The organism is Pararoseomonas baculiformis (assembly GCF_017813395.1).
In the GTDB taxonomy this organism is placed as follows: domain Bacteria; phylum Pseudomonadota; class Alphaproteobacteria; order Acetobacterales; family Acetobacteraceae; genus Roseomonas; species Roseomonas baculiformis.
The window spans coordinates 1-218,830 of the sequence record NZ_JAGIZB010000007.1 but is presented as its reverse complement, the minus strand read 5'-3'; the positions used below and the strand labels follow the sequence as shown (position 1 = coordinate 218,830).

Genomic DNA, 218,830 nt, shown 5'->3' with positions numbered 1-218,830 from the left:
CCGCGTGCCGCAGGGCGCCACCGCCTCCGGTGCCTGGAGCCAGGCCGATGGCCGCACCCCCCTGGCCGGCAGCCAGGCCGGGAGTGCCAACTTCGACATGACCCGCCAGGGCGCCTGACCAGCCTGCCTGACCAGCGTGCCTGACCGGGGCGGCTGAGGCTCCAAGCCCCCCGGGGCCTCAGCCCCCCAGCCCTGCCCCGGCGAGCCCGGCCGCCCCTCTCCTCCGGGGGTGGCCGGGCTCGCCGCCTTTCAGGCGGCTACCTGGCCAGCCTCCCAGCGCACCGCGCGCACCAGGCGCACGAAGGCGCTCACCGCGCGGTTCATCGGCCGCCCCGCCGCCGTGCTCAGCACGACAGGATGTGCAAGCTCCGGCTCGGCCAGCGGCCGCGCGACCACGCCCTCCGGCACATGCACCCCCACGGGGGCAAGCCCCAGCCCGATCCCGGCCGCGACCAGCAGCCCCGCCTCGGCCGGGCCATCCGCCATGTGGTGCGGCAGGAGCCGCACCCCGTGCTCGCTCTCCAACCGCGCCAGTGCCGCCCCGACCGGATGGGCGGCATCCAGCGCCACCACCGCCCGGCCATCCAGCGCTGCGGAGGGTATGGCCGCCATGCCGGCCAGCGGATCGCCTTCGGGCACCAGCACCACGATTCCCTCGGACCAGAGCGGCCAGCGGTTCAGCCGCTCGGGCAGGGGGCCAAGCCCCGGCAGCAGCGCCGCATCCAGATCACCCGCCAGCAGCGCCTCGGTCAGCACCCCGGCGGCCCCGCGCCGCAGTGTCAGCCGCAGCTCGGGCACGCGCCCCGCCACCTCGCGCAGCACCTTCGGCAGCCCGCAGCCATGCAGCGCATCGGTGATGCCGATCCGCAGCGGCGCCTCGTCCACCCCACGCCGGTGATCGGCCGCGCGCAGCTTCACGGCTTCGGCCGCATCCGCGGTGGCCTGCAGCAGCGGCAGCATCGTCCGCCCCAGCTCGGTCAGCTGCGTCAACGAGCGCTCGCGCAGGATCAGCGGACCCCCAAGCTCCTCCTCGAGCCGCTGGATCGCCCGGGTCAGCGCGGGCTGCGTCACATGCACCGCCTCGGCCGCGCGCGTGAAGTTCAGCTCCCGCGCCAGAGCCAGGAAGTAACGGATCTGAACCAGGTCCACTGCACCATTCCATTCTCGTAGCCGGGAGCGTTGTGCTCCCGGCCAGACCCGCCTGTCTTGCCCGCTACCGCTCCGCCGTCGCGGTGGATGGCGGCAGCGCCGGCTCGACGGAGGAGCTCTTCCGTCGAGCCATGGCCCGGGCCACGACATAGAAGACCGGGGTGAAGACCAGGCCAAACCCCGTCACGCCCAGCATGCCAGCGAAAACGGCCGTGCCCAGGCTCTGCCGCATCTCCGCGCCCGCGCCGGTGGCGATGGCCAGCGGCAGCACGCCCAGGATGAAGGCCAGCGAGGTCATCAGGATGGGCCGCAGCCGGGTCCGCGCCGCGGCCTCGGCCGCCTCCCAGCGGCTCATGCCCTCGGCCTCGGCGTGGCGGGCGAACTCCACGATGAGGATGGCGTTCTTCGCCGCCAGGCCGATCAGCACCACGAGTCCGACCTGGACCAGCACGTTGTTGTCCAGGCCCCGCCAGACGACCCCCGCGAGGGCAGCGAGCACGGACATGGGTGCGATGAGCACCACGGCCAGCGGCAGCAGCCAGCTTTCATAGAGGGCCGCCAGCAGCAGGATGACGAAGACCACGGCCAGGCCAAAGGCAATGGGTGCGGTGTTGCCCTGGGTCGTCTCCTGCAGGGCGATCTCCGTCCATTCGAAGCCGAAGCCCGGCGGCAGCTCCTGCCGCAGCAGCTGCTCCATGGCTGCGATGGCCTGGCCGGTGGAGACGCCCGGCTTCGGCGCGCCCTGGACTTCCGCCGCCGGATAGAGGTTGTAGCGCGGCACGCGATAGGCGCCGCTATCCTCCACCAGCGTCGCCAGGGCGCCCAGCGGCACCATGGCCCCGTCCTCGTTCCGCGTGCGCAGCAGGGCCACGTCGCGCGGCGTCAGGCGCTGCGATTCCGCAGCCTGGGCCGTGACGCGGTAGGTCCGGCCGAGGATGTTGAAGTCGTTCACGAAGGTGGAGCCGAGATAGGTCGAGAGCGCCTCCGAGACGCGGGAGAGGGGAACGCCCAGCATCTCGGCCTTGGTCCGGTCCACCTCTGCCCGCAGCGTCGGGGTCTTGGTGTTGAACAGGGTGAAGGCCATGGCGATCTCGGGCCGCTGGTTGGCGGCGGCGACGATGCGGTTCGTCACCTCCTCCAGCGCCCGTGACCCGCGGTCGCCTCGATCCTGGACATAGAGCTTGAAGCCGCCACCCGTGCCGATGCCGGGCACGGAGGGCGGTGGGATGACAAGGGCCAGCGCATCGCGCTGCTGCATCAGCCGGGCCTGCACCGCCCCGGTGATGCCGGGGAAGGTCAGCTGCTCCGCCGCGCGCTCCTCGAAGGACTTCAACGTCACGAAGATCACGCCGGAATTGGGCGCGTTGGTGAAGGTGGCGCCATCGAAGCCGGTGAAGGCCACGGCATGCGCCACGCCCGGCACCTCCAGCACGTCCTGCGTCGCCTGGCGGATCACCGCATCCGTGCGCGCCTGGGATGCGCCGGGAGGAAGCTGGAACGCGGCAATGAGGTAGCCGCGGTCCAGCAGCGGGATCAGCCCCGTGGGGGTGGTCATCACGGCCTGTCCGGTGAGGGCGAGCAGCCCGGCGAAGAGGATGAGCAGCACGGCCGAGAGGCGAACCAGCCGCCGCGTCAGCGCGCCATAGCCGATGGAGAGCCGATCGAAGATCCAGTTGAAGGCGCGGAAGAACAGCCCGAACGGTGCCCCGACCCAGGCCCGCCAGCCCGTGGCATGGGCATGGCCATGCGGCCGCAGCAGCAGGGCGGCGAGCGCCGGGGAAAGGGTAAGGGAAACGAGGGCGGAGAGCAGAGTGGCCACGGCGATGGTCACCGCGAACTGCCGGTAGAAGGCGCCGGACAGGCCTTCGATGAAGGCGGTGGGCACGAAGACGGCGCAGAGGACCAGGGCAATGGCGATGAGCGCGAAGCCTACCTCGTCCATGGTGCGGCGCGTGGCGGAGACGGGATCCATCCCTTCCGCCATGTGGCGCTCCACATTCTCCACCACCACGATGGCGTCATCCACCACGATGCCGATGGCCAGGATGAGGCCGAACATGGAGAGATTGTTCAGCGAGATGCCCAGCGCCGCCATGAAGGCGAGCGTGCCGATGATCGAGACGGGAATGGCGGCCAGCGGGATGATGGAAGCCCGCCAGGACTGCAGGAACAGGATCACCACCAACACGACAAGGATGATGGCCTCGATGAAGGTGTGCACCACCGCCTCCATCGACTGCTCGATGAAGCGGGTGGTGTCATAGACGGTGTGGTAGGCCAGGCCCGGCGGGAAATCCCGCTTCATCTCCTCCAGCGTGGCGCGCAGCGCGGCGGCGGTGGCCAGGGCGTTGGAGCCGGGGCGCTGGAAAACCGGCATGGCCACGGCCTTGTGGGAGTCCAGATAGGCACTCAGCGTATAGTCCTGCGCGCCCAGCTCCACCCGCGCCACGTCGCGCAGCCGCAGCGGCGCGCCGCCCGCGCCCGTCGCCACGACGATGTCGGAGAACTCCTCCACGCTGCGCAGCCGGCCCAGGGCCTGGATGTTCAGCTGGAAGGCGCCGCTGGAGGCGCCGGTCGGCGGCTGGTTCAGCCCGCCCGCGGCCACCTGCACATTGGCGCGGCGCAATGCCTCCACCACCTGGCCCGGGGTCAGGCCGCGCGCGGCGATGCGGGCCGGGTCGAGCCAGATGCGCATGGCATAGTCGCGCGCGCCGAAGACCTGCACGTCGCCCACGCCGTCCAGCCGGGCGATGCGGTCCTTCACGTTCAGCATCGCGTAGTTGGAGATGTACTGCTCGTCGCGCGAACCGTCGGGGGAGGTGAAGTGGATCACCATCATGATGTCCGGCGAGGCCTTGCGGACGGTGATGCCGAGCCGCCGCACCTCCTCGGGCAGCCGGGCCTCCGCCACGGCCATGCGGTTCTGCACCAGCACCTGGGCCTGGTCCACATCCACGCCCTGGCGGAAGACGACGTTGACGGAGAGCCGCCCGTCACCCGTGGCCTGGGAGGAGACATAGAGCATCCCCTCCACGCCATTGATCTCCTGCTCGATCGGCGAGGCGACGGTCTCGGCGATGACGGAGGCGGAGGCGCCGGGATAGGTGGCGCTGATGGTGACGGTGGGCGGCGCGATCTCCGGATACTCGCTGATCGGAAGCCGGAGGCTGGCGATGGCGCCGATCAGCACGATGGCGATGGAGATGACCGAGGCGAAGACCGGCCGGGATATGAAGAACTGGGCGAAGCGCATGGCGGCGGTTCCTCAGCGCGCTTCGGCCAGGCGGGCCGGGGCGATGCGCTTCACCTCCGCCGTGACCCGAGCGCCGGGACGGGCGAGATGCAGCCCGGCGGTGATCACCTGGTCCTCTGGCGAGAGGCCGCCGCGCACCACGCGCAGCCCGTCCACCACCGGGCCGAGGGAGACCGGCTTGGCCACCACCGTGCCGTCGGCCGCCACCGTCATCACCACCCGCGCGGCCTGGTCGGCGGCGATGGCGGCGTCGGGCACCATCAGAACCTCGCCTTCCCCGGCGCGCAGGCGCAGCCGGGCGAAGCTGCCGGGCGTGAGGAAGAGATCAGGGTTGGGGAGGGTGGCGCGGGCGCGGATGGTGCCGGAACGGGCATCCAGCCCCGTATCCAGGAAGTCCAGCCGGCCCTGGCGATCCCAGCCGCTTTCATCGGCCAGGCGCAGCCGCACCGGCTCGGCGCCCTCGTCGCCAGGGCGGGAGCCCCCGCGGCGGGAGAAGCGGAGGTAATCGGCCTCGCTCAGGTCGAAGCTGGCATAGATCGGGTCCAGTGCGACGATGGTGGTCAGCAGCGTGGACCCGGCCTGGACGAGGTTGCCGGCATCCACGCGCCGGTCGGAGACCCGGCCGGATTGCGGGGCGCGCACCTCGGCCCAGCTCCGCTCCAGCTCGGCCTGGCGGAGCCGGGCGCGGGCATCGGCCAGCTGCGCCTCCGCGTCCCGCTGGGCGGCACGGCGCGTGTCCAGCTGGGCCTGCGGGGCATAGCGGTCCCGCACGAGCGAAGAGGTGCGGTCGATTTCCTGCCGGGCGAGTTCCAGCTTCGCCTCGGCCTTCGCCAGCTCGGCCCGGGCGCTGTCCACCGCGATGTCGAAGGGCTGGCGATCGAGGCTGAAGAGCAGGTCGCCCGCCCGGACGATCTGGCCATCGCGGAAATGCACCTTCTCCACCTGGCCGGATACGCGGGGGCGCAGCTCCACCCGGGCGGAGGGCTCCAGCCGGGCGATATGCTCCTCCCACTCCGTCACGTTCCGGCGAACGGGCTCGGAGACGGTGACGGTCGGCGGGGCGGGCTGGGCCGACAGGGGCAGGGTGGGAAGGGCGAGGGCGAGTGCCAGGGGCAGCAGGCTCTTGCGGAATGGTGTTGGCATGGCCAATCTCCGGGTGGCCGGATGTTACCGACCGGTTCGTCACATTGATACGAACCGGTCGGTAACATTGCAAGGGCGCGTGAACGCTGCTTTGCGGCCCGCGGAACAGGAGAGAGCCAGTGACAGACGCCACGAAGACCCAGCCACGCCGCTCCGCGGCGGAGCGACTGCGGGAGGTGGCGCGGGAACTGTTCTACAAGCAGGGCATCCGGGCGACCGGCGTGGAGGAGCTGTGCCGCGTGGCCGGCACCACGAAAATCAGCCTGTACCGGGCCTTTCCCTCCAAGGATGAGCTGATCGCCGAGATCCTGCGGGACGACTGCCGGGAGGAGGAATGCTGGTACGAGCAGGCCATCGGCACCTCCCGCCCGCCGGCGGAGCGGCCCGCGGCCTATCTGGCGGCCGCCGTGGCGGAGCTGCGCCAGCCCGGCTTCCGGGGCTGTGCCCTGGGCCTTGCGATCGCCGAATTCCCCGACCCGGAGCATCCCGCCCGCAAGGTGGCCGATGCCTACAAGCGGAAGATGCAGGATGACCTGCGCCGCGTCTCGGCCGAGGCTGGCGCCGCGGATCCGGAGATGCTGGGCGACGCGCTGCTGATCCTCGTCGAAGGCGCTTTCGCGGCCGCTGCCTATCTCGGCGCCGAGGAGGCGGGGAATGCGCTGGAGCGCAGCGGCAGGGCGCTGCTCGCCCATGCGCTGCCCCGGGGCGAAGCGGGCTGACGCGCCGCTAGGCGGTGACGCGGCCGGCACCGGCCGCAACCACCAAGCCCCGCCGCCCTTTACCGCAAGGCCATGCCCCGGGGGGCAGCCCCGGAACACCGGCAAGGCGGGAGGGTGCGCATGAGCGAGATCGGGCGGGTGGCGGTGGTGACCGGTGCCTCGGCGGGGGTAGGGCGGGCCGTGGCCCTTCGGCTGGCCCGGGAGGGCTGGCGCCTTGGCCTGATTGCGCGCGACGCGGCGGCGCTGCGCGGCCTGGCGGAGACGATCCGCGCCTCGGGGGGAGAGGCGCTGCCCCTGCCTTGCGATGTCGCGGATGCCGATGCGGTCTTCGCCGCAGCAACGGAAGCCGAGCGGCTGTTCGGCGGCATCGATGCCTGGGTGAACTGCGCGATGGTCACCATCTTCGCGCCGCTGCACGACATTTCGGCCGAGGAGTTCCGCCGCGTCACGGAGGTGACCTATCTCGGCTATGTCCATGGCACCATGGCGGCGCTGCGGCCCATGCGGCGTGCCAATGCCGGGGTGATCCTGCAGGTCGGCTCGGCGCTCGCCTATCGCTCCATCCCGCTGCAGAGCGCCTATTGCGGGGCCAAGCACGCGATCACCGGATTCACCGAATCCCTGCGCTCCGAACTGCAGCATGAGCAAAGCCGCATCCGCGTGACGGAGGTGCACCTGCCCGCGGTGAACACCCCGCAATTCTCCTGGGCCCGGACGCGCCTGCCTTTCCAGCCCCGGCCGGCGGGCAAGCCCATCACGCCCGACACGGCTGCCCGCGCCGTGGTGGCGGCGCTGCATCGTCCGGCGCGGGAATACTGGCTCGGCCTGCCGACCATGGCCGCCATCCTCGGCGACATGCTCGCGCCGGGGCTGGCGGACCGCTACCTCGCGCGCAATGCGGTGGAAGGGCAGATGGGAGACGAGCCGCTGCAGGCGCCGCGGGAGGGCAATCTCTTCGCGCCCGTGCGCGGCCTGCACAGCGTGGATGGCCGCTTCGAGGGAACGAATGGCGCGCCCTGCATCTCCGGCGGGGCAGCCCGCTTCGGGCTGGGAGCGGCCGCGCTGGCGGCGGCCTGCGGCCTTGGCGTGCTGCTCGGGCGCCGGATGCGGTAGGGGAGTGCCGCCTAGATCTCGCTGCGCCGCAGGAGGTAGTCCAGCCCACCCACGCGGAACCAGCGATACCCGTAGGGCTCCATCAGCACGGTGTGGCAGCCCTTATCGTCCGGCTTGCTGTGCTCCTCCGAAAGCAGGTTCACCAGCAGGCTGTCATGGGACCCCTCCACGCCCGGGGTGAAATGCACCTCCCGCGGCTCGGGGCTGAGATTGTGGAGGAAGAGCACGGAGTTCTTCCGCCAGTCATAGCGGAGCGCGAGAACATCCTTCGCATCCGTGTCGATCGTCGCGTAGTCGCCCCAGCCGATCTCGGGCACTTCGCGCCGCATGCGGATCATGCGTTCCGTCCAGTTGAGGATGGAGGACGGGTCGCGCCGCTGCGAGGCGACATTCACATGCTCGAAACCATAGGGGCCGCCGGAAATGGTGGGCTTGGCGTTGTCCATCTTCTTGCTGAATCCGCCCCGCGGTTCGGCAGACCACTGCATGGTGGTGCGGGCGCAGTCGCGCTCCGGCAGGCTGAGGTCATCGCCCATGCCGATCTCGTCGCCATAGCGAAAGACCGGCGTGCCGGGGAGGGTGAGCATGAGGCTGGTCGCCAGCTCGTAGCGGCGCTGGTCGCCCTGTAGCATCGGCGCCAGGCGGCGCCGGATGCCACGCCCATAGAGCTGCATGGAGGGATCCGGGCCGAAGGCCTGGAACACGGCCTCCCTCGCCTCGTCCGGAAGACGGCCGAGATCGAGCTCGTCATGGTTCCGCAGGAACATGCCCCATTGCGCCGTGGCGCGATGCGGCCGCGTCTCATCCAGGGCCTGTTCCAGCGGCTGCTTGTCCGAGGTGGCGAGGGAGAGGAACAGGCGCTGGTTGACGTGGAAGTTGAACATCATGTGCAGCCGATCGCCATCCTCGCCGAAATACTCCTGGCGCTGCTCCGGCGAAACATTGGCCTCGGCGAGGATGATGGCGTCGCCGCGCCGCCACTGCAGGAATTCGCGGAAGTCGCGCAGCATGTCGTAGCGCTGTACCGGCTCCTCCACCTCCGGGCCCTTGGTGCCGATCACGAAGGGCACCGCGTCCATCCGGAAGCCGGAGACGCCCAGTTCCAGCCAGAAGCCCATGATCTTCAGGATCTCCGCCTGCACATGGGGATTGGATGTGTTGAGATCGGGCTGAAACTCGTAGAAACGGTGGAAGTACCAGGCCTTCGCCACGGGATCACGGGTCCAGGTCGTGTCCTGCACGCCGGGGAAGACCATGCCCTTTCCCGCATGCGGCGGCTTCTTGTTCGACCAGACGTACCAGTCCCTGTAAGGCGACTTCGGGTCCCGCCGCGCTGCCTGGAACCAGGGATGGTCGATCGAGGTGTGATTGATGACCAGATCGATGATCACCCGCATCCCGCGCTGGTGGCAGCCATGCGTGAACTCCACGAAGTCGCCCAGCGTGCCATAGGCGGGGTCCACCCCGTAATAATCAGTCACGTCATAGCCGTGGTCCCGCCTGGGGGATGGCTGGAAGGGCATGAGCCAGATGGTGGTGATGCCGAGGCCCTGGATGTAATCCAGCCGCCTCGTCAGCCCCTCGAAGTCGCCGATCCCATCGCCATTGGCATCCATGTAGGAGCCGACCGAGAGGCAGTAGATGACGGCGTGCTTGTACCAGAGATCGGTGATCATCAGCGCAGCTTCCGGAGGGGGTGTGGCAAGGTGATCAGGCCCGGCCGAGCGCCAGGATCACGCCCTCCTCGCCTTCCAGGTCAAGTTCCGCCCGCAGCACTGCCTCTTCCCGCGCCGGGACGGTGGAGAGCAGGAGGCGGGCCTGCGTGACATCCTGCGGCAGCGGAATGCGCGCGGGCGCCTTCCCGAAATTCAGCGCGACCAGCAGCCTGTCGCCCGCGGCGCTGCGGCGCTCGAAGACAAGAACGTCGCCCTCGGCGTGGGCGGCACGGTATTCGCCCCTGTTCAGCGCCTCTTCGGCCCGGCGCAGCGCGATCAGGCGCCGGTAGAGGTTCAGGAGAGAGCCTGGCTCGCGCTTCGCGGCGGCGACGTTGCGCGCCGCATGGTCGTGGTTCAGCGGCAGCCAGGGCTCGCCGGTGGTGAAGCCGGCCCTCTCCGTCCCGTCCCAGGGCATGGGTGTGCGAGCGGGATCGCGCCCCAGGCCGAGGCCGGGCTCGTTCCTCTCCCAGGGGTCCTGGGCGCGCTCGGGCGGGATCGGGACATTCTCCAGCCCCAACTCATCGCCATAGTAGAGGGTTGGCGTGCCCCGCAGCGTGAGGAGCAGCATCGCGGCCAACCTCGCGCCGGCCTGGCCCACGCGCGTTGCGATGCGCTTCTGGTCATGGTTACCCAGCACCCAGTTGGGCCACCCGCCCTCGGGCAGCGCCGCCTCATATTCCGCGACGATGCGGGCAATCTGCGTGGCATTCCATGCGGCAAAGATCAGCTGGAAGTTAAAGGGGAGATGCGCGCCCTTCATATCCCGCCCGTAATAGGCGACGAACCTTTCGATCGGCAGGTAGATCTCCCCGATCAGCACGCGCTCGGGATAGGCGTCCAGCACCGCGCGCATTTCCTCCACCACCTCCAGCGTTTCGGGGCGGTCGGCCGAGTAGAGCTGCAGCAACTGCCCGATGCCCGCCTCATGCGGCTGCCAGGCGGGATTGGGCGGGTTGTCCCGGAATTGGTCATCCTTCACGAGAAGCCAGATCACATCGACGCGGAACCCGTCCACGCCGCGGTCCAGCCAGAAGCGCAGCGCGTCATACATGGCCTCGCGCACCGCGGGGTTGCGCCAGTTGAGGTCCGGTTGCTCCTTCAGGAAGCTGTGGAAATAGTACTGGCCCGTGCTCGGGTCGAACTCCCAGCCGCTTCCCCCGAAATTCGCCAGCCAATTGTTCGGCGGCCCGCCATCGGGCGCGGGGTCGCGCCAGATGTACCAGTCCCGCCTGGGATTATCGCGGGAGGAGCGGCTTTCCAGGAACCAGGGATGCTGGTCGGAGCTGTGGTTCGGCACGAAGTCGAGGATCACCTTCAGGCCGCGCTCATGCGCTTCCCCGATCAGCCGGTCCATGTCGGCGATGCTGCCGAAGAGGGGGGCGATCCCGCAGTAATCGCTGACATCATAGCCGAAATCGGCCATAGGCGAGGGAAAGACCGGAGAGATCCAGGCCGCGTCCACCCCGAGCCAGCAGAGATGGTCAAGACGCTGGCGGATGCCGGCGAGGTCGCCGATGCCGTCGCCATCGCTGTCCTGAAAGGAGCGGGGATAGATCTGGTAGACGACACCATGCTGCCACCAGAGGGTTTCAGCCATGCGTGACCTCCGATTGGCCTCGGCGGGTTTCAACGCCGCATTTCCGGGGAGGTTCCAGGGCCGGCGGCGGGGATGGCCCGGCCATGATCCGCGCGGACCGCACCGGCATGTTATCCTTTCATTTGCCCGCATGCCGCAGCAGCTGGAAGGGCCGGAAGCGTCATGGGTCCCGGCGTGAAACGAAGCTGAGCACGGGGCCGCAGACCGGGTCTCCGCCGGGATAGGGAAGCGCCTGGGTCGGTAGCCCATGGGCTGCCAGCTTATCCAGGAGATCTGCCCCGAAATCGGTATAGACGAGCGAAAGCCCGCCTGCGCCGTCTCCGTGATAGACAGGCGGCAACAGATGGATATCGGCATCGCCCGTTGTGTCCACACGGGCTACGGAACGCCGCGGCATCGGTGCCATCAGCGGGATGGAGAACACGTGGAAGCCGCCGGGCTTCAGGATCCGTCGGATCTCGGCCCAGGCACGCTCCGGGCGCCGCACATGCTCCATGATGTCCGAGGTGACCACGAGGTCGAAGCTCGCATCGGCGAAGCTCGTGGCCGTCAGATCCTGGCATTCCACGCCATTCACCATTTCGCCGCTCGGGATGCCCGAGCGAAAGACGGAGGCATGGTAGCGTCCCGCACGGGAAAGATAGGGGCGGAGAGGCCCGGATTGCCCAGGCTCGAACACCGCGCTGCCCTCGAACCAGCCGGACTCCGCAAGGGCCTTCAGCGTGGCATGGCCGCCGCCCGCAACGGCGGAGAGCAGGGCAGCAGCCTGGGCCCGGTAGCGCAGGGTCGCGCGGCAGGCCGGGCAGGCGAAGGTTTCGCGCAGCAGGCGGTGCGTACGACGGAAGCGGCCATGCCAGCCGCAGATATGGCAGGTTTCCTCCACCGAATGGGCCTGCCAGCTGGCATGGCGTGGCGGCGGTTCACCAGCCGGCCAGGCGGAGAGCGGCTCCTCCACGACGATGTTGGCGCCGCTGCCACCGCGCTGGACGATCTGCCCCGGGCGATCGGAGCGCAGGGTGACCCGGCATTCGCGCGCCCCGGCGGCGCCGCCCATGTGCAGCGCCGCGCCCTTCCGGGCATGCAGATCAAGGGTGACGGCGCGGCAGTTGCTGAGCAGCACCGCGCAATCCTCCATTTCTTCCGCCACCACCTGCGCAAGCGTGCCCTTCACCACGCGTTCGGCCTGCCCCATCACGGCCAGGCCGCGGAAGCACTGGCTGGCCTGCAGCTCCACCTGGTGCGCAGCATCCTTGTCATCGTCGCCAGGCTGCAGCGCGATGGCATTGCCTGAGACATCGGCAGCCCGCACGCGCAGCACGCCGCTGCCGCCTTGCAGGGTGACAGCGGCGGACCGTGCCCGGCGGCCGATGCCAGAAAGCGCCAGCTCGGCATCCAGCGCGGCGCAGGCGGTGAAGGCTGCCCCTTGCAGCCCGAGTTCGGTGAGTATCACGTTCCGCAGCACGAGGCCGTCGCAATGCCCGGCATCCAGTCCAGCGCCTTCACCCTCGGTCAGCAGAAGGTCACGAAGAACGCAGCCCGCGGCGCTGCGCATTTCGAGAAGTGGGCGGGCGCGGTGTCCGCGGCCCGTGAGCGCGATGCCGGTGAGACTGCTTCCGCCCGCGCCCGCTGCGAGCATGACGCAGGCATCACCTGAGAGGCTCAGGACCGGACGTGGCCCGGATGCGGCACGAAGGTGCAGGGGCCGTTCGATCCGGAGGGATTCCGTCAGCATGAGGGAGCCGGCGAGCTCCAGCACGGCATGGGCGGCAGCCCCGGCGACCACGCGCCTCAGTTCATCGGCATCCGTGACGACGACGCCTGGATGACGATCAGGCTTCAAGGACGTGACCTGCCCATCGGGCGTTGCATTGCGAACCTTCATCACGTTCCGGTGTATCGCGGAACGCGCATGGAGGCGCCGCGGGGTGAAACCTGTTCACGACCGGCCAAAACACGGGAGCAAGGGGAATCGGATCGGCCAAGCCCCAGGATGTTGACCGCAACCAAGCGCATGGCTTGAACCTCACGCCTCGGTTTGCGTGCTACGGGGCAAGGGTAGAACGTCCGGCTTTCCGTTGGCAATCTGATGACGCGTCCCGCGGGGTTAACCGGCTGAGGACTGCGTCCCGGCCATCAGGCCCTGCTTGATTGAAGGCGAGCCTGGATGACGGAACCTTGAGCGAGACAACGTCCTTGGCAGACCATCCGACAACCGCCCTGATCTTCGGAACATTCGACGTTCAGAACTACGGCGATCTCCTTTTCCCCATCATCGCTGCCCACCGCCTCGCGGCCCATGGCATCGAGGTTGTTCCCGTCTCGCCGACGGACAGCCTCACTGGATTGGCCGGCGCCCCGGAGCCGCGCCGCCTGCGTGATGCCAGCCGTGTCATCGACGGGCTGAGCGAAAGGCGGGCCGTGGCCGGACTCCTCATCGGAGGAGGAAACATCATTCACAACGGTCCGGCGAACCTCGCCGACTACAGGCAGGAGGGCATGTTCGACTGGGCTTACGCAGGGCTCTGGCTTGGTGCCACCCTGCTGGCCGCGATCCACAACTTGCCTGTCGCCTGGAATGCACCCGGAGTGCCGCGGCCTCTGGCTGCCCCGCTACGTGGCCATGTGATGCTGCGCCAGGCCCTTCAGGCGGCCGACCATGTATCCGTGCGTGATGACGCGAGCGTGGACAACCTGCATGTTTCTCCCCACGTCATGCCGCAGGTGGTGCCTGACACGGCTGCCGAGATTGCCAGGGTCTGGCCGCGCGCCGCGCTCGCCCCGGCCTTCGCGAGCCTGCTGGAGCGAAAGGCCGTGCAGGCCGGCGGCCCTTTTCTCACGGTCCATGTAAAGGCGCGCTCGATGGAGCGGCCCCACGCCGAAATGGCCGAGCAGATCGAAGGCTTCGCCGCCGCTCATGGCATGACCCCGATCCTGCTCGCGCTGGGGCTCTGTCACGGGGACGAGGTCGATGCACGCCGTATCGGCCGCTTCATGCGGCGCCCCCATATCGTGCTGGACGATCCACTCAGCTTGCAGGAGATCGCGGGGTCCATCGCCCATGCGGCGCTGCATCTTGGCAGTTCCCTGCACGGCTACATCACGGCGGCGGCTTATGACGTTCCCTCTGCACTGGTGGCGCGGCCCACCCTGGCCAAGTTTGCCGGCTTTCTTGCGCATACAGGCCGGACCGGAGACCTGGCCGAAAGCTGGGACGATGCTTTCGCCAGGGCGGCCGAGTTGGCCAAGCCGTCATCCGGGAGGCGCATCCCGGACCACGTGTTCCATATGCTGGACCTGCACTGGGCGCGCATTCTCGCCACCCTGAATGCTCCCCGGCAGGGGGCGGATGCACGGGCACGCTTTCTTCGGGGCTACATGAAGCGCGGCATGGCCGGCCAGGGTTGGGACTGGGCACTCGCGCCCGCCATCCGCTAGCAAGCGGATCGCATAAGCCTTGCGCCGCACTGGTGCGCGCAGAAGCCGATGCGTGCGGGAGTAAGCGGAATGGGAGAAGGAAAGGAGCAGCTGGAACGTGAAGTCCGTTCGATCGCTGTCGCACGGGTTATCCTGCGCAGCAGGGGTGTGCTGCAATAAGCGCATGAACAAGCTGACACTCCTTACCGGGCTCAATGCGTTGCAGGAGACGTGTTCATGTTTTCTGCGCGGTATGCGCGGCTATCGCGACGCGTTGAAAAAATTCGCCAGGCACACCGCTTCCTGCCGGCTCGCCGCATTATGCGTGCAACGCCATCTTTGCCTTGAAACATGTTGAGGACAGCATCTGCTTCGCTGCCATTTTCTCAGGCGGACCGACTCACCCGTCTCTTCGACAGAGAGCCATCATCTCAGCAGAATCGTAATGGCTCGCCGCTTCCCATGGGCTCTGGAAGCTTGTTAAACCCATGCATGAGACCGGAACCCGTGCTGAGGCAGGAGAGCGCCTGGCTTATGGCTTTCGAGCGTAACATTCCGTCGGGGCAATCTGCGGCATCCGCAGCGCATTGCCAGCGAGGAATGGTGGAACGGATCAATCGGGAAGCAGCCTTGCTACAGGCCATGCACGATCGGGACTGCAATGCCGGGTGAGTTGTCACAACACAATACGTCATTGGCGAAGGGGCAGGTCGAGGCTCTCGCTCGGGCTGTTGAAGGACAGGATGCCGAGGCGACGCAACGCCTTCTGGCAGCATCCTGGACGGCCGCGCCTCCCACCCCTCTTCTGCGCGAAGCAAGCGACATGATCGAGATGCGAGCGGGCCGCTCCGAGGCAGAAAGCATCCTGCGCCGCCTGCGGCAGGCCTTCCCTGCTTCGGGCGCTGCCACGCTGCTGATGCAGCTCATGTTGCGCGACGAACGGCTTGGGGCGGCCCGGCAGGTCTTCGCTGAAGATATCTGGCCCCGCGAAGCCGATGCGAAGGTGCGGGCGGCCCTGATCAATCGGCTGACGGCCGGCGCCGTGGATGCCGGGGCTACCCTGGCCTTCCTTCGCGATCTGGACGCACGCCGTCCCAACGATCCCACCGTGCTCACGCGCATGGCCAGCATGGAGGCGCGGCTCGGCCATCAGGAAGAGGCTTTGGCGCTGCTGGATCGGGCGGCCGTCCTCCATCCTTTGCCCTCCTACGCAGGGGCTTTGCGTGTCCAGTTGCTGCTGGAAGCCGGTCGCGCGGCGGATGCCGTGGAGGAGGCAAGGCGTCTGTGCGGGGTGATGCCGGCGGACAGCCGCTATCCCGAGCTGCTCTGCAACGCGGCAACCATGGCAGGCGACCGAGCAGTTGCCACGGAAGCGCTGGAAGACGGGCTGCGCCGCTTCCCCGGTGACTGGAAACTGCTGTTCCGCTTCACGCGCCTGCTGCTCCCTCCTGCCGATGTGGAGCGGCTTTTCCCTGTGATCGCCAGCCAGGCTGAACAGGCATGCCAGGATGGGCGGGGCCGCTTTCACTATGCCATGGCCTGCCTGGAACAGGGGCACCTTGCCGATGCTCGGGAAGTGGTGGCGCCGATCGGCCCGGAGGATCCGGCGGCCGGCATGGCCCTGCCGCTGCGTCGTGCCCTGGACCATCTGCTGCGGGAGGAACTTCCTCCATCGCGCATCACCGAGGACCGGATGCGCGACTACCAGCTTGTGACGGTCCCTGGCGCCAGCACGCTGCTCGTGGTCTGCGCCGGCCTCATGGGCCGCTTCAGCTATATCCCGCTTTCCGTGCTGGACCGCTACCTCCAGCGCTATGCTGTGCACGTGGCCTATCTCCGCGACACAGCGGGGCAGGCCTATATGGGCGGCCTTCCCAGCATCCAGGGCGGCGAGCCGGCCGCGATCGAGAGGCTGCGCGCAACTGCCCCGCAGGCCGGAGCATCGCGCATCGTGACCATGGGTGCCTCTCTCGGCGGCTTCGGTGCCCTGCGCTACGCGGCTGCCCTCGGGGCTGACGCCGCAGTTTCGTTCGCTGGCCCGACGCGCCTCAGCAATGGCCCCGATGATGCTCGCCGTCCCCAGGGGCAGAGGATCAACCGGGCGCTCCGAATGTTGGACCATGGCGCCGACCTGATCGAGGACCTGCGCCGGGCGCCCGCAACCCGGATCGCCTACAGCTTCGGTGCGCTGAACGAGAGTCACCAGGCACAGGCCGCGCGGCTTTCCGCCCTGCCTCAGGTAACCGCCTTTCCTCTCCCTGGCGTGGCGGACAGTTTCGCCGCCCTGCACGCCATCGCGGAAGGGCAGTTCGAAAGCCTTCTGGGCGGCTTCCTGGGCCTTCCCAGGCGGGGCTAGAGATGGGCTCGCAGGTGCGCCGCGTGGCGATGGCCGGCATGTTCGACATCGCAAACTACGGCGACCAGCTCTTTCCCCTGATCGCCCGTCACCGGCTGGCGCCTCATGGGATAGAGGTGGTTCCCGCCGCGCCGGGGGACCGGCCCCGGGTGCTCGCTGACGCCATCCGCCCGCGGTCCCTTGAATGGCTGCTGGCCGATCCGGAACCGGTAGATGGCATCCTGATCGGGGGCGGCAACATCATCTACAACCTTCGCACGGACTATCTCGGCCTGGGCGGCGCGGCCGGTTGGCTCGGCGATGGCCTGCACACCGCTACCTGGCTCGCGGCCACCATGGCCGCGCTGCTGCGCGACGTGCCGCTCGCCTGGAATGCTCCAGGGGTGCCGTATCCTTTCTCTACCCCGACGGCTGCTGCCGTCCTGCAGCCCGCCCTCAGGGCAACCGACTACGTGTCGGTGCGGGACAATGCGAGCGCCGCGCTGCTCGCGGGCGCGGAGGTCGCGGTGGTTCCGGACACCGTGGCCGAGCTCGCGTCATTATGGCCGCTTGCGGCGCTCCATTCCGCTCGGCAGGCGCTGTCCGCGCGCGGACGCCTGCCCGCCGGTCCCTACCTCGCCCTGCATCTCCGCGCCGCGCGCAAGAAGCATGACCGATTGCCCGCGCTCGCCCGCGAGCTGGATGCCTTCCTCTCCGCGCAAGGCCTCGGCGCCGTGCTGGTTGCGATCGGTGATGACCTTGGCGATGGCGAGACGCTGCGCGCCCTGGCCGCGTCCATGGCCACGCGCCCAGCGGTACTCGATGATGCTGCGACGCTCCAGGAGATCGCCGCGGCGATTGCCCACTCCGTGCTCTATGTCGGCGGCTCGCTGCATGGTTATGTGACCGCCGCTGCCTATGGCATCCCCGGCGTGATCGTCACCGGGGCACCACAGCGCAAGTTCGGCGGCTTCCTGGAATGGCTCGACCGCCCCGCCGACATCGCGCGGGACTGGGACGCGGGCCTGGCGAGGGCGCGTCATCACCTCGCCGGGCCGGGCTCCGCCCCTGTTCCCGCGCGCGTGCACCAGGCGCTGGACGAGCACTGGGATCGGATTCGCAAGGTACTGGAAAACCCAGCTAGCCGGCGGCCGATGCGCGAAGGCCTGCTTCGCCATCTTGCCGGCCGGGCCATGGCGAGGCCAGGCGGGCAGGACTGGGCTATGCGGCCCTGGACGTGCTTCGCCGCTCGCCGCCCCAGGCTTGCAGGCGGCAGCGCGGCATGAGCGGGCAGGACCCATCCGCAGGCACGATGGTGGGGGTTCTCAGGGACCACGCCCTTCGCTGGCCCGACCGGCCGGCCATGACCTTTCTCGCCCGTGGCGAGACACCGGCCGATGGCCTCACCTATGCCGAGCTGGACAATGCGGCGCGCCGGGTTGCGGCCCGGCTGATGGGGGGCGGCCTTGCGGGGCAGTCCGTACTCCTCGCCTGCCCGCCTGGCCTTGATTTCATCCGCTTGTTCATGGGCTGCCTCTATGCGGGCGTCTATGCCGTGCCGGTGCCCGCGGTCTGGCGGCGCCAGGGCGGGGACCGCATCCGCGCCATCGCCGCGAGCGCCCGGCCATCCGCCATCCTGTCGAATGAGCGCCCGGAGGACGAAGCGGTCCTGGCCATGCTCCGTCCGGCCCGTGGCGGCGGCTTCATCCCCGCTGCCGAGGCGCTGGCGGCTTCGCCCGCGGCCATCGAGGAGCCCGAGCCGGACAGCCCGGCCTTCATCCAGTACACGTCGGGCTCCACCAGCACCCCCAAGGGCGTGGTGGTGACCCATCGCAACATCATGGCCAACCAGCGCATGATCAGTGCGGCCTTCGCGCATGACGCGGATACGGTCGTCGTCAGCTGGCTGCCCCTTCACCATGACATGGGGCTGATCGGCTCCATCCTCCAGCCGCTCTTTCTTTGCGGACGGTGCGTCCTTTTCTCGCCGGTGGACTTCCTTCAGCGCCCGGCGCGTTGGCTGCGCGCCATCAGCCATCATGGCGCCACGACCAGCGGCGCTCCGAACTTCGCCTATGAGATGTGTGCCCGCCATGTCACCGACGCGCAGCTAGCGGGGGTCGATCTGTCCCGTTGGAAGCTCGCCTTCTGCGGATCGGAGCCGGTGCGCCCCCGTACCATGGAGCGCTTCGCGGCCCGCTTCGCGCATGCGGGGTTCCGGCCGGAAGCGCTCTATCCCTGCTATGGCCTGGCCGAAGCAACGCTCTTCGTCGCCGGCCCACAGGCCTGCTCCGGCGTCGAGGCCCGCAGCTTCGAGCGCGCAGGTTTCGCGGATCTCACCACCAACGCATCGGCGCACCAGCCTGCCGTTTCCTGTGGCCATGCATGGGACCCGTCCAGCATCGCCGTGATCGACCGGGTGACCCGGCAACCGCTGCCCGAAGGCAGGATCGGCGAAATCTGCGTCGCAGGCCCACATGTCAGTCCCGGCCTGTGGGCCCCTGGGGCGGCTGGCAACCTTCAGCCCTATGGGGAGCGGCTCGTCCGGATCGATGGCACCTCGTATTTGCGCACCGGCGATGCGGGCGTGGTGGAGGACAACCGGCTGTTCGTGGTGGGCCGGCTGAAGGACATGATCATCCTGCGCGGTGCGAACATCTATGCCGAGGATGTGGAGCGCACCGTGATGGAGCAACCCGCCGCGGCCGACTTCGCCGCCGCCGCGGTGGTTGCGGTGGAGGGGGCGGAGAAGGAGGAGATGGTTGTCCTCTGCGAGTTGGAGCGTGGGGTGGCCCGGGCGGGGCTGCCCGCCGGGATCGCCGCCGGGCTGAGGTCCAGGATCGCGGAGGCGCATGGGTTCCAGCCGGCTGCCATCCACCTCGTCGCCTCCGGTGCCCTGCCGCGCACGACCAGCGGCAAGGTCCAGCGCGGTGCCGCACGCGCGGCCTTGCTCGACCATCGCCTTTCCCTTGTGCCCTGGACCTGACGCGATGGAGGGAAGCCCGCCCGGCCCCATCGCCGCCATGCCTTCCTGGATCGCGCAGCGGCATGGTCCACCCGCCTGGAGCGAGGCGGAGCAGGCCTTCATCCTCACCCGGTATGCCGATGTGGCGCAGCTCCTGCGCTCACCGTCCGCCAGCGCCGTGGAGGTGCATCCGGGCATCGAGCGCATCGCGCTTCGCGCCGGCCGCGATTACGGGAGCCTTGTCTCCCTGCTGGCCGGCATGGCGTTCTTCCGGAACGCACCCGTCCACACCTCTGTCCGCCATTTCCTCCGGCGCGGGATCGGGGTTCTTGCCGATCGGTTCGGCGAGGAAGCCGTGGGCCGGATCGTGGACGAGCTCCTGGAACCGCTTGTCGATAAGGGGCCGTTCGACGCCATGCCCGCGCTGGGCACGCGCCTGCCTGTCCTGGTGATGGGACGGGCGCTGGACCTGTCGGAGGAAACCATCGTCGTCCTGCGGCGGGATGGGCAGGGCGTGGTGGATGGTTGGCGGCGTGGCCTGCCGCTGCGGGTCTACGACGCGCTGCAGCGCCAGGCCGCAGCGGTGGAGAGCGTCCTGCTCCAGGAAATCGCGGCGGCGCGGCGGCAGGGCGAAGGGGGGCTGGCCCGCCTGGTGCGCCTGAACGACGACGCCTTCCAGCTCGACGAGCGCATGCTCGCCGCCTGCATCTTCACGCTGATCCTGACGGGAATAGAGACCACCGCAGGCTTCCTCGGGAGCACCCTGCTGTTCCTTTCGACGGAAGGGCGGGCGGAACGGCTTCGCAAGGACCCCGCCGGGATGCGCTCCTTTCTGGATGAGGTGCTGCGCTATGCGCCGCCCCTGCGGCGCGCGACGGCGCGGCGCCTGGAAGAGCCGACGGAGTTCGGCGGGACCGAACTGCCGGCCGGCGTCCTCGCGATCCCGGAAATCGAGGATGCCCATCATGACCCCTCGGCCTTCGGGCAACCCGAACGCTTCGCCCCTGGCCGCGGCGGGCCGCCCAGCCTGGCCTTCGCGGCCGGGGCGCATGCCTGCCTGGGAGGAGTGATCGCCCAGATGGAAGGCCGCCTCCTCGCTTCCCGTATCGCTGCCGTCGCGGTGCCATCGCTTGCCGCGCAACCGGAATGGCAGGACCATCCGAGCTTTCGCCGCCTGCGAACCCTTCCCCTGGAGTTGAGGAGCAGATCCTTTGGAAATGTCGATGAGTGATGGCACGGGGTTGAGTCGGGCGGCGGCCGAGGCCTGGATCGCGAACTACATCGCGGCCGTGATCGATCGCCCCGCAAGCGCCATCTCGCGCACTGATCGCTTCGATGTCGTTGGCATCGATTCCGCCGAGGTGGTGATCATGGTCGGTGTCATGGAGGAGGAATTCTCCATCGAGCTGGATCCCAACATGCTGTTCGCCAACCCGAGCATAGACGGGTTCGTCGGGGCGCTGGCGGATGCCGGCATCGTGGCGGGCTGAAGCGGGTGGCGCCGGGCCTCAGCATCGTCGTCATTTCCTATGAGATGACCCGTGCCCTCCCGCGCACCCTGCTTTCCCTTTCGCCTGCCTATCAGCGGCACATGGCGCGCGGGGACTACGAGGTGATCCTGGTGGACAACGGATCGGCCCGCTTGCCCGATGCCGCCGCCTTCGAGAGGCTGGGGCTCGATCTCTCGGTCCACCTCTATCCGGACCCCACGCCGTCTCCGGTTGCCGCCATCAATGACGGCCTGGCGAGGGCGCGGGGCGAGCTGGTCGGGGTGTGGATCGACGGCGCCCGCCTTGCATCGCCAGGGCTGCTCCATGCCTGCCGCCGCGCAGCCGCCCTGCATCCCCGCGCCGTGGTGGCGACCTTCAACTGGCATCTTGGCCCGGCGCTGCACCACCGTGCCGGAACCTCCTATGACGAAGCGGCCGAAGACGCCTTGCTGGCCTCCATCGGCTGGCCGGCGGGCGCGGCGGCACTGCCGCGCATCGCCACCGCCGAGTTGCCAGACCCGCGGGCCCCCATGCTCGAGAGCAACGCCATCTTCATGTCACGCGCGCTCTGGAGGGAGCTCGGCGGCTATGACGAGGCCTTCCGGGGTGCGGGAGGCGGTGCCGTCAACCCCGATCTTTTCATCCGTGCCTGCGAGGCGCCGGGCACGCAGCTGATCCGCGTGCTGGGGGAGGGGACGTTCCACCAGCTCCACGGAGGTACCACCACCGCGGGCGACGGCCGGGCCGCATCGCTGCTGAAGCTCGGCAGCAAGCAGTACTATCGCATCAGGAAGCGGCCGATGCGCGCGGTGCGTGACACGGGATGGCTCTTCGATGCATCACGGGATGTCGTCATGGACCTTGGGACCAACGCCGCGTGACGCCCGAGATCAGCATCGTCCTGATTTCCTACGAGATGGCGCGCGAGCTGCCCCGCACCCTTCACTCCCTCTCGCCGGAGTACCAGCGCAACTGCCCCGCAGGGCGCTGCGAGGTGATCGTGGTGGACAACGGCTCGCGCACGCCACCCACCGCAGCCGACCTGCCGGAGACGAGCGGGACGGTGCATCTCCACATCTTCCCCGACCCGACACCCTCGCCGGCAGCCGCCATCAATTTTGGCCTGGCCCGAGCGCGAGGCGAACTTGTCGGCGTGTGGATCGATGGGGCCCGACTGGCTTCGCCGGGCCTCATCGATGCCTGTGCCCGCGCCGCCGCGCTGTATCCGCGCGCTGTCGTTGCGACCAGTAGCTTCCATCTCGGTCCGGATGTTCAATATGCGAGCATCCTCAATGGCTATGACGCGGCGGAGGAGGATCGTCTCCTTGCCTCCATCGGCTGGCCTGCGAGCGCCTCGCGGCTGCCGGATATCGCGACGCCGGTCTGGCGCAGCGGCGTGGACGGGCCGATGCTGGAGAGCAACGCACTCTTCATGCGGCGTGCCTTGTGGGAGGAACTTGGGGGCTACGATGAAGCCTTTGTCGGTCCTGGGGGCGGCGCCGTGAACCCCGACACCTTCATCCGCGCCTGTGCCCTGCCCGATGCGAAGCTGATCCGTGTGCAACGCGAGGCGACCTATCACCAGATTCATGGTGGCACGATCAGCAACGCACCCAACCGCGCGGTGGAGGCCGGGAAGCTGCTGGCGCGTGAGTATTTCCGGCTGCGCCGCAAGCCGCTGCTTCCCGTCCGGGAGACAGGCTGGCTGTTCGACCCGCTGACTGGCAACGTCCAGGAAGGTGGTCTGGCGGGGGAGGCCGTCGAGTGACCGCAACAAGTACCGGCTTGGCGATCAAGCGCCTGACTGCGCCCTTTGCGGATGTTCCACGCCAGCCAGGCGAGCCTTTCCCGGCCGCGGCGCATCTCAGCCTGCGCCTGAAGACCTTCCGGCACATCCTGCGTGTTATCCTGCCGCCACGGCCCGGGGCGACCCTGGTTGACCTCGGCGCGGGGGCTGGTCAGTTCTCCCGCATCGCCAGTCGCCTGGGCTATGCGGTCACGGCGATCGATGCGCGCCCACGCTGGACGCTCGCCGGTGAGGATGCGCGGGCCGCCGGTGCCCCCGACACCCCTGCGGGCGACCGGATCACCAGCATCACGACGGACCTGCGCGACTTCGACCGGCTGCATGAATTCGATGTCGTTCTGGCTGTCGGTGTCCTCTACCATCTGCCGCTGTCGGACCAACTGGCCTTGCTGCGACGCTCGGCTGGCCGGCCTCTCGTGATCGACACGGAGCTTTACGACAGCACATGCATTCCGGCGGACCGGGCCTGGCGCTTTCGTCCTGCTCCGGCAGTGGATGGCTATGAGGGTGCGCTCTGCCGCGAGACTGGCCAGGCCTGGTCCTCGGCCGCCGATCCGGAAGGCTTCTGGTTCACGGAAGACAGCCTGCTGCACGCCTTCAGGGATGCGGGACGCTCCGAAGTAACAATCCTAGACCCGCCCTATCACTCCGCCTTCGGCCCGCGCCGCTGGTACATCCTGCATGGCTGAGTTGGAGTCCCCGCGGCGCGTCCTCGTCACTGGCACGTTCGATGTTGCGAATTACGGTGACTTGCTCTTCCCCCTCGTTGCAGCCCATCGGCTGAACGCAGCGGGGATCAAGGTCGTCCCCGTCTCGCCCACAGCGAACCTGGCCGGGTATTCCGATGCGCCGCGCCCTATCGAAGCGGCGGCCATGACCTCGACCGATGCGCAAGGAGTCCTCATCGGCGGCGGATACATCATCATCGGGCGATCGGCGGATACATTGCCGCCCTATCAGCGGGCCGGCGTGGCGGGCCATGCCTACCCGTCGCTCTGGATGGGGGCGACGCTGGCCGGTGCCGTGCTGGATGTGCCCGTGGTCTGGAACGCGCCGGGCGCTCCACACCCTTTCTCGGCGGCGCGTCGCGAGGCGCTGGTGACCCCCGCGTTGAGGGCCGCGAGCTACCTTGCCGTGCGGGATTGCGGAACCGCCCGCCTTCTTGACGCGGAGGAACTGGCGATCGAGGTCGTCCCCGATACCGCCCTGGACCTGCCGAAGCTCTGGCCTCTTGCGGGGCTGAGGGAAGTTTTCCGGAACTTCCTCGCCCGCAAGCATCTCGCGGGGGACACGGCCTGCCTCGCGCTCCATGTTCGCGCCCGTTCCCTCGCATCGATCGATGTGGGAACATTCGCCCGCAGGCTGGACGACCTCGCCCGACGGCATCAGGTTCTTCCCTTGCTGCTGGTGTTGGGGCCCGTGCTGGGTGATCTGCCGGTGCTGCGGGCGCTGTCGGAGCAACTGACCGTTCCGCATATCCTGCTGGACGACGCCGTCAGCCTGCGTGAGCTGGCGGCCGCCATTGCTTTCTCTGCCTGCTACCTGGGTGGGTCGCTGCACGGGTATGTCACGGCTGCCGCCTACGGCACGCCTGGCGCTCTCGTGGCGCTTCCCGCTCGCCCCAAATATTCCGGCCTGGTTGAGCAGATCGGGCGGGCCGAGGATCTGGCGGTCAGTTGGGACGAGGGTTTTCTCCACGCGGATGCGCTACTGACCCGGCGGGGCCGCACGATCCTGCCTGGCCATGTCGGCCAGGCCTTGGATCGGCATTGGACCCGCGTCGTTCAAGCGTTCGGCGATAGGGAGATTGGGCGTAAGCCCCGCGCAGACTTCCTGCGAGCCTACATGCGGGAGGGTGCTCGACTGGAAGGGGCAGGCTGGGCTGTCGGGGCACATCTGTCAGGGCCAGGGCCAGGGCCGAGGCAAGGCCCGGGAGGCACCGCCCTGGCAGTCGGCCGAAAATGAACGTATATTCCGGCGCCACGCTGTTCCGTGCCGTCCTGCTCCTGGCCGTCATCAGTTGCTGGCCCCCGCGATCAGGGCTTGCGGTCGATCATGAAGATGTCGTGTCCGGTATTCGCCACGAGTTCATAACCGGCCTGCTCCAGCAACCGAACTTCTGGCCGCTCGAGACCTTGCCGTATGGAGCCGAAGCTCTCGAAAACGATCAAGGTGGGGCGGTAGCGCCCGAAATCCGTCGAGGAGAGAATGTTCAGCTCGTAATTCTCGGCGTCGATCGAGAGAAGATCAATCCGGCGGTCATCACCCAGGTGTTCGTCCAATATCGAGGTGAGAGTGCGTACCGGCACATCGATGACGGAATGGACCTTGTCCGGGTTCTTGCGCGCGCGTCCGGGGTCGAAAGTGTTATGTTGTGCGGTCGTAAAGCGATAGAACTGGAGCGTTCCCTCCTCCTTCCCGACACCGCAGGAGAGAACCGTGTCATTGGGGCGGAGCTTGCGGAAGTTGTCAGCGAGATCGGGGTTCGCGTCGATGCACAGGCCGCTCCACCCAATCTTGTAGAAGGCGTAAGTATTGGATCCCCGCACGGGGTCGTTGGATCCGATGTCGACATAGCGCCCTTTGTGAGATTTCCAGTCCGGAATTGTGCCGCTTCGGCGTAGCAGGAACTGGGCAAGTATGTCTTGCCCACATTGGGCGTACGAAGACATGGCCATCGGTGCCGTTTCTCCCGGACATTTAATTCATGCACTGGACTGCTGCAGGATTGTGCCGCCGGGACCGGTCATTGCCTAGGTGGCGCGTCGTCGAATTTTCCCGAGGCGCGGCGGACAGACTGTAGTGCTCGACAAGGCTTGCGTTTGCGCCCCGAGGTCGCGTTGGCGCATCGGGGCCGCAATCTGCCGCCTGAAGGGCCTCCCGCGCCGGCACCCGCTAGGACAAGTTCGCAGCCAACGTCGCGCCTACCCTCGCGAGCGCCGCGCGCATCGCATTCCGGTGCTGATTGGGGCCGCACCCTAACGGAAATCCCGCGTTGGCACCTTGATGCCCGAACCCAGCCGCAAGTCAGGGATGTAGATGTCCCTCGCCTTGCGGCCAGCCAATCCTTCCTGCTCCCGGTGATCCGGCCCACCACCATGATGGGCCTCGTCGCCGCGGCCATGCGGCAGCGGGAACGCCTCGCCCCGTCGGCCCACGCTGTTCAGCAGCGGCGTCAGGTCCGTCAGCTGCTCTGCGATGAGGTGGGTCACCCCATCCTCGGACTGCACCCGCCCGCGGCAGGCGACCATCCCCGCCGACAGGACGAGGCGCCGCTGTGCCTCGAAGAGCTTCGGCCAGACGATCAGGTTGCCCACGCCCGTCTCGTCCTCGATGGTGATGAACATGACGCCCTTGGCGCTGCCGGGCTTTTGCCGGACCAGCACCAGCCCGGCCACCGTTACGCGCCGCCCGCTCCGCAGGGATGCCAGGCTGCCGCAGGCGACCATCCCGGCCCGGGACAACTCCTCCCGAAGGAAGGCCACCGGATGCTGCCGCAAGGAGAGCCCGACCTTGCGGTAGTCCTCCACCACCTTCCGTCCCTCAGCCATGTCGGCCAGCAGCACCTCTGGCTCAGTCGCCTCGGGTGCCGGAAGGCCGCCCTGGTCGATGGCGGCAAAGAGGGGCAACTCGCCATCTGCGAGGCCGCGTATGGCCCACAATGCCTCACGGCGCCCGAGGCCAAGGCCGAGGAAGGCATCTGCCTCGGCCAGGTGCCGGAGCGCGGCGACGGGGATCCGCGCCCGGCGCTGGATCTCCTCGGGCGAGCGATAGGGCGTCCCGCCGCGCCGGGCCACGAGGGCCTCGCCGTGAGCGACGTCCAGCCCGCGCGCCATGCGCAGGCCGAGGCGGACCGCAAGGTGCCGCCCGACTGTCGGCTCCAGAGTGCAGTCCCAGCTGCTTCGGTTGACGCAGACCGGCCGCACCTCGACGCCGTGCTCGCGCGCGTCGCGGACAACCTGCGCTGGGGCGTAGAAGCCCATGGGCTGGCTGTTCAGCAGCCCCGCGCAGAAGGCATCGGGGTGGTGGCACTTCAGCCAGGAGGAGGCGTAGGCGATGAGGGCGAAGCTGGCCGCGTGGCTCTCCGGGAAGCCGTAGCTCCCGAAGCCCTCGATCTGGCTGAAGGTGCGCTCGGCGAACGCCTGATCGTAGCCGCGGGCGACCATCCCCGAGACGAGCTTCTCCTTGAAGGCGCTGACCCCGCCGGTGAACTTGAAGGTCGCCATCGCCCTCCGGAGATTGTCGGCCTCACCTGGGGTGAAGCCCGCACAGACGATGGCGACCTGCATCGCCTGCTCCTGAAAAAGGGGCACGCCCAAGGTCTTCGAGAGCACGCGCTCCAGCTCCGGCGTCGGATAGGTGACCGGCTCCTTTTCCTCCCGGCGCCGTAGATAGGGGTGGACCATGTCGCCCTGGATGGGACCGGGCCGGACGACGGCCACCTCGATGACAAGGTCGTAGAAGGTCCTGGGCTTCATCCGGGGCAGCATCGCCATCTGCGCCCTGCTCTCGATCTGGAACGTGCCCAGCGTGTCGGCTCGCCGGATCATCGCGTAGGTAGCCGGATCCTCGGGTGGGATGTCCGCCATGGTCAGGTGCAGACCCCGATGCTGCGCGAGCAGCCCGAAGGTCCGCCGCAGGCAGCCGAGCATGCCAAGGCCGAGGACATCGACCTTCATCATGCGCAAGAGGTCGATGTCGTCCTTATCCCACTCGACCACGGCGCGGTTTGCCATGGCGGTGGGCATGATCGGAACGAGGTCGTCCAGCCGGTCGCGGGTGAGCACGAAGCCGCCGGGGTGCGTCCCGAGCTGGCGCGGAAAGCCGATGAGCTGGCGCGCGAGCTCAAGGGTGAGCCGGATGCGGCGGTCGCCCGGGTCGAGGTTCAGCTCCGCCGCGTGCTCATCCTGCACGCCCTCCTCGCTCCACCCCCAGACCTGGGATGCCAAGGCGCCGGTGACGTCCTCGGGCAGGCCGAGCACCTTGCCCACGTCGCGCACGGCGCCCCGGGCGCGGTAGCGCATCACCGTGCAGCAGAGGGCGGCGCGGTCGCGGCCATAGTGGTCGTAGACCCACTGGATGACCTCCTCGCGCCGCTCGGCCTCGAAGTCCACGTCGATGTCGGGCGGCTCCTTCCTCTCGGCCGAGACGAAGCGCTCAAAAAGCAGGCCCGAGCGCGTCGGGTCGATGCTGGTGATGCCAAGGACGTAGCAGACGGCGGAGTTGGCGGCGGAGCCCCGGCCCTGGCAAAGGATCTCCTTCGAGCGGGCGTAGCGGACGATGGAGTTCACGGTCAGGAAGTACGGTGCGTATTCCAGGCTCGCGATGAGCGACAGTTCGTGCCGCAGCTGGGCCGCGACGTCGCCGGGCACGCCCTCAGGATAGCGCATGCCCGCCCCGGCCCAGGTCAGGCGCTCCAAGGCGTCCTGGGCGGTCTCGCCGGGCACCTCCGTCTCGTCCGGGTACTGATAGCAGATCTCGCCGAGGTCGAAGGTGCAGCGCTCCACCACCTCGAGGCTGCGGGCGACCGCCTCGGGATGGCGTGAGAGCAGGCGTGCCATCTCGGCGGGGTGGCGCAGCTGCCGGTCGGCCTCGCCCCGGAGGCGCAGGCCCGCCGCGTCGATGGTGCAGCCCTCGCGGACGCAGGAGAGCACGTCCTGCAGGATCCGGCGTTCCGGGGCGTGGTAGAGGACATCGCCGGTCGCGAGCGGGGCGACCCGCGCGGCCCGCGCGAGCTCCGCGACCCGGTGCAGGCGAACGGCGTCACCTGGGCGGCGCCTGGGCGTCAGGGCGGCGTAGGCCCGGCCACGGAAGGTCTCCCGCAGGCGAGACAATCGAGGCGCGAGCTCGTCCTCCCCATCCGCCTCGCCGGGCACGAGGACGGCGAGCAGGCCCTCGGCATGCGACGCCACATCCGGCCACCCGACGTCGAAGCCGCGATGCCCGGCTCGGAGCTTGCCGAGGGTGAGGAGGCGCGTCAGGCGCGACCAGCCCGGGCGGTCCTTCGGATAGAGCAGCAGGGAGGCGCCGCAGTTCAGGTCAACGCGACAGCCCGCGACGAGGCGGACGCCCGTCGTCCTGGCGGCGTCCCAGCAGCGGACGATCCCCGCGACGCTGTTGTGATCCGCGACGCCGAGGGCGGGGAGGCCGAGCGCGGCGGCGGCGGCGAACAGCTCCTGCGGGTGGCTGGCGCCGCGCAGGAAGGAGTAGTTCGTCGTGACCTGCAGCTCGGCATAGGGAGCCGAGGCCATGGGGTCAGGAGCGGCGGATGTGGCCGGTGGTGCTGGGCGCCGCCGCGGCCGGGCGCTTCATCAGCACGAAGCCACTCTCCTGGAGTTGGCGCACGAGGCGCTCGGCGGTGATCCGGGCCATGGCGGTGTCAGCGTGGTGGACGCGGCGGCGACCGTCATATTGGAGACCGTAGGCGAGCGATTCCGCGATCTCATCCTCGGTCGCGGGGCGCAGCACGTCGTCGGGCATACGGGGGGCATCCATGCTCGTGGTGAGGGGTCAGAACAGGCCGTGGAGGAACCAGCCGAGGTCGCCGGTTGCCGGGTCCTCGCCGTCGCCGCGGCGGAACAGCCAGTAGCGGCGCCCCTCCTCATCCTCGACGGCCCAGTAGTCGCGCACCGCACGCATCTCGGCCTCGCGCCGCCACCACTCGCCGGTGACGCGCTCAGGACCGTCGGCATGGCGGATGCGGCGGCGGACGCGGCGCCAGGTGAAGGCGGCGGGCGGGCGGTCCGGCAGGGCGGCAATGGCCTCGACCGGTTGCGGCGGGGTGATCAGCCGCACGGGCCGGGGCAGCGCCTCGGGCCAGGACAGGTTGGGGGCAGACCAGAGCGGAGGCGCACGGCGAAACGACCGCTCGGGCACCCGGCTCTCGACCGGCACGGCGCGGAACACCCGGTCGCTGCCGAGCCAGTTGCCGAGGCGATCCACCAGGGCCGAGACGTCGAGGACTGGAGCTTCGCCCGGGACGGCTGCGGCCTGCGACCAGGCGAGCGGCTCGGCGACGCGAACGACCAGCCGCACGGCCTCAATCCCGAAGCCCGGCTCCACCCGCTCCAGCCGGTCCCGGAGCATGCGCCCGAGGTGGCCAGGGTCGCGGCTCGGCCGGGCGGTGCCGATGCGCACGGCCTGCACGGTGGCGTCCACCCGCTCGAACAGAGCATCGACCGTGCGGGCGCCCATGCCCGCCGCCTCCAGGGCGGGGCAGACGATGGAGAGCAGGCGGTCGAGGGCGATGCCGAGCGCTGTGGCGGTCAGCAGCGGTTCGACGAAAGCAAGCCTGTGCTGGATGGCTTCGGGCGCAAACCAAGGTTCCAGCGGCTCGAAACGGCGGCCAAGCGCCGCATCCAGCCGTGCCAGGAGCTCGGGCCCGAAGCGCCGGGCAAGCGGCGCCCGAGGAACACGCATGAGCTGCCCCACCGTCTCGAAGCCAAGCACGAGGAGGCCACGGACGATGTCGGGCGCGATCCGGAGAGCGCTCGGGGACAGGTCGGCCAGACGGGACACCTCATCGCCGGGCGCCACGACTTCCCTGTCCGCGGGGCCAAAGCGGGCCAGGGCATGGGCAACCCCGATCGTGCTCGCCATGGCAGCGCGCACCGTCAGCCCTGAGCGGCCCAGCCGTTCGAGAAGGTCGTCCAGGAGGGCCGCCTCGCCGCCGTGCAGATGGGTGCCTCCGGTCATGTCGAGCAACAGGCCATCCGGCGGGTCGGGAGCGACCAGCGGCGCATAGCGGCTTGCCCAGGTCGCGAGATGGCGCAGGGCTGCCGCGTCGCCCTCGGGATCGGCCTCATGGACGCGGAGCTCCGGCACGCGGGCGCGCGCCTCCGCGAGCGAAAGGCCGGGGGCCAGGCCGAGGGAGAGGGCGGCTTGATCGGCAGACGCGACCACCTGCCGTCCACCGTCCAGGGCACGCGTGACCAGGGGCATCTCAGGCGGAGGCGCGCCGGGGCCCCGGCGCAGCCTGTCGGTCGGCAAGGTCGGGAACCACACCGAGACGACCCTGCGCATCGCACGCCTCCACCACCCAGGACGCCGCCTCTCCGCCACGGCACCGCACCAGTTCCAGCCGCCACCTCGCCCGGGCGAGGCCGGGCACGTCGGGGGCGGCCGGAAGGGGTGGGCCGCTCGGCAGCGAGGCGACCTGCCATCGGGTGACAGCCGCGCAGGGCTCAAGCAGGGTGGAATCATCATGGCGGCGCGGGCGGCGGATCGCGAAAGCGGTGACGCCCGAGCGCTCGGCGGCGAGTTGCAGGCGCCGGGAGGCAGTCAGCGTGAGCCTGCCGGAGACCTCGCCCACGACACCCGCCAGGCCCGCCTCGCGAAGGCCTTCCTCCATGACGAGGAGCACGGTCGCGGCCTTGCCCGCCTCGGCATAGAGCACGCGCGCGGGATGCAGGCCGACGGCGGCAAGGCCGGGTGCGAAGAGGTCGGAGCGCTCCAGCACCCAGAGCACCGTGCCCGGCAGGCGGGCGAGGCAGCCCGCCACGAACAGGGCCGCTGCTGCGGCATGCTCCATGTCCGGGCCGGTCCCTGCGACCTCGTGCAGGGCTCCCAGCATCAGGCCGCCGCCCGGGAGGGCAGCATCAACACCAGCATGGCCGAACGGATGCCATTCCTGTTCGCGCAGGGCCGGATCGGCTCGCTCCAGGCGGGCGACATGGGCCCGCAACTCAGCCAGGATCTTGGATCCGTGCGGTTGCGGGGCAGGAGGATGGGCGAAGGGGGGCCACATCTTGAGGAACATAAACAGAACACACGATTCGCGGGAAGCGCCTAATTTCCTATTTCAGAGATGGGGCTGATCGGCCCACTGGTTGACCCGGATGGAAGCCTGGCTTGGCCCTGGCCGCCAGGAATTGCCAGCTATGGCTGCCAGAGGGGGCGCCTCTTTTCTCGAAAGGCCCGAAGTCCCTCCTTTCCTTCATCACTCGCGCGCTGCCTCCAGGACTCCTCGGCCAGAGTGTCCGCTTCCTCATCCGTCAGCAGCAGGCGGTTGGCGCGGAGAAGGGAGTGCTTCGTCACGGCTGATGCCTGTGGCGCAGCGGCAAGAAAAGCCGCGACCAGGGCTTCCAGCCGTGCCTCGATGTCGTCCGCCGGCACAACCTCGTGGACCAGGCCGATGGCGAGAGCGGTCGCTGCATCGAAGCGCTCGCCTGTCAGGGCATAGCGGCGCGCCTTGTGAAGGCCCAGAGTCTGTACCAGCTGCGTTGAGATCGGAGTGGGAGCGACACCGACGCGCACTTCCGTGAGCCCGAAGACGGCGCCTGGAACGGCAAGCGCCACGTCCACACAGCAGAGCAATCCGCATCCGCCGCCAAAGCATGCGCCCTGGACCAGGGCCATGGTGGGAAGAGGGAACTCGTTCAGGCGCCGGAAGGCTGTGACGCTGGCACGGGAAGCCTCCCGTGCCAGCTCGGGCGGCTGCTGGGCGATCTCCGCCATCCAGCCGAGATCCGCCCCACATTGAAAGTGCCGGCCCGCCCCTCGAATGATGACGGCACGGAGGCCCGGATGGCTGGCCAGGCTGTCCAGCAGGAAGACGAAGCGCCTCAGCAGATTGCCATCATAGGCATTGCCGATCTCTGGCCGGTTGAGTGTCAGCGTCGCAATGCCGCGCGCATCCACCTCCAGCGTGACGGAAGAATCCTCCATGGCTGGCCCTTTCACCAATCCACCACCGTGCCGTCCTCCAGCATGGCATTGCGCGTATGCAGCACCTCCTGCTGAAAGGGGTGCTTCGCCGCCTCCTTTTCATCCACCTCGACACCGAAGCCAGGCAACTCCGGAACAGGCCAGAAGCCGCCCTCCCGCTGCACGGGCTGGCGCACCACATCGTGGTACCAGGGCACGGAGCCTGGCATGGCCTCCTGGATCACGAAGTTCGGCGTCGCCACGGCGTAGTGCAGCGCGGCGATGCCGGCGAGGGGGCCGTTGGGGTTGTGAGGAGCGATGCCTACCTGCGCCACCTCGGCGAAGGCGGCGATCTTCTGCGCCTCCAGCAGGCCGCCGCAATGGTTGAGATCGGGCTGCAGGATATGCGTGGCCCGGTGCTGAAGCAGATCGGCGAATTCACGAACCCCCACCAGGCGCTCGCCGGTTGCGATGGGGCTGCGGGACTGCGCTACGATCTGCACGAGCCCCTCCGTGTCGCCGGGCTGGACCGGCTCCTCGCAGAACATCGGGGCGAGCGGTTCCAGGGCGCGGATGAAGCCGAGCGCGGCAGAGACCGTGGCGGGACGGCCATGGAAATCCACCATGACCTCCGTATCCTCGCCCACGGCATCGCGCAGGACGCGGCCGAGGCGCTCGACATGCCGGATGGCGGCGGGCGGGGCGGTGCCGCCCACATAGGGGATGAAGACGACCTTCAACGCGTCGTAGCCGGCCTCGAGCACGGCCTGTGCCCGTTCGGTCAGCCGGCCAGCGTCGAAGGTTTCGTACACGGCGCTCATGTCGCCAAGGCCGAGATGGGTGTAGAGCCGGACCTTGTCCCGGACCCGCCCTCCCAGGAGCCGCCATACGGGCACGCCGAGCGCCTTGCCGGCGATGTCCCACAAGGCGTGCTCGATCCCGCTGATCGCGGTCATGCCGATGATGCCCAGCCGGTAATAGCTGTGCTTCTGCATGATGCGGCAGGCCTGCGCGATGTCCCGCGGGTCCCGCCCGATCAGGAGGGGAGCGAGATCCTCCACCGCACCGGTCACGGCGCGGGTCTTCCAGTTCAGCGTGGCCTCGCCCCAGCCATAAAGGCCGTCCTGGTCCGTCAGGACCTTCACGAAGACCCAGTTTCGCATCTGCGCGTTCACGACAATGGACTGGATGCCGGTGATCTTCATGGTCTGGCAGCTTCCGGAAACTGATATGGGCTGAAGAGGCAGGGCAGGGAGGCGTTCGCGTCGCGGACCGGGCCGTTACAAGCCCTTCTCCACGCCCAGGCGGCGTGCCCAATCCGTGATCGAGTCCAGCACCTGCCTGGAATAGGGCAGTCCCTCGGCCAGGTGGCGGGCGCGGTTGGCCAGGGCGCGTTCGCCTGGCAGGCGCACGGGCGGGCCGCCGGCGCGCGGGCGGCTGGCACGGCAACGCTCGGCCAGGGCGGTGGTCTCGCGCAGGAAGGCTTCGCGCCCTGCGAAGGCGGCAGGATCGATCACCTGCAGGAAGACACCCTGGCCGCCACGTGACGGCGCAGTGCTGCGTCCGTGACCGGACAGGCCGAGGCTCAGCGCCTCCACCATCAGTGAGAAGCCGAAGCCCTTGTAGCCGAACTCGGGGCCGCCCAGCAGCGCGATCGTCCCTGGCGGTTCCTGCCCGAGGCAGGCGGGGTCGTCGCTCGGGTGTCCTTGCCCGTCCAGCAGCCAAGGGCCCGGCGTGCGTTCACCCCGCGTTGCATATGCCGCGATGCTGCCGTTCGAAACGACGGAGGTGCTGTGGTCGATCAGGATGGGGTCGCCAAGCGTCGGGATGCCATAGGCGACGGGATTGGAGGTGAGGACGGGCTCCGCACCGCCAAAGGGCGCCACTGAGGCAAGGCCCGGATCCGTCGTCGCCAGTGTGACGAAAAGCCCCTCGTCGGTGATCGGCTTCAGATAGGCCTGCAGGGCACCGATATGGGCGCAGTCGGCGATGGTCGCTGTGATCACCGGATGGCTCGTCACGCGGGCGAGCACCTCGCGGATGGCGCGGCGCATGACCCAGGCTCCGGGCAGGCGATTCGCCCGCCACGCGAAGCTCGCGCCGCCATCGGCCAGCACCTCGAGATCGCCCTTGCAGGCGGTGGCGCCCCGTTCGATCCGTTCGAGGTAGTTGGGCAGCATGGAAAGGCCGTGGGTACGATGGCCGAGCAGGTCAGCCTCAAGCAGCACTGCTGCCACGTCCTCCGCCATCTCGGAGGTCATGCCGGCCGCGACCAGCAACTGCCGGGCAGTGGACGCCAGCGCTGCAGGGTCCTGAAGAGGGCCATCCTCTGCCACTGCGCTCATCCTGTCCTCCCCGCTGCCAAGGCACCTGCGCCCAAACTCATATGATGACCATTTGACTTGGAAGGGAATGGGTCTCTAGCTTGCGAGGCCCGGCCGGGAAAGAGCCTTGGGCAGGAGGAAAACAGGAATGGCCCAAGCAGCCATCGGCAGGGCGCGCCGCGCCCTCCTGGCATTCGCAGCATCGGCTCTCGCCCTGGCACCGGGGCTCGCAGCAGCCCAGCCGCAGCAATCCCCGGTGAGCCGACCCGTGCGCATGCTCGTCGGCTTCCCGCCGGGCGGCTCGACGGACATCTTCGCCCGCGCGCTCTCCGATGAACTGGCGAAGATGTGGTCCGTCCCCGTCGTGGTGGAGAACCGGGGGGGTGCCAACGGAATCATCGCCACCGAGGCGCTGGTGAAGAGCGAGCCGAACGGCGAGACGCTGATGTTCACCATTTCCTCCCACGTGACCAATCGCGCGCTCTACCCAAACCTGCCCTATAATCCGCTCACCGACGTGACGCCGATCGCCCTCGTGGCGCGCTCTCCTTTCATCGTCGTGAGCAATCCACGCTTTCCCGCGAGGAACCTGCAGGACCTGATCCGCCTGGCGAAGGAAAAGCCCGGGCAGATCGACTACGGCTCACCCGGCCCCGGCTCCGCCCAGCAGCTGGCCATGGAGCTGCTGACCCGTACCGCTGAAATCCGGCTCAACCACGTCGCCTATCGCGGCGGTGCGCCGGCGATGGCGGATCTGATGGCGGGCGTCATTCCTCTCTCCCTGCTGACGACAACCCAGGTGCTCGCTCAGGTGCGGGCGGGCGCGCTGCGCCCGATCGGCGTCACCACGACCCAGCGCTCGACGATGCTGCCCGACGTGCCGACCATGGCCGAGCAGGGGCTGCAGGGTTACGACGCCGATGTGTGGTTCGGCGTCATCGGTCCGGCCAACATGCCGCCGCCCATGGTGCAGCGCATGGCCGCCGACATCTCCCGCGCGCTCTCCAACCCTGCCGTGCGGGAACGTTTCACCTCGCAGGATGCCGTCGTTCTCAACAGGCCGCCCGAGGAGTTCGCGCAGCTGATGCGCGAGGAGGACCGGAAGTGGTCCGAACTGATTCGCGCCGCGAACATTCGCGTGGAATAGGGGAAGTCTATGCCGAAGATTGCCTCCGTCGAGGTATGCGTCGCCCGTGTCCCGCTCGACAAGCCCATCAACTTCTCCACGCGTCAGGTCACGGCACGGGAATACTGCCTCGTCCGCGTGCGGGCGGAAGACGGAACGGCCGGGCTTGGCTATTGCTACGCCGTGAACAAGGCCGGGCGGCTGCTCCTCGACGCCGTGGTCGATGGGCTCTCGCATAAGGTGATCGGCCAGGACTCCCATCGTGTGGAGGGCATCTGGCAGGACATGTACCAGGAGACGCTGCTGCTGGGCCGCGTCGGCGGCGTGATGCGCGCGCTCAGCGCCATCGACATCGCGATCTGGGACCTCAACGCCCGTCTCGCCGGCCTGCCGCTGTACCGCTATCTCGGTGCCGCCGTGCTGGATCGCGTGCCTTCCTATGGCAGCGGTGGCTACTACTGGCCAGGAAAGGGCGACAAGGAGCTGGGCGACGAGTTGCGCGCCTTCGTCGAGGCCGGGCACCGCGCCGTGAAGATCAAGGTCGGCGCCCGCGGCCGCAGTCCCGCGCAGGAAGCTGCGCGGCTGAAGGCCGCGCGCGAGGCGATTGGGCCGGATATCGAGCTGATGCTGGATGCCAACAACGCCTGGCCGGACCTGCCCACCGCGCTCCAGTTCATCCGCCGCTTCGAGCCGATGAATCCCTACTGGATCGAGGAACCCTTCCTTCCGGACGACATCGAGAACCACGCCGCCCTGGCCCGCGCGACGCCCATTCCCGTCGCCACCGGCGAAATCGAGGCAGGGCGGTGGCGCTTCCGCGAGCTGCTGGACAAGCGCGCCGCCGCCATCCTGCAGACGGACGCGACCGTCTGTGGCGGCATCACCGAATGGCGCCGCATCACCGCCATGGCTTCCTGCTATGGCGTTCCCACATCGCCCCATGCCTGGCATGACGTGCATATCCATCTCGCGGCCAGCGCGCCGAGCGTCAGCTATGTCGAGTTCATGCCGGACGACCACGTGGTGAACTTCCGCCGCCTGATCGACACGCAGCTCGTGCTGGACAAGGGCGACCTGCTCCTGCCCCAGGGGCCAGGGCTCGGCTTCGACTTCGATCCGGAGGCGATCAGCCGCTACGGCGCGAAGGACCTGGGTGGAGAGGAGATCTGGCGCATCCTGCGTTAGCTGGAACTCTTGGTGGCCGACATGACCCTTGCCATGCCGGCCCTCAGGTGATCTCGCATCGCGTCCCGCGCCGCATCGGCGTCGTGGGACGCGATCGCATCGAGGATGCGGCGGTGCTCTTCCAGCACCACCGCCATTCTCCCTCCACGGCTCGTAAGCCCGTGGGACACGCCGATGCTGTCGGTGAGGTATTGCTGCAGGAAGGTCTGGAATTCCACGAATAGCGGATTGCCCGCCGCTTCTGCGACCGAGCGATGGAATTGCAGATCCGCCGCCATGGCGGGCTCACCGTGTTCAACCTGCTGCGCGAAGCTCCGTAGCGCCTTCCGGATCTGCTGCACCTCCTTCCGCCCGGCCCGAGCGGCCGCCAGCGCAGCCGCCTCCGTCTCCAGGCCCAGCCGGAGTTCCAGGACACGCAGCACGGCCGTGTCGCTCGCCGCCTCGGCCGCGATGCGGAAGGGGCGCAGGTTGGCGGAAACATAGGCCCCTGATCCCTGCCGCACCTCGATGATCCCTTCGGAGCGGAGGCGGGCCAGTGCTTCCCGCACCACGGTCGGGCTGACGCCATAGGTGCTGGAGAGGGCCACAATGGTCGGAAGCTGGGTGCCGGGGGTGAGGCCATTCCCGGCGATGTGGCTCTGGATGGCCTCGGCCACGCGATCCGTCAGCTTCGGTGCCGCCACCAGGCCGGTCTGCGGCGCCAGCCCGGTGGGCGCCCGCCGCCCGGCCGGTGCTTCGTTGCCATCTGAAGCTGCCGTGCGTCGTCTTGCCACGACCGGAGATTACAGGCTGCCGCGGCACCCCGTCGAGGGGGCGGCCGGGAGCGGCCCGGAGCCTTACCCCTCGCGCCAGGGCTTCTCCGCCCACAATTTCCGGAACTCCGCTTCCCGGGCCAGCGTGAAGGCGCGGTACTCGTCCCCGACAATCGAGCGGATCGGCATGCCCAGCCGGTCCGCCTCCGCCAGGAAAGCCGGGTCCGCCAGGGCCGTGCGGAAGGCCTCCACGAGCCGGCCATGGATCTCGGCGGGCAGGCCTGGCGGGCCGCAGATGCCGCGCTGGGCGCCGCCGCCCGAAAGAGCCACTCCGGCCTCCTGCAGGGTCGGCACCCCCGACGCCTTGCCCCAGCGCTGGGCACCGGCTTGGGCCAGGCAGCGGAAGCGGCCGTCACTCAGCCCCTCATAGCCCTCGCTCATGTTGAAGGAGCCGAAATCGAGGTGGCCGCCCATCACCGCGGTCTGCAGGGGCGCGGAACTGTTGAAAGGAATGTGGACGAAGCGCGTGCCCGGCACCTTCTGCGCGATGTCGAGCATCAGGAGGTGGTCATCCGAACCGACCCCCGTGGTGCCGTAGGACACGCCCTCCGGCCTGGTGCGCGCCGCCTCCAGCAGGTCGGCAAGGCTGCGATAGGGCGAGGCGGGGCGGACCCAGATCCCGCCCGGATCGTCCACCACATTCGCGATGAAGCTGAACTCGCCCACCCTGTACCGGGCGGGGCGCTCGATCGGGATGGTGACCAGCGTGGGGGAGGTCACCACCGTGAGAAGGTAGCCATCCGGCCGGGCATTGAAGACGAATTCGTTGCCCGTCTGCCCGGAGGCGCCGGGGCGGTTGGAGATGACGAAATTCGCGCCGGGCAGCCGCTTCTGCACATGGGGAAGGGTGGCGCGCGCGAGGATGTCACTGCCGCCCCCGGGGGCGAAGGGCACCACCACCTCGATCGGGCGCTCCAGGGGCCATGCGCGCTGGGCGAGGGCCGGTGCCGAAAGAACACTGCCGAGGGCCGCCGCTCCCAATCCCCGCCGGGTGAGCCCTCCGGACCGCCGATTCATCCTGTTCATGTCCTTCCTCCCATGCGGCTGTTTCGCCGCTTCGTTCGGGCCGCGCGCCGCGCAGCCCTTGCAGGTCTCCTCAGGCGGCCTCCAGCGCGACCCCCACGCTTGCCGCCGCCTTCCCGATCTCGCGCCATGTCGTGGCGTCCACGGGAATGCCCTCGGCGAGACGCTTGCGGCGGCTGGCACGCTCAGGATCGCCCGCCACCATCACCGGCCTGTCCGGATCGATAGGGGCTGCGGTCTTCATATGCGCGACCACCGCCTCCACCTCCTGTGCGAACCAGGGCAGGTCAACGACCTTGCCGGGATCGATCACGATGGCTGTCATGCCGTTGATGATGGCCGGATCCGCGGCGTTGGCGCGTTGCGCGGCGCCTCCGCCGGCCAACGCGCCGCCCAGCAACTCACAGATCAGCGAAAGCCCGGAGCCCTTGTGCTCCCCGAACGCCAGGAGCGCGCCGCGCGGCCCGTCCCCGTACAGCACATCCGGATCGGTGGATGGCTGGCCCTCATGGGTGATGATGGAGCCGGGCGCGACATGCCGGCCCTCATTGCGCGCGACGCGCACCTTGTTCAACGCGATGCGGCTGGTGGCGAAGTCCAGCACGATGGGCGTGTCACCATGCGGCACGGCAATGCAGATCGGGTTCGTGCCCGTGCGCGGCTCCCGCCCGCCATGAGGCGCCACGCGCGGCGCACCCGAGATGCCATTGACGAAGGCGAGCATGATGAGCCCGGCCGCTGCCGCCTGCTCGCCATAACTGCCGACTCGGCCGATATGGTGGACATTGCGGAGGGCCAGCAGGGCAAGCCCGTTCGCCCTGGATGCATCGATGGCCCAGTCCGTCGCCTCCCGAGCGACGACCTGGCCGAAGCCCATGCCGCCATCCACCACCGCGACGGTCGAATCACGCCGCACGAACTCAGCATGGCGGTTCGGTTGCAGGCGGCCAGCGCCGATGTTGCGGACATAGGCAGGCAGCACCCCGACGCCGTGGCTGTCATGGCCGCGCAAGTTGGACTCGATCAGGTGATCGGCAACGATCGCCGCCTCCTCAACGCTGCTACCCGCGCCGCGCAGGATCCGATCCACTTCGGCACGCAGCCGCTCCGCCTCGATCAGCACCGGTTCCATTCCCTTCCTCGCCCCGGGGACGCGCCCCCTTGCTGCGGTATCCATTGCCGCCGGCCCATGCGGCTTCCCGCCGCCGCTACCCTGCGTGGTGCACCAGGTTCTCCAACGGCATCCCTCCGGCCAATCGCCGGATGTTCTCGGCGATGAAGATGTAGCGCCGCTCCATCAGCCCCTCTGTCCAGCCTGAAATATGCGGCGTGGCGCGGAGGTTCGGCAGCTCATGGAAGGGGAAGCGGGAAGGCGGGCACTCGGCCTCGCCTGGCCGGGGATAGCGGTACCAGACATCGATGGCGGCGCGCGCGATACGGCGATCCCGAAGTGCTCCGAAAAGCGCTTCCTCGTCCACCACCTCCGCCCGCGCCACGTTCACCAGCAGGGCGGAGCGCTTCATCGCCGCCAGCTCTGCCTCGCCGATCAGGCCGCGGGTGCTCTCGTCCAACGGGCAGCACAGGACGAGCACGTCGGTCTCGGGCAGCACGTCCCGCAGCCGCGCGACGGGGAGGCTGTGATCCGCCGCCGGATCCGGCTGGCCGCGACGTGTCACGGCTATGATCCGCATCCCCAGCGCCCGCGCGCGGGAGGCGACCGCCCGTCCGATATGGCCGAAGCCCACCAGGGTCATGGTCCGGCCGCAGGCCTCACCGTGGAAAGGCCGGTTCCGCTGCGCGGCCGGCCAGCTCCTCGCATCCAGCTGCGTCGGCAAGGCATCGAGCTGAAGCACATGCTCCAGGACGGCGAAGAGCACGTATTCGGCCATGGGAATTTCATGCTCGAAGACGTTTGAGACGGCGCAGCCCCGTGGCAGCGCCTCCAAGGCGATGCCATCCAGCCCGGCACCGGGAACCTGCAGGAGGCGGCATTCGAGCCGGGCCGCCTCCTGTGCCGTCACGCGGTTGGTGATGAGCACCTCGGCGCGGATCGGTCCTTCCTCCGGCAGATGCTCCAGGGGCTGCACCTCATGGTCCGCGCCCATCAGGGCACGCAGCCGCGGCGCCTGAGGGGCATGCGCGCCGATAATCCGGATCAGCATCGTGCCTCACTCATTCCGCCGTGATCCGGCCGGCCTTCACCACATGGCGCCAGCGCTCGATCTCCGCCTCCTGAAAGGAAGCAAATTCCTGCGGGCTGCTGGCGACGACATCGAAGCCCATTTCCGTCAGCCGCGGCGCGACCGCAGGGCTGCGAAGCGCGGCCACCGCGGCCTCATGCACCTGGGACAGCAGGGCAGGGGCCATCCCCGCCGGGCCGCCGAAGCCTTGCCAGGAATAGACCACGAAATCGCGCAGCCCCAGTTCCACGGCGGTGGGCAGGTTGGGCAGCACGGGGCTGCGCTCGGCGGCGGTGATGAGGATCGGGCGCAGCCTTCCATCCTGGATGTGGGGAATGACAGCCCCGAGGTTCTGGAAGGAAATCTGCGTCGTTCCGGCGATCACGCTCGTCATCGCCGGGCCGCCCCCGGAATACGGCACATGAGCCATCTCCGTCCCTGTCGCGAGCTTGAACATCTCTCCCGTCAGGTGATCCGAGGCGCCCACGCCGGAAGATGGATAGGAGGCGGTGGCGGCGTTGCGCTTCATCCAGTCGATCAGGCCGGCCAGATCCGCCACCGGCAGCTGCGGGTTCACCACCAGGACATTGGGTGTCCGCACGGTCTGGGTGATGCGCGTGAGCTGGGCGACGGGGTCGTAGGCGAGGTTTGGCCGCAGCGCGACATTGATGGCCCAGGTGCTGATGGGGGCGTGCATCAGCGTGTAGCCATCCGGGGCCGAGCGGATCACGAAGCGCGCGCCCACTTCACCCGTGGCGCCTGGCCGGTTCTCTACCGTGAAGGGGCGGCCCTGCGCCTGCTGCATCTGCTGCGCCATGGCGCGCGCGATGATGTCCGAGGAACTGCCGGGGGTGAAGGGCACGATGATGGTCACCGGCCGCGAAGGCCAGGTACCCTGTGCCCTGGCGAGCCAGGGCGTCGCGAGCGCGCCCACGCCCGTGGCGAGAAAGGTTCGGCGGTTCATGGCTCTCTCTCCGTTTGCGCGGCTCAACCCGGGGTGCTCTCACGGATCACGGCATCTGGCCGCGTCCGCACCGAATCCTGCAGCTTGGTTCCAAGCCCCGGTGCCGTGGGGGCCTGGACCATGCCATGGCGCAGCACGGGAAGATCCGTGACCAGTTCGCGGTACCAGGTGGCCAGCGTGGCGCGCACCACTTCCTGGAAAATGGCGGTCGGGGCATGCAGGGCGAGGTGCAGCCCGGCCATCAGCGTGACCGGCCCCGTGCAGTCATGCGGGGCAATCGGCTTGGCGTAGGCTTCGGCCAGGGCCGCGATCTTGCGGCCTTCCGTCAGCCCGCCGCACCAGGCGAGATCGAGCATGACGATGTCCAGCGCGTCCGCAGCCAGCAGGTCCCGGAAGGGCACGGAACCGCCCAGCGTCTCGCTACCGCAGATCGGCGTGCGCGTCTGCCGCCGCAGATCGGCCAGGGCGCGGGCGTCATCCATCTTGGCGATGGGATCCTCGGCCCAGAAAACGCCTAAATCTTCAAGTGCGCGGCAGATGCGGATGGCGGCGTGGGCGGACCAGAGGCTGTGCAACTCGGCCATCACCTCGATCCTGTCGCCCACTGCCTGCCGGATCTTACGGAACGGCTCGAGCCCGGCCTTGAGGTCCTCAAGCGTGATGAGATGGCCGCCGCTGGCCGTCGCATACTCGTCCAGTGGCCAGATCTTCATGGCGGTGTAGCCTTCGGACAGCAGGCTTTCCGCCAGCTTGCCGGCATCGGACATGAAGGCGATCTGGTCGTCATAGGGGCCGCGCATCGCTTCCCCCGCCGCGACGGCCCGCCGTCCACCGCCAGCGCTGAGCCCGCTGTTATAGGCGTAGCCAGCGCAGGTGTTGTAGGCGCGCACCTCTGTCCGCACCGCTCCCCCGAGGGCCTCGTGAACCGGGATGCCATGGCGCTGCCCGGCCAGGTCCCACAGGGCGAGATCCACCGCACTCGCCGCCCGCACCTCGGCGCTCGCGCTGTGGAAGCCGAGGTAAGGTGTCATCAGATGGCGCGAGATAGCCTCGATCCGCCGGGAGTCACGGCCGAGAAGGAAGGGAGCCACGGTCTCGTGGATCACCGCCTCCACAGCATGCGCGCCGCGGAAAGACTCACCAAGGCCGACCAGCCCCTCGTCAGTCTCGATCTCCAGCCAGATAAGATTGGGCCGTTCCGCAATGCGGATGGTGCGGAGGCGCGTAATCCTGGACAAGCGGGGGAACTCCTATTCGGCACTGATGCTGTTGGTGCGGATGACCTCGCCCCAGCGGGCGGCCTCGCCGCGCATGTGCTCGGCCATGCGTTCGGGCGGGCCCCCCAGGGGAACAACCGCCGCGTCCTGGAGACGCTGACGGACGGATGGATCCGCGAGCGCTCGGTTGAACGCCGAGTTGAGCGCGGCGACCGTGGCGGGGGGCGTGCCTGCCGGGGCGAGGAAGCCGAACCAGCTATCGATCACGAGGCCGCGCGGAAGCTCCGGCAGGCCAGCCTCCGCGAAGCTCGGGACCTCCGGCAACTCGGGCAGCCGCTCAGCCGAGACGACGGCCAGGGCGCGCACCGTGCCTGCACGGATCTGCGGCAGGATCGAGGGCAGGTTGTCGAAGAACACATCGATCCGCCCGGCGACAAGATCGGTGATGGCGGGACCGCTGCCGCGATAGGGGACATGGGTCCAGTCGATTTTCAGCAGCCCCCGCAGAAGTTCCGGCGCGAGATGGTTGGAGGCGCCGACACCCGATGAGCCGAAGCTGAGCGTACCCGGCCGTGCGCGGGCGAGCGCGACCAGCTCCTGCAGGTTGCGCACCGGCAAATCCTTGCGCACGGAAACAACGTTCCTTACGGCGCCGGTCAGGATCACCGGCGTGAAGGAGCGTTCAAGGTCATAGCCCGTGCGCGCATAGAGGAAGGGGTTCGCCGCACAGGTGCCGATGGTGCACTGGATGAGCGTGGTGCCGTCCGGCTGCGCCCGCGCCACTTCCGCCGTGCCGATATTGCCGGCCGCGCCTGCCTTGTTCTCCACCACGGCGCCTTGCGGCAGGTGCGGTGCCACGCCGGCGGCCAGGATGCGCGCGACGATGTCGCTGGTGCCGCCTGGCGGAAAGGGCACCACGATCCGCACCGTGCGGTCAGGCAATTGCGCGGCCGCGCTGGAAGCATAGAGCAACGCGGCCAGGATCAACCCCAAACGGGTCATGGCGCCGTTTCCTCGATCATTCTTCTTGGTGGATGACAGGTTTCCGGCATGTGCCAGATCTGTCAATTCCAAAGCCGATTTACTTGACAGATATGACAGCATTTGCGCGAAGTGCCGACCCGCTGGCACGGAGACGTCCATGCACAACGCGCGCTCGCGACCCCTGGGCGATGAGACCTATGACCGGCTGCGGGACCTGCTCGGGTCCGAGAGCTTTCCGCGCGACTCACGCCTGCCGCCGGAGATCGAACTCGCCCGCCGCTTTGCCGTCTCGCGCCCCGTATTGCGGCAGGCGCTGGCGCGGCTGAGGGCAGAGGGCCACATCGTCTCGCGCAAGGGATCGGGCAGCTATGTGCGCGAGCCCACCCGCCCGGTCGGGTTCAGCTTCGGCCCGCTGCGCAGCGTTCCGGATATGCGCGCCTTCCTGGAGTTCCGCTGCAGCGTGGAAAGCGAAGTGGCCGCGCATGCCGCACGCCGCGCCGACCCCCTGGCCATCGAGGCCATCCGTCAGGCCCGCTGGCGGCTGGAGGCGGAGGCCGATGCCGGCCAGCGCGGCCTGGAAGCCGATGTCGCGTTCCACCAGGCCATTGCGGAAGCCAGTGGAAATCGCTTCTTCATCGCAACGCTGGAGGCGTTCCGGGAGCAGATGATCGCCGGCATCCGCCTGACCCGCGAATTGTCTGGCCGGCCACCGGCGGACCGGCAGGCTGAGATCGCGGGCGAACACGCCCGCATAGAGGTGGCTATCGCGGCCGGGGATGAGGCGGCGGCCCGTGCAGCCATGACGGAGCATCTGCACGGAGGCATTCGTCGCCTCTTTAGCCTGTAGGCCGCGATGCTCTGCTGAAAGGCGCATGCTCGTCGCCGAGGACGCGTGAGCCTTTCAACCGAGCATCCTCAGCTCCAAAGCTGGTGCGGGCGAGGCCCGGAACCTGCCATTAAGGGATGCTGAGGCCTGTTGATGGTGTCCCCGGCGGGATTCGAACCCACGGCCCCGGGATTAGGAAACCTAGGAACTAGCTCGCCAGCAGCCGCCATGGACTGACAGGCGCTCCTGCGGACCCCTCGAAACGTCTGGATTTGCAGGCCTAACGACGGCAGACATCCTGTGCCCGCCGACAGGAGTTGCCATGGCTCGCCAAGCAAAAGGGTCCGCAAAAGGTCCGCAGATTGAGGGCGGCCCTGTCCGCCTGGATGACCGGAGTGTGGCCCAGCTGACCTGTCCGGCTGGGAAGAAGGACGTGCTGGTCTTTGACGCGGCGCAGCGGGGCTTCGGCGTGCGGGTCGAGGCGACAGGGCGGCGCACCTTCCTGTTCCAATACAGCGTGGCCGGCCGGAAGCGCCGGATGCCGCTCGGCGTCTTCGGGGAGGTCACCACCGCCAAGGCGCGCAGCCTCGCAGAGAAGCACCGCGGCACCGTGGTGAGCGGGGGAGATCCCTGGGGTGAGCAGCGGACGGCCAAGCTGGAAGCTGTGGCTGCCGAGCGAAGGGCATCGGAACAGGCCAAGGCCGATGCCTTCACGGTCTCTCGCCTGATCGAAGACTGGGACCGGCTCCACTTGGTGCATCGGCGCGCGTCCTATCGAGCTGATGCCCCCGCTCGTCTCCGAAGGCACCTGCCCGACCTGCTGGAGGCTCCGGCCGTATCGGTGACGCGGGCCCAAGCTGTGAAAGCCATCGACGGTGCCGTGAACCGAGGAGGGCCTGTCTCGGCTCGCCGAGTGCTGGCCTATGCGCGGGCGATGTTCGGCTGGGCCCAGGGCAGGGGAATGCTGGAGGCGAATCCGTTTGAGGGCTTGCCTGCCCCTGGCCAGGAGACGGCCAGGGAGCGTGTCCTGACTGCTCCGGAACTGGGGCTGATCTGGCGTGCAGCCTGTGCCCTGCCGGCGCCTGCGGGGCTGTTCGTGCGCTTTCTCATGCTGACCCTGGCTCGCCGGGACGAGGTGGCAGGGATGAAGTGGGGCGAGGTGTCCGGGGATCTGGCTACCTGGATCCAGCCTGGCGCCCGCACCAAGAACGGCGAGCCCCACTCGGTTCACCTGGCGCCGGCAGCTCAGGCGGTGCTGGAGGGCCTGGAGCGCGGCAAGGCCGAGGACTTGGTTTTCGCCACTCTGGACGGCGACAAGCTGACGGCCTTCTCCTTCATCAAGCGGCAACTCGTGAAGCGGGTAGAGGCAGAGCGCGCTGAAGCCGCCAAGAAGGCTGGGATGGAACCGCCCCAGCCCCTCCCGGACTGGCGCATGCATGACTTCCGCCGGAGCGGCGTGACTTGGCTGGCAGATGCAGGATTCCCGCCCCACGTCGCCGATCGCCTGCTCAATCATGTGCAGGGCGCCATCCAGGGCGTCGCCGCGATCTATCAGCGGGCCCAGTTCCAGGCGGAGCGGAAGGCCGCGCTGGAGGCCTGGGCGGCTCACCTCGTGGCGTGCGGGGAGGGTAGGAGCACCTCGCCGAAGGTGGTTCCCATCGGATCCAGGAGGACGAGCCAGAAGGGTGGTTGAGACCCGTCACATACCCTTCTCTCCTAGAGAGGGGTTTTCAATCCGTCACACCGTCACATCGTTGATTTCATTGGATTCTCACCGTCACACACTGGAGCGGTTGTGACGGTTTGAAAGAGCGCTAACTTGTTGTTTTTTGGAGGGAAGTTACGGTGTGACGGTCTGAAACCGGCAAAAACCCCGGAACTAGGTTCTGTGCGACCCGCGGTGGCGTCCCAGGGATCTATCAGCGCGCCCAGCGGTGGCCCGAGCAGGTCAAGGCCATGACCCTCTGGGGTGAGATGCTGGCGGCCGCGCTGCAGGGGAAGGAGTACGGCGCCGAGGTAGTGCCACTCCGGCGACAGGAGGGGATCTAGCCCCCTTAACCCTCGCCCAAAACGTTCATTTTTACCCCACCCTTCTGTTTTCCGGTCGGGACAGTCGGGACGGTCGGGACGGCCTTATTTTGCTGGGCTTTTCGCGTCCCGACTGGTCGGGACGGCGTCGGGACAGTCGGGACAGGGATGGCTGAAAAAGGTAGAACTTGCCGACTTGAGCTGCAGGCGCCGAAGGGGGGGATTAAGTTCTCCGGGGCACCAATCATTCAGATTTCTGCTCTCGCCCCTGTCCCGTTAGCCTATGACAATGGTGGAGCAGAGCGCGAGGCACTCCCACAGGCTCCCCGGGCTGTGCTTGGCGGCAGCTCGGCAGCCGGCGAAGCAGCGCTTGGCATCGCCCGGGCCGTCATCAACCATATCGAGCTTCGCGAACGCTGCTTCCGGATCGGCAGGAAGGCGCATCGTCACGCGGCCCTGCACGTCGGAGAAGACCACCTCGTCCGCGACGACCTCGTAGTGGGCAACCCGCCCATCGCGCTCCACTCTGACCTTTGGCACCCGTTGGTCCTCCCCTCGCTTCTTTGCACCATCGCACCGAGCAGAAGGCAGGGCCAGGAATAGGTCTTCAGCTCAGGTGCGGCTGCGTGGACAGGGCACCAGGAGTAGGACGCCTCTCGAACACATCCCCGGCGACGAGGAGGCCACGGCCGGCTCTCGAAGGGGGGTCCCCTTCAACTGGAGCCCGTATTTCTACGGGGACCATAACCGGACCCCCGAAGGGGCAGGCGACGGGACTGACCCGCAGAGCGGCTTTAGCCCTTGGGGTGCGGCGTTTGCAAAAAAATGCCGCGGCCCGCACCGAGAGGCGCTCTGGACCACCATCCGTCCCTTGCTTGACACCTCCACACTAGCCGAGTGCCGGAACTACCTCGCCAACTCAGGCCATGGGTTAGAGCAATGTAGAAAAGCTCAACCGGTTCGAAATTGAATTCTACGGAGCGGCCAGTCTGCTGGATACGGGTTCTGCCACTCGCTTAGCGAAAAGGCGCTGACCCAGCATGATGAACGGGCGCTCAACGTATCGTTCAAGCAAGTAGGAAAGCGGGATGGTTATTGCAGCCGCTCCGATGGCGAAGAGGCCGCCAAACAGCAAGTAAGATTCCGCGATGCGGCTTGCGCCAATGAGATTTGCGTAAACCGAGAAAAGCCCCCAAACAACCATAACGTGCAGCAGATAGACGCTGTAGCTGACCCTGCCTAGAAAAACGAGCCACGGGTGGTCAAACGGGTGCTTCCGCTCTTTACCATGGTACAGAGAAGCAATCCCACAAAACGCCAGAAAGAGAATAACCAATATGCCGAGCAAGCTGTTTATAGAAAAATAGACACGTGCTCCCACCATTGCTCCAAGAAACAACAGCCAGGACCATCGAGGCAGTTGCTTGAAGGCATCTTCAGCCATCCGGGTCGGCACCAACATCCCAAGCGCGAAGGCAGGAAGCGCTATCGTGAGCAGAGGCGAGCCAAACGGAGAACCCAGAATCAACGTAGTCGGCGCCCAGAACAGGAACGCAACAGGCACTAGCAAACCGAACAAGCTCGTGAGCCACCCGATAGCCAGTAGTAATGGCACCATCAGCATCTCGGTTTGCAGGGTCCATGTGCCGCCGTTAACGGTGCTAGAAACGAGTAGCGAATTCTCCAAGATTTCTGACACTGTAAACGGCTGCGAGTAGCCGGCCGGCAGCTGGAGATGGCTAGCTGCCCCGAATGCGACAACAGCTACGATCAGCGCCGGGTAAATGCGAAATACTCGTCGCCCTGTAAAATTCACGACCGTTGCAAGGGTGAACCGCTCCTCGCGAAGGAGGGACGCCATCAGTACAGCGCCGCTTAGAACGAAGAAGATCCACACCGCCATTCCGCCGTTCGTGGCCATGACAATGATGCGCCCTAGAAGATCGGACGGGGCAATATCGTAGATCGATGGGGCTAGTAGTCGTGACTCCAATCCAGCGTTGCTTATGTGGAGTGCGTGATGCAGAAGAACACAAAGAGCTGCAATACCGCGAAGGCTGTCCAGTCTAAGATTACGCACAAGTCTAGCCCCGCACAGCGTCGATCAGAGTGCAGCCGTTACCGTCTGCTGTGCTCGTTGCCAAGGTCAAAACTTCAGCGACCAGGCGGGGCATCAATTCGGACAAGCAGTACAGAGGCGTCCAGCGACGCTAGGGCACTTCCGACGCGTGAGTTCTCTAGCTGGACCGAGATCCGCGCGGGGGACAAGGCGGTGCGCCGTGGCCGGCCGCCGCTGGATACCCCTAAGCGCCTCATCTGCGAGAGCGCCTTGCCGTCTCATCGGGAAATCGGCACGATCTCGATATGAGCATCATCATCGCGATAGCCCGAGCGGGTCTCTGGGTAGCCGTGGTCTGCGGCGCCCTTTTGGGCTGGTTCGCCGGGCGCGCCGTCTACTTTGCTTTTGCTTTCAGTCCTTTGGTCTATGACACAACTGGATCGGCTGTCCTGTTTAGCCTCGCAGGCGCGGCAATCGGCTTTGTGGTCACCGCCGCAGGCGCGGGTCTGGCTGCGGCTGTCTTCGAAATCCATCGTCTCCTTCAGAGGATGGAGGCCCGTGACGCCTGGACTTCAGCTGGACCAACAAGCGGGACCGAGAGCGACGCCGGGTCTCCTCGACAGGGCCCCCGGCTGGTCGCGCGCCGCTAGCCCATCACAGCTTCCAGCGCCGCACCCGTCGACGATCTTGAGCTCGGCCTAGCCCGCGAACCAAACTGGCCACGCGTTCTGGTGGATAGACCCTAACGAAGGCGGACCGGAGAGCCATGATCAATTCTGTGGATTAATCCCGGCCGTCCTGTTCCCTTGTCACCCCAGGCGAAGCACTCCTGGGCGGGGTTAGCCTCGGCGGGCAACCCGGGCGGATCCGCGCGCGTTCTTGGGCCGCGTCTCTCGACTAGAGAGGCGCAGGTCACTTCCATGTAACCCCTGAGTGTCTCGCCCGGCGGAAGGGATCCCGCCGGGCTTCTTTTTGCGCTGGAAGCACCGCGGCAGCACCCTAGCTCAGGCGACTGGGCCGGCTGCTCCTCCAGCCGTGCCCAGTCCTGAGTGGGGGTGGCCTTGTCACTAGGAGCGGGTTTCCAGACTGAGATGATGCTCCGAGATGACCTGTCCCGCCTTGTCGCGCACTACCATCGAGAGCGCGCCGGTTTCTCTGTCGCGCAGATGGAAGCGGGCTATCTCTAACAGGGCGCGTAGCCCCTCGCGCCGCGCCTCGGCGGTGCTGGGCATATCTGTCCCTTCGTCATCGCCCAGCCTTTGCTCCCCATTACTGAGGTCGAAGAAGAACATAGGCATTGCGATAGCCTCCGGCCGTGCACGGACTAACGCGGCCGGCCAAGCTAAGTCGCGGCAGTCTGCAGCGCCTCGTGCCAGTGGTGCAGTTAGGTACACGGGTGCCGTTGTGTGGCCTCCAGAAGCTTGCTCTATGGCACATCAGCGTTGGCCATCTGGACAACACGCTGGTGCCCTCCCAGACCGTTATTCGAGTCCAAGGAAGCCGGCCGATCACGGGGCAGTGCATACCCAGAACTGACGATGCGCATGCGCAGCCCTGTCGCCAAAAGCCGCGAGCTCAAAGGAAGTGGCAGCACAGGAGCCTGCGACGCGACATGTATCTGACACGCGCACCGATGCCGCCCGGTATGGCCCGGCTCAAGTCGCTTGCTCCGGTGGATGAGGGGCTCTCGACCAGCCGCATCTGCTTTCTCATCGAATACGAGACTGTGGACGGCCCGGATCAGGTGGTGCTCTCACCGGAGCGCGTGCGCGACCTGGGTATCGTCAGTGCTTATGTGAACGATGCTCTCGTGCCGATACCCAAGCCCTGAGACACGTCTCGCATGTCGGGCGCGGGCTTGAGGTTGCCCGAGGCGCGGCTTACTCTCGCCGGCAGCCGTCCTCGCCCCCTACGGGCTCAGCGGTCAGGGCCGCGCTCGCCCGCGGGTGCGGCCCGCTTCCGTTCTACTGGACTGGCTGGGCGCGGGCTCATAGGTGGCGCCGATCGATGCAATAAACTCCGCCAGGCTTCTCACCCGCCAGAGCAGCAGGGCATCCTCTCCGCCGCGGGCTGGCGGTCAGCTGCCGCGGATGAGATCGACAGCCATGCGCCTGCTCACTGCTCTTTCCCTCGGTGTGGCCGTTGCACTAGGCGCCATCTCGCCTGCGTCGGCGGACCTGATCCTCGTCAACAGCACGACCAAGTCCATTCGGTTCACCGTCCTATTCGAAAGCCACGGGCAGCCCAGCAAGACCCAGACGTACTGCCTCGTGAACTACAATCGACGGTTCATTCCTCATGCAGAGCTGTTTCAGACTGTCCACATTGCCGTCTACGGGACCGTTGTTGCGCAGCAGATGGAGCAACAGAACTGCACCGGGAAGGTCTTGGCTTCATTCCCTGGCTATCGCTACCTCATCAGCAATGGCAGCAACCCGGTGCTCGACTTCAAGCTGACGAGCGGTGTTCTGGCGCCAGTTCGCAGCCAGTACTAAACCCGATCTCGGGCCGGTCAGATCCGCCGCGCCGCCAGGACAAGCGCTGCGGTGGACAGCAGGACGGCTGAGACAAACAGGCCTGCTGTCACTAGGCCCGCAGGCGTAGTTCGGGCCGTGGTGCGGAGGCTGGCATTGCCAACGCGCAGCTCCACCTCGGCCCGCATCTCCTCCGGGTGGGTTGCTGCCGTTAAGATCGATGTACCGGCCATGTGCCCCGCTCGCATTCTCAGATGAGGTGAAGCTATCTCTCGCCGCGCGCTGGCATACCAACCACTCCTGAGACAGCTGCGTGCCTTCCCACTGTCTCCTGGACAGCCTCACGGCTCGCCTTCGCTGTCGGTGCTCAGATCCGCCCAGCCGCGCTGGATAAGGCCGCGCATCACCTCGGCCTTTAGTTTGACCTCGTGCTGTAACTCCGTCCACCTCGCAACCGCAGCGCGGTCCCCATTTGCTTCGGCGTCACGCATGACACACCGGCAAAACTCGGCGCGCTCATTGAGTGCCCGCCAAGCGGCGGAAAGTGTTCGGTCAACCAAATGCATTTGCTGGACGTGCATCTCGCTGATCGAGAAGGCATGGCCGATATGACAGAGATAAGAAGGGTTCTCCGTCGCCTCGTCCTCGCTCATCGCCCCGCCGCATCTTGGACAGGTGAGAGCGATAGGACGGAGTGTTGCCGAACCCGGAGCCATGGAATGGTTCTCATTGGGAAATCTGCTGAAGTCTGAACTGCATCCGCACGCATGGACTAGCCCCGCCTAAGCTGGCTCTGTTCTGACCCGCGCAATAGCAGTCCCTCGCTGAACGACGGCAGTTCCCGGGTTACCTTCCTGACCCTGAAGCCGAACGCCTCTGCCCGAGGTCACACCGCGCCTTTCCGCAGCCGGACGCCTGCGCCGCCGCCATTTTCGGCTATGAACTCGACGCCCGCTGCCTCTAAGGCGGCGCGGATGGCGGCGAGGGTGCGACGCTGAGGGGTTCCATCGCCTGTCTCCAGTCGGGCCAGCGTTCGCATCGGAACCTCACTCGCAACGGCAAGCTGATCCCGCGTCCAGCCAATCAGCGCGCGCGCTGCCCGAACCTGCCCCGCTGAAATGGCATATCGTGTGTCATTTGCACTTGCGCCCATAGCGGCACCATGGCATATAGTATGCCGTTCCACAAGGAACGCGGCCGAGCGAGGTGTTACCAGCACCGCCGCCCGGCCTAATCACCACCAGCTGAAGGGATCAGCCGGCGATGACTACGCACGCCCATACCATACCCACGTGCAGAAGAGTGCCCCTTCCCGCCGAGGGCCAGGACAGAAGAGCCGATCACCCATCTGCGGCCGAGCCGAGAAGAAGACCCCCGGCTGCCATAACAATTGACCTGCAGACCCGCGCCCGGATCTCCGCCGAGATCCGGACCCTTCTGGACCGGGCCGACCTGCTGATCGCGTTCCTGAATGCAGCTGACGCTCCCCTGACGGACATGGAGCCCGACACCGAGGGCGAGCCGGAGCCGGACGAGGCTTCCGCCCAGCCCGTGACCCTCGCGCCCGCCTGGGTGCGCCCTGTCGTGGTCCACCGCCCCACCCGCGCCGAAATGCGTGCCGCCTACCGCCTGGCCGGCGAGCCCGTGCCGTCCAACCTGCGCGGGCTGCTGGGGAGGGCCCTGGGATGAGTGCGCAGCAACTGGAGGGCTTCTACCGGGACGTGATCGACGCGGAGCTCGGGGTTATCGCGATCTCGATGCTGCTCCTGCACGAGAACTTCCGCGCCGAAGGCCCGGAGCGCGACCGCGCGGTGAACGCGGTGGAGTGGGTGGCCAGCCGGCTGCAAGAGCAGCTCACCACCCTCAGCGGTCGGATTGAAGACGCTGAGCGGGCAGCAAGGAGGACGCGCGCATGACCCGCCGCACTCCGAGGAACCGCCGGGCCGTCCTGCGGGGCGCCTGTGCCGCAACCCTGACGATGATGGCCGCCTCGGCTGCCGGAGCGGCGAAGGCGGCCGAGCTGGACGGCGAACTTATCGCCCTGCTGGACGAGGCAAGAAGACTGTGCCGCGAGGAGGACGCACAGCCTCTCACTGCCAAAACCTTCGCTGACTTCGCCTGCCGGCAGCCATGGCAGGATCTGGTGGAGCGCGCGGCCAGGATGCCGGCCCGCACGCCTGAGGGCCTACGCGCGAAGGCCGAGGCGGTGCGCTGGTGGGTTCTGAGCGACCATCGGACTGCCTGCGACCGGTTCAACGTTCCCCAGGAATGGCTGGCCGTGTCCCTGGTCGAGGATCTGCTGGGGAGGGGGGGAGCATGACCCGGACCACCCGCCGAGGCGTCCTTGGCGGTCTCGCTGCCCTTGGCGCGCCTCCTCTCGCCCTGGCTGCGCCCTCCCCGGATGCCGAGCTGATCCGCGCCTGCGCGCGGTATCTGGAACTGGAGGCGGCAATGGAGAACCGCACCGGGCCCGAGGCACTGCTCGATCTCGATGAGACAAGCAATTGGCCCGAATACTGTGCGGTGCAGGACTTGGTGACGGAGGCCGAGCCGCAAACCCCGGAAGGGATGGCTGCGATGGCCCGCGTGGCGCTGCTCTGTTTTGAGGGGCAGGCGCCAGGCTTCTGGGACGACGACGGCGCTCAGCGGATCGCCTTCACCCTGCTGGCCCGGCTCGCCGGGGATGAGGTCGTGCGGGAATATGCGGCTCGTTCTGAGGGGCTTCTGCGCAGGAGGGAAGCTTCCGCGGCGGCCATGGCCGCTAGACCCGCCCCGGAAATCCAAGAGCCGACGCCGGCCGAGAATATCGAGAGGACCAGAAGAGCAATCCCCACCCTAGAGCGGGCGATCAGCGCCATGAAGGCCGAGGTGGCGGCGTGGGATGCGGCGCTATGAGCCGTCAGGACGCCATGGCCGCCATCCTTGCCAGGGGCGCGACCTACCGCACGCTCGGGAACGTCCTGGGGCTCGACCGTGACGCGGCCCGGATGCGCGCCAGGCGCGCGGGGCTGCGGTCTCAGCACCGGAAGCGCCCGCCTGATCCGGAGACACCCCGGCGGGTGAAGGTGGCGCGGGCCATGCTCGCGGAGGGCTGCGAGATACAGCACGTGGCGGAGCGGCTCGGCATGTCGGCCGCCGCGGTGCGCATGATGATGCGGAGGGCGAGGACATGAGCGGCTTCCTCCCCATGTGGCTTGCCATACCCGGCGTGATCGCTGCTGGCGCCATGACCCTGGCCGTCACGGTGTCGCGCTGCGGCATCCCGCTATGGCTGCTGCCCCTGGTGCTGTTGCTGGCGGTGGGCACATGGTCCTGATCACAAAAGGGGAGGGCGCTCCGCCCTCCCTCGCGCCCTCGGCTGCGCCTGCTACAATCCCCATCGGCGGGGCTAGGCTGATCCCCGAACGCAGGCCCTCCGCGCCTGCTGCCCCGCCGCTTTCACGCGGGGTGCGCTGCGGAGGCGCTGCAAATGAGAACCGTGTCGCGCGACATCGTCGGCCCCGACGCCGTAGCGGAGAGTGTTACCCTCAACCTGCAAGATGCCTACGAAGCCGAAGCCAACCCGCTCTTCGTCTGGACAGCCTTAATTTATCAGCTGCGCCCGACAGACGAAGCACAGAAGGATCCTCCGCCCGCTCGCGCTGTTCCGGCTTGGTGCGCGGACTACCTGTATCAGACAGCTTGGCGGCTTTGGCGGCTCGCCCGCGGCATAGACTACCGGGACGAGCGCGCTCCTGGCCTCTCACCGCAGGACGCTATGAAACTAACTCCGAACGCTCTGGAGCTTACTCGACCGGGTTTCAACGCGTTCGCCGCCTTCGAATCTGCCGAAGAGGTCATGCGGGATGTGGCCCGGTTCTCGGAACTTCGCCGACAGCATGGCAGCGCGGGCGCGGCGCTGAAGGCCATGATGGACGAGCTTGGCATAGAGGAACAGCCAAGCATGCGGCGCCGGCTCCGCCGCGGTCGCAAACTTCGCGGCGAAGGTTAGGGGTCCGAACCTACCCTATAGGTTCCGACAGGTCAGAACCTCACCTCCAGGCACGGTCGTATTTGTACAGCCCTCGCAAGAGCAGTGTCCCTCTCGTCGCCACTGGCGGCCACTGTGACGAGAAGGCAACCGATGACCGCTCAAACGAAGCAGTATCTGGACGAGGCGGCCGAGGCTCGGCGCATCAACGTCTCGCCGCGGACGCTCCAGCGCTGGCGCGCGGACGGGAATGGTCCGCCGTACATCCGCGTGGGTGCGCGTCGTGTCGCGTACGACCCGCAGAAGACTGATGAATGGCTGGCCAGCCGTTCTTTTGCGCACCGCGCCGCCGAGCTGGCGCAGGTCGCGGCCTAAAACGAAACAACCTGCCGCGGTGGGACACACCGGGCAGGCTGCAGAAACGCTTGTTCGAGGTCACTGTGCACCCTCGATATAGCGACCTTCTGTTGCCGTTGCCAGTCCCTTTCGCGGTCCCCGAACTTCGCGAGGACCCCAATGGCAAAATCTGCTGCTGACTTCGCACGTCAATCCGATCCTGACTGCAACACCCATTTCCGCCGCCGGTGGATCGAAGCCGACTGGCTTAAACCCGTCACGCCCGCCCGGCTCTGTGGCCAGCGTGTGATCCCGATCGACGCGATGGTGCAGCACTCCGCCGACCGGAGCCGACATGTTCTGACTGGGCGCGATTGGGAGGCCACGCGGTGATGACGACTTCATCCCTTGCCGTCCTAGAAGAGCGTGGCGTGTTCCCGTTCGACTACTCAACGCTGTCCAGCGAATTGGCGCAGCAGGCCCAGGCCGCGGCCAAGGCTATCAATCGAATTGCCGCCCGGCATGTTCGCCTGATTGGAAAACACCTGCTCGCTGCAAAGGAGGTGATCCCGCACGGCAGCTTCATGCAGTGGGTGGAGAGTGAGCTCGGGATGAATGCCCGCACCGCTCAAAACTACATGACGGCGGCCCGGTGGCTGGAGGGCAAACCCGAACCCGTTTCGCATTTGCCCGCCAAAGTCATCTATGCCTTGGCCTCGCCCGCCACGCCGGCTTCTGTAGTGCAGGAGGTAGTGACTGCTGCGGCAGCAGGACCGCTGCCTGAAGCCGAAGTGATTGCGCACCGGATTGAGGTCGCGAAAGCGGAGGCGCGAGAGGTTAAGCGCCTCGTTGCGGCAAAGCCTGGCAGGACTGAGCAGGAGGCTCAGAAGGTTGTGCAGCGCTCGCGCCAGAACCGCACCCGCGAGCGCGAGCAACGCGAAGCCGAGTGGGCTCAGCAGAAGGTAGAGCGCGAGCATCGGCAACAGCAGTTCCGGAACACGCTCGCGCTCTGGAGGGACGAGCACGGGCCTGTTCTGATCCCGGTGCTGAAGCAGCTGCTGGAGATGGCGACAACCGACAGCTATGGCCTCACACAGGCTTTGAGGGACGTGCTGTCCAGCGGGGAGGGCGCCCAATGACCGCCGACACCCTCACCATCCTCCATGCACACCGTAAGCGCCTAGCTAAACGGATCCGCCCTGACGGCGAGGTGGATGGCTACGACAGCGCCTTTCGTCATGACATGGAGGAGCGGCCAGTGGCCGCCCTCTCAGATGTGGCGGGTGTGCTCACTGACCTGCAGCACCGCACCGACTGCGCAATAGTGCGCGGTGCCATCGCCGACCCGTCCCGTACCCGCGGTGTTCGGCGCCTGGTGCACCCTGATCCGAAGACCGGCGACCAACCGACCCTGCGGGAGAAGCTGCGCTGGTACCTGCCGCTCGATTTCGACGGCTTGCCGCTGCCGGAAGGAACAGACCCGAGGGATCTGCCAGCCTGTGCTGCCGCGGCGATCGGCATGCTTCCTCCCGTCTTCCGTGGAGCGCAGCACATCGTGGCGGCGACCGGCTCTCACCTGCTGAAGCCCGGTGCCCGCCTCCGGTTGTGGTTCTGGCTGAGCCGGCCGTTGGGTCATCGGGAGCTGGTGGCGTGGCTGCACGCAGCGCCAGTGGATCGGTCTCTCTTCCGGCCGGCACAGCTGATCTACACCGCCGCGCCGATCTTTCCGGCCGGCATGGTGGATCCGCTGCCCTGCCGCACGGTGCTGGTGGAGGGGCGGGCAACCGTCATGCCTCCCTCAGCAGCGGCTCTGGCACCGCCTGCACGGCCTATCACTCCGCCACCCGCTCCGAACACCCGGGAGGGCAGCCGATACGCTCGGGTGGCCCTGACGGCGGCCACGGTGAAGGTGGCCTCCGCGCCCGTCGACAGCCGCCATCCAACTGCCGTTGCAGAAGCCTGGAGTTTGGCGCGCCTGGTGAATGCCGGGCTGCTGACCGAGGGCGAGGTGAAGTCTGCGCTGGGCTGGGCGTTGGAGCGGGCAGGCAAGACGCGTGAGGAGGCGGAGAAGATCGTCACCTGGGCTGTGGCCCAGCGCGGGGACACCGGAAACCTGCGGGCGAGGGGGCACTGATGGACGGCTTCACACAAGAGCCCCTGTCTGAGCGGGACCGCGCGATGGATGCGGCCGAGATTGCCCGCCTCGCTCTGCTAGATCCGCTCGATTACGACCGCGAGCGCATCGCCGCCGCCGAGCGCCTGGGCTGCCGGGCGTCTACCCTGGACGAGCAGGTGAAAGCGGCGCGCCCTATGCCGGATAGCGCCACTGGCCGCGGGGTGGATCTGCCAGAGATAGAGCCTTGGCCGGAGCGCGTCACGCCGGCTGTGCTGCTGGATGACCTGACTGCGACGATCCGCCGCCACGTCATCCTACAGGAATCCACTGCCGTCTGTGTGGCGCTCTGGATTGCTCACACCTGGGTCTATTCGGCCTTCCAGCACACGCCCCGGCTCAGTGTCACAAGTCCAACGAAGCGCTGCGGCAAGTCTATCCTGCTAGACATACTACGGGCGCTTTCCTGCCGGCCTCTGAAGGCTGACAGCATCTCCCCCTCCGGTGTGTTCCGGACGGTGGAGGCGCTGGCTCCGCTGACCTTGCTGATCGATGAGGCCGACACCTTCGTCGCCGACAATGAGGAGCTGCGGGGGATTCTGAACTCGGGCTTTGAGGCCAGCGGGCAGGTGATTCGCGTCGTTGAAGTGAAAGACGAATGGCAGCCGATCCGCTTCGCCACCTTCGCGCCCGTCGCGATGGCCGGCATCGGAAGCCTTCCCGGCACGCTCGAAGACCGGGCCCTGCCTGTCGTGCTGCAGCGGAAGGCGGCGCACGAGACTGTCACCCGTCTGCGGTCCCCCGGTGCCCGTGAGACCCTGCACGACCTGGCGCGCAAACTGGCTCGATGGGCGCAGGATCGGCGCTCGCACTTGCCCACCGATCCCGAGATGCCGGCTGCCCTTGGTGATCGCGAGGCAGATGTCTCCGTGCCCCTGGTGGCCATTGCCGACGATGCCGGCGGCGAGTGGCGCTCCCGGGCGCGCAAGGCGCTCTGCGATGTCTTCGGCATCCGGGCGAGGGAGGAAGGCACGGCTGAGACGGGTTCCCTCCTCCTGGCTGATCTCCGGGGCATATTTGCCGAGACTTCCTCAAAGGAGATGTTCTCGGCCGACCTCTGCGAGCGTCTCAACAAAATGGAGGAGCGCCCCTGGCCGGAGTGGAAGGCCGGGAAGCCGATGACACCGCCCCAGCTTGCGCGGGCGCTCCGTCCCTTTGGTGTCCGGCCAGGCACCATCCGGCAGGGACAGGGCACGGCAAAGGGCTACTACAAAGTGGCCTTCGAAGAGGCCTGGAATCGCTATCTGACGACCACGGCGGGCGAAAACGCGATTTCAGACCGTCACACCGCAACAGTGTCGGCAAAAACAGACACTTACGCCAATTCCAAACCGTCACACATGGCATCGAGCGTGACGGGTGCTATTGAACAAAAACAACGATGTGACGGTGTGACGGTTCGGGAGGGGGGCTCTACGGAAGAAGGGGGTGTGACGGGCTGGAGTGAGCCCCTGTGAGGGCCCTTCACGTCCTCCTCTTGGCCGAGGCTCACGGGGTCTGGATCCACCTGGACGACGCGGGCACGCTCCGGATGGAAGCCGCCGCCGAACCTCCGGCCGAACTGGTTGAGATGCTGCGCGAGCATCGGGGAGCGCTGCTCGCCCTGCTCAACCATGATGCCAGCGAAGCCTCCGCCCTGGCCGACCACTACGCCACCCTGGCCGGGCCCGAACTGCCCGAGCCGGATCCGCTGGCGGAAGGGCTGCTGCGAGGCTTCGCTGCGCACCGGGGAGGCCGGCGGTGATGTTGGAAGGAGACGACGACGCCCGGGTGATCCGGCTCCTGGAAGCGCTCCCCTTGGAGGACGCCGTGTTCCTCTCGAAGAGGGCGGAACCGCGGCGCATCTGTCAGCAATGGAGACTGGATCAGCGGGATAACACGATCCGCGCGGCGACACGTTTCCTGCCGGGACTGGAGGATGGCGATCGAGCCAAGAAGATTGCACGCGATCTTCGCCGGTTCCTCGCCCTGTTGTGGCAGTGGAACGGCGGGCCGCTGTGCACCACCGAAACCTACCAGGGCGCGATCCACCGCATCGCCATCCTGAACGAGCGCCGTCCAATAGGCGCGAGGCAGATCGTCAACATCTTTGAACACGCGCGCGGCGGTACGCACCGAAGCAATTAGCGGAGTATTTTCAGAGATGTGACGGCATCCTCCTATCGTCGAAGGAGGTCGCCGTGACCCGCGTATCCACCCTGCTATCGCTTCCACCTTGTTCTGCTTTGGCGCGCCTTTCGGTGGAGCGTACCGCCGTCTCAGACACCATCCTGGCCCTGACGCGGCGGCGGGAAGACTTCCTGCTTTCCGATGCCTCGGACGCCATCATCGCTGAAATCGATCGCGAGACAGACCGCCTGCATCTGACGCTGGAACGGCTCGATGCCGTGGAGTGCGAGGTGCTGCGGCGTGAGCAGGCGGTGTGACCCACAGCCCGCACCATCCCCATTCGCCAAAGGAGGCCGGCATGGCCACGTTCGCTGAGCTTACGAAGTCCGGACCCACGCCGAACGATACCGATCCCCTCTTCTCCCGCCTGGTCGGGATCTCGGCCAGCACCCCGGCCGTTATGAACCGCCGCGCGGCACATGCGATGGGCCTCTGCCCGAAGCCGAAGACGGCCGCGGAAGGGCTGCTGCTCTACAAGCCGAAGACGGCCGATGCTTCCCGCAAAGCCCGGGCAGCAGCGACACCACCGACCCCGGTGAAGTCCCCGGCCAAGTCGCACCGTGCAACACCTTCTGCGCCGCAGCCCGCTGGCAGCTGCTTCGGCCATCTAAACGGCGGCGCCATCGATGCACCTCCCCGGATGCGCCAGGAGGTGAAGCGCGAGCCAGCTGCGAAGGGTACCGGCCTTCCTGACACGATCGCGGCCATGCAGCGCATCCAGGGCACCGGCCCGGTTCGCGATCTCGCCAACTCCAGTGACCCCGCTGACCGCGCCGCGGCTCTCATCCTGGGCCCAGGCCGCCGCTGAAATGGAGGAAATCTGCATGACGCTGGATCAGATCCTCGCCCTCCATCCCAAGGGCGCCGACGCGGCCACGCTGCGCACCGCCATCACCACGGCCGAGGAGATGCAGGCCAGCCTTCGCCTGCAGGCCGACACCGCCAAGGCGGAGCGCGAGCGGAACCTGCTGACCCGCTCCGACAAGGAGCTTCAGGGCCTGGAGCGCGATGCCGTCAACGCCGTCCTCGCCGCCGATCGCATCGCCGCGCTCCTGCCCGCCATGCGCGCCGACCTGGCCGCCGCGGAAGGGCGGGAGGCGCTGGACGACCTGCGGGCCGAGGCGGGCTTACTGAAGGAGGCCTTCGAAGCCCTGCAGCGCTGGCAAGCTACCGAGTTCGTGCAGATCAAGGCGATGATCGGCACCGGCTTCCGCCTGGAGGAGGCGGCACGGAATGCGCATGCCGGCTTCGTTCTGCGGCTGCAGGACGCTTATGCCCGCCAGGAAGTCCGCGATGCAGGCCCGCTGGGCGTCCCCGTCCCATCGATGCCCGGCAATCTGCCGCGCGAAGCTTTCCCCAACTGGCAGTGAGGAAACAGCCCATGGACGACATGGTTCTGGTCACGGTTGCCGCCGGCTACACGGTGACGATCGATCCGCATCCCTCGGGTGTGGAGGGGATGCCTCCCCTTCGCCTGGGCGCCGAGCAGACGCTTCGCGTGACACGAGATGAGGCGCAGCGCCTCTATGACGAGCGCCAGATCTACCATCCGGTCACGGGCCGCCCGAAGCCGGCGGATAAAGCGCCGCCGCCGCAGCCCTTGGTGACCTACGGCAGAACCCCATCGCCCATCCCTGGTGTCCAGGTTCACGACCTAGCGCCGAGCGCCGAGGCAGAGATGGTGCGGCGGCATAATGCCGAGATCGACCGCCGCAACGCTGCTCGGGCCGCGGCAGGGGGAATGAAGGAGGTCGATATGGTTTCCCGCCCCGACATCCGGCGGATGGTCCAGACCGCCGACGACACCACCGGCATTTTCGCTGAACTCGCACGCGAGGGACTGTGATGCCCCGCCGCGGGACCAACACCATCCCGAAGGAGGCCAGCATGGCCGAACCCGTCAGCACCGCCCCGCGCTCGCCGCATGTCCCCATGGTGCCGCATGACGCCGCCCACGAGGCCGCGCGCATCCTCGTCCAGCAGCAAAAGTGGAAGGAGGAGCGAGAGGCTGCCGCCGCCGGGACCGGCTCCGTCACGCTGGTGGCGATCACCGACTTCACCGTCGTGGACAATCCGGATCAGCCCGAGGGCCGCGTTGTCCATGCAGGGGACGAGTTCACCGTCAGCCTCGCGGATCTGCCCCGATATGCGGGGCGCGGGATGCCGAAGGCCGTGGCCTGAAGCTGTGCGGCTGGCGCGGGTGGCCAGAACAATGCGCCGGGAGCCCCGCGCCGGACGCATTGGGGAGGGGGAGGCGTTCGTGGAGACACGCGCCTCCCCCAGACCCAGGAAGGCAGGGGGCCCTGGCACGGGTCCCTCTGACCCCCCTTCTGACGTGCGGGGGTTTCGCGACCGCGCGCCGTCGCTAGCTATGGCCCTGAAATGAGGTTGCGGGTTGCGGATGCGGAGCGCTCCGGGCGCATGGGGCAAGGCTTTGTAGGTCTCGCCGGGTTGCGGGTTCCAAGCCCCTCCGGGTTGCGGGTTGCGCCCTGGCTGGGCGGTCCATCCAAGCAGGAGAAGTGAACCGTCATGGCCACCCAGGCTGAGGTCGCCGCTCATCTCGACCTGACGCAGCAGGCCGTCTCCGCGCTCATCCAGCGGGCCATCATCCCCGGCGCCGCGGGAAAGGGGGGACTGGATCTGGACGCCTGCCGCCTCGCCTACGTCCGCCACCTCCGGGAGGTCGCCGCCGGCCGCGCTTCGGCGGAGAGCGGCGAAGGCCTCGACTTGGTTCAGGAGCGGGCCCGCCTGGCCGCCGAGCAGGCCGATGCCACGGCCATGAAAAACGCGGTCACCCGCGGCGAGCTCGTCCCCGCAGGGGATCTCGAGAGGGTGTTCGGGGCCCTGGTCTCATCCGCCCGCGAACGGTTCCTGGCGCTACCCTACAAGGCCGCCCCGCTGGTGATCGGGAAGGCGACGCCGGTTGAGGCGCAGGCGGTGCTGACTGACTTGGTGCATGAGGCGCTGTCGATCCTCGCCTCGGGCGAAACGTCCCGCGCCTTCGCCGCCATGGAAGCTGCTGAGGCCGCCGCGACCGTCAACTAGAGCCGTCCAACCCGGCCTCGCGAGCGGCATCCTTGGCTTCGGGTGCAATGGAGGCAATTTTGACCGCCCGCTGCGCCTCTTGGCGCTTCACGCCCAGATCCTTGGCGGCCTTGCGGATGCCCTGCTCGCCGGGCTGCGCTCCTCCAGTAGGTGGCCCAACTTGGGCCACCTTCTCCGCAGTCAGCCGAACCCATTCCGCGATGTGGTCCGACCGCTCCTGCACGGTCAGCTCGGCGCGGTGCAGGTTCTCCGCGATCTCCCAGAGCCGGAAGTCGGTCTCCGTGCCCTCGGCTACTACCACAACCCCCTTGGGCGGCCTGGCACCTAGCGAGGTCGCGCGCCGCGAAACCCCCGCAGTCGGGGGAGGGGGGCCGGAAGGACCCATGCCGGGGGGGCATGGCAGGGGCTAGCGGGGCCGCAGGCCTCGCCCAAGTTCTGCCTGTGCTGCCTCATAGGCCTCTTCAGCACTGCGGAAGCCGCCGGGACCGGTCCGAAAAGGCTGATTATCCCTGGTCAGACGCCAGCCCCAGCCTGCTGATCCATAACCTCTCCGCTCCACGACGATCTCGGGCGATGAAGTTCCCTCCACGTAGTGAGAGCGAATGGGCAGCACTGCACTCATCACAACCTCCCTGAAGTGCATCGGCGCAGGGGGCGCCCGATGTCTGAAAAGGTCCGCAAAAGGTCCGCACCGGGGAGAGGGAGGTAGGGAACCCTTAGAAAATGGTGTCCCCGGCGGGATTCGAACCCACGGCCCCGGGATTAGGAATCCCGTGCTCTATCCTGCTGAGCTACGGAGACACGCCTGCCTAACCTAGCGCCCCTTGAGCGCTTGGCAAAGGTCCTGCCTCTTGAGCGCCGGCCGGAACAGGCTTCCACTGCCGCCATGCCCCCGGATTCCCGCCTCGACCCCGAAATGCTCGCCTTCACCGCAATGATGGCTAGGCGTGCGGAGAGCTACCCGCCGCAGTTGCTGGAACGCCCGCTCGATGCGGCCCGGGCCGTGAATGATGCGCTCAACCTCACCCTGTTCAGCGACGAGCCGCGTATGGCGGAAAGCGCGGACAAGTGGGTGCTCGCCCGCGGCCGCCGCCTGCTCTGCCGCCTGCACCGGCCGAGCCTGGAACCGGCGCTGCCCGTGCTGATCTACCTGCATGGTGGCGGCTGGGTCTGGAACAGCGTGGATACGCATGATCCGCTGATGCGCTGCTATGCCCAGGGTGCCGGCTGTGCCGTGATCGGCCCGGATTACGCGCTGAGCCCCGAGGCGGCCTTCCCCCAGGCGATCGAGGAGGTTGCGGCGGTTGTGCGCTGGGTGGCAGCGCATGGCGCCGAATGGGGGCTGGATTCCGGCCGCATGGTGCTGGGCGGCGACTCCGCCGGCGCGAATCTCGCCCTCGGTGCCGCCCTGCTGCTGCGGCAATCCGACCCGGGCCTGCGCCTGCGCGGCCTGCTGCTCAACTACGGCGTCTTCGACGACCGGATGCAAACCCCGAGCTATGCCGAGTTTGCCGAAGGCTATGGCCTCACGGCGGAGCGGATGCGCTTCTACTGGAACTGCTACGCGCCGAACCCGGCAGACCGCCTCTCGCCCTACGCGGCCCCGATCCGGGCGGATCTGCGCGGCCTGCCGCCCTGCCGCGTCACCATCGCCGAACTCGATGTCCTGGCCGACGAGAACCGGGACATGACCCATGCCCTCCGCGCGGCCGGGGTTGCCGTTGAGGAGGAGACCTTCCCCGGCACCGTGCATGGCTTCCTGCGCGCGCGGGAGCATGTGGCCGCCGCCCGCCGGGCCATCGCGGCCGGCGCCGAGTGGCTGAAGCGCACCGCCTAGCTCAGCGGCGCCGGAAGCGCTCCACGGCGGCCACCAGCGCCGTCCGCACCCCTGGCTCCAGCGCGGAATGCCCGGCATCCGGCACCACGGTCAGCCGGGCCATGGGCCAGGCTTCCGCCAGTTCGAAGGCCGAGGTCGGCGGGCAGACCATGTCGTAGCGGCCCTGCACGATTTCCGCGGGAACATGGGCCAGACGGTCCATCCGGGCCAGCAGGCCCTCCGGCGGCAGGAAAAGGTCGTTCGCGAAGTAATGCGCCTCGATCCGCGCCAGGCCGAGGGCGGAGCGGTCCTGGGCGAAGGAAGCGACCGTTTCCGGGCTGGGCAGGAGCGTGCTGCAAAGCCCCTCATAATTGCTCCAGGCCCGGGCGGCGGCCAGGTGGACGGTGGGCTCAGGGTCCGTCAACCGGCGCAGATAGGCGGAAAGCAGGTCCTTGCGCTCCGCGGGCGGCACATGCTCGGCGAAGGCGCCCCAGGCATCCGGGAATACGCGGCGCAGGCCGTAGAGGAACCAGTCCACCTCGTCAGCCCGGCCCAGGAACACGCCGCGCAACACGCAGCCCGCCACCCGCTCGGGATAGGACTGGGCATAGGCGAGGGCGAGGGTGGATCCCCAGGAGCCCCCGAACAACAGCCAGCGGTCGATGCCCAGGAAGCGGCGCAGCGTCTCGATGTCCTGCACCAGCAACGGCGTCGTGTTGTCCCGCAGCTCGCCCAGTGGTCGGGAACGACCGGCGCCGCGCTGGTCAAAGATCACCACTCGCCAGTGCAGCGGGTCGAAGAACCGGCGATGCACCGCGCCGGCCCCGGCTCCCGGTCCGCCATGCAGGAACAGCACGGCCTGGCCGCGGGGGTTCCCCACCTGCTCCCAGTACATGACATGCGCGGGCCCGCCGGCCCCCGGATGGGAAAGCGGCAGAAGGCCGGTCTCATAGGGTGCGATGTCGGGGAAAAGGTCGCCACGCGGCATGTCCCCTGTTTGGCGCATCGCGGGGCCGCGGTGCAACATGGTGATTCAGGGCGACAGCGTGTTTTCGATTCGAAGTCGCCCCTTCGCGCCGGGCCCGGTCGCACCTAACTTGTCACGTGATGCCCCGCCCCACCCCCGGCCCGTTCCACGCCGCCCGAAATGGCCCGCAGCCCGGGCCCCATTCGGCGGGCGCGCGCCCGGCCGAGGTACGCTGCGCCGTTTGCGGCACCGAAAGCCGCCAGACCCGGTTCCGCCCCATCCCGCCGGAAGGCGCGCCGGACCTGGATCTCCGCCCGGGCGAGCCGCTGCGCAGCACCATGGCATCCTGGCTGCAGCAATGCCCGCATTGCGGCTATGTCGCGCCCGAGATCGCCCATGCCCACCCGGCGGCGATCGAGGCGGTGGGCACCGCGCCCTTCCGCGCCCTGCTCGCCGATGCGTTTCACCCGCCGCTGTCCCGCCGCTTCCTGGCCTATGCCTATGTGCTGGAGGAAACGGGCGCGCTGCATGCGGCGGCCGAGGCCACACTCCAGGCCGCCTGGGCGGCCGATGATGCCCGCAAGCCGGACCTGGCCCGGGCCTGGCGCGGAGAGGCCGTGGCCCTCTGGCGGGCAGGCCCGCCGCTGGATGCCGAACAGACCGTGCGCGTGGTCGATGCGCTCCGCCGGGCCGAGGCCTTCGAGGATGCCGGCGCGACCGCCGACCACCTGGCTGCCAGCCACCCGCCCGATGCCGTGGCCGGGGTGATCGCGCTGGAGCAGCGCCTGATCGCGCTGCAGGACTCCGGCCGGCACACCGTGGCCAGCGCCCTGCCTCCGCCCTCCCGCAGGCCGCATGCCACCCAGGCCAGCATCGCCCGGCGCGGGACCGGGCTTTGGGACCGGATCCGGAGGCTCTGGCGCCGCTGAAGCGCGGGAGGGCAGGGGATCTTGCTCTTGTGGGCCTGTGCGGCCCTCGCTAATGATACGTTATAACGTATTGAGAGATCCTGTGATGCAGCGTCGTGCCCTTCTTGCCGCCGCATTATCGATGCCCTTCATCCGCCATGCCAGGGCCCAGGGCCCGCTGCCGGTCGTCACCAGCTTCTCCATCCTGGGTGATCTCGTGACGCAGGTCGCGGGAGAGCGCCCCCTGGCGCTGAACACCCTCGTCGGCGCGGACGGGGATGCACATGATTTTCAGCCCCGCCCTTCCGACGCCGAGAGGCTGCGCGGCGCCGCCTTGCTGGTTCGCAACGGCCTCGGCTTCGATGACTGGCTCGGGCGCCTGACCAATGCCGCCGGTTTCCGCGGCACCACCGTTACCGCAACCGAGGGCGTGGCCATCCTCGCGGCCGAGGGTGGCCACCAGCACGGCCATTCCCATGGCGGCGGCGCGGCCCGCCGCCGCAACCATGCGGTGGAGCCGAGCCGCGCGCCGGATCCCCATGCCTGGGGCAGCCCGCGCAACGTGCAGCTCTATGTCCGCAACATCGCCGCCGGCCTGTCCGCCGCCGATCCGGGCAATGCCGCGCTATATGCCCGCAACGCCGAGGCCTATGTCGCGCGGCTGGCGGCCCTGGACGCTGAGGTGCGCGCCGCGGTGGAGGCCGTGCCGGCGGCCCGCCGCAAGGTGCTGACCAGCCACGACGCCTTCGGCTATTTCGGCGATGCCTATGGCATCCGTTTCCTCGCCCCGCAGGGCGTCAGCACCCAGTCCGAGCCCTCGGCGGCGGATGTGGCGGCGCTGATCCGGCAGGTCCGGGCGGAAGGAATCACGGCGGTCTTCATCGAGAACATGAGCGCGCGCGCCACGCTGGACCGGCTGGCACGGGAGGCCGGGGTGCGCGTCCGCGGCCGCCTCTACTCCGATGCGCTCTCCCCGCCCGGCGGGCCTGCCCCGACCTATGAGGCGCTGATCCGGCACAACACCGGCCTGCTCGTGCCGGCCATGCGGGGTGATGCATGATCCGCAAACTGGCCCTGGGCGCCGCCATCGCGGCCGCCGCCCTTCCCGCCGCGGCGCAGACCCCCGCCACGGGGGGCGTGAACCTCTATCCGCAGATCTCCGGCGAGGCGGATCTGCGCGTCTTCTCGCAGTCCACCGTCTCCGCGACGGAGCGGCGCCAGCGTGGCACCAACATCTTCTCGCGGGGGGAACTGGCCGCGGGCCTGTTCCTTTCGCCGGAGTTCTCCATCCAGGGCGTGATTGTTTGGGAACCGGTGGGCGAGGTGGAGCCTAATGGCGGCACCACGGGCTTTCGCTACCAAGCGGCCTATACCGAGGAGCTGAAGCTGGACTGGCGGCCGACCCAGCGGATCAACCTCTATGCCGGCAAGTTCTCGGCCCCCTTCGGCCGCGGCCATCACGACTTTCCCGGCCTGCTGCTCGATGTGCGTGCCCATGAGGTCTATCTGATCCGCGAGAGCGTCGGGGTTGGCGGCACCTTCACCTATGTTTCCGATGCGCGCTTCGGCGAGCACGAGGTCTCCGTCGCGGCCTTCGGCTACGATACGAGCTTCCTGAGCGAGACCGCCTTCACCCGGAAGCGCTGCTGCGAGGGCGAGTTCGAGCGGTATTCCCGCAATTCCCGCCGGCAGGGCGGCCCGGGCAATACAGGCCAGTTCGACAACGTCGCCATCTCCCTCGATGGCGACAACATGCCCTTCCTGCCCAACACTTCCTACCATCTCGCCCTCCTCTCCCGCGGGCCGGGGGTGGACGGCACCAAGCGCGAGACCGGCTTCGCGGCGGGGCTGCGGCACGAGATCCGCTGGAGCGAGGAAACCCGTACCCTGCTCTTCGGGGAGTTTGTCCAGTTCCGCGGTGCCGGGGGCAACCCGCGCGAGGAGGGGCCGGAGCTGCTGGACGGGTTCGGCATGGGAACCGGCGAGCGCGGGGAGGTGACGGCGAATGAGCGCCGCCGCTTCACCACGGTGGGCGCCCAAACCCGCCACGGTCCCTGGCGTGCCACCCTTGGCTTCCAGCGGGACGAGCGGAAGCGGAGCGAGAACCCCGTGCCGCGCGCCACCTATATCGAGGCTTCGGTCGGGCGTGACCTGCCGCTGAACTTCCGCCTGGATGTCGGCTACCAGCGCAGCATCGGGGGCGAGAGCCGGGAGGACAAGGCGGACGCCGTCATCGCCGTGCTGGGGTGGCGGGCCTCCTTCTGAGAGGAAGCGGGGGAGGGATGGGCCGTGTGCCCTCCCACCCCCGGGCGGGTTCTGGTAACCCTCGCCCATGTCACGCCTCTGGATCGCCGCCGGTGCGCTCGCCGGCCTGCTTGCCGTGGGCCTTTCGGCCTATGCCGCCCATGGGCTGGCGCTCGATCCCGCGCGCACGCGCATGGTCGACAATGCCCTGACGCAGCAGGGCTGGAACGCCCTGGCCCTGATCGCCGTCGGCATCCTGGCGGATCGCTGGGGCGGCTGGGCCGTGCAGGGCGCCGGGGCGGCCTTCCTGGCGGGGATGCTGCTGTTCTGCGGCGCCGTCTGGTACGTCGCCATCACGGGCCGGAGCCTCGGCCCCGTGGCGCCCACGGGGGGCATGCTGCTGATGCTCGGCTGGCTCCTGCTGGCCGTCTCCGCCCTGACCCGCCGCGCATGATCCGCTCTGCCTATCTGGCGGCCGAGGGCTTCGAGGCGGAGCTGGCGGAGGATCTGCGCCGTGCCGGACGGCGCATCGGCGGCTGGCACGGTCCCCTTGCCCTTTCCCCGGACCCTGTTCCGGAGGCGCCGAATGCCACGCCCTGGGCGCTGGACGTGTGGGATGCGCCGCGTGACATCCCGGCGCCGTCCATCAAGGCCGCGGCCGATGCGCTGCGCGCCATCCAGCGCAACTGGGCCCTGCTGGACGTGGCGCATCACCGCCGCGCCGCGCTGATCCGGGATGCCCTGCCGGTGCTGCGCCCCAAGCCCCTGGCCTTTCCGCAGCTGCCGCCCAGCTCCCATCTGGGCGCCTGGACGCTGCTGGCGCCGGACCGCCTGCTGGCCAGCCCGACCAAGAGCAGCCCCTTCGTGAACGGCGCGCCAGCCTTCGTCGAGGATCGCGAAGGCCCGCCCAGCCGCGCCTATCTCAAGCTATGGGAAGCCCTGACCCGCATCGGCCGCTGGCCGGCGCCAGGGGAGAGCTGCCTTGATCTTGGCGCCGTGCCGGGTGGCTGGAGCTGGGCGCTGGCCCAGCTGGGAGCGAAGGTGACGGCCGTGGACAAGGCCGAGATGGACCCGCGCGTGGCCGCCCTGCCCAATGTGGCCGTGCGCAGGGAAAGCGCCTTCGGGCTCGATCCCTTCCCGGTAGACTGGCTGTTCAGCGACGTGATCTGCTACCCGGCCCGCCTGCTCGGGCTGGTGCGGCGCTGGATGGAAGCCGGGGCGGCGCGGAACATCTGCGTCACCATCAAGTTCCAGGGCGAGACGGACCACGAGACCGCCGCCGCCTTCGCGGCCATTCCGGATGGCGCCGTGTTCCATGGGGCGCATAACAAGCATGAACTGATGTTCGCCTGGCCGGTGGGCGCGGCGGATCCGCCGCGGTAATCCGGGGCGGAAGGACTCAGGGCGCGTCCGCGCCGATCGGTGCGGTGACCTTCAGGGGGATGGCACCCTTCCAGCCGCCCTCGCGCGCGGCCCAGGCCCGGGTGAATTCGGCGCCGAGCAGGAAGACCTGGGCGGAGTAGTAGACCCAGAGCAGCACGACGATCAGCGCCCCGGCGGCACCATAGCTCTCTGCCATGCCGCTGCCGCCGATATACCAGCCGATGAGCTGCTTCCCGATGCTGAACAGGAAGGCGGTGATGATCGCGCCCACCGCCACGTCCCGCCAGGCCAGGTGCCGGTCCGGCAGGATCTTGTAGATGGCCGCGAAGAGCAGCGCGATCATGCCGAGGCTGACGACGAAGTTCAGCACCCGCAGCAGGATCTCCACCGCCGGCAGGAAGCCCGAGATCCAGTCGCCGAAGGCCGCGATGACGGTGCTGACCAGGAGCGAGACGAGGAGAAGGAAGCCCGTGGCGCCGACCAGCCCGATCGAGAGCGCCCGCGCCCGGACCAGCGCCCCGACCGATACCGGCTTCGCCTCCGCGGCCCAGATCACGTTCAGGGCCGCCTGCAGTTCCGCGAAAACACCGGAGGCGGTGATCAGCAGGATGCCGAAGCCGATGAGCGTCGCGAAGCCGGTGCCGCTTGTCTCCTCCGAGCTACCCTTCATCACCTCCTGGATCGCCTGGCCGCCTTCGCGGCCGACAAGGCCGGTGAGCTGGGACGAGACAGCGTCGCTCACCATGGCCTGCCCGAAGAAGAAGCTGGCGATCGCGACGGCGACGACGAGAAGGGGCGCGATGGAGAACAGGGTGTAGCAGGCGATCGCCGCGCCGCGCGTCATCGCCTCATGTTCGATGAAGCCCGAGATGGCGTCCTTCACCAGCCTCCATATCCGCCCGAGCATCGCCTTTCCGATGGCCCCTGCCTGTTCCGGCCATAGAAGGCGGGGGAGGGCAGGGCGGTTTCAGTAGGACTTGGGCAGGCCGAGAACCTTTTCCGCGATGTGGCAGAGGATCAGCTGCGGGCTGACCGGGGCGATGCGGCAGATCATCACCTCCCGTAGGAACCGTTCGACATGGTATTCCTTGGCATAGCCGAAGCCGCCATGGGTCATCACGGCCTGCTGGCAGGCCTTGAGGGCCGCTTCCGCTGCCAGGTATTTCCCGGCATTGGCCTGCGCGCCGCATTCCAGCCCCCGGTCGTACCGCCACGCCGCCTGGCGAACCATCAGCCGCGCTGCCTCCAGCTCCATCCAGTTCTCTGCCAAGGGGTGCTGGATCCCCTGGTTCTGGCCGATCGGCCGGCCGAAGACCCTGCGCTCCTTCGCGTAATCCGCCGCGCGCCGGAGGGCGGCATGGCCCAGGCCGAGCGCTTCGGAGGCGATCAGGATCCGTTCCGGGTTCAGCCCGTGCAGGATGCAGGCGAAGCCCTGGCCCTCCTCCCCGATCCGGTCCTCCACGGGCACCTCCAGCCCGTCGATGAAGAGCTGGTTCGAGTCCACGGCCTTGCGGCCCATCTTCTCGATCTCCCGCACCTCCACCCGGCTGCGGTCCAGGGTGGTGTAGAAGAGGCTCAGCCCTTCCGTGCGGCGGCGCACCTGGTCCAGCGGCGTGGTGCGGGCCAGCAGCAGCACCTTTTCGGCCACCTGGGCGGTGGAGATCCACACCTTCTCGCCATGCACCACGTAGCGGTCGCCCCGCCGCTCGGCCCGGGTGCGCAGCCGGGTGGTATCGAGCCCTGCATCGGGCTCCGTCACGGCGAAGCAGGCCCGCTCCGTTCCCTTTACCAGGGGCGGGAGCATCCGGCGCTTCTGCTCCTCCGTGCCGAAGACGACCACGGGGTTCAGACCGAAGATGTTCATGTGCACGGCCGAGGCGCCGGACATGCCGGCGCCGGATTCCGAGATGGCCTGCATCATCACGGCCGCTTCGGTGATGCCCAGCCCGGCCCCGCCATACTCCTCGGGGATGCAGATGCCGAGCCATCCGTCCCGTGCCAGCGCCTGGTGGAAATCGGCGGGGAAGCCGCCATGCCGGTCCCGCTCCAGCCAGTAATCATCCCCGAAGCCCTGGCAGATCCGGGAAACGGCCTCCCGCACGGCCTCGACCTCTGGCGGCTCGCTGAAGTCCATGACGTTTCCTTCTTCCCTGACCCTGCCTCGGGCAAGATTATTTTCCGAAGCGGCTATGCGCTTGCCATAGGTTGCTTGGCCCTGCCGCACCGCCTAATCCCGGCATGAACCAGCCCGGGAGACAACGCCATGTCCATCCGCACCACCCGCCGCGTCCTGCTTGGCGGCGCCCTGGGCCTGCCGGCCCTCCACCTGGCGCGGGCGCAGGAAGCCTGGCCTGCCAAGCCCGTTCGCTTCCTCATCCCCTTCCCGCCGGGGCAGGCGACGGACACGATTGGCCGCGTCCTGGCCGAGGCGCTTTCCGCCAAGTGGCCGCAGCGCATGGTGGTGGAGAACCGCGCCGGCGGAGCGGGCGTGGTCGGCATGGAGGCCGGCGCGCGTTCTGCCCCGGACGGTTACACCATCATCGCCTCCACCAGCGGGACGAACGGCATCAACCCCAGCGTGATCCGGAACCTGCCCTATGACGCGGAGCGGGACTTCACCTACGTCACGCTGATGTTCACCGTGCCGCTGATGATCGTGGCGCACCCCTCCTTCGCGCCAAGCGACGTGCCGGCCCTCATCGCCGCCGCGAAGCGCGATCCGGGTGCCATCAACTATGGAAGCGGGGGGCCGGGCACCTCCCAGCACATGTCCGCGGAGCTTTTCGCCAACCGGGCCGGGATCAAGCTGACCCATGTTCCCTATCGCGGCAGCGGCCCCGCCGTGGCCGACCTGATTGCGGGCAACATCCCCATGATGTTCGACAGCGTGGCCAGCGCCCTGCCGCATATCCGCGGAGGCCGCATCAAGGCCCTGGGCGTCACCTCCGCCACAAGGGCGGTGCAGCTGCCCGAAGTGCCCGCCATCGCGGAAACCCTGCCGGGCTACGAGGCGATCGGCTGGGCCGGGCTCTGTGTTCCCACCGGCACGCCCGAGGCCATCGTGAACCGCATCAATGCCGATGCGACGGCACTGCTGCGCGATCCCGCCTTCGCCGCGCGCGTGGTCCAGCTCGGCGGCACCCCGGCGCCGCAGACCGTGCCGGAGGCGAACGCCTTCGTGCGCGCCGAGATCGCGAAGTGGCGGGAGGTGGCGAAGAACGCGGATGTCCGGCTGGACGGGTAGGGCGCAGCCCTATCCCGCCTTCTTCCGCTTCGGCGCGCCGCGCGAGGCGGTGCGGGTGGAGCGCTTGTCCGGGTCATAGCCCCCACCGCCGGGGCCGAGCGGCTTGGGCTTCCAATCCGCCCGCGCCCGCGCCTCATGCCCGGAAGGCGGAGGTGCATCCAGCCCGAGTTCCAGTGCCTCCAACCGCTTGATCTCGTCGCGCAGCCGCGCGGCGGTCTCGAACTCCAGATCGGCGGCGGCGGCCCTCATGCGGCGCTCCAGCTCGGCGATGCTGGCGCGCAGGTCCTTGCCCACGAACTCCGCGGCGGCGTCGCCCTCCACCGCCTCCACCGTGACATAGTCCTGCTCGTAGACCGATTGCAGCACATCCGCGATGTCCCGGCGGATGGTCTGGGGCGTGATGCCATGGGCCTCGTTCCAGGCGATCTGCTTGGCCCGGCGGCGCTCGGTCTCCTCCAGCGCACGGCGCAGGCTGTCCGTCATCCTGTCGGCGTAGAGCACGACGCGGCCCTCGGCGTTGCGCGCGGCGCGACCGATGGTCTGGATGAGGGAGGTGGTCGAGCGGAGGAAGCCCTCCTTGTCCGCGTCCAGGATGGCGACAAGGCGGCATTCCGGGATGTCCAGCCCCTCCCGCAGCAGATTGATGCCCACCAGCACGTCGAACACGCCGCGGCGAAGGTCGCGGATGATCTCGATCCGCTCCAGCGTATCCACGTCGGAATGGAGATAGCGGACCTTGATGCCCGTCTCCGTCATGTACTCCGTCAGGTCCTCCGCCATGCGCTTGGTCAGCGTGGTGGCGAGGACACGGCCACCCTGGGCGATCACCTCGCGGCATTCGGCCAGCAGGTCGTCCACCTGGCGCTCGACCGGCCGGATCTCGGTGACGGGATCGACGAGCCCGGTCGGGCGGATCACCTGCTCGGCGAAGCTGCCGCCGGTTCGCTCCATCTCCCAGGCGCCGGGCGTGGCGGAGACGAAAATGGTCGCGGGACGGAAGCTCTCCCACTCCTCGAACCGGAGGGGGCGGTTGTCCATGCAGGAGGGCAGGCGGAAGCCGAAATCGGCCAGCACGGATTTCCGGGCGAAGTCGCCCCGCGCCATGCCGCCGATCTGCCCGATGGTGACGTGGCTCTCATCCACGACCAGCAGCGAGCCCTCGGGCAGGTATTCGAACAGGGTCGGCGGTGGCTGGCCGGGGCCGCGGCCCGAGAGATAGCGGGAGTAGTTCTCGATGCCCTTACAGACACCGGTGGTCTCCATCATCTCGATGTCGAAGGTGGTGCGCTGCTCCAGCCGCTGGGCTTCCAGCAGCTTGCCCTCGGCCGTCAGGCGCGCGAGCGTCTCGCGCAGTTCCTGCTTGATGTCGCGGATCGCCTGGATCAGCGTCGGGCGCGGCGTGACATAGTGGCTGTTGGCGTAGATCGCCACGCGCTCCATCTCGCCCGCCACCTCGCCGGTCAGCGGGTCGAATTCGCGCAGCCCGTCCACCTCATCGCCGAAAAGCGAGATGCGCCAGGCCCGGTCCTCCAGATGGGAGGGCCATACGTCCACCGTCTCGCCCCGCACGCGGAAGGTACCGCGCTGGAAGGCGGCGTCGTTGCGGCGGTACTGCAGTTCCACCAGCGCCTTCAGCAGCACGTCGCGGTCGATCTTCCCGCCCAGCTCGAGCTTCACGACCATGTTGCCATAGGTCTCGACCGAGCCGATGCCGTAGATGCAGGAGACCGAGGCCACGATCACCACATCCCGCCGCTCGAGCAGCGCCTGGGTGGCCGAGTGGCGCATCCGGTCGATCTGCTCGTTAATCTGGGCGTCTTTTTCGATATAGGTGTCGGTCCGGGGCACATAGGCCTCGGGCTGGTAGTAGTCGTAATAGGAAACGAAGTACTCCACCGCGTTCTCGGGGAAGAAGGACTTCATCTCCCCGTAGAGCTGGGCGGCAAGCGTCTTGTTCGGCGCCAGGATGAGGGTCGGGCGCTGCACGGCCTCGATCACCTTCGCCATGCTGAAGGTCTTGCCCGAGCCGGTGACCCCGAGCAGCACCTGGTCGCGCTCGTTCCGCTTCAGCCCCTCCACCAGTTCGGCGATGGCGCGCGGCTGGTCCCCCGCCGGCTCATAGGGCGAGACGACCTTGAGGGCCTTGCCCCCGACCGGCGCGGGCCGGCGGATGGGCTGGAACAGAACGGGCGGAAGGGTGTCCATGGCCCCGGAACATAGGGTGGACGGAGAGGCTTTTCAGCCTCTTTCAACCGGGATCGAAGGCATGGCGGACAAGAAGGGCGCGGGCCTTTGCCACATCGAAATCCGGGCGGCGCTGGAAGACAGAGAGATCCTCCGCCACCGCGATCTCCCGGGCGAAGGCACGCACGACATGGTAGCCCTTGCGGGAGCTGAAATCATGCATGACCAGCAGCGCATCCCAGCGGCAGCGCAGCAACACCTGCATGGCACAGGCCACCCGGAACCGGCCATCCACCATATAGAGATCTGCGGCCTCCGTGCCGGGAATGGACCAGGGTGCCTCATGATAGCGGGGCCAGCGTTCCTCGGTGGAGGGATCGGTGGGGCGGCCCCATTCGCCTACAGGCCCTATGTCGGCGTGCAGCAGCTTCGGCTGCGTCCAGCCCGGCCGGGAGGCGCAGGCACGGGCGACCTGATCGAGCCATTCCGGGGCGGAATCAACCGCAATGACCGAGCCTTCGACCAGGGAGGCGGCGAGGCAGGTGCTGCCGCCCGTGCCGAATTCCACATAGGTCCGGGCACAGCGCAGCACGCTCTCGAACAGCCGGAACTCGGCATCCGACATGCGGGGGGTGGGGATGGAGATATCGTCTTCCACGTTGCCTTCACGGAGCTCAGCCGCCGCCCTCCGAAACACCGCGCCGGCGGCGGCGGGGCGAAACAACCTGCCGGATCGGAAGCAGGTGAGGCGGTGGTGGGAACTGACCTAAGCCCGATTCCGCGAGGCTTCAATGCGCTCATCCCGGAGCTGCTGAGCCTCATGCTGTTGGGCGCTGACGCCCCGGTCTGGCGGTTCTGCAGCCGAAACGGGCGCCGGTGATCTGTGGAGCTGGAGGCGGTGGCGGACCGGAATTGAGGACCCGTGAGCTAGCTAACGGGAGAACTTCGCGCGACGATCCTGAGTGCCGAAATGACATCAAGGCAGCAAGCCTTCCTGACGGGGCGAACATGTCTGTAGAGAGTGGGCGGTCAGGTTAGGAAGGTTCGGGATGAATGTCAGATTGACGAAGCAGTCCATTGAATGGCTGCGAGATCACCGGATCTTTTTCGAGAACCGGACGGGCACCTTCCGACTCCGCCCTGGTGATGGGCTTAGTTTTGACCGTACAGTCGAGGTGGAGCCCTATTGTGGTTTTTTGAACGGGCGCACGATTTGTAAAATGGGCTCTTTCTCCTATTCGTATTCAGCAATGGTGCCTGGAATGCATGTCGGGCGTTACTGTTCCATTGCGGGCGGTATGACCGTTCCCAAGCCTCGCCATCCGGTTGAGAGCCTGAGCACCTCGTCATTTATGTACGACAGCCAGTTCAGTATTATCCGCTCCTGCATCGAAGACAGCGGCAAGCAATACGAACGATTTTATCCCAACCCTCAAAAGGCCCTTCCCATCATCGGCAATGATGTATGGCTGGGTGCCGGCGTGGCCATCATGCCCGGCGTCACGATCGGTGACGGGGCCGTGGTGGCTGCTCATTCCGTCGTGGTGAAGGACGTACCGAGCTACGCCATCGTGGGCGGCAACCCCGCGAAGATCATTCGGTATCGCTTTTCGGAAGCCCTTATCCGCGACCTCCTAGCAACGCGGTGGTGGGACTACCGCTTTGTCGAGCTGCTCGGGCCTGATCAATCGAACCCGGAGGAAGTCATCGACATGATACGCAAGGGGGTGGACATGGACGGCAAGGCACTCGAACCGTATCGGCCGCAGCCTATCCGGCTTCGAGACATGCCATTCGAACCTGCATGACAACCTTGCCTAAGGCAGTCGGTCTCCCAGGGGCGTCTCTTTGGTGAAGGCTGTGGCTTGGTTGCCGTCACGAAACGGGTATTGGGTGCAGGACAGTGGAAGGCGAACGGGAAGGGAAGGCGGCCTCGTGCCGCCAAGCCCCTGGCCCATGCTCGATCAGCGCGTTAGAAGGAAGCCGCGCCGCGTCGCTCCGAGCAGCATCCCGGTACAGGAGCCGGCATAGCCGGTCGGAGCGAAGCGGCGTGACGGCCGAAGGACCAGCGTTTTCGAGCCTGCCGGGTTAGCACAGCGGTAGTGCAGCGGTTTTGTAAACCGAAGGTCGGGGGTTCGATCCCCTCACCCGGCACCAAACTCCCCGCCCGAATACACTTGGCGTTCCCCATCTTCGGCCCAATGCCGATCAGCATTGCCGGAGTGATGAACCGGACATGGGCCAGATACCCGTCCTGGTGACACGTGCTGCCGGGTTTCCCGAAGCGACCGACACAGCAGCCAATGGCCAGTCTGGCTTCGGGGCGGTTGCGCAGGCGCTGTGCGGGACGCATCCTGGCCTTGCTGTCCTAGGGAGCGCCGCCACCCGCGACATTTCGTGGTGATGCTCCTGGCCCCTTAGGGAGGCTCAGGACCGCTTGTTTCCTGCAGTGAGACACAACGCGCTGTAGCTGACTGGCATGAGGCGAGAGTTGATTCGCTTTACAACCACAGCGAGTGTTGTCATAGAATATCGCACGTTTCCGTGAAATCCGCTTCCTGATGGCGGGAGGCGGTTGCCGCTCGGGGGATCCAAATGTCCAGCAAGGCCCGCTTTCCCGCCGGCTGGCGGCAAGGAGCAGCCGTCGCGGCGGTCTGTGCGATGCTTGGTTTCGCGGCTTCCGCCAGCTTTCTTCTCGCGGAGCGCCAGCGCCTTCTGGCCGAGGCTGGCGAGCAGTTGCAAACCTATGCGGGCGTCATGGCGACCCGCCTCGATTCGAGCCTGTCGCAATGGGCGCATGATGTGCGCCTCCTCACCCGCTTCGAAACCTTCGAGCGGGAGCCGCCGGAACCTCGTGCAGCCCGGCGGCTGCTGGAGGATCTGCAGACCAGATCTCCCACCTTCTCCTGGATCGGCTTCGCTGGGGGCGATGGGCGGGTGATCGCCGCAACGGGTGGCCTGTTGGAAGGCGCCGATGTCTCCGCGCGGCCCTGGTTCGCCCCGGGCCTGAACGGGCTTCATCTCGGCGATGTCCACCCGGCTGTCCTGCTGGCCAAATTGCTGCCGGTGGAACGGGGCGGTGGGGAAGGGGCCTATTTCGTGGATGCCGCCGCGCCGGTCCACTCCCCCGACGGCCGAGTGCTCGGGGTGATTGCCGGGCACCTGACCTGGCGCTGGGTCGAAAGCGTGCGCGACGAGCTGGTGAGCGTGGCACCGCGGCACCCCGTGCCGGTGCTTCGCGTGCTCGCCGCCGATGGGGCCGTCCTCCTTGGCCCGGAACGGGGCAGTGGGCAACGCCTGGCGGGCCTCCAGCCCGAGCCGGGTAGGGGCTGGCGGGAGGAGACATTGCCGGGGCAGGACCCCACGCTGCTCGGCTTCGGCAAGGCGGAAGGCGTGCCGGGCCAGCCAAGCCTCGGCTGGGTGGTGGTGGCCGAGGCCGACCGGGCGACCGTGCTTGCAGGCCTATGGCCGCTTGGCCTTTTCCTGGGCTTCGGCACCATGGCCATCGCCGGCCTCGGCGGGCTCCTGGCTACCTGGAATGCGAACCGGATGGGCAGCGCGGTCCGGCGCCTGATCGGGGCTGGCCAGGGCGACCTGACCGCGCGCATCGAGTGGCTGCGGGACCAGGCCTTTCGCGATCCGCTGACCGGGCTGCTGAACCGCGCCGGCTTCGAGGCCTGGCAGAAGGCCGAGCCGGCGCTGGCCTCCAGTTGCGCCGTCGTCGCCCTCGACCTGGATGGTTTCAAGCCGATCAATGACCGTTACGGCCACGCCGCTGGCGACGACGTGCTCCGCGGCATCGGGGCCTGGTTCCGCGACAATTTGCGCGACGCGGATGTGGCCGTTCGGATGGGGGGGGACGAATTCATCCTCTGCCTGCCCGGCCCGCAGGACAAGGTCGCAACGGCCGCGCGGGAGGTTTCGACACGGCTCGATGCCATGCTGCGCGCCGGGGTGGAAACGGCCTCTGGCCCGCTGGCCCTGGGCTGCAGCGCAGGCGTGGCCCTGATCCCGCAGGAAGCCGCCACCATGGTGGATGCCATCGCCCTGGCGGATGCCGCCCTCTACGAGGTGAAAAGAAGCAAGCCGAAGCGCTCCGTCGCCGATGGCGGAGCCCAGGTCGGAATCGCTATTCGAAGCAACGCGGCCTAAGCCACGCACCGGCCGCGCCCGGGAAGCCCGGGCGCGGAGAGGGATTCAGCTCCCCTGCGGCAGCGTCGGAAGATGACGGAACGCTTCGAAGCGGGCCTGGGCGTAGTGGGTGGCCAGCTGCGCGGCGATCAGCCCTGCAAGGATGATGGCGGACAGGATCAGCATGGGATGGAACCTCTGTTGTTCTTTCCTCCCTATCCCTGTCTCCAAGGTGGATGCTGCGCTGCAACATGTCCAGGGCTTCATCTTCGGCAGAAGGGGATGGGGCACATGCGGTGGGCGCGTGGCCCGGATCAGGCACTTCCAACCGTGGCGAAGCCGTCGCGATTCGTGGCGCGAATCACGGCCGCGAACAGGCGCAGCGCTTCGGGGCCGCCCTGGTCCAGCAGCGTGCCGATTTCCATCTCGCTCGCGAGGAGTTCCGCGTGGTCGGCCAGCGTCTCCGCGGCACGCCGCAAAGCTTCACGCGAAAGGGTAAGCTGAACCTCGTCCGGCAGGGTGTGCCATGCGCTCGGCACCCCCGCGATCTCCCCCTGGTTCTGGCCCTGGCCTTGGTGGGAGGACTGCATGAAGGATTTCCTTCTCCGGCAAGCCCTCCTGGCACGGTATGGCCCCTTGCGGGTGCTGGATCACCATCGCCTGGCGAAGGTTAACAACCCGTCAGCACCGCCCCGGTCCCCGGGGCTTGGCTTCAGGAAAGCGGCGGCGCTACGTGAGGCGCGCCGTCACTTCTCCGAGCAGGTCGAATCGCACCGTCACCGTGCAGGGGCCCTCCAGCCAGATCGGGGGCGTGACAGAGCCGAGGAAGATCACCTGTCCCGCGCGAAGGCCACCGAACAGCTCGGCCGCCGGGGAACTGGCCAGCCAGGCCAGCGCGTCCAGCGGATGGCCCAGCAACTCCGCGCCGCGGCCCTGGGCGCGTTCTGTGCCATCCACCAGCACCTGTCCCAGCGCCGCCGGCAGGTCCAGCCCCGGCCAACCGGAAGCCGGTGCCCCGATTACCCCGCCAGCATGGAACACCTGGTCCGCGATCAGCGCAGGCGCGCCCAGGGCGACGAAATCGCCATACCGCTGATCCACGACCTCGATGGCCGCGAAGACATGCTCCACCGCTTCGGCCAGGGATTCGCGGCTGTGGCTTCCAGCGGCGATGTCGCGGCCCAGGCGAAGCCCGATCTCGCATTCCACCCCAGCCTGGTGGAAATCGGCCAGGCGGAAGTGGCCGGCCTGCTGCTGGATACCCCCGGCAGGACAGAAGCCGGCGCAGGGATGCGCCAACTCCAGATAGGCCCGCATGCCCTTGGCCGTGGCCCCGATCTTGAAGCCCGCCGGCGGCAGCGCGCCCATGGCCCGGGCCAGCCGCAGCTGCAGCGCGTAACCCGCGGCGATATCCGTGGGCGCATCGGGCCCGAGATCGGGGAAGCCCCTGCGCGCCTGCCGGTCCGCCAGGATCCGCTCAGCCACCGTGTCCATCAGGCCCGTCCGATCTCGTAAAGGGCCACGGCGGCCGCGGCGGAGACGTTGAGGCTCTCCATCGCCTCGGTGATGGGCAGGCGTACGAGCTCGTCGCATGTCTCGCGCTGCAGCCGGCGCAATCCGCCGCCCTCGGCGCCCAGCACCAGCCCCACGCGGCGGCCGCTCGGCTTGGCCTCGGCCAGGGTGCGGGTGGCGTCGCCGGTCAGGCCCATCACCCAGGCGCCGCCATCCTGCAGGTGGCGGATGGCGCGGGCGAGGTTCACCTCCCGCACCATGGGCACGATCTCCAGCGCGCCGGAGGCAGCGCGGGCAAGGGCGCCGGTCTCCGGCGGGGCATGCCGGTCCTGCACCACCACGGCCGCGGCCCCGAAGGCCGCGGCGGAGCGTAGGATGGCACCGACATTGCGCGGGTCGGTCACCTGGTCGAGGAGGAGCACCGGGCCCTCAGAAATCTTCAGCACATCGTCCAGCGCCAGCTGGGGCAGGGGCTCGGCCAGCAGGGCGGCGCCCTGGTGGACCGAATCCTCCGGCAGGAAGGTGTGGAACCGTGCGCGGTCCTCCACGCGTTCCGGCTGCAGCTTGCGGGCGGCGAAGGTGCCTTCCGGCAGGCGCTCCTTCAGCGCCGCTTCCGCATCGGGGGTGAGAAGCAGGCGGCGCAGGCGGCGGCGCGGATTCAGCAGCGCGGCCGCCACGGCGTGCAGGCCATGCAGCCAGATCGTGTTGGCGGGGGCGCGGTCCTCCTCGCGCCGGGACGAATCCGGGCGGGCGCGAAAGGCGGGGGCGGACCCTTCCGGGCGGCGCGGGCCGCGCTCGGCCCCCGGTTCCGGCCGGCCGGCGGCACGAGGGAAAGCCTCCGGCTTTCCGGCCTTGAAGCCGGGGCGGCGGGCGGGATCGCCGGCGGCTGGCTCGCCGCCCTTCCAGCCCCGCTTGCCATCGAAGGCGCGGGGGCGGCTTGGCTGGCCGCTGCCGCGGTTTTCCTGGGAGCCGCCGGAAGAAGCGGGGGAGCGGGGGCCCTGAGGCCTGCGAGGCGGTGACATGGCGGCATCCTGCAAATCGGGACCGAAGCCGCAAGGCCGGGCCGTTCCGCATTATGCGACAGGGCTGCGTTGACAGCACCCCCGCTTCTCGGATAGTCCCCCGGCTCCCGCCCGGCAGGGTTGGGGACACCCTGTGGAGGGGTGCCCGAGTGGCTAAAGGGGACGGACTGTAAATCCGTTGGCTCGCGCCTACGTTGGTTCGAATCCAACCCCCTCCATGTGTCCCACTCCCGGCAGGCGCGGTGCGCGCGCGGCGGCCCATTCCGGTCCGCTTGAAGAACGGGCGGTTCCAGTGGGCGGGTGTAGCTCAATGGTAGAGTTCCAGCCTTCCAAGCTGGCTGTGCGGGTTCGATTCCCGTCACCCGCTCCATACGCGCCCTTCGGTTTCGGATACTGAAACCGGCTTCACCAAACACCATATACCGATCAACACAGCCTGCTTGGGCGGGCAGGGGGCTCTCCGCCCCTGGATGGGATAGGACTGGACGCGAATGGCGAAGGCGAAGTTCGAGCGGAACAAGCCGCACTGCAACATTGGCACGATTGGCCATGTTGATCATGGCAAGACGTCGCTGACGGCTGCGATCACGAAGGTTCTGGCGAAGTCTGGCGGTGCGTCCTTCACGGCGTATGACCAGATCGACAAGGCGCCTGAGGAGCGTGCGCGCGGCATCACGATCTCGACCGCCCATGTCGAGTACGAGACGGCGAACCGCCACTATGCTCACGTGGACTGCCCTGGCCACGCCGACTACGTGAAGAACATGATCACGGGCGCGGCGCAGATGGACGGCGCGATCCTGGTCGTGTCGGCCGCGGACGGCCCGATGCCGCAGACCCGCGAGCACATCCTGCTGGCGCGCCAGGTCGGCGTTCCCGCGCTGGTGGTGTTCCTGAACAAGGTCGACATGGCGGACCCCGACCTGCTGGAGCTGGTCGAGATGGAGGTGCGCGAGCTCCTCTCCTCCTACCAGTTCCCGGGCGACGACATCCCCATCGTGCACGGCTCCGCGCTGATGGCCCTCGAGGACAAGCGCCCCGAGATCGGCGAGCAGGCGATCCTGAAGCTGATGGAGGCCGTGGACAGCTACATCCCGCAGCCGGAGCGTCCGAAGGACCTGCCGTTCCTGATGCCGATCGAGGACGTGTTCTCGATCTCGGGCCGCGGCACGGTGGTGACGGGTCGCGTTGAGCGCGGCATCGTCAAGGTCGGCGAGGAAGTCGAGATCATCGGCCTCAAGGACACCGTGAAGACGACGGTGACGGGCGTCGAGATGTTCCGCAAGCTGCTCGACAGCGGCGAGGCGGGCGACAACATCGGCGCGCTGCTGCGCGGCACGAAGCGCGAGGACGTGGAGCGCGGCCAGGTTCTGGCCAAGCCCGGCTCGATCACGCCGCACACGAAGTTCAAGGCCGAGGCGTACATCCTGACGAAGGAGGAGGGCGGCCGCCACACGCCGTTCTTCACCAACTACCGTCCGCAGTTCTACTTCCGCACGACCGACGTGACGGGCGTGGTGCAGCTGCCGGAAGGCGTCGAGATGGTGATGCCGGGCGACAACGTCGCGATGAGCGTCGAGCTGATCGCCCCGATCGCCATGGACCAGGGCCTGCGCTTCGCCATCCGCGAGGGCGGCCGCACCGTCGGCGCCGGCGTCGTGGCCAGCATCGAGAAGTAAGCCGCCCGCCGCGAGGCGGATGGCTGGAGGGGGCGGGCTGCCGTAAGGTGGCCCGCCCTTTTTCTTTGCCTGCCGCCGCCACGCGGCAGGCCCGCGGGAGGCTGTTGGCTTGGCACGGCAGGACGAGGCGGCGTGGCGTCAGGCGGCCGGGGAACTGGCGGAGCTCTGCGGCATCGATGTCCGGCACATGCGCCTGCCACGCCAGCCGCTGGAGCCCGGCTTCGGCAGCCATGTCCTTGCGACGGGCTATGAGCTGGCCGATGTGTTCGGGCCGGCTGGCCCAGGGGACGGGCCGCATGCGCGGGACAAGGCGCTGCTGGCGCGCTGCCGCGCCCTGTATGTCCGCAAGGCCTGGTTGCCGCGCTACCTCGCCTTGAACGAGGCCTTCCTCACGCATGCGGGCGGGCGCCGGCTCGCCTCGCCGCTCTCCGGGGAGGAGATGCCGGTCCTGGGGAGCATGACGGTCCAGCACTGCCAGGTGACCGCTTGCCTCGACCAGGGAAGGCTGGTGCTCCTGATCGGGATTGGGGCCGTGCCGGTCGGTCTGTACCACGCGGCGCAGGGCCTGTTCCTCTGCCTCACCCCGATGCGCCTCGACATCCCCGCGGTGCTCCGCACCGTGCTGGACCATTTGACGGCGCGTCCCTTCGCCTGGATGTCCTGGCTGCGCCGGGCGATGGAGGGTGGCCTGCGCCGGGCCTTCGTGATCGGCGACAACCGCCCCGGCCATTTCCTCCGCCAGTCCCTGGCCTATCTCGATGCCGAGGAGGAGCGGATCACCGCCTTTGCCCGGGACGGGGGCGTGCTGGTGAAGGTGCCGGAATGGTGCGCGATGGATCCCGCCGCGGTCCTACCCTTCCTGGCGCCGCTGGAGACCCTCTCCACCCGGGCCGAGGGACTCACCGAGGTACTGCTTCTCGCCGGCTTCGACGCGCACCGCGTCTATCGCTTCACGGTCCACCGGGATGCCGCATGGCTCCGGCAGCGCCTCGCGCCGATGATCGACGGGGCGCGGGGCCGGGCGGGGGAGGGGCGGCGCTTCCGGGTGATGATCTCCCTCGATGCCGAGCGGGAGCGCGTGTCGAACGCGGTGGAGGTGTTTCGATTCGCCCTTCGCAAGCTCGCCGAGGCCTGTGCGGGGCAAGGCTCGGCTCTCGAGGTGGTCTGGGATGGCTGGACCGTCTCCGGCCCGCCCTCGGCGCGGGACCGGGATGTCATCGCGCGGATCGAGGCGATGGTGGCGGCGATCACGGCGGGGCTTCCTGCTCCCCCTGCGCTGCAGCGCCCGGTCTTCGGCCTCTCGGCCCTGGAAAAGGTGCCGGAGCTTGCGCTTTGCGACCTGGCTATCACCACCCTCGGCACAGGGGCGATGGTGTGTTCCTGGCTGCTGCAGCGGCCCACCATCGTCTATCACAACCCCGGCGCACTCTCGAACCGCGACTACCTCGATGACGGGACGGCGGTGGATGTCGATCCGCGCGCCATCGGGGCGCCGCCCGCCGATGACCCTCTGGCCATCCGGCACCAGCGCTTCACCATCGCGCTGTGGGGGATGGAGGATGCGCTGCGCCGCGCCCTTGGCACGCGGCTGGCTATCCGCCCGGAGTGCCCGCATCCGGACAGGCCGGCGCGCCAGGCCCTTCCCGAGGGCCCTGACGAGGTGGTGCGCCAGGCCGCGCGGGATCTGGCTGCCCTCTGTGGCCTGGATCCGCGCTTCTTCCGCTATCCCGGCCGCGAGCGCGACCGCGCCTACGATGCAGGCGCCCTCGCGGATCGCTGCGAGATCGTGGATGTGTTCGGTCCGCTCGGCCCCGGGCAGGGTGCCCATGGGGCGGATGCGGCCTTGCTGGATCGCATCCGGCGCCATTACCGCCATGCCGCCTGGATGGAGCGTTACGGCGCGCTGAACGCGGCCTTCCTGCCGCATGAAGGTGGGCGGACCATCCCGTCACCGCTCTCGGGCGGGGAGGCCTCGATCCTCGGCAGCCTGCCCCTGGCTCAGTACCAGGTGACCCCCTGTCTCGATGACGGTCGGCTGATCGTGCTGATCGGCATCGGCTACATGCCGGTCGGCCTCTACCATCCCGCGGAGAACCTGTTCCTCGTTCTCACGGATTACCGCCTTCCCATGCGCCAGGTGCTGGGCACCTTCCTGGGGCACTTCCTGCACCATCCCCGGCCATGGAGGGACTGGCTGTGGCGCGCCAGGGCCACCGGGCTGCGCCGTGCCTATGTGATCGGCGACAACCGGCCCAGCCACTTCATCCGCGAGAGCCTCGCCTATCTCGACGCACAGGAGGAGGCGCTGCTGCGCTTCGGGCGGGGCGGCGGCCTGCTGGTGCAGGTGACGGACTGGTGCGCGATGGACCCTTTCGCTGTCATCCCCGCTCTCGCGCCGCTGGACCGGCTGATGCTGAAAGGGGCTGTGCTCACCGAGACGCTTCTCGAGGCGGGCTACGACGCGCATCGCGTTTACCGCACCAACATTCAGCCCGGGGGGGATTGGCTCCGGCGGCGCCTGGCATCCCGGATCGGGCCGGACGACGGACCCGTCACCGGGCGGCGCTTCCGGCTGGCGATCTCGCTCGATGCGGAGCGGCAGCGGGTGGTGAATGCGGTGGAGGTCTTCCGCTTCGTCCTGGCCAGGCTGGGCGAGGCCTGTGCCCGGGACGGCAGCGCCCTGGAGGTGGTGTGGGACGGCTGGACCGTCTCCGGCGAGGCCGGGCCGCGCGACCGGGAGGTGATCGACCGGATCGAAACCATGATCGCGGAGATCACGGCCGATCTGCCGGTGGCGATCGCCGCGCAGTACCGGATCTTCGGGCGCGACGCCCTGGCCAAGCTTCCGGAGCTGGCGGGCTGCGACCTGGTGATCACCACCCTCGGCACGGGGGGCGTGGTGGCATCCTGGCTGCTGCGGCGGCCGGCCATCGTCTACCATGTCGCCAGTGCCGCCTCGAACATGGCTGATCTGGACCCGGCGACGGTGGTGCAGGTGGACCAGCGGGCCGTGGGGGAGCCGCCGCCCGGCGATCCGCTGGCCGGGCGCCACCAGCGCTTTACCCTGGCGCTCTGGGGCATGGAGGACGCGCTGCGCCGCGTCATGGGCGACCGACTGCCACTTGAGACCGGGGCCTGGCCCGGGCGGGGCGTGGACGTAGCGTCCCCGGCCTGAAAGCCGCTGCGCAGAGGGCCGGGGCTGGACAAGCCCTGCCGCCGCACGGACAACCGGGCGGGCGTGGAGGACAGGATGGCCGAGCGGCGCGGCGTGGAGCTGGCGGGTTTCTGGGTGCGGGTCGGGGCGCAGCTGATCGACGCTGCCTGGATGCTGCCCCTTGGTATGGCACTGGTGCTGCTGGGTGAACTGGCGCGGGGCGGACAGGAGCTCTCGCCCGGGGCGGATCTGCTGCTTCAGCTGATCTCCGCGCTGATCATCCTGCTTTTCTGGGCCACGCGGCAGGCAACACCGGGCAAGATGCTGTTCCGGCTTCGCGTCGTGGATGCCGAAACCGGAGGCATGCCGCCCTGGCCGCGCCTGGTGCTGCGCTATTTCGGCTACATCCTTTCCGGCCTGCCCCTGGGCCTCGGCTATTTCTGGATGCTCTGGGATCCGCGCCGGCAATGCTGGCATGACCGGCTGGCCCGCACCCTGGTGGTGCAGGACCCACCGGCGCGGGGCTGAGCCGCGCCATGCCCCTGACGGATGAGGCGACGCTGTCCATCCCAGAGGGGGCGGCGCTGGAGGCCGCCTTCTGGAAGGGGCGGACTGACTTCCTGCCCATCGTGCGCAAGATGGGGCGGGAGACCTGGCGCGTGGCCGATCCCATGCCCGCCATCCGCCTTCTCCAGTCCGCCTGCCGTCCGGTCTGGACCATGTCGCACCGGGTCGAGGCGCCGGAGCAGCGGGTGCTGAGGGACGGGCTGCTGCCCGTCCTGGCGGCTGCGAATGCGCCGCTGCTGCTGCATTCGCCCCATGAGCCCTTGGACGGGTTCCTCCCCGGTGCCCACCTGATCCGCCTGATGTGGCATGGCAGCGTCAAGGCGACGGGCCGCTGGAACTACGCACAGGCAGCCCTGCCGCACATGCTGATCTTCGACCGGCTGGGCTATGCCGGCTGGTCCTCCCTGGCGCAGCTGGAACGGCGGGAGGTGCTGGCGGTGGACCAGTCCACCGCCGATGCCTTCCATACCGGGACGATCCTTCCATTCCTGGCCGAGGGGCGGTCCAAATACCGCCAGGAGAACGGGCTGGCGGTGGAGGGGGAGGGCTTCGTCTTCGTCCCGCTCCAACTGCCGAACGACTCCGTCATCGCTCTCAAGAGCTTCGATTCGCCCTATCTGGAGGGCATGCACCGGATGGTCGTCGCCCTGGCGGCGGCGGGTATCCCGGTGATGCTGAAACGCCACCCCCATTGCACCGACCCGGCCGTCGCGCGCCTCATCGACGTGCTGGTGGCTGCCTGGCCGGGGCTGGTGGCAGTCAGCCGCGCCTCCATCCACCTGCTGATCCGGCGCGCCCGCGCCGTGATGACGCTGAATTCCGGGGTGGGATTCGAGGCGCTGCTGCACGGTAAGCCGGTCATCGCCGCGGGAAAGGCCGAGTACCAGGTGGCGGCCACGGCCATGGCCGAGCCGGAAGCAGCCCCCGCGGCCCTCGCCGAAGCCGAGGCGAGGCACGACCCGGGCTTCATCCGGCGTTACCTCTTCCTGGCGCTGAACCAGCACCAGATCGACACGCGGGATCCCGTTTCCTTCCAGCGCGCCGCGCTGCGCGTGCTGTGCCAGGACTACACCGAGCGCGTGCCCCGCTGAGGCCCCGCCAGCCGGTTCCCGCGAATCCGTTGCGGCGGGCACGGCGCCTGCCAGGGCGGGGGTGGGGTAGGGGGCGTGGTGGGCCCATGGAATGGCCCGGGAAGCCCGGCTGACCTTTGCGCGGCACTGGTCGATGCCCCGATCGTGAGATGTTTCGACGCGGCCCCTCGACATCCGCCGCGCAGTGCCGTAAGGCACGCCCCCTGCGCGGACCCGCTAGGGGCGTAGCTCAATTGGCTAGAGCGCCGGTCTCCAAAACCGGAGGTTGGGGGTTCGAGACCCTCCGCCCCTGCCAGGGCGGGCCGCGCAAAACCATTTTCACGGGCATCGCGCCTGGATGGTCCAGGGACACCTCCCGCCAGATCGACTCGTGGGGGCGTTACTGGGCCCCGGCGCCGGGAGGAGCCTGAGTTGGCCGGTTTCAACCCCGCAGGTTATCTGCGTGACGTTCGGCAGGAGATCGGCCGGGTCACCTGGCCGAGCCGCAAGGAGACGCTGATCACCACAGGGCTGGTGCTGGCGCTCTCGGCGCTCGCGGCCGTCTTCTTCCTGGTGACGGATTGGCTCATCCAGCTGGCCATGCGCCTGCTGTTCGGGTTCGCCTGACGGCGGATTGATTCGCGCCCTCGCTGGAGGCCGGGCCACAGGGCCAGGGCCGGAGGCGGGGAGCGCCAGAGATCGGGAGCTTCGCGGCCATGGCCGACAAGAAGTGGTACGTCGTCCACGTCTACTCCGGCTTCGAGAAGAAGATCGCGAGCCAGATCAAGGAGCAGGCGGCCCAGAAGGGCCTGGCTGACAAGATCGAGGACGTGCTCGTCCCCTCCGAGGAGGTGGTCGAGGTGCGCCGCGGGCAGAAGGTCAACACCGAGCGGAAGTTCTTCCCGGGCTATGTGCTCGTGAAGATGGAAATGACCGACGACGCCTGGCACCTGGTGAAGGACACGCCGAAGGTGACCGGCTTCCTCGGTGCCCGCAACAAGCCAAGCCCCATCCCGGAGCGCGAGGCGATGCGGATGCTGCAGCAGGTGCAGGACAACGCCGAGAAGCCGCGCCGTCCCTCCATCACCTTCGAAGTGGGCGAGAATGTCCGCGTGGCCGATGGCCCCTTCACCAGCTTCAATGGCGTGGTGGAGGAAGTGGACGAGGAGAAGGGCCGGGTGAAGGTCTCGGTCTCGATCTTCGGCCGCGCCACGCCGGTGGAACTGGAATACGGGCAGGTCGAGAAGGCCTGACCCGCGGGCCGCTCCGGCCCACGCGCCCCAAGGGCCGCGCCGGTCATCCGGCGCGGCCTTTTTCTTGCCCGCGTTCCCCCGGGGCCGGGCGCTCCGGCGTGTGCCTTGCAAGGCGCCCACGCCCGGATCATCCCCCCCCCCCGATCACCCCAAGGCAGGCCCATGCGCGTCCCCACTCCCAATCCCCCGCCCGGCATCATCGGCCACAACCGGACCATGCTGGCGCCGAGCTACTGCGTCTTCCCGCCAGAGGGGATCATGGACAGCCTCCTGCCGAACTGGCCGGGCTGCGTCATCCGCTTCCAGGCCAGCCGGCAGATGGGGGCCCGCTTCACCCAGGCAGTTCTGCTGCTGCCGCCGGGCGCCGGCAGCGCGGGGCCGGTGGATGATGGCGTGCAGGCCTTCCTCTATGTCCGGGCCGGGGTGCTGGAGGTGACGGTGGAAGGGGTCACCCACAGCCTGGGCGCCGGCGGCTATGCCTATGTGCCCCAGGGCGTGCCCTATGCGGTCCGCAACGCCGGGGAGGGGGAGGCGCGGGCCATTTGGGTCCGCAAGCCCTACCAGCCCGCCGCCGGCGTGCCCGGGCCGAAGGTGCTCATCGGCCACCGTGATACGGCATTGCGCGAGGAAAGCGGCCCCCGCTGGCGCATCTGCCTCCTCGGCCTTCGCGAGATGCCGATGGACTTCGAGATGAACATCATGTGCTACGCGCCCGGCGCGCATTTCTGGTGCGTGGAGACGCATGTGATGGAGCACGGGATGGTCATGCTCCAGGGCCAGGCTCTCCAGCTGCTCGGGCGGGACTGGCATGAGCTCTGGACCGACGACTTCGTGTGGATGGGCCCCTATGTCCCCCAGCAGATCTACGCGACGGGGGCGGAAGTCTGCGAGTACCTGCTCTACAAGGACGTGAACCGGGACGTGATCTGACAGGCCGGGACGGGCAGGACCGCCCGGCTTGCAGGGGCGGTGAAACTATTGCTGGACTCTCCGTCCCAGCAGGCCTATATGCCGCCCCCGCGCCGGCCGGGCTGGGGTCTTCCCCGCCCGGCCGCCGCGCGTTTCCCGCCAAGGGAATGAAAAGGAACGCGGGAGGTCCGGCCCCAGCCTATCGGGGACGGGTCGTGAGTACCGCGGGCCTCTGAACACGAGAGGTGCCAGAGAATGGCGAAGAAGATCGTCGGCTACATCAAGCTGCAGATCCCGGCCGGCAAGGCGAACCCGTCGCCGCCGGTGGGCCCCGCGCTGGGTCAGCGCGGCCTGAACATTATGCAGTTCGTGAAGGAATTCAACGCGGCCACCCAGGGCATGGAGCCCGGGACCCCGACGCCGGTGGTGATCACCGCCTATTCGGACCGCACCTTCTCCTTCATCACCAAGACCCCGCCCAACACCTACTTCCTGCTGAAGGCGGCGAAGCTGGAGAAGGGCTCCCAGACTCCGGGCAAGGGCGGTGCCGTGGGCCGCGTGACGAAGACGCAGCTGGCCGAGATCGCCAAGGTGAAGATGAAGGACATGAACTGCGAGACCGAAGAGGCCGCGGTTCGCATGCTGGCCGGTTCTGCCCGCGCCATGGGCATGACGGTGGTGGAGGGCTGATCGATGGCCAAGCAGGGCAAGCGTCTCCGCAAGATCGCCGAGGGCCTGGACCTCGAGAAGAACTACGCGCTGGCCGAGGCCATCGCGACGGTGAAGGCCAGCGCCAACGCCAAGTTCGATGAGACGATCGAGATCTCGATGAACCTGGGCATCGACCCGCGCCATGCCGACCAGATGGTCCGCGGCGTGGTCGGCCTGCCGAACGGCACGGGCAAGACCGTGCGCGTCGGCGTCTTCGCCCGCGGCCCGAAGGCGGAGGAGGCGAAGGCCGCCGGCGCCGACGTGGTTGGCGCCGAGGACCTGCTGGAGGCCGTGCAGGGCGGGACGATCAATTTCGACCGCTGCATCGCCACCCCGGACATGATGGGCATCGTCGGGCGCCTGGGTAAGATCCTCGGCCCGCGCGGCCTGATGCCGAACCCCAAGCTCGGCACCGTCACCATGGACGTGAAGGGCGCCGTCACGGCCGCCAAGGCGGGCCAGGTGGAGTTCCGCGCCGAGAAGGCCGGCATCGTGCATGCCGGCATCGGCAAGGCGAGCTTCGAGGCTGACAAGCTGCTCGAGAACGCCAAGGCTTTCGTGGACGCCATCCAGCGCGCCCGCCCGGCCGGCGCCAAGGGCACCTATGTGAAGAAGGTGGCGGTGTCCTCCTCCATGGGCCCTGGCCTGAAGGTGGACGTGGCGAGCCTCTCCGCCTGAGTTTGACGCCCCGGGCTTCCGGCCCGGGGCACGAGATACGCCCACCCTTCGCGGGGTGGGCGGGCAAGGCGGGGCAACCCGCCTGACCTGTCCGAGACCTGATGTGCCCATCCTTCGAGAAAGGGACGGCTTGAAGGGCGAGAGCCCGCAACGGGGAGACGGGGTGCCAGAGACACGGATCTGCCGGTTCTGACCGGCAGGCTTGGCTTGGCTTCCGGCTTATTTCTGACAGGCGAACCGGGATGGCCCCATCGGGGCTGTCCCTGCGTGAACCGCCGGGGCCCCTCCACAAGGCGCCGGTTAATCGTAGGAGACGGGAATGGACCGTACGGAGAAGCGCGAGTTCGTCGCCACCCTCGGTTCGGTGTTCGCCGACACCTCCTTCGTGCTCGTCGCCCAGAACAACGGGCTGACGGTCGCGGCGGTGGATGATCTGCGGCGCCGGATGCGGGCGGCCGGTGCGACGTACAAGGTCGCTAAGAACCGGCTGGCCAATCTCGCCCTCGAGGGCACCCGCTTCCAGGGCATCTCGCCGCTGCTGAAGGGCCCGACCGCGCTTGCGTGGTCGAAGGACCCGGTGGCCGTGGCGAAGACCGCCGTGGAGTTCGCCAAGGGTAACGACAAGTTCGTGATCCTGGGCGGGGCGATCGGGACCCAGACCCTGGACGTCGCTGGCGTCCGGGCTCTGTCCGAGCTGCCCTCGCTCGAGACGCTGCGGGCGCAGCTGCTGGGTCTGATCCAGACCCCGGCGACGCGCATCGCGGGCGTGCTGCAGGCTCCGGCCGGGCAGCTGGCGCGGGTGTTCAAGGCCTATGCCGACAAGGATGGGTCTGCCTCAGAGGGCGCGGAAGCCGCCTGAAACGCCGTATCCCCGGGCTGGTTGCCGCTGACGGTGGCGCCCGGGGTTGCAAACATCAAGCCAAGCCATTAGATCGAAGGATACAATCATGGCCGATCTCGCGAAGCTCGTCGACGAGCTGTCCTCCCTCACCGTCCTGGAGGCCGCTGAGCTCTCCAAGATGCTCGAGGAGAAGTGGGGCGTTTCCGCCGCGGCGCCCGTCGCCGTGGCCGCGGCCCCGGCTGCCGGTGGTGGCGCTGCCGCCCCCGCGGCTGAGGAGCAGACGGAGTTCACCGTCATCCTCGCCAGCGGCGGTGACAAGAAGATCAACGTCATCAAGGAGATCCGCACGATCACCGGCCTGGGCCTGAAGGAGGCCAAGGACCTGGTCGAGGGCGCTCCGAAGACCGTGAAGGAAGGCGTCTCGAAGGATGAGGCGGAGAAGATCCGCAAGGTCCTCGAGGAGAACGGCGCCAAGGTTGAGGTCAAGTAAGACCTTCATCGGCGTCTCCCCCGACCCTATCTGGTCGGGGGAACATACTGGTTCGAAGGGCCGGGCGGAGACCTACGGGTTTCCGCCCGCGCCCGCTTTTCGCCGGATGGCGGGTGCCGTCCGGTGGTGTTGCGGGGGAACGGGGCGCGCGGCGGCGCCCGGGTCCGCCGGGTAGGCGAAGGGACGCAGGGCTGGCATGAACGCGATCTCGAAGGGTTTCGAGGGTAAGGGCTTCACCGGGCGCAAGCGCATCCGCAAGTCCTTCGGGCGGCTGCCCGAGGTGGCGCCGATGCCGAACCTCATCGACGTGCAGCGCGCGTCCTATGAGGCCTTCCTGCAGATGGAGGTTTCGCCCGAGATGCGGGCGAATGCCGGCCTCCAGGAAGTTTTCAAGAGCGTTTTTCCGATCAACGACTTTGCCGGTCGCGGCAGCCTGGAATTCGTGCGCTACGAGTTCGAGGAGGCGAAGTACGACGTCGAGGAGTGCATCCAGCGCGGGCTGACCTATGCCGCCCCGCTGAAGGCCCATCTGCGCCTGATCGTCTGGGACATCGACGAGGACACCGGGTCCCGCTCGATCCGCGACATCAAGGAGCAGGGCGTCTACATGGGCGACATCCCGCTCATGACGGACAACGGCACCTTCATCGTCAACGGGACCGAGCGCGTCATCGTCTCGCAGATGCACCGCTCGCCGGGCGTGTTCTTCGACCATGACAAGGGCAAGACGCACTCCTCGGGCAAGTATCTCTTCGCCGCCCGCGTCATCCCCTATCGCGGCTCCTGGCTCGACTTCGAGTTTGATGCCAAGGACATCTGCTATGTCCGCATCGACCGGAAGCGCAAGCTGCCGGCCTCGACCCTGCTCTACGCCCTGGATTCCGCCGAGACCGAGGGCAAGCGCGCCGAGCGCGGCGATGCCGCCCTTGAGGCGGGCGAGGTGCGCGGCATGGACGCGCAGGAGATCCTGTCCACCTTCTACGGCCAGGTCGTCTTCTCCCGCGGCAAGCAGGGCTGGTCGCGCCCCTATGAGCCCGAGGCCTTCCGTGGCCTGAAGCTCACCGAGGACCTGATCGACGCCTCCACCGGGCAGGTCGTGGCCCCCAAGGACACGAAGCTGAACCCGCGCGCCGCGCGCAAGATCGCGGAGGAGGGCACCAAGGAGGTGCTCGTCGGCCGCGCCGACCTGTTGGGCCGCTTCGTCGCCGAGGACCTGGTGGACATGTCCACCGGCGAGATCCATGCCGAGGCGGGCGAGGAGCTGACCGAGGCCAAGCTCGCCGCCATTGAGGCTGCCGGCTATGACCGCCTGCCCACCCTGGCGATCGATTCCACGGTCGGCCCCTGGATGCGCAACACGCTCGCGGTGGACAAGAACTCCAATCGCGACGACGCGCTGATGGACATCTACCGGGTCATGCGCCCGGGCGAGCCGCCGACGCCGGAAACGGCCGAGACGCTGTTCCGCGGCCTGTTCTTCGACGGCGAGCGCTATGACCTTTCCGCGGTCGGCCGCGTGAAGATGAACATGCGCCTCGGCTTCTCGCTGAACGACGTGCCGGACACGCAGCGCACCCTGCGCAAGCAGGACATCCTGGCCACCGTGAAGACGCTGCTCGAGCTGAAGGACGGCAAGGGCCAGATCGACGACATCGACAACCTCGGCAACCGCCGGGTGCGTTCGGTCGGCGAACTGATGGAGAACCAGTACCGCGTCGGCCTGCTCCGCATGGAGCGCGCCATCAAGGAGCGCATGGGCTCGGTCGACATCGACACGGTGATGCCGACGGACCTGATCAACGCCAAGCCGGCGGCGGCCGCGGTGCGCGAGTTCTTCGGCTCGTCCCAGCTGTCGCAGTTCATGGACCAGACCAATCCGCTTTCCGAGGTGACGCATAAGCGCCGCCTCTCGGCGCTTGGCCCGGGCGGTCTGACGCGTGAACGCGCCGGCTTCGAGGTGCGCGACGTGCACCCGACGCATTACGGCCGCATCTGCCCGATCGAGACGCCGGAAGGCCCGAATATCGGCCTGATCAACTCGCTGGCCACCTTCGCCAAGGTGAACAAGTACGGCTTCATCGAGACGCCGTACCAGATGGTGCGCGACGGCAAGATCACGGGTGAGCCGCGCTACCTCTCCGCCATGGAGGAGGAGCGCCTTGTGGTTGCCCAGGCCGACGCCGAGGTGGACCGCGAGAGCGGCGAGTTCCGTTCGGAGCTGGTCTCGGTGCGCCAGGGTGGCGACTTCCGGCTGGTGAAGCCGGAAGAGGTCACCGCGATCGACGTGTCGCCGAAGCAGCTCGTCTCCGTGGCCGCGGCGCTGATCCCGTTCCTTGAGAACGACGACGCGAACCGTGCGCTCATGGGCTCGAACATGCAGCGCCAGGCCGTGCCGCTGGTGAAGTCCGACGCGCCGCTGGTGGGCACGGGCATGGAGGCCGCTGTCGCGCGGGACTCCGGCGCCTCCATCGTGGCCCGCCGCGATGGCGTGGTGGACAGCATCGACGGCGCCCGCATCGTGGTGCGTGCCACCGGCGAGGACGGCACCACCCAGGGCGTGGACATCTACCGCCTGCGCAAGTTCCAGCGCTCCAACCAGTCCACCTGCATCAACCAGCGTCCGCTGGTGCGCGTGGGCGACGAGGTGCGTGCCGGGGACATCATCGCCGACGGTCCGTCCACGGAGCTGGGCGAGCTGGCCCTGGGCCGCAACGCGCTCTGCGCCTTCATGCCCTGGAACGGCTACAACTTCGAAGACTCCATCCTGATCAGCGAGCGCATCGCCCAGGAGGACATCTTCACCTCGATCCATATCGACGAGTTCGAGGTCAGCGCCCGCGACACCAAGCTGGGCCAGGAAGAGATCACCCGCGACATCCCGAATGTCGGCGAGGAGGCGCTGCGGAACCTCGACGAGGCCGGCATCGTCTATATCGGCGCCGAGGTGCATCCGGGCGACATCCTGGTCGGCAAGGTCACGCCGAAGGGCGAGAGCCCGATGACGCCGGAGGAGAAGCTGCTCCGCGCGATCTTCGGCGAGAAGGCCTCGGACGTGCGCGACACCTCGCTGCGCCTGCCGCCGGGTGTCTCGGGCACCATCGTGGACGTGCGCGTCTTCTCCCGCCGCGGCGTGGACAAGGACGAGCGCGCCATGGCGATCGAGCGCGCCGAGATCGAGCGCCTGGCCAAGGACCGCGACGACGAGCGGGCCATCCAGGAGCGTTCCTTCACCGGGCGTCTTCGCGAGATCCTGCTGAACCGCAAGGCGGCTGGTGGCTTCAAGGGCGTGAAGCAGGGCACGGTCATCACCGACGAGGTGCTGTCCGAGTTCAACCGCATGACCTGGCGCCAGATTGCCGTTTCGGACGACGCCGCCCAGGCGCAGCTCGAGGCGCTGAAGCGCGAGTTCGACGCGGCTGTGGAGCGCCTGCAGAAGCGCTTCGAGAGCAAGGTCGAGAAGCTGCAGCGCGGTGACGAGCTGCCGCCCGGCGTGATGAAGCAGGTCAAGGTGTTCGTGGCGGTGAAGCGCAAGCTTCAGCCGGGCGACAAGATGGCCGGCCGTCACGGCAACAAGGGCGTCGTTTCCCGCGTCGTGCCGATCGAGGACATGCCGTTCCTGGAGGACGGCACGCCGGTGGACCTGGTTCTGAACCCGCTGGGCGTGCCTTCGCGCATGAACATCGGCCAGATCCTGGAGACGCATCTAGGCTGGGCCTGCGCGAACATCGGCAAGCAGATCGGCGAGCTGGTGGAGGACTATCGGCGTGTCGGCGCAGCCCGCGAGGCGCTGATCGAGAAGCTGCGAGACGTCTATGGGGATGAGGTCACCGACCGTGACATCGTCAACATGAGCGAGGACCAGTTGCTCGAGCTTGGCGAGAACCTGAAGCGTGGCGTGCCCATCGCGACACCGGTCTTCGACGGCGCCCGGATCTCGGACATCGAGAACATGCTGACCATGGCGGGGCTCGACACCTCCGGCCAGGTGCAGCTGGTCGATGGCCGCTCCGGCGAGCTGTTCGAGCGCAAGGTGACGGTCGGCTACATCTACATGCTGAAGCTGCACCACCTCGTTGACGACAAGATCCACGCCCGCTCGATCGGCCCCTACTCGCTCGTTACCCAGCAGCCGCTGGGCGGCAAGGCGCAGTTCGGCGGCCAGCGCTTCGGCGAGATGGAGGTCTGGGCGCTGGAGGCCTATGGCGCCGCCTACACTCTGCAGGAGATGCTGACGGTGAAGTCGGACGACGTGTCCGGCCGCACCAAGGTCTATGAGGCGATCGTCCGTGACCAGGACAGCTTCGAGGCCGGCATTCCCGAGAGCTTCAACGTTCTCACCAAGGAGCTGAAGAGCCTTGGCCTGAACGTGGACCTCGAGAATCGCGGCACCTGACCGAGGACTGACAAGGATCGCGCCGGCCCCTTCCCAGCGGGGCCGGCTGCTGATTTCGTCGTGCGAAAGCACGGCAGGCTGGACTTAGAAGGAAGGCCCCATGAACGAGCTGATGAAGATCCTTGGCCAGACCGGCCAGGCCGTCACCTTCGATCAGATCAAGATCACGATCGCCTCCCCGGAGCAGATCCGCTCCTGGTCCTATGGCGAGATCAAGAAGCCCGAGACGATCAACTACCGCACCTTCAAGCCGGAGCGGGACGGGCTGTTCTGCGCGCGCATCTTCGGTCCGATCAAGGACTACGAATGCCTGTGCGGCAAGTACAAGCGGATGAAGTTCCGCGGCATCATCTGCGAGAAGTGCGGCGTCGAGGTGACGCTGGCCAAGGTGCGCCGTGAGCGCATGGGCCATATCGAGCTCGCCTCGCCGGTCGCGCATATCTGGTTCATGAAGTCCCTGCCCAGCCGCGTCGGACTGATGGTCGACATGTCGCTGAAGGAGCTGGAGAAGGTTCTGTATTTCGAGAGCTACGTGGTTCTCGAGCCGGGCCTGACCGACCTCAAGCTGCACCAGCTGCTGACCGAGGACGCTTACCAGACCAAGATGGACGAGTTCGGCGAGGACGCGTTCACTGTCGGCATCGGCGCCGAGGCCGTGAAGCAGATGCTGACCGGCATCGAGCTCGGCAAGGAGAGCACCCGCCTGCGCGCGGAGCTGAAGGAGACCACCTCCGAGGCGAAGCGCAAGAAGCTGGTGAAGCGGCTGAAGCTGATCGAGGCTTTCGCCGAGGGCGGCGCGCGCCCGGAGTGGATGATCCTGGACGTCGTGCCGGTGATCCCGCCCGAGCTGCGCCCGCTGGTGCCGCTGGACGGTGGCCGCTTCGCGACCTCGGACCTGAACGACCTGTACCGCCGCGTCATCAACCGTAACAACCGCTTGAAGCGGCTGATCGAGCTGCGCGCGCCGGACATCATCGTCCGCAACGAGAAGCGCATGCTGCAGGAGGCCGTGGACGCGCTGTTCGACAATGGCCGCCGCGGCCGCGCCATCACGGGTGCCAACAAGCGCCCGCTGAAGTCGCTGTCCGACATGCTGAAGGGCAAGCAGGGCCGGTTCCGTCAGAACCTGCTCGGCAAGCGCGTCGACTATTCCGGCCGTTCGGTGATCGTGGTTGGTCCCGAGCTGAAGCTGCACCAGTGCGGCCTGCCGAAGAAGATGGCGCTCGAGCTCTTCAAGCCCTTCATCTACTCCAAGCTCGAGAAGTACGGCCACGCCACCACCATCAAGGCCGCCAAGCGGATGGTGGAGAAGGAGCGGCCGGAGGTTTGGGACATCCTCGAGGAGGTGATCCGCGAGCACCCGGTGATGCTGAACCGGGCGCCGACGCTGCACCGCCTGGGCATCCAGGCCTTCGAGCCGATCCTCGTCGAGGGCAAGGCGATCCAGCTTCACCCGCTGGTCTGCACCGCCTTCAACGCGGACTTCGACGGCGACCAGATGGCCGTGCACGTCCCGCTGAGCCTTGAGGCCCAGCTGGAGGCGCGCGTGCTGATGATGTCCACGAACAACATCCTCAGCCCCGCGAACGGCAAGCCGATCATCGTGCCGAGCCAGGACATCGTGCTGGGCCTCTATTATCTGAGCCTGGAGACGCCGGAGTTCCGTGCGGACCAGGCGAAGATCGAGGCCGTTCGCGTCCTGATCAACGGTGCGTCGGGCAAGGCCGCCGGCTCCCTGACCGAGGAGGAGCGCGACGCGCTTTCCTACCGCCCGACCGTCTTCGACGGGCTTGGCGAGGTGGAGCAGGCGCTGGCCGCCGGTGTCGTGAACCTGCACACGGCCATCCTGGCAGCGGTTCCCTCCTTCAAGGATGGCAAGCCGAGCCGCGAGACCGTCATCACCACGCCGGGCCGGCTGATGATGGGCACGCTGCTGCCGCATCATCCGAACCTGCCCTACTCGATCATCAACCGGCAGCTGACCAAGCGCAGCATCTCGGACGTGATCGACGCCGTGTACCGCCATTGCGGCCAGAAGGAATCGGTGATCTTCGCCGACCGCCTGATGGGCCTCGGCTTCCGCAACGCGGCGAAGGCGGGCATCTCCTTCGGCAAGAACGACATGATGATCCCGGCTTCCAAGGCCGAGATGATCGATCGCACGAAGGGCGAGGTGAAGGAGTTCGAGCAGCAGTACCTCGATGGCCTGATCACCGCGGGCGAGCGCTACAACAAGGTGGTGGACGCCTGGTCGCGTGCGACCGAGGAGGTCGCCGGCGCGATGATGAAGGAGATCTCCCGCCAGGAGGCCGGCAAGCCGACCAACTCGGTGTGGATGATGTCCCATTCCGGTGCGCGTGGGTCGCCGGCGCAGATGCGCCAGCTCGCCGGCATGCGCGGCCTGATGGCCAAGCCCTCGGGCGAGATCATCGAGCAGCCGATCATCTCGAACTTCAAGGAAGGCCTGACCGTCCTTGAGTACTTCAACTCCACCCACGGCGCCCGTAAGGGCCTCGCGGATACGGCGCTGAAGACGGCGAACTCGGGCTATCTTACGCGCCGGCTTGTGGACGTGGCGCAGGACTGCATCATCGTCGACAACGACTGCGGCACCGAGCGCGGCATCACGGTTCGCGCCGTGATGGATGGCGGCGAGGTGGTGTCCTCCCTGTCCGAGCGGATCCTGGGCCGGACGGCGCAGCGCGACATCATCGATCCCGAGTCGGGAACCGTGATCGCGCCGCGCGACACGCTGATCGACGAGGTGGTGGCGGACCAGGCCGAGCAGGCCGGGGTGGAGGAAGCCTATATCCGCTCCGTCCTGACCTGTGATGCGCGCCAGGGCGTCTGCGGCATGTGCTACGGGCGCGACCTCGCCCGCGGCACTCCGGTCAACACCGGTGAGGCGGTCGGCGTCATCGCCGCCCAGTCCATCGGCGAGCCGGGCACGCAGCTGACCATGCGTACCTTCCACATCGGTGGTGCGGCGCAGCGTTCGGCGGAGCAGGCGCATGTCGAGGCGACCAGCGACGGCACGGCGAAGGTCGTGAACAAGCAGGTCGTGACGAACAGCGAGGGCGTCACGATCGTGATGAGCCGTAACTGCGAGATCGTGCTGAGCGATGCGCAGGGCCGCGAGCGTGCCCGCTACCGCGTGCCCTACGGCGCAAGGCTGCTGATCGGCGACACGGCGGAGGTCACCCGCGCCCAGAAGCTGGCTGAGTGGGACCCCTTCACCCTGCCGATCATCATCGATCGCGCGGGCGTGGTGGAGTACACCGACCTGATCGAGGGCTTCACCCTCTATGAGGAGACGGACCCGGTGACGGGCCTCACCTCCAAGGTCGTGCGCGAGCCGGTCGAGCGGGCCAAGAACGCCAATCTCCGCCCCAGCATCGTGCTGCGGGAAGGCGGCCGAGTCGTCGCGCAGTTCGCGCTGCAGCCGGCCTCGATCCTGAACGTGGAGAACGGCGCCACGGTGCATGCCGGCGACATCATCGCCCGGCTGCCCCGCGAATCGTCCAAGACCCGCGACATCACGGGCGGCCTGCCGCGCGTGGCGGAGTTGTTCGAGGCGCGCCGGCCGAAGGATGCCGCGATCATAAGCGACATCGACGGCCGGGTGGAGTTCGGGAAGGACTACAAGGCCAAGCGCCGCATCGTGGTCGTGCCGGACGCCGTCGGCGACGAGCAGCCTGCCTCCCGCGAGTACCTGGTGCCCAAGGGCAAGCACGTCTCCGTCCAGGAGGGCGACTATGTCCGTTCCGGTGACCCGTTGGTGGACGGCCCGCGCGTGCCGCACGACATCCTGCGCGTGCTGGGCGTCGAGGCTCTCGCGAACTACCTCGTGAACGAGATCCAGGACGTCTATCGACTGCAGGGCGTGAAAATCAACGACAAGCACATCGAGGTGATCGTTCGCCAGATGCTGCAGAAGGTCGAGATCATCGAGCCCGGCGACACGACTTACCTGATTGGCGAGCAGGTGGACCGTATCGAGTTCGACATCGAGAACGAGAAGCGGCTGGCGGCGAAGGAGCGGCCCGCCCGGGCCGAGCCGGTGCTCCAGGGCATCACCAAGGCCAGCCTGCAGACCAACTCCTTCATCTCGGCCGCCTCCTTCCAGGAGACGACCCGGGTGCTCACCGAGGCGGCCGTGGCCGGCAAGGTGGACCGCCTGGAGGGGCTGAAGGAGAACGTGATCGTCGGGCGCCTGATCCCGGCCGGCACGGGGTCTGTCATGAACCGCCTGCGGTCCCTGGCTGCGCAGCGGGACAAGGGGCGCCTGCCGGGTTCCCAGCCCGCCCTGCCGGGTGGGCAGCAGGCCGCAGAGTAAGCCCGTCAGGGCGCCTCTCCGGGCCCTCTGGGGCCCGGGGAGCAGTCACCGGTGGGGCAGGGGAGAGATCCTCCGCCCCGCTTTTCTAATCCGGGCCTAAATCGCTTGACTCTGGGGGTAGGGGGGGGTAGGTGTCCGCCCCTCTACGAGCCCCACCGGCAGCGCCAAGGGCTCGAACGAGTTTGGACGACCCAATTCAGCGTCGCCGACGCCTCCGCCCCTGATTGAACGCCAGGCTTCGTCCTGGGTTCGGTGGGCGGGTCAGGCCGGGGACGGGAGAGTAGCCCGCAGGGCCGCGCATGCGCGGTTTTGCGGGCGCCTTCGCTTGGATGCGGCCGGACATGGAAAGGTCTTGAAGGGGCGTCATGCCGACGATCAACCAGCTTATCGCGCAGGGGCGCGAGCCGAAGCCGAGCCGCAACAAGGTGCCGGCCCTGCAGAGCTGCCCCCAGAAGCGCGGCGTTTGCACCCGCGTGTACACCACCACTCCGAAGAAGCCGAACTCGGCCCTTCGTAAGGTTGCCAAGGTTCGCCTGACGAACGGCTACGAGGTGGTGAGCTACATTCCGGGTGAGGGTCACAACCTGCAGGAGCACTCGGTCGTCCTGATCCGCGGTGGCCGCGTGAAGGACCTGCCGGGCGTTCGCTACCACATTCTGCGCGGCGTGCTGGACACGCAGGGCATCGCCAAGCGCCGTCAGCGTCGCTCGCTGTATGGCGCCAAGCGGCCGAAGTGAGGAACTGAGAGATGTCGCGTCGCCATCGCGCAGAGAAGCGTGAGGTTCTCCCGGATCCGAAGTTCGGGGATCTCGTGCTCAGCCGTTTCATGAACGTGCTGATGTATGACGGCAAGAAGAGCACGGCCGAGGGCATCGTGTACGGGGCCATGGACACGCTGAAGAAGCGTGGTGGCGCCAATAGCGATCCGCTGCGCCTGTTCCACGAGGCCATGGACAACGTGAAGCCGGCGGTCGAGGTGCGGTCCCGCCGCGTCGGCGGCGCCACCTACCAGGTGCCGGTCGAGGTTCGCCCCGAGCGGCGGCAGGCCCTGGCGATCCGCTGGATCATCGAGTCCGCCCGCAAGCGCGGCGAGCACACGATGGAGGACCGCCTCTCCGCCGAGCTGATGGACGCGGCCAACAACCGCGGCGCGGCCGTGAAGAAGCGCGAAGACACGCACCGGATGGCCGAAGCCAACAAGGCTTTCAGCCACTACCGCTGGTAACCCTTAGAAGACCCATCCGGGCAGAGGCACGACAATGGCGAAGGCGAAGTTCGAGCGGAACAAGCCGCACTGCAACATTGGCACGATTGGCCATGTTGATCATGGCAAGACGTCGCTGACGGCTGCGATCACGAAGGTTCTGGCGAAGTCTGGCGGTGCGTCCTTCACGGCGTATGACCAGATCGACAAGGCGCCTGAGGAGCGTGCGCGCGGCATCACGATCTCGACCGCCCATGTCGAGTACGAGACGGCGAACCGCCACTATGCTCACGTGGACTGCCCTGGCCACGCCGACTACGTGAAGAACATGATCACGGGCGCGGCGCAGATGGACGGCGCGATCCTGGTCGTGTCGGCCGCGGACGGCCCGATGCCGCAGACCCGCGAGCACATCCTGCTGGCGCGCCAGGTCGGCGTTCCCGCGCTGGTGGTGTTCCTGAACAAGGTCGACATGGCGGACCCCGACCTGCTGGAGCTGGTCGAGATGGAGGTGCGCGAGCTCCTCTCCTCCTACCAGTTCCCGGGCGACGACATCCCCATCGTGCACGGCTCCGCGCTGATGGCCCTCGAGGACAAGCGCCCCGAGATCGGCGAGCAGGCGATCCTGAAGCTGATGGAGGCCGTGGACAGCTACATCCCGCAGCCGGAGCGTCCGAAGGACCTGCCGTTCCTGATGCCGATCGAGGACGTGTTCTCGATCTCGGGCCGCGGCACGGTGGTGACGGGTCGCGTTGAGCGCGGCATCGTCAAGGTCGGCGAGGAAGTCGAGATCATCGGCCTCAAGGACACCGTGAAGACGACGGTGACGGGCGTCGAGATGTTCCGCAAGCTGCTCGACAGCGGCGAGGCGGGCGACAACATCGGCGCGCTGCTGCGCGGCACGAAGCGCGAGGACGTGGAGCGCGGCCAGGTTCTGGCCAAGCCCGGCTCGATCACGCCGCACACGAAGTTCAAGGCCGAGGCGTACATCCTGACGAAGGAGGAGGGCGGCCGCCACACGCCGTTCTTCACCAACTACCGTCCGCAGTTCTACTTCCGCACGACCGACGTGACGGGCGTGGTGCAGCTGCCGGAAGGCGTCGAGATGGTGATGCCGGGCGACAACGTCGCGATGAGCGTCGAGCTGATCGCCCCGATCGCCATGGACCAGGGCCTGCGCTTCGCCATCCGCGAGGGCGGCCGCACCGTCGGCGCCGGCGTCGTGGCCAGCATCGAGAAGTAATCCAGATGGCCGCTGACGCGCAAAACATCCGGATCCGCCTGAAGGCGTTCGATCACCGCGTGCTGGATGGCAGCACGCGGGAGATCGTGAACACCGCCAAGCGGACCGGTGCCCGGGTGCGGGGTCCTATCCCGCTCCCGACCCACATCGAGCGGTTCACCGTGAACCGCTCCCCGCATGTCGATAAGAAGTCGCGCGAGCAGTTCGAGATCCGGACCCATCGCCGTCTTCTGGATATCGTCGACCCCACCCCGCAGACCGTGGACGCGCTGATGAAGCTCGACCTGGCTTCGGGTGTGGATGTCGAGATCAAGATCTGAGTCTGAGGGGCGCATACACCATGGCCGCGAAAGATGGCCGTACTGGCCTGATCGCCCGCAAGCTGGGCATGTCCCGGCTGTTCAACGAGGACGGCTCCACCGTGCCGGTGACGCTGCTGCACGTGGATGATGTTCGCGTCGTGGCGGTGCGCTCCGCCGACAAGGACGGCTACACGGCCGTGCAGCTCGGCATCGGGCACGCGAAGGCGAAGAACGTCTCCAAGCCGAACCGTGCCCACTTCGCCAAGGCTGGCGTCGAGGCGCCGGCGAAGGTCGTCGAGTTCCGCACGGCTGCCGATGCGGTGCTGGAGGCGGGCGCGAAGCTCTCCCCGGCCCACTTCGTGAAGGGCCAGAAGATCGACGTGACCGGCGTCACCAAGGGCAAGGGCTTTGCCGGCGCCATGAAGCGCTGGAACTTCTCCGGCCTCGAGGCGTCGCACGGCGTGTCGATCAGCCACCGTTCGCATGGCTCGACCGGTAACCGTCAGGATCCCGGCAAGGTCTTCAAGAACAAGAAGATGGCCGGTCACCTCGGCGTCGAACGCGTCACCACCCAGAACCTGGAAGTGGCGGCCGTGGACGTTGAGAAGGGCCTGCTCTTCGTGAAGGGTGCCGTTCCCGGCGCGGAGAACAGCTACGTGATGGTCCGCGACGCTGTGAAGCGGAAGCGGCATGCCGACGCGCCGTATCCGGCGGCGACGGCCTGAGGATCGGGTGATGCAGGTGAAGGTCGTCACGCTCGACAACGCCGAGGCCGGCGAGATCGAGCTCCCCGCGGAGGTGTTCGGCGCGGAGCCGCGCGCCGACATCATGGCGCGGGTCGTGCACTGGCAGCTGGCCAAGCGCCGCGCCGGCACGCACAAGGTGAAGGGCATGGGTGAGGTCTCCGGGACCACCAAGAAGCCCTATCGCCAGAAGGGTACGGGCAATGCCCGCCAGGGCTCGCTGCGCGCGCCTCAGTTCCGCACTGGTGGTGTGGTTCATGGCCCCGTGGTCCGCAGCCACGAGTACAGCCTGCCGAAGAAGGTCCGTAAGCTGGGCCTGATCAGCGCGCTGAGCGAGAAGGCCGCGAACGGCAAGCTGGTGGTGCTGGACGCCGCGGCCCCGGGCGATGAGGCCAAGACCAAGACCCTGGCCGCGCAGGTCAAGGCCTTTGGCTGGAACAGCGCCCTGGTCTTCGACGCGCAGCCGGACGCGGGCTTCCTCCGCGCCGCGCGCAATCTGCCGCGGGTTCAGGTGCTGCCCACCGTCGGCGCCAATGTGTACGACATCGTCCGCCACGACGTCCTCGTCGTGACGCGCGCTGGCGTCGAGGCCCTGAAGGAGCGTCTGTCGTGAGCGAGACGCAGACCAAGAGGCCGGTCATCTCGCAGGAGCGGATGTACCAGCTGATCGTCGCCCCGGTGATCACCGAGAAGGCGACGGTGCTGAACGAGGTCGGCCAGGTGACCTTCAAGGTGACCTCGGACGCGACCAAGCCAGAGATCAAGGCGGCCGTCGAAGGGCTCTTCGGCGTGAACGTCACTGCGGTCAACACCGTGGTGGTCAAGGGCAAGTCCAAGCGGTTCCGCGGCCGTCCCGGCCAGCGTTCCGACTGGAAGAAGGCGATCGTGACGCTGGCCGAGGGCCAGAGCATCGATCTCACGACGGGGCTCGCGTAAGCCATGGCGCTGAAGCACTTTAATCCGGTCACCCCGAGCCTTCGCGGCACGGTGCTGGTGGACCGTTCGGAGCTGTGGAAGGGGAAGCCCGTCAAGCAGCTGACCGAGGGCAAGAACCACACGGGTGGCCGTAACAACCACGGTCGCACCACCGTTCGGTTCCGTGGCGGCGGACACAAGCAGTCCTACCGCTATGTGGACTTCAAGCGACGCGTGAAGTTCAACATGCCGGCAACGGTCGAGCGCCTCGAATACGACCCGAACCGCACGGCCTGGATCGCCCTGATCAAGTATCAGGACGGCGAGCTGTCCTACATCCTGGCTCCGCAGCGCCTGCGCGCCGGCGACACGGTGACCGCGGGCGACCGCGTGGACATCAAGCCCGGCAATGCGATGCCGCTCTCCGCCATCCCGGTGGGCACGATCGTCCACGCCCTGGAGATGAAGCCGGGCGCCGGTGCCAAGATTGCCCGCTCGGCCGGCACTTACTGCCAGCTGGTGGGCAAAGATGCCGGCTACGCGCAGGTGAAGCTGATGTCGGGCGAGGTGCGGGTTCTCCGTGGCGAGTGCCTGGCCTCGATCGGAGCCGTGTCCAATCCGGACAACTCCAACCAGCAGCTCGGCAAGGCCGGCCGCCGCCGTTGGATGGGCTTCCGTCCGCACAACCGCGGCGTCGTCATGAACCCGGTCGATCACCCGCATGGTGGTGGTGAGGGCCGGACCTCGGGCGGCCGTCACCCGGTTACCCCCTGGGGCAAGCCGACCAAGGGCTACAAGACCCGCACCAACAAGCGCACGGATCGGTTCATCATCCGCCGGCGCACGGCTAAGAAGGGCTGATCGCGATGTCGCGCAGCGTATGGAAGGGGCCGTTTGTCGACGGCTACCTGCTCAACAAGGCGGAGGCGGCTCGCGGGTCCACGCGCAACGAGATCATCAAGATCTGGTCGCGCCGCAGCACCATCCTGCCGCAGTTCGTCGGGCTGACCTTCGGCGTCTACAACGGCAAGAAGTTCATTCCTGTCCAGGTGTCCGAGAACATGGTGGGCCACAAGTTCGGCGAGTTCTCGCCGACGCGCACCTTCACCGGCCACTCCTCGGACAAGAAGGCCAAGCGGGGCTGATCCGATGAGCAAGCCGAAGCACGAGCGCAGCCTCGCTGAAACCGAGGCCCAGGCGGTCACCCGGAACATCCGGGTTTCCCCGCGCAAGCTCAACCTGGTGGCCGGGCTCGTCCGCGGCCGCCGGGCCCAGGATGCCGTCGCGACGCTGGCCTTCAGCAAGCGCCGCATCGCCGACACGGTGAAGAAGACGCTTGAGAGCGCCATCGCCAACGCCGAGAACAACCACAGCCTTGACGTTGACAAGCTGGTGGTTGCCCGGGTCGAGGTCGGTCGTTCCATCGTCATGAAGCGCTTCCAGGCACGTGGCCGCGGCAAGGCCGCCCGTGTCGAGAAGTGGTTCAGCCACCTGAAGATCGTCGTCGCCGAGCACCAGCCGGCGCCGGTGGCCGAGGAGGCCGCGTAATATGGGTCACAAAGTCAATCCGATCGGGCTCCGGCTCGGCATCAACCGCACCTGGGACAGCCGCTGGTACGCCGGCGATGCCGACTATGCCGGCCTGCTCCATGACGACCTGAAGCTGCGGAACAAGCTGCGCGACCGCCTGAAGGGCGCCGGCGTGGCCAAGGTGGTGATCGAGCGCCCGGCGAAGAAGCCGCGGGTCACGATCCACGCCGCCCGCCCCGGGGTTGTCATCGGCAAGAAGGGTGCCGATATCGAGGTCCTGCGCAAGGACCTGGCCAAGATGGCCGGGGCCGAGGTGGCGCTGAACATCGTCGAGATCCGCAAGCCGGAGCTGGACGCCACCCTGGTGGCTGAGAGCATCGCGCAGCAGCTCGAGCGTCGCGTGGCGTTCCGCCGCGCGATGAAGCGCGCCGTGCAGTCCGCCATGCGCCTCGGCGCCGGCGGGATCCGGATCAACTGCTCCGGCCGCCTTGGCGGGGCCGAGATCGCGCGCATGGAGTGGTACCGTGAGGGCCGCGTGCCCCTGCATACCCTCCGCGCGGATATCGACTTCGGTGTGGCGACCGCGAAGACCACCTATGGCACCTGCGGTGTGAAGGTCTGGATCTTCAAGGGCGAGGTCATGGCGCACGACCCGATGGCGCAGGACAAGCGCGCCGCCGAGCAAGCGCCGCAGCGCTGAGCGACGGGCTGAGGAAGACGTAACATGCTGTCGCCGAAGCGGACGACGTATCGCAAGGCCCATAAGGGCCGCATCAAGGGCATGGCCAAGGGCGGGTTCACCCTGTCTTTCGGTGGCTATGGCCTGAAGGCGCTGGAGCCGGAGCGGGTGACCGCCCGGCAGATCGAGGCGGCTCGCCGCGCGATCACCCGCGCCATGAAGCGCCAGGGGCGCGTGTGGATCCGGATCTTCCCGGACCTGCCTGTCTCGACCAAGCCTGCCGAGGTCCGCATGGGCTCCGGTAAGGGTGCCCCTGAGTACTGGGTGGCCCGGATCAAGCCGGGTCGTATCATGTTCGAGATCGACGGCGTGAGCCAGGAGACGGCGCGCGAGGCGCTGGCTCTGGGTGCCGCCAAGCTGCCGATCAAGACGAAGGTCGTGGCCCGCCTGGGCGCGGCGGAGGCCTGAAGGCAATGACGAAGATCGCGGATGTCCGCGGCAAGACCGCGGACGAGCTGAAGACCATGCTGCTCGACCTGCGGAAGGAGCAGTTCAACCTGCGCTTCCAGCGGGCGACCGGGCAGCTGGAGGCCGTCGGGCGAATTCGTGCTGTTCGGCGCGACATTGCTCGTGTAAAGACCGTCCTGGGCCAGCAGGCCCGCCAATCCCAGAAGTCCTGAGAGGAGACCGCGGCATATGCCGAAGCGCGTCCTCACCGGGCGGGTCACGAGCGACAAGCAGGACAAGACCGTTACGGTCTTGGTCGAGCGTCGCGTGATGCATCCGCTCTACAAGAAGTTCATCCGGCGTTCGAAGAAGTACGCCGCGCATGACGAGACGAACCTGTGCCGCGAGGGCGACATGGTTTCGATCGAGGAGTGCCGGCCGATCTCCAAGCGCAAGTCCTGGCTGGTCGTCCAGCGTAACGGCGAGACCGTCGCGCGTCCCGCCGCCTATGAGCTGCTCGAGAACATCGAGCTCGGCGACGAGGTGACGGCGTGATCCAGGTTGAGTCCAATCTCGACGTCGCCGACAACTCCGGCGCGCGCCGCGTCCAGTGCATCAAGGTGCTGGGCGGTTCCAAGCGCAAGACGGCCTCTGTGGGTGACATCATCGTGGTGTCCGTCAAGGACGCTATTCCCCGCGCCAAGGTGAAGAAGGGCGAGGTGCATCGCGCCGTGATCGTGCGGACGGCCTATGCCGTGCGCCGTCAGGACGGCACCGCGATCCGCTTCGACAACAACGCGGCCGTTCTGATCAACAAGCAGAACGAGCCGATCGGCACCCGCATCTTCGGGCCGGTGGTGCGCGAGCTCCGCGCCCGCAAGTACATGAAGATCATCTCCCTGGCTCCGGAGGTGCTGTGATGGCTGCGAAGATCAAGAAGGGCGACCGCGTCCAAGTCCTCACGGGCAAGGACAAGGGCAAGCGCGGCGAGGTTCTCTCGGTGTCTCCGGTTGAGAACCGCGCCGTGGTTCAGGGCGTCAACATCGTCAAGCGCCACGCCAAGCCGCAGGGCATGAACCAGCCGGGCGGCATCCAGGAGAAGGAGGCGCCGATCCACCTCTCCAACCTGGCGCTGATCGACCCGAAGAGCGACAAGCCGACCCGCGTCGGCTTCCGCATCGACGGGGACAAGAAGGTCCGGGTGGCGAAGGCCTCCGGCGAGGTGATCGCATGAGCGACGCGAGCACGAAGGAGCTGCCGCGCCTGCAGCAGCAGTATCTCGAGCAGATCCGCAAGGCTCTGTCCGAGGAGTTCGGCTACAAGAACCCGATGGAGGTTCCGAAGCTGGAGAAGATCGTCATCAACATGGGCGTTGGTGAGGCCGCGGGCGACCAGAAGAAGCTGGACGCCGCCGTTGCCGAGCTGACGGTGATCGCTGGCCAGAAGCCGGTGAAGACCCGTGCCAAGAAGGCGATCGCCGGCTTCAAGATCCGCGAGGGCCAGGCCATCGGCACGAAGGTGACGCTGCGGCGCGCCCGGATGTACGAGTTCCTGGACCGTCTTGTGACCATCGCGCTGCCGCGCGTGCGTGATTTCCGAGGCGTTTCGGGCAAGGGCTTCGATGGCCGTGGCAACTATGCCATGGGCCTGAAGGAGCAGATCATCTTCCCCGAGATCGCCTACGACAAGGTGGACGCGATCCGCGGCATGGACATCGTTTTCGTCACGACGGCGAAGACGGACAAGGAAGCGAAGGCCCTGCTCAAGGGCTTCCAGCTTCCCTTCGTCAACTGATCTTGGAAAACCACCGGCACGGCGCCATGCGCCGGAGCCGGACAGGTTCCGGAGGATACTGATCGAATGGCCAAGACTTCGTCAGTCGAGAAGAATAAGCACCGCATTCATCTCTCCAAGGTGCACGCTGCGAAGCGCGCTGCCCTGAAGAAGACGGTGATGGATCGCGAGCTGCCAGTCGAGGAGCGCTTCGAGGCGACGATCAAGCTGGCGCAGCTGCCGCGCAACGGTGCGAAGAACCGCATCCGTCTGCGTTGTGAGCTGACCGGCCGTCCCCGCGGCAACTACCGCAAGTTCAAGCTGAGCCGGAACATGCTGCGGGAGCTGGCGTCGAACGGGCAGATCCCCGGCCTCACCAAGGCCTCCTGGTAAGGGAGGGGAACACACATGCAGCTTTCCGATCCGCTGGGTGACATGCTCACCCGCATCCGCAATGGCCAGCGCGCCCGGCAGTCCCGTGTGGTCTCGCCCGCGTCTCGCCTGCGGTCCGACGTGCTCGACGTCCTCAAGCGCGAGGGCTACATCCGTGCCTATCGCTCGGAGGAGCTTCGTCCGGGCATCAAGGTGCTCGACATCGAGCTGAAGTATTCCGAGGGTGAGCCCGCGATCAAGGAGATCACCCGCGTGTCCAAGCCGGGCCGCCGGGTCTACTCCAAGATCAAGGAACTGCCGAAGTTCTACAACGGGCTCGGCATCTCCATCCTCTCCACGCCCCGCGGCGTGATGAGCGACCTCGAGGCCCGCGCTGCCAATGTTGGCGGCGAGGTTCTCTGCCGCGTATTCTGACGGAGGGCAGGGATATGTCTCGCGTTGGCAAATATCCGGTGAAGGTGCCCTCCGGCGTCACCGTCACCATCCAAGACAATGCCGTCGTGGCGAAGGGCAGGCTCGGTGAACTGCGCCTGCCGTTGACGGACAAGGTCGAGGTCACCGTCGCCGATGGCGAAGTGGCCGTGGCCCCGCGTGGCGAAGACCGCGCCGCCCGTACGATGTGGGGAACGACGCGCTCCCTCATCAACGGGATGGTGACGGGCGTCTCCACGGGCTTCTCCAAGTCCATGGAGATCACCGGCACGGGTTACCGCGCCGCGGTCCAGGGCAAGGAGCTTGTGCTGAACCTCGGTTACAGCCACGAGATCCGCTACCCGATCCCCGAGGGCATCAAGATCACGACCGAGCGTCCCACGGCCATCAAGGTCGAGGGAGCTGACAAGCAGCGCGTCGGCCAGGTCGCGGCGGAGATCCGGGCGTACCGCGGTCCCGAGCCTTACAAGGGCAAGGGCATCAAGTACGACAACGAGACCATCCTCCGGAAGGAGGGTAAGAAGAAGTAATGGCCAGCAAGCTCGCACTGACGCAGCGCCGCCGTTCGCGCGCGCGCTACCAGATCAAGCTCAAGGGCGGCGGGCGCGTGCGCCTTTCCGTCCACCGCTCGGGCCGGCACATCTACGCCCAGGTGATCGACGACCAGGCGGGCCGCACGCTCGCCGCGGCGTCCACCCTGGAGAAGGCCGTCCGCGAGGCCGGCAAGACCGGAGCCGACACCGACGCGGCCACGGCCATCGGGAAGCTGGTGGCGGAGCGCGCTCTCGCCGCCGGCGTGACCGAGGTGGTCTTCGACCGTGGCCCCTATCTCTACCATGGCCGGGTGAAGGCCCTGGCGGACGGCGCCCGCGAGGGCGGGCTGTCGTTCTGAGGAGCCGATAGAATGGCATACGCACCGCGTTCCAACGCGCCGCGTCCGGGTGGGGAGGGCGCTGGCGACGGCGACCGCCGCCGCGGCCGTGGCCGTCGTGACGACAACCGCGAGCCCCGCCAGGATCGCGAGCAGGACGAGTTCAAGGACAAGCTCGTCACCATCAACCGCGTCGCCAAGGTCGTGAAGGGCGGCCGGCGCTTCTCCTTTGCGGCCCTCGTGGTCGTGGGCGATGAGAAGGGCCGGGTCGGCTGGGGCGCTGGCAAGGCGCGCGAGGTGCCGGAGGCGATCCGCAAGGCGACGGAGCGGGCCAAGCGCGGCCTGATCCGCGTGCCGATGCGCGAGGGCCGGACCCTGCACCACGACGTGATCGGCGAGTTCGGCGCCGGCCGCGTGATCCTGCGCTCGGCTCCGGCCGGCACGGGCATCATCGCGGGTGGCCCGATGCGCGCCGTGTTCGAGGTGCTCGGGATGGGCGACGTCGTCGCCAAGTGCACCGGCACCACGAACCCGCACAACATGGTCAAGGCGACCTTCGCCGGCCTGGCTCGCTGCACCTCCCCCCGGGCGGTCGCGGCTCGCCGTGGCAAGAAGGTGGCCGATCTCCTCCCTAACCCGCGCGCCGGTGAGGCGCCCGCGACGGAGGCAGCCGGTGTCTGACTCGACGAAGAAGACCGTGAAGGTGACCCAGGTCGGGTCGCCGATCGGCCGCAAGCCCGGCCAGCGCGAGACGCTGATCGGCCTCGGCCTGAACAAGATGCACCGCTCGCGCGAGCTGGAGGATACCCCTGCCGTGCAGGGCATGATCCGCAAGGTCGCGCATCTGGTGAAGGTGGGCTGAACCATGAAGCTCAATGAACTGCGCGACAACGAGGGCGCCCGCCCGAAGTTCAAGCGCATCGGCCGGGGCATCGGCTCCGGCAAGGGCAAGACCGGTGGGCGCGGCGTCAAGGGCCAGAAGGCCCGTACCGGCGTCTCGCTGAATGGCTTCGAGGGTGGTCAGCTTCCGCTGTATCGCCGTCTGCCGAAGCGCGGCTTCAAGAACCCGTTCCGCAAGGAATATGCGGTTCTGAACCTGGGCGCGCTCGACAAGGCGATCGAGACGGGCGTGCTGGCGGCCGGTGAGGCGGTTGACGAGGCTGCGCTGGTCAAGGCCGGCCTGGTCCGCGTCGGGAAGAAGGACGGCGTCCGCCTGCTCGCCAAGGGCGAGATCAAGCGCGCGGTCACCATTTCCGTGGCCGGGGCTTCGGCCGCGGCGATCGCGGCGGTGCAGGCTGCCGGCGGCAGCATCACCGTTCGTGAGGTCGCCTCCGAGGAGCAGCCGGCGGCTTGATCGCTGATGCTGCGGCCTCTACCTGAACTGATGTAGTGTTCTGCGGCGCCGCGGGCTCTCCCCCGGCGCCGCAGTCGTGAGAAGAGGGTTCCTCCCATGGCGTCCGCCGCCGAGCAGCTCGCGGCCAATCTCAACCTCGGCGTGCTCTCCCGCGCGACCGAGCTGAAGAAGCGGCTCTGGTTCACCCTCGGTGCGCTGATCGTGTACCGCCTCGGGACTTACATCCCCGTGCCCGGCGTGGATGCCGCCGTGATGGCCGAGGTCCTGTCGCAGCATGGCGGCGGCATTCTCGGTATGTTCGACATGTTCACGGGTGGCGCGCTCGGTCGCATGACCGTCTTCGCCCTGAACATCATGCCCTACATCTCTGCCTCGATCATCGTGCAGCTGATGTCGGCGGCGATTCCGGCCTGGGAGGCCCTCAAGAAGGAGGGCGAGTCCGGCCGTAAGAAGCTCAACCAGTACACGCGCTACCTGACCGTGTTGATCGCTTTCTTCCAGGCCTATGGCATCGCCGTGGGGCTTGAGGGGATGCGCGGCAATTTCGGCGCAGCGGTCCCGGATCCAGGCCTTTTCTTCCGCGTCTCCTGCGTCACCACGCTGGTCGGCGGGACGATGTTCCTGATGTGGCTGGGCGAGCAGATCACGGCGCGCGGCGTGGGCAACGGCATCTCGCTCATCATCTTCGCGGGCATTGTAGCCAACCTGCCGGCCGCCCTGGTTTCGACGCTGGAACTCGGCCGCACCGGTGCGCTCTCGGCCTTCTTCATCATTTTCTTTCTGCTCATGGCCCTGGCGGTGATCGCCTTCGTAGTCTTCATCGAGCGGGCGCAGCGCAAGATCCCGGTGCAGTATCCGAAGCGCCAGGTTGGGAACCGGATGTTTGGCGGCGACTCCACCCACCTGCCGCTGAAGCTGAACACGGCCGGCGTGATCCCGCCGATCTTTGCCTCGTCGCTCCTGCTGCTGCCGGCCACCTTCTCGGGCTTCGCGGCGACACAGGGCGCTGACACCTGGCTCACCCGCGCCGCGGCCATGCTCGCCCATGGGCAGCCGCTCTATATGGGCCTCTACGTCGCCCTCATCATCTTCTTCGCCTTCTTCTACACGGCCGTCGTCTTCAACCCGACGGAGACCGCGGACAACCTGAAGAAGTATGGCGGCTTCGTTCCCGGCATCCGGCCCGGCGCTGCCACGGCCGAGTATTTCGACCGTGTGCTCACCCGCCTGACCCTGGTGGGCGCCCTCTATCTCTGCGTCGTCTGCCTCATCCCGGAATTCCTGATCAGCCAGTACGGCGTGCCCTTCTACTTCGGCGGCACCAGCTTGCTGATCATTGTCTCCGTGACGATGGACACCGTGGCCCAGGTGCAGTCCCATCTCTTCGCGCACCAGTATGAAGGCCTGATTCGCAAGGCCCGCGTCGGAAACCGGGGTGCCGGTCCGGCGCCTGTGACCCCGCGTGGAGGGAGGCCCCGTCGATGAACCTGATCCTTCTTGGTCCGCCGGGTGCGGGGAAGGGCACCCAGGCCAAGATCCTGCAGGATCGCCACAGCATCGCGCAGATCTCGACCGGCGACATGCTCCGCGCGGAGGTGAAGTCCGGCTCGGAAATCGGAAACGAGGCAAAGGCGATCATGGAGCGGGGCGAACTGGTCCCCGACGCCATCATCACCGCCATGCTGGCGATCCGGGTGCAGAAGCCGGACTGCGCCCGCGGCTTCATCCTGGACGGCTTCCCGCGCACGGTGCCGCAGGCCGAGGCGCTGGACGTGATGCTGGGCGAGATGGGGCTGGGGCTGCAGCACGTCATTGAGCTGAAGGTGGATGACGGCGCGCTGGTGGAGCGGATCGCCGGCCGGTTCACCTGTTCCTCCTGCGGCACGGGCTATCACGACCGCTTTAAGCCCACGCAGCAGCCTGGCATCTGCGATGTCTGTGGCAGCCACGACTTCACCCGACGCGCGGACGACAAGGCCGAGACCGTCGCGGCCCGCCTGGATGCCTATCACCGGCAGACCGCCCCGCTGCTGCCCTATTATGCGGCCCAGGGGAAGCTGAAGCAGGTGGACGGCATGGCCGAGATGGCCATTGTCGCCTCCCAGATTGAGGCGATCCTCGATGGGGCTTGACTCTTTAGGGTCATGACCGTACATCGCCCACCTTCGCGGCGGGGCTCAACCCGGCCGCGATCCCGTTTGCACTGACGCCAAGGCGTCAGGAGTCGCATTGGCCTCACCTCTCCGGGTGGGGTCAGGATCACCTCGCCGGGCGGCTTCACCGACCGGCCCGAACGGAGCCCAGGGCTCCAGGAGAGCAACGTGGCGCGCATCGCCGGCGTGAACATCCCCGACAACAAGCGCGTGCACATCTCGCTGCGCTATATCTTTGGTATCGGCCCCAAGAATGCGGCCGACATCTGCGCCAAGCTTGGCATCCCCGAGGAGCGCCGGGTGAACCAGCTCTCCGAGGATGAGCTGCTCCGCCTGCGCGAGACGATGGACCGCGACTACCGCGTCGAGGGTGACCTCCGCCGCGAAGTGGCGATGAACATCAAGCGGCTGATGGACATGGCCTGCTATCGCGGCCTCCGTCACCGTCGTGGCCTGCCGGTGCGTGGCCAGCGCACCCACACGAACGCCCGCACCCGCAAGGGCAAGGCCGTGGCGATCGCCGGCAAGAAGAAGGTTACCAAGTAAGATGGCGCGTCAGCCGAACGCGGGTTCCCGCCCCCGCAAGAAGGAACGGAAGAACATCTCTTCCGGCGTGGCCCACGTCCTCGCCTCCTTCAACAACACGATCGTCACGATCACGGACAGCCAGGGCAACGCGATCGCCTGGTCGTCCTCGGGCTCCCAGGGCTTCAAGGGCAGCCGTAAGTCCACCCCCTACGCCGCGCAGGTCGCGGCTGAGGATGCGGGCAAGAAGGCTCGCGAGCACGGCATGGAGACGCTGGAGATCATGGTCTCCGGCCCCGGCTCGGGCCGCGAGAGCGCGCTTCGCGCCCTGCAGGCCGTCGGCTTCTACGTCACCGCGATCAAGGACGTGACGCCGATCCCGCATAATGGCTGCCGCCCCCGCAAGCGGCGCCGCGTCTGAGGGGTACCCCACCATGAGTGGCGCGATGGATCGCAACTGGCGTTCCCTCATCAAGCCCGAGCGTCTCGAAGTGGAAGGGGGCCAGGACCCCGCCCGCGTCGCGACCATCGTCGCGGAGCCGCTGGAGCGCGGCTTCGGCATGACGCTCGGCAACGCCCTGCGCCGCGTGCTGCTGTCCTCCCTTCAGGGGGCGGCCGTCACCGCGGTGCAGATCGACGGCGCGCTGCATGAATTCAGCAGCCTGCCCGGCGTGCGCGAGGACGTGACGGACATCGTCCTGAACATCAAGCGCCTGGCCATCCGCATGCAGGGGGAGGGCTCCAAGCGCCTTTCCCTGACCGCGACCGGCCCGGGCGAGGTGACGGCCGGCCAGATCCAGGTCTCCGGCGATATCGAGATCGCCAACCCGGAACTGGTCATCTGCACGCTGGACGACGGCGCCCGGCTGAATGCCGAGCTCACCGTTGCCACGGGCAAGGGCTATGTCCCGGCCTCTGAGAACCGCCCCGAGGATGCGCCGATCGGGCTCATCCCGGTGGACGCGATCTACTCCCCGGTGCGCCGCGTGGCCTATCGCGTGGAGCCGACCCGCGTCGGCCAGCGGACCGACTACGACAAGCTTGTCCTCACCGTGGAGACGGACGGCACGGTCACGCCGGACGACGCGGTGGCCCTGGCCGCCCGCATCCTGCAGGACCAGCTGCAGCTCTTCATCAACTTCGATGAGCCGCGCGAGGCGCGTGCCGCCGAGGTCGAGGACGACCTGCCGTTCAACCGCAACCTGCTCCGCAAGGTGGACGAGCTCGAACTCTCCGTCCGCTCCGCGAACTGCCTGAAGAACGACAACATCGTCTATATCGGCGATCTCGTTCAGAAGTCCGAGCAGGAGATGCTCCGCACGCCGAACTTCGGCCGCAAGTCTCTCAACGAGATCAAGGAGGTTCTCACCTCCATGGGCCTGCAGCTCGGCATGAACGTCCCCGGCTGGCCGCCGGAGAACATCGAGGACCTGGCCCGCAAGGTCGACGAGCCCTTCTAAGCGGCCCGTAACAGAGGACTAGAACAATGCGTCACGGGGTCTCGGGCCGGAAGCTCGGCGTCACCTCCTCCCATCGGCTCTCCATGTTCCGCAACATGGCGACCAGCCTGCTCAAGCATGAGCAGATCACCACCACGCTGCCCAAGGCCAAGGAGCTGCGCCCCTATGTGGAGCGCATCATCACCCTCGGGAAGCGTGGTGACCTGCACGCCCGCCGTCAGGCGGCCGCGCAGATCCGCGATGCGGCCGTGGTCCGCAAGCTTTTCGACACGCTGGCGCCGCGCTACGCGGCCCGCAGCGGCGGCTACACCCGCGTGCTCCGCGCCGGCATCCGCTACGGCGATGCCGCGCAGATGGCGGTGATCGAGTTGGTCGAGCGCGATGTCGCGGCCAAGGGCCTGGACAGCGGCCCGAAGCCGGAGGTGGTTGAGGAGACGGCCGAGGCGTGATCACGCCTTTCCGTCAGGATGCGCGAAGGGCGGGTGGGCGACCACTCGCCCTTCTGCTTTTCATGCTTCTCGCCGTGATGCCTGCGCAGGGCCAGGTCGTCCCGGAGCCGCCGCCGCTCAGCCTGGCCGGGCAGACCGTGGCCGCGCTCGCGGCCCATCCGGATGTCACGATCGTATTTCGTTCTGTCACGCGCGGCCGCCAGACCTACATCCTCCGCCATCTCCGTGCGGCCGAGCCGGGCCGGTTGAGCACCGCCGAGGACCGGTATGTGTTCGGCTGGACCTGCGATGGCGGGGACTGCGCGCAGGACGGCATGTTCCTCGGCTATGATACGGAAACCGAGCGGCTCTACCTCCTGCTTCTCGATGACGGAGCAGCCAGCCTGACCGTTCCGACACGCGGTGCACCCTGGCCTGCGCCGCTTGCCGAAGCCGTGCTGGCGGTGAAGCCGGATTTGCGGCGCTTCCGGTCCGAGTAGCCGCGCCGAAACGCCGAGGGCTTGGCGCCGTTCAGACAGGAACGCTGGCAGGGATCGGGATCATGATGCGATGGGCGCTCGGCCTGGCTATCCTTTTCGGCGCCCTCGCGCTGGTGGCACGGTTGCTCCAGCTCGGCCTGTCCCTGCTGTTGATCGTCGTGGCGGGCATCGCCCTGCTGGCGGCGATCGGCTCCGCGGTGATGGCGCGGAGCTCCGGGCGGAAGAGCCCGCCCGACGCTCCGCCCTGACGGTTTATTCCACCCGGATATTCGCTTCCCGGACCAGGGTTGCCATCGTCGCGCGGCTGTCCCGGACGAAGCGCGCGAAGTCCTGGGGCGGCGAGCCCACGGGCAGCGCAACCAGCTGGTTCAGCCGCGACTTCACCTCCGCATCGTCGAGGGCGGCGCGCACGGCATCGTGCAGGCGCTCCGCGACGGGCTGGGGCGTGCCTGCCGGCGCGAACAGGGCACACCACTCGGCGATGGTCAGGCCAGCGATGCCGGCTTCCGCGAAGGTGGGCAGGTCCGGGCGGGAAGCGATGCGGGTCTCCGTGGCGACGGCCAGGAGCCGGGCACGCCCGGAATCCGCGATGGGCCCGGCGGAAAGGGCGGTGATGAAGGCGCCGTCCAGCACGCCCGCCGCCAGGTCCCGCGCTGCATCGGCGCCGCCGCGATAGGGGGCGTGCGTCACCTCGATCCCGGCCAGGCGCTGGAACTGGGCAAGGGCCAGGTGCCCCGCCGTGGCGTTGCCCTGGGTGCCGATGTTCAGCGTTCCCGGTCGCTGCTTCGCCTGGGCCACGAACTCGGCCACGCTCCGGGCCGGATTCTCGGCCTTCACCGCCAGCACCTGGGGGAAGGTGGCTGCGAGCGTCACCGGCAGGAAGGCGGTCGTGTAGTCGAAGGACAGGCCCCGCAGCAGGCTGGGATTCACGACATGGGAGGATGCGTCCCAGAGCAGCGTGTGCCCGTCCGGCGCGGCCTGGGCCACGACGCCACCGCCATTGGAACCGCTACCACCGGTGCGGTTCTCGACCACCACGCTCTGGCCCAGGCGCTCGCCCATCTTGGGCGCCAGCACACGGGCCACGCTATCGGCAGCGCCACCGGCGGCGAAGGCCACCACCAGCCGGATCGGCCGGTTCGGCCAGTTCGTCTGAGCTCTCAGCACGCCCGGCGCGGCAAGCGCGCCCATAAGCCCCAACCAGCTGCGACGATGGATCATGGCACGGCTCCTCCGGCATCTTTGCGCGGATGGAGACGCCCACCGCCGAAACCGTCAAGTCCCGGCGCTTGCGGTCCGGCACGCGGGCGCGCTTGATGCGTCCCCCAGCTCCGGAGCCCTTCATGCGCGTCACGGTCGTCCAGATGAATCCCGGGGCCGACAAGGCCGCGAATATTGCCCAGGCCAGCCGCCTCGCCGAAGGCGCGATCGCGGCGGACCGGCCCGACATCATCGCCTTCCCCGAGATCTGGACCTGCCTGGGCGGCGACCGCGCCACCAAGCTGGCCGCTGCCGAGATGCTGCCCGAACCCGGCTCCAACGCCCGGGGCGGCGAGGCCTATGAGGCGCTGCGCGCGATGGCCGTGGCGAACCGGATCCATGTCCATGGCGGCAGTATCGGAGAGCGGGTGGGTGAGCGCCTGCGCAACACCAGCCTGCTCTTCGGCCCGGACGGGAAGGAGATCGCGCGCTACAGCAAGATCCACCTTTTCGACATCACCGCCCCGGACGGCACGGGCTACCGGGAGAGCTCGACCTATGACGGCGGAAGCGCCGTGGTGACGGCCAAGGCCGGTGATACGCAGTGCGGGCTGGCCATCTGCTACGACGTGCGCTTCCCCGAACTGTTCCTCTCCCTCCGCCGCGCCGGGGCGGAGCTGATCTTCCTCCCCGCCGCCTTCACCTTGCAGACCGGCAAGGACCATTGGGAGGTGCTGATCCGCGCCCGCGCCATCGAAACCCAGTGCTGGCTCGCCGCCCCGGCCTGCTGGGGCCAGCACATGGAGCCCAAGGGGCCGCGCCACACCTATGGCCACTCGCTGATCTGCGATCCCTGGGGCCATGTCGTCGCGAAATGCTCCGACGGCACGGGCTGGGCCACCGCGCGGATCGACCCGCTGGTCACGGAGCGGGTGCGCCGTGACATGCCGGTGCTGGAGCACCGGCGCCTGGCATGACCGCGGCCCTACTTGGCGGTGCGCCGGACCCGGATGCGCTTCGGGAACTCCCGGATGACCTGACGGGCCGCATCGCCTTCGTCGCGGCCGCATCGGAGGAGGCCTGCCAGGCCCGGCAGCGCCTGGTCGCCCTCCACGGGGACGCACCGGTCGAGGAGGCGGCCGTGGTGGTCGCCCTGGGCGGCGACGGCGCCATGCTGGAAACGCAGCACCGCTTCCTCGGCCAGAACCTGCCGATCTACGGCATGAACCGGGGCAGCGTCGGCTTCCTGATGAATGCCTATCGAGAGGACGGGCTGCCCGATCGGCTGAAATCTGCCCAGGCCGCCTCCCTGCAGCCCCTGCAGATGCGCACCACCGACGCGTCCGGCGCGGTGCACGAGGCGCTGGCCATCAACGAGGTCTCGCTCCTGCGCGAAACCCGCCAGGCCGCCAAGATCCGCATCATCGTGGATGGCAAGGAGCGCATGGCGGAGCTGGTCTGTGACGGCATTCTCGTCGCCACCCCCGCGGGCAGCACCGCCTATAACCTGTCCGCCCATGGGCCGATTATCCCCCTGGGCACCAACCTGCTCGCCATGACGCCCATCTCCGCCTTCCGTCCACGCCGCTGGCGAGGCGCGCTGCTGCCCGGGACGGCCTCGGTCGCCTTCGAGATCCTGGAGGCGGAGAAGCGCCCCGTCGCCGCCGTGGCCGACTATACGGAGGTGCGGGATGTGCGCCGTGTCGAGATCTGCGAGGATCATCGCGTCCGGCTGACCATGCTCTTCGATCCCGACCATGGCCTGCCCGAGCGCATCCTCGCCGAGCAGTTCACGGTGTGAGGAAGGGCTCCAGCGCCGCCAGCACCTCCTCGGGCGCTTCCTCGGCCAGGTAGTGCCCGCTCGTCACCGGCCCGCCGGTGATCGGCCCGTCGGCGAAGTCGCGCCAGATCTGGAGCGGCTGGTACCACTGCCCGATCTTCCCCTTCGATCCCCAGAGGACGAGCATGGGGCAGCGCACCCGCACCCCCTCCTTCCGCGAGGCGCGGTCATGCTCCAGGTCGATGCCGGTCGCCGCGCGGTAATCCTCGCAGATCGATTCCACCGTTCCCTCCAGCCGGAGCGCCGCGAGGTAGTCGGCCCGCGCCTCCGGGTGGAAGAAGCCGTCGTCCTTCGGCTCGCGCGAGGTGTGCAGGCGGAACCAATCCTCCACGTCCCGCTTGATCATGCGCTCGGGGATCGGATGCGGCTGGGCCAGGAAGAACCAGTGGTAGTAGCCCATGGCAAAGGCCATGTCGGTCCGCTCGAAATGCGCGAGGGTGGGCACGATATCCATCGTGCAAAGCCGCTCCACCGGGCCGGCGTGGTCCAGCGCCAGCCGGTGTGCCACCCGCGCGCCGCGGTCATGGCTCACCACGCCGAAGCGCGCGAATCCAAGTTCCGTCATCAGCGCCGCCATGTCGGCCGCCATCTCGCGCTTCGAGAAGGCCTTCGCGCCGGGGGAGACCGCCGGCTTCCCGCTGAAACCGTAGCCGCGCAGATCCGGGCAGATCACGGTGAAGCGCCGCGCCAGCACGGGCGCCACCTTGTGCCACATGCAATGGGTCTGCGGGTTCCCGTGCAGCAGGAGCAGGGGAGGGCCGCTGCCCCCGCGCCGATAGCGCAGGGCGATCCCATTCGCCTCGCGGGTTTCCAGCGTGAAGCCCTCGAAGAACATGATCCCTCCCGGATGAACGCGCGCATCCTGCGCCGGAGCGAGGCGCGCGTCAGCCCGTGGCATGGTCCGCACCGCTCCGGGCCGGCCCTTTTCGCCGGGCGAGAATCCGTGCGATCCGTGGGGCCATGTCCCGCGTCCGGCGCGGCCAACACCAAGGGGGAAGGAACCTCTCCACATGCTCACGCGGCGCCATCTGCTCGCCCTGTCCGGCACACTGGCCACCCCGGCCATCGCGCGCGCCCAGGGTGCCTGGTCCCCCGGCCGCCCGGTGGTGCTCGTCGTGCCCTACCCGGCAGGCGGCCCCACGGACATCCTGGCGCGGCTGATGGCCGGCGAGATGGCGAAGGACCTCGGCTCGCCGGTGGTGGTGGAGAACGTCGCCGGGGGAGGCGGCTCCATCGGTGCGCGCCGCGTGGCCACCGGGCCGGCCGATGGCACCTCCATCATGCTCGCCTCCAACCAGACCCACGCGACGAACATCTCGCTGCTGCCCGATGGCGGCGGCTACGACCCGGTGCGGGATTTCGCGCCCATAGCCGGGCTGGCGGACCTGCAGCACATCCTGGTCGTGCGCCCGGACGTGCCGGCGAACAACGTGGCGGAGCTGCTCGCCCTGCTCCGCGCCCAGCCCGGGAAGATCACCTGCGCCTCCACGGGCCAGGGCTCGGCCTCGCATCTCACCCTGGAGCTGTTCCACGCCAAGACGGGGGCGGAGATGGTGCATGTGCCCTATCGCGGCTCCGCGCCCATGATGAACGACCTTCTCGGCGGCCATGTTCAGGTCAGCTTCGCCACCACCCCCACCGTGCTGAGCCAGGTTCAGAGCGGCCGGCTCCGCGCCCTGGCCGTCGCCTCGCCCAACCGCTCCCCGCATCTGCCCGAACTGCCCACCCTGGCCCAGGCCGGCGTGCAGGGGGTGGAGGCGGATGCCTGGTTCGGCCTCTTCGCGCCCTCGGGCGTCCCGGCGCCCGCCCTGGCGCGGCTGCGTGAGTTGGCCCTGGCCGCCATCGCGCGTGAGCCGGTGCGGGCCCGCACGACCGAGGTCGGGATGACCGTGAATGTCCGCACCGGCGAGCAGATGGTGCCCTTCCTGCGCCAGGACATCGATCGCTGGGCTGAGGTGATCCGCACGGCGAATGTGAAGCCGGAATAGGCATGCGCGTCATCGTCACGGGCGCCGCCGGCTTTCTGGGCGGCAGGCTGACGGCGATGCTCGCGGCGGACCCGCGGGTGGCGGAGGTGGTGGGGCTGGACCGCTCGCCGCTCCTCGCCACCCCCTTCCGGACCATCACCGCCGATATCGCCGGCTTCCCCGTGCTCGCGCCGACGGCTGGGGCGGTGGTCCATGCCGCCGCCATCACCAGCCAGGCCAGCGAGGCGGACCCGGATGCCGCCTTCAACATCAATGTGGAGGGGATGCGGGCCGTTCTCCGCTGGGCCCGTGCCCAGCCCGAGCCGCCCCGGGTCGTGCTGCTGTCGAGCGTCGCGGTGTTCGGCAGGGGAGACGCGGTGGCGACCGAGGAAACGCCTCCCGAGCCCCGCTCCACCTATGGCACCAGCAAGGTGCTTGCGGAGCGCCTGCTGCTGGATGCCACGCGGCGTGGCGAGGCGGATGGGGTGGTGGTGCGCCTACCCGTCAGCATCATCCGCACGGCCGCGCGGACAGCGCCACCAGGCGCCGGCTTCGTCTCGGACCTGATCGATTCGGCCCTGCGGGGCCAGCCCTTCACCGCGCCGCTTACACCGGTCCATGCGGTTCCCGTCGCCTCGGTCGAAGCCTCGCTGGGAATCGCCCTCCGCGCCGCACTGGTGCCCATACCCGGGCGCATCCTGCACGTACCCTCACTGGCAGGGTCGGCGGAGCTGGCCCTGGCGGCGCTGGAGCGCTGCGGCATCACGGGCGCCCGCGTCTCCTGTGCCCCGGATCCCGCCGTGGAGTGCCTCGTTGCGGGCTGGCCGTCCCGGCTCGGCACGGTTCATCCCGGCTTCTCGGCCGATCTGGCGGATGCTGGGCTGGATCCGATCATCCGCGCCCATGCCGCGCGGGTCGCCCGGGCCGCATAGCCGTAAACGACAGCGCCGCCGGCCCCATCGGAGCCGGCGGCGCGTCAACCAGTTCTGCTCGGCCGCCCTTCCGGGCCACCGAAGCGGATTACTTCTTGCCCTTTGCCCGGGCCTTGCGTGCGGCGTAGCGGCGGTCGCGCTCCAGCTTGGCCTCGATCAGGGCCTGGCGAGCCTGTTCGGCTTCCTCGGCGGCCTGACGGGCCAGCTCGGCCTGGCGGGCCTCCTCCTCGGCGATCAGCCGCAGGCGCTCCGCCTCCTGGCGGGCCTTTTCCTCTTCTTTGAGCCGGCGGCGCTCGGCCTCGCGGGCCTCGCGAGCCTCGATGATCCGGCGGCGCTCCTCTTGGCGGGCCTGGACCGCCGGGTCATCGGCAGGAGGCCGCGCCTTGAAGCGCTCAAGGAGCGCCTTCTTGGCCTCCAGAGAATTCTTGCTGCGGTCGTTGAAATCAGTGCCCTTAAGGGTTCGCATCTTTGCTCTCTGCTGGGGTCCGGTGCCGGTCCTGTTCCGGTGGCCTGGAATCCGATGGCGCGCCACGTCACGCGGTAGGCGTCAGGTGGCATCGCACGCGCGAAAAAGAAAGCCCGGAAAGCCACGGCCTGAAGCCTTTGGCCTTCCGGGCAAGTCATACAGGGAGGCTTCACGTCTGGGAGACGCGGGGGTCCGGGGACCCCGTCCGGATCAATTACCGAACGAATGCGAGGTTAGGCCCGCTCACGCCATGCGCGGCGTGCCAAGATTACCCATCGGCCATGCGGGTGCCGCATGACGCGGCGCAGCATTCACCCCGCCGCCAGCTCCGCCACCAGGAAGTCGCGGAACACCGCCACCCGCTTGGAATTCCGCATTTCCTCCGGATACACGAAATAGGCTTCGATCTTCGGCGCCTTCAGCTCTGGCAGCACCTGCACCAGCTCGGCCAGATCCTCGCCCATGTAGTCCGGCAGGGCGGCGAGCCCGAGGCCGGACCGGACGGCGCGCAGCATGGCCGGCAGGGAGTTCACCTCCACCGCCGCCCGGCGCGGAGAACCCGGCCGGCGCCCGGCCTCGGCGAGCCAGTTAATGTCCTGCACGGGAGGATGGTAATCGCCGTAGATGATCAGCCGATGGGCATCCAGGTCCTCCGCGCGCTGCGGGATGCCGGCGGTGCGCAGGTAATCGGCCGAGCCGACCACCTTCCAGCCGAAGGTGGCGATGTGCCGCTGGATCAGGTCGGGCTGACGCGGCGGGTGCATGCGGATGGCCAGGTCCGCCTCCCGCATCGCCAGGTCCAGTTCCGTGTCGTCCAGCAGCAGGGTGACCGTGACCTCGGGGTGAAGGGTCAGGAACCTCTCCAGCCGCGGCGCCAGCCAGGTGGAGCCGAAGCCGGTCGTGGTCGTCACCTTCAGCCGCCCGGCCGCGCGCTCCCGGCTCTCGGTCAGCAGCGCCTCGGTCATGGCCAGCTTGGCGAAGACCTCGCGCACCGTCTTGTTCAGCGTCTCGCCCTGCTCCGTCAGGATCAGGCCCCGCGCATGGCGGTGGAAGAGCGGCACGGCCAGGCTCTCCTCCAGTGCCTGGATCTGGCGGGAGACGGCGGACTGGCTGAGGTTCAGCGTGTCACCGGCATGGGTGAAGGACCCGGCCTCGGCCACGGCGTGGAAGACGCGCAGCTTGTCCCAGTCGAGTGGCATCAGACGCTCACCGAATCATAAGCGGCGGGGGAGGGGGCATCATCCGGGATATGGGCGAGCCATTTCTCGGCATCGAGCGCCGCCATGCAGCCGCTGCCCGCGGCGGTCACGGCCTGGCGGTAGATCCGGTCCTGCACGTCGCCCGCGGCGAAGACGCCGGGCAGGCTGGTGCGGGCGGATCCCGGTTCGGTCACGATGTAGCCGTCGGCGTCGGTCTCCAGCTGCCCGCGGAACAGGGCAGTGGCCGGGTCATGCCCGATGGCGACGAACATGCCGTCCACGGGCAGCTCGTAATGGCCGCCGCCGACCAGGTCGCGCAGCTTCAGGGCGCGCAGCGCCGGGAACTGGCCCTCGGTCGCCAGCGCCTCCTCCACCACCGTGTTCCAGATGATCGAGACCTTCGGGTGCTTGAACAGGCGCTCCTGCATGATCCGCTCGGCCCGCAGGCTGTCGCGCCGGTGGATCAGCGTGACCTTGGCGGCCAGCCCGGCAAGGTAGAGCGCCTCCTCCACCGCCGAATTGCCGCCGCCGATCACCGCCACCTCCCGGCCGCGGAAGAAGAAGCCGTCGCAGGTGGCGCAGGCGGAGACGCCGAAGCCCGAAAGCTCCTTCTCACCGGGGATGCCCAGCCAGCGCGCCTGGGCGCCGGTGGCGATCACCATGGCGGAGCATTCATACGCATCGCCCGAGTCGCCCAGGGCACGGAAGGGGCGGGCGCCAAGCTCCACCCGGGTGATCACATCCTGGATGATGCGGGTTCCCACATGCTCCGCCTGGGCGCGCATCTGGTCCATCAGCCAGGGGCCCTGGACCGCGGTGGCGAAGCCGGGGAAATTCTCGACATCGGTGGTGATGGTCAGCTGCCCGCCAGGCTGCAGCCCCGCGACGAGGATAGGCTCCAGTCCGGCGCGCGCCGCGTAAATCGCGGCGGTATAGCCGGCCGGCCCGGCCCCGAGGATCAGCAGTCGCGTGCGGTGGGTCTCGGCCACGTCCATGTTCCAAGTGCAGTGCAGAGTCGTGGGTACACCATATCGGTGCGGCGAGGACGATGCACCACCCCACCCTTGAAGCCTCCCCCCTCTCGGGAGGATAGTCCACCGCCCCCGGGGAGACCGCTTCGGTAACTCCGGCACGCCGGTCGCATCGGTTTTCTTGCGCCGGGCATGGCTGCGGCTTGTCCGATCCCTCATATGGGGCCGGTGCCGTGCCGCCTGGGAAGGAAACCCGTGCCGTCCCGCACGTGCCGGATTATTGCTGCCCAACCCGAAGCGCCCAGCTCCGAACGGCCCGAGAGAAGACCCGCCCTTGAAAGAACTCGGCAAAGACTTCGGCCCTGGTGCCCTGGACGCGACCGACCGCGACATCCTGCGCGAGCTGCAGGCCGATGGCCGGATGACCAATGTGGCGCTGGCCGCGAAGGTCGGCCTCTCAGCCCCGCCTTGCCTCCGCCGCGTCCGGCGCCTGGAGGAGACGGGCGTGATCCGCGGCTACCATGCGGATGTGGAGCCCTCCGCGCTGGGCTGGGAGATCATCTTCTTCGCCGTGGTCGGGCTGGAAAGCCAGAAGCTGCCCGTGCTGGAGGCCTTCGAGGCCATGGTGCGCGACTGGCCGGAGGTGCGGGAGTGCCACATGATCCGTGGCGGTGGCGACTTCCTGCTGCGCCTGGTGGCGCGGAACGCCGCGCATGAGAACGAACTGACCAACAGGCTGACGGGCGCAGCCACCGTGATGCATGTCCGCACCCTCCAGACCATCCGCACCTCCAAGGACGAGGCCGGGGTGCCGGTGGAGGGGTAAGGCCCGGCCTTGGGCATGGCTGCCGATCCGGCGCCTGCCCCAGGCGGAAAGGGGCTGGGAAGCGGCGCGCGGGACCAGGGCGCCGCGATGCGCCCGGTCCCGGCAGATCCGCGCAGAGCCTTTCAGGAGGCGCGGAACGGGGGCAGGGCGGCCAGGTCCACACGGGCGGGAAGGCCGATATCCGAGCGCATGTGGTCATCGAGCATCGCAAGCAGGCGCTGCTCCTCGGACTGCCGGTAGCGGGACACCACCCACCGGGCAGCCCCCCGGAGACCGTCTTTCACCCCGCGCAGCGCCGCCCTGGCGCTCTCCTGCAGGATGCCGGGCTCACCGGCCAGGTGGCGGTCCCATTCCTTGCTGATCATGGTCATCGTCGCTCTCCGCACCGGGCGGCGGCGGTGGCGCGGGATGCGCTGTGGAACCCGTCGTCCGGATGGGCAGGACATCGGCCATCCGCGCGGGCGCAGCCCCCTTCATACGGAGGGGAGAAAAGGCTTCCCCCGTCGCCTCAACGAGACGTGAAAGGGGGGCGCCCGGATCGGCCTCTGCGGCAACTCAGCGCCGCCAGACCCCTAGCCGCTCGCGCCGGGCCTCCGCCTCATAGCCGCGCAGCTCCGCCGGAGCATCGGCCGCCGCGCGCCCGCCGCCATTGGACAGCACGACCTCCGACAGGTCCCGGTCCCCCAGGGTGCAGCGATGCGCGCCATCGCCCACCGGCATGCAGGTCACCTCGCGGCCTGCGATGAAGGCTTCCATGCTCTCGGCATACTCGCCCCGCATCCCGATCACGCCCGCGAGCTGCACGGCGCGGTTGCCGATGCGCAGCGTGGCCGTGTCGATCACCCGCGCCGGGCCGCGCAGCGGCGCCACCTGGCGCGGGGCTTCGGCGGTGGTGGCGGGCGCGGCCTCGGGCAGCGGCGCCTCGGCCGTCTTCACCCGGTCCGCTTCCACCATGAAGTCGTGCCAGATGCGGGCCGGCAATCCCCCGCCGGTGACGCCGTTCATCGGCGAGTTGTCGTCATTGCCGACCCAGACGCCGACGATCGCGTCGGCCGTGATGCCGATGAACCAGGCATCACGGTTGTCCTGTGTCGTGCCGGTCTTGCCGGCCACGGGCCGGTCCAGCCGGGCCGCGCGCCCCGTGCCCTCCCGCACCACGGCGAGAAGCAGGTCCAGCATGCCCTGCTGCGCCTCGGGCGAGAGCACCCGGCCGCCCTGCGCCGGCACTTCGGGACGGGTATAGAGGCTGCGGTCCCGCGCGCGGACGCCCCGCACCACATAGGGTTCCACGACGCGGTTGTCCGGGATGGAGGCGAAGGCGGAGACCATCTCCAGAAGGGTCGTCTCACCGCTGCCCAGCGCGATGCTCGGGCCTTCCGGCATGGTGGAGCGCAGCCCCATGCGCCGCGCCGTGTCCAGCACGCGCTCCCGGCCCAGGGACTGGAAGAGCTGGACGGCCACGGTGTTCACGGAGCCGGCGAAAGCCTGGCGCAGCGTCATGGGCCCGCGGAACCCGCCCGAGGCATTGCCCGGCGCCCAGTCTCCGATCTGCACGGGCCGGTCCACCACGTTGCTATCGGGCCGCGCCCCATTCTCGAGCGCGGCCGCATAGGTGAAGATCTTGAACAGGGAACCGGGCTGGCGCCGCGCCTGGGTGATGCGGTTGAACTGGCTCGTCGCGTAGTCCCGCCCGCCCACGGCGGCCAGGACGGCGCCATCATGGGTGATGGCCAGCAGGGCCGCCTGGCCGGCTTTCTGCTTTTCCCCCTCGCGATCGAGCCATCGCGCCACTACCCGCTCCGCGAGGTCCTGCAGGGCGGGGTCCAGCGTGCTGCGAACCGCCAGATCGATCGGGATGGGCCCCACCAGGCGCCGCGCCTCCGCCTCGACCCAGTCCGCGATATAGCCGCGGCCGGGAAGCATCTCGGGCGGGGTGCGCAGCGCGGGCGGCGCCGCGCGGGCGGCGGCTACCTGCTCCGGCGTGGCGCGCCCCGTCTCCTCCATGACGGAGAGCACCAGTTCCGCCCGGCGCCTGGCGCCCTCGGGGTTGCGGGTGGGAGCCAGGGCGGACGGTGCGCGGACCAGCCCGGCCAGCATGGCCGCCTCGGCCAGGTTCAACTCCGTCGCGGGCTTGCCGAAATAGCGCCGCGCCGCCGCATCCGCCCCGGTCGCGCCCGCGCCGAAATAGGCGGCGTTCAGGTAGCGCGCGAGGATCTCCTCCTTGGAAAGCCGCGTCTCCAGCCACAGGGCCAGCATGGCCTCCTGCGTCTTGCGGATGATGCTGCGCTCCTGCGACAGGTAGAGAAGCCGGGCGAGCTGCTGGGTGATGGTGCTCGCGCCCTCGGTGCGGTCGCTGAAGACGTTGCGGAACATGGCGCGGGTGATGCCGCGCAGGTCGATGCCGTTGTGGTCGAAGAAGCGGCGGTCCTCGATGGCCACCACCGCATCCATCAGCGGCCTGGGGATGGCGTCGGGCGGGATCGGCTCGCCGCGGAGATTGCCGCGCGCCGCGAAGGCCGTGCCGTCGCGCGCCTCCAGGATCAGGGATGCGGGGGAGGCCTCCGGCGCCATGCCGCCGCCCACGGGCACGCGGATCAGGCACCAGCCAAGGAAGATCAGGACAGCCAGGGACAGCAGCGAGAGGGCGAGAAGGACCCGCGTGGGACGGAACACGGCGCGAAGCGCCCGGAACGGCCGGGAACGCGTGGGAGGAGGAGACGGGGAAGCCGCAGTGCCCGACATCAGTGCCGGCCCATCCTGTTCATCCTGCGCGCCACGCTGGCCCCTTCCAGATCCCAGGGCGCCAACGCGGCTGCCGCATCGCGGTTACGGCGTGGTCCCGGCGCGGCTCAGCCGCGGCGGACGATGTAGTCCCCAGCCTCCAGCGCGGCCACGATGGCGGCGCCCTGGGCCGAATCCCGCACCTCGACCATCAGCTCCAGCTCTGCGGTCTGGACGGAAGGGGCGGCGAAGAGGCGCTGGTGGCTGACCTCGATCACATTGCCCCCCGCCGCGGCCACGCGGGTGGAAATATCGGCCAGGACGCCGGGGCGGTCCGGAATGTCCAGGTGCAGGCGAAGGATACGGCCATCCCGCAGAAGGTTCCGCAGCAGCACATTGGCCAGGATCCGCGGGTCGATATTGCCGCCGCAGACCGCGGTGGCCACGCGCTTGCCCGCGAAGAGGTCCGGGCGGGACAGCACCGCCGCCAGCCCGGCGGCGCCGGCACCCTCGGATGTCACCTTCGCATTCTCGGCCAGCACGGCGATGCCCTGCTCCACCGCTGCCTCGGGCACCACCAGGACCTCGATGCCCATGTCGCGCAGAAGGGCGAAGGGCAGCTCCCCCACATCGCGCACGGCGATGCCCTCGGCCACCGTGGGGCCGCCGACATGCACCGCCTTCCCGGCCAGGCGCTGCGCCATGGCCGGATAGCCCTCCACCTCCACGCCATACACCTTCAGGCCCGGGCGGGCCTCGGCGATGGCGGCGGCGCAGCCGGCCAGAAGCCCGCCCCCGCCCACAGGCAGGATCACGGCGTCCAGCGGCCCAGCGTCTTCCAGGATCTCCAGTGCCATGGTGCCCTGGCCGGCGATCACGGCGGGGTCGTCATAGGGATGGATGAAGGTCAGCCCGTCCCGCAGCGCCAGCTCATGCGCATGGGCCGCGGCCTCGGCCAGGGTCTCGCCATGCAGCACCACCTTGGCACTCCACCCCTCCGTCCGGACCACCTTCGTGGCCGGGGTGAAGCGCGGCATCACGATGGTGGCGGAAACGCCGAGCAGGGAGGCATGGCGCGCCACGGCCTGGGCATGGTTGCCGGCCGACATGGCGATCACCCCCGCCGCCCGCTCCCGCGCCGTGAGAAGGGCGAGGCGGTTGGCCGCCCCCCGCTCCTTGAAGGCGCCAGTGGCCTGGAGGTTGTCCAGCTTCAGCAGGACCTGTGCCCCGGCGATGCGGGCGATGGCCTGCGGCTCCACCAGCGGGGTGCGCAGGACCGCCCCCCGGATCCGCTCCGCCGCCGCCCGCACATCGGCGAGGGCTATGCTGGGCGTCGCGGCCACGGGAGCGGCTGCGGCGGCCCTGGCGAGGGTAGCGGTCATGACAGGGCGGATCAGCTATAGGTGACGGCGGTGATCTCGACGGAGCGCGCCCCGCCCGGGGCCGGCACCTCGACGCTGTCGCCCACCTTGCGCCCGATCAGGGCCTTGGCGAGCGGGGAGGAGATGGAGATCGACCCGTTCTTCATGTCGGCCTCATAGGCGCCGATGATGCGGTAGGTCTTTTCCTCCTCCGTCTCCTCATCGACGATCGTGACCTTCGCCCCGAAGCGCACCTGGTCGCCCGAGAGCTTGGAGGTGTCGATCACCTCGACCGAGGGAATGACGGATTCGAGGTCGGCGATCCGCCCCTCGATGAAGGACTGCTTCTCGCGCGCCGCGTGATACTCGGCGTTCTCGGAAAGATCGCCATGGGCGCGGGCCTCCGCGATCGCGCGAATCACGGCAGGCCGCTCCTCGGCTCGCAGCACGCGGAGCTCCTCCTCAAGGCGCGCAAGGCCTTCGGCGGTCATCGGGAACTTCTGCACGGGCGGTGATCCCCCCAGTTGCGACACATGGCCAGTGCCATCCGTGCGCCCCCGGAACGGGCGGCACGCCGGATGGCTGAGATGCGGCCGCCGCGCCCCCGGTGAAAGGGGCGCGGCGGCCTTAAACGCTTGGGGCGGGCGCTGGATGAACCAGTCCCGCCCCAATCCAGTGAGGGCCCGCCAGGACCCTCTACGAGAACGAAGGCTGAAAATACGCCTGGAGCGGCGCCACATCAAGGGTGCCTGCCCGAAGGGCCGCGATGGCGTGAACGGCGGCCCGCGCCCCGGCGATGGTGGTGTAGTGCGGCACCCCCTGGGTCAGCGCGCTCCGGCGGATGTCGAAGCTGTCGGAAACCGACCGCCCGCCGCCGGTGGTGTTGATCACCAGCTGGATCTCGCCGGACTTGATGGCGTCCACGCAATGCGGCCGCCCCTCCAGCACCTTGTTCACCACCCGCACGGCGAGCCCGGCCTCGCGCAGCCGCACGGCGGTGCCGCGGGTGGCCAGGATGTCGAAGCCCATCTCCGCCAGGCGCCGGGCGAGGGAGACCGCCGCCGCCTTGTCGGAGTCCTTCACCGAGATGAAGGCCGTGCCGGTTTCCGGCAGCTTCACCCCGGCCCCCATCTGGGACTTGAGGAAGGCTCGCTCGAAGGAGAGGTCGAGGCCCATCACCTCGCCCGTGGACTTCATCTCCGGCCCGAGCAGCACGTCAACGCCGGGGAAGCGGTTGAAGGGGAACACCGCCTCCTTCACCGCCACATGGCGGTTGATGAGGCTGTCATCGAGCTTGAACTCGGCCAGCCTGGCGCCCGCCATCACCCGCGCGCCGATCTTGGCCACGGGCACGCCGGTGGCCTTGGCGACGAAGGGCACGGTGCGGGAGGCGCGGGGGTTCACCTCCAGCACGAAGATCTCCCCGTCCTTCACGGCGTACTGCACGTTCATCAGCCCGCGCACCTTCAGGGCCCGCGCCATGGCCTCGGTCTCGGCCTTCAGCTCGGTGATGATCGCGGGCGGCAGGGAATAGGGCGGCAGGGAGCAGGCGCTGTCGCCGGAATGGATGCCGGCCTCCTCGATATGCTCCATCACGCCCGCGACATAGACCTCGCCCGACGCATCGGCGATGCAGTCCACATCCACCTCGATCGCGTCCTGCAGGTACTGGTCGATCAGGATCGGGTTCTCGCCCGAGACCTTCACCGCCTCCTTGCCGAAGCGGATGAGCTGCTCGTGGTTATAGGCGATCTCCATCGCCCGGCCGCCGAGAACGTAGGAGGGCCGCACCACCACGGGGTAGCCGATGCGCTCCACCTCGCGCTCCGCCTCTTCCAGGTTGCGGGCAATGCCGTTCTGCGGCTGCTTCAGGCCCAGGCCCTTCAGCAGCTGCTGGAAGCGCTCGCGGTCCTCGGCGATGTCGATCGCTTCCGCCGAGGTGCCGAGGATGGGGATGCCCGCCTTGTCCAGCGCCTGGGAGAGCTTGAGCGGGGTCTGGCCGCCATACTGCACGATGCAGCCGAGCAGCGTGCCCTTCTCCTGCTCCTTGCGGATGAGGGCGATCACGTCCTCGCCCGTCAGGGGCTCGAAATACAGGCGGTCGGAGGTGTCGTAGTCGGTGGAGACCGTCTCCGGGTTGCAGTTGACCATGATGGTCTCGAACCCGGCCTCGCGCAGCGCATAGGCGGCGTGGACGCAGCAATAGTCGAACTCGATGCCCTGGCCGATGCGGTTCGGCCCGCCGCCGAGGATCACCACCTTCTTCCGGTCCGTCGGCTCGCTCTCGCAGACCGGCGTGCCGAAGCCGCCCTCATAGGTCGAGTACATGTAGGGCGTGGAGGAGGCGAACTCGGCCGCGCAGGTGTCGATGCGCTTGTAGACGGGCTTCACGCCCAGCCGCTCGCGCCGCACCTGCACCTCGGGCTCCTGCAGCCCGGCCAGCTTCGCCAGGCGCTTGTCGGAGAAGCCCATCGCCTTCAGCCGGCGCATGCCGTTCGCATCCGTCGGCAGGCCGTTCTGGATGACCCCGGCCTCGGCCTTCACGATCCTCTCGAACTCGCGCAGGAACCAGGGGTCGAACTTGCTGGCCGCGTGGATGGTCTCCACCGAGAGACCCGCGCGCAGGGCCTGGGCGGCCATCAACAGCCGGTCCGGCGTGGGGGTGGAGAGGGCGGAGATATAGGCCTCCTCCGATCCGTCGCCCGGCACCTCCACGTCATCGAAGCCGGACAGCCCTGTCTCCAGCCCGCGCAGGCCCTTCTGCATGGCCTCCGCGAAGCTCCGGCCGATCGCCATGGTCTCGCCCACCGATTTCATGCTGGTGGTCAGCGTGTTCGGCGTGCCCGGGAACTTCTCGAAGGTGAAGCGCGGGATCTTCACCACCACGTAGTCGATCGTCGGCTCGAAGGCGGCCGGCGTGGTCTTGGTGATGTCGTTCGCCAGCTCGTCCAGCGTGTAGCCCACGGCCAGCTTCGCCGCGATCTTGGCGATGGGGAAGCCGGTGGCCTTGGAGGCGAGCGCGGAGGAGCGCGAGACGCGCGGATTCATCTCGATGACGACCATGCGGCCATCCACCGGGTTGATGCCGAACTGCACGTTGGAGCCGCCGGTATCCACGCCGATCTCGCGCAGGCAGGCGATGCTCGCATCGCGCATGCGCTGGTATTCCTTGTCGGTCAGCGTCAGCGCGGGGGCTATGGTGATGCTGTCGCCGGTGTGCACGCCCATCGGGTCCAGGTTCTCGATGGAGCAGACGATGATGCAGTTGTCCGCGCTGTCGCGGACCACTTCCATCTCGTACTCCTTCCAGCCCAGCACGCTCTCCTCGATCAGCACCTCGGTCGTCATGGAGGCGTCCAGGCCCGAGGCGACGATCTGCTCGAATTCCTCGCGGTTATAGGCGATGCCGCCGCCCGTGCCGCCGAGGGTGAAGGAGGGGCGGATGACGCAGGGCAGCTTCACCAGCTCCAGCCCGGCGCGCGCCTCCTCCATCGTGTGGGCGATGTGGCTGCGCGGGCTCTCGATGCCGATCCTGGTCATGGCATCGCGGAACTTCAGGCGGTCCTCGGCCTTGTCGATCACCTCGGCCTTCGCGCCGATCAGCTCGCAGCCATACTTCGCCAGCGCGCCGGATGCGTCGAGCTTCAGCGCGGTGTTCAGCGCGGTCTGCCCGCCCATGGTCGGCAGGATGGCATCCGGCCGCTCCTTGGCGATGATCTTCTCGACCACCTCGGGCGTGATCGGCTCGATATAGGTCGCGTCCGCCAGCTCGGGGTCGGTCATGATCGTGGCGGGGTTCGAGTTCACCAGGATCACGCGGTAGCCCTCGGCGCGCAGGGCCTTGCAGGCCTGGGCGCCGGAATAGTCGAACTCGCAGGCCTGGCCGATGATGATCGGGCCCGCGCCGATGATGAGGATGGACTGGATGTCGGTGCGCTTCGGCATGGCTCAGGCCCTCCGGGGCAGCAGGAAGAGGATGACGGCCGCCGCGCCCTGGAGCACGGCGGAAAAGGTGAGGGTGGCCAGCGCCGTGCCTTCGAGGCGCGGCGAGGAGGCGAAGGGAAGGGACAGCAGCCCCGCGGCACCCAGGCAGGCGAGGGCCGACATGCCCGTCCGGATGCCGTGCGTCGTGCCACGCAGCGCCCGCCAGGCGAGCGGCGTGCCCGCCGCGAGCACGAGGAACGCGATCGCGGCGCCGTAGAGGAGCGGATCGAGGTTCAGGGCGATGTCGCTCACCGCGCCCGCCCCAGGAAGGGGCGCAGGATCAGGAAGAGCAGCGCGTGGATGCCGGCCCAGAGGGCCGCCGCCAGCACGCGCCCGCCCTCATGCCCGTCCTCGGCGAAGAAGACGATGCCGCCGAGCGCCACGAAGGAGATCGCCACGCCGCGCAGCCAGGCCTTGTCGCGCGGCTGTCCCACACGGGTGAGCGCCCACCATGACAGAAGCGAGAGCGGCAGCGCGAGGATGAGGAGGCGGATCATGCGCGGGAGTCCACCGCCAGCTTTGTCGCCAGCAGGGCCAGCGCGCCGCCCAGCACCCAGCGCTGCACGGCCAGCCAGGCCGGGCGGGTGGAGAGGAAGCGCGCCACCCCGCCCGCCCCCGCGACCATCAGCGCGTCGAAAAGCGTGCAGATCGCGATCTGCACCGTGCCCAGCACCAGCCCCTGCAGGAACAGGCTGCCGCGCTCCGGATCCATGAAGGCCGGCAGCACGGCAACATAGAACAGGGCCACCTTCGGGTTCAGCGCCGCCGTGGCGAAGCCTAGGGAGAAAAGGCGCAGGCCGCTCTCGGGCGGGATAGGGCGCGGGGAGAAAAGGGCTGCCCCGCCGGGCCGGATGCTTTGCCAGGCCAGCCAGGCCAGATAGGCCGCGCCGCCCAGGCGCATGGCATCATAGGCATAGGGCACCGCCAGCAGCGCCGCCGTGATCCCCGCCGCCGCGCCGAGCATGATCGCCAGGCTGCCGGCCTGGCAGCCGATGAGCGACAGCATCCCCGCCTGCGTCCCCTGCGCCAGCGTGCGGGAGACGAGGTAGAACAGGTTCGGACCGGGCGTGAGAGCAAGCCCGACCGACAGCGCCGCGAAGGCGAGGAGGGAGGCGGCGGAGGGCAAGTTACCCGGCCTTGCTCATCATCTCGGTGAAGCGATGGAACAGGTAGTGGCTGTCGCTCGGGCCCGGCGATGCCTCGGGGTGGTACTGCACGGAGAAGGCCTTCTTCTCCTCGCAGGCGATCCCCTCGTTGGAGCCGTCGAACAGGCTCACATGGGTCACCCTCACGCCCTCGGGCAGCGACTTGTCGTCCACGGCGAAGCCGTGATTCTGGCTGGTGATCTCCACCTTGCCCGTGGCCAGGTCCTTCACCGGCTGGTTGGCGCCGCGATGCCCGCGGTCCAGCTTGTAGGTCTTCGCGCCGAGCGCGAGGGAGAGCAGCTGGTGGCCGAGGCAGATGCCGAAGATCGGCTTGCCCGCGTCGAGCACGCCCTGGATGGCCGGGACCGCGTATTCGCCCGTCGCCGCCGGGTCACCGGGGCCGTTGGAGAGGAAGACGCCATCCGGCCCGTGCCGCAGGATCTCCTCGGCGGTGGCGGTGGCGGGAACCACGGTCACCTCGCAGCCCGCATCGGCCAGGCAGCGCAGGATGTTGCGCTTGGCGCCGTAGTCGATGGCGACCACCTTGTGCTTCGGCGCCGCCTGCTTCGAATAGCCCTGGCCCCAGGCCCAGAGCGCCTCGTCCCACTTATAGGACTGGCGGCAGGAAACGTCCTTTGCCAGGTCCATGCCCTCCAGCCCCGGCCAGCCCGCCGCCTCGGCGCGCAGGGCAGTGAGATCGAACTTGCCGTCGGGCGCGTGGCAGATCACCCCGTTCGGGGCGCCGGCGTCGCGGATCATGGCGGTCAGGGCGCGGGTGTCCACGCCGGAGATGCCGGGGATGCCATGGCTCTTCAGCCAGTCATCCAGGTCCCGCGTGGCGCGGTAGTTGGAGGGTTCGGTGACATCCACCTTCACCACCAGCCCGCGCGCGGCGGGGGTGATGGATTCGATGTCCTCGGGATTGGCGCCGACATTGCCGATATGCGGGAAGGTGAAGCTGATGATCTGCCCGGCATAGGAAGGGTCGGTCAGCGTCTCCTGGTAGCCGGTCATGCCCGTGTTGAAGCAGACCTCGCCTACCTTCCTTCCGGTGGCGCCGAAGCCGCGGCCCCAGATCACCTGGCCATTGCCGAGCACGAGGCAGGCCGTCGCGCCCTCGGGCACGGCATCGGCCTGCGGGGCATTCGGGGCAGGGGTCATCGAGGGCTCCGGGTTCGAATGGGGCAGTGGATCGGCATCAGCGCGGGGCAGGTCTTCCAGGGAAAGCCCTGTGGCGGCGAGGACCGCCGGCCAGTGCCGGGGTGGAATCGCACGCGCCTGGCGCCATTTGCGGATGGCTTCCGTGCCCACGCCGCAATGCGCCGCTGCCGCGCTGGCGCCACCCATCAGGGTCAGGATCTGCTCGACCGTCCGCATGGCAGGGCATATGTGGGAAAATACTTCCCAAGGGAAGAGGAAAGCGCATGCCGCTCTGGGAAATCATTTCCCAGTCTGGCGCATGACCCTCCGCCATGGCCGGAAGCCCTGATCCGCTCTACACCGCGCGCCCGTAAACAGAGGAGTCCGAAATGAGCCTTCGCGCCCGCTTCACCGAGGAACTCAAGGCCGCCATGCGGGCCGGCGACACGGCCCGCACCTCCACCATCCGGATGATCACCGCCAAGCTGAAGGATGCGGACATCGCTTCCCGCCCCTCGGGCGTGGACCAGATCCCGGAGGAGCAGATCACCTCCATGCTGCGCGGCATGGTGAAGAGCCGGCGCGAGAGCGTGGAGATGTACCGCCAGGGCAATCGCCCCGAGCTGGCCGAGAAGGAGGAGGCGGAGATCGCCGTGATCGAGTCCTTCCTGCCACAGCAGATGGACGAGGCCGCGATGCAGGCCGCCGTGCAGGACGCCGTGGCCGAGACCGGCGCCTCCTCGGTGAAGGATATGGGCAAGGTCATGGCCGTGCTGAAGGCGAAGCATGCGGCAGTGCTGGACATGGCCAAGGCCGGGCCGATGGTGAAGGCTGCGCTGGGGGGCTGATGCGGGGGATCCCGCTCTCGCAAACTCTCCGCCTCCGGCCGGAAATGCTCTAGAGAGGTAGGGCCGATGGCCCTTCCTCCCAATTTCCTCGACGAGCTGCGCGCCCGCACGCCCCTGCCGCCGCTGATCGGCCGCAAGGTCAAGCTCACCCGCAACGGGCGCCAGTGGAAGGGCTGCTGCCCCTTCCACAACGAGAAGACCCCCTCCTTCTACGTCTATGATGACCACTACCACTGCTTCGGCTGCGGCCAGCACGGGGACGCCATCGGCTTCACCATGCAGACCGAGGGGCTGCCCTTCCGGGAAGCGGTGGAGCGCCTGGCGCATGAGGCCGGGCTGGAGGTGCCGAAGGAATCCCCCCGCCAGGCCGCACGCGAAGCCCGCGCGAAGGACCTGCATGAGGTGCTCGCCGCCGCCGCCGAAGCGATGCAGCGCTGGCTCCGTGCTCCGGAGGGGCGGGAAGGGCTGGATTACCTGAAGCGGCGCGGCCTGACCGATGAGACCATCGCCCGCTTCGGCCTGGGCTGGTCCGGCACCGGCCGGGGCGTCCTGGCCGAGGCGTTGAAGCCCCTGGGCATTGAGCCGCGCCAGCTGGCGGAAGCCGGCCTCTCCAGGCCCGTCGAGGGCAGGGAGGGGGTCTTCAACGATTTCTTCTACAACCGCGTCATGTTCCCGATCCGGGACAAGCGCGGCCGGATCGTGTCCTTCGGTGGCCGGATCCTGGGTGATGGCCAGCCCAAATACCTGAACGGCCCGGAAACGGACGTCTTTTCCAAGCGCCGGACCCTCTACGGCCTCGACCTGGCGCGAGAGGCGGTGTTCCGCGGCAAGGCCCGGCTGATCGTGGCCGAGGGCTATATGGATGTGATCGCCCTGCACCAGGCCGGGTTCGAGGGCGCGGTGGCCCCGCTCGGCACGGCCCTGACACCGGAGCAGATGGAGGAGATCTGGCGCGTCTCGCCTGAGCCGGTTCTGTGCCTTGATGCCGATGCCGCGGGCCTGCGCGCCGCCAGCCGGACGGCCGAGATGGTGATGCCCCTGCTGGGCACGGAGCGGACGCTGCGCTTCGCGACCGTGGAAGGAGGCAAGGACCCGGACGAGCTGATCCGCGCCAAGGGCCCCGCCGCCTTCCAGGCCGTGCTGGACGCGGCCAGGCCCCTCTCGGTCGCCCTTTATGACCTGATGAGTGCGGGCCGCCCCCTGGAGAGCCCGGAGGGGCGGGCGGCTTTCCGGAACGACCTGGCGGCCGCGGCCAACCAGATCCCGGATAAGGCCCTGGCCGCCGAATACCGCCGCGCCCTGCTGGACCGCTTCTTCGAGACCACCCGCCCCCAGCGCCCGCAGCGTCCCCAGGGCGGGGCAGCGGGCTTTGCGCCGCGCGGCGGCCGCCCCGGCTTCAAGCCGCCGCCCCGCCTGCCACCCCGTCCGTCGCCGGGAGCGGAGAGCGCGCGGCTGGAACAGGCCCGCTGCCTCCTGGCCATCACGCTGACCCATCCCTGGCTGCTGAACGAGGTGGAGGAGGCCTTCGCCCTCCTGGAACTGCCGCATGGCCCGCCATCGGCCCTTCAGGCGGCCATGCTGGCCTGGCATGCGGGGCAGGTGCTGGCGGAAGAGGCACAGAACCTCACGGAAGCGTCAAACAGCGGCGGGAGCTCGCTTGACTCGGCCGATCTGGTTGCCCACTTGGACGCGACCGGCCTGAATGAGGCCCGGGCCTGGGTCATGCGCGCGACCGGCCTCCCGCGGGAGGCGCGTCCCGATGCCCAGCCCGGGGAGAGCCTGGCGGGCTGGTGGCATTTCTTCGGCTTCCTTCGGGGCGAGGGCGCGCTGGTCGAGGACTTGGTGGAGGCGAGACGCGAGCTGGAGGCGGCGAACGATGCCGCGGCCCAGGCGCGCGTCATCCGGCTCAGCCAGGCCCTCTCCGCCCTGCGTCGTGGCGAGACGGGGCTGGAGGAGGGCGCCGAAAGCGCCGCTCCATAGGGTAGAGACAGAATTTGATCCCCGGCGGGCTCCGGCGCCCCCGGCGGGTCCTTCCGTGGCGGGAGACAGGCATGGCGACGAAGGTGGCGAACGGCACGGAAACAGCGGAGCACCGCGACGAGGCGGTGGAGGGCGCGCTGCTCGACAGCGTGCTGGCCTCTGTGAAGAAGCTCATGGCCAAGGGCAAAGAGCGCGGCTACATCACCTACGACGAATTCAACGCCGCCCTGCCGCAGGGCCAGGTTTCCTCGGAGCAGATCGAGGACACCATGGCCCTTTTCTCCGAGATGGGCATCAACCTCGTCGAGGCCGAGGAAAGCGCCGACGAGGACACGGAGAAGAAGACTCCCGCCAAGGCCGAGGGTGAGGAAGGCGAGGAGAAGGCCGAGGGCGAGGACGAGGAGTCCGGCGGCAATGTGGACGAGGAGAGCCTCGGCCGCACCGATGACCCCGTCCGCATGTATCTCCGCGAGATGGGCAGCGTGGAGCTGCTCTCGCGCGAGGGCGAGATCGCCATCGCCAAGCGGATCGAGGCCGGCCGCGACATGATGATCGGCGGGCTCTGCGAGAGCCCGCTGACCTTCCGCGCGATCGTCGGCTGGCATGAGTCCGTGGTCAGCGGGAAGCTGCTGCTGCGCGACGTCATCGACCTTGAGGCCACCAACAACGCCGACATGCCGGATGGCCCGCCGCCGGAGGCGGAGGAGTTCGAGGAGGGCGAGGAAGGCGAGGGCGTCGGCCTGTCCCTCTCCGCCCTGGAGGAGAAGCTGAAGCCGGAGGCGCTGGCCGCCTTCGAGGCGATCGAGGCCGCCTACGCCAAGCTTGAGAAGATGTCCTCCAAGCGGATGGAGGCCTACACGACCGGCGGTGAGCTGGCCGCCAAGTCCGAGAAGAGCTACGAGAAGCAGCGCCAGGAGCTGGTTGCGCTGGTGCAGAAGGTGCACCTGCACAACAACCGGATCGAGGAACTGGTCGACCAGATCAAGGGCCTCTACCGCCGCATGGTGGGCCTTGAGGGTCAGGTCCTCCGCCTTGCCGAGAGCCACAAGGTCAAGCGCGCCGAGTTCCTGGAGCACTGGCAGGGTTCGGAGATGGACCCGGCTTGGTTCGACCGCATCTCCAAGCTGAAGGGCAAGGCGTGGCAGGCCTTCGTGGCGAACAGCCGCGACGAGGCAGAGGCCATCCGTGGCGAGATCGGCAAGGTCGCCGCCATCACCGGCCTGCCGGTGAGCGAGTACAAGCGCGTCTACGCCACCGTGTCCCGCGGCGAGCGCGACATGACCCAGGCGAAGAAGGAGATGATCGAGGCCAATCTCCGCCTCGTGATCTCGATCGCCAAGAAGTACACGAACCGCGGCCTGCAGTTCCTGGACCTCATCCAGGAGGGCAATATCGGCCTGATGAAGGCCGTGGATAAGTTCGAGTATCGCCGCGGCTACAAGTTCTCCACCTATGCCACCTGGTGGATCCGGCAGGCGATCACCCGCTCCATCGCGGACCAGGCGCGGACCATCCGCATCCCGGTCCATATGATCGAGACGATCAACAAGCTGGTCCGCACCAGCCGGCAGATGCTGCACGAGATCGGCCGCGAGCCCCAGCCGGAGGAGCTGGCCGAGAAGCTCGGCATGCCGTTGGAAAAGGTCCGCAAGGTCCTGAAGATCGCCAAGGAGCCGATCTCCCTCGAGACGCCGATCGGCGACGAGGAGGACAGCCATCTCGGCGACTTCATCGAGGACAAGAACGCGATCATCCCGCTGGATGCCGCGATCCAGTCCAACCTGCGCGAGGCGACGACGCGGGTGCTGTCCAGCCTGACGCCGCGTGAGGAACGCGTTCTGCGGATGCGCTTCGGCATCGGCATGAACACGGACCATACGCTGGAAGAGGTAGGCCAGCAGTTCAACGTGACCCGCGAGCGTATCCGCCAGATCGAGGCGAAGGCGCTGCGGAAGCTGAAGCACCCCACCCGCAGCCGCAAGCTGCGCTCCTTCCTCGACAGCTAGGCCGCCGGGGATGCCCACGACCCCGGTCCAGGTCGAGGTCACCTTCCTTCGCATGGAGCGTCCGCCGGCCGAGCCGCCGGCGGCGCTGCCACCCGATGTGGGGGTGGTGCCCGTTCCCGGCTGCACCGTGGGCTTCTATCGCTATCTCTATGACACGGTCGGGCGCGACTGGTGCTGGTGGCTGCGGCGCACGTTGCCGGACGCGAAGATCGAGGCGATCCTGCGCGATCCGTCGGTCTCCATCCACGCCCTGTATCACGGCGGCGAGCCGGCTGGCTTCTACGAGCTGGAGCGCCGCTGGGATGGCACGACCAACCTTTCCTATTTCGGATTGATGCCGCATGCGATCGGCGGTGGCCTCGGGCGCGCCTTCCTGCGCCATGCTATCGACACGGCCTGGGCAGGGCCCTGCAACCTGCTGACGGTGAACACCTGCACCGCCGACCATCCGCGGGCGCTGCCGAACTACATCGCAGCCGGGTTCCGGGCGGTGCGAAGGGTACGAGAGGAATGGCCGGTGCCGACGGAACTCGGGCTGAGGCTGCCGCAGCGGGCCTGGTAGCGGGACTCACAAATTTCGTACGGCAATTCTGGCCGTACGAACGGCGTCCAGATCGTGAAGCTAGTCAGGACTTCTCATACCGCCGAGCGGGTGAATTGACTCGGGTGTAATTTCCGCGCGGGCGTGGCGAGTGCGGCCGAGCTGCGGCGCCTGTCCAAGCTTCAGTGGAGCCGGCGGACGGCGACGCGGATGCTGGCGGTGGCACACGCCCTCGATGGGCTGAGCCGGGCAGAGGCAGCGCGGCTGGTCGGGTTGGAACGCCAAGCGCTACGGGATGCGGTGGTGCGCTACAATGCCGAGGGGATGGATCGTCTGCGGGACCGCCCCAAGTCGGGGCGGCCAACAACCCTGGGCGACGCTGAGCAGGCCGTGCTGATGGCCACCATTTTGCGCGAGCCTGACCCGAGCGCGACGGCGGGGCGGAGTGGACGCTGCCGATGCTGTGCCGCTGGATCGAGGAGCGCCTCGGTAAGCACCTGCACCCGGACAGCCTGTCGCGCGTGGTGCGAGAGCTGGACTTGTCGCGAGAGAAGACCCGGCCGCGGCACCCGGGTTCGGATGAAGGTGCCAAGGTAGCCTTCGCAAAGGGGCTGTGCCGCGCTGTAGCCGAAGTCGCCGCGGACCATCCGGGTCGACGGATCGGGCTCTGGTTCCAGGACGAAGCAAGGGTCGGCCAGAAGGGCCGGACAGGTCATCGCTGATGGATGCGAGGGCAGCGCCCGCGGGGCTTGTGCGACCAGCGTTATGACTGGACCTACCCCTACGCCGCTGTCCGGCCCGCGACTGGAGAGGGCTTCGCGCTGGTCCTACCCATGGTCTCGACCCGGGCTATGAGCGTGTTTCTCAAGCGCTTCTCCGAAAGCCTCGCGCCCGACGTCTACGCCGTCCTCGTGCTCGACCAGGCGGGCTGGCACGGCTCGCACCAACTCCGCGTGCCCGAGAACGTCACCTTGGTTCCGTTCTCGCCTTATGCCCCGGAACTCAATCCAGTGGAGCGCGTCTGGCTTCACCTGCGCGAGCGAATTCTGTCCCACCGCCTGGACAACAGCAACGACGGCCGCATCGACGCGTGCTCCAAGCCTGGAACCAGCTCACCCCGAGCGCCTCAAATCCCTCACCAATTGTCACTGGATCAGGAAAGGCACTTCATAGGCTCGGCGGTATGAGAGGCTACAAAGGTGAATGTTTCCCATATGGAAGGACGAAGGCGGTTGCAGCAGAGCTCACCGTTTGGCTCGGCACACAAAAATAAACCAGCCGCCCGCAGGTGAAACAAGTTTTTTTCTAAACGAATAACTTCGAAGCAGTTGCCAAGTAGTTTGGTTTGCCCAACTGGTTGCCGCCTGATGTGTAGTCCTGAATCGTAAAGGCAGAGTTCCACCTCGCAGTTAGCCAACTGCACAAAGAAGGTCAACCTGTCGTTCGAAAGTCGCAGATTTAGAGGTTTTAGGGCTGTTGCGTGAGAGGATGCGCTGTTTTTGTCAATGTGTATGCAACGGTCCAGTTCCGGGCTGTAGAAAAGGGTTGTGTTGTGAGAGCTTTGGATTGAAACCGAGACTCGGGGCTTGTCTTCTCCGAAGAAGTCGTGGAAAAAATCCAAAAAGAGATCGGCGGCATTATTCGGCATTGAAGGTCGACTGGGTGTGTTGTTCGGGTTTCCATAATGCTTGCGCCGGTACTGAAACGGTAAGTTGATGACGCTGCGTTTGATGTCACCTGTCGGCAAAGAGGGATCAATTGGCAGATTGTGAACGAAGGAATAATTGGGCCAAGCGAGACAGGTTAATGCTCCCCCGCGTTGTAGGATTCGACGACTTAGGCCGATTTCGCCATGCCGGATTACATCGATGCGCTTTTCCTCGTGCTCTCCTGGAAAGTTCTTAATGAACTCACGAAAGTCTCCCACCCGTCCGAAGAAGGCGTATGTCTGCACATGTGGTGAAGCGCTCTCCACAGGCAGGCCTGGATGCCCGCTTAGGTTGATTGTAGAGCCACACAGTTGAACATCAGGAAACTTATGGTATTGCTCAATGTATTTCGAATACCAACCATTGCCTAGAGGTCCGTACGCGCTCCTATTGATGAAAAGAACGTAATCCTCGTCTTTTGCGGTTTTACAGATCATGCGTAGGCAGTGTGCGAATGAACTAAAATCTCGACCTAGGTTTGACTTGAATGCCACTTCCTGAATGCTGACGGAGGTGGAGCTCAGCGCTACCTTCAAGGCATCATGGAGGCCGGCATCAATCTTGGTTCGCTCCGCTACGGTGCTCACAGCAACATATACGCTCAGGTGGCTGACGCCCGAAGCATAAGTGCCCATGTTGGAGAAGTGAAGCTCGTCAAGCTCGTATGTGGCCCGTTCATTCGCTGTAGCGTAAGCCAGGAAATAAGAAACCACTCTGTGCCTCCGCTAAGCGTTTTAGCTCGTTGTTAGTGAAGCATATTCGTTAGGCTAACTTAACTCCCGAGGAACCCGGTGAGGTCGCTGTTCATGAAGTCAAGTTGCTGCCAAGCATGCTGGCGGACCATGTGACGTCGGTCTACGTTCATTGATCCGGAGTCGAGACTACTTTTAACACACCTGGGTTGCCTCAAACAATTCCAGAGTCTCTATGTAGGCCCAAAATTCGTCCTCGGATGGATGGTTAAACATGAGTCGGTGGGCAGTCTTGATGTAGTCGTCACGAAGCTTCCGAGATGAAGGATCTAAATTGCTGATCACGACCAGTCCGGTGGGTCGGCAGTTCGCAACTTGTATGCACAAATCAGGACGTTCCCGGCGCAACAGCGGAACTAGTCGCCATAAGTCACCAGTACAAGCACGTGCCAAGGTCTGATCTTTGCGTGCTCGCATGTTCCGGGCGCGCTCGGTCATTTCGAAGTTGATGGGAACAACGTCGGTGAAGATGATCTTGGAATTGGAGGAGCAGTACTGTTCGATATTGATGATCATTCTGAGGACGAATTCAGAATGGTTCTGTGCTTTTATGTGGGCAAGGTCGATGCAGCCGGCGAGAACTTCGCACGGATCGGTGGTGGCAAAGAATTCATCCGCTGAAATGTCATATGACTGGACATTTGGCGAGGAGGGCTCTCGGTTAGGAGTAGGAGTTTCCTGTTGTATGTTCAGAGTTACGCGGTTTGGGCCGATGTTAAGGAAGCGCCTCGTATTGCTGCCGGCGCCCAACCGCTGGATTACTGCCTCAGTTGGTGGACCTGAAAGTCCCGACACGCGCGGCAGCCCTTCGTGCTCCATTTTGCGGAGCTGATGCGTTTCTGACCCGGTTGCTGGCGTCTGCTGTCCAACAAGCTGATTGCGACTGATGGAGGCTGGAATGCCTCGGCTGTTATAGAAAGGTACGGGAGCGACCCTCGCCTCTGGAATGATAGTTACTCCTTCAGGAGTGAAAAGGATCCTCGATCCGTCGTGTGGCAAGTTTCGGCGCTTGAGTTCGAAATTCTCGTCGCGAATTGCACCATCTGCCCGTACGCGTTGGGCACGCACGGGAAGTTCAGAGATTCGGCAGTCGCCTTTGCCTACCGCGTAGCCGAGTAGTCGTTCGGGAGAGAGGCCATTCTGGGCGTTGAACTCGTCCAGGAGATCGAGGCGATTTGCGTAGTGTTCCGCTGCAAGCCCGTCCGTAAACGCAAAACGGTCGTTCAACCCTCCGCCCCAGTGGTGCCATGCCGGGAGGGCAATATTCCCGCTGCCTCTGAACTTTTCGGCTATCTGCAAAAAACGAATTTCATCCAAGTATAACAGATCGGGGCGAGCGAAGAGATAATAATCAAACCGGGTACTCACGATGCTTTCGCAAAACGTCCACGCCCGCTTCAAAGAGGTTAGCTGATGAAGTAGATTGCGAATCGACGCCCAATTATCATTAAAATTATCTGTTCCCGACTGCAGTCTGGTGAGGTGTGGGGTTATTGCACTGTCGTCCTGACGTGCCAGTACGTAATGATCCGCGCCGAGCATCAGGCATTCCGCAGGATTGACGAGGGTGCTTGCTTCTTTTGATCTTATATTATTTATTTGAGTAACCAAATTGAGCGCGGCTATTGTAGTGATTTGGACTGATTTATCTGAATTGGATTCGTATATGTTGCGCCGGATGGCGTCGATCGTTGTGGGCATGTTCCTCGCCAGTCCAAAGAATACGACGGCTACTCTCATGGGGCGCTTTGCTCCTGGCTAGGAGGTCGGTTTGAGTGATATTTGCAATAATAAAGTACGGCTCCAGCGAAGTAACGCAGACTGTTCTCTAGACGCGCGTTTTGTTCATTCAAATGCTGCGCAACGGAGCGATACATTCGCATTTATCGGACCGTTAGTCATCGCTGACGTGGGGCGCTGAATGCAGCAGCAGAGGCGTCGAGCCTCCTGTGCGATCTATCCAGCTTTGCTGTCCGGCGACTACTTCCCGGCCGCCGCAACCCCTTTCGAGATCAGCTCCGCGGCCTGCTCCTTGGTGCCCCAGCCCGTGATCTTCACCCACTTGCCCGGCTCCAGGTCCTTGTAGCGGGCGAAGAAGTGCTCGATCTGCTGGCGCGTGATCTTCGGCAGGTCGTCGCAGGACTGGATATCGGAAAAATAGGGGTGGAGCTTGTCATGCGGCACGCAGACGATCTTCTCGTCCTGCCCCGCCTCGTCCTCCATCAGCAGCACGCCGATCGGGCGGCAGCGGATGACACAGCCCGGCACCACGGCGGCAGGGATCAGCACCAGCGCGTCGGTCGGATCGCCGTCATCGGCGATGGTGCCGGGGATGAAGCCATAGGCCGCCGGGTAGTTCATGGGCGTGAACAGGAAGCGGTCCACCACCACCGCCCCGCTCGCCTTGTCCAGCTCATACTTCACCGAGGAACCCTCGGGGATTTCGATCACCACGTTGATGTCGTAGGGCGGGGCCTTGCCGGTCGGGAGCTGGCTCAGATTCATGGAGGCGGTCCTGGTTGAAGGCGGGCGTTCCGCCGCGGCTTGCGACGAAATGTTCCGGCGCGTCTAGCAGCGGCAGGGGCGGCCGGCAATTCGCCGCAAAGCGCCTCTAAGAGCCCTGCTGTCCGCTTGCGGCGGGCCATGGCAGCCCGCAGCATGGCGGCGAGAGAGATCCTGGGAGGATGCGAGTTTGAGTGAGGCCCGTCCCATTTCCCGCCGCGGCCTGCTGGCGGCACCGCTCCTGGCATCGCCGGCGCTGCTGGTCCGCCCGGCGGCTGCCCAATCGCCCCAGCCCGCCACCCCGGCCCCCGCATCGGCGCCCCCGGCTGGCGAGCCGCTGATCGTCCGCAAGCAGGTCTTCGACGCCGGGGAATACCGGACGCGGGGCGGGGGCACGGTCCCCAATGCCCGCATCGGCTATCAGACGGCGGGCACGCTGAACCAGGCCGGCGACAACGCCGTGCTGATCACCCATTTCTTCTCGGCGAACAGCCACGCCTTCGGGCGCTACGCGGCGAATGGTCCGGCGGGCTACTGGGACAACATCATCGGCCCGGGCAAGGCGATCGACACGAACCGGTTCTTCGTCGTGTCCTCGGACACGCTGGTGAACCTGAACCTGAACGACGCGACCACCACCAGCACCGGCCCCGCCGCCCTCGATCCATCCACGGGCCGTCCCTTCGCGCTGAACTACCCCGTCGTCTCCATGCGGGACTTCATCGAGGTGCAGAAGCGCCTGCTGGACAGCCTCGGGGTGAAGCGCCTCGCCCTGGCCGCCGGGCCGTCCATGGGGGCGCTGCAGGCAATCGAATGGGCCTGCGCCTATCCGGAGATGGTGGAGCGCGTGATGCCGGCCGTGGGCACCGGGGAGTTCGACGCCTTCCTGATCGGCTGGATGGAACTCTGGGAATCGCCGATCCGCATGGATCCGAACTGGCGGAACGGCGATTATTACGGCCAGGGCCGCGAGCCTCCGACGCGGGGCCTGGCTGAGGCGCTGAAGATCGTCACCCTCCAGGCACGGGACCGCGGCGCCATGGCCCAGTTCGGCCGCCGGCCCGTGGAAGGCCAGGACCCCGCCCGCAAGATCACGGACCAGTTCGCCGTGGAGCGTTTCCTGGACGAGGCGGCCACCGCCCGCGCCAAGACCGCGGACGCGAACGCCTTCATCTATCTCACCCGGGCCAACCAGCTTTTCCTGCACGAGTATCCGGACACCGCGGCGGCCCTCTCCCGCAGCCAGGCGCGCTGGCTCGTCCTGCCCGCGCCAGGGGACCGGGTCTTCCCGATCAGCTACAATGTCGATCTGGTAGAGGCTTTGCGGAAGGCCGGGCGCCCGGTGGAAATGGTGGAACTGCAGGGCGGCCTCGGCCATCTGGAAGGGGTCGCCAGCATGAACAAGGCCGAGCCGGCCATCCGCCGCTTCCTCGGCACCTGACGCTACGTGTCGCTTCTCCCGGTTCCGGTGATTTCACCGGAACCGGATCTGCTCTAGAGAGCGACGCGGGACGGGCCGGTAGCTCAACGGTTAGAGCTGGCCGCTCATAACGGCTTGGTTGCGGGTTCGATTCCTGCCCGGCCCATCCCCTATCGCCCGAGCAACCCGCGCAGCAGGTCCTGGACCGCCGGGCGGCGTTCCCGCTGCGGCTCCGGTGCCGGGGCCGGCGGCGTTCCCACGGCGGGGGCGGCCCCACGGGCCACCGCCAGCTGCTCTGCGCAATCCGCCGCACCCGGCGCGCCGTTCCGCCCGCCCAGCAGGCTTTCGGCCAAGGCGCCCAGCGCGGCTGTTTCCCGGTCATCCGAGCGGCGGGCCAGCCCGCCGAGAACGCCCGCCGCCGCGGCGGCCGCCGCGTTCGGATCCACGGAAAAGCGCGGATTGGCGAAGCGGCCGGTGATGCCCACCGGCGTGGTCAGGGAAACATCGCCCACCCGCACCACCGGGCGAAGGCGGAAGGCCAGGGTTTCATCCCCCAGATTGGCCGCGCCACCCCCGGTCACGGTGGCGACCCCGGTCTGGACGAGCAGGGCACGGGATTGCGCCACGCCCGCCTGCAGGTCGAAGCGCAGGGCGACGCAGCGGATCTCCGCGGCCTCGCCGGCCGTGTTCTCCGGCACGATCCCGCGAAGCGCCTGGGTCGCGCCCGCCAGCAGGCGGGGATCGACCTGACCACCGGTCATGGCAAGGCCAATATGCCCGCCCAGGCTGGCCGCCAGGGCGCGGGTGCCCGCGCCTTCGCCGTTCAGCGCCAGGTCCAGCGCGCCAGGGCCGGAAACGGGGGAGCGGATGCCGAAGGCGGAGAGAAGAGGCGCCGGGTCCACGCCGCCCGCGCCGCTCCGCAACGTCAGGGCTAGGCGCGGCACGGGCCCGCCGGCTTCCGCGGAGAGCGCGCCGGTCACCGGGCCGCCCGGAGTTCCCGCCGCGAAGCGCTCCAGCTTCAGCGCCTGTCCCTGCAGCACGGCCCGCAGGGTAATGTCCCGCCAGTCGGCGCCACGCAGGCGCAGCAGCGCCACGCTGCCCTCGGCTTCCAGGGCGAGCGGGGCGTCGCGGACCGCGGAAAGGTCGATCGGGCTATCCGGAATCACGCGGTTGGCCGCCCTGGCCGGGGCGGTTTCCGTCGCCGGGGGCGGCGTTGGCTGCCCCTGCGGCGCCGCCTGCGGGGCGGCCCCCGCCGCCGGCACGGACAGGGCATCGGCGTCCAGTCGGTCAAGCATCGCTTGCAGCCGTAGCCGCGGAACCGGCTCGCCCCGGCGCCAGGAAAGCGAGCCCCGCCCCACCGCCTCGCGCGAGGTAAGGGTGACGGAAGGCAGTTCCGCACCCTCAGCCGTCACGCGGACCCGTCCATCGGCGCTGGCATCGTGCAGGGCCGGCAGGTCCGGCCGCCCCGCACGCGCACCAAGGGCGCGGAGATCGGCGGCGCGGAGGGAGAACAGCCATTCCGTTCCCTCCACGCGCCCGGCTTGCCCCAGGCTGCCTCGCAGGGATGCGGCAAGCCCTTCGCCCTCGATATTGGCAAGCAGGGGCAGGGCACCACCGCCGCGCACGGCATCAAGGCTGGGCCCCTGCACGGCCAGGGCCACCGGGATGTCGCCAAGGCGTAGGCTGCCATTCAGCGTGACCGGGGCATCCGGCGCCGTGGCGGAGAGCTGAACCGGGCCGATGGAAAGCGGCTGTCCTCCCAGGGGAAGGCTCACCTCCGCCGCCGACACATGCAGCGTGCCCAGCCCCGCAGCACCGGCATCGGCAACGGCGGAAAGGTTCCGGGCCGCCGGCAAAGGCGTGCCGGGCAGAAGGGGCGCGAGCCGGGCCGCGCTGTCCGCGGTGGCGGCCAGCCGCAGGCGCCAGCCATCGGGGCGGAAGGGTAGGGCGAGGCTGCCGCTCGCCTCGACATTCAGCCCAGGCGCTGACAGGCCGGCCTGGAAGGGCCATTCCCCGGGCCCGCCGGCCAGAAGCACGGCCAGCGGGCCGGTGCCGCCATTCACGGTGGCGGTGACGCCGCGCAGCACCGCCTGGCCCTCCGCCAGGATGGAGCGCTCCGTGCCCCGCAGGGTGAGGCGTGGCAGTTCCACCACCTCCTCATGCCCCGGCGACCGCCAGGTCACACGGCCCCGCTCGATGGTGACGGCGTCCACGGCAAGGCCGAAGGGCTGGTCCGGATCCGCCGGCGGGGCGGCTGGGGCCGTGCCCGGCGCCTCCGGGCGCTGGCGCCCCATCTCCCAGTTCCCGCGCCCCTCCGGGCCGATCTCCAGCAGCAGGTCCGGCTCGACCAGGGCGAGACGGCGCAGTTCCACCTGTCTGGAGAGGAGCGGGATCAGGGCCAGCTCCGCCTCGATCCGGCGCGCACGCAGCATCTCCGGGCGGGAAAAGCCGGGTGGATTGGCGAGCACCGGGTTCTCAATCCCGATGGTGGGGACGAGGGCCGGGCGGATCGTCAGCGCGCCCAGGGTGAAGCGCCGACCCGTGGCCGCCTCCACCGCTGCCTCGACCCGCGGCCGAACCGCGTCCGAGCGCAGCGCCACCCAGATCGCCCCATAGGCCGCGAGCGGCAGGCCGATGACCAGAAGGCCCAGGGCGACCAGCCAGGGGCGGAGGCGGCGGAGGCGAGACCTCCGGTCGCGCCCGGGCGTTGCGGGCTCGGTCATGGCATGGCTCCCGGAACTGAGGTCAGCGGGTCCGCTTGGCCGGCGGCGTGCGGGGTCGGTCGAAGCCGAGGAATTCGAAGCTCTCCTTCATATGGGGCGGCAGGGGCGCCGCGACGGAGAGGGTGCCGCCCTCGGGGTGCGGCAGCTCGATGGCGCGGGCATGCAGGTGCAGGAGGCCGGGCATTCCCTCAATATGTGCCGCCGCCCCGCCGTATTTGCCATCCCCGAGAATGGGGCATTTCAGCGCGGCGGCCGCATGGACGCGGAGCTGGTGGGTGCGGCCGGTCAGCGGGTGCATCTCCAGCCAGGAGACGTGTTTGCGGGCATTGTCCACCACCTCGTAGTCGGTGATGGCATGCGCACCTTCCTCGCCCTCCTCGGCGGCGGTCATGCGCTCCCCGCGCGGGCCGCCCTGCTTGGCGAGGGGCATATTGATGCGCCCGGCCAGCGGGTGGGGGCGGCCGACCACCAGTGCCCAGTAGGTCTTCCGGGCATCCCGCCCCCGGAAGGCGGCGGCAAGCTTCGCCGCCGCCGCCGCGCTGCGGGCCAGGAGGAGGACGCCGGAGGTGTCGCGGTCCAGCCGGTGCACCAGGCGCGGGCGCTCCTCATGGCCGAAGCGCAGCACGTCCAGCATGCCGTCGAGGTGCCGGGCGATATTGGGGCCACCCTGCACCGGCAGCCCGTGCGGCTTGTCCAGCGCGATCACCGAGTCATCTCGGTAGATGACCATGCGCTCCAGCATCTCGGCATCCCGCTCGGAGACCCTGGGCCTCGCGGGCTCGGGGGGAGGGGCCTCGGGCATGGGAGGCACGCGCACCTCCTGGCCCACGGCCAGGCGGGTGTTGGCCTCGGCCCGCTTGCCATCGACCCGCACCTGCCCGGTGCGGAGCATCTTCTGGAGCGCGCCCTGGGTCAGGTGCGGGAAATGGCGGCGGAACCAGCGGTCAAGGCGGATATCGGCCTCGTCCTCGGTCACGGTGATCAGGGCGATGGTCATGGTGCGGGATGTGTAGCACCGGGGCGCCCATGCACCCCACCCCTCTCCGGCGGGGTGCCTCAGACCGAGAAGTTGAAGGCCACCGAAATGCGCGGCCGGGTTCCGTGATAGCGCCGGACCGCATGCACCAGCCAGGCCGGGAAGATCAGCATCGTCCCCGTTTCCGGCGTGATGTAGTCGGTCAGCCCGGCGCTGAGGCACCCCGGGAGAGCCATGTGGAGCTGCGGGGCGAAGAAGGCCGGCAGGATGCCGCGGGGATCATGGATCTCGAACTCCCCGCCCGGCCCATCCCCTGCATCCACCCAATAGACGCCCGACCAGAAGGCGCCGGGATGGTGGTGGGCGTGGTTGGCGTGGCCATGCGTATTCACATTGGCCCATGCGTTGCAGCGCCAGTCCGGCCTGCCCTCGCGCGCCGCGCCATCGGCGGTGCGCATCCTGGTGAAGCCGTTCACCAGCCCCGTCGCCGCTTCCAGCAGCGCATCGCCCGCCGCGCCGCACCAGGACCAGAAGTCGTCCTCGGACTGCCATCCGCCATCATTGCTCCGCTGCACGCCGCCGGATCGCTCCGCCCGGTCCAGGATGCTGCGGCGGAGCCGCGCATTCAGGCGCGGAGCCTCGTTCACCGGCGCCATCAGCAGCGGCGTGGGGAAGAGATGGCGCAGGCGGAAGGCCTGGGCGCTGAAGGAAAGAGGCTCGACCGGAAACAGGTCGGGCGTGGGTCCTAGGTCCATGGGGCTGCATCCTGCGGCTCGGCGGCCAGGATGCGGGGTGCGGGCTAGGGAAGGGTTAAGCCGCCACGGCCCCGGGGGCTTGCATGGGAACGCCGCGCTTCCACCATGCTGCCTTCCCTGGAGATCTCCCCATGCCCGTGCAGGCCACCGCCCCCACTGACCCCGAGGACCTTGCCCTGGTGCGCGACTGGTTCCGCCAGCTGGCGGAGCATGTGCGCGCCGTGGATTTCGCGCCGGCCCGCGTGCTGTTCGCCGAGGATTTCATCGCCTTCGGCACCTATACCGACCTCGTGCCCGGCCGCGACAACGCCGAGCAGAACCAATGGCGCAAGGTTTGGCCCACCATCGACGGCTTCACCTGGCGGCTGGACAATGTCCGGGCCGTGGTCTCGCCGGACCGGCTGCACGCCACCGGCATGGCGGTGTGGGACTCGACCGGCTACCACCCGGACGGCACGTCCTTCGACCGGCCGGGACGCGCCACCGTCGCCTTCGCGCGGGAGCGGGTGGGCGAGCCCTGGGTGGCGACGCACACGCACATGTCGCTCTTCCGCGGCACGCCCGATGTCTCGCATGGGAAGAAGCCGTCGCGGAGCTGACGGCGCCTCTCCCGCGCGCGGATCAGCCGAGGTGGCGGCGCAGCGCCTCCACCAGCGCCGCCCGCGCCGCCTGGGCCTGGGGCAGGAGCCGGGTCCAGGCGATGAAGCCGTGGGGCACACCCTCGAAGATCTGCATCTCGCGCGGCACGCCCGCCTCGTCCAGCCGGGCGTCGAGCTTCAGCGTGTCGTCCAGCAGCGGGTCGAGCGCGGCGGCGAGCAGCAGCAGGGGCGGCAGGCCGCGGAGGTCGGCGCGCAGCGGCGCCGCGCCGGTATCGTCGCGCGGCGTGGTGCCGAGATATTGCGTCCAGAACCAGTCCAGCCTGGCCGTGGACAGGCCGAAGCGGCCCGTGCCGAGCGCGGCATGGGATGCCGCGTCATGTTCCGCCGAGAGCATGCCGTAGATGATGGCGCCGAAGCTCGGCCCGGCCTCGCCCGCGTCGCGCAGCCGGATCAGCGCGTTCAGGGCGAGGTTGCCGCCGGCCGAATCGCCCGAGACGGCAAGCCGGCCGCCATCCATGCCATGTGCCGCGCCTTCGTCCCGCATCCAGCGCAGCGCGGCGAGAACCTGGTTCACCGCCGCCGGATAGGGGTTCTCGGGCGCCAGCGCGTATTCCAGCCCCACCACGATCATCGCCGCATCGCGCGCGATCTCGCGCTTCCAGCGGTCCAGCGAATCGATGTCGCCGAAGGCGAAGCCGCCGCCATGGATGTGCAGCAGGGCGGGCAGCGGGCCGGGCGCGTCGGGGCGGTAGATCCGCAGGCGCAGCCCATCCGCGATCACCACCTCCTCCACGCCCGCCAGCGGCACCGGTTCGCCGGAGAGGAAGGTCTGGAAGCGGCGCGTCTGCGCACGGGCCTCGGCGATGGGCTGCGTCATCGCATCGCCCTGGACGAAGCCGGCATCACGGACCTCCGCCTGGGCGGCGAGGACGTTCGGGGCGAGTTGGTCGAGCATGCGCCACTCCATCTGGGGCGCGCAGACTGGCCCGGCGCGCAGCGGGCGGCAAAGGGGAGGGTCAGCGGTGCCCGCGGCGCCGCGCCCAGAAATCCAGCCGCTTGCCGATGTCGCGCTCGAAGCCGCGCGGGGTGGGCTGGTAGAATTCGGGGCGGTTCTCGCCCGCCAGCGGGTCGGGGAAGAACTCCTGGCCGGCGAAGGCATCGGGCTCGTCATGGTCGTAGCGGTAGCCGGCGCCATGGCCCAACTCCGCCATCAGCTTCGTATGGGCGTTGGTGATATGCAGGGGCGGGGGCATGCGGGCGGTGCGCTCCGCCACGCGCAGCGCCTCGGTGAAGGCGAGATGCGTGGCGTTGGATTTCGGCGCGGTGGCGACATAGACGATCGCCTGCCCCATGAAGAGATGCGCCTCCGGCCAGCCGATGCGGCGGAAGGCGTCCCAGGCCGTCAGCACCTGCACCAGCGCCTGGGGATCGGCCATGCCGACATCCTCGGAAGCCGCGCAGGCCAGGCGGCGGAAGATGGTCGGCGCCGTTTCCTCGCCCATCACCATCATCCGCGCCGCGTAATAGAGCGCGGCCTGCACATCCGATCCGCGCAGCGACTTGTGGAAGGCCGAGAGCAGCTGGTTCAGCTCGCTGCCCCGGTCACCGAGGATGCTGGGCGAGATCTGGCTGTCATGCTCGGCCCGCTCCGCCTCGAAGCGCGCGGGACGGCGGGAGAGAAGCGCGGGAAGCGCCTCCGGCGCCAGCGGCGCCGTGCCCCCGGGCAGGGCCAGGAGCTGCTCGGCCATGTTCAGCAGGTTGCGGCCATCGCCATCCGCCAGGGCGCGAAGGGCCGTGCGTGCCTCGGGCTGGAGCGGCAAGGCGTGGCCCGTTTCGGCCTCGGCCCGGCTGAGCAGCAATTCCAGCGCCGCATCCTCCAGGCGGCGGAGGGTGAGCACGCGGCAGCGTGAGAGAAGCGCGTTGTTCAGGGCGAAATTCGGATTCTCCGTGGTGGCGCCCACCAGCACCACCGTCCCATCCTCCACCACCGGCAGGAAGCCATCTTGCTGGGCGCGGTTGAAGCGATGGATCTCGTCCACGAAAAGCAGCGTGGCCTGCCCGTTGCTGCGGCGCGCGCGGGCCTCGTCAAAGGCCCGCTTCAGGTCGGCCACTCCGCTGAACACGGCCGAAAGGGCGGCGAAGCGCAGCCCGGCCTCCTCGGCGAGAAGACGCGCAATGGTGGTCTTGCCCACCCCCGGTGGGCCCCAGAGGATCAGCGATGCCAGCGCGCCGCGGTCGAGCATGCGGCGCAGCGCGCCCTCCGGCCCCAGAAGATGCTCCTGGCCCACCACCTCCGAGAGGTTGTTGGGCCGCAGCTGGTCGGCGAGCGGGCGGGCTGTGCCGGGCGCCGCCCCGCCGGCCGGTGTTTCGGCTGAGGGGGCCTCGCCGAAAAGATCCTGGGCGGCTGCGGGGCGACGGGGCGGCATCGGTGCAGGATAGGCGAAAGCCGCCGCCGCTTCGATGGCCCGGTGCCGCCCTCCTTGTCAGGGCAGGGCGCGGCTCGGCCTGCGGGATGCCGCGAGGGCCACGCCCATGAAGGCGGCGCAGGCCAGGGCGACGAAGACCGGCAGCCCATGGGTGGTGGCCTGCATGGCGGCGCCCGCCAGAAGCGGGCCCAGCAGCGCGCCCGCGCCCCACATCAGCCCCATCGCGGCGTAGATCCCCACAAGCTCTCCACCGCTGAAGCGGCTGCCGATGATGGTGAGCATCATCGTGTAGATGCCGACGAAGACGCCGCCCCAGACGAAGAGGAGCGGGTAGATGGCCCAGGGATTCTGCAGCGCCCAGGGCCAGACCAGCGCGCCCAGCGCCGCGATCCCGGCGAGGGCGATGATCAGCGCCTCCCGGTTCACCTTGTCGCCGATCCAGCCGATGGGAAGCTGCAGCGCGATGGCGCCGAACATCATGCAGGACATGAGCTGCGTCGCCTCCGCCTCCCCCCATCCCAGGCCGACGGCATAGATCGCGAGGAAGGAGAGCCCCGCCGTCTCCACCGCCGCGTTCAGCGTGGTGGCGGCGATGGCGACGGGCGCCAGGGCGAGGAAGCGCAGCGGGTTGCCATGGGCGGCATGCTCCATCCCCGGCTCGCGGATGCGGGGCGCGGCGACCAGCGCTGCCGCTGCGGCCGTCAGCCCGGCACCGATGAGATAGGGCAGGGCGCCACCGCTGCCGACCAGGGAGAGAATGAGAGGCCCCAGCGCGAAGCCCACGGAAAGCGCCGCCGTATAGGCCCCCATGGCGCGGCCCCGCGTCGCCTCGGTGCTGAGGCTGTTCAGCCAGGTCTCGGACAGCACGAAAAGGGTTTCCGACGCCGCGCCCAGCAGCAGCCGGAGCGGGAACCAGAGCCAGACCAGCGGCATGGCCGGAAAAAGGGCCAGGACCAGCGCGGCCAGCAGCAATGCCCCCAGCACCATGCGCCGCATGCCCACGCGCGGCACGATCCGGGGCAGGAGGAAAGCCATGCCGAGCACGCCGGCCGCATGCATGGCGGCGTTCGCGCCGATCATGCCCTCCCCATATCCCAGCTCCGCCAGATCCAGCGCGATCAGCGCGGCGCTGAGGCTGTAGGTGAGGCCGAAGATCATGGCCGTGGCGATCACCGCCCCCTGGGAGAGGAAATCGGGGCCGGCAGGCCGGGTATGGGGCGTCATGGCCTGCAAGTCTCGGATTTGTCCCGCGGAATCATTCCAACTTTGCACGCGCCGGTTGAATCTGCCAGAGAGTTGTTCCCGCATGCGTGATCCAGGGACCGAAGCACGACGATGATCCGGCTGCTCATGCTTCTTCTGGGATCCGAACTGATCCAGCGGCGCTGGGCCGCGCTGGCCGTGCTCGGAATCGCCTGGGCGCTGGTCGGCGCCACGATCTTCGTGGATGCGCTGGATGGAGACACGGTGATCCAGCCGCATTACTTCGGCTATCTCCTCCTGCTGGAGGGGGCGGTGGCCCTTGCCGCCGCCTTCGCCGCGGTCACGCGGCGCGGCTACCGCTTCGCCCGCGCCACGGTGCTGATCCTGCCCGCGGTGGCGATCATCCTGCAGCCGCCGCATGGCAACCTGATCATCGCCATCCTGCTCGGCTTCGTCCTGCTGGTGGATGGCGGGTTCCGGATCGCCAGCGCGCATGTGGTGCGGTTCCAGGGCTGGCGCCTGTCCCTGGCCGCCGGGGTGGTCGAACTGCTCTTCGCCATTGCCACCCTCCAGCCCTGGCCCACGGGCTATGAGGGCACGATCGGCGCGAATGTGGGTGCGCTGCTGATGGCCGGAGGGCTGGCGACCCTGCGGCTCGCGCTCCGCCTGCGCCGCCTGCCGGCGGGCACCCCGATCTCGGTCCTGCTCGGTGCTGCGCTGCCTGCCGCCGCCTGGGCCCGGCAGGTGGCGGATGCCGATGCCTCGCGCGGCGACCTAGTGGTGCATGTCTGGACGCCCGCCGGCTCCGCCGGCACCGTGGCCCGCCGGCCCCTGCTGGACCGCTACGTGGCGGCCGTGGACCGGAACGGGGTGATTTCCACCGGCCATGCCGCGCTGGAGCTGAAGCCCGACCTCTACATCAGCCACTATCCCGCCGTGGAGATCGACCGCTCGCCCGATGATTTCGGCCGGGCGCTGCGCGCCACGCAGGAGAACGACGTCCCCGGCCGCTTCCAGCCGAGCTACCGGGAGGAGGCGGATGGCTGGTGCGAGGCAACGGAGCATGTGCGCTTCAGCCAGTTCGACGCCGAGCGGCTGCGCGCCTTCTGGCACGCATACAGCCAGGACCGGACCTACAACCTGACCAACCGGAACTGCTCCAGCGTGGTCGCACATGCATTGGACGCGGCGCTGGAAGGGGCGCTCAGCCGGAGCGGGCGGCCCTGGAAGGCGGGGTTCCAGGCCATGCTGAATCCCGATCTCTGGGCGGCCGGGGTGCTGCGGCGCCGGGCCGAATCCATGGCATGGACGCCCGGGCTGGTGCTGGACTACGCGCGGCTGCTGCAGGTGGTGGTGGAGCCGGAGCCGGAGGCACCCCTGCTGGCTTGGCTGCGCCGGCGCCGGCCTGCGCCCGTGGCCCGGATCGCGGCGGGGGAGAGGGAGGTCTGACGCGGCACGCGCAGCATGGCGGCGGGCGCGGCATCCGGCGCCAGCCACGCCGCGGCCGCGCCATGTGACGACAGCCCGGGGGAAAACCCTTTAGAAGCCTGGGCAGGAGGACACATATGACCAAGATCGCACGCCGCACCCTGGGCGCAGGCCTTCTCGCCCTGCCGGTGATCCTGCCGCGCCGGGCCGCCGCGCAGGCCGGCTTCCCCAACCGCCCGATCCGCTTCATCGCCCCTTACACGCCGGGTGGCGGGGTGGACACGACGGCAAGGCTGATGGCCGGGCCCATGGGGGCGGTGCTGGGGCAGCCGGTCATCGTCGAGAACCGGCCGGGGGCCGGGGGCAGCCTCGGCGCCGGCGAAATCGCGCGCTCGGCGCCGGATGGGCACACCATCATGGTCGATGCGCTCGCCCATGTGGTGAATCCCTTCGTGCTGAAGGGCCTGCCTTTCGATTACGCCAAGGCCTTCGCCTATATCAGCCAGGTCGTGGTGCTGCCCCAGATGCTGGTGGTGGACCCGGCCAAGGTGCCCGCGAAAACCCTTCCCGAGTTCATCGCCTGGGCGAAGACCAAGCCGGACCTCTCCTATGGCTCCTCGGGCAATGCCACGGCCGCGCATCTCGCCGCGGCGCTCTTCCTCCAGCGCGCTGGGCTCGACATCCAGCACGTGCCCTATCGCGGCGGCACGGCGGCGCTTCAGGACCTGATGAGCGGCAGCACGGTCTTCGTCTTCGGCACCGTCTCCTCCTCGCTGCAACTGGTGAAGGACGGGAAGCTGCGGGCCCTTGGGGTGACCACCGCGGAGCGGATCGCGCCCATGCCGGAGCTTCCGACCATCGCCGAGCAGGGCTTCCCGGGCTATGAACTGAACGAGTGGAACGGCCTTTATGCCCCCGCCGGCACGCCGGAGCCGGTGATCGCCAAGCTGTATGAGGCGGCAAAGGCGGCGCTGGCCGACCCCACCGTGAAGCAGCGGCTGGAAGCGCTGGGCGCCATTCCCCTGGGCACGGATCCCGCGAGCTTCGCGAACTACGTGGCCGAGCAGCGGCGCGCCATGGCCGAGATCGTGCGGACGGCGAAGATCGAGGCTGGCTGATGGCGGGCGTCACCATCTGGCACAACCCGGCCTGCGGCACGTCCCGCCGCGTGCTGGAGGCGATCCGCGCCGCCGGGTTCGAGCCGGAGGTGGTGGACTACAAGCGCCAGCCGCCAGGGCGCGCCGCCCTGGCGGCCGCCATCGCCGCCGCGGGGCTGACGCCACGCGAGGCCATGCGGAAGAAGGAAGGCGCTACATGGCTCGCCGATCCCCGCCTGGATGACGGGGCGCTGCTCGATACGATGGCCGGGGACCCGGCCCTGATCGAGCGGCCCTTCGTGTTCACCCCGCAAGGTGTCCGCCTTTGCCGCCCGGCGGAGCGGCTGGCGGAGATCCTCCCGGGCTGAGCGCGGCGCGCATGCCGGCGGCGAGGACACGGATCGCCGCCGCTGCTCCGGCCGAGCCCGCCCGGCCGAGCAGGACGATCTCCGAGCCGGGCAGGGGCGGCAACCCCAGTTCAGGGCCGAGGTCCGGCGCGCCACCCGCGCTGATCCGGCCCATCGGCGCCAGGCCCAGCCCCGCCCCGGCGCCGGCCAGCAGCATGGCACAGCTTCCGCCCCGGTAGGCCTCCCGCCAGGGCCGCCCGGCCGCATCCAAGGCCCGCTCTGCCGCGGCGCGCACGCCGCAGGGCGGGGCCAGCAGCGCAAGGGGCACCGCAGCGCCCGCCGGAAGCGTGAAATCCGGCGCGCCCCGCCAGCCCAGCGGATCCTCCCCCAGCACCTCCCCCTCCGCACCACCGGCTTCGCGGCGGAGGATGACGGCATCCAGCGCGCCTTCCTCGAAACGCTCGCGCAGCGGGATGGAGGCGCCGCTGTGCAGTTCCAGCAGGGCATGCGGTGGCAGGGCGGCACGCAACCGGGCGAGGAGGGCAGGCAGGCCGAGCCCGACGGCATGGTCGCTCAACCCGATCGCCACGCGCATGGCCGGGGCATCCCCCAATCGCAGCGCCTCATCATGGGCGGCGAGCAGCGCGCGGGCCCGGGCCAGGAAGGCGATACCTTCGGCGGTCGGCCGAACGAAGCGGGGGGAACGGTCCAGGAGACGGCGGCCCAGCCGGGCTTCCAGAGCCTTCAGCCGCGCGCTGACGGCCGGCTGGACCGTGCCGGCCGCCTCAGCGGCGCGGGTGAGATTGCCGAACTCCACGGCCAGCACGAAGAGGCGGACGGATTCCAGGTCGAGCATGATCGCGGAAGACTATGATGAAACCAGCCGACGATGGAATTCCACGATGGAGCCGGGCGCGCGACATTATGGCCGGAAAGCAGGAGAAGCCGGCCATGCCGATGATCACCATACGCTACGCGGCGCCTGGGGAGGGGGCCGGCACGCGCGCACAGCTGGCCGCCCTGGCCTCGCGGCTGGCGGCGGAACGGCTAGGGAAAGATCCGGGGGTGACCGCTGTGCTGGTGGAGCCTGCCCGGGCGGAGGACTGGTTCGTGGCCGGGCGAAGCCTCGCCGAACAGGGTCTCGCGGCCTTCTGGCTGGACATCAAGATCACGGCCGGGACGAACACCAAGGACGAGACGGCGGCCTTCGTGCGGGAGGCCTTCGCCGCGTTCGGCGAACTGCTCGGCCCATTGCACGAGGAGAGCTATGTCCTGGTCCATGCCGCCGATGGCCATGCCTATGGCTATGGCGGGCGCACCCAGGAAGGTCGCTGGGCCGCAGCCCATCCGGGCTAGCGCCGCTTCTCTCCGCCCCGGCCCGGCCCGCCCGCTTTCCCGCCGCCTGATCGCGGCCCTGGCGGGAACCCGGTGGCGGAGGCTCCCCAGACGAGTCTTGTCAGCGGCGCGGGCCGCCCAGGCGCGGTTCCATGCGGCGGCCGGCGTCACGCGGGCCGGCTTCGGGCCAGGTGGGCGGCGGGGGAATGGGGGGCGTCATGCGCGGCGCCCGGTCCTCTCGCGGGGCGGGTTCGGGCCGGGCGAGGATGGGCGGGTCGTCGTAGATCTCCTCCGCCGCGGCCGGGCGGCGACGCAGGGCGGCGGGTTCCGGAAGGCGCAGCGCGAGGCTGCGGATTTCCTGCTGCACGTCGTCCAGCTGCGCCTCGATGGCGTCCAGGCGCGACTTCAGGCCGAAGACACTGAAGGGCATCATCAGGAAGGCGGCGAGGAAGAGTAGGCCGAGGAGGAGCACCACCAGCCCACTCCATTCCGGCAGGCCAGGAATGGCGAGCCTGGTGACGAGTTCCGAATCCAGCACGCCGCGCCGCCCCTTGCTTCCTGGCTGTTCAACCGCCCGTCACGCTCATGTGCCGGCCGACCGAGGGAGCATGGTTCCGCCCGATGACGAAATCATGGCCCTTCGGCTTGCGCGCAATGGCGGAGAGGATGGCATCCCGCAAGCCCGTATCATCCACGGAGGGGTCGCGCAGCGGGGCCCGGAGATCGGCCGCGTCCTCCTGGCCCAGGCACATATAGAGGGTGCCGGTGCAGGTCAGCCGCACGCGGTTGCAGGATTCACAGAAGTTGTGGGTCATCGGCGTGATGAAGCCGATGCGGCGCCCGGTCTCCTGGATCGTCTCGTAGCGGGCCGGGCCGCCCGTGCTGTGTGCGCTGGGCAGCAGGGTCCAGCGCTCCGCCAGGCGGCGGCGGATGGTCGAAAGGGGAAGATACTGGTCCGTGCGGTCCCCGGTAATGTCACCCATGGGCATGGTCTCGATCAGCGTCAGGTCGAATCCATGCTCGCCGCACCAGGCGATCATCCGGTCGTACTCGTGCTCGTTCACGCCCTTCAGCGCGACGGCATTGATCTTCACCTGCAGCCCCGCGGCCTTGGCGGCGAAGACGCCATCCAGGGTCTGCTCCAGCTTTCCCCAGCGGGTGACGGCCGCGAAGGTCTCCGGGTCCAGCGTGTCCAGGGAGACATTGATGCGGCGGACCCCGGCCTTGAACAGGTCATCCGCCATCTTGGTCAGCTGCGTGCCATTGGTGGTGACGGTCAGTTCCTTGAGCCCGCCAGCGCCGATCCGGCTGCCAAGCCCCTGGAAAAGCTGCATCACCCCGCGCCGCACCAGCGGCTCGCCGCCCGTCAGCCGGATCTTATCCACGCCGAGATCGATGAAGGCGCCGCAGAGCCGCTCCAGCTCCTCAAGGGTGAGGAGTTCCTTCTTCGGCAGGAAGGTCATGTCCTCGGCCATGCAATAGACGCAGCGAAGATCGCAGCGATCCGTCACCGAGACGCGGAGATAGGAGATCCGCCGGCCGAACGGATCAAGCATGGTCAGGGGCACTCCCGAGGATTGGTCATGATTTGGGCGGCCCACCCCGCTTTACGCAAGGGCCCCTAGCCCAGCAGGGCGATGCCGCCGGCGGCGATGAGGGCACCGAAGGCGAAGCGCCGGTACCAGGCGACCGGGATGACATGGAACAGCCGCGATCCCGTCCGGACGCAGAGCAGCAACGGCGGGATGAGGGCGACGGAACGGATCAGCGCCGGGGCATCAATCAGCCCGGCGAGCAGGGGCGGGAAGATGGAGGCCACCCCGATCACCCCGAAGAAGAGGATGAAGTTCGCCCGGTGCCGCCGCGCCTCCTCGGGCCCCGAGAGGAAGTAGAAGATCACGGGCGGCCCGGACATGCCCGTGGAGCCCTTCAGCAACCCGCTGATGGCGCCCACCACCAGATTGAGCCCCAGTGGCCGCTCCCCACGATAGCGCCATGGGGACAGGAGCACGATCCCGAAGACGAGGACGAGAAGGCCGATGGCGCGCCGGAGCAGGACGCCATCCGCGGCGAGCAGCACGAGGGAGCCGATCGGCATGGCGAGGACGGCGGCGAGCCCGATCGGGATCACCATCCGCCGGTCCGCCTCTCCCAGGGCGCGGGGAAGGAGCTGCGCGGAGACAAGCAGTTCCATCAGCAGCACGACGGGCACGCCAGCCTTGGGGCCCCAGAGGGTGGAGAAGACCGGGGCGAGGAGGATGGCGGTGCCGAATCCGGAATACCCGCGCATGAGCCCGGCAATCGCCGTGGCGATGAGGGCGACAAGGAAACCCGTGTTCAGCACCGATTCGGCCAGAATGGCCGGGAAACCACTCAATTCCCGGCTCCGTCCACGATATCCAGGGTTGTATTGCTCGTGTTGATCAGCAACTTTCCCGCGTGCTCGAAGTTCACGGTTACGCGATCGCCGACCACGGATTGAACCTGCCCGGATCCCCAATCCGGCCGGCCGGGATGGCGAACGAGCTGTCCTGGCTCGAAAATGCTGTCCGGCATGAAACCGGTCGCCCCCTTCTGTCTCGGTGCTGCTCTGGGGCGGCTTCCCCTGGCCGCTTGGCTTTACTAGCCATCAAGGCGGGCGAGCGCACAAGCGGCACCCCCTTTCAGGAGCGGCCCGATGGATGACCTTGCCCTGGCGCAGGACCTGTGCGCGCGCATCTGCCACGACCTCGGCGGGCCGCTTGGGGCGCTGTCCGGGGCGCTGGATCTGGTGGAGGCCGCGCCCGACGAGGCGCTGAGCGTGGCCCGGGACGGTGCGGATGCGATGCGCCGCCGGCTCCGGCTATGGCGCGCGGCTGCCGGGGCCGGCACAGGCCCTCTGGGCCGGGAGGATCTGGCCGGGCTGCTCGACGGGACGCTGGCCAATGGCCGCGTGAGGACCGACCTGTCCGGCCTGCCCGGGACGCCCTTGCCGGAGGCCCTGGCGCAGGCGGTGCTGGTCGCCGCCATGCTGGGCGGCGAGGCGCTGCCGCGCGGGGGCGTGGTGCATCTGGCCGGGGACGAAACCGGCCTCGCGATCTGGCCGGAGGGTCGCAATGCGGCATGGCCCACGGCGCTGACCGCGGTCCTGGCCGGCACCCCGCCCGGTGGCCCGCGCGAGGTGCTCGCGCCGCTGCTGGCGCGGGTCGCGGCGCTGGCGGGAATGGAGATTTCCCTGGCCATGGGCGGTGGGGCGGCGATCCCGCCGCTCACCCTTCTGTCCCGCGCCGCTTCCCGCATTCCCCCTCGCGGCGCGTCAGCCGGCATGGCCTGAGCGCCCCTGCGCGGGCTTTACGGAATCTTCGTGTCCAACCGCGATCCTGCCGCGACAGACCGATCGCGGGGTTCCGATGGACGACTTGATCGCCGATTTCCTCACCGAGACAGGCGAGGGACTGGCCGGGCTGGATGCGGCGCTGCTGCGCCTCGAGAGGCACCCGGACGATCCCCAGACCATCGGTGAGATCTTCCGGCTGATCCACACGATCAAGGGCACCTGCGGCTTCCTCGGCCTCTCGCGGCTGGAGAAGGTGGCCCATGCCGGGGAGAACGTGCTGGGCCGCTACCGTGACGGATCCCTGGCCGTCACCTCCGAGGGCGTGTCGCTCATCCTGCGCGTGGTTGACCGGGTGCGGGAGATCATGGCCGGGCTTGAGGCGGCGGGTAGCGAGCCTGCGGGCGACGATTCCGCCATCATCGCGGAACTCGATACCGTGTTTGCGGGAAGGCCGCCCCGGGAGGACGCCGCCCAGGGCCAGGCCCCTGCCGCCAGCAAGCCGGCGAAGCCGCGCCGGGCAAGTCGCAAAGAGGCCGGCGCAAAGCCGGCCGCCCCTGGCCAAGCGGATTCAGGCCAAGCGGACCACGGCCAAGCGGAGATGCCGCCGCGGGACGCTGGCCCCGGGCCGGTGCCGCCAAAGGCGCGCTCCGCGCCCCGGAAGAGGAGGCAAGCCGCGCTGCAGCCCGCCCCAAATCCCCCCCAGGCACCGATCCAGGCGGAGGCCGCTACGCCGGCAACGCCTACCGCCGCGGCACCGGCGGAAGCCGTGGCTGTGGCCCAGACGCTGCGGGTCAATGTGGATGTGCTGGAAAGCCTGATGACCCTTGTCAGTGAGCTGGTCCTCACGCGCAACCAGCTCCTGCAGCTCTCCCGCGCGCGGGAGGACAGCGCGCTGACCGGCCCGCTGCAGCGCCTCTCCCACATCACCTCGGAGCTGCAGGAAGGCGTGATGAAGACGCGGATGCAGCCGATCGGCAACGCCTGGAAAGGCCTGCCACGGCTGGTGCGCGACCTGTCCCGCGAACTGGGCAAGAAGATCGACCTGGAGATGCGCGGCGCCGACACCGAGCTGGACCGGCAGGTGCTGGAAATGATCCGGGACCCGCTGACGCATATGGTGCGCAACTCGGGCGACCATGGGCTGGAGAGCCCGGCGGAGCGCCGCGAGGCCGGCAAGCCGGAAGCGGGCCGAATCACGCTCGACGCCTATCATGAGGGTGGCCACATCATCATCGAGGTGGGCGATGACGGGCGCGGCCTGCCCGTGGAGAAGATCCGCGCGAAGGCGCTCGCCCAGGGCCTGGCCACGGAGCAGGAGCTCGCCGGGATGGGGGAGCGGGACATCCAGCGCTTCATCTTCCGCGCCGGCTTCTCGACCGCTGCCGCCGTCACCTCGGTGTCCGGGCGCGGCGTGGGCATGGATGTGGTCCGCACCAATGTCGAGAAGATCGGCGGGACCATCGACCTGCGCTCGCGCGAGGGGAAGGGCACGACCTTCCTCATCAAGATCCCGCTGACCCTGGCCATCGTCTCGGCGCTGATCGTGGAGGCAGGGGGCGAGCGTTTCGCCATCCCGCAGATCGGCGTGGTGGAGCTGGTCCGCGCGGGAGACGGCGTGATGCACATCAAGGATGCGCCCGTCCTTCGCCTGCGGGACCGGCTGTTGCCCCTTGTCTCGCTCTCACGGCTGCTGCGCCTTGAGGAGAAGCCTGACGCGGAGAGGGGAGGCTTCGTCGTGGTGACGCAGGTCGGGCAAAACCTGTTCGGCATCATCGTCGATCGCGTCTTCGACACGGAGGAGATCGTGGTGAAGCCCGTGGCGCCGATCCTGCGGCATGTGACCATGTTCAGCGGCAACACCATCCTGGGCGATGGCAGTGTCATCATGATCCTCGATCCGAACGGGATCGCCCGTGCCACGGGGGTGGGCGCCGAGGGCATGCAGGAGGAACGGCGCGGCGCGGCGATCGCGAGTGCGGCCTCCTCCGAGAGGATGTCGCTGCTGCTGTTCCGCGCCGGCACCGGAGGACCACGCGCCGTGCCGCTGGGGCTTGTCGCGCGCCTCGAAGACCTGCCTGCGGAGCGGATCGAGATGTCCCATGGGCAGCCTGTCGTCCAGTACCGCGGCGCGTTGATGCCGCTGGTTCCGATCGGCGATGGCTGGATGCCGCCCGAGCCGGGTGGCCGCCAGGCCGTGCTCGTCTTCAATGATGGCGGCCGGGCGATGGGGCTGGCCGTGGACGAAATTCTCGACGTCGTCGAGGAAGCCCTGAAGATCGAAAGCGGCCAGGAGCGTGCGGGTTATCTCGGCACGGCCGTGATATCCGGCCGTGCGACCGAGGTGATCGATTGCGCCTGGTGGCTGCGGCAGGCCGGCGAGGACTGGTTCGGCCCGCAGCGTGCCGCCGATGCGCCCCGGCCGCGCCTGCTGGTCGTGGAGGACAGCGCCTTCTTCCGGAACATGCTCGTCCCCGCGCTGGGCGCCGCCGGCTTCGATGTGGTGGCGGCCGCGACGGGCGCACAGGCCTTGAAGCTGCGTGACTCCGGCGAGGCTTTCGACGCCATCGTCTCCGACATCGAGATGCCGGAGCTGGACGGGCTGGGGCTTGCACGCGCCGCGCGGGATGGCGGTGCCTGGCAGGACACTCCCTTGCTGGCCCTGACCTCCCACATCGATGAGGCCGCCATCCGGCGAAGCCGCGAGGCCGGGTTCGACCGGCATGTACCGAAGTTCGAGCGCGACGCGCTGCTGGAAGCGCTGCGCGGCTGCCTGACCCCCCATGCGATGCACTGAGCCGGAGCCGATCATGGAAGCCGCCCTTGCCCCCCGCCGTGCCGCCGCGGTGCCGGCCTCGAGCGAAACCGCCATCCTCACCCTGACCGTCGCCGGGCAGCTCTGCGGCGTGCCGGTGCTGGGGGTGCGTGACATCCTCGGGCCGCAGGTGATCACGCCCATTCCGCTGGCGCCGCCCGAGGTGGCGGGCGGTCTCAATCTTCGCGGCCGTATCGTCACCGCCGTGGACCTGCGCCGGCGGCTCAACCTTCCGCCGCGCGAAGCCGGCGCGGGGGCGCCGATGAGCGTGGTGGTCGAGGGGGGTGGCGAACTCTACGCGCTGCTCGCGGACACGGTGGGCGATGTTCTCGCGCTTCCCGAAGCCGGGCTGGCTCCCAATCCGCCGACCCTGGATCCGTTGTGGCAGGGTGTCTGCGCCGGCGTTCACCAGGACCTGCCGGGTGCCAGCGGGGAAGGAACGCAGAGCCTCCTTATCATGCTGGATGTCGAGCGCGTGCTGGACATCGGGTGAGGAGGAGAGGCGATGCTCGACTGCCTTGTCGTGGATGACAGCCGGACCGTCCGCCGGGCCGCACGGCGGATGCTGGAGGCGCGAGGCTTCGCGGTGCGCGAAGCGGAGGATGGGCAGCAGGCGCTGGATGCCTGCCGCGAGTCCCTGCCCAGCCTTGTCCTGCTGGACTGGAACATGCCCGTGATGGACGGGATCACCTTCCTGCGGCACGCCCGGGCGGAGTTCGGCGCGGACGAGCCGCGCGTCATGCTGTGCACGACCGAAAGCGACCTCTCCCGCATTGTGACGGCGCTGGAGAGCGGCGCTCAGGAATACATCATGAAGCCGTTCGACGATGCGATCCTCGCGGGCAAGCTCGAGGTGCTGGGGCTGCTGCCCGACGAGGCGGCATGAGCGGGCCGCATCCCGGGGCGCCGCCGGATGGGCGCCCGGTACGCGTGATGCTCTGCGATGATAGCGCCACGGTCCGGGGCATTCTCTCCCGGCTGCTTGGAGCCGATCCCGCGATCGAAGTGGTCTCACGCGTGGGGGATGGCCGCCAGGCGCTGGATGCCCTTGCCGCCACCCGCCCGGATGTGGTGCTGCTCGATCTCGAAATGCCGGTCATGGATGGGATGACCGCGCTTCCCCTTTTGCTGCGCGCGGAGCCTCGGCCCGTGGTGATCGTGGCGAGTGCGCTGACACAGCGCGGGGCCGCGGCGGCGATGGCCGCGCTACGCGCCGGCGCATCAGACTACATCCCCAAGCCAGGGGCTGCAGGCGGTGGCGCGCTGGATCCCGTGTTCCGCGCGGAATTGCTGGAAAAGGTGAAGGGCTGGGCACGCATGCGGCGCAAGCCTGCCCCCTCTGTCAGCCCGCGTCCCCTGCCTGTGAAGGCCGCGCCCCCGATGGCGGCGCAGCTGCCCAGGCCCACGCAAATGCCCGTGCTGGTCGCTGTCGGTTCATCGACCGGCGGGCCGCAAGCCCTGGCGGGGTTCCTGCGGGCCCTTTCACCCGTGCCTCCGGTGCCGCTGGTCATCGTGCAGCACATGCCGGCGGGCTTCACCACCATGCTGGCGGATCATCTGGACAGGGTTGGCCCGCTGCGCGTGGGGGAGGCCAGGGATGGTGAAGCCTTGCTGCCGGGCCGTGCCTATCTCGCCCCTGGTGATCGTCACCTGCTGGTCGAGCGTAGCGGCTCCGGTCTTCTGGCAAGGTTGCGGGATGATCCGCCGGAGCATTTCTGCCGCCCTGCCGTGGATCCGATGCTGCGCAGCGCCCAGCATGCCTGCGACGGCCGCGTGCTGGCCGTGATCCTGACGGGCATGGGCCAGGATGGGCTTGCCGGATGCCGGGCCCTGGCAGCGAGCGGCGCCACGATCCTGGCGCAGGATGAGGTCTCCTCCGTTGTCTGGGGCATGCCTGGCGCCGTGGCCCGGGCCGGGATCGCACGCGAGCTGCTGCCGCCGGATCGCCTGGGGGCCCGCGTGGCATCCATCATGGCCGAGGCCGGGCCGCTTGAAGCGAGAAGGATGGCATCGTGAGCGGAGTGGCTTTCGACACGATCGCGGCGCTGGTCCGCGCGCGGGCCGGAATCGTGCTGGGCGCGGACAAGGCCTATATGCTGGATACCCGGCTTGGGCCCCTGCTCCGCGAGAAGGGCCTTGCGGATCTGGAAGCCCTGGCCGCCAGGCTGCGGTTGCCTGGCGCCGAGGCCTTGGCGGCAGCCGTGACCGAGGCGCTGACCACGAATGAGTCCTTCTTCTTCCGGGACGGAAAGCCATTCGAGCATCTCAGGCGCGCCCTGCCGCGCCTTGCAGCCGCGCGTGGTCCGGGAGGCAGGCTGCGCGTGCTTTCCGCCGCATGCTCGACGGGGCAGGAAGCCTATTCCATCGCCATGGTGGCGGAGCAGCTCGGCCTGCTTCAACGGCTTGAGGTGATCGGGACGGATCTCAGCCAGGAGGTTGTCCGGCGCGCGAGGGAGGGGATCTACTCCCAGTTCGAAGTGCAGCGTGGCCTGCCGGTGCAGATGCTGGTGAAGCATTTTCGGCAGGAAGCCGGGCAGTGGCGTATCTCGCAAGCTTTGCGCAGCGCGGTACGTTTCGAAGCCGGCAACCTGCTGGCGGATCTGCGCCACCTCGGCAGCTTTGATGTCGTCTTCTGCCGGAACGTGCTCATCTATTTCGATGCGCCGACAAAGACCCGCGTGTTGTCGGCCCTTGCGGATCGGCTGGCCCCGGATGGCGTGCTGTATCTCGGCGGGGCGGAAACGGTGCTGGGGCTGAGTGACCGGTTTATGATCGTCGAGGGAGAGCGTGGCGTTTACGCGCCTGCCCCGAAACTGGCCCTGGCAGGCTGATTCACCCCGGCACTGCTTGAACGGTGCCTTGACGTGGCGCCTTCCAGTTCAGCCCCTCCTGCGGAGCGACGTCTGGGTGGTTCTCTCCCTTGCTGGAGGAGACCACCCGGACGGTTCGGGCGAGGCTCGGTCGCAGGCTCAGGCTGCGGCGCTGGCGGATACGGGTTGGGGCAGGAAGCCGCCGGCTACGCGCAGCGGGCTGGAGGAGGGATCACGCAGCACATAGCCGCGGCCCCACACGGTGCCGATCAGTTCATCACAGCCGGCCTGGGAGAGCTTCTTGCGCAGTTTGCAGATGAAGACATCGATGATCTTCACCTCGGGTTCGTCGATCCCGCCGTAGAGATGGTTCAGGAAGGCCTCCTTCGTCATCACCATCCCCTTGCGGAGCGTGAGGAGCTCAAGGATCGCGTATTCCTTCCCGGTGAGGTGCACCGGCCGGCCGGCCACGCTCGCCTCCCGCGCGCCGAGATCCAGGGTCAGGTTGCCCACAGAAACCGTCGGCTGCGCGAAGCCTTTTGCGCGACGGACGATGGCCTGGATGCGGGCGATCAACTCCTGGCTGTCGAAGGGCTTCACGATGAAATCGTCGGCGCCAAGGCCGAAGCCCTTCACCTTCGCACCCGGGCGGGACAGGCCGGAGAGGATCAGGACGGGCGTCGCGTGGCGCGCGGCGCGAAGCCGCCGCACCACCTCATAGCCTTCCATGTCCGGGAGCATCAGATCGAGGATGACGATGTCGTAGTCATAGAGCCGGGCGAGCTCGAGAGCCTCCTCTCCCGTATCTGCGGCGTCCACGATCATGCCCTGCGCCTTGAGCATCAGGGTGACCCCACGGGCGGTGGTCAGGTCATCTTCCACAAGCAGCACGCGCATCTCATGTTCCCCACTCGTTCCGCAATCATTAGGACAACTTTTGCGCGAGCCGTGAAGGGGTATTTTCATTCTTGGGATGTATTAAGAACCGAGACTGGAGATCAAAAAATGAGACATGCTGAAACGTCTCAGGGGATTGGCTTTATAGAACTTCCCACATTTACGAGCGACAACAATGGCTTGGTCAGACATGGCAGGGTTAGTTCGGTCCATGGCCTCTCCCTGGAGGTGAACGGCCTTCACCCCCCGCCACCTATCGGTGGTTGTATAGAATGCAGTTCTGAGTCTCACGAAAAGATCCTGGCGGAAGTCGTGTCTTTCCGCGGTGGCACGGCCAGCGCCGTGGCCAGGAAGGGACTTGAGGGACTGCAGGTTGGGGCCCGGGCGGAGGATGTCGGGCCGGTCCTCCTGCGTCCCTGCAGCGAATGGCTCGGGCGTGTCGTGGACCCGGTGGGGCAGCCCTTAGACGGGCTTGGAGGACTTCCGCGGGGCGGGCAGCCACGCGCGCTCCGGGCCCCGCCACCCCCGGCGGGAACGCGTGCCCGCCTGGGGCCGCGGATCGATCTGGGCGTTCGTGCCCTCGATGCCTTCGCCACCTGCCGCCGCGGGCAGCGACTCGGATTGTTCGCCGCCTCAGGCGTCGGGAAGTCCAGCCTCATGTCCATGCTGGCACGCCATGCGGATTGCGATGTCGCCGTGATCGGCCTGGTTGGCGAGCGCGGGCGCGAGTTGCGCGAGTTCATCGAGGATGATCTTGGGCCGGCGGGGTTGCGGCGCAGCGTGGTGGTCTGTGCCACATCGGATTCGGCGCCGCTGATGCGCCGCGATGCCGCGCTGGCCGCCATGGCGGTGGCCGAGCATTTCCGGGATGCCGGCAAGCATGTGCTGTTGATGATGGACAGCGTCACACGCTTCGCCATGGCCTTGCGGGAGATCGGCCTTTCCGCCGGTGAGCCGCCCGCCACGCGCGGCTTTCCGCCCAGCGTCTTCGCGGAGCTGCCACGCCTGCTTGAGAGAGCGGGACCCGGGCGGGAAGGATGCGGGGGCTCCATCACCGGGATCTTCACCGTGCTCGTCGAAGGTGACGACCATGACGAGCCCGTGGCCGATGCCGTGCGCGGCATCCTGGACGGGCATGTGGTGCTGGACCGCCGGATCGGCGAAGGCGGGCGCTACCCGGCGGTGGATGTGCTCCGCAGCCTGTCCCGCACCGTGCCTGGCTGCCTGGAGCCGGCCGAGCGCGACCTGCTGGCCCGCGCGCGGCGAATCCTTTCCCTTCACCGCGACATGGCGGACATGGTCCGGCTGGGCGCCTATCGCGCCGGGAGCGACCCGGCCGTGGACGAGGCGATGCGGGTGGCGCCGGCGATCGAGGATGTGCTCCGGCAGGGGAAGGATGAGAACGGCACGGTGGCGGGCGCCTTCGCCGCGCTGGCCCTGGCTATGGAGACGGCATGAGGCGGGATCCGCTGGCCGTGCTCGCCCGGCTACGGGGCCTGGAGGTGATGCAGGCCCGGCATCACCTCGCCAGGGAAGCCGCCGCCAGGGATGCCGCCATCGCCCAGGTGGCGGCGGCGTCGGAGGCGCTGCGCGAGGAGGCGCGGCTTGGCGGGCCGGATCACGCCGCCTGGCTGCCGCGCGGCCTTGCCGAACGCCAGGCCGCCGCGAGCCGCGCCGTGGATGGCGAAGGACGCGCGCAGGCCGCCGCGGAGGCTCTGGGCGCGGCACGCGCGGCCGAACGCACGGTGGAAAACCTGGCAGCCCAGAGGAAGGCGGAGGCCCGCCGGGCGCGACAGCGGGCGGAGCAGCGCGCGCTCGACGAGGCCAGCGCGCGCCGCCTGACCTCCTAGCCCCGCCACGCCCGGTCGTCCGGCCCCTGGCCGCCGGGCGGGATAGGATCGGCCCGGACTGCCGCGTCCAGCAGCTTCGGTGCCTGCCCGATCGCGGCGAAAAGCTCGCCGTAGTCGCGGATGACGAAGTACACGGGCTGCACGTCATCGATGCGGTAGGTGCTGCGCAGCACCCGCGCCATGTCGAATTCCAGCCGCCGCGGCGTGCCGGACAGCGCGTGCAGCGTCTCCGTGCGGGAGGAGAGAATGCCGGCGCCATAGGCGCGCAGCCCCTCGCGTTCCGCGATCAGGCCGAACTCCACCATGAACCAGTAGAAGCGCGCGAGCGGCGCGAGCTGCCCACGCTTCTCGGCCTGCAGGCCAAGATGCCCGTAGGCTTCGAGGAACTCCGCATAGTCCGGCTGAGTGAGCAGCGGAACATGGCCGAGGAAATCGTGGAAGATGTCGGGCTCGACGATGTAGTCCAGCTCTTCCGGCCTGCGGATCCAATGCGTCACGGGAAAGCGGCGCGTCGCCAGCAGGCCGAAAAACTGTGCGTCGGGCAGAAGGCCGGGGCAGGGGACAAGGCTCCAGCCCGTGGCGGCCCGCAGGATGGCGGAGGCGTCCTCCAGCCTCGGCACGGCTTCGTCGCAGCGCAGCCGGTCCAGCCCCTCAAGCCAGGCCGAGGCGGCGCGGCCCGGGAAGATGCGGCGTTGGCGCGCGACCAGGGTGCGCCAGGTGGCGTGGTCGGAAGCGCTGCGCGGGGCCAGCACCGCATCGGGCAGGGTGCCATCCGCCAAGGCATGGTCGTAATCGCCGCGGAGGCCCTGGGGCAGGCTGGCGGTGCCGATGATGCCCTCGGCGGGCTGCATGCTTCCGTTCATGGTTCCGTCTCCCTGTCGGTTTTCAGGAAGCCTATCGCGGCGGCGGAGGCGGAAACCGGCGAAGTTGCAACGCGCATCGATCCGTTGGAGTGATATCCGCCACCCGGAGGACCAGGAATGGCGAAAAACGCTCCTGCGCTGGATGCAACCGACCGGCGCATGCTGCGCGCCCTCCAGCGGGATGGCCGCCTCTCGGTGGTGGCCCTGGCCGAGCAGGTCGGGCTTTCCCCCACCCCCTGCCAGAGGCGCCTTCGGCGGCTGGAGGAGACGGGGGTGGTGGCGCGCTACGCCGCCGTGCTCGATCCGGCGCGGGTGGGCCTTCCCCTCCAGGCCTTCGTCATGGTGGCCCTCTCCAGCCATGCCGAGGAGGTGGTGGAGGCCTTCCAGAAGGCACTCTCCGCCCGTCCTGAAGTGCTCGCCGCCTATGCGATGAGCGGGGAGATGGACTACCTCCTCCATGTCCTCGCGGCCGATTTCGAGGCCTATGCCGAATTTTCCATGAAGGCGCTGCTCCGCATGCCCGGGGTGAAGGAAACGAAATCCTCCTTCGTCTTGACCGCCCTCAAGCCGCCGGGAGAGGTTCCGGTCTGAACGGGGAACGTCATATGGACAGCGTCACGCGGCATATTCTCGACCTGTCGCGGCGCGGGCTGCTGCGCGGCGCGACGGCCATGGCGGCGCTGGCCGCCACCCGCCCGGCCTTCGCCCAGCGTGTTGCACCCATGCCAGTCTTCCGCACGGATCCCTTTCCCCTTGGCGTTGCCTCGGGTGACCCCTGGCCGGACGGGGTGGTGATCTGGACCCAGCTCTCCCAGGATCCGCTGGGCGATGGCGGCCTTCCGCCCGAAGCGCTGGAACTGGGCTGGGAGGTGGCGGAGGACGAGGGCTTCACCCGCATCGCCGCACGCGGCACCGCGCTCGCCCGGCCCGAGCTGAACCATTCCGTGCGCGTGGAGGTTACGGGGCTGCGCCCGGCGGCGCGCTATCACTACCGCTTCCATGCCGGCGGCGTGGCCAGCCCGGTCGGCCGCACGCGCACCGCCCCTGCGCCTGTCGCGCGCCCGGCGCGGATGCGCTTCATCTCCGCCGGCTGCCAGCATTACGAGCAGGGCCTTTATACCGCCTGGCGCCATGCCGCGACGGAGGAGGATATCGACTTCGTCTTCCATTATGGGGACTACATCTACGAGGGACGCGCCAATACCGGGCGAAGCGGCAACTTCCCCGCCATACGCAGCCACAACTCGCCACCCGTGGAGACGCTGGAGGCCTATCGCCGCCGCTACGCGCTCTACCAGCTCGATCCCGATCTCCGCGCGGCGCATCACGCGCATCCCTTCATCACCTCCTTCGATGACCATGAGGTGGAGAACAACTGGGCCGGGGCCATCAGCGCGCGGGCCGGCATCGGGCCGGAGGTGCTAGCGCTGCGAAAGGCCGCCGCATTCCAGGCCTGGTACGAGGCCATGCCGGTCCGCCGCGGGCAGATCCCGCGCGGCCCGGAGGTCACGGCCTGGCGCGGCATCGCCTGGGGCACCCTGGCCTCCATCTCCGTGCTCGACACGCGAAGCCATCGCGACGACCAGCCCTGCGGCGACTTCGTGAAGCCGGTCTGCGAGGCCGTTCTGAATCCCGCGGCGCAGGTGCTGGGACCGGAGCAGGAATCCTGGCTTTTCCGACGCCTCGCAGGCGCGGAGGCCGTGTGGAGCATCCTTGCGCAGCAGGTGCCGGTGATGCGCCGCGATGTCGGCGGCGCGAACGGGGACGAGACGCCGCGCTACGACATGGACAAGTGGGATGCCTATCCCGCCGCCCGTGCCCGGTTGCTGAACCATGTGTGGGAGGCACGGGTGGCGAATCTCGTGGTGCTCACGGGCGACGTGCACACGGCCTGGGCCGGCACGCTGCGGCCGGATTACGACCGGGAGGGGCCGGCCCTCGGCGTGGAATTCATTGCCTCCTCCATCTCATCCGCCGGCGACGGCGGCGAGACGAGCGCGACCGGCCAGCGTGCGCTGGAGCGAAACCCGCATATCCGCTTCTTCAATGCGCGGCGCGGCTACACGCTCCATCAGGCCGATGAGCGACGGATGCAGACTTGGTTCCGCGCCGTGCCCTATGTGTCGCGCCCCGGTGCCCCGCTGGAGGACCGGGCGCATTTCGTGGTGGAGGCAGGGCGGCCGGAACTGATCCCGGCCTGATCTCCGCGCGGCGCCTACATCCGCAGTCCCATGCGGCGGATCATGGCAGACTCCTCCTCCACGGACTTGCGAACGAAGGCGGTATAGGCCTCCGGCCCCATATGCATCGGCGGCATGTCGAACTTGTCCAGCACGGCCATGTGCGCGGGATCGGTGATCGCTTCCTTGAAGGCAGCATCGATCGTGCGCACCACGGCGGGATCCATCCCCTTCGGCCCCGCGATGCCATAAGGCGAGGTGGAGACGATATCGATCCCCAACTCCTTCAGCGTGGGCACGTTGGGGAAGCGCTTGGCGCGCTCCGGCCCCCAGGTGACGAGAAGGCGAAGCCTTCCATCCTCCACCAGCGGCGCCCAACCGGAGCTGTCCGCGGTGGCATGGATCTGCCCGCCCAGCAGCGCCTGCATGTTCTCCGCCACGCCACGGAAGGGCACATGCACCCAGTTGATTTCCTGCTTGCCGGCGATCTGCTCCATCGTGATGTGCAGCGAGGTGCCGACGCCGGGCGTGCCGTAGTTGAACTTGCCCGGATTGGCCTTCGCATCCGCCAGGAAGGACTTGAAGTCGGGCCAGGGCGCGTCCGCCTTCACCACCACGCCGAACAGGTAGCCGGTGAGATGGGAGATGTAGGTGAAGTCGTTTAGCGGATCGAAGGGCGGGCGCTGCGCCATGAAGGGCACGCGGAACACGCTGATCGGCATCTGCGACAGGGTGTAGCCGTCCGGCCGCTCGTTCAGCAGCGCCTGGGCGCCGAGGATGCCGCCCGCACCGGGCTTGTTCTCCACCACCACGGGCTGGCCGAGCCGCTTGCCGGCCTGTTCGCACACGGCGCGCATCTGCACATCCGTGGTGCCGCCGGGCGCCCAGGGCACCAGCATGCGGATCGCCTTGTCGGGAAAGCTTCTCTGCGCAAGGGCTGGCGTGGCGAGAGCGGCAGCGCCCAGGCCAAGGGCATGGCGGCGGGTGACGAGCATGGGATTTTCCCTGAACTGTTTCCTCGCCCGCAGTATTGGAGTTCTGCCGCCCGAGGGAAAGTGAAACCGGGCCGGGCGGGCTGCCCCGGCCCCGTGGACCCAGGCGGGGCACCGTCCTAGCCTCCGGCCCGACAGGCATGGAGGAAATGGTGGCCCAGATCGGCTTCGTGGGACTCGGCAATATGGGCGCCCCCATGGCGCGCAACCTGGTGAAGGCAGGCCATGGGGTCACCGTCTTCGACCTCTCGGCCGAGGCGATGGGCCGGGTGGAGGGCGCCCGTCCCGCCGCATCGGCCGCCGAGGCCGCCGCCGGGGCAGACTTCGTCCTCACCATGCTCCCTGCGGGCCGGCATGTGCGCGAGGCCTGGCTCGGGGCCGGCGGAATGGCCGCCGCGGCCCGGCCGGATGCCATCCTGCTGGATTGCTCCACCATCGATGTCGCGACCGCGCGGGAGGTGGCGGCCGCCACCGGGCGCGTCTTTCTCGATGCGCCGGTTTCCGGCGGCGTGATGGGCGCCGAGGCCGGGACGCTGACCTTCATGGCGGGCGGGCCGGATGAGGGCTTCGCGCGCGCCGAGCCCATCCTCCGCGCCATGGGCCGCACCGTGGTGCATTGCGGCGAAGCGGGCGCCGGCCAGGCGGCGAAGGCGTGCAACAACATGCTGCTGGCCATCAGCATGATCGGCACCTGCGAGGCCTTCGTCCTGGCCGAGAAGCTCGGCCTCTCGCATGAGGCCTTGTTCGAGGTGGCCTCGAAGTCCTCCGGCCAGTGCTGGTCTCTCACCACCTATTGCCCCGTGCCCGGGCCGGTGCCGGGCAGCCCCGCGAACCGGGACTACAAGCCGGGCTTCGCCGCGGCACTGATGGTGAAGGATCTCGGCCTGGCGCAGCAGGCAGCCGGGGAGACCGGGGCGGCCACCCCCATGGGCGCCCGCGCGCTGGAACTCTACCGCCGCTTCGTCGAGGAAGGCGGGGCGGAGGCCGATTTTTCCGGCATCATCCGCATGCTCCGGGCGGAGGCCCCGACCGCCTGACATGACAGGGATGTTGCTGGCGCCGCAACCAGCATCATCCCTTCCGGGTTTCCCTCCGCAGCGGGCCGATCAGGGCCGGCACCAGGGGAACGCCCGGGTCACGGGCGTCACATCGACGGTTGCATGACGCTCGACCAAGGGCTGGCCTTCGCCTTGATGGCGGTCACCATCGGGTTCTTCCTGTGGGGGCGCTTCGCCTATGACGCGGTCGCCCTGGGTGCCCTTCTCGGAGGCGTGGTCCTTGGCATCATTCCGCTCGACAAGGCCTTTGAGGGCTTTTCCGACGATGTGGTGGTGATCGTCGCCGCCGCGCTGGTCATCAGCCACGCGGTGGCCCGTTCCGGCGCGGTGGAGACCATCATGCGCCCTGTCACGCCCCGGCTGCGGACGGCGGCGGTGCAGGTACCCGTGCTGGCGGGCGCCACCATGGTCCTGGCCATGGTCACCAAGAATGTGGGCGCCCTGGCTATCCTGATGCCGGTGGCCTTCCAGCTTGCTCGGCGAACCGGCACCCCGCCCGCCGCGCTGCTCATGCCCATGGCCTTCGCCGCCATGGTCGGCGGCGTGGTCACGCTGGTCGGCACCTCGCCCAACATCATCATGTCCCGCGTGCGGGAGGAGCTGACGGGCGAGCCCTTCCGGATGTTCGACTACACGCCGGTCGGCCTGGGGATCTGCGTCGTGTCGCTGCTTTTCCTCGCCGTGGGGTGGCGCCTCCTGCCCGGCGGGCGGCGCGGGGCCAGCTCCATGGAGGCGGCCTTCAACATCGGCCAGTACACGGTCGAGGCCCGCGTGCCCGAGGAAGGCACGGCGATCGGGATGACGGTTGCGGAACTGGAGGCCCTCTCCGAAGGGGAGGTCCGCGTCTCCTCCATCCTGGCGCCCAAGGAAGCGGCGCTGGTAGAGGCCGATGTGGAAGGCCGGCCGGCACTTCCCTCCATCACCTCCCTGGCTTCCGAGGCGCCTTCGCCCGAGCGCCGCCTGGCCATCGGGGAAGGCTTGATGCTGCGGGGCGAGGCGGCGGAGCTGGAGCGGCTGGTGGCGGAAGCCGGGCTGGTGCTGGCGGGCGACGCCCCCGTGCCCGACGACCCGAACACGGACGAGGACGACATGCGCGTGGTGGAGGGCGTGGTGACCGGTGAGAGCCCGCTGGTCGGCCGCACCCCGGCGGCGCTCACCCTTCGCAGCCGCCACGGTGTCTCCCTGCTGGCTGTCAGCCGGCGCGGGGAGCAGGCGATCCGGACCAAGCTTTCCCAGATCCGGCTGCGAGTCGGCGACGTGGTGCTTCTCCGGGGCCTGGCCGCTACCATGCCGGACAATCTCGGGGAGCTGCGCGTGCTCCCGCTGGCGGAGCGCGGCATGGCGCTCGGCCAGGGGCGGCGCTCCTGGATTCCGCTCGCCGTGCTGGCCGTCGCCATGCTGCTCGTTGCCTTCGGTATGCTGCCGATCGCGGTGGCCTTCTTCGGCGCCGTGGTGGCGCTCTTCGTGTTCCGGGTCATAACGACCCGGGAGGCGTATGAGGCGGTGGACTGGCCTGTTGTGGTGCTGCTGGCGGCCCTCATCCCCGTGAGCGGCGCCATCCAGAACACCGGCGGTACCGACCTGCTGGCGGGCTGGCTGACCGGGGCGGTGGAGGGGCTGCCCGCTCTGGCCGCCCTGGCCGTCACCATGGTGCTGGCCATGGCTGTCACCCCCTTTCTGAACAACGCAGCGACCGTGCTGGTCATGGGGCCCATCTCGGCCACGCTGGCCTCGAAGCTGGGGCTGAACCCCGATCCCTTCCTCATGGCAGTGGCGCTGGGCGCGGCCTGCGATTTCCTCACCCCCATCGGGCACCAGTGTAACACGCTGGTGATGGGCCCCGGCGGCTACCGCTTCGGGGATTACCCGCGGCTCGGCCTGCCGCTCTCGATCATCGTGGTGATCGTGGGCGTGCCGCTGATCGCCTATTTCTGGCCCTTGGCGCCCCGTTAGATGCCACAGCCCAGGGCTCTGTGCGGCAACCCCGCACCACCGCATTACCCCGCCATCCCGGCGGGCTGCACGGGAGAGAAGCACCATGGCACAGATCGGCACGAACGGCGCGGACAACCGGAGCGCCTTCAACAACATCGACCGGGTCATCTATACCCTGGACGGGGATGACATCATCGACTGGGGCTTCATCCAGCCCGAGACTTTCGAATCCGACGGGTTTGGCATCTATCTGGAGGCCGGCCGCGGCAACGACGTGATCACCGGAAGCAACCTGACGGACTTCATCGACGGGGGGAGCGGCGACGACACCCTGTTCGGCCTTGGCGGCCATGTCTCGATCCGCGGTCCCTTCGAGTTCGGGGATACCTTGTATGGTGGTGCCGGGAACGACCGGCTCTTTGGCGGAAGCGGCGGCGATTATCTGAACGGCGGCGCCGGGCTGGACCTGCTGGATGGCGGCACGGGCAACGACGTTCTGGATGCCGGCGAGGGTGACGATGTCCTGCTGGGCGGAGCCGGGATCGACACCATGGCCGGCGGCCTGGGCAATGACTCCTACGAGGTCGATGATTCCCGGGACGTCGTCTTCGAGGGCTCTATCGCGGCCGGAAGCTACGATATCGTCTATGCCTATGCCGACTTCACCCTGCCGACCAATGTCGAGTGGCTGGACATGAGCTATGGCATCCAGGTCTATGGCTACGGCAATGCAGGGGACAACACGATCATCGGCAATGCCCGGCAGAACGTCATCCAGGGCGGCGCCGGCTACGACATCCTGATCGGTGGAGGCGGCAGCGACCTGTTCGTTGTCAACCCCGGCTTCGGCGTGGACGTGATCCGCGACTTCGCGGCCGGCGCAGGCACGGAGGATGCGGTGATCTTCTCCTCCGCCCTCTTCTCCAGCTTCGAGCAGGTCATGGCCAACGCCGCGCAGGTCGGGAGCGACACCTGGATCGGCGACGGGCAGGGCAACACGCTCGTCCTCAGCAATGTCAGCCTCGGGGCACTGAGCCGGGATGATTTCGGCTTTGCCTGAACCATGGGCAGCGCCCGGGCGCTAGGGGCAGCGCCCGGGCGCTGCCCCTAGCGCCAGCGGCGATGCATCCAGAGCCATTGGCCCGGATGCTCCCGCACCCAGCCGGCGATCACGTCGTTCACCGTCTGGGTCGCGGCTGCCACGTCGATCTGCCCCTCGGCGTCACGGGGCAGATCGATCGGGTCGGTCAGTTCCAGCTGGAAACGGCCGCCCGGCAGCCGGATGGCGCGGGCGCCGCGCACCGGGCAGTCGAAGCGGCGGGCGAGATTCGCCAGCAGCGGGTTGGCCTGGGCCGGGCGCCCGAGGAAATCGATGCGTGGACCGCGCCCGAAGCGCTGGTCCACCACCATCCCCACCACGGCGCCGCGCTGCAGTGCCTTGGCCAGCTTGGTCGGCGCCATCAGCCCGGCCGGGATCAGCTCGCCCATCAGGTCCTGGCGGAGCTTGAGGATGTGCTCGGCGATCGGGCGGCTGTTCGGCGTGCGGTAGAGCACCGCCGCATCCAGCCCGTGCTTGGCGGCGGCCACCGCCGGCAGTTCCCAGTTCGCCAGATGGGCGGCAAAAACCAGGAGAGGGCCACCCGTCTCGCGGATCTCGGAGAAGCGGGCGAAGGTCGCGTCATCCACCTGAATGCGGGCTTTGGGATCGCGCGCCTCGGTCAGGTCCCAGATCGTCTCGATATGCCCGTACTCGAAAGCGACCCGGCCAAGATTGTCCCAGGCTTCGTCCGCCACCTTCCGGTGCCAGGCCGCGTCCCTGTCCGGGAAGGCCGCCGCGATGTTCTCCATCGCGATCCGGTGGGCCGAGGTCAGGGGGCCCAGGCGGCGCGCAAGGGCGGCACCGAAGCGCGGGCCCAGGTCAGGACCCAGCGCCCGCGGTATCGCGAAGCCCAGGCTGGTCAGCGCTGCCAGCGCGGCATCCGCGGGCCCGCCCCGTGCCATGGTCAGATCGTGACCACGATCTTGCCGAAGACGCGGCGGCTCTCCAGCCGGTCCAGCCCCTCGGCGAAGTTCTCCAGCGGAATCACCCGGTCCAGCACCGGCGTCATGCCGCCCGCCATCTTCGCCAGCCCATCGGCCACGTTGCGCATGGAGGCGCCAAAGCTGCCGAAGATGCGAAGCTGGCGCTGGAAGATCATCATCAGGTTCGTCTCGGCCGAGACGCCGGATGTGGAGCCGCAGGTGACGAGCCGCCCACCCATTCGCAGCGCGAGCAGCGAGCCGGACCAGGTGCTCGCGCCCACATGCTCGAACACCACGTCCACGCCCACCTTGTCCGTCAGGCGGCGCGCGATGGAGGCGAAGTTCTTCTCGTTGTAGTTGACGACGTGATCGGCGCCGAGTGCCCGGGCCTTCTCGCATTTCTCGTCATCGCCCGCCGTGGCGATGACGGTGCAGCCCAGCGCCTTGGCCTCCTTGATCGCCACCGTGCCGATGCCGGATCCCGCCGCATGCACCAGGATGGTCTCGCCCGGCTGCAGCTTCGCGTTGTCGAACAGCATGTGCTCGACCGTGGAGAAGGTGATAGCGGCGCAGGCCGCGTCGTTGTCGGACACACCATCGGGCACGCGCACGAGAAGCCGGGCCTGCTGGTTCACGAACTCCGCCGCGAAGCCATCCAGGTGGAAGCCCTTCACCCCCGTGACATTCTCGCAGAGATTGTCCCGGCCCTCGACGCAGGCGCGGCAATGCCCGCAGGTCTGCGCGCCATAGGGCGCCACGCGGTCGCCAATCTTCCAGCCCTGCACGCCATCGCCGAGCGCCACCACCTCGCCGACCGCTTCCGCGCCGACGCAGATCGGAAGCTTGCGCTGGGTGAAGGCCATGCCGCGCCAGCCCCACACATCGATGTGGTTCAGCGCGATGCCGCGCATCCGCAGCCGCACCTCGCCCGGTGCGGGCGGCGGCGGCTCGGGGATGTCCTCCAGGCGAAGGTCACGATCGCCATGCAGGCGCAGCGCACGCATCAGGCGGGCTCTCCCGAAAGGACGAGACAGACATTCTGCCCGCCAAAGCCGAAGGAGTTGGAGAGCACGTGCCTCACCGTCGCGTCCCGCGCGACATTCGGCACGACATCGAGCGTGATGCTCGGGTCCGGCTCGTCATGGTTGATGGTGGGCGGCAGGCGCCCGTCGCGGATGGTCAGCAGCGAGAACACGGCCTCCAGCGCACCGGCGGCGGAAAGCGTGTGCCCGATCATGCTCTTGTTGGAGGAGATCGGCGGCGCATTCTCGCCGAACACGGCGCGCATGCCGAAATTCTCCATCTTGTCGTTCTCCGGCGTGCCCGTGCCGTGGCCGTTCACATAGGAGATCTGCCCCGGCTCCAGCCCCGCATCGTCCAGCGCGTTCTTCATGGCGCCGACAATGGCGCGGCCATCCGGGTTGGAACGCGTGCGGTGGAAGTTGTCCGCCCGCTCGCCCGCGCCGGAGACGAGGCCGATGATGGTGGCACCGCGCGCGCGGGCCGCCTCGTAATCCTCCAGCACCAGCGCGGCCGCGCCCTCGCTCATCACGAAGCCGGCGCGGTTCTTCTCGAAGGGGCGGGACGCCTTCTCCGGCTCCTCGTTGCGGGTGGAGAGCGCCGAGAGCAGCGAGAAGCGGATCAGCGCCTCGGCATGCACCGAGCCATCCGCGCCCACCGCGATGCAGGCGGTGCACTCGCCGCGCTGGATCGCCTCGACGCCAAGCTGGATGGCCGAGGCGCCGGTGGCGCAGGCCGTGGTGAGGGAGATGGGCGCGCCGCGCGTGCCGAAGCGCGCCGCCAGCCTCTCGCCCACGCCACCGAAGAGGTAGTTTTCGTAGATGGCGCGGTGCCCGCCCGTCACGGCCGTCATCGCGGCATAGGAGGGGTTGCTCGCCTCCCGCGTGAGCAGGAAGCGATCCGGCCATTCCACCTCCACCGGCGGCATGCCGAGGAAGAGCGGGCCGGGGAAACTTCCCTTAGCGCCGAGGATGGAGGCGGCCACGGCCTCCTCCATCGCGAAGCCGGCCATGCGCTCCACCCGCAGCGGGCTGGTCAGCACCTCGCCGCCCGCCTCTTCCGGCAGGTCCACGCAGCCGGCGATGGTGGTCTTCAGATGCTCGGTCGGGAAGCGCGTGATGCGGCGGATGCCGGACTGCCCGGCCAGCAGGCGCGACCAGTTGTCCTGCACGCCGAAGCCAAGGGAGGTGACGGCGCCCATGCCCGTCACCGCCACCAGGGGACGCCCGAGATGGTCGCGCATCAATTCTTCTCCGCGCGGGAGAGGGCGGCCAGCGCCTCGCCGCGCCACTGCCCGAAGCCGGTGACGAGGATGCGCGACGGCGCCGCCGCATCCCCGGAATCGGCAGGGTCCATGCGGCCGTAAAAGCCGCCCCGCGAAAGCGCCAGCGCGGCCAGCGCCACATGGGCCGGGAAGGCGCCCTCCACCCCATGGCCGATCAGGTTGGCCGGGCGCCGCACCGGGGCATCGAGCCCGCGCAGGAAGGCCTCTTCCTCCGCCCAGGCATCAGGGGCGCCGGAGGCACCGGAGATCACGGCCTCCACGCCCTCGGGCGCCACGCGCGGCAGCAGGGCGCGCGCTGCCTCCGCCGCCTCGCCCGGCGCGGCGCGGCGGGACGCATCGCTTGCCACGCTATCGAGCCGAGCCAGGATGCGCGCGCCGCGGGCACGCGCGTGCTCCTCGGTTTCCAGCACCAGGAAGCCAGCCATGCCACCCAGGATCATGCCGCCCTGGCCGGATGCCGGGCGCTCCGACAGGGGCTTGTGTGGGCCTTCCCACATGCCGTCGCCGCCGCGGTAGAGCAGCACCAGGTCCCAGCGCTGCGCCGTGAAGGCGCCGCCGACCAGCGCGATCTCCCCGCGCCCCTCGGCCAACCGGGCATGGGCGATCCGCACCGCATCCGCCGCCGCGCTCTCCTCACCCATGAAGGTGCGGGAGGAACCGGTGACGCCATGGACGATGGAGATATTGCCCGCCAGCAGGTTGGAGAGCTGGGCGAGGAACAGCGTGGGCCGCAGCCCCGTGGCCAGCAGCTCGTTCAGGCGGGCGCCGGCCTGGGCGGGGTCGTTCGCATTCGCCAGCTCGGCATTCACCTGCTCGTCCAGCGGCACGTCGCGCTCGCCACCCCCGGCCGCGACGATGAGGTGCATGTCCGCCACCAAGTCGCGCGCGCCGGCATCATCGATCGCGAGCCCGGCGGCATAGGTCCCCAGGCGCTGCCAGGGCTCCATCTGCCGCTGGTCGCCCTTCTTGGGGATCTGCGTGTCCAGGCTCAGCGCGGGGAGGGGATGCACCGTCCAGGGCGCGTAGCTCGCCTCGTCCACCACCGGCGCGGTGCCGGCGGAAAGCGCGTTCCAATGCGCGTCCGGCCCCTCGCCCAGGGCGGAGACCAGGCCCGTGCCGGTGATGACGACCTGCCGGCGGATCATGCCGCGAAGCCCGGCAGGCCGATGCGCTGGGCGCTGGCCCGCATGGCCGCCTCCAGATCGGGATGGGGGAAGGGCATGGAGCGCAGCAGGATCTCGGCATCCGCGATCCGCTTGCCCCCGCTGGTCACGCGCGCCTCGGTCACGGTGAAGCCGGATCCGTCATGCGTGACCCTGGCGGTCACCTCCAGAGGTGCCTCCGGGCCGACGAAGCTGCGGAACTTCGCCTCCTTCACCGACATGAGGAAGGGCATCTGCGCGAAGCCGTTGCGGCCGAGGATGAGCCAGCCACTGGCCTGGGCCATGGTCTCCACCAGCAGCACGCCCGGCACCAGCGGATGGCCGGGAAAATGCCCTTCGAAGACCGGCGATGCCTCAGGCACGCGGCTTTCCACCTGGATGGCATCCCCTTCGAGGGACACCACCCGGTCGATCATCTGGAAGTATTCGAGGCGCATCAGGCGCCCTTGGCGGCGACCAGCTCGTCGATCCGGGCCGCGAGGTTCTTCATGACGAAGTAGTGCTCGGCGGGCTTGTCGCCGGCATTCACCTCCTGCGTCCACTTCTCCACCGGCACCTTGATGCCGAAGGCCTTGTCGATGGCGAAGACGATGTCCAGGAAGTCCAGGCTGTCGATGCCCAGATCCTCGGTCACATGGCTGTCGGGCTTGATGCTGTCGCGCGCGACCTCGCTGTTTTCAGCGATGATGTCGGCCACCTTGTCGAAGGTGCCCGTGGAAGAGGCGTTGGTATCGGCAGCCATGGGCGGCTCCTGGTCAGGCACGCCGGGCGCGGCCGTTCGGGCCGGGCAGGGGCGAGGTCTCGGATGATCGGCGCGGGTGATGGACCGGAATGGGGGCCGAAGTCCAGGGGCGACCACGCGCCCTCAGGCCACAAGCTCTCCCATCCGTGACCCGCCTTCGGCCGCGAGCAGCCCCAGCGCCCGGTCCAGCAGCAGGGCCAGCCAGGCGGTGAAGAGCGCGCCCTGCAGCACATAGGCCGGGTTGGCATTGGCCAGGCCGCTGATGATCGGCGTGCCAAGGCAGCGCGCCCCCGCTATCGCCCCCACCGCCGTGGTGGCCACGGACAGCGTGACCGCCACCCGAAGCCCGGAGAGCAGCACCGGCCGCGCGAGGGGCAGTTCCACCTGGGCCAGGCGCTGGAACGGGGAAAGGCCGAGCCCGCGCGCCGCCTCCAGCGCATCCGCCGGCACCGCCTCCAGCCCCGAGGCGGTGGCGCGCAGCAGGGGAAGTGCCGCGTAGAGCACCAGCGCCAGAAGGGTAGGCGCAGCCCCGAAGCCCAGCAGCGGCAGGGCCACCGCCACCGCCGCCACCGGGGGCAGGGACTGGGCCAGGGCGAAGACGGCATCCAGCACCGGCCGGAAGCGCCGGCCCCGCCGGCGCGTCGCCAGGATCCCCGCCGGCACGGCCAGGGCCGCGGCGATGAGCACGGCCAGGAGGGACAGGGCCAGGTGGGAGCCGAGAAGGGTGAACCAGGATTCCTGCTGGTAGGTGGGGCGCGAAACCTCCGGGAAGAGCGCCGACCAGAGCCGCTCCGCCCGCGGGGCAGCCCAGAGAGCCGCCAGGAAGGCGAGGATTTCCGCCCCGAGCCACGCCGCCCGCCTCACCCCCCGCTCCCCGAGGCTGCCAGAAGGGCGGCGAGGGTCACATGGCGCGGCGCCTCGCCCATCAGCGCCACGCGATCCGCGCCATGGCCCAGCATGAGCAGCAGGGCATCGCGCAGCGTCGCGCCTTCGGGGAGGACGGGGGCGCCAGGCGCGGGGCCGGGCAGGGCGGAATCGGCGGCGCGCAGCGCGGCGAGGCGATGGAAGGCCAGCACCTCCGCCCGCACCATCCGCCGCACCGTGGCCGGGGCATGGCGGCCCAGCACCTCCAGCGGCGGGCCCTCCACGGCCAGGCGCCCATCGTCCATCACCGCGATCCGGTCCGCGAGGGCCAACGCCTCCTCCACGTCATGCGTCACCATCAGGATGGTCTTGCCCGACCCCGCATGGATGCGCCGGAGTGCTGCCTGCAGCCCGCGCCGCGTGCCCGGATCCAGGGCGGAGAAGGGCTCGTCCATCAGCAGGACGGGCGGGTTGGCCGCCAGGGCCCGGGCAAGTCCCACCCGCTGCGCCTGCCCGCCGGACAGGGTGCCCGGAAGCCGGTCCCGGTAGGTGCCGGGGTCCAGGCCCACCATCTCCAGCAGTTCCTCGACCCGCAGCGCGATGCGCCTCGCATCCCAGCCCAGCAGCCGCGGCACGGTGGCGATGTTCTCCCCCACGCTCCGGTGCGGGAAGAGGCCGACGGACTGGATCACATAGCCGATCCCCCGGCGCAGCGCCTGCGGATCGGTCCCCGCCACGTCCCGCCCGCCCAGCAGCACCCGCCCCGCGCTGGGCTCCACCAGCCGGTTCACAGTGCGGAGCAGGGTGGACTTGCCGGAGCCGCTTTCCCCCAGCAGCACGCAGAGCGACCCCTGCGGCACGCCGAAGCTGACCTCCCGCAGGGCCTGCACGGAGCCGTAGCGGTGGGAGATGCCCTCGAAGCGGATCATTCCTCAGGTGCCAGTCGCCGGGAGAGAAGGGCGATTCCTGCATCCACGGCCAGGGACAGCGCCAGGACGGGCAGAACGCCCAGCAGGATCAGGTCCGCCGCAAGCTGCCCCACACCCTGCAACACGATCGCCCCCAATCCGCCCCCGCCCACCAGCGCCGCCAGCGTGGCCAGGCCCACCGCCTGCACCGCGGCCAGGCGCAGCGCGCCGAGCACGACCCCTGCGCCCAGCGGAACGCGCAACTGCCAGAGGATCTGCCGCGGCGACAGCCCCTGGCCGAGCGCCGCTTCCACCAGCGCAGGCGGTGCGACGCGGAACCCCGCGAGAAGCCCCCGTGCGAGGGGCAGCAGGAGATAGGCCGTGATGCCGATGACAGCCGGGGCGGGCCCGACCCCCCCAAGCCCCATCTCCCGCAGTGCCGGGAAGGCGGCGCCCAGGGCGGCGAGGGGCACGATCAGGAGGCCGAACAGCGCGATGGCAGGGATGACCTGCAACCCGGATGCGACGGAAAGAAACCCCGCCTCCAGCCCATGGCGGCTGATCGAGAGGGCCGAGAGCGGGATGGACAGCGCCAGGGCGAGAAGGAGGGCCGAGAACGAGAGGATGACATGCTCCGCCAGCGCCTGCCGCAGTTCCTCCCCGCGCCCCAGCGCCTCGCGCATGATGGAGAGCGGGTCGAGAAGCCCGCTGACGCCGAGCAGCACGGCGCCGCCGAGCACGGCAAGCAGGGGCAGGGCCGGCGTGGCGCCCCGCAATGCGGCGCCGGTCGAGATGGCGAGGAAGAGGAGGAGGAGCGCGACCCAGGCGCCCGCCGCCGGGGCGGCGCGGGCCAGCCCACCGGGCGGCACCGCGGCCGACGCCCCCAGCCCGACAACGGCGAGAAGCGCAAGTGCCGCAAGGACCCCCACCGCCTCGGCCATCCAGGCGCGGGCGGGCCGCCAGGCGGCCAGCGGCAATGCGATCAGCGCCGCATGGTAGGCGGTCCAGGCTATGGCGACCGGGCCGGTCGCGCCCAGGGGCGCGATCCGTGCCGATAGCAGTCGGTTGGGCGCCACGGCGATCCATCCCAGCAGCCAGGGCGCCAGGGCGGCGCCCAGGGCGAAGGGTAGCAGGACCAGCAGGCCGGTGGCAGCGTTGCGCGGGTCGCGCATCCGGTCAGCCGGTGAGACCGAGGCTCCGCAGATGCTCGCGCGCGACATCGCGCACCGGGCGGCCCTCCACCACGATCCGCGCATTGAGCGCCTGCAGGCGCGGCAGGGTCAGGCTTTCGAACACCGGGCCGAGCCATTCCTGCAGCTGCGGAAGCCGGCGGGCCACCTCGCCCCGCACCACCGGCGCGGGGGCATAGACGATTTGCGCGCCCTTCGTGTCCTCGAGCACGCGGAGGGAGAGGGCGGCGATGGCCCCGTCCGTGCCATAGACCATGGCGGCGTTCACGCCGTTCAGCCCCTCGGCCGCCGCGCGCATCGTCACCGCCGTGTCGCCGCCGGAGAGCACCAGCAGCTGGGAAGGCTGCAGGGTGAAGCCATAGGCGCGCTGGAAGGCGGGAAGGGCGGCGGGGCTTTCCACGAATTCGGCGGATGCCGCGAGCTTGAAGGCGCCCCCGCGCCCGAGATGAGCCGCCAGATCTTCCAGGGTGCGCAGGCCGGCGCCCTGCGCCGCATCCTCTCGCATCGCGATGGCCCAGCTGTTGTTCGCGGCCGCCGGACGGAGCCAGACCAGGTCGTTCCGCTGCTGATCCAGCTCCCGCACGCGTGCATAGCCGCGCTCCGCCGAATGCCAGGCCGGGTCGTCCTCCTGTTGGAAAAAGAAGGCCCCGTTGCCGGTATATTCGGGATAGAGGTCGATCTCCCCGGACAGGATGGCCTGGCGCAGGATCCGGGTGGGGCCCAGCTGCAGCCGGGCGCGCACGGGAACGCCCCGGGCCTCCAGCACCTGCAGGATCAGCTGGCCGAGCATCGCGCCCTCGGTATCGAGCTTGGAGGCGACCGTGACCGGTCTCTCCTGCGCATGGGCGGACAGGGCGGGAAGGGCAAGGGCGGTGCCGAGGAGGGCGCGGCGCGTCGGGCTGGCGGGCATCATCGGCTCCGGTGGAGAGATCCGGGTGCCGCGCCGGCAGGGCCTTGGCCATGCCGGCGCGGCGGGTTCGTCGGACAGTCTTGCCATGCAGCGTGGAACTTCAAGGCCGTCCGCACTATTCGATCATCGCCCGGATGCGCTGCGCCAGCCTGTCGATGGCGAAGGGCTTGGTCACCAGCTCCATGCCGGGCTCCAGGAAGCCGCCATTGATGGCCGCGTTCTCGGCATAGCCGGTCATGAACAGCACCTTGAGGCCGGGGCGGTGGATGCGCGCCGCATCGGCGAGCTGGCGGCCGTTCAGCCCGGGCAGGCCGACATCGGTGACGAGAAGGTCGATTCTCTGGCGCGACTCGAGGATCCGGAGGCCAGATGGGCCATCCGACGCCTGGATCGCGCGATAGCCCAGCTCGGACAGGACCTCGACCACCAGATCCCGCACCGCAGGCTCGTCCTCGACCACCAGGACCACCTCGCCCTGCGTGGAGGGCTGCGGCTCCTCGCGGGTGGGCTGCATGTCCTCCGGCTCCGCTCCCTCGCCGTAATAGCGGGGCAGGTAGAGCTTCACTGTCGTGCCCCGGCCCGGCTCGGAATAGAGCTTGGCATGGCCATCCGACTGGCGGGTGAAGCCATAGATCATCGACAGGCCGAGGCCCGTGCCCTGGCCGATCGGCTTGGTGGTGAAGAAGGGCTCGAAGGCCCGCTCCATCACCTCGCGGGTCATGCCCGTGCCGGTGTCGGAGACGCAGATGCACACATACTGGCCCGGGCGCACATCCCGGGCGCGGGCCGCATAGGCGCTGTCGAGATGCGCGTTGCAGGTCTCGATGGTGAGCTTGCCGCCGCCGGGCATCGCATCGCGCGCGTTGATCGAAAGGTTCAGCAGCGCGCTCTCAAGCTGGTGCGGATCGCAGAGCGTCTGCCAGAGCCCGCCCGCCGTGACGATCTCCAGCTCGATGTTCTCGCCAATGGTACGCCGCAGCAGGTCTTCCATGGAGGCGACGAGCCGGTTGGCGTTCACCGGCTTCGGATCCAACGGCTGCCGGCGGGAGAAGGCGAGCAGCCGGTGCGTCAGGGCGGCGGCGCGATTGGCCGAGGTGATGGCGGCAGAGACGAAGCGCTCCACCTCGCCCGCGCGGCCTGCCGCGATGCGCCGCTGGATCAGGTCCAGGCTGCCGATGACACCTGTCAGCAGGTTGTTGAAGTCATGCGCGATCCCGCCGGTGAGCTGGCCGACCGCCTCCATCTTCTGCGCCTGGCGCAGCGCGGCCTCGGTGGCCTGCAGCGCCTCGGCCGCTTCCTTCTCCGCCTGGATGTCGCGGCCCACGGCATGGATGAAGCTCTCGTCCGGCACGGCGGTCCAGGAGAGCCAGCGATAGCTGCCGTCCCTGGCGCGGTAGCGGTTCTCGAAGCGCAGCGTGGTGATGCCCTGCTCCAGCCGGGCCACCTCCGCGAGGGTGGGGGCGACATCATCCGGGTGGACGAGGCCCATGAAGTCGGCGCCCATCAGCTCGGAGCTTTCCCAGCCCAGCAGGCTCGTCCAGGCCGGGTTCACGGCGAAGATCCGGGCCTGGAAATCGGCCACCAGCATGATGTCCGTCGAGAGGCGCCACATGCGGTCGCGGTCGCGGGTGCGCTCCTCGATCAGCGCCTCCAGCTCCTCACGCGAGCGGGCGAGGGTCTCGCGCGCCTCGACGATCTCCTGGATGTCGGTGCAGGCGCCGATCCAGCGCAGCACGCTGCCATCCTCGCCCCGCGTGGGCAGGGCGCGGGCCAGCCACCAGCGCCAGGTGTCATCCGCACGGTGCAGCCGGAACTCCACTTCGTAGGGCGTGCCGGTAACGAGTGCCTCGGCCCAGCGCGCCGCGGCGATCGGGCGGTCATCGGGATAGACGAAGTCGGCCCAGCCCGGGCCGAGGGTCTGCTCCAGGGTAGCGCCCGAATACTCATGCCAGCGGCGGCTGGTATATGTGATCCCTCCGTCGGACCCGGCGGTCCATAGGAAGCCGGGGAAGGCTTCGGCCACCTCCCGGAAGCGGGCCTCGCTCTCGGCAAGGTCCCGCGCCGCCTGGCGTTCCTCCGTGCGGTCGCGCATCACCTTGACGAAGCCGACCAGCGCGCCGGCATCGTCATGCAGCGGGGTCATGGCTCCCGCCGCCCAGAAGACCTCGCCGTCGCGGCGCCTATGCCACCGCTCATCCGGGGAACGGCCAAGCTCCCCGGCCTCCTGCATCTCCGTCGCCGGGCGGCCGCCCGCGCGGTCCTCATCGGTGAAGATCAGGTCGATCGGCTGGCCGAGCATCTCCTCCTCGGTCCAGCCCATGATCCGCCGCGCGCCCTCGTTCCAGCTGGTGATCCGTCCATCGAGGCCGAGGGCGATGATGGCGTGGTCGGTCACGCTGTCGAAGATCTGGTGCGCGCGCGCCTCGCTGTCGCGCAGGGCGCGGAGCGCCAGCACCTGGCGCGTCGTTTCCGTGCAGGAGCAGAAGAAGCCCGACACCATCCCGTCCTCACCCCGGACGGGGGTGTAGGAGAAGGCGAAATGCGTCTCCTCTGGATAGCCCTTCCGTTCCATCAGGAGGGGGATGTCGTCCATATGGACGGGCACGCCGGAATAGGCCTGCCGGACCAGCGGACTGAGGTCCGTGGCAATTTCGTGCCAGACCTGCAGGAAGGGGCGGCCGAGCGCCGCCGGGTGCTTGCCCGCCAGGATCTCCGCATAGGCATCGTTGTAGAGCAGGATCTGCCCGGGACCCCAGACGATGAACATCGGCTGGTTGGCGCCCAGCATGACGCCGGCCAGGGTCCGCAGCGGCACCGGCCAGTCTTCCGGTGGGCCAAGCGGCGTGCCGGCCCATCCGTGCGCCCGGATAAGAGCGGCCATCCCTCCCTGCTCGGGCAGGAAAGCCGGCATGGCGGGGCGGTCATCGCGCAGATCGGGCAGGGCAGGAACGGACATGGTGCTTCGGGTTCGGGGCTGTGCCGCAGATCCGGCCCGACAGGAAGGCCGGCGGCCCCGCGCAGTTTCAGGCTGCCGCGAGAAGTGCGGCTGCATGGCCGGCACGCCGCAGCGCTGGCCGGGCATGGCAGGCTGGTGCGGGTGGCCGGTTTCGAACCGGCACTCTGTTGCCAGAAGCGGATTTTGAGTCCGCCGCGTCTACCGTTCCGCCACACCCGCGCGGGCCCTGGATGCCATGGCGAGGCGGGCCCGTCCAGAAGGGGGCTGCGGCCTACCCCGCCTCGGCCCGCAGGGCGGGCGGCTCGGCCCCGGCCGTATGGAAGGCGGCGGGGGAGGTCACCTCCAGCATCTCAAGGTCCTCCGAATGCTCCACCTCCCGGTGGCGGATCCCGGGGGGCTGAATCACGCTGTCTCCCACCTCCAGCAGCACCTCGCCGATATCCTCGTATTCGAAGCGCACCCAGCCCCGCAGCACGAGGACCAGCTGGAAGTCCAGATCATGCGTGTGCCATTGCGGCTTCGGCCCCTCGCCGGGCACGGCGCGGATGATATGGGCGGCATGGCCGCCGCCCGTCGCCTCGCGCGCGCCAAGGTCGCGATAGGCGAAGAAGCCGCGCAGCCCGGCATCATAGGATGCGCCGGCCGCCTTGCTGACGGTGGTCCGCATGGGGGTCTCCTCCTGCTGTGGCCCGGCGCCTGCGCGGGGTCCTTCATTGGCCCGGCGGATCGCCGCCATGCGTCTGGCGGGGCTTGCCGCAGGGGCCTGCGGGGATCAGCCTGCCCCGCGCATGAGCACCCGGCAACACGCGATCCTCACCGCGATCCTGGCCGCGGCCGCACCCCTGGCGGCCATGGCTTCGGAGCGCTTCCTGGGCATGGCTCCCTGTGCGCTCTGCCTCTGGCAACGCTGGCCCTATTGGGTGGCGGTTGCGCTGGCCCTGCTGGCGGCCACGCTGCGCTCCCGCGCGCTGCTGGCCCTTGCCGGGCTGGCCGTGCTGGCCTCCGCCGCCATCGCGGGGCTTCATCTGGGGGTGGAGCAGGGCTGGTGGCCCAGCCCGCTGCCCTCCTGCGCGGCCCCGGGCGCGGGTGCGGCGATGAGCGTGGACGAGCTGATGCGGAGCCTGGCCCCGCGGCCGGACAAGCCCTGCGACGCCGCTGCCTATCTCATTCACGGCCTGCCGGTCTCCATGGCGGCGATGAACCTTGCCTATGCGCTTGGCCTCGGCGCCCTGGCCCTGGCCTGGGCGCGCCGCCCGACCCACGCGGCCTGATCCCCAGGGCAGGGCCCTCCCAGGACATCCGCAGGCCGGAACCGGTAGCGCGGGAAACGCCGCAGGGAATCAGGTCCGCCACATCGGCCCGGCCAGGGGTGGCCGCGCCGGGCGGGGGGCAGGGCGCCGCGGGGCAGGGGATGGCGGCGCGGCGGCGGGCGGCACCGGCAACTCCTCTTCCACTTCTGCCGGAGGGGCTTCCGGCACGCTCCCGGCCAAGGCGCCGATCAGGCGCATGGTCACGGCGAGAAGCGGGTCCCGCAGGCCACGGCGGATATCGGTGCCTTCCGGCGCCAGCATCATCACCACGAAGACCCGGCGCTCCAACATGGTGGCGCAGCCCAGCTGGCGCCGGGGGTTCTCGCCGCGCAGATACACGTCCAGGCAACGCGCCGTCGGGCCTGCCTCGCTCGCGCGGGCGCCGAAATGCCGGAAGGTGACGTTTTCCCGCCGGGATGCGGCATCGACGGCGACGGACCGGGCGAAATTCTCGATCGCGCCGCCGACATCCGGGTGTTCCTCCCCGTCCCGCGCCATCGCGCGGGCATTCGGGGCCAGGGCATGCACCGAGGCGGCGGCCCGGTTCGGGCTGGCGTAGCGCGCGATCACCGTTTCGGCCGCGCCGCGCTCCGGGCGGAACTTGCGGAAGCCGCTGACCTCCTCGGGCAGGCGGGCGAAGGCCTCCTGCGCCGTCAGCTCCGGGGCGGACCGGCCGCCGCAGGCGGCCATGAGCGGGAGGAGCCCGGCAAGGAGAAGGGCTGCGCGACGATGCATGGCGCATCCTAACCACGGAGCGCCGCGGGGACGAGTGCTGCGCGGCCACGCCCGGCAGGGCTATGCCCGGCCTGTGCGGAAGCGCCGGGCAAGGCTATGGGGAGCGCCTGAAAACGGATCACCTGGAGGAACCCATGCAGAGGCGCGACATGGTCCTGGGCCTGGCCGGGCTGGCCGGGACGGCGGCACTGGGCCGGGCCGCGGCCGCACAGGCCACGGGTTGGAAGCCGGATCGGCCGCTGCGGCTCATCGTCACCTTCCCGCCGGGCGGCGTGATGGACATCTGCGGCCGCCTGGGCGCAGAGCTTCTCAGCCAGGCCCTGGAGCAGCCCGTCGTCGTGGAGAACCGCGCCGGGGCGGGTGGCAATGTGGGCGCGCTGGCCGCAGCCCAGGCGGCGCCCGATGGCTACACCATCCTGCTCGGCAGCCCCGCGATCCTCGGTGTGAACCCCGTGCTCTATCCCCGCTCGGGCGTGGACGCCTCGAAGGACTTCGTTCCGCTCGGAACGATCGGGGAGGTGGCGAATATCCTCTCCGTCATCCCCCGCCGCGTGCGGGCGACCACGCTGCAGGAGCTGATCGCCGAGGCAAAGCGCCGCCCACTGCTCTATGGCTCGGTCGGGAATGGAAGCTCCTCCCATTTCGCGGGCGCCACCTTTCTGAGGATGGCGGGGATCGAGGCCACCCATGTGCCCTATCGCGGCTCCGCGCCACTGGTGACGGCCATGCTGGCCGGCGAGGTGGATTTCGGCTTCGACAGCACCGCCACCTCCACGCCGCATATCCGCTCCGGCGCCTTCCGCGCCCTCGCGGCCTCGACCACCCGCCGCGCCTCGGCCCTGCCGGAGGTGCCGACCATGGAGGAGGCCGGGCTGCCCGGCTATGACGTGGGGCTCTGGACCGGGCTTTTCGTCCACCGGGCCACGCCCGCGCCGGTGGTGGCCGCGCTGCGCCAGGCCATGGCGAAGGGGCGCGGCCCCGAATTCGAGGAGAAGCTGCGGCGCGCCTATGTCGATCCGCTGGTCGTGCCCGAGGCCGAGCTGGACCGCTGGACCGCCGAAAGCGCGGCGAAATGGGCCGGAGTGGCGCGCGACCTGAAGCTGGAGGCTGACTGAGGCCTCGGGTGCCGGCGCCGTCAGCCCGACCTCTCCGAACCGGTAGAGGAAAAGGACGGTAAGGGATCGGGGGGACGAAGAAGTCCCTCCTCTCTCCCCGGTTCCACGAGCGGGAGCCGGTCGGAAAGCCCGCCCGGATATCAGGGAGGAGGCAGGCGCATCCGCGGCATGCGCTCGGCCCGCATCCAGTCCGGCCAGCCGATATAGCGCTCCACCATCACCAGCCCGATGGCCAGCACCAGGGCTGCCATCATGACGATGAGCTTGGTCCGCCCGGGCGGGTTCCGCCACAGGCGCCACATGAAGAAGAGCATACGGTCCAAGCGGGATCAGCTTTCCAGTTCGCTGTCCCAATACAGGTAATCGCGCCAGCTTTCATGCAGGTGGTTGGGCGGGAAGGCTCGGCCGTTCTCCTGTAGCTCCCAGGAGGTGGGCTGGCGCGGCACCTGCCGGGGATGCATCCCGATCTCGCGCGGCAGCTTCGAGCCCTTGCGCAGGTTGCAGGGGCCGCAGGCCGCGACGACGTTCTCCCAGGTGGTTCGGCCGCCGCGGCTGCGGGGGATTACGTGGTCGAAGGTAAGGTCGGGGGCGGGGCGCTCATCACCGCAATACTGGCACTCGAACCGGTCCCGCAGGAACACGTTGAAGCGGGTGAAGGCCGGGCGCCGGGCGGAAGGGATGTATTCCTTGAGCGCGATGACGCTGGGCAGGCGCATCGTCAGGCTCGTGGAGTGGACCTCGGTGTCGTACTCGTTGAGCACGGACACCCGGTCGAGGAACACGGCCTTCACGGCATCCTGCCAGGACCAGATCGAGAGCGGGAAATAGGACAGGGGCCGGAAATCGGCGTTCAGCACGAGGGCGGGGAAGGAACGCCCCCCAAGGGGGGCGACGAAGGCGGGAAGGTCCCCGTAATCGCCGCCGAGTGTCGAACCGTCTGGCACGCGCTGCTCCTTGCCGGAGGCGCGGGACCACCATCGCTGGGGCTCGGCCGGGCGGTCGGGCCCCAGATCAAGTGGCGCCGCCCCGAACGGGAGAAAGATGACAGCGCATGCCGGGGCGCGCAACTCGCCTGCCGCGCAGCTTCACGCGACCGTCACGCAGGCTCAGGCCGGCGGCAGGCTGGCGGCAGCGCGCTGGAGGAAGAGGGCGCCGGCGGCAAGGCCCGCATCATCAATGCCATGGGCGAGTCGTGGCGAATACACGGCCTCAACCGGCACCCCCGCGTCGCGCAAATCGCGTTCCGCCGCCCGGCTGCCCGCGGCGGGCACCACCTCGTCCACCTCTCCATGCACCAGCAGCACCGGCGGGCGGCCGCGCAACTCCCGGCCCAGGGACTCGGGCGCCAGGAGCAGGCCGGAATAGGCCAGGATGGCGGCGGGCGGGGTGGCGCGGCGCAGGCCGCAGAACAGGGCGGTCATCGCGCCCTGGCTGAAGCCCATCAGCATCACATGGGTTTCCGGCAGGCCGGCCGCCGCGCATTCGCGGGTGATGGCCGCGTCCAGCACCGGCGCCACCTGGCGAACGCCGGCCTCCAGCCTCGCGGGGCTGCGATCGGTCAGGTCGAACCATTGCCGCCCGAAAGGCGCGCCCTGGTACGGGGTGGGAGCATGGGGGGAGATGAACAGCGCATCCGGCACGGCGCGCGACCACTGGGGGGCAAGGTCGATCAGGTCGTTCCCGTCTGCTCCCACGCCATGCAGCAGGAAGACGATCTGCTTCGCCTTCCCCTTGGAGGCGGGGCCCCAGCGCGGTCCGTCCAGCTCGGCCATCTCTGCTTTCCTTCCTGACGCCACCCGGCTAACCCGGCCGGCGCGATGGCAGCAAGACCACGTTCCAACGGCATCGTCACGCGCTTCGCGCCCAGCTCGACGGGCTACCTGCATCTGGGCCACGCCCATTCCGCGCTCATCGCCTGGCGCGCGGCGCGGGAGGCCGGGGGCCGCTTCCTGCTGCGGATCGAGGATATCGATCGCACGCGCTGCCGCCCGGACTTCACGGCGGCGCTTCTGGAGGACCTGGCCTGGCTCGGCCTGAACTGGGACGGGGAGCCGCGCGTGCAGTCCGCGCATTTCGGCGATTACCGGGCGGTGCTGGACTCCCTGTCCGGCCGCGGCCTTCTCTATCCCTGCTTCTGCACCCGCGGGGAGATCGCGCGGGAGGTGGCCGCGATCGGGGCTGCGCCGCATGGGCCGGAGGGCATGCTCTATCCCGGAACCTGCCGCCGCCTGTCCGGGGCCGAGCGTGCCGCGCGCATCGCCTCGGGGGCGCCTTATGCGCTACGGCTGGACATGGCGGCATCGCTGGAAACGGCGGGCGGGCCGCCGAGCTTCGAGGAGCTGGGGGAGGGACGGCTGCGCTGCGATCCCGCCCGCTTCGGAGATCCGGTGCTCGCCCGCAAGGACACGCCGGCCTCCTATCATCTCTGCGTCACCCATGACGACGCGCTGCAGGGCGTGACGCTGGTGACGCGCGGAGAGGACCTGAAGGCGGCGACCGACCTGCACCGGCTGATCCAGGTTCTGATGGGCTGGCCCGAGCCCGCCTATCGCCACCACCCCCTGCTGTTGGGGCCGGATGGGAAGCGGCTGGCCAAGCGTGACGGCGCGGTGGCGCTACGGGCCCTCCGCGCCGCGGGGCGGAGCCCGGCGGAGCTGCGCCGCATGGCAGGGCTGGCCGGTTAGGACCCTGCGCGGGTCCCTGGTCCGTGATGCCCGGGGCTGGTGGCTTCCGGCCGGCACACCCCTTAGGCCAGCGGGTCGCCACCGTGGTTCAGGGGAATCGCCATCTCGCAGACCAGCCCCTCGGCCTGCCAATCCATCCGCACCGTTCCGCCGAGCTGGCCGCGGATGGTGCCCTCCAGCATGCGGGAGCCGAAGCCCCGTCCGGGCGGCGGGCCGGAAAGGGGAGGCCCGCCCCGTTCGCACCAGCGCAGATGCAGCATGTGGCCCGGGCCATCCTCAAGGTTCCAGTGGATGGCAAGCCGCCCGGCCCGGACGGAGAGCGCGCCGTGCTTCACGGCATTCGTCGCCAGCTCATGCACCGCCATGGCGATGGGCTGCGCCGCGCGGGCCGGGAGAATGATCGGCGCTCCCTCCAGCGTGGCGCGCCTCTCGTCGCCGCCGAGGAAGGGGCCGATCTCCCCGAACAGAAGCGCCCGCAGCGCGGCCCCAGCCCAGCGGTCCTCGGCCAGCAGGGTCTGGGCCCGGGCCATGGAGGCGACCCTGCCCTCGATGGCGCGGCGATAGGAGGAGACATCCTCCGCGCGGGTCAGGCGGAGCGCGGCCTGCACCACGGCCAGCGCGTTCTTGGCCCGGTGGTCCACCTCGCGCATGAGGAGCGCCCGGCGTTCCTCCGCCGCGCGGCGCTCGGTGATGTCCTGCGCCACGCCCGCCAGGCGGCGGGGGCTGTCATTCTCCGGATCGCGCTCCACCACGGCACCGAAGGAGCTGACCCAGGCCCAGCTCCCATCCGGGCGGCGCACGCGGAACTCGGCGGCAAAGCGGGGTTCCTCCCCACGCGCCACCGCCCAGAAGAGCCGCTCGATCCTGTCCTGGTCCTCCGGGTGGATGGAGGCGACCCAATCCGCGGTGGTGAAGTTCATGGAAGGCACCAGGGGCAGATGCGTCGCCAGCGGTCCGGCGCGGGAGCCTGTGCCGCCGACGAGGTCGAACTCCCAGGTGCTCAGCTGCGCCGCCTCGATCGCCAGGCGCAAACGGGCATTGCTGGCGCGCAGCGCCGCATCGGCCGCCTTGCGGTCGGTGATGTCGAGATGCGCGCCATAGGACACGTCCCGCCCGCCCAGGCGGATTCCCTGCACGCGCACGAGCACATCGCGGATCTCGCCCGAGGCCAGGCGGTGCCGGGCCTCGAAGCTCTGCAGCCCCGGTTTGATCATGCCCGCGCGGCCGCGCACGCGGATGGCCCCGGAGTCGCCCAGCGCGTCGATATCGGCGATGGAGAGCCGGGTGAATTCGTCCCGCGTGTAGCCGTAGCTGTCGCAGGCGAAGGCATTCACATCCAGCACCGCATGCGTGGCGGGATCGACGATGATCACGGCGAAGGGCGCCAGGTCGAACAGGGTGCGGTGGCGCTCCTCGCTCTCGCGCAGCGCCGCCTCCGCGCGGGCACGGCCCACCGCGTCCCAGGTCCGCTCGGCCACCTCGCGCACCAGCATCGCCTCGGCCGAAGTCCAGCGGCGGGGCTCGGGCTCGTGGACATAGAGGATGGCGGTCAGCCGCCCGCCTTTGACCAGCGGCGCGACGATCAGCGCGCGCGTGCCGATGCTGTCCCAGGCCGCGGCCCGGTCCTCCCCGGCGGCGCGCGGGTCGGTCCGGCAGTCCTGCACCATCAGCATCCGGCCGCGGCGAAGTTCCCTTATCAGCTCGGGCCCGAAGCCATCCAGCAGCCGGGCCTCCCCCGCCAGGCTCGGCAGGCGCCCCGCGCTCCAGTCCCGCTCCACCCGCACCACCTCGCCGGCGGCATCGATCTCCCCATAGCCCGCACGGGCGGCGCCGAGCTCGCGGCCGAGCATGCCCGCCGCGGCCACCATGGCTTCCAGCGGATCGGAAAGGTCCCGCAGCCGCTCGTCCAGGGCCAGGCGAAAGGCGCTGGCCGGACCTCCCGCGCCGCATTCCTGCTCGTTCAGCAGGCGCAGGGCAGCGCGCAGCGCCTCGTCCCGGTCGCGATAGCGGCCCGAATCGAGGCAGGCGGCCAGCAGCGCTTCCGTTTCCGCCGTCAGGCCCGTGTTGCCTTCGTGATCGAGTGGCATCGCTGGCAGGAACCCTCCAGGCTCATCCGGCCGGCTGGCTCAGAGGACCGCTTCGCCGCGCAGCACGGGGACGCAGCCCCCGCCCACGCTGGCGCGGATACCATCCGCCGCGCGCCGGGCGCTGGTCCGGAGCAGGCTGGGGCGGCCCATTTCAACGCCCTGGGTGATATTCAGCCGGGCCTCCTCCCTGTCCGAGAGGGAGAGGAGCAGGGCGGAGAGGGGCGTTGCGGCGCTGCCCGTGGCCGCGTCCTCCACCGTGCCGCCCAGGGGCGCGAACATCCGGGCCCGGACGGCGCCTGGGCCGGCATGTGCGTACAGATAGAGGCCAACCCGCCCCTGCAGCCCGGGATGTGCATCGGCCATGGCGCGGAAGGCGGCGAAATCCGGCTGCGCGCGGGACAGGGCCTCCGGCGCGCATTCCGCCAGGATGAAGCTGTTGCCCGTGCCGGCCTGCACCGGCGGATGCGCGGCGCTGCGGATGGCGGCTTCCTCCAGCCCCGCGCAGGCCGCGATGGCCGCGGGAGCGAATCGCTCGCCGAGGGAGAGCGGCTGCGGGGCGGCGATGGTGGCGCCTGTCACGCCGCCCGCCGCGTCGCGCTCCACCGCGATCTCCACCAGCCCTGCGATCTCCTCGAAAACCAGCCGGTCCCCGCCGTTCCGCTGCGCCAGCACGAAGCCGGTCCCGACATTCGGGTGGCCCGCGAAGGGCATCTCGTATTTGCGGGTGAAGATCCGCACGCGTGCCGTATGGGCCGGGTCATCGGGCGGAAGGACGAAGGTCGTCTCGCTCAGGTTGAACTCGGCCGCCAGGCTCTGCATCTCGGCATCCGACAGGCCGCGCGCATCGGGAAAGACGGCGAGCTGGTTGCCGCCGAAGCGGCGATCCGTGAAGACATCGACGGTGACGAAGGGGTAGGTCCGCATGGCCTGCTTCTAAACCGCCCGGCTGCCCCTGTCGTCAGGGCGGGAGGAGCGGCTAGCCACGCCGCACCTCCGCCCCTCCAGGGCGCTGGGTCAGGCGGATTGGGGCTGGATGCCGGCCTTGCGCGCCGCATCGCCCCACTTGTCCAGCTCCGCCTGGACGAAGCGCCGGGTTTCCTCCGGGGTGGAGCGGGTGACCGCGGCGCCCAGATTGGCATGGCGGGCGGCGATATCGGGGCGCATCACGGCCGCGCCGCAATCGGCGGAAAGCTTGGCCAGCACGGGCTGCGGGATGTTGGCCGGGCCGATCACCATGCCCCAGGTGGACGCCTCGAAGCCCGGCATGAAGGCCTCGCCCAGCGTCGGCACGTCCGGCAGCTGCGGCGCGCGCTCGGCCCCGGTGGTTGCCAGCGCCTTGAAGGCGCCGGACTGGATATGGGGCAGGGCGGCCGGGACCGTGTCGAACATGATGTCCACGCGCCCCGCCATCAGGTCCGGATGCGCCTGGGTGGAGCCGCGATAGGGCACGTAGGTCAGCTCTATCCCCGCGCGCTGGGCGAAGAGCACGGGGGCGAGACGCACCACGCCGCCAGTGCCGGCGAAGGTGACCTGCCCGCCGGCCCCGCCCGACTTGGCACGGGCCACGAGTTCCGCCGGCGTGCTGGCGGCGAAGCCCTTGCTCGCCACGATCACCAGCGGCGTGCGGGTGGTGAGGGTGACGAAGGAGAAGTCCTTCATCGTGTCATAGGGCAGCCGATAGAAGGCCGCGTTGACCGGGTGGCCCACCGAGACGAGGCCGAGGGTGTGCCCGTCCGGCGCGGATTTCGCGATCACGTCGGTGCCGATGATGCCATCCGCCCCGGCGCGGTTCTCCACCGGCACGGGGTACCCCCACTGGGCGGCCAGCGGCTCCGCGATCAGGCGGGCGGTGATGTCCGAGACACCGCCGGGCGTGTAGGGCACCACCATCCGCACGGCCCGGGAGGGGAAGTTCGTTCCCTGGGCCAGCAGCGGACGGGCGGCCAGGATGGCGGGGGCCGCCAGGATGGCGCGGCGGGAAAGGGACATCATTTCCTCCTATCCGCCTTTTTCGGCGGCTGAGGGGAAAGGTTGCCCGGCCCGCCCCCGCCGCGCAACGATGCTGTCAGCCCAGCAGGGCGTCGATGGAGGCGGCGAGCCGGATATCGCGCTCGCTCAGCCCGCCGGCATCATGGGTGGTGAGGGTGATCTCCACCCGGTTCCATACATTCGACCATTCGGGATGGTGGTCCTGCGCCTCGGCGAGCAGGGCGACACGGGCCATGAAGCCGAAGGCCTCGGAGAAGTCGCGGAAGCGGAAGGCGCGATGGATGGCGTCCCGGTCCGGGGCCATGCCCCAGAGCGGGAGAAGGGTGGAAAGCTCCTGCCGGCGGGCGGCGGGGAGGGGTTCGGCCATGATGGGTGTCCCGGTGGTTTCTCTTGACCAGGGCATCCTTATGCCGCCCTTGACGCCCATGACGAACACCGAGCTGCGCTGGGGCGCCCCACCTTCCGCCGAGGACCTGGCCGAGCTGGCGGAGCGCGCCTTCGCCGCCATCCCGGAGCCGCTGCGCGACGCCGTGCGGGGCGCCGCCATCCTCGTGGAGGAGCTACCGGACGACGAGACGCTGGCGGAACTGGGCCTGGAGCATCCCTGGGAGCTGACCGGCCTCTATCGCGGGACGCCGCTGACCGAGAAATCCGTGCTCGACGCGCCGATGGAGCCGGACACCATCCTGCTCTACCGCGAGCCGATCCTGGTGGAATGGGTGGAAACGGGCGAGGACCTGTTCCGGCTGGTGCGGAACGTGCTGATCCACGAGATCGCGCATCATTTCGGCTATTCCGAGGAAGGGATCGCGCGGCTGGAGGGCGAGGGCTAACGCAGCCCATCGGGCCACCCGCCGGAAGCGGCGCAGCCCTTGGCCATCCCATCCGCTCCCACCCCAACCCGCCCTGCCCGCCCGCGTTGGGCTCCGGCAGGAGGGGAGCGCCCATGCCCGAACACGCCCATCCCAGGCCGTCCCAGCGATGGCCGGACACGCTCTGGATCCTCCGCCACGGCGAGAGCGCGGGGAATGTAGCGCGGGACGCGGCCATGCGGGCCAAGGCCGCCCGGATCGCGGTGGAGGGGCGGGATGTGGATGTGCCGCTGAGCGCGCTGGGGGAGGCGCAGTCGCGCTCGGTCGGCCATTGGTTCGCCGCCATGCCGGAAGCGGCGCGGCCGGAGGTGGTGCTCTGCTCGCCCTATCGCCGCGCGCGGCAGACGGCGGCGCTGGTGCATGAGGCGGGCGGCCTGCCCATCGCGCGGGAGGACTTCGTCATCGACGAGCGCCTGCGCGAGAAGGAATTCGGCGTGCTGGACGGGCTGACCACCCTTGGCATCCGCGAGTCCATGCCGGACCAGGCTGAGTTCCGCCGCATCCTCGGAAAGTTCTACCACCGGCCGCCCGGTGGCGAATCCTGGTGCGACGTGATCCTGCGCCTGCGTTCCGCGCTGGACACGATCAGCCTGCACCATGGTGGCCGCCGCGTGTTGATCGTGGCGCATCAGGTCGTCGTGCTCTGCCTGCGCTACCTGCTGGAGAACATGACCGAGGAGGAGATCCTCGCCATCGACCGCGAGGGCGACGTGCCGAATTGCGGCATCACCGAATACCGCTTCGATCCCGCCGCGGGTGCCACCGGGTCGCTCAGGCTGCTCCGCTACAACTTCGTCGCGCCGCTCCAGCGCGAGGGCACGCCCGTGACGGCCGAGCCCGACGCGAAGGCGGTGGGCGCATGAGCCGGATCACGCCGGCCTGGCTGCGGGCGCATCCGCTTCCCTTTCCCGCGGCGGATGACGACAAGTCCCGGCGTGGCACGGTGCTGGTGGTGGGCGGCTCCGCCGAGGTGCCCGGCGCCGTCCTCCTGGCCGGGGAGGGCGCGCTGCGCGCCGGTGCCGGCAAGCTCCGCATGGCCACGGTGCGCTCGATGGCGCCGCATCTCGCCATGGCCATGCCGGAAGCGCTGGTGATGGCGCTGGAGGAGACGGGGGAAGGCCGCATCGCCCCCGGCGCCGCGCGCGCCCTGATCCCCCGGCTGAATGCCTGTGCCTCCCTCCTGATCGGGCCGGGCCTGCCGGGCGAGGGCGCCGAGGCCCTTGTCGGCGCGCTGCTCGGCAGCCTGGAGCCTGGCCGGGGCCTTGTTCTGGATGCGGGCGGGATGAGCGGCCTCGTCGGACATCCGGAGGCGCTGCGCCCCCACGCGCCGCGGGCCGTCATCACCCCCCATGCCGGGGAAATGGCGGGCCTGCTTGGCATCCCGAAGGAGGACGTCTCGGCCGATCCGCTGGCCGCGGGGCGCCGGGCGGCGCAGGAGCTGGGCTGCGTGGTGGCGATGAAGGGCGCGCAGACCTGGGTCGTCGCGCCCGAGGGGCAGGCGATGCTCTGTGACCACGGCCATGTCGGCCTCGCCACCTCAGGATCGGGCGATACCCTCGCGGGCATCGTCGCCGGCCTCCTCGCCCGCGGCACGCCGGTCTTCGAGGCCACGGCCTGGGCTGTCTGGCTTCATGCCGAGGCCGGGCACCGGCTGGCGCGGCGCATCGGGCCGCTGGGCTTTCTGGCGCGCGAGCTCCTGGCGGAAGTCCCGGCCGTCATGGCGGATCTTTCGGCGGGGGCCTGAAGGCGGTCCACTGGGGAGCGCCGCTCCCCTGCACCCCTCGCCGGGGAGCATGATGCTCCCCGGACCCCACCATCTGTTCAAAGCGCCGAGGGGAGGGGAGGCCTCACCCAGTGGGCGCGAGGGCCCGCGCGACCTCCTGCCGTAGCGCGGGGATCACCTCTGCATCGAACCAGGGATTGCGCTTCGCCCAGACAAGGGTTCGCCAGGAAGGGTGGGGCAGGGGAAAGTGGTCGGGCAGTGTCTCGGCATAACGGCGGATGCGCTCGGCAAAGGGCATCCCGCGGCCGAGGACGAAGCGGATGGCATGGGCCCCAACCAGGAGGCGGAGCCGGGGCCGGGCGAAGAGGGGCAGGATGCGCGGGTGCCAGGTGGGCGCGCATTCCGGGCGGGGCGGCGCATCGCCGCCGCGGGGCAGGTGGCCGGGGTAACACATGCCCATGGGCAGGATGGCGACCTGCGTCGGGTCGTAGAAGCGGTCCCTGTCCAGGCCTAGCCAGTCCCGCAGCCGCTCGCCCGAGGCGTCCTCGAAGGGGATGCCGGAGAGATGGGCCTTGGTGCCCGGCGCCTGGCTGGTGATGACGATCCGGGCCTTGGCATGCAGCTGGTGGATCGGGCGGGGGCCGAGCGGCAGGTGCGGCGCGCAGAGGGTGCAGGCGCTGGCGGCTGCGGCGGCCTGCTCCATGCCCGCGCCGGGCGGCAGCCCGGGATCGCGGGCCGGGCTGTCCGGCGGGGCGGCGGGCGGCGCGGGGCGGATCAGGCCCATCTCGCCAGCATGTCCCGGACGAAGGCTGGGACGAGCTGGGTGGCGGGGCCGTGGCGGGCCTCGTCGAACAGATGGCTGCCTTCGCTGGGTTCCAGGTTCAGCTCCAGCGTGTCGGCCCGGTGGCGCACCTCCCGCACGAAGCCGGCGGCAGGATAGACCGCGCCGGAGGTGCCGATGGAGACGAAGAGGTCGCAGCCCTCCAGCGCCTGCCCGATCCGTTCCATCTCCAGCGGCATCTCCCCGAACCAGACCACATGGGGACGCAGGCTGCCGGCGGCGTCGCAATCGGGGCAGGTGGAAGCTGGGGTAAGGTCGCCGGGGGCTGGGCTCACCCCCTCGCAGCGGAGGCAGCGGGCCTTGGCCAGCTCGCCATGCATGTGAATCAGCCGGCGGGAGCCAGCGCGGTCATGCAGGTCGTCCACGTTCTGGGTGACGAGGAGGAGCTCGCCGGGCCAGCGCGCATCCAGCTCGGCCAGGGCCTCATGCGCCGCGTTGGGGCGGATGGCGGGATCGCGCAACTGGGCGCGGCGGGCATTGTAGAAGCCCTGCACCAGCGCGGGCGTGCGGGCGAAGGCTTCGGGCGTCGCCACATCCTCGATGCGGTGGCGGGCCCAGATGCCATCCGGGTCGCGGAAGGTGTGGAGGCCGGATTCGCGGGAGATCCCGGCGCCGGTGAGGATGACGATCTTCGGTGGAGCCATGTCCGCCCGAAGATCGGGGCGCGTCAGCCCTCAGGCAAGCTCGTATTCCACCTCCGGCACATAGACCGGGTTTTCCTTCCCCAGGCGGGAGGAGAAAAGCGTGAAGTGCTCCATCATCACCGGCGGCGCGCGGAACAGGTTGTGGGACTGCACGAAGGCGACGAGCTTGTCCGGCGGCGCCTTGTCCGTGCGCGCCAGGGTGACATGCGGGGCGAAGCGGCGGCGCTCGGGGTCCAGCCCCATGCGCTGCAGGGCCGTCTCGATCTTCTGCTGGAGATGGGTCAGCCCCTCGGACTTCTCCACCCCCACCCAGAGGGTCTGGATCTTCCCCGCCTTCTCGAAGGTGCCCACGCCACGCAGGGAGAGCTCGAAGGGGCGGCAGCGAATGGCCGAGAGGGCCTCGTCCACCTCATCGGCGCGCCAGCCCTCCACCTCGCCGATGAAGCGCAGGGTCAGGTGGTAGTTTTCGGGCGGAACCCAGCGGGCGCCCTGGATTCCGCCCGCGAGCATGGAGAGCTGCGTCCGAAGCGTCTCGGGCAGGGCCAGGGCAACGAAGAGGCGGACCATGGCTCTAGGCGGGCCTCACCTTGCTGAGGAGGGTTTCGACGGCTGGCACCATGCGGCGCACCATTTCGTCAACGCCGCGCGGATTGGGATGGATGCGGTCCGGCTGGTTCAACTCGGCTTCGCCCGCCACCCCTTCCAGCAGGAAGGGGTAGAAGACGATATCGGGGTTCTCGCGGGCAAGGGTCTGGAACACCTCGGCGAATTCGCGGCCGTAATCCGCGCCCAGGTTCGGCGGGGCCAGCATGCCCGCCAGCAGGGTGGGCAGGTTGCGGGCCTTCAGCGCATCCAGGATGCCCTTCAGGTTGGAATAGCTGTTTCGGGGCTCGATCCCGCGCAGCCCGTCATTGCCGCCCAGCGCCACGATCACGGCATCGGGCCGCTCGGCCAGGGCCCAGTCCAGCCGGGCGCGGCCGCCCGCGGTGGTGTCTCCGGAAACCCCGGCATCGATCACCGTGACCTCGTGCCCCTTGGCACGCAGCGCCGCTTCCAGCTTCGCGGGCAATCCCTCGCCGCGGGCCAGGCCGTAGGCAGCGGTGATGCTGTCCCCCAGCATCAGCAGGCGCACGGGACGGGGGGCCTGGGCGAGGGCCATCCCGTTCAGACACAGAACGAAACCGGCGGCACCCCTACCCAGGAGCCTCCGGCGCCCCAATCTCGCCACCATGCCGGACTCCCTGACCCAATCCCCGGCCGCCACGGATGTGACGGCCCATCGCGACAACTCGGGCACGACGCTGATCGATGCGCGCGCCCTTTCCTTCAGGGTGGTGGGGGCAGGGGGGGAGGTCAACATCCTCAGGGGCGTCGATCTCTCGGTGCAGCCCGGGGAAGCCGTGGGCATCGTCGGCCCCTCCGGCTCGGGCAAGACTTCGCTGCTGATGCTGCTGGCGGGGCTGGAGCGGCCCACGGGCGGCACGCTGCATGTGGCCGGGGAGGACATGGCGGTTCTGGACGAAGACGCGCTGGCCCGGTTCCGCCGGGACAATCTGGGCATCGTCTTCCAGGCCTTCCACCTCGTTCCCACCATGACCGCGCTGGAGAACGTGGCGATCCCGCTGGAATTCGCCGGGCGCCCCGACGCCTTCGACCGCGCGGCGGAGGCCTTGCGGTCCGTGGGACTGGGTCACCGGCTGTCCCATTATCCCGGCCAGCTCTCGGGCGGCGAGCAGCAGCGCGTGGCGCTGGCCCGCGCCTTCGTGGCCGAGCCCGCCCTGCTGCTGGCGGATGAGCCCACGGGCAACCTGGACCGTGCCACGGGCGAGATGGTGATGGACCTGCTCTTCGGCCTGCGGGAGCGCTTCTCCACCACGCTGGTCCTCATCACCCATGATCCCTCCCTCGCCGCGCGTTGCGAGCGGCAGGTGCGGGTGGAGGACGGGCGGATCGTTTCCGACAGCCGGGCCGCCCGCGCATGAGGAACTGGAGCCTGGGCTGGCGCCTCGCGCGGCGGGAGCTGCGCGGCGGGGTGAAGGGGCTGCGCATCGTCCTGGCCTGCCTCGCCCTGGGCGTGGCGGCGATCGCGGCCGTGGGCACGCTGCGCGCGGCGGTGGAGGCGGGGCTTGCGGCCGACGGGGCGCGCCTCCTGGGCGGCGACGTGGCCGTGGCCAATTCCCGGCCCTTCCCGCCGGAAGCGCGGGCCTGGATCGAGGGGCAGGGCGGACGCGTCTCGGAGGTGGTGCTCATGCGCGCCATGGCCGTCGCCCCCTCGGGCGAGCGGACCCTGGTCGAGCTAAAGGCGACCGATGCCGCCTATCCTCTCTATGGAGAGGTGGCGCTGGACCCGCCAGGGCCGGTGGGCGCTGGCGCGAATGGCCTGCCGCCGGTGGTGATGGACCCCATCGTGGCACAGCGCCTGAGCCTGAGCCCCGGCGACGAGCTGCGGATTGGCGAGGCGCGCTTCAGCTATCGCGGCGGGCTGCTGTCGGAGCCGGACAAGGTGGCTGGGCCGGCCGTGCTCGGCCCCCGCGCCCTGATCCCCCTCTCGGCGCTGGAGGCGGCGGGGCTGGTGCAGCCGGGCAGCCTCGTCACCTATGAGATGCGCGCCGCCCTGCCGCCGGGGCGGGATGGAGCGGCCTTCGCATCCGCCCTGCGGAACCAGCCCTTCGCCGACCATGGCTGGCGGGTGCGGGAGGCCTCGCAAGGCCAGCCGGGAGTGAACCGCTTCCTCGACCAAGCCGCCTCCTTCCTCGTTCTCGCGGGGCTGACGGCGCTGCTGGTGGGCGGGATCGGGGTGGCAACCGGCGTTCGCTCCTGGCTGGACCAGCGCGGGCGCACCATCGCCACGCTGCGCTGCCTGGGCGCGCCGGCAGGGGCGATCTTCGCCACCTATCTGATCCAGGTGGTCGGGCTGGCGCTGCTGGGGATCGTGATCGGGCTGGTCGCGGGCTATGGCCTGACCTGGGCGGCGGCCGTGGCGCTGGCCGATGCGCTGCCCGTGCCCCCACGCCTTGGCTTCTACCCGCTGCCGCTGGCTCTCGCGGCTACCTATGGAATGCTGACAGCCCTTTCCTTCGCTCTCTGGCCGCTGGGCCGGGCGCGGGACATTCCCGGCGCGGCCCTGTTCCGGGACAATGTCCAGCCCGTGGCGGGCGCGCGGCCCCGGATCGGGCTGCTGCTGGCCAATGGCACGGCGGTGGCGGTGCTGGTGGCGCTGGTGGTGGGCACGGCGGAGCGGCCGGGCTTCGCGCTTTCCTTCTGCGGCGCGGCGCTGGCCACCTTGATGCTGTTCCGCATCGCGGCGGCCGGGCTGCAGGCCGTGGCGCGCCGCATCCCGGCGCGCAGCCATCCCTCGCTCCGGCTGGGGCTCGCCAATCTCCACCGGCCCGGGGCACCGACCTCGCTGATGCTGGTCTCGCTCGGCATCGGGCTGACCACCCTGGCTGCCATCGCGTTGATCCAGGGCAATCTCCGCCACCAGATCAGCGAGAGCCTGCCCGACGCCGCACCCTCCTTCTTCTTCATCGACGTGCAGTCGGACCAGACGGCGGAGTTCGACCGCATCGCCGCGGGGGTGCCGGGGGTGACGGAGGTGAAGCGCGTGCCCTCCCTGCGCGCGCGCATCTCCGCGGTGAACGGCGTGCCGGTGGAGCAGGTGCAGGCCACCGAGGATACGCGCTGGGCGCTGCGCGGTGATCGCGGCCTGACCTATGCCGCCAAGCCGCCCGAGGGCACGCGGATCGTGCAGGGCCAGTGGTGGGCGCCGGATTACCGGGGCGAGCCGCTGGTTTCCCTGGATGAGCGGCTGGCGCGCGGCTGGAATGCCGGGCTCGGCTCCACCATCACGGTGAACGTGCTGGGGCGTGACATCCCGCTGCGCGTGACCTCCACCCGCGATATCGAGTGGCGGGGCCTGGGGCTGAACTTCACCATGATCGCCTCGCCCGGCCTGCTGGAGGCGGCGCCGCACACGCATATCGCCACGGTGCGCGGCGACCCGGCACGGGATGCGGCGCTGCTGCGAGCCGTGACGGATGCCTTCCCCAACGTCACCGGCATCCGCGTCCGCGATGCGCTGGAAGCGCTGGGCGCGCTGCTGCGGCGGCTGGGCACGGCGCTGTCCTCCACCGCGGCGCTCACCCTGGTTTCGGGGCTGCTGGTGCTGGCCGGGGCGGTGGCGGCCGGACAGCGGCGGCGGATCCGTGACGCGGTGGTGCTGAAGACGCTGGGCGCGACGCGGGCGCAGATCCGCCGGGCTTGGCTGGTGGAGTTCGGCCTGCTCGGCCTCGTGGCCGGGCTGGTGGCGGCGGCGGTGGGCACCGCGGCTTCCTGGGGCGTGACGCGCTTCGTGATGCGGGCGGACTGGACCTTCCTGCCGGGCACCCTGGCCGGCACGATCCTGTTCTGCGTCGTGTTGACCCTGGCCATGGGCTATGCCGGGACGGCGCTGGCACTGCGGGCCAAGGCGGCGCCGCTGCTGCGGAACGAATAGGCTGGAACGGTCCCCCCGCCGGTGGCGGGGGGCCTTCGGCCTCAGGCCTGCCCCAAGGTCTGCATGGAAGCCGCGGGCCAGGGGATATCGGCATCCCGCGCGATGCCTTCGAAGACCGGGCGGGCGAAGTAGAAGCCCTGCATGTAGCGCACGCCGGCGGCGCGGAGGGCCTCCACCTCGCCGATCCGCTCCACCCCTTCGACCACCAGCTTGATGCCGATCTCCCGCGCCAGCCCGACCATGCTGGCGACGATGGCGAGGCGCACGCGATCCGTGTCGCAATCCTTCACCACGGCGCGGTCCAGCTTCACGCAGTCCGGCTTGAGGGCGGCGAGGCGTGCCAGCCCCGAATGGCCCGTGCCGAAGTCGTCGAGCGCGATGCGAAACCCGTGGCGCCGGTATTCGGCGATGATCCCGCGGATATGGGCCTCGTCGGCGATGCGCTCATCCTCGGTCAGCTCGAAGGTGAGGCGGTCCAGCGGGAAGCCGGTGCTGGCGGCCGCCTCAAGGGTGCGGCGAATGCAGGCGCGCGGCTCATAGACGGCGTTGGGCAGGAAGTTGATGTTGAGGTGGCAATCGAGCCCGAGGCGCGACGCCATCTCGATAGCCTTCACCCGGCAGGCCTGGTCGAAAGCGTAGAGATTGCTCTCATTCACCTTGGCCAGGATGGAGCCTGCACCTTCTCCAGCAGGGCCACGGACCAGTGCCTCATGGGAGTCGATCCGGCTTTCGTGCAGGTCGATGACCGGCTGGAAGGCCATCGTGAAGGGGAAATCCAGGCGGCTCTCGCGGCACCCCGCACACGAAACTGTCTCAACACGCACGCTGTGACTCCAGGCTTCCGCACCCCGGCCCCGCCAGGCAGCCAGCGCGGCTTCCCTGGGGACCATCCGCGAACTCTAATACAGCACCACAACCAGCAGTATCTGTATTTCGCCTGTTCCCAAACGTTCCCCATGCATGCTTGTTTTGTTCTATTCAGAGGCAAGGCGGCTTAACTTGGATCAAGCCTAAGTGAAGGAACAAAAACGGGTGATCGAGGCCGGGAAGCCTTCCGATGCACTCGGTCTCCTTCTGTCTGCGGGTCTCCGCCTGATTTTCCCAACCCTTGTGCTGCGCGGTGAGCGCGCCAACGGCACAGGGCCGCGCGATGAAACGCAGCTGGCCGCGCGGGGTTGCATGCCAGACCTGGCTGTCGGCATGGGGCGGGAATGAGAACCCGGATCAAGATCTGCTGCATCGCCTCCGTCGCCGAAGCCGAGGCAGCGATCGCCGCCGGCGCGGATGCGCTGGGCCTGGTCGGGGCCATGCCCTCCGGCCCAGGGCCTATCCCGGATGCGGTGATCGCCGAGGTGGCTGCCATGGTGCCGCCGCCGGTCTCCACCTTCCTCCTGACCTCGGAGGTCACGGCCGAGCGGATCGCCGCGCATGCCCAGGCCACGCGGCCCTCCACGGTGCAGGTCGTCTCCCATATCGACCCGGCCGAATCCGCGAAGCTCGCGGCACTCCGGCCCGATCTGCGGCGCGTGCAGGTGATTCATGTGGAGGGGCCGGACGCCCTGGCGCTGATCCCGCGCTACGCGCCGCATGTGCATGCCTTCCTGCTCGACTCCGGGCGTCCCGGCGCCGCCATCCCGGAACTTGGCGGCACGGGGCGGGCGCATGACTGGGAGGTCAGCGCCGCCTTCGTGCGGGCCAGCCCGCTGCCGGTCTTCCTGGCGGGCGGGCTGAACCCGGCCAATGTGGGGGAGGCGATCCGGCGCGTGCGCCCCTTCGGCCTCGATCTCTGCTCCGGGGTGAGGAGCGGGGGGAGGCTGGACGCAGCCAAGCTGGCCGCCTTCATCGACGCCGCGCGGCTGGCGGATCATGCGCTGGAGCATGGCTGAGCCGCAGGCGCCACGCATTGCCGGTGCGGTGGCTTCCATGCTCGCATCTTCCGTATGGAAACGCCGCATCAGGTCTTGTCGGGGCTCTGGCGGGGCGTCGGGCTGGCGCCGGAGGCACTGGCCCGTGTGACTTTGGCCGGCGGGGATCCCGTCCTTCCCTCCTCCTTCCGCCTGGCCACGGCGGCGATGGCAGGGATCGGTGCCGTGGGCCTAGCCGCGGCGGAGATCCACCGCCGCCGCGGCGGGCCGGCACAGGGGGTTACGGTCGAGGCCGGGCATGCCCTGGCGGAGTTCCGCAGCGAGCAGTTGATGCGCGTGGATGGCGCCCCGCTCGGCGATCCCTGGGATGCGATCGCCGGGGCCTATCGTTGCGGCGACGGGCGCTGGGTGCGGATCCACACCAACTTTCCCCATCACCGGGACGGCTTCCTGCGCTTGCTGGGGGCGGAATACGATCGGCCCGCCGTGGCCCGGGCGCTGGAGGGCTGGGAGGCGCCGGGTTTGGAAGACGCCGCGGCCGCGGCGGGGCTGCCCGCCGCCATGATGCGCAGCTCCGAGGAATGGGACGCCCATCCCCAGGGCCGGGCCGTTGCCGCCCTTCCCGTGATCGAGATCACCCGGATCGGCGACGCCCCGCCCGAGCCGCTGCCGCGACTGGCCGACCGGCCCCTGGCCGGGCTGCGCGCGGTGGAGCTGACCCGGATCATCGCAGGCCCGGTCTGCGGCCGGGTCTTGGCCGCCCATGGGGCGGAGGTGATGCTGGTCACCGGCCCGCATTTGCCCTCGATCCCCAGCCTTGTCGTGGATACGGGCCGGGGTAAGCGCTCCACCGCCCTGGACCTGCGGGACGAGAGCGGGCGGGCTGCCTTGCGGGGGCTGGTGGGCGGGGCGGACCTGTTCATCCAGGGCTATCGCCCCGGCGCCCTGGCCACGCGCGGCTTCGGGCCGGAAGCGCTGGCTGCACTCCGCCCGGGCATCATCTGCGTCTCCCTCTCCGCCTATGGCCGGCTGGGTTCCTGGGCCGGGCGGCGCGGCTTCGATTCGCTGGTGCAGACGGCGAGCGGCTTCAACGAGGCCGAGGCCGAGGCGGCCGGTGCCCCGGGCCAGCCGAAGCCCTTGCCCTGCCAGGCGCTGGACCATGGGGCAGGCTACCTCATGGCGCTGGGCGCATTGGCCGCCCTGACACGGCGGGCGGAGGAAGGGGGGAGCTGGCATGTGCAGATCTCCCTCGCGCGCACCGGGCTATGGATCCGTGGGCTTGGGCGGGTTCCCGGAGGACTTGCCGCACCGGCGCCAGGGCTGGAGCCAGGGCTGATGGAGGACGCCGCCACGCCGTTCGGCCGGCTTTCGTCGGTCCGCCACGCTGCTCTCCTGGAGCGGACGCCCGCGCGTTGGACGAGCCCGCCCCTGCCTTTGGGCAGCGACCCGCCTCGCTGGCCGTGATAGCCTGTTCCGGGATGCGGCTTCAGGCCCCATAAGGCCGCCGCGGGTGCAGGGCTGCGGCGCAAGCGGCCGACCAGATGCCATCCGCAGCTTGCCGCTTGATTTGGATTACAGGAATTCCATATATCAACGGCACGGGGGAAGGCGGGTGCCTTTCCCAGGAGGAGTTTCGACAACATGGCCTTCGGTCCCGACAACCGGTTCCAGGGCGGTCCATCCGCCTGGACGCAGCCGCTCGGCCGCGCCGCTACCGATGCCGCGGCGCTGGATGCCGGCCTGCGCGCGTATATGCTGCGCGTTTATAACTGGATGGCCTCCGGCCTCGCGCTGACGGCCATCACGGCCTATGTCATCGCGAACACCCAGCTGGCCGAGCTGTTCTTCAACATCGTGCGCACGCCGCGCGGCCTGGCGACGCAGCCGACGATCCTGGGCTTCGTCGCGATGTTCGCCCCGCTGGCTTTCGTGATGGTGCTGTCCTTCGGCATCAACCGACTGTCCAAGGGCGCCACCCAGGCTCTGTTCTGGGCCTTCTGCGTCGCGATGGGCGCCAGCATGGCGAATATCTTCGCCGTCTATGTCGGCGCTTCCATCGCCAGCACCTTCTTCGTGACGGCCGGCATGTTCGCTGCGGTCAGCATCTACGGCTACACGACGAAGGCCGACCTGACGCGGATGGGCGGCTTCCTGATGATGGGCCTGATCGGCATCCTCATCGCCGGCCTGGTGAACATGTTCATCGGCAGCTCGGCTCTGCAGTTCGCGATCAGCGTGATCGGCGTGGTGGTCTTCACCGGCCTTACCGCCTACGACACGCAGCGAATCAAGAACGACTATGTCGAGTACGCCTATGCCGAGGGTTCGGACGAGGCGGCCAAGCGCTCGGTCTTCGATGCCCTGGGCCTCTACCTGAACTTCGTGAACCTGTTCCAGCTGCTGCTGCAGTTCATGGGCGTCCGCCAGTCAAGCGACTGATCGGCGCGGGCCTGAACGACAAACCCCGGGGAGCGATCCCCGGGGTTTTTTTCTAGGCCGGCAAAGCTGGCTGGCGTTGTGCGTTAGCAGGGTGGTCGGTTGACGAGCTCTGGAGGCGCGGGATGGCCAGGCTGCTGGCACGGGCGCAACCCGGACGTGAGCGGGTGTTGGTTCC

General features: G+C 68.9%; 224 protein-coding genes, 7 tRNA genes and 1 pseudogene. 138 read left to right on the top strand and 94 right to left on the bottom strand.

Annotated elements, in window-relative coordinates:
• Positions 1-249: 249 nt before the first annotated feature.
• From J8J14_RS09800 to J8J14_RS09790, 3 genes are all read right to left on the bottom strand, one after another.
• Positions 250-1,149 (bottom strand): LysR family transcriptional regulator, encoded by a 900-nt coding sequence (locus J8J14_RS09800; protein WP_209379311.1) that lies wholly within the window; start codon positions 1,147-1,149, stop codon positions 250-252.
• Between the two features lie 64 nt (positions 1,150-1,213).
• Positions 1,214-4,402 carry an efflux RND transporter permease subunit gene (locus J8J14_RS09795; RefSeq protein WP_209379310.1) on the bottom strand — a complete coding sequence of 1,063 codons (3,189 nt, stop codon included), beginning with the start codon at positions 4,400-4,402 and terminating at the stop codon, positions 1,214-1,216.
• A gap of 12 nt (positions 4,403-4,414) precedes the next feature.
• Positions 4,415-5,545: an efflux RND transporter periplasmic adaptor subunit gene (locus J8J14_RS09790; protein WP_209379309.1), complete on the bottom strand. Its 1,131-nt coding sequence runs from the start codon at positions 5,543-5,545 to the stop codon at positions 4,415-4,417.
• Positions 5,546-5,664: 119 nt separating this feature from the next.
• On the opposite strand from J8J14_RS09790, the gene J8J14_RS09785 reads away from it, so the two are divergent.
• A complete protein-coding gene (locus J8J14_RS09785; RefSeq protein ID WP_342452423.1) occupies positions 5,665-6,264 on the top strand; it encodes a TetR/AcrR family transcriptional regulator in 600 nt (199 codons plus the stop codon).
• A 120-nt stretch (positions 6,265-6,384) separates the two neighbouring features.
• Positions 6,385-7,377, top strand: a complete 993-nt coding sequence (locus tag J8J14_RS09780) for an SDR family oxidoreductase (protein ID WP_209379308.1) — start codon at positions 6,385-6,387, stop codon at positions 7,375-7,377.
• 11 nt (positions 7,378-7,388) lie between these two features.
• Here J8J14_RS09780 and J8J14_RS09775 read toward each other — a convergent pair whose 3' ends face one another.
• From J8J14_RS09775 to J8J14_RS09765, 3 genes are all read right to left on the bottom strand, one after another.
• The gene (locus J8J14_RS09775; RefSeq protein WP_209379307.1) at positions 7,389-9,053 is read right to left on the bottom strand and encodes an alpha-amylase family protein; all 1,665 of its coding nucleotides are present in this window, start codon (positions 9,051-9,053) and stop codon (positions 7,389-7,391) included.
• 34 nt (positions 9,054-9,087) lie between these two features.
• Positions 9,088-10,689 (bottom strand): alpha-amylase family glycosyl hydrolase, encoded by a 1,602-nt coding sequence (locus J8J14_RS09770; protein ID WP_209379306.1) that lies wholly within the window; start codon positions 10,687-10,689, stop codon positions 9,088-9,090.
• 160 nt (positions 10,690-10,849) lie between these two features.
• On the bottom strand, positions 10,850-12,571 hold the full coding sequence (locus tag J8J14_RS09765) for a class I SAM-dependent methyltransferase (RefSeq protein ID WP_209379305.1): 1,722 nt from the start codon (positions 12,569-12,571) through the stop codon (positions 10,850-10,852).
• Positions 12,572-12,864: 293 nt separating this feature from the next.
• Between J8J14_RS09765 and J8J14_RS09760 the strand changes: the two genes are divergently transcribed.
• The 10 genes from J8J14_RS09760 to J8J14_RS09715 all read left to right on the top strand — a co-directional run bounded on the left by J8J14_RS09760 (position 12,865) and on the right by J8J14_RS09715 (position 24,665).
• Positions 12,865-14,124, top strand: a complete 1,260-nt coding sequence (locus tag J8J14_RS09760; RefSeq protein WP_209379304.1) for a polysaccharide pyruvyl transferase family protein — start codon at positions 12,865-12,867, stop codon at positions 14,122-14,124.
• Between the two features lie 802 nt (positions 14,125-14,926).
• Positions 14,927-16,459: a tetratricopeptide repeat protein gene (locus J8J14_RS09755; protein WP_209379303.1), complete on the top strand. Its 1,533-nt coding sequence runs from the start codon at positions 14,927-14,929 to the stop codon at positions 16,457-16,459.
• A 2-nt stretch (positions 16,460-16,461) separates the two neighbouring features.
• Positions 16,462-17,724, top strand: coding sequence for a polysaccharide pyruvyl transferase family protein (locus tag J8J14_RS09750; RefSeq protein ID WP_209379302.1), 1,263 nt, complete (start codon positions 16,462-16,464; stop codon positions 17,722-17,724).
• Positions 17,721-19,424, top strand: a complete 1,704-nt coding sequence (locus J8J14_RS09745; protein WP_209379301.1) for a fatty acyl-AMP ligase — start codon at positions 17,721-17,723, stop codon at positions 19,422-19,424. Before J8J14_RS09750 ends, J8J14_RS09745 begins: the two co-directional genes overlap by 4 nt.
• Positions 19,425-19,428: 4 nt before the next feature.
• Positions 19,429-20,634, top strand: coding sequence for a cytochrome P450 (locus tag J8J14_RS09740; RefSeq protein ID WP_209379300.1), 1,206 nt, complete (start codon positions 19,429-19,431; stop codon positions 20,632-20,634).
• On the top strand, positions 20,627-20,893 hold the full coding sequence (locus J8J14_RS09735; protein ID WP_209379299.1) for an acyl carrier protein: 267 nt from the start codon (positions 20,627-20,629) through the stop codon (positions 20,891-20,893). The genes J8J14_RS09740 and J8J14_RS09735 overlap by 8 nt, the downstream gene beginning before the upstream one ends.
• Before the next feature lie 5 nt (positions 20,894-20,898).
• Entirely contained in the window at positions 20,899-21,774 is an 876-nt protein-coding gene (locus tag J8J14_RS09730) for a glycosyltransferase family A protein (protein WP_209379298.1), read from the top strand.
• Positions 21,771-22,661: a glycosyltransferase family 2 protein gene (locus J8J14_RS09725; RefSeq protein WP_209379297.1), complete on the top strand. Its 891-nt coding sequence runs from the start codon at positions 21,771-21,773 to the stop codon at positions 22,659-22,661. Before J8J14_RS09730 ends, J8J14_RS09725 begins: the two co-directional genes overlap by 4 nt.
• The gene (locus tag J8J14_RS09720) at positions 22,658-23,389 is read left to right on the top strand and encodes a class I SAM-dependent methyltransferase (protein WP_209379296.1); all 732 of its coding nucleotides are present in this window, start codon (positions 22,658-22,660) and stop codon (positions 23,387-23,389) included. The genes J8J14_RS09725 and J8J14_RS09720 overlap by 4 nt, the downstream gene beginning before the upstream one ends.
• Entirely contained in the window at positions 23,382-24,665 is a 1,284-nt protein-coding gene (locus J8J14_RS09715; protein ID WP_209379295.1) for a polysaccharide pyruvyl transferase family protein, read from the top strand. The genes J8J14_RS09720 and J8J14_RS09715 overlap by 8 nt, the downstream gene beginning before the upstream one ends.
• A 71-nt stretch (positions 24,666-24,736) precedes the next feature.
• Here the strand turns inward: J8J14_RS09715 and J8J14_RS09710 are convergent, their stop codons facing one another.
• The 8 genes from J8J14_RS09710 to J8J14_RS09675 all read right to left on the bottom strand — a co-directional run bounded on the left by J8J14_RS09710 (position 24,737) and on the right by J8J14_RS09675 (position 34,690).
• A complete protein-coding gene (locus J8J14_RS09710) occupies positions 24,737-25,378 on the bottom strand; it encodes an FkbM family methyltransferase (RefSeq protein WP_209379294.1) in 642 nt (213 codons plus the stop codon).
• A gap of 300 nt (positions 25,379-25,678) precedes the next feature.
• Complete coding sequence (locus J8J14_RS09705; protein ID WP_209379293.1) at positions 25,679-28,951, bottom strand: error-prone DNA polymerase; 3,273 nt, start codon at positions 28,949-28,951, stop codon at positions 25,679-25,681.
• A gap of 4 nt (positions 28,952-28,955) precedes the next feature.
• Entirely contained in the window at positions 28,956-29,180 is a 225-nt protein-coding gene (locus J8J14_RS09700; RefSeq protein ID WP_245215609.1) for a hypothetical protein, read from the bottom strand.
• 30 nt (positions 29,181-29,210) lie between these two features.
• A complete protein-coding gene (locus J8J14_RS09695) occupies positions 29,211-30,641 on the bottom strand; it encodes a Y-family DNA polymerase (RefSeq protein WP_245215608.1) in 1,431 nt (476 codons plus the stop codon).
• 1 nt (position 30,642) lies between these two features.
• Positions 30,643-31,383: an ImuA family protein gene (locus J8J14_RS09690; protein ID WP_245215607.1), complete on the bottom strand. Its 741-nt coding sequence runs from the start codon at positions 31,381-31,383 to the stop codon at positions 30,643-30,645.
• A 194-nt stretch (positions 31,384-31,577) separates the two neighbouring features.
• Complete coding sequence (locus J8J14_RS09685) at positions 31,578-32,366, bottom strand: enoyl-CoA hydratase/isomerase family protein (RefSeq protein ID WP_209379290.1); 789 nt, start codon at positions 32,364-32,366, stop codon at positions 31,578-31,580.
• Between the two features lie 11 nt (positions 32,367-32,377).
• Positions 32,378-33,550, bottom strand: a complete 1,173-nt coding sequence (locus J8J14_RS09680; protein WP_209379289.1) for an enolase C-terminal domain-like protein — start codon at positions 33,548-33,550, stop codon at positions 32,378-32,380.
• A gap of 75 nt (positions 33,551-33,625) precedes the next feature.
• Positions 33,626-34,690, bottom strand: coding sequence for an Ldh family oxidoreductase (locus J8J14_RS09675; RefSeq protein WP_209379288.1), 1,065 nt, complete (start codon positions 34,688-34,690; stop codon positions 33,626-33,628).
• Positions 34,691-34,817: 127 nt separating this feature from the next.
• On the opposite strand from J8J14_RS09675, the gene J8J14_RS09670 reads away from it, so the two are divergent.
• Complete coding sequence (locus J8J14_RS09670) at positions 34,818-35,816, top strand: tripartite tricarboxylate transporter substrate binding protein (protein ID WP_209379287.1); 999 nt, start codon at positions 34,818-34,820, stop codon at positions 35,814-35,816.
• A gap of 9 nt (positions 35,817-35,825) precedes the next feature.
• Positions 35,826-36,980, top strand: coding sequence for a mandelate racemase/muconate lactonizing enzyme family protein (locus J8J14_RS09665; RefSeq protein WP_209379286.1), 1,155 nt, complete (start codon positions 35,826-35,828; stop codon positions 36,978-36,980).
• On the opposite strand, the gene J8J14_RS09660 is transcribed toward J8J14_RS09665, so the two are convergent.
• The 7 genes from J8J14_RS09660 to J8J14_RS09630 form a co-directional block, all read right to left on the bottom strand.
• Positions 36,977-37,753: a FadR/GntR family transcriptional regulator gene (locus J8J14_RS09660; protein WP_209379285.1), complete on the bottom strand. Its 777-nt coding sequence runs from the start codon at positions 37,751-37,753 to the stop codon at positions 36,977-36,979. The genes J8J14_RS09665 and J8J14_RS09660 overlap by 4 nt on opposite strands.
• Positions 37,754-37,816: 63 nt before the next feature.
• Positions 37,817-38,818, bottom strand: a complete 1,002-nt coding sequence (locus J8J14_RS09655; RefSeq protein ID WP_245215606.1) for a Bug family tripartite tricarboxylate transporter substrate binding protein — start codon at positions 38,816-38,818, stop codon at positions 37,817-37,819.
• A gap of 70 nt (positions 38,819-38,888) precedes the next feature.
• Complete coding sequence (locus J8J14_RS09650) at positions 38,889-39,947, bottom strand: malate/lactate/ureidoglycolate dehydrogenase (RefSeq protein WP_209379284.1); 1,059 nt, start codon at positions 39,945-39,947, stop codon at positions 38,889-38,891.
• Positions 39,948-40,023: 76 nt separating this feature from the next.
• Positions 40,024-40,977, bottom strand: a complete 954-nt coding sequence (locus tag J8J14_RS09645) for a 2-hydroxyacid dehydrogenase (RefSeq protein WP_209379283.1) — start codon at positions 40,975-40,977, stop codon at positions 40,024-40,026.
• Between the two features lie 10 nt (positions 40,978-40,987).
• Entirely contained in the window at positions 40,988-41,959 is a 972-nt protein-coding gene (locus J8J14_RS09640; RefSeq protein WP_209379282.1) for a Bug family tripartite tricarboxylate transporter substrate binding protein, read from the bottom strand.
• A gap of 23 nt (positions 41,960-41,982) precedes the next feature.
• The gene (locus J8J14_RS09635) at positions 41,983-43,197 is read right to left on the bottom strand and encodes a mandelate racemase/muconate lactonizing enzyme family protein (protein WP_209379281.1); all 1,215 of its coding nucleotides are present in this window, start codon (positions 43,195-43,197) and stop codon (positions 41,983-41,985) included.
• A 12-nt stretch (positions 43,198-43,209) separates the two neighbouring features.
• Positions 43,210-44,178: a Bug family tripartite tricarboxylate transporter substrate binding protein gene (locus J8J14_RS09630; RefSeq protein WP_209379280.1), complete on the bottom strand. Its 969-nt coding sequence runs from the start codon at positions 44,176-44,178 to the stop codon at positions 43,210-43,212.
• A 139-nt stretch (positions 44,179-44,317) separates the two neighbouring features.
• Between J8J14_RS09630 and J8J14_RS09625 the strand changes: the two genes are divergently transcribed.
• Both J8J14_RS09625 and J8J14_RS09620 read left to right on the top strand, forming a co-directional pair.
• Positions 44,318-45,007, top strand: coding sequence for a FadR/GntR family transcriptional regulator (locus J8J14_RS09625; RefSeq protein WP_209379279.1), 690 nt, complete (start codon positions 44,318-44,320; stop codon positions 45,005-45,007).
• Positions 45,008-45,383: 376 nt separating this feature from the next.
• Positions 45,384-46,679 carry a tyrosine-type recombinase/integrase gene (locus tag J8J14_RS09620; protein ID WP_342452422.1) on the top strand — a complete coding sequence of 432 codons (1,296 nt, stop codon included), beginning with the start codon at positions 45,384-45,386 and terminating at the stop codon, positions 46,677-46,679.
• A 611-nt stretch (positions 46,680-47,290) separates the two neighbouring features.
• On the opposite strand, the gene J8J14_RS09615 is transcribed toward J8J14_RS09620, so the two are convergent.
• From J8J14_RS09615 to J8J14_RS09600, 4 genes are all read right to left on the bottom strand, one after another.
• Positions 47,291-47,554: a hypothetical protein gene (locus J8J14_RS09615; protein WP_209379277.1), complete on the bottom strand. Its 264-nt coding sequence runs from the start codon at positions 47,552-47,554 to the stop codon at positions 47,291-47,293.
• Between the two features lie 433 nt (positions 47,555-47,987).
• Complete coding sequence (locus J8J14_RS09610) at positions 47,988-49,094, bottom strand: acyltransferase family protein (protein WP_209379276.1); 1,107 nt, start codon at positions 49,092-49,094, stop codon at positions 47,988-47,990.
• A gap of 257 nt (positions 49,095-49,351) precedes the next feature.
• Positions 49,352-49,606, bottom strand: a complete 255-nt coding sequence (locus J8J14_RS09605) for a hypothetical protein (RefSeq protein WP_209379275.1) — start codon at positions 49,604-49,606, stop codon at positions 49,352-49,354.
• 534 nt (positions 49,607-50,140) lie between these two features.
• Positions 50,141-50,365: a DUF6894 family protein gene (locus tag J8J14_RS09600; protein ID WP_209379274.1), complete on the bottom strand. Its 225-nt coding sequence runs from the start codon at positions 50,363-50,365 to the stop codon at positions 50,141-50,143.
• A 320-nt stretch (positions 50,366-50,685) separates the two neighbouring features.
• Here J8J14_RS09600 and J8J14_RS09595 point away from each other — a divergent pair, with 320 nt between their 5' ends.
• Together J8J14_RS09595 and J8J14_RS09590 are read left to right on the top strand one after the other, a co-directional pair.
• Positions 50,686-50,904 (top strand): hypothetical protein, encoded by a 219-nt coding sequence (locus J8J14_RS09595; protein WP_209379273.1) that lies wholly within the window; start codon positions 50,686-50,688, stop codon positions 50,902-50,904.
• Positions 50,905-51,178: 274 nt separating this feature from the next.
• Positions 51,179-51,568: a hypothetical protein gene (locus J8J14_RS09590; RefSeq protein ID WP_209379272.1), complete on the top strand. Its 390-nt coding sequence runs from the start codon at positions 51,179-51,181 to the stop codon at positions 51,566-51,568.
• Positions 51,569-51,888: 320 nt separating this feature from the next.
• On the opposite strand, the gene J8J14_RS09585 is transcribed toward J8J14_RS09590, so the two are convergent.
• The gene (locus J8J14_RS09585) at positions 51,889-52,200 is read right to left on the bottom strand and encodes a hypothetical protein (protein WP_209379271.1); all 312 of its coding nucleotides are present in this window, start codon (positions 52,198-52,200) and stop codon (positions 51,889-51,891) included.
• Between the two features lie 233 nt (positions 52,201-52,433).
• A complete protein-coding gene (locus J8J14_RS09580) occupies positions 52,434-52,700 on the bottom strand; it encodes a helix-turn-helix domain-containing protein (protein WP_209379270.1) in 267 nt (88 codons plus the stop codon).
• 149 nt (positions 52,701-52,849) lie between these two features.
• Between J8J14_RS09580 and J8J14_RS09575 the strand changes: the two genes are divergently transcribed.
• The 19 genes from J8J14_RS09575 to J8J14_RS09485 all read left to right on the top strand — a co-directional run bounded on the left by J8J14_RS09575 (position 52,850) and on the right by J8J14_RS09485 (position 63,240).
• Entirely contained in the window at positions 52,850-53,236 is a 387-nt protein-coding gene (locus tag J8J14_RS09575; protein ID WP_209379269.1) for a hypothetical protein, read from the top strand.
• Complete coding sequence (locus J8J14_RS09570) at positions 53,233-53,463, top strand: hypothetical protein (RefSeq protein WP_209379268.1); 231 nt, start codon at positions 53,233-53,235, stop codon at positions 53,461-53,463. The genes J8J14_RS09575 and J8J14_RS09570 overlap by 4 nt, the downstream gene beginning before the upstream one ends.
• The gene (locus J8J14_RS09565; RefSeq protein ID WP_209379267.1) at positions 53,460-53,867 is read left to right on the top strand and encodes a hypothetical protein; all 408 of its coding nucleotides are present in this window, start codon (positions 53,460-53,462) and stop codon (positions 53,865-53,867) included. Before J8J14_RS09570 ends, J8J14_RS09565 begins: the two co-directional genes overlap by 4 nt.
• Positions 53,864-54,442, top strand: coding sequence for a hypothetical protein (locus J8J14_RS09560; RefSeq protein WP_209379266.1), 579 nt, complete (start codon positions 53,864-53,866; stop codon positions 54,440-54,442). Before J8J14_RS09565 ends, J8J14_RS09560 begins: the two co-directional genes overlap by 4 nt.
• Complete coding sequence (locus tag J8J14_RS09555; protein WP_209379265.1) at positions 54,439-54,720, top strand: hypothetical protein; 282 nt, start codon at positions 54,439-54,441, stop codon at positions 54,718-54,720. The genes J8J14_RS09560 and J8J14_RS09555 overlap by 4 nt, the downstream gene beginning before the upstream one ends.
• Positions 54,717-54,863 carry a hypothetical protein gene (locus J8J14_RS09550; RefSeq protein ID WP_209379264.1) on the top strand — a complete coding sequence of 49 codons (147 nt, stop codon included), beginning with the start codon at positions 54,717-54,719 and terminating at the stop codon, positions 54,861-54,863. The genes J8J14_RS09555 and J8J14_RS09550 overlap by 4 nt, the downstream gene beginning before the upstream one ends.
• A gap of 153 nt (positions 54,864-55,016) precedes the next feature.
• The gene (locus J8J14_RS09545; protein WP_209379263.1) at positions 55,017-55,538 is read left to right on the top strand and encodes a hypothetical protein; all 522 of its coding nucleotides are present in this window, start codon (positions 55,017-55,019) and stop codon (positions 55,536-55,538) included.
• A gap of 132 nt (positions 55,539-55,670) precedes the next feature.
• Entirely contained in the window at positions 55,671-55,892 is a 222-nt protein-coding gene (locus J8J14_RS09540) for a helix-turn-helix transcriptional regulator (RefSeq protein ID WP_209379262.1), read from the top strand.
• A gap of 353 nt (positions 55,893-56,245) precedes the next feature.
• Positions 56,246-56,992: a DUF3102 domain-containing protein gene (locus tag J8J14_RS09535; RefSeq protein ID WP_209379261.1), complete on the top strand. Its 747-nt coding sequence runs from the start codon at positions 56,246-56,248 to the stop codon at positions 56,990-56,992.
• Positions 56,989-57,987, top strand: a complete 999-nt coding sequence (locus J8J14_RS09530; protein WP_209379260.1) for a hypothetical protein — start codon at positions 56,989-56,991, stop codon at positions 57,985-57,987. The genes J8J14_RS09535 and J8J14_RS09530 overlap by 4 nt, the downstream gene beginning before the upstream one ends.
• Positions 57,987-59,483: a DUF3631 domain-containing protein gene (locus J8J14_RS09525; protein WP_209379259.1), complete on the top strand. Its 1,497-nt coding sequence runs from the start codon at positions 57,987-57,989 to the stop codon at positions 59,481-59,483. The genes J8J14_RS09530 and J8J14_RS09525 overlap by 1 nt, the downstream gene beginning before the upstream one ends.
• The gene (locus J8J14_RS09520; protein WP_209379258.1) at positions 59,480-59,770 is read left to right on the top strand and encodes a hypothetical protein; all 291 of its coding nucleotides are present in this window, start codon (positions 59,480-59,482) and stop codon (positions 59,768-59,770) included. Before J8J14_RS09525 ends, J8J14_RS09520 begins: the two co-directional genes overlap by 4 nt.
• Positions 59,770-60,153, top strand: a complete 384-nt coding sequence (locus J8J14_RS09515; protein ID WP_209379257.1) for a hypothetical protein — start codon at positions 59,770-59,772, stop codon at positions 60,151-60,153. The genes J8J14_RS09520 and J8J14_RS09515 overlap by 1 nt, the downstream gene beginning before the upstream one ends.
• 53 nt (positions 60,154-60,206) lie before the next feature.
• Positions 60,207-60,452 carry a hypothetical protein gene (locus tag J8J14_RS09510; RefSeq protein WP_209379256.1) on the top strand — a complete coding sequence of 82 codons (246 nt, stop codon included), beginning with the start codon at positions 60,207-60,209 and terminating at the stop codon, positions 60,450-60,452.
• Between the two features lie 41 nt (positions 60,453-60,493).
• A complete protein-coding gene (locus J8J14_RS09505; RefSeq protein ID WP_209379255.1) occupies positions 60,494-61,003 on the top strand; it encodes a hypothetical protein in 510 nt (169 codons plus the stop codon).
• 16 nt (positions 61,004-61,019) lie between these two features.
• Entirely contained in the window at positions 61,020-61,565 is a 546-nt protein-coding gene (locus J8J14_RS09500; protein WP_209379254.1) for a hypothetical protein, read from the top strand.
• Positions 61,566-61,576: 11 nt separating this feature from the next.
• The gene (locus J8J14_RS09495; RefSeq protein WP_209379253.1) at positions 61,577-62,041 is read left to right on the top strand and encodes a hypothetical protein; all 465 of its coding nucleotides are present in this window, start codon (positions 61,577-61,579) and stop codon (positions 62,039-62,041) included.
• Between the two features lie 41 nt (positions 62,042-62,082).
• A complete protein-coding gene (locus J8J14_RS09490; RefSeq protein ID WP_209379252.1) occupies positions 62,083-62,376 on the top strand; it encodes a hypothetical protein in 294 nt (97 codons plus the stop codon).
• 348 nt (positions 62,377-62,724) lie between these two features.
• On the top strand, positions 62,725-63,240 hold the full coding sequence (locus J8J14_RS09485; protein WP_209379251.1) for a hypothetical protein: 516 nt from the start codon (positions 62,725-62,727) through the stop codon (positions 63,238-63,240).
• Here the strand turns inward: J8J14_RS09485 and J8J14_RS09480 are convergent.
• On the bottom strand, positions 63,233-63,541 hold the full coding sequence (locus tag J8J14_RS09480) for a hypothetical protein (RefSeq protein ID WP_209379250.1): 309 nt from the start codon (positions 63,539-63,541) through the stop codon (positions 63,233-63,235). The genes J8J14_RS09485 and J8J14_RS09480 overlap by 8 nt on opposite strands.
• 423 nt (positions 63,542-63,964) lie before the next feature.
• Positions 63,965-64,041 (bottom strand) — tRNA-Arg (locus tag J8J14_RS09475).
• Positions 64,042-64,126: 85 nt separating this feature from the next.
• On the opposite strand from J8J14_RS09475, the gene J8J14_RS09470 reads away from it, so the two are divergent.
• On the top strand, positions 64,127-65,077 hold the full coding sequence (locus J8J14_RS09470; protein WP_209379249.1) for an alpha/beta hydrolase: 951 nt from the start codon (positions 64,127-64,129) through the stop codon (positions 65,075-65,077).
• Between the two features lies 1 nt (position 65,078).
• On the opposite strand, the gene pip is transcribed toward J8J14_RS09470, so the two are convergent.
• Positions 65,079-66,044, bottom strand: a complete 966-nt coding sequence (pip, locus tag J8J14_RS09465; RefSeq protein ID WP_209379248.1) for a prolyl aminopeptidase — start codon at positions 66,042-66,044, stop codon at positions 65,079-65,081.
• Positions 66,045-66,163: 119 nt separating this feature from the next.
• Here pip and J8J14_RS09460 point away from each other — a divergent pair, with 119 nt between their 5' ends.
• The 5 genes from J8J14_RS09460 to J8J14_RS09440 all read left to right on the top strand — a co-directional run bounded on the left by J8J14_RS09460 (position 66,164) and on the right by J8J14_RS09440 (position 70,558).
• Positions 66,164-66,952 (top strand): hypothetical protein, encoded by a 789-nt coding sequence (locus J8J14_RS09460; protein ID WP_209379247.1) that lies wholly within the window; start codon positions 66,164-66,166, stop codon positions 66,950-66,952.
• Positions 66,953-67,037: 85 nt separating this feature from the next.
• The gene (locus J8J14_RS09455; RefSeq protein WP_209379246.1) at positions 67,038-67,991 is read left to right on the top strand and encodes a metal ABC transporter solute-binding protein, Zn/Mn family; all 954 of its coding nucleotides are present in this window, start codon (positions 67,038-67,040) and stop codon (positions 67,989-67,991) included.
• Positions 67,988-69,196, top strand: a complete 1,209-nt coding sequence (locus J8J14_RS09450) for a hypothetical protein (protein ID WP_209379245.1) — start codon at positions 67,988-67,990, stop codon at positions 69,194-69,196. Before J8J14_RS09455 ends, J8J14_RS09450 begins: the two co-directional genes overlap by 4 nt.
• 67 nt (positions 69,197-69,263) lie before the next feature.
• Positions 69,264-69,629, top strand: coding sequence for a DUF423 domain-containing protein (locus J8J14_RS09445; RefSeq protein WP_209379244.1), 366 nt, complete (start codon positions 69,264-69,266; stop codon positions 69,627-69,629).
• Positions 69,626-70,558, top strand: a complete 933-nt coding sequence (locus J8J14_RS09440) for an SAM-dependent methyltransferase (protein WP_209379243.1) — start codon at positions 69,626-69,628, stop codon at positions 70,556-70,558. The genes J8J14_RS09445 and J8J14_RS09440 overlap by 4 nt, the downstream gene beginning before the upstream one ends.
• A gap of 16 nt (positions 70,559-70,574) precedes the next feature.
• Here J8J14_RS09440 and J8J14_RS09435 read toward each other — a convergent pair whose 3' ends face one another.
• Positions 70,575-71,441 carry a YihY/virulence factor BrkB family protein gene (locus J8J14_RS09435; RefSeq protein ID WP_342452421.1) on the bottom strand — a complete coding sequence of 289 codons (867 nt, stop codon included), beginning with the start codon at positions 71,439-71,441 and terminating at the stop codon, positions 70,575-70,577.
• An 84-nt stretch (positions 71,442-71,525) separates the two neighbouring features.
• Positions 71,526-72,692, bottom strand: a complete 1,167-nt coding sequence (locus J8J14_RS09430; RefSeq protein WP_209379241.1) for an acyl-CoA dehydrogenase family protein — start codon at positions 72,690-72,692, stop codon at positions 71,526-71,528.
• A 129-nt stretch (positions 72,693-72,821) separates the two neighbouring features.
• On the opposite strand from J8J14_RS09430, the gene J8J14_RS09425 reads away from it, so the two are divergent.
• Complete coding sequence (locus J8J14_RS09425) at positions 72,822-73,802, top strand: Bug family tripartite tricarboxylate transporter substrate binding protein (protein ID WP_209379240.1); 981 nt, start codon at positions 72,822-72,824, stop codon at positions 73,800-73,802.
• Between the two features lie 9 nt (positions 73,803-73,811).
• Here the strand turns inward: J8J14_RS09425 and uvrB are convergent, their stop codons facing one another.
• Together uvrB and J8J14_RS09415 are read right to left on the bottom strand one after the other, a co-directional pair.
• A complete protein-coding gene (gene uvrB, locus J8J14_RS09420; protein ID WP_209379239.1) occupies positions 73,812-76,007 on the bottom strand; it encodes an excinuclease ABC subunit UvrB in 2,196 nt (731 codons plus the stop codon).
• Positions 76,008-76,050: 43 nt separating this feature from the next.
• The gene (locus J8J14_RS09415) at positions 76,051-76,644 is read right to left on the bottom strand and encodes a hypothetical protein (protein WP_209379238.1); all 594 of its coding nucleotides are present in this window, start codon (positions 76,642-76,644) and stop codon (positions 76,051-76,053) included.
• Positions 76,645-77,047: 403 nt separating this feature from the next.
• Between J8J14_RS09415 and J8J14_RS09410 the strand changes: the two genes are divergently transcribed.
• From J8J14_RS09410 to J8J14_RS09400, 3 genes are all read left to right on the top strand, one after another.
• Positions 77,048-77,794: a CatB-related O-acetyltransferase gene (locus J8J14_RS09410; protein WP_245215605.1), complete on the top strand. Its 747-nt coding sequence runs from the start codon at positions 77,048-77,050 to the stop codon at positions 77,792-77,794.
• A gap of 274 nt (positions 77,795-78,068) precedes the next feature.
• Positions 78,069-78,143, top strand: a tRNA-Thr gene (locus J8J14_RS09405).
• Positions 78,144-78,581: 438 nt separating this feature from the next.
• Positions 78,582-80,138, top strand: coding sequence for a GGDEF domain-containing protein (locus tag J8J14_RS09400; protein ID WP_209379237.1), 1,557 nt, complete (start codon positions 78,582-78,584; stop codon positions 80,136-80,138).
• Positions 80,139-80,431: 293 nt separating this feature from the next.
• On the opposite strand, the gene J8J14_RS09395 is transcribed toward J8J14_RS09400, so the two are convergent.
• The 3 genes from J8J14_RS09395 to J8J14_RS09385 all read right to left on the bottom strand — a co-directional run bounded on the left by J8J14_RS09395 (position 80,432) and on the right by J8J14_RS09385 (position 82,330).
• On the bottom strand, positions 80,432-80,707 hold the full coding sequence (locus J8J14_RS09395) for a hypothetical protein (protein ID WP_209379236.1): 276 nt from the start codon (positions 80,705-80,707) through the stop codon (positions 80,432-80,434).
• Between the two features lie 139 nt (positions 80,708-80,846).
• Complete coding sequence (locus J8J14_RS09390) at positions 80,847-81,611, bottom strand: 2-keto-4-pentenoate hydratase (protein ID WP_209379235.1); 765 nt, start codon at positions 81,609-81,611, stop codon at positions 80,847-80,849.
• A complete protein-coding gene (locus tag J8J14_RS09385) occupies positions 81,611-82,330 on the bottom strand; it encodes a TrmH family RNA methyltransferase (protein ID WP_342452426.1) in 720 nt (239 codons plus the stop codon). The genes J8J14_RS09390 and J8J14_RS09385 overlap by 1 nt, the downstream gene beginning before the upstream one ends.
• Before the next feature lie 456 nt (positions 82,331-82,786).
• On the opposite strand from J8J14_RS09385, the gene J8J14_RS09380 reads away from it, so the two are divergent.
• From J8J14_RS09380 to J8J14_RS09145, 48 genes are all read left to right on the top strand, one after another.
• Positions 82,787-82,869: transfer RNA gene (locus J8J14_RS09380), tRNA-Tyr, on the top strand.
• A 78-nt stretch (positions 82,870-82,947) separates the two neighbouring features.
• Positions 82,948-83,021 (top strand) — tRNA-Gly (locus J8J14_RS09375).
• 121 nt (positions 83,022-83,142) lie between these two features.
• Positions 83,143-84,330 (top strand): elongation factor Tu, encoded by a 1,188-nt coding sequence (gene tuf / locus J8J14_RS09370; protein ID WP_209379220.1) that lies wholly within the window; start codon positions 83,143-83,145, stop codon positions 84,328-84,330.
• Between the two features lie 109 nt (positions 84,331-84,439).
• Complete coding sequence (locus tag J8J14_RS09365) at positions 84,440-87,505, top strand: hypothetical protein (protein ID WP_209379233.1); 3,066 nt, start codon at positions 84,440-84,442, stop codon at positions 87,503-87,505.
• Positions 87,506-87,580: 75 nt separating this feature from the next.
• Complete coding sequence (locus tag J8J14_RS09360; protein WP_209379232.1) at positions 87,581-88,012, top strand: RDD family protein; 432 nt, start codon at positions 87,581-87,583, stop codon at positions 88,010-88,012.
• Between the two features lie 8 nt (positions 88,013-88,020).
• Positions 88,021-89,142, top strand: coding sequence for a capsular polysaccharide export protein, LipB/KpsS family (locus J8J14_RS09355; protein WP_209379231.1), 1,122 nt, complete (start codon positions 88,021-88,023; stop codon positions 89,140-89,142).
• A gap of 218 nt (positions 89,143-89,360) precedes the next feature.
• Positions 89,361-89,437 (top strand) — tRNA-Trp (locus J8J14_RS09350).
• A 116-nt stretch (positions 89,438-89,553) separates the two neighbouring features.
• Positions 89,554-89,748, top strand: coding sequence for a preprotein translocase subunit SecE (gene secE, locus J8J14_RS09345; protein WP_209379230.1), 195 nt, complete (start codon positions 89,554-89,556; stop codon positions 89,746-89,748).
• 89 nt (positions 89,749-89,837) lie between these two features.
• Positions 89,838-90,374 (top strand): transcription termination/antitermination protein NusG, encoded by a 537-nt coding sequence (gene nusG / locus J8J14_RS09340; RefSeq protein WP_209379229.1) that lies wholly within the window; start codon positions 89,838-89,840, stop codon positions 90,372-90,374.
• A gap of 162 nt (positions 90,375-90,536) precedes the next feature.
• A complete protein-coding gene (gene allE / locus J8J14_RS09335) occupies positions 90,537-91,304 on the top strand; it encodes a (S)-ureidoglycine aminohydrolase (RefSeq protein ID WP_209379228.1) in 768 nt (255 codons plus the stop codon).
• Between the two features lie 234 nt (positions 91,305-91,538).
• The gene (gene rplK, locus J8J14_RS09330; RefSeq protein ID WP_209379227.1) at positions 91,539-91,973 is read left to right on the top strand and encodes a 50S ribosomal protein L11; all 435 of its coding nucleotides are present in this window, start codon (positions 91,539-91,541) and stop codon (positions 91,971-91,973) included.
• 3 nt (positions 91,974-91,976) lie between these two features.
• Positions 91,977-92,672 (top strand): 50S ribosomal protein L1, encoded by a 696-nt coding sequence (rplA, locus tag J8J14_RS09325; RefSeq protein ID WP_209379226.1) that lies wholly within the window; start codon positions 91,977-91,979, stop codon positions 92,670-92,672.
• 319 nt (positions 92,673-92,991) lie between these two features.
• Positions 92,992-93,531 (top strand): 50S ribosomal protein L10, encoded by a 540-nt coding sequence (rplJ, locus tag J8J14_RS09320; RefSeq protein WP_209379225.1) that lies wholly within the window; start codon positions 92,992-92,994, stop codon positions 93,529-93,531.
• 88 nt (positions 93,532-93,619) lie between these two features.
• Positions 93,620-94,003: a 50S ribosomal protein L7/L12 gene (gene rplL, locus J8J14_RS09315; RefSeq protein WP_209379224.1), complete on the top strand. Its 384-nt coding sequence runs from the start codon at positions 93,620-93,622 to the stop codon at positions 94,001-94,003.
• Between the two features lie 196 nt (positions 94,004-94,199).
• Positions 94,200-98,396: a DNA-directed RNA polymerase subunit beta gene (gene rpoB / locus J8J14_RS09310; protein WP_209379223.1), complete on the top strand. Its 4,197-nt coding sequence runs from the start codon at positions 94,200-94,202 to the stop codon at positions 98,394-98,396.
• Positions 98,397-98,496: 100 nt separating this feature from the next.
• Positions 98,497-102,732 carry a DNA-directed RNA polymerase subunit beta' gene (gene rpoC, locus J8J14_RS09305; RefSeq protein WP_209379222.1) on the top strand — a complete coding sequence of 1,412 codons (4,236 nt, stop codon included), beginning with the start codon at positions 98,497-98,499 and terminating at the stop codon, positions 102,730-102,732.
• Positions 102,733-103,097: 365 nt separating this feature from the next.
• The gene (rpsL, locus tag J8J14_RS09300; protein ID WP_073139794.1) at positions 103,098-103,469 is read left to right on the top strand and encodes a 30S ribosomal protein S12; all 372 of its coding nucleotides are present in this window, start codon (positions 103,098-103,100) and stop codon (positions 103,467-103,469) included.
• Between the two features lie 11 nt (positions 103,470-103,480).
• Positions 103,481-103,957, top strand: a complete 477-nt coding sequence (gene rpsG, locus J8J14_RS09295) for a 30S ribosomal protein S7 (protein ID WP_209379221.1) — start codon at positions 103,481-103,483, stop codon at positions 103,955-103,957.
• 34 nt (positions 103,958-103,991) lie between these two features.
• Complete coding sequence (gene tuf, locus J8J14_RS09290) at positions 103,992-105,179, top strand: elongation factor Tu (protein ID WP_209379220.1); 1,188 nt, start codon at positions 103,992-103,994, stop codon at positions 105,177-105,179.
• A gap of 5 nt (positions 105,180-105,184) precedes the next feature.
• A complete protein-coding gene (gene rpsJ, locus J8J14_RS09285; protein WP_043835383.1) occupies positions 105,185-105,499 on the top strand; it encodes a 30S ribosomal protein S10 in 315 nt (104 codons plus the stop codon).
• 20 nt (positions 105,500-105,519) lie between these two features.
• Positions 105,520-106,206, top strand: a complete 687-nt coding sequence (gene rplC / locus J8J14_RS09280) for a 50S ribosomal protein L3 (protein WP_209379219.1) — start codon at positions 105,520-105,522, stop codon at positions 106,204-106,206.
• Positions 106,207-106,216: 10 nt separating this feature from the next.
• Positions 106,217-106,837, top strand: a complete 621-nt coding sequence (rplD, locus tag J8J14_RS09275) for a 50S ribosomal protein L4 (RefSeq protein WP_209379218.1) — start codon at positions 106,217-106,219, stop codon at positions 106,835-106,837.
• A gap of 26 nt (positions 106,838-106,863) precedes the next feature.
• Positions 106,864-107,160 (top strand): 50S ribosomal protein L23, encoded by a 297-nt coding sequence (locus tag J8J14_RS09270; protein ID WP_424137516.1) that lies wholly within the window; start codon positions 106,864-106,866, stop codon positions 107,158-107,160.
• A gap of 3 nt (positions 107,161-107,163) precedes the next feature.
• On the top strand, positions 107,164-108,000 hold the full coding sequence (rplB, locus tag J8J14_RS09265; RefSeq protein ID WP_209379217.1) for a 50S ribosomal protein L2: 837 nt from the start codon (positions 107,164-107,166) through the stop codon (positions 107,998-108,000).
• 5 nt (positions 108,001-108,005) lie between these two features.
• Positions 108,006-108,284, top strand: coding sequence for a 30S ribosomal protein S19 (gene rpsS / locus J8J14_RS09260; protein ID WP_209379216.1), 279 nt, complete (start codon positions 108,006-108,008; stop codon positions 108,282-108,284).
• Between the two features lie 4 nt (positions 108,285-108,288).
• Positions 108,289-108,687: a 50S ribosomal protein L22 gene (gene rplV / locus J8J14_RS09255; RefSeq protein ID WP_209379215.1), complete on the top strand. Its 399-nt coding sequence runs from the start codon at positions 108,289-108,291 to the stop codon at positions 108,685-108,687.
• Position 108,688: 1 nt separating this feature from the next.
• The gene (rpsC, locus tag J8J14_RS09250) at positions 108,689-109,369 is read left to right on the top strand and encodes a 30S ribosomal protein S3 (RefSeq protein WP_209379214.1); all 681 of its coding nucleotides are present in this window, start codon (positions 108,689-108,691) and stop codon (positions 109,367-109,369) included.
• 24 nt (positions 109,370-109,393) lie between these two features.
• The gene (gene rplP / locus J8J14_RS09245) at positions 109,394-109,816 is read left to right on the top strand and encodes a 50S ribosomal protein L16 (RefSeq protein WP_209379213.1); all 423 of its coding nucleotides are present in this window, start codon (positions 109,394-109,396) and stop codon (positions 109,814-109,816) included.
• Positions 109,817-109,821: 5 nt separating this feature from the next.
• Positions 109,822-110,028, top strand: a complete 207-nt coding sequence (gene rpmC, locus J8J14_RS09240; RefSeq protein WP_073130843.1) for a 50S ribosomal protein L29 — start codon at positions 109,822-109,824, stop codon at positions 110,026-110,028.
• Between the two features lie 16 nt (positions 110,029-110,044).
• Positions 110,045-110,350 carry a 30S ribosomal protein S17 gene (rpsQ, locus tag J8J14_RS09235; RefSeq protein ID WP_209379212.1) on the top strand — a complete coding sequence of 102 codons (306 nt, stop codon included), beginning with the start codon at positions 110,045-110,047 and terminating at the stop codon, positions 110,348-110,350.
• Positions 110,347-110,715, top strand: a complete 369-nt coding sequence (rplN, locus tag J8J14_RS09230) for a 50S ribosomal protein L14 (protein WP_073130847.1) — start codon at positions 110,347-110,349, stop codon at positions 110,713-110,715. Before rpsQ ends, rplN begins: the two co-directional genes overlap by 4 nt.
• Positions 110,715-111,029 carry a 50S ribosomal protein L24 gene (gene rplX, locus J8J14_RS09225; protein ID WP_209379211.1) on the top strand — a complete coding sequence of 105 codons (315 nt, stop codon included), beginning with the start codon at positions 110,715-110,717 and terminating at the stop codon, positions 111,027-111,029. The genes rplN and rplX overlap by 1 nt, the downstream gene beginning before the upstream one ends.
• Positions 111,026-111,589 (top strand): 50S ribosomal protein L5, encoded by a 564-nt coding sequence (gene rplE, locus J8J14_RS09220; protein WP_280842913.1) that lies wholly within the window; start codon positions 111,026-111,028, stop codon positions 111,587-111,589. The genes rplX and rplE overlap by 4 nt, the downstream gene beginning before the upstream one ends.
• 66 nt (positions 111,590-111,655) lie before the next feature.
• Positions 111,656-111,961, top strand: coding sequence for a 30S ribosomal protein S14 (gene rpsN, locus J8J14_RS09215; protein ID WP_209379210.1), 306 nt, complete (start codon positions 111,656-111,658; stop codon positions 111,959-111,961).
• Positions 111,962-111,976: 15 nt separating this feature from the next.
• Positions 111,977-112,375, top strand: a complete 399-nt coding sequence (gene rpsH / locus J8J14_RS09210; RefSeq protein WP_209379209.1) for a 30S ribosomal protein S8 — start codon at positions 111,977-111,979, stop codon at positions 112,373-112,375.
• 14 nt (positions 112,376-112,389) lie between these two features.
• Complete coding sequence (rplF, locus tag J8J14_RS09205) at positions 112,390-112,923, top strand: 50S ribosomal protein L6 (RefSeq protein WP_209379208.1); 534 nt, start codon at positions 112,390-112,392, stop codon at positions 112,921-112,923.
• Positions 112,923-113,285 carry a 50S ribosomal protein L18 gene (gene rplR / locus J8J14_RS09200; RefSeq protein ID WP_209379207.1) on the top strand — a complete coding sequence of 121 codons (363 nt, stop codon included), beginning with the start codon at positions 112,923-112,925 and terminating at the stop codon, positions 113,283-113,285. Before rplF ends, rplR begins: the two co-directional genes overlap by 1 nt.
• 12 nt (positions 113,286-113,297) lie before the next feature.
• Positions 113,298-113,945: a 30S ribosomal protein S5 gene (gene rpsE / locus J8J14_RS09195; protein ID WP_209379206.1), complete on the top strand. Its 648-nt coding sequence runs from the start codon at positions 113,298-113,300 to the stop codon at positions 113,943-113,945.
• Entirely contained in the window at positions 113,938-114,126 is a 189-nt protein-coding gene (rpmD, locus tag J8J14_RS09190; protein WP_209379205.1) for a 50S ribosomal protein L30, read from the top strand. The genes rpsE and rpmD overlap by 8 nt, the downstream gene beginning before the upstream one ends.
• A gap of 3 nt (positions 114,127-114,129) precedes the next feature.
• Entirely contained in the window at positions 114,130-114,618 is a 489-nt protein-coding gene (rplO, locus tag J8J14_RS09185; RefSeq protein WP_209379204.1) for a 50S ribosomal protein L15, read from the top strand.
• A gap of 96 nt (positions 114,619-114,714) precedes the next feature.
• On the top strand, positions 114,715-116,103 hold the full coding sequence (gene secY, locus J8J14_RS09180) for a preprotein translocase subunit SecY (protein ID WP_209379203.1): 1,389 nt from the start codon (positions 114,715-114,717) through the stop codon (positions 116,101-116,103).
• Positions 116,100-116,750, top strand: coding sequence for an adenylate kinase (locus J8J14_RS09175; RefSeq protein ID WP_209379202.1), 651 nt, complete (start codon positions 116,100-116,102; stop codon positions 116,748-116,750). The genes secY and J8J14_RS09175 overlap by 4 nt, the downstream gene beginning before the upstream one ends.
• 189 nt (positions 116,751-116,939) lie before the next feature.
• Positions 116,940-117,317, top strand: a complete 378-nt coding sequence (gene rpsM / locus J8J14_RS09170; RefSeq protein ID WP_209379201.1) for a 30S ribosomal protein S13 — start codon at positions 116,940-116,942, stop codon at positions 117,315-117,317.
• A 1-nt stretch (position 117,318) separates the two neighbouring features.
• Positions 117,319-117,717 carry a 30S ribosomal protein S11 gene (gene rpsK / locus J8J14_RS09165; protein WP_043835425.1) on the top strand — a complete coding sequence of 133 codons (399 nt, stop codon included), beginning with the start codon at positions 117,319-117,321 and terminating at the stop codon, positions 117,715-117,717.
• 25 nt (positions 117,718-117,742) lie between these two features.
• Entirely contained in the window at positions 117,743-118,756 is a 1,014-nt protein-coding gene (locus J8J14_RS09160) for a DNA-directed RNA polymerase subunit alpha (protein ID WP_245215604.1), read from the top strand.
• 26 nt (positions 118,757-118,782) lie between these two features.
• Positions 118,783-119,205, top strand: a complete 423-nt coding sequence (gene rplQ / locus J8J14_RS09155; RefSeq protein ID WP_209379199.1) for a 50S ribosomal protein L17 — start codon at positions 118,783-118,785, stop codon at positions 119,203-119,205.
• The gene (locus tag J8J14_RS09150) at positions 119,202-119,684 is read left to right on the top strand and encodes a hypothetical protein (RefSeq protein WP_209379198.1); all 483 of its coding nucleotides are present in this window, start codon (positions 119,202-119,204) and stop codon (positions 119,682-119,684) included. The genes rplQ and J8J14_RS09150 overlap by 4 nt, the downstream gene beginning before the upstream one ends.
• A gap of 62 nt (positions 119,685-119,746) precedes the next feature.
• A complete protein-coding gene (locus J8J14_RS09145; RefSeq protein WP_209379197.1) occupies positions 119,747-119,932 on the top strand; it encodes a hypothetical protein in 186 nt (61 codons plus the stop codon).
• Between the two features lie 4 nt (positions 119,933-119,936).
• On the opposite strand, the gene J8J14_RS09140 is transcribed toward J8J14_RS09145, so the two are convergent.
• Positions 119,937-120,905, bottom strand: a complete 969-nt coding sequence (locus J8J14_RS09140) for a Bug family tripartite tricarboxylate transporter substrate binding protein (protein ID WP_209379196.1) — start codon at positions 120,903-120,905, stop codon at positions 119,937-119,939.
• Positions 120,906-121,027: 122 nt separating this feature from the next.
• Between J8J14_RS09140 and J8J14_RS09135 the strand changes: the two genes are divergently transcribed.
• Positions 121,028-121,861, top strand: a complete 834-nt coding sequence (locus tag J8J14_RS09135; RefSeq protein ID WP_209379195.1) for a carbon-nitrogen hydrolase family protein — start codon at positions 121,028-121,030, stop codon at positions 121,859-121,861.
• Positions 121,858-122,685, top strand: coding sequence for an NAD kinase (locus J8J14_RS09130; protein WP_209379194.1), 828 nt, complete (start codon positions 121,858-121,860; stop codon positions 122,683-122,685). Before J8J14_RS09135 ends, J8J14_RS09130 begins: the two co-directional genes overlap by 4 nt.
• On the opposite strand, the gene J8J14_RS09125 is transcribed toward J8J14_RS09130, so the two are convergent.
• On the bottom strand, positions 122,675-123,622 hold the full coding sequence (locus tag J8J14_RS09125; RefSeq protein ID WP_342452419.1) for an alpha/beta fold hydrolase: 948 nt from the start codon (positions 123,620-123,622) through the stop codon (positions 122,675-122,677). The genes J8J14_RS09130 and J8J14_RS09125 overlap by 11 nt on opposite strands.
• Before the next feature lie 112 nt (positions 123,623-123,734).
• Here J8J14_RS09125 and J8J14_RS09120 point away from each other — a divergent pair, with 112 nt between their 5' ends.
• Both J8J14_RS09120 and J8J14_RS09115 read left to right on the top strand, forming a co-directional pair.
• Positions 123,735-124,712 carry a Bug family tripartite tricarboxylate transporter substrate binding protein gene (locus J8J14_RS09120; protein WP_209379193.1) on the top strand — a complete coding sequence of 326 codons (978 nt, stop codon included), beginning with the start codon at positions 123,735-123,737 and terminating at the stop codon, positions 124,710-124,712.
• A 2-nt stretch (positions 124,713-124,714) separates the two neighbouring features.
• Positions 124,715-125,623 (top strand): NAD-dependent epimerase/dehydratase family protein, encoded by a 909-nt coding sequence (locus J8J14_RS09115; RefSeq protein ID WP_209379192.1) that lies wholly within the window; start codon positions 124,715-124,717, stop codon positions 125,621-125,623.
• Between the two features lie 88 nt (positions 125,624-125,711).
• Here the strand turns inward: J8J14_RS09115 and J8J14_RS09110 are convergent, their stop codons facing one another.
• The 3 genes from J8J14_RS09110 to trxB all read right to left on the bottom strand — a co-directional run bounded on the left by J8J14_RS09110 (position 125,712) and on the right by trxB (position 128,277).
• Entirely contained in the window at positions 125,712-126,155 is a 444-nt protein-coding gene (locus J8J14_RS09110; RefSeq protein ID WP_342452418.1) for a DUF6481 family protein, read from the bottom strand.
• Positions 126,156-126,400: 245 nt separating this feature from the next.
• Positions 126,401-127,288, bottom strand: a complete 888-nt coding sequence (locus tag J8J14_RS09105; RefSeq protein WP_209379191.1) for a LysR family transcriptional regulator — start codon at positions 127,286-127,288, stop codon at positions 126,401-126,403.
• Positions 127,288-128,277 (bottom strand): thioredoxin-disulfide reductase, encoded by a 990-nt coding sequence (gene trxB, locus J8J14_RS09100; RefSeq protein WP_342452417.1) that lies wholly within the window; start codon positions 128,275-128,277, stop codon positions 127,288-127,290. The genes J8J14_RS09105 and trxB overlap by 1 nt, the downstream gene beginning before the upstream one ends.
• Positions 128,278-128,593: 316 nt before the next feature.
• Here trxB and J8J14_RS09095 point away from each other — a divergent pair, with 316 nt between their 5' ends.
• Positions 128,594-129,085 carry an Lrp/AsnC family transcriptional regulator gene (locus J8J14_RS09095; RefSeq protein ID WP_245215603.1) on the top strand — a complete coding sequence of 164 codons (492 nt, stop codon included), beginning with the start codon at positions 128,594-128,596 and terminating at the stop codon, positions 129,083-129,085.
• Between the two features lie 122 nt (positions 129,086-129,207).
• Here J8J14_RS09095 and J8J14_RS09090 read toward each other — a convergent pair whose 3' ends face one another.
• From J8J14_RS09090 to carA, 9 genes are all read right to left on the bottom strand, one after another.
• A complete protein-coding gene (locus J8J14_RS09090; RefSeq protein ID WP_209379189.1) occupies positions 129,208-129,456 on the bottom strand; it encodes a hypothetical protein in 249 nt (82 codons plus the stop codon).
• 184 nt (positions 129,457-129,640) lie between these two features.
• Positions 129,641-131,758 (bottom strand): PBP1A family penicillin-binding protein, encoded by a 2,118-nt coding sequence (locus J8J14_RS09085; protein WP_342452416.1) that lies wholly within the window; start codon positions 131,756-131,758, stop codon positions 129,641-129,643.
• A 176-nt stretch (positions 131,759-131,934) separates the two neighbouring features.
• A complete protein-coding gene (locus J8J14_RS09080) occupies positions 131,935-133,188 on the bottom strand; it encodes a threonine ammonia-lyase (protein ID WP_209379187.1) in 1,254 nt (417 codons plus the stop codon).
• An 11-nt stretch (positions 133,189-133,199) separates the two neighbouring features.
• The gene (gene greA, locus J8J14_RS09075) at positions 133,200-133,673 is read right to left on the bottom strand and encodes a transcription elongation factor GreA (protein WP_209379186.1); all 474 of its coding nucleotides are present in this window, start codon (positions 133,671-133,673) and stop codon (positions 133,200-133,202) included.
• 190 nt (positions 133,674-133,863) lie between these two features.
• The gene (gene carB / locus J8J14_RS09070; RefSeq protein ID WP_209379185.1) at positions 133,864-137,112 is read right to left on the bottom strand and encodes a carbamoyl-phosphate synthase large subunit; all 3,249 of its coding nucleotides are present in this window, start codon (positions 137,110-137,112) and stop codon (positions 133,864-133,866) included.
• A gap of 3 nt (positions 137,113-137,115) precedes the next feature.
• A complete protein-coding gene (locus tag J8J14_RS09065) occupies positions 137,116-137,403 on the bottom strand; it encodes a hypothetical protein (RefSeq protein ID WP_209379184.1) in 288 nt (95 codons plus the stop codon).
• Entirely contained in the window at positions 137,400-137,648 is a 249-nt protein-coding gene (locus tag J8J14_RS09060; RefSeq protein WP_209379183.1) for a hypothetical protein, read from the bottom strand. Before J8J14_RS09060 ends, J8J14_RS09065 begins: the two co-directional genes overlap by 4 nt.
• Positions 137,645-138,277: a LysE family translocator gene (locus J8J14_RS09055; RefSeq protein WP_209379182.1), complete on the bottom strand. Its 633-nt coding sequence runs from the start codon at positions 138,275-138,277 to the stop codon at positions 137,645-137,647. Before J8J14_RS09055 ends, J8J14_RS09060 begins: the two co-directional genes overlap by 4 nt.
• Position 138,278: 1 nt before the next feature.
• Positions 138,279-139,673, bottom strand: a complete 1,395-nt coding sequence (carA, locus tag J8J14_RS09050; RefSeq protein ID WP_209379181.1) for a glutamine-hydrolyzing carbamoyl-phosphate synthase small subunit — start codon at positions 139,671-139,673, stop codon at positions 138,279-138,281.
• Positions 139,674-139,825: 152 nt separating this feature from the next.
• Here carA and J8J14_RS09045 point away from each other — a divergent pair, with 152 nt between their 5' ends.
• The 7 genes and pseudogenes from J8J14_RS09045 (at position 139,826) to J8J14_RS09020 (ending at position 145,998) form a co-directional block, all read left to right on the top strand.
• Positions 139,826-140,284, top strand: a complete 459-nt coding sequence (locus J8J14_RS09045) for a GatB/YqeY domain-containing protein (protein ID WP_209379180.1) — start codon at positions 139,826-139,828, stop codon at positions 140,282-140,284.
• A 66-nt stretch (positions 140,285-140,350) separates the two neighbouring features.
• Positions 140,351-142,264: a DNA primase gene (gene dnaG / locus J8J14_RS09040; RefSeq protein WP_209379179.1), complete on the top strand. Its 1,914-nt coding sequence runs from the start codon at positions 140,351-140,353 to the stop codon at positions 142,262-142,264.
• A 71-nt stretch (positions 142,265-142,335) separates the two neighbouring features.
• A complete protein-coding gene (rpoD, locus tag J8J14_RS09035) occupies positions 142,336-144,270 on the top strand; it encodes an RNA polymerase sigma factor RpoD (RefSeq protein ID WP_209379178.1) in 1,935 nt (644 codons plus the stop codon).
• Between the two features lie 10 nt (positions 144,271-144,280).
• Positions 144,281-144,832 carry a GNAT family N-acetyltransferase gene (locus tag J8J14_RS09030; protein ID WP_209379177.1) on the top strand — a complete coding sequence of 184 codons (552 nt, stop codon included), beginning with the start codon at positions 144,281-144,283 and terminating at the stop codon, positions 144,830-144,832.
• Positions 144,833-145,021: 189 nt separating this feature from the next.
• Positions 145,022-145,180 (top strand): annotated as a pseudogene (locus J8J14_RS25750) (helix-turn-helix domain-containing protein); the annotation flags it as partial.
• Positions 145,181-145,263: 83 nt separating this feature from the next.
• A complete protein-coding gene (locus J8J14_RS25745) occupies positions 145,264-145,533 on the top strand; it encodes a winged helix-turn-helix domain-containing protein (RefSeq protein ID WP_408895781.1) in 270 nt (89 codons plus the stop codon).
• A gap of 3 nt (positions 145,534-145,536) precedes the next feature.
• Positions 145,537-145,998: a transposase gene (locus J8J14_RS09020; protein WP_245215602.1), complete on the top strand. Its 462-nt coding sequence runs from the start codon at positions 145,537-145,539 to the stop codon at positions 145,996-145,998.
• On the opposite strand, the gene J8J14_RS09015 is transcribed toward J8J14_RS09020, so the two are convergent.
• The 3 genes from J8J14_RS09015 to ppa form a co-directional block, all read right to left on the bottom strand.
• Positions 145,965-147,233, bottom strand: coding sequence for a hypothetical protein (locus J8J14_RS09015; RefSeq protein ID WP_209379174.1), 1,269 nt, complete (start codon positions 147,231-147,233; stop codon positions 145,965-145,967). The two genes, J8J14_RS09020 and J8J14_RS09015, sit on opposite strands and share 34 nt — an antisense overlap.
• A 174-nt stretch (positions 147,234-147,407) precedes the next feature.
• Complete coding sequence (locus J8J14_RS09010) at positions 147,408-148,973, bottom strand: hypothetical protein (protein WP_209379173.1); 1,566 nt, start codon at positions 148,971-148,973, stop codon at positions 147,408-147,410.
• A 279-nt stretch (positions 148,974-149,252) separates the two neighbouring features.
• A complete protein-coding gene (gene ppa / locus J8J14_RS09005; RefSeq protein WP_209379172.1) occupies positions 149,253-149,777 on the bottom strand; it encodes an inorganic diphosphatase in 525 nt (174 codons plus the stop codon).
• A 187-nt stretch (positions 149,778-149,964) separates the two neighbouring features.
• On the opposite strand from ppa, the gene J8J14_RS09000 reads away from it, so the two are divergent.
• On the top strand, positions 149,965-151,215 hold the full coding sequence (locus J8J14_RS09000) for an E22 family MetX-like putative esterase (RefSeq protein WP_245215601.1): 1,251 nt from the start codon (positions 149,965-149,967) through the stop codon (positions 151,213-151,215).
• A 72-nt stretch (positions 151,216-151,287) separates the two neighbouring features.
• Positions 151,288-151,360 (top strand) — tRNA-Ile (locus J8J14_RS08995).
• Positions 151,361-151,364: 4 nt separating this feature from the next.
• Here the strand turns inward: J8J14_RS08995 and J8J14_RS08990 are convergent.
• The 3 genes from J8J14_RS08990 to J8J14_RS08980 are packed head-to-tail and all read right to left on the bottom strand — an operon-like array spanning position 151,365 to position 155,648.
• Positions 151,365-153,917, bottom strand: a complete 2,553-nt coding sequence (locus J8J14_RS08990; RefSeq protein ID WP_209379171.1) for an AsmA family protein — start codon at positions 153,915-153,917, stop codon at positions 151,365-151,367.
• A 22-nt stretch (positions 153,918-153,939) separates the two neighbouring features.
• Positions 153,940-154,914, bottom strand: coding sequence for an RluA family pseudouridine synthase (locus J8J14_RS08985; protein ID WP_209379170.1), 975 nt, complete (start codon positions 154,912-154,914; stop codon positions 153,940-153,942).
• A gap of 59 nt (positions 154,915-154,973) precedes the next feature.
• Complete coding sequence (locus J8J14_RS08980) at positions 154,974-155,648, bottom strand: TIGR02466 family protein (RefSeq protein ID WP_209379169.1); 675 nt, start codon at positions 155,646-155,648, stop codon at positions 154,974-154,976.
• Positions 155,649-155,779: 131 nt separating this feature from the next.
• On the opposite strand from J8J14_RS08980, the gene J8J14_RS08975 reads away from it, so the two are divergent.
• Complete coding sequence (locus J8J14_RS08975; protein ID WP_209379168.1) at positions 155,780-156,247, top strand: YybH family protein; 468 nt, start codon at positions 155,780-155,782, stop codon at positions 156,245-156,247.
• A gap of 22 nt (positions 156,248-156,269) precedes the next feature.
• Here the strand turns inward: J8J14_RS08975 and J8J14_RS08970 are convergent, their stop codons facing one another.
• The 3 genes from J8J14_RS08970 to J8J14_RS08960 all read right to left on the bottom strand — a co-directional run bounded on the left by J8J14_RS08970 (position 156,270) and on the right by J8J14_RS08960 (position 159,897).
• Entirely contained in the window at positions 156,270-157,202 is a 933-nt protein-coding gene (locus tag J8J14_RS08970; protein ID WP_245215600.1) for an alpha/beta hydrolase, read from the bottom strand.
• A gap of 61 nt (positions 157,203-157,263) precedes the next feature.
• The gene (locus J8J14_RS08965) at positions 157,264-158,673 is read right to left on the bottom strand and encodes a replication-associated recombination protein A (protein WP_209379166.1); all 1,410 of its coding nucleotides are present in this window, start codon (positions 158,671-158,673) and stop codon (positions 157,264-157,266) included.
• 57 nt (positions 158,674-158,730) lie between these two features.
• Positions 158,731-159,897, bottom strand: coding sequence for an MFS transporter (locus J8J14_RS08960; RefSeq protein WP_209379165.1), 1,167 nt, complete (start codon positions 159,895-159,897; stop codon positions 158,731-158,733).
• 111 nt (positions 159,898-160,008) lie between these two features.
• Here J8J14_RS08960 and J8J14_RS08955 point away from each other — a divergent pair, with 111 nt between their 5' ends.
• From J8J14_RS08955 to J8J14_RS08945, 3 genes are all read left to right on the top strand, one after another.
• Positions 160,009-161,325, top strand: a complete 1,317-nt coding sequence (locus tag J8J14_RS08955) for an HdeD family acid-resistance protein (RefSeq protein ID WP_209379164.1) — start codon at positions 160,009-160,011, stop codon at positions 161,323-161,325.
• A gap of 116 nt (positions 161,326-161,441) precedes the next feature.
• Positions 161,442-162,422, top strand: a complete 981-nt coding sequence (locus J8J14_RS08950) for a Bug family tripartite tricarboxylate transporter substrate binding protein (RefSeq protein WP_209379163.1) — start codon at positions 161,442-161,444, stop codon at positions 162,420-162,422.
• The gene (locus J8J14_RS08945; protein WP_209379162.1) at positions 162,422-162,769 is read left to right on the top strand and encodes an ArsC/Spx/MgsR family protein; all 348 of its coding nucleotides are present in this window, start codon (positions 162,422-162,424) and stop codon (positions 162,767-162,769) included. The genes J8J14_RS08950 and J8J14_RS08945 overlap by 1 nt, the downstream gene beginning before the upstream one ends.
• On the opposite strand, the gene J8J14_RS08940 is transcribed toward J8J14_RS08945, so the two are convergent.
• The gene (locus J8J14_RS08940) at positions 162,705-163,604 is read right to left on the bottom strand and encodes a LysR family transcriptional regulator (RefSeq protein WP_209379161.1); all 900 of its coding nucleotides are present in this window, start codon (positions 163,602-163,604) and stop codon (positions 162,705-162,707) included. The genes J8J14_RS08945 and J8J14_RS08940 overlap by 65 nt on opposite strands.
• A gap of 95 nt (positions 163,605-163,699) precedes the next feature.
• Between J8J14_RS08940 and J8J14_RS08935 the strand changes: the two genes are divergently transcribed.
• Positions 163,700-164,104, top strand: coding sequence for a tautomerase family protein (locus J8J14_RS08935; protein ID WP_209379160.1), 405 nt, complete (start codon positions 163,700-163,702; stop codon positions 164,102-164,104).
• 100 nt (positions 164,105-164,204) lie between these two features.
• Here J8J14_RS08935 and J8J14_RS08930 read toward each other — a convergent pair whose 3' ends face one another.
• The 4 genes from J8J14_RS08930 to J8J14_RS08915 form a co-directional block, all read right to left on the bottom strand.
• Entirely contained in the window at positions 164,205-164,621 is a 417-nt protein-coding gene (locus tag J8J14_RS08930) for a hypothetical protein (RefSeq protein ID WP_209379159.1), read from the bottom strand.
• Between the two features lie 28 nt (positions 164,622-164,649).
• Entirely contained in the window at positions 164,650-165,639 is a 990-nt protein-coding gene (gene moaA / locus J8J14_RS08925) for a GTP 3',8-cyclase MoaA (protein ID WP_209379158.1), read from the bottom strand.
• A gap of 65 nt (positions 165,640-165,704) precedes the next feature.
• On the bottom strand, positions 165,705-166,460 hold the full coding sequence (locus J8J14_RS08920; RefSeq protein ID WP_245215599.1) for a sulfite exporter TauE/SafE family protein: 756 nt from the start codon (positions 166,458-166,460) through the stop codon (positions 165,705-165,707).
• Entirely contained in the window at positions 166,457-166,639 is a 183-nt protein-coding gene (locus tag J8J14_RS08915; protein ID WP_209379157.1) for a DUF3553 domain-containing protein, read from the bottom strand. The genes J8J14_RS08920 and J8J14_RS08915 overlap by 4 nt, the downstream gene beginning before the upstream one ends.
• A 121-nt stretch (positions 166,640-166,760) precedes the next feature.
• Between J8J14_RS08915 and J8J14_RS08910 the strand changes: the two genes are divergently transcribed.
• The 6 genes from J8J14_RS08910 (at position 166,761) to J8J14_RS08885 (ending at position 173,042) form a co-directional block, all read left to right on the top strand.
• On the top strand, positions 166,761-167,396 hold the full coding sequence (locus J8J14_RS08910) for a histidine phosphotransferase family protein (protein ID WP_209379156.1): 636 nt from the start codon (positions 166,761-166,763) through the stop codon (positions 167,394-167,396).
• A gap of 76 nt (positions 167,397-167,472) precedes the next feature.
• Complete coding sequence (locus J8J14_RS08905) at positions 167,473-170,193, top strand: hybrid sensor histidine kinase/response regulator (protein ID WP_209379155.1); 2,721 nt, start codon at positions 167,473-167,475, stop codon at positions 170,191-170,193.
• A gap of 13 nt (positions 170,194-170,206) precedes the next feature.
• The gene (locus J8J14_RS08900) at positions 170,207-170,704 is read left to right on the top strand and encodes a chemotaxis protein CheW (RefSeq protein ID WP_209379154.1); all 498 of its coding nucleotides are present in this window, start codon (positions 170,207-170,209) and stop codon (positions 170,702-170,704) included.
• A 12-nt stretch (positions 170,705-170,716) separates the two neighbouring features.
• Positions 170,717-171,097: a response regulator gene (locus J8J14_RS08895; protein WP_209379153.1), complete on the top strand. Its 381-nt coding sequence runs from the start codon at positions 170,717-170,719 to the stop codon at positions 171,095-171,097.
• Complete coding sequence (cheB, locus tag J8J14_RS08890) at positions 171,094-172,227, top strand: chemotaxis-specific protein-glutamate methyltransferase CheB (RefSeq protein WP_245215598.1); 1,134 nt, start codon at positions 171,094-171,096, stop codon at positions 172,225-172,227. Before J8J14_RS08895 ends, cheB begins: the two co-directional genes overlap by 4 nt.
• A complete protein-coding gene (locus tag J8J14_RS08885) occupies positions 172,224-173,042 on the top strand; it encodes a CheR family methyltransferase (protein WP_209379152.1) in 819 nt (272 codons plus the stop codon). Before cheB ends, J8J14_RS08885 begins: the two co-directional genes overlap by 4 nt.
• Before the next feature lie 138 nt (positions 173,043-173,180).
• On the opposite strand, the gene ctrA is transcribed toward J8J14_RS08885, so the two are convergent.
• Complete coding sequence (ctrA, locus tag J8J14_RS08880) at positions 173,181-173,918, bottom strand: response regulator transcription factor CtrA (protein ID WP_209379151.1); 738 nt, start codon at positions 173,916-173,918, stop codon at positions 173,181-173,183.
• A 108-nt stretch (positions 173,919-174,026) separates the two neighbouring features.
• On the opposite strand from ctrA, the gene J8J14_RS08875 reads away from it, so the two are divergent.
• Positions 174,027-175,376, top strand: coding sequence for a FliI/YscN family ATPase (locus J8J14_RS08875; RefSeq protein WP_209379150.1), 1,350 nt, complete (start codon positions 174,027-174,029; stop codon positions 175,374-175,376).
• Positions 175,373-175,768, top strand: a complete 396-nt coding sequence (locus tag J8J14_RS08870; protein WP_209379149.1) for a hypothetical protein — start codon at positions 175,373-175,375, stop codon at positions 175,766-175,768. Before J8J14_RS08875 ends, J8J14_RS08870 begins: the two co-directional genes overlap by 4 nt.
• On the opposite strand, the gene phhA is transcribed toward J8J14_RS08870, so the two are convergent.
• Positions 175,765-176,631 (bottom strand): phenylalanine 4-monooxygenase, encoded by an 867-nt coding sequence (gene phhA, locus J8J14_RS08865; protein WP_209379148.1) that lies wholly within the window; start codon positions 176,629-176,631, stop codon positions 175,765-175,767. The two genes, J8J14_RS08870 and phhA, sit on opposite strands and share 4 nt — an antisense overlap.
• 117 nt (positions 176,632-176,748) lie before the next feature.
• Here phhA and J8J14_RS08860 point away from each other — a divergent pair, with 117 nt between their 5' ends.
• Entirely contained in the window at positions 176,749-177,222 is a 474-nt protein-coding gene (locus tag J8J14_RS08860) for an Lrp/AsnC family transcriptional regulator (RefSeq protein WP_209379147.1), read from the top strand.
• Between the two features lie 14 nt (positions 177,223-177,236).
• Positions 177,237-178,832 (top strand): alkaline phosphatase D family protein, encoded by a 1,596-nt coding sequence (locus J8J14_RS08855; protein ID WP_209379146.1) that lies wholly within the window; start codon positions 177,237-177,239, stop codon positions 178,830-178,832.
• 14 nt (positions 178,833-178,846) lie between these two features.
• On the opposite strand, the gene J8J14_RS08850 is transcribed toward J8J14_RS08855, so the two are convergent.
• Positions 178,847-179,806 carry a tripartite tricarboxylate transporter substrate binding protein gene (locus tag J8J14_RS08850; protein WP_209379145.1) on the bottom strand — a complete coding sequence of 320 codons (960 nt, stop codon included), beginning with the start codon at positions 179,804-179,806 and terminating at the stop codon, positions 178,847-178,849.
• Positions 179,807-179,943: 137 nt separating this feature from the next.
• Between J8J14_RS08850 and mmsB the strand changes: the two genes are divergently transcribed.
• The 3 genes from mmsB (at position 179,944) to J8J14_RS08835 (ending at position 183,856) form a co-directional block, all read left to right on the top strand.
• Complete coding sequence (gene mmsB / locus J8J14_RS08845; protein WP_245215597.1) at positions 179,944-180,840, top strand: 3-hydroxyisobutyrate dehydrogenase; 897 nt, start codon at positions 179,944-179,946, stop codon at positions 180,838-180,840.
• Positions 180,841-180,963: 123 nt separating this feature from the next.
• Positions 180,964-182,814 (top strand): SLC13 family permease, encoded by a 1,851-nt coding sequence (locus J8J14_RS08840; protein ID WP_209379144.1) that lies wholly within the window; start codon positions 180,964-180,966, stop codon positions 182,812-182,814.
• Positions 182,815-182,899: 85 nt separating this feature from the next.
• A complete protein-coding gene (locus tag J8J14_RS08835; RefSeq protein ID WP_209379143.1) occupies positions 182,900-183,856 on the top strand; it encodes a calcium-binding protein in 957 nt (318 codons plus the stop codon).
• Positions 183,857-183,903: 47 nt separating this feature from the next.
• Here J8J14_RS08835 and J8J14_RS08830 read toward each other — a convergent pair whose 3' ends face one another.
• The 13 genes from J8J14_RS08830 to J8J14_RS08770 form a co-directional block, all read right to left on the bottom strand.
• Entirely contained in the window at positions 183,904-184,797 is an 894-nt protein-coding gene (locus J8J14_RS08830) for a lipid A biosynthesis lauroyl acyltransferase (protein ID WP_209379142.1), read from the bottom strand.
• Between the two features lie 2 nt (positions 184,798-184,799).
• Positions 184,800-185,822: a zinc-binding dehydrogenase gene (locus tag J8J14_RS08825; RefSeq protein WP_209379141.1), complete on the bottom strand. Its 1,023-nt coding sequence runs from the start codon at positions 185,820-185,822 to the stop codon at positions 184,800-184,802.
• Complete coding sequence (locus J8J14_RS08820) at positions 185,822-187,081, bottom strand: beta-ketoacyl-ACP synthase (RefSeq protein WP_209379140.1); 1,260 nt, start codon at positions 187,079-187,081, stop codon at positions 185,822-185,824. Before J8J14_RS08820 ends, J8J14_RS08825 begins: the two co-directional genes overlap by 1 nt.
• Positions 187,081-188,268 (bottom strand): beta-ketoacyl-ACP synthase, encoded by a 1,188-nt coding sequence (locus J8J14_RS08815; RefSeq protein ID WP_209379139.1) that lies wholly within the window; start codon positions 188,266-188,268, stop codon positions 187,081-187,083. Before J8J14_RS08815 ends, J8J14_RS08820 begins: the two co-directional genes overlap by 1 nt.
• Positions 188,265-188,723, bottom strand: coding sequence for a 3-hydroxyacyl-ACP dehydratase FabZ family protein (locus tag J8J14_RS08810; protein WP_209379138.1), 459 nt, complete (start codon positions 188,721-188,723; stop codon positions 188,265-188,267). Before J8J14_RS08810 ends, J8J14_RS08815 begins: the two co-directional genes overlap by 4 nt.
• Positions 188,723-189,028 carry an acyl carrier protein gene (locus J8J14_RS08805; protein ID WP_209379137.1) on the bottom strand — a complete coding sequence of 102 codons (306 nt, stop codon included), beginning with the start codon at positions 189,026-189,028 and terminating at the stop codon, positions 188,723-188,725. Before J8J14_RS08805 ends, J8J14_RS08810 begins: the two co-directional genes overlap by 1 nt.
• A gap of 123 nt (positions 189,029-189,151) precedes the next feature.
• Positions 189,152-189,892, bottom strand: coding sequence for an ABC transporter permease (locus J8J14_RS08800; RefSeq protein WP_209379136.1), 741 nt, complete (start codon positions 189,890-189,892; stop codon positions 189,152-189,154).
• Positions 189,889-190,821, bottom strand: a complete 933-nt coding sequence (locus J8J14_RS08795) for an ABC transporter ATP-binding protein (RefSeq protein ID WP_209379135.1) — start codon at positions 190,819-190,821, stop codon at positions 189,889-189,891. The genes J8J14_RS08800 and J8J14_RS08795 overlap by 4 nt, the downstream gene beginning before the upstream one ends.
• Positions 190,818-191,972 (bottom strand): ABC transporter permease subunit, encoded by a 1,155-nt coding sequence (locus J8J14_RS08790; protein WP_245215596.1) that lies wholly within the window; start codon positions 191,970-191,972, stop codon positions 190,818-190,820. The genes J8J14_RS08795 and J8J14_RS08790 overlap by 4 nt, the downstream gene beginning before the upstream one ends.
• A gap of 4 nt (positions 191,973-191,976) precedes the next feature.
• Positions 191,977-192,900, bottom strand: coding sequence for a glycine betaine ABC transporter substrate-binding protein OsmF (osmF, locus tag J8J14_RS08785; RefSeq protein ID WP_342452415.1), 924 nt, complete (start codon positions 192,898-192,900; stop codon positions 191,977-191,979).
• A 115-nt stretch (positions 192,901-193,015) separates the two neighbouring features.
• The gene (locus tag J8J14_RS08780) at positions 193,016-195,856 is read right to left on the bottom strand and encodes a PAS domain S-box protein (protein ID WP_209379125.1); all 2,841 of its coding nucleotides are present in this window, start codon (positions 195,854-195,856) and stop codon (positions 193,016-193,018) included.
• 133 nt (positions 195,857-195,989) lie between these two features.
• Positions 195,990-196,075 (bottom strand) — tRNA-Leu (locus tag J8J14_RS08775).
• 52 nt (positions 196,076-196,127) lie between these two features.
• A complete protein-coding gene (locus tag J8J14_RS08770; protein ID WP_209379123.1) occupies positions 196,128-196,523 on the bottom strand; it encodes a cupin domain-containing protein in 396 nt (131 codons plus the stop codon).
• 121 nt (positions 196,524-196,644) lie between these two features.
• Here J8J14_RS08770 and J8J14_RS08765 point away from each other — a divergent pair, with 121 nt between their 5' ends.
• Complete coding sequence (locus J8J14_RS08765) at positions 196,645-197,127, top strand: disulfide bond formation protein B (RefSeq protein ID WP_209379121.1); 483 nt, start codon at positions 196,645-196,647, stop codon at positions 197,125-197,127.
• A gap of 69 nt (positions 197,128-197,196) precedes the next feature.
• Here the strand turns inward: J8J14_RS08765 and J8J14_RS08760 are convergent, their stop codons facing one another.
• The gene (locus J8J14_RS08760; RefSeq protein ID WP_209379119.1) at positions 197,197-197,901 is read right to left on the bottom strand and encodes a hypothetical protein; all 705 of its coding nucleotides are present in this window, start codon (positions 197,899-197,901) and stop codon (positions 197,197-197,199) included.
• 134 nt (positions 197,902-198,035) lie between these two features.
• Between J8J14_RS08760 and J8J14_RS08755 the strand changes: the two genes are divergently transcribed.
• Entirely contained in the window at positions 198,036-199,016 is a 981-nt protein-coding gene (locus tag J8J14_RS08755; RefSeq protein ID WP_209379117.1) for a Bug family tripartite tricarboxylate transporter substrate binding protein, read from the top strand.
• A 140-nt stretch (positions 199,017-199,156) separates the two neighbouring features.
• Here the strand turns inward: J8J14_RS08755 and J8J14_RS08750 are convergent, their stop codons facing one another.
• The 3 genes from J8J14_RS08750 to J8J14_RS08740 all read right to left on the bottom strand — a co-directional run bounded on the left by J8J14_RS08750 (position 199,157) and on the right by J8J14_RS08740 (position 200,788).
• Positions 199,157-199,339: a hypothetical protein gene (locus J8J14_RS08750; RefSeq protein WP_209379115.1), complete on the bottom strand. Its 183-nt coding sequence runs from the start codon at positions 199,337-199,339 to the stop codon at positions 199,157-199,159.
• Between the two features lie 6 nt (positions 199,340-199,345).
• A complete protein-coding gene (locus tag J8J14_RS08745; protein WP_209379113.1) occupies positions 199,346-199,960 on the bottom strand; it encodes an HNH endonuclease in 615 nt (204 codons plus the stop codon).
• Between the two features lie 162 nt (positions 199,961-200,122).
• Positions 200,123-200,788, bottom strand: coding sequence for an alpha/beta hydrolase (locus J8J14_RS08740; RefSeq protein ID WP_209379111.1), 666 nt, complete (start codon positions 200,786-200,788; stop codon positions 200,123-200,125).
• A gap of 45 nt (positions 200,789-200,833) precedes the next feature.
• Between J8J14_RS08740 and gluQRS the strand changes: the two genes are divergently transcribed.
• On the top strand, positions 200,834-201,700 hold the full coding sequence (gene gluQRS, locus J8J14_RS08735) for a tRNA glutamyl-Q(34) synthetase GluQRS (RefSeq protein WP_209379109.1): 867 nt from the start codon (positions 200,834-200,836) through the stop codon (positions 201,698-201,700).
• Positions 201,701-201,762: 62 nt separating this feature from the next.
• Here gluQRS and J8J14_RS08730 read toward each other — a convergent pair whose 3' ends face one another.
• From J8J14_RS08730 to J8J14_RS08715, 4 genes are all read right to left on the bottom strand, one after another.
• Entirely contained in the window at positions 201,763-203,787 is a 2,025-nt protein-coding gene (locus J8J14_RS08730; RefSeq protein ID WP_209379108.1) for a PAS domain S-box protein, read from the bottom strand.
• A gap of 39 nt (positions 203,788-203,826) precedes the next feature.
• The gene (locus J8J14_RS08725) at positions 203,827-204,711 is read right to left on the bottom strand and encodes a PhzF family phenazine biosynthesis protein (protein WP_209379106.1); all 885 of its coding nucleotides are present in this window, start codon (positions 204,709-204,711) and stop codon (positions 203,827-203,829) included.
• 90 nt (positions 204,712-204,801) lie between these two features.
• A complete protein-coding gene (locus tag J8J14_RS08720; RefSeq protein WP_209379105.1) occupies positions 204,802-205,776 on the bottom strand; it encodes a tripartite tricarboxylate transporter substrate-binding protein in 975 nt (324 codons plus the stop codon).
• 76 nt (positions 205,777-205,852) lie between these two features.
• Complete coding sequence (locus tag J8J14_RS08715) at positions 205,853-206,143, bottom strand: 4a-hydroxytetrahydrobiopterin dehydratase (RefSeq protein ID WP_209379104.1); 291 nt, start codon at positions 206,141-206,143, stop codon at positions 205,853-205,855.
• A 58-nt stretch (positions 206,144-206,201) separates the two neighbouring features.
• Here J8J14_RS08715 and J8J14_RS08710 point away from each other — a divergent pair, with 58 nt between their 5' ends.
• From J8J14_RS08710 to J8J14_RS08700, 3 genes are all read left to right on the top strand, one after another.
• Positions 206,202-206,609, top strand: coding sequence for a metallopeptidase family protein (locus J8J14_RS08710; protein WP_209379103.1), 408 nt, complete (start codon positions 206,202-206,204; stop codon positions 206,607-206,609).
• Between the two features lie 113 nt (positions 206,610-206,722).
• Positions 206,723-207,511, top strand: a complete 789-nt coding sequence (locus tag J8J14_RS08705) for a histidine phosphatase family protein (protein WP_209379102.1) — start codon at positions 206,723-206,725, stop codon at positions 207,509-207,511.
• Positions 207,508-208,392 carry an NAD(P)H-hydrate dehydratase gene (locus J8J14_RS08700; RefSeq protein WP_209379101.1) on the top strand — a complete coding sequence of 295 codons (885 nt, stop codon included), beginning with the start codon at positions 207,508-207,510 and terminating at the stop codon, positions 208,390-208,392. Before J8J14_RS08705 ends, J8J14_RS08700 begins: the two co-directional genes overlap by 4 nt.
• Before the next feature lie 103 nt (positions 208,393-208,495).
• Here the strand turns inward: J8J14_RS08700 and J8J14_RS08695 are convergent, their stop codons facing one another.
• Genes J8J14_RS08695 through J8J14_RS08680 form a run of 4 tightly spaced genes read right to left on the bottom strand, consistent with a single transcriptional unit; the run spans position 208,496 to position 211,015 of the window.
• Positions 208,496-209,155: a uracil-DNA glycosylase family protein gene (locus J8J14_RS08695; protein ID WP_456307510.1), complete on the bottom strand. Its 660-nt coding sequence runs from the start codon at positions 209,153-209,155 to the stop codon at positions 208,496-208,498.
• Entirely contained in the window at positions 209,146-209,856 is a 711-nt protein-coding gene (gene cobB, locus J8J14_RS08690; protein ID WP_209379100.1) for a Sir2 family NAD+-dependent deacetylase, read from the bottom strand. The genes J8J14_RS08695 and cobB overlap by 10 nt, the downstream gene beginning before the upstream one ends.
• A 30-nt stretch (positions 209,857-209,886) precedes the next feature.
• Positions 209,887-210,423 (bottom strand): RNA 2',3'-cyclic phosphodiesterase, encoded by a 537-nt coding sequence (gene thpR, locus J8J14_RS08685; RefSeq protein WP_209379099.1) that lies wholly within the window; start codon positions 210,421-210,423, stop codon positions 209,887-209,889.
• A gap of 4 nt (positions 210,424-210,427) precedes the next feature.
• The gene (locus J8J14_RS08680) at positions 210,428-211,015 is read right to left on the bottom strand and encodes an arylesterase (RefSeq protein WP_245215595.1); all 588 of its coding nucleotides are present in this window, start codon (positions 211,013-211,015) and stop codon (positions 210,428-210,430) included.
• A gap of 70 nt (positions 211,016-211,085) precedes the next feature.
• Here J8J14_RS08680 and J8J14_RS08675 point away from each other — a divergent pair, with 70 nt between their 5' ends.
• Together J8J14_RS08675 and J8J14_RS08670 are read left to right on the top strand one after the other, a co-directional pair.
• Positions 211,086-211,838 carry an ABC transporter ATP-binding protein gene (locus J8J14_RS08675; RefSeq protein WP_209379097.1) on the top strand — a complete coding sequence of 251 codons (753 nt, stop codon included), beginning with the start codon at positions 211,086-211,088 and terminating at the stop codon, positions 211,836-211,838.
• Positions 211,835-214,351: an ABC transporter permease gene (locus J8J14_RS08670; protein ID WP_209379096.1), complete on the top strand. Its 2,517-nt coding sequence runs from the start codon at positions 211,835-211,837 to the stop codon at positions 214,349-214,351. Before J8J14_RS08675 ends, J8J14_RS08670 begins: the two co-directional genes overlap by 4 nt.
• 41 nt (positions 214,352-214,392) lie before the next feature.
• Here J8J14_RS08670 and J8J14_RS08665 read toward each other — a convergent pair whose 3' ends face one another.
• Positions 214,393-215,112 carry an EAL domain-containing protein gene (locus J8J14_RS08665; RefSeq protein WP_245215594.1) on the bottom strand — a complete coding sequence of 240 codons (720 nt, stop codon included), beginning with the start codon at positions 215,110-215,112 and terminating at the stop codon, positions 214,393-214,395.
• A gap of 450 nt (positions 215,113-215,562) precedes the next feature.
• Here J8J14_RS08665 and J8J14_RS08660 point away from each other — a divergent pair, with 450 nt between their 5' ends.
• From J8J14_RS08660 to J8J14_RS08650, 3 genes are all read left to right on the top strand, one after another.
• Positions 215,563-216,237, top strand: coding sequence for a phosphoribosylanthranilate isomerase (locus J8J14_RS08660; protein WP_209379094.1), 675 nt, complete (start codon positions 215,563-215,565; stop codon positions 216,235-216,237).
• 75 nt (positions 216,238-216,312) lie between these two features.
• Positions 216,313-217,680, top strand: coding sequence for a CoA transferase (locus J8J14_RS08655; protein WP_245215593.1), 1,368 nt, complete (start codon positions 216,313-216,315; stop codon positions 217,678-217,680).
• 177 nt (positions 217,681-217,857) lie between these two features.
• Entirely contained in the window at positions 217,858-218,655 is a 798-nt protein-coding gene (locus J8J14_RS08650; RefSeq protein WP_209379092.1) for a Bax inhibitor-1/YccA family protein, read from the top strand.
• The last annotated feature ends 175 nt before the right edge of the window (positions 218,656-218,830 follow it).

Bases quoted from the DNA above. Each gene is read 5' to 3' on its own strand.
- secY (WP_209379203.1), top strand. From the start codon at position 114,715: ATGGCGTCCGCCGCCGAGCAGCTCGCGGCCAATCTCAACCTCGGCGTG.
- J8J14_RS09780 (WP_209379308.1), top strand. From the start codon at position 6,385: ATGAGCGAGATCGGGCGGGTGGCGGTGGTGACCGGTGCCTCGGCGGGG.
- J8J14_RS09625 (WP_209379279.1), top strand. From the start codon at position 44,318: ATGCACAACGCGCGCTCGCGACCCCTGGGCGATGAGACCTATGACCGG.
- J8J14_RS09115 (WP_209379192.1), top strand. From the start codon at position 124,715: ATGCGCGTCATCGTCACGGGCGCCGCCGGCTTTCTGGGCGGCAGGCTG.
- rpsQ (WP_209379212.1), top strand. From the start codon at position 110,045: ATGCCGAAGCGCGTCCTCACCGGGCGGGTCACGAGCGACAAGCAGGAC.
- J8J14_RS08895 (WP_209379153.1), top strand. From the start codon at position 170,717: ATGCTCGACTGCCTTGTCGTGGATGACAGCCGGACCGTCCGCCGGGCC.
- osmF (WP_342452415.1), bottom strand. From the start codon at position 192,900: ATGCCCGCCAGCCCGACGCGCCGCGCCCTCCTCGGCACCGCCCTTGCC.
- J8J14_RS09750 (WP_209379302.1), top strand. From the start codon at position 16,462: ATGGGCTCGCAGGTGCGCCGCGTGGCGATGGCCGGCATGTTCGACATC.
- J8J14_RS08975 (WP_209379168.1), top strand. From the start codon at position 155,780: ATGCCCGTGCAGGCCACCGCCCCCACTGACCCCGAGGACCTTGCCCTG.
- rplE (WP_280842913.1), top strand. From the start codon at position 111,026: ATGAGCGACGCGAGCACGAAGGAGCTGCCGCGCCTGCAGCAGCAGTAT.
- J8J14_RS09585 (WP_209379271.1), bottom strand. From the start codon at position 52,200: ATGAGCGAGGACGAGGCGACGGAGAACCCTTCTTATCTCTGTCATATC.
- J8J14_RS08810 (WP_209379138.1), bottom strand. From the start codon at position 188,723: ATGCGCCTCGAATACTTCCAGATGATCGACCGGGTGGTGTCCCTCGAA.
- J8J14_RS08730 (WP_209379108.1), bottom strand. From the start codon at position 203,787: ATGCCACTCGATCACGAAGGCAACACGGGCCTGACGGCGGAAACGGAA.
- J8J14_RS09565 (WP_209379267.1), top strand. From the start codon at position 53,460: ATGACCCGCCGCACTCCGAGGAACCGCCGGGCCGTCCTGCGGGGCGCC.
- J8J14_RS09655 (WP_245215606.1), bottom strand. From the start codon at position 38,818: ATGAACAGGATGAATCGGCGGTCCGGAGGGCTCACCCGGCGGGGATTG.
- phhA (WP_209379148.1), bottom strand. From the start codon at position 176,631: ATGAACGGAAGCATGCAGCCCGCCGAGGGCATCATCGGCACCGCCAGC.
- J8J14_RS09595 (WP_209379273.1), top strand. From the start codon at position 50,686: ATGTATCTGACACGCGCACCGATGCCGCCCGGTATGGCCCGGCTCAAG.
- J8J14_RS09740 (WP_209379300.1), top strand. From the start codon at position 19,429: ATGGAGGGAAGCCCGCCCGGCCCCATCGCCGCCATGCCTTCCTGGATC.
- J8J14_RS08870 (WP_209379149.1), top strand. From the start codon at position 175,373: ATGAGGCGGGATCCGCTGGCCGTGCTCGCCCGGCTACGGGGCCTGGAG.
- J8J14_RS08720 (WP_209379105.1), bottom strand. From the start codon at position 205,776: ATGTCCCTTTCCCGCCGCGCCATCCTGGCGGCCCCCGCCATCCTGGCC.
- rpsG (WP_209379221.1), top strand. From the start codon at position 103,481: ATGTCGCGTCGCCATCGCGCAGAGAAGCGTGAGGTTCTCCCGGATCCG.
- J8J14_RS08675 (WP_209379097.1), top strand. From the start codon at position 211,086: ATGCCGGACTCCCTGACCCAATCCCCGGCCGCCACGGATGTGACGGCC.
- J8J14_RS09705 (WP_209379293.1), bottom strand. From the start codon at position 28,951: ATGGCCTCGGCTCCCTATGCCGAGCTGCAGGTCACGACGAACTACTCC.
- J8J14_RS08875 (WP_209379150.1), top strand. From the start codon at position 174,027: ATGAGACATGCTGAAACGTCTCAGGGGATTGGCTTTATAGAACTTCCC.
- J8J14_RS08830 (WP_209379142.1), bottom strand. From the start codon at position 184,797: ATGGCACGGGGCGGGCCCGCGGATGCCGCGCTGGCAGCGCTGACCAGC.
- rpoD (WP_209379178.1), top strand. From the start codon at position 142,336: ATGGCGACGAAGGTGGCGAACGGCACGGAAACAGCGGAGCACCGCGAC.
- J8J14_RS09105 (WP_209379191.1), bottom strand. From the start codon at position 127,288: ATGCCACTCGACTGGGACAAGCTGCGCGTCTTCCACGCCGTGGCCGAG.
- J8J14_RS09700 (WP_245215609.1), bottom strand. From the start codon at position 29,180: ATGCCCGACGACGTGCTGCGCCCCGCGACCGAGGATGAGATCGCGGAA.
- J8J14_RS09640 (WP_209379282.1), bottom strand. From the start codon at position 41,959: ATGAACCGCCGAACCTTTCTCGCCACGGGCGTGGGCGCGCTCGCGACG.
- rplV (WP_209379215.1), top strand. From the start codon at position 108,289: ATGAGCAAGCCGAAGCACGAGCGCAGCCTCGCTGAAACCGAGGCCCAG.
- J8J14_RS09545 (WP_209379263.1), top strand. From the start codon at position 55,017: ATGAGAACCGTGTCGCGCGACATCGTCGGCCCCGACGCCGTAGCGGAG.
- J8J14_RS09460 (WP_209379247.1), top strand. From the start codon at position 66,164: ATGCCCCGCCCCACCCCCGGCCCGTTCCACGCCGCCCGAAATGGCCCG.
- J8J14_RS09550 (WP_209379264.1), top strand. From the start codon at position 54,717: ATGAGCGGCTTCCTCCCCATGTGGCTTGCCATACCCGGCGTGATCGCT.
- J8J14_RS09445 (WP_209379244.1), top strand. From the start codon at position 69,264: ATGTCACGCCTCTGGATCGCCGCCGGTGCGCTCGCCGGCCTGCTTGCC.
- J8J14_RS09355 (WP_209379231.1), top strand. From the start codon at position 88,021: ATGCCCCTGACGGATGAGGCGACGCTGTCCATCCCAGAGGGGGCGGCG.
- J8J14_RS09645 (WP_209379283.1), bottom strand. From the start codon at position 40,977: ATGCTGATCCGGATTATCGGCGCGCATGCCCCTCAGGCGCCGCGGCTG.
- J8J14_RS08790 (WP_245215596.1), bottom strand. From the start codon at position 191,972: ATGCGCGACCCGCGCAACGCTGCCACCGGCCTGCTGGTCCTGCTACCC.
- J8J14_RS09735 (WP_209379299.1), top strand. From the start codon at position 20,627: ATGAGTGATGGCACGGGGTTGAGTCGGGCGGCGGCCGAGGCCTGGATC.
- J8J14_RS08905 (WP_209379155.1), top strand. From the start codon at position 167,473: ATGGACGACTTGATCGCCGATTTCCTCACCGAGACAGGCGAGGGACTG.
- J8J14_RS08660 (WP_209379094.1), top strand. From the start codon at position 215,563: ATGAGAACCCGGATCAAGATCTGCTGCATCGCCTCCGTCGCCGAAGCC.
- J8J14_RS09495 (WP_209379253.1), top strand. From the start codon at position 61,577: ATGGACGACATGGTTCTGGTCACGGTTGCCGCCGGCTACACGGTGACG.
- J8J14_RS08755 (WP_209379117.1), top strand. From the start codon at position 198,036: ATGCAGAGGCGCGACATGGTCCTGGGCCTGGCCGGGCTGGCCGGGACG.
- rplX (WP_209379211.1), top strand. From the start codon at position 110,715: ATGGCTGCGAAGATCAAGAAGGGCGACCGCGTCCAAGTCCTCACGGGC.
- J8J14_RS09605 (WP_209379275.1), bottom strand. From the start codon at position 49,606: ATGGATTTCGAAGACAGCCGCAGCCAGACCCGCGCCTGCGGCGGTGAC.
- J8J14_RS08915 (WP_209379157.1), bottom strand. From the start codon at position 166,639: ATGCCGGACAGCATTTTCGAGCCAGGACAGCTCGTTCGCCATCCCGGC.
- carB (WP_209379185.1), bottom strand. From the start codon at position 137,112: ATGCCGAAGCGCACCGACATCCAGTCCATCCTCATCATCGGCGCGGGC.
- J8J14_RS08850 (WP_209379145.1), bottom strand. From the start codon at position 179,806: ATGCTCGTCACCCGCCGCCATGCCCTTGGCCTGGGCGCTGCCGCTCTC.
- rplC (WP_209379219.1), top strand. From the start codon at position 105,520: ATGGCCGCGAAAGATGGCCGTACTGGCCTGATCGCCCGCAAGCTGGGC.
- J8J14_RS09670 (WP_209379287.1), top strand. From the start codon at position 34,818: ATGGCCCAAGCAGCCATCGGCAGGGCGCGCCGCGCCCTCCTGGCATTC.
- J8J14_RS09555 (WP_209379265.1), top strand. From the start codon at position 54,439: ATGAGCCGTCAGGACGCCATGGCCGCCATCCTTGCCAGGGGCGCGACC.
- rplL (WP_209379224.1), top strand. From the start codon at position 93,620: ATGGCCGATCTCGCGAAGCTCGTCGACGAGCTGTCCTCCCTCACCGTC.
- J8J14_RS08960 (WP_209379165.1), bottom strand. From the start codon at position 159,897: ATGACGCCCCATACCCGGCCTGCCGGCCCCGATTTCCTCTCCCAGGGG.
- ctrA (WP_209379151.1), bottom strand. From the start codon at position 173,918: ATGCGCGTGCTGCTTGTGGAAGATGACCTGACCACCGCCCGTGGGGTC.
- J8J14_RS08715 (WP_209379104.1), bottom strand. From the start codon at position 206,143: ATGGCCGAACCCCTCCCCGCCGCCCGCCGGCAGGAGCTTTCCACCCTT.
- J8J14_RS08795 (WP_209379135.1), bottom strand. From the start codon at position 190,821: ATGATCCGCTTCGAGGGCATCTCCCACCGCTACGGCTCCGTGCAGGCC.
- J8J14_RS09535 (WP_209379261.1), top strand. From the start codon at position 56,246: ATGACGACTTCATCCCTTGCCGTCCTAGAAGAGCGTGGCGTGTTCCCG.
- J8J14_RS08815 (WP_209379139.1), bottom strand. From the start codon at position 188,268: ATGATCCGCCGGCAGGTCGTCATCACCGGCACGGGCCTGGTCTCCGCC.
- J8J14_RS08700 (WP_209379101.1), top strand. From the start codon at position 207,508: ATGAGCCGGATCACGCCGGCCTGGCTGCGGGCGCATCCGCTTCCCTTT.
- J8J14_RS09515 (WP_209379257.1), top strand. From the start codon at position 59,770: ATGTTGGAAGGAGACGACGACGCCCGGGTGATCCGGCTCCTGGAAGCG.
- rpsS (WP_209379216.1), top strand. From the start codon at position 108,006: ATGTCGCGCAGCGTATGGAAGGGGCCGTTTGTCGACGGCTACCTGCTC.
- J8J14_RS09650 (WP_209379284.1), bottom strand. From the start codon at position 39,947: ATGGAACCGGTGCTGATCGAGGCGGAGCGGCTGCGTGCCGAAGTGGAT.
- J8J14_RS08950 (WP_209379163.1), top strand. From the start codon at position 161,442: ATGACCAAGATCGCACGCCGCACCCTGGGCGCAGGCCTTCTCGCCCTG.
- mmsB (WP_245215597.1), top strand. From the start codon at position 179,944: ATGGAGGAAATGGTGGCCCAGATCGGCTTCGTGGGACTCGGCAATATG.
- J8J14_RS09680 (WP_209379289.1), bottom strand. From the start codon at position 33,550: ATGAAGATCACCGGCATCCAGTCCATTGTCGTGAACGCGCAGATGCGA.
- J8J14_RS08835 (WP_209379143.1), top strand. From the start codon at position 182,900: ATGGCACAGATCGGCACGAACGGCGCGGACAACCGGAGCGCCTTCAAC.
- allE (WP_209379228.1), top strand. From the start codon at position 90,537: ATGCGCGTCCCCACTCCCAATCCCCCGCCCGGCATCATCGGCCACAAC.
- J8J14_RS08970 (WP_245215600.1), bottom strand. From the start codon at position 157,202: ATGCTCGACCAACTCGCCCCGAACGTCCTCGCCGCCCAGGCGGAGGTC.
- J8J14_RS09045 (WP_209379180.1), top strand. From the start codon at position 139,826: ATGAGCCTTCGCGCCCGCTTCACCGAGGAACTCAAGGCCGCCATGCGG.
- dnaG (WP_209379179.1), top strand. From the start codon at position 140,351: ATGGCCCTTCCTCCCAATTTCCTCGACGAGCTGCGCGCCCGCACGCCC.
- rpsL (WP_073139794.1), top strand. From the start codon at position 103,098: ATGCCGACGATCAACCAGCTTATCGCGCAGGGGCGCGAGCCGAAGCCG.
- J8J14_RS09530 (WP_209379260.1), top strand. From the start codon at position 56,989: ATGACCGCCGACACCCTCACCATCCTCCATGCACACCGTAAGCGCCTA.
- rplR (WP_209379207.1), top strand. From the start codon at position 112,923: ATGGCCAGCAAGCTCGCACTGACGCAGCGCCGCCGTTCGCGCGCGCGC.
- gluQRS (WP_209379109.1), top strand. From the start codon at position 200,834: ATGGCAGCAAGACCACGTTCCAACGGCATCGTCACGCGCTTCGCGCCC.
- J8J14_RS09020 (WP_245215602.1), top strand. From the start codon at position 145,537: ATGCGAGGGCAGCGCCCGCGGGGCTTGTGCGACCAGCGTTATGACTGG.
- rplF (WP_209379208.1), top strand. From the start codon at position 112,390: ATGTCTCGCGTTGGCAAATATCCGGTGAAGGTGCCCTCCGGCGTCACC.
- J8J14_RS08910 (WP_209379156.1), top strand. From the start codon at position 166,761: ATGGATGACCTTGCCCTGGCGCAGGACCTGTGCGCGCGCATCTGCCAC.
- J8J14_RS09450 (WP_209379245.1), top strand. From the start codon at position 67,988: ATGATCCGCAAACTGGCCCTGGGCGCCGCCATCGCGGCCGCCGCCCTT.
- J8J14_RS09685 (WP_209379290.1), bottom strand. From the start codon at position 32,366: ATGGAGGATTCTTCCGTCACGCTGGAGGTGGATGCGCGCGGCATTGCG.
- J8J14_RS09580 (WP_209379270.1), bottom strand. From the start codon at position 52,700: ATGGGCGCAAGTGCAAATGACACACGATATGCCATTTCAGCGGGGCAG.
- J8J14_RS09600 (WP_209379274.1), bottom strand. From the start codon at position 50,365: ATGTTCTTCTTCGACCTCAGTAATGGGGAGCAAAGGCTGGGCGATGAC.
- J8J14_RS09790 (WP_209379309.1), bottom strand. From the start codon at position 5,545: ATGCCAACACCATTCCGCAAGAGCCTGCTGCCCCTGGCACTCGCCCTC.
- rpsK (WP_043835425.1), top strand. From the start codon at position 117,319: ATGGCGCGTCAGCCGAACGCGGGTTCCCGCCCCCGCAAGAAGGAACGG.
- J8J14_RS08985 (WP_209379170.1), bottom strand. From the start codon at position 154,914: ATGACCATCGCCCTGATCACCGTGACCGAGGACGAGGCCGATATCCGC.
- J8J14_RS08650 (WP_209379092.1), top strand. From the start codon at position 217,858: ATGGCCTTCGGTCCCGACAACCGGTTCCAGGGCGGTCCATCCGCCTGG.
- J8J14_RS08805 (WP_209379137.1), bottom strand. From the start codon at position 189,028: ATGGCTGCCGATACCAACGCCTCTTCCACGGGCACCTTCGACAAGGTG.
- J8J14_RS08765 (WP_209379121.1), top strand. From the start codon at position 196,645: ATGAGCACCCGGCAACACGCGATCCTCACCGCGATCCTGGCCGCGGCC.
- J8J14_RS08980 (WP_209379169.1), bottom strand. From the start codon at position 155,648: ATGGACCTAGGACCCACGCCCGACCTGTTTCCGGTCGAGCCTCTTTCC.
- J8J14_RS09490 (WP_209379252.1), top strand. From the start codon at position 62,083: ATGGCCGAACCCGTCAGCACCGCCCCGCGCTCGCCGCATGTCCCCATG.
- J8J14_RS08855 (WP_209379146.1), top strand. From the start codon at position 177,237: ATGGACAGCGTCACGCGGCATATTCTCGACCTGTCGCGGCGCGGGCTG.
- J8J14_RS09395 (WP_209379236.1), bottom strand. From the start codon at position 80,707: ATGCAGTCCTCCCACCAAGGCCAGGGCCAGAACCAGGGGGAGATCGCG.
- J8J14_RS08705 (WP_209379102.1), top strand. From the start codon at position 206,723: ATGCCCGAACACGCCCATCCCAGGCCGTCCCAGCGATGGCCGGACACG.
- J8J14_RS08695 (WP_456307510.1), bottom strand. From the start codon at position 209,155: ATGGGCCTGATCCGCCCCGCGCCGCCCGCCGCCCCGCCGGACAGCCCG.
- J8J14_RS08945 (WP_209379162.1), top strand. From the start codon at position 162,422: ATGGCGGGCGTCACCATCTGGCACAACCCGGCCTGCGGCACGTCCCGC.
- J8J14_RS08990 (WP_209379171.1), bottom strand. From the start codon at position 153,917: ATGACCGAGCCCGCAACGCCCGGGCGCGACCGGAGGTCTCGCCTCCGC.
- carA (WP_209379181.1), bottom strand. From the start codon at position 139,673: ATGCGGACGGTCGAGCAGATCCTGACCCTGATGGGTGGCGCCAGCGCG.
- J8J14_RS08900 (WP_209379154.1), top strand. From the start codon at position 170,207: ATGGAAGCCGCCCTTGCCCCCCGCCGTGCCGCCGCGGTGCCGGCCTCG.
- J8J14_RS09765 (WP_209379305.1), bottom strand. From the start codon at position 12,571: ATGAAGGTTCGCAATGCAACGCCCGATGGGCAGGTCACGTCCTTGAAG.
- J8J14_RS08725 (WP_209379106.1), bottom strand. From the start codon at position 204,711: ATGCGGACCTACCCCTTCGTCACCGTCGATGTCTTCACGGATCGCCGC.
- J8J14_RS09010 (WP_209379173.1), bottom strand. From the start codon at position 148,973: ATGCCCACAACGATCGACGCCATCCGGCGCAACATATACGAATCCAAT.
- J8J14_RS09470 (WP_209379249.1), top strand. From the start codon at position 64,127: ATGCCCCCGGATTCCCGCCTCGACCCCGAAATGCTCGCCTTCACCGCA.
- J8J14_RS09160 (WP_245215604.1), top strand. From the start codon at position 117,743: ATGGATCGCAACTGGCGTTCCCTCATCAAGCCCGAGCGTCTCGAAGTG.
- J8J14_RS09560 (WP_209379266.1), top strand. From the start codon at position 53,864: ATGACCCGGACCACCCGCCGAGGCGTCCTTGGCGGTCTCGCTGCCCTT.
- rpmC (WP_073130843.1), top strand. From the start codon at position 109,822: ATGACGAAGATCGCGGATGTCCGCGGCAAGACCGCGGACGAGCTGAAG.
- J8J14_RS09120 (WP_209379193.1), top strand. From the start codon at position 123,735: ATGCTCACGCGGCGCCATCTGCTCGCCCTGTCCGGCACACTGGCCACC.
- J8J14_RS09675 (WP_209379288.1), bottom strand. From the start codon at position 34,690: ATGAGCGCAGTGGCAGAGGATGGCCCTCTTCAGGACCCTGCAGCGCTG.
- J8J14_RS09710 (WP_209379294.1), bottom strand. From the start codon at position 25,378: ATGGCCATGTCTTCGTACGCCCAATGTGGGCAAGACATACTTGCCCAG.
- nusG (WP_209379229.1), top strand. From the start codon at position 89,838: ATGGCCGACAAGAAGTGGTACGTCGTCCACGTCTACTCCGGCTTCGAG.
- rplQ (WP_209379199.1), top strand. From the start codon at position 118,783: ATGCGTCACGGGGTCTCGGGCCGGAAGCTCGGCGTCACCTCCTCCCAT.
- rpoB (WP_209379223.1), top strand. From the start codon at position 94,200: ATGAACGCGATCTCGAAGGGTTTCGAGGGTAAGGGCTTCACCGGGCGC.
- cobB (WP_209379100.1), bottom strand. From the start codon at position 209,856: ATGGCTCCACCGAAGATCGTCATCCTCACCGGCGCCGGGATCTCCCGC.
- J8J14_RS09360 (WP_209379232.1), top strand. From the start codon at position 87,581: ATGGCCGAGCGGCGCGGCGTGGAGCTGGCGGGTTTCTGGGTGCGGGTC.
- J8J14_RS09145 (WP_209379197.1), top strand. From the start codon at position 119,747: ATGATGCGATGGGCGCTCGGCCTGGCTATCCTTTTCGGCGCCCTCGCG.
- J8J14_RS08840 (WP_209379144.1), top strand. From the start codon at position 180,964: ATGACGCTCGACCAAGGGCTGGCCTTCGCCTTGATGGCGGTCACCATC.
- J8J14_RS08770 (WP_209379123.1), bottom strand. From the start codon at position 196,523: ATGCGGACCACCGTCAGCAAGGCGGCCGGCGCATCCTATGATGCCGGG.
- J8J14_RS08670 (WP_209379096.1), top strand. From the start codon at position 211,835: ATGAGGAACTGGAGCCTGGGCTGGCGCCTCGCGCGGCGGGAGCTGCGC.
- J8J14_RS08860 (WP_209379147.1), top strand. From the start codon at position 176,749: ATGGCGAAAAACGCTCCTGCGCTGGATGCAACCGACCGGCGCATGCTG.
- J8J14_RS09175 (WP_209379202.1), top strand. From the start codon at position 116,100: ATGAACCTGATCCTTCTTGGTCCGCCGGGTGCGGGGAAGGGCACCCAG.
- J8J14_RS09715 (WP_209379295.1), top strand. From the start codon at position 23,382: ATGGCTGAGTTGGAGTCCCCGCGGCGCGTCCTCGTCACTGGCACGTTC.
- J8J14_RS09060 (WP_209379183.1), bottom strand. From the start codon at position 137,648: ATGATCCGCCTCCTCATCCTCGCGCTGCCGCTCTCGCTTCTGTCATGG.
- rplB (WP_209379217.1), top strand. From the start codon at position 107,164: ATGGCGCTGAAGCACTTTAATCCGGTCACCCCGAGCCTTCGCGGCACG.
- J8J14_RS09125 (WP_342452419.1), bottom strand. From the start codon at position 123,622: ATGCCACGGGCTGACGCGCGCCTCGCTCCGGCGCAGGATGCGCGCGTT.
- J8J14_RS09425 (WP_209379240.1), top strand. From the start codon at position 72,822: ATGTCCATCCGCACCACCCGCCGCGTCCTGCTTGGCGGCGCCCTGGGC.
- J8J14_RS08965 (WP_209379166.1), bottom strand. From the start codon at position 158,673: ATGCCGCCCCGTCGCCCCGCAGCCGCCCAGGATCTTTTCGGCGAGGCC.
- tuf (WP_209379220.1), top strand. From the start codon at position 103,992: ATGGCGAAGGCGAAGTTCGAGCGGAACAAGCCGCACTGCAACATTGGC.
- J8J14_RS08665 (WP_245215594.1), bottom strand. From the start codon at position 215,112: ATGGCCTTCCAGCCGGTCATCGACCTGCACGAAAGCCGGATCGACTCC.
- rpsN (WP_209379210.1), top strand. From the start codon at position 111,656: ATGGCCAAGACTTCGTCAGTCGAGAAGAATAAGCACCGCATTCATCTC.
- rplD (WP_209379218.1), top strand. From the start codon at position 106,217: ATGCAGGTGAAGGTCGTCACGCTCGACAACGCCGAGGCCGGCGAGATC.
- J8J14_RS09135 (WP_209379195.1), top strand. From the start codon at position 121,028: ATGCGCGTCACGGTCGTCCAGATGAATCCCGGGGCCGACAAGGCCGCG.
- J8J14_RS09400 (WP_209379237.1), top strand. From the start codon at position 78,582: ATGTCCAGCAAGGCCCGCTTTCCCGCCGGCTGGCGGCAAGGAGCAGCC.
- J8J14_RS08825 (WP_209379141.1), bottom strand. From the start codon at position 185,822: ATGCGTGCGCTGCGCCTGCATGGCGATCGTGACCTTCGCCTGGAGGAC.
- rpsH (WP_209379209.1), top strand. From the start codon at position 111,977: ATGCAGCTTTCCGATCCGCTGGGTGACATGCTCACCCGCATCCGCAAT.
- J8J14_RS09570 (WP_209379268.1), top strand. From the start codon at position 53,233: ATGAGTGCGCAGCAACTGGAGGGCTTCTACCGGGACGTGATCGACGCG.
- rplJ (WP_209379225.1), top strand. From the start codon at position 92,992: ATGGACCGTACGGAGAAGCGCGAGTTCGTCGCCACCCTCGGTTCGGTG.
- J8J14_RS09130 (WP_209379194.1), top strand. From the start codon at position 121,858: ATGACCGCGGCCCTACTTGGCGGTGCGCCGGACCCGGATGCGCTTCGG.
- cheB (WP_245215598.1), top strand. From the start codon at position 171,094: ATGAGCGGGCCGCATCCCGGGGCGCCGCCGGATGGGCGCCCGGTACGC.
- tuf (WP_209379220.1), top strand. From the start codon at position 83,143: ATGGCGAAGGCGAAGTTCGAGCGGAACAAGCCGCACTGCAACATTGGC.
- J8J14_RS09080 (WP_209379187.1), bottom strand. From the start codon at position 133,188: ATGACCGCTACCCTCGCCAGGGCCGCCGCAGCCGCTCCCGTGGCCGCG.
- J8J14_RS09755 (WP_209379303.1), top strand. From the start codon at position 14,927: ATGATCGAGATGCGAGCGGGCCGCTCCGAGGCAGAAAGCATCCTGCGC.
- J8J14_RS08955 (WP_209379164.1), top strand. From the start codon at position 160,009: ATGATCCGGCTGCTCATGCTTCTTCTGGGATCCGAACTGATCCAGCGG.
- J8J14_RS08780 (WP_209379125.1), bottom strand. From the start codon at position 195,856: ATGTCCGTTCCTGCCCTGCCCGATCTGCGCGATGACCGCCCCGCCATG.
- moaA (WP_209379158.1), bottom strand. From the start codon at position 165,639: ATGCTTGATCCGTTCGGCCGGCGGATCTCCTATCTCCGCGTCTCGGTG.
- J8J14_RS09430 (WP_209379241.1), bottom strand. From the start codon at position 72,692: ATGGACTTCAGCGAGCCGCCAGAGGTCGAGGCCGTGCGGGAGGCCGTT.
- J8J14_RS08680 (WP_245215595.1), bottom strand. From the start codon at position 211,015: ATGGCCCTCGCCCAGGCCCCCCGTCCCGTGCGCCTGCTGATGCTGGGG.
- J8J14_RS09525 (WP_209379259.1), top strand. From the start codon at position 57,987: ATGGACGGCTTCACACAAGAGCCCCTGTCTGAGCGGGACCGCGCGATG.
- J8J14_RS09665 (WP_209379286.1), top strand. From the start codon at position 35,826: ATGCCGAAGATTGCCTCCGTCGAGGTATGCGTCGCCCGTGTCCCGCTC.
- J8J14_RS09140 (WP_209379196.1), bottom strand. From the start codon at position 120,905: ATGATCCATCGTCGCAGCTGGTTGGGGCTTATGGGCGCGCTTGCCGCG.
- J8J14_RS08940 (WP_209379161.1), bottom strand. From the start codon at position 163,604: ATGCTCGACCTGGAATCCGTCCGCCTCTTCGTGCTGGCCGTGGAGTTC.
- J8J14_RS09795 (WP_209379310.1), bottom strand. From the start codon at position 4,402: ATGCGCTTCGCCCAGTTCTTCATATCCCGGCCGGTCTTCGCCTCGGTC.
- pip (WP_209379248.1), bottom strand. From the start codon at position 66,044: ATGCCGCGTGGCGACCTTTTCCCCGACATCGCACCCTATGAGACCGGC.
- ppa (WP_209379172.1), bottom strand. From the start codon at position 149,777: ATGAATCTGAGCCAGCTCCCGACCGGCAAGGCCCCGCCCTACGACATC.
- thpR (WP_209379099.1), bottom strand. From the start codon at position 210,423: ATGGTCCGCCTCTTCGTTGCCCTGGCCCTGCCCGAGACGCTTCGGACG.
- J8J14_RS09590 (WP_209379272.1), top strand. From the start codon at position 51,179: ATGCGCCTGCTCACTGCTCTTTCCCTCGGTGTGGCCGTTGCACTAGGC.
- J8J14_RS09505 (WP_209379255.1), top strand. From the start codon at position 60,494: ATGGCCACGTTCGCTGAGCTTACGAAGTCCGGACCCACGCCGAACGAT.
- J8J14_RS08935 (WP_209379160.1), top strand. From the start codon at position 163,700: ATGCCGATGATCACCATACGCTACGCGGCGCCTGGGGAGGGGGCCGGC.
- J8J14_RS08710 (WP_209379103.1), top strand. From the start codon at position 206,202: ATGACGAACACCGAGCTGCGCTGGGGCGCCCCACCTTCCGCCGAGGAC.
- uvrB (WP_209379239.1), bottom strand. From the start codon at position 76,007: ATGGACACCCTTCCGCCCGTTCTGTTCCAGCCCATCCGCCGGCCCGCG.
- J8J14_RS08740 (WP_209379111.1), bottom strand. From the start codon at position 200,788: ATGGCCGAGCTGGACGGACCGCGCTGGGGCCCCGCCTCCAAGGGGAAG.
- J8J14_RS09500 (WP_209379254.1), top strand. From the start codon at position 61,020: ATGACGCTGGATCAGATCCTCGCCCTCCATCCCAAGGGCGCCGACGCG.
- J8J14_RS09695 (WP_245215608.1), bottom strand. From the start codon at position 30,641: ATGCCCCTGGTCACGCGTGCCCTGGACGGTGGACGGCAGGTGGTCGCG.
- J8J14_RS08760 (WP_209379119.1), bottom strand. From the start codon at position 197,901: ATGCATCGTCGCGCAGCCCTTCTCCTTGCCGGGCTCCTCCCGCTCATG.
- rpoC (WP_209379222.1), top strand. From the start codon at position 98,497: ATGAACGAGCTGATGAAGATCCTTGGCCAGACCGGCCAGGCCGTCACC.
- rplA (WP_209379226.1), top strand. From the start codon at position 91,977: ATGGCCAAGCAGGGCAAGCGTCTCCGCAAGATCGCCGAGGGCCTGGAC.
- J8J14_RS09630 (WP_209379280.1), bottom strand. From the start codon at position 44,178: ATGACCCGTTTGGGGTTGATCCTGGCCGCGTTGCTCTATGCTTCCAGC.
- rpsC (WP_209379214.1), top strand. From the start codon at position 108,689: ATGGGTCACAAAGTCAATCCGATCGGGCTCCGGCTCGGCATCAACCGC.
- J8J14_RS09775 (WP_209379307.1), bottom strand. From the start codon at position 9,053: ATGATCACCGATCTCTGGTACAAGCACGCCGTCATCTACTGCCTCTCG.
- J8J14_RS09745 (WP_209379301.1), top strand. From the start codon at position 17,721: ATGAGCGGGCAGGACCCATCCGCAGGCACGATGGTGGGGGTTCTCAGG.
- J8J14_RS09540 (WP_209379262.1), top strand. From the start codon at position 55,671: ATGACCGCTCAAACGAAGCAGTATCTGGACGAGGCGGCCGAGGCTCGG.
- J8J14_RS09390 (WP_209379235.1), bottom strand. From the start codon at position 81,611: ATGGACACGGTGGCTGAGCGGATCCTGGCGGACCGGCAGGCGCGCAGG.
- rplK (WP_209379227.1), top strand. From the start codon at position 91,539: ATGGCGAAGAAGATCGTCGGCTACATCAAGCTGCAGATCCCGGCCGGC.
- J8J14_RS09485 (WP_209379251.1), top strand. From the start codon at position 62,725: ATGGCCACCCAGGCTGAGGTCGCCGCTCATCTCGACCTGACGCAGCAG.
- J8J14_RS09440 (WP_209379243.1), top strand. From the start codon at position 69,626: ATGATCCGCTCTGCCTATCTGGCGGCCGAGGGCTTCGAGGCGGAGCTG.
- J8J14_RS09770 (WP_209379306.1), bottom strand. From the start codon at position 10,689: ATGGCTGAAACCCTCTGGTGGCAGCATGGTGTCGTCTACCAGATCTAT.
- rpsJ (WP_043835383.1), top strand. From the start codon at position 105,185: ATGGCCGCTGACGCGCAAAACATCCGGATCCGCCTGAAGGCGTTCGAT.
- J8J14_RS09030 (WP_209379177.1), top strand. From the start codon at position 144,281: ATGCCCACGACCCCGGTCCAGGTCGAGGTCACCTTCCTTCGCATGGAG.
- rpsE (WP_209379206.1), top strand. From the start codon at position 113,298: ATGGCATACGCACCGCGTTCCAACGCGCCGCGTCCGGGTGGGGAGGGC.
- J8J14_RS09090 (WP_209379189.1), bottom strand. From the start codon at position 129,456: ATGACCATGATCAGCAAGGAATGGGACCGCCACCTGGCCGGTGAGCCC.
- rplO (WP_209379204.1), top strand. From the start codon at position 114,130: ATGAAGCTCAATGAACTGCGCGACAACGAGGGCGCCCGCCCGAAGTTC.
- J8J14_RS09455 (WP_209379246.1), top strand. From the start codon at position 67,038: ATGCAGCGTCGTGCCCTTCTTGCCGCCGCATTATCGATGCCCTTCATC.
- rplP (WP_209379213.1), top strand. From the start codon at position 109,394: ATGCTGTCGCCGAAGCGGACGACGTATCGCAAGGCCCATAAGGGCCGC.
- J8J14_RS08820 (WP_209379140.1), bottom strand. From the start codon at position 187,081: ATGCGCGACCATCTCGGGCGTCCCCTGGTGGCGGTGACGGGCATGGGC.